Annotated in this window: 206 protein-coding genes and 3 tRNA genes (2 of these 209 running past the window's edge); 116 read left to right on the top strand and 93 right to left on the bottom strand. The window is 36.1% G+C overall.

Features of this window, described 5'->3' with window-relative positions:
• The 4 genes from EIB73_RS03870 to EIB73_RS15120 form a co-directional block, all read right to left on the bottom strand.
• A protein-coding gene (locus tag EIB73_RS03870; protein ID WP_125022808.1) for an AcvB/VirJ family lysyl-phosphatidylglycerol hydrolase crosses the window boundary here: on the bottom strand, positions 1-199 show its 5' portion. The gene continues 473 nt to the left of window position 1, outside the view; the window shows 199 of its 672 coding nt (coding positions 1-199); the start codon lies at positions 197-199; its stop codon lies off the left edge, out of view.
• Complete coding sequence (locus EIB73_RS15130) at positions 196-519, bottom strand: phosphatidylglycerol lysyltransferase domain-containing protein (RefSeq protein ID WP_262706714.1); 324 nt, start codon at positions 517-519, stop codon at positions 196-198. Before EIB73_RS15130 ends, EIB73_RS03870 begins: the two co-directional genes overlap by 4 nt.
• An 82-nt stretch (positions 520-601) precedes the next feature.
• Entirely contained in the window at positions 602-1087 is a 486-nt protein-coding gene (locus tag EIB73_RS15125) for a lysylphosphatidylglycerol synthase transmembrane domain-containing protein (protein ID WP_262706741.1), read from the bottom strand.
• The gene (locus EIB73_RS15120; protein ID WP_228411332.1) at positions 1009-1536 is read right to left on the bottom strand and encodes a hypothetical protein; all 528 of its coding nucleotides are present in this window, start codon (positions 1534-1536) and stop codon (positions 1009-1011) included. Before EIB73_RS15120 ends, EIB73_RS15125 begins: the two co-directional genes overlap by 79 nt.
• Positions 1537-1836: 300 nt before the next feature.
• Here EIB73_RS15120 and EIB73_RS03860 point away from each other — a divergent pair, with 300 nt between their 5' ends.
• A complete protein-coding gene (locus tag EIB73_RS03860) occupies positions 1837-2148 on the top strand; it encodes a hypothetical protein (RefSeq protein WP_125022806.1) in 312 nt (103 codons plus the stop codon).
• A 171-nt stretch (positions 2149-2319) separates the two neighbouring features.
• Here the strand turns inward: EIB73_RS03860 and EIB73_RS03855 are convergent, their stop codons facing one another.
• Positions 2320-3855: a SulP family inorganic anion transporter gene (locus tag EIB73_RS03855; RefSeq protein ID WP_125022804.1), complete on the bottom strand. Its 1536-nt coding sequence runs from the start codon at positions 3853-3855 to the stop codon at positions 2320-2322.
• 578 nt (positions 3856-4433) lie between these two features.
• Here EIB73_RS03855 and EIB73_RS03850 point away from each other — a divergent pair.
• The 3 genes from EIB73_RS03850 to EIB73_RS03840 all read left to right on the top strand — a co-directional run bounded on the left by EIB73_RS03850 (position 4434) and on the right by EIB73_RS03840 (position 7717).
• A complete protein-coding gene (locus EIB73_RS03850; RefSeq protein WP_125022802.1) occupies positions 4434-5570 on the top strand; it encodes an amidohydrolase in 1137 nt (378 codons plus the stop codon).
• Positions 5560-6714 (top strand): alanine racemase, encoded by a 1155-nt coding sequence (gene alr, locus EIB73_RS03845; protein WP_125022800.1) that lies wholly within the window; start codon positions 5560-5562, stop codon positions 6712-6714. Before EIB73_RS03850 ends, alr begins: the two co-directional genes overlap by 11 nt.
• Positions 6715-6811: 97 nt before the next feature.
• On the top strand, positions 6812-7717 hold the full coding sequence (locus EIB73_RS03840) for an IS1595 family transposase (protein WP_125021496.1): 906 nt from the start codon (positions 6812-6814) through the stop codon (positions 7715-7717).
• A gap of 226 nt (positions 7718-7943) precedes the next feature.
• Here EIB73_RS03840 and EIB73_RS03835 read toward each other — a convergent pair whose 3' ends face one another.
• From EIB73_RS03835 to EIB73_RS03815, 5 genes are all read right to left on the bottom strand, one after another.
• Positions 7944-9347 carry an NAD-dependent succinate-semialdehyde dehydrogenase gene (locus EIB73_RS03835; protein WP_125022798.1) on the bottom strand — a complete coding sequence of 468 codons (1404 nt, stop codon included), beginning with the start codon at positions 9345-9347 and terminating at the stop codon, positions 7944-7946.
• Positions 9348-9543: 196 nt separating this feature from the next.
• Complete coding sequence (locus EIB73_RS03830) at positions 9544-9870, bottom strand: T9SS type A sorting domain-containing protein (protein ID WP_164467851.1); 327 nt, start codon at positions 9868-9870, stop codon at positions 9544-9546.
• Positions 9871-9924: 54 nt separating this feature from the next.
• Positions 9925-10158, bottom strand: coding sequence for a 4a-hydroxytetrahydrobiopterin dehydratase (locus tag EIB73_RS03825; RefSeq protein ID WP_125022794.1), 234 nt, complete (start codon positions 10156-10158; stop codon positions 9925-9927).
• A gap of 66 nt (positions 10159-10224) precedes the next feature.
• Positions 10225-10518, bottom strand: coding sequence for a hypothetical protein (locus EIB73_RS03820; RefSeq protein WP_125022792.1), 294 nt, complete (start codon positions 10516-10518; stop codon positions 10225-10227).
• Between the two features lie 131 nt (positions 10519-10649).
• Positions 10650-13316 carry a cation-translocating P-type ATPase gene (locus tag EIB73_RS03815; RefSeq protein ID WP_125022791.1) on the bottom strand — a complete coding sequence of 889 codons (2667 nt, stop codon included), beginning with the start codon at positions 13314-13316 and terminating at the stop codon, positions 10650-10652.
• Between the two features lie 446 nt (positions 13317-13762).
• Between EIB73_RS03815 and EIB73_RS03810 the strand changes: the two genes are divergently transcribed.
• Entirely contained in the window at positions 13763-15781 is a 2019-nt protein-coding gene (locus tag EIB73_RS03810) for a DUF2207 domain-containing protein (protein ID WP_125022789.1), read from the top strand.
• Positions 15782-15971: 190 nt separating this feature from the next.
• Here the strand turns inward: EIB73_RS03810 and EIB73_RS03805 are convergent, their stop codons facing one another.
• The 9 genes from EIB73_RS03805 to EIB73_RS03765 all read right to left on the bottom strand — a co-directional run bounded on the left by EIB73_RS03805 (position 15972) and on the right by EIB73_RS03765 (position 25766).
• Entirely contained in the window at positions 15972-17762 is a 1791-nt protein-coding gene (locus EIB73_RS03805) for an acyl-CoA dehydrogenase family protein (protein WP_125022787.1), read from the bottom strand.
• 110 nt (positions 17763-17872) lie between these two features.
• Complete coding sequence (locus EIB73_RS03800) at positions 17873-18238, bottom strand: four helix bundle protein (protein WP_125022785.1); 366 nt, start codon at positions 18236-18238, stop codon at positions 17873-17875.
• A 77-nt stretch (positions 18239-18315) separates the two neighbouring features.
• Positions 18316-19500, bottom strand: coding sequence for an acetyl-CoA C-acyltransferase (locus tag EIB73_RS03795; protein ID WP_125022783.1), 1185 nt, complete (start codon positions 19498-19500; stop codon positions 18316-18318).
• Between the two features lie 97 nt (positions 19501-19597).
• Complete coding sequence (locus tag EIB73_RS03790) at positions 19598-21991, bottom strand: 3-hydroxyacyl-CoA dehydrogenase/enoyl-CoA hydratase family protein (protein WP_125022781.1); 2394 nt, start codon at positions 21989-21991, stop codon at positions 19598-19600.
• Positions 21992-21997: 6 nt separating this feature from the next.
• Positions 21998-22450 carry a MarR family winged helix-turn-helix transcriptional regulator gene (locus EIB73_RS03785; protein ID WP_125022779.1) on the bottom strand — a complete coding sequence of 151 codons (453 nt, stop codon included), beginning with the start codon at positions 22448-22450 and terminating at the stop codon, positions 21998-22000.
• A gap of 165 nt (positions 22451-22615) precedes the next feature.
• On the bottom strand, positions 22616-23539 hold the full coding sequence (locus EIB73_RS03780) for an ABC transporter ATP-binding protein (protein ID WP_125022777.1): 924 nt from the start codon (positions 23537-23539) through the stop codon (positions 22616-22618).
• A 110-nt stretch (positions 23540-23649) separates the two neighbouring features.
• The gene (locus EIB73_RS03775; protein WP_125022775.1) at positions 23650-24039 is read right to left on the bottom strand and encodes a GxxExxY protein; all 390 of its coding nucleotides are present in this window, start codon (positions 24037-24039) and stop codon (positions 23650-23652) included.
• Between the two features lie 100 nt (positions 24040-24139).
• Complete coding sequence (locus EIB73_RS03770; protein WP_125022773.1) at positions 24140-25114, bottom strand: iron ABC transporter permease; 975 nt, start codon at positions 25112-25114, stop codon at positions 24140-24142.
• Between the two features lie 82 nt (positions 25115-25196).
• Entirely contained in the window at positions 25197-25766 is a 570-nt protein-coding gene (locus EIB73_RS03765; RefSeq protein WP_125022771.1) for a TlpA family protein disulfide reductase, read from the bottom strand.
• Between the two features lie 32 nt (positions 25767-25798).
• Here EIB73_RS03765 and EIB73_RS03760 point away from each other — a divergent pair, with 32 nt between their 5' ends.
• The 26 genes from EIB73_RS03760 (at position 25799) to EIB73_RS03635 (ending at position 49859) form a co-directional block, all read left to right on the top strand.
• Complete coding sequence (locus EIB73_RS03760; RefSeq protein ID WP_125022769.1) at positions 25799-26923, top strand: ferredoxin--NADP reductase; 1125 nt, start codon at positions 25799-25801, stop codon at positions 26921-26923.
• 6 nt (positions 26924-26929) lie between these two features.
• Complete coding sequence (locus tag EIB73_RS03755) at positions 26930-27550, top strand: SanA/YdcF family protein (protein ID WP_125022767.1); 621 nt, start codon at positions 26930-26932, stop codon at positions 27548-27550.
• A 77-nt stretch (positions 27551-27627) separates the two neighbouring features.
• Complete coding sequence (udk, locus tag EIB73_RS03750; protein ID WP_125022765.1) at positions 27628-28245, top strand: uridine kinase; 618 nt, start codon at positions 27628-27630, stop codon at positions 28243-28245.
• Between the two features lies 1 nt (position 28246).
• A complete protein-coding gene (locus EIB73_RS03745) occupies positions 28247-28597 on the top strand; it encodes an FtsB family cell division protein (protein WP_125022763.1) in 351 nt (116 codons plus the stop codon).
• A 61-nt stretch (positions 28598-28658) separates the two neighbouring features.
• The gene (locus EIB73_RS03740; protein ID WP_125022761.1) at positions 28659-29825 is read left to right on the top strand and encodes a methylmalonyl-CoA mutase family protein; all 1167 of its coding nucleotides are present in this window, start codon (positions 28659-28661) and stop codon (positions 29823-29825) included.
• 105 nt (positions 29826-29930) lie between these two features.
• Positions 29931-31079 carry a class I SAM-dependent methyltransferase gene (locus EIB73_RS03735; RefSeq protein ID WP_125022759.1) on the top strand — a complete coding sequence of 383 codons (1149 nt, stop codon included), beginning with the start codon at positions 29931-29933 and terminating at the stop codon, positions 31077-31079.
• Between the two features lie 16 nt (positions 31080-31095).
• On the top strand, positions 31096-31461 hold the full coding sequence (locus EIB73_RS03730) for a hypothetical protein (RefSeq protein WP_125022757.1): 366 nt from the start codon (positions 31096-31098) through the stop codon (positions 31459-31461).
• 95 nt (positions 31462-31556) lie between these two features.
• Complete coding sequence (locus tag EIB73_RS03725) at positions 31557-32936, top strand: dipeptidase (protein ID WP_125022755.1); 1380 nt, start codon at positions 31557-31559, stop codon at positions 32934-32936.
• A gap of 106 nt (positions 32937-33042) precedes the next feature.
• On the top strand, positions 33043-33831 hold the full coding sequence (locus EIB73_RS03720) for a T9SS-dependent choice-of-anchor J family protein (protein ID WP_125022753.1): 789 nt from the start codon (positions 33043-33045) through the stop codon (positions 33829-33831).
• A gap of 167 nt (positions 33832-33998) precedes the next feature.
• Positions 33999-34703 carry an SDR family oxidoreductase gene (locus EIB73_RS03715; protein ID WP_125022751.1) on the top strand — a complete coding sequence of 235 codons (705 nt, stop codon included), beginning with the start codon at positions 33999-34001 and terminating at the stop codon, positions 34701-34703.
• A 92-nt stretch (positions 34704-34795) separates the two neighbouring features.
• Positions 34796-35539, top strand: coding sequence for an electron transfer flavoprotein subunit beta/FixA family protein (locus EIB73_RS03710; RefSeq protein WP_125022749.1), 744 nt, complete (start codon positions 34796-34798; stop codon positions 35537-35539).
• A gap of 24 nt (positions 35540-35563) precedes the next feature.
• Positions 35564-36511: an electron transfer flavoprotein subunit alpha/FixB family protein gene (locus EIB73_RS03705; RefSeq protein WP_125022747.1), complete on the top strand. Its 948-nt coding sequence runs from the start codon at positions 35564-35566 to the stop codon at positions 36509-36511.
• A 211-nt stretch (positions 36512-36722) separates the two neighbouring features.
• The gene (locus tag EIB73_RS03700) at positions 36723-37574 is read left to right on the top strand and encodes a 7TM diverse intracellular signaling domain-containing protein (RefSeq protein WP_125026058.1); all 852 of its coding nucleotides are present in this window, start codon (positions 36723-36725) and stop codon (positions 37572-37574) included.
• A 171-nt stretch (positions 37575-37745) separates the two neighbouring features.
• The gene (locus EIB73_RS03695; protein ID WP_164467850.1) at positions 37746-38096 is read left to right on the top strand and encodes a sensor histidine kinase; all 351 of its coding nucleotides are present in this window, start codon (positions 37746-37748) and stop codon (positions 38094-38096) included.
• Between the two features lie 80 nt (positions 38097-38176).
• Positions 38177-38773: a bifunctional nuclease family protein gene (locus tag EIB73_RS03690; RefSeq protein ID WP_125026057.1), complete on the top strand. Its 597-nt coding sequence runs from the start codon at positions 38177-38179 to the stop codon at positions 38771-38773.
• 17 nt (positions 38774-38790) lie between these two features.
• Positions 38791-40050: a nucleoside permease gene (locus EIB73_RS03685; protein WP_125022743.1), complete on the top strand. Its 1260-nt coding sequence runs from the start codon at positions 38791-38793 to the stop codon at positions 40048-40050.
• A gap of 91 nt (positions 40051-40141) precedes the next feature.
• A complete protein-coding gene (locus tag EIB73_RS03680) occupies positions 40142-40699 on the top strand; it encodes an RNA polymerase sigma factor (protein ID WP_125022741.1) in 558 nt (185 codons plus the stop codon).
• Positions 40677-41354 carry a hypothetical protein gene (locus EIB73_RS03675; protein ID WP_125022739.1) on the top strand — a complete coding sequence of 226 codons (678 nt, stop codon included), beginning with the start codon at positions 40677-40679 and terminating at the stop codon, positions 41352-41354. Before EIB73_RS03680 ends, EIB73_RS03675 begins: the two co-directional genes overlap by 23 nt.
• Before the next feature lie 51 nt (positions 41355-41405).
• The gene (locus tag EIB73_RS03670; protein WP_125022737.1) at positions 41406-42500 is read left to right on the top strand and encodes a hypothetical protein; all 1095 of its coding nucleotides are present in this window, start codon (positions 41406-41408) and stop codon (positions 42498-42500) included.
• Positions 42501-42591: 91 nt separating this feature from the next.
• Positions 42592-43770, top strand: coding sequence for an acetyl-CoA C-acyltransferase (locus tag EIB73_RS03665; protein WP_125022735.1), 1179 nt, complete (start codon positions 42592-42594; stop codon positions 43768-43770).
• Between the two features lie 102 nt (positions 43771-43872).
• Positions 43873-45363, top strand: a complete 1491-nt coding sequence (locus tag EIB73_RS03660; RefSeq protein ID WP_125022733.1) for an MFS transporter — start codon at positions 43873-43875, stop codon at positions 45361-45363.
• A 108-nt stretch (positions 45364-45471) separates the two neighbouring features.
• Complete coding sequence (locus EIB73_RS03655; RefSeq protein ID WP_125022731.1) at positions 45472-46398, top strand: mevalonate kinase family protein; 927 nt, start codon at positions 45472-45474, stop codon at positions 46396-46398.
• Between the two features lie 72 nt (positions 46399-46470).
• Positions 46471-47367: a UbiA family prenyltransferase gene (locus EIB73_RS03650; protein WP_125022729.1), complete on the top strand. Its 897-nt coding sequence runs from the start codon at positions 46471-46473 to the stop codon at positions 47365-47367.
• Between the two features lie 149 nt (positions 47368-47516).
• Positions 47517-48629 carry a pseudouridine synthase gene (locus EIB73_RS03645; RefSeq protein WP_228411272.1) on the top strand — a complete coding sequence of 371 codons (1113 nt, stop codon included), beginning with the start codon at positions 47517-47519 and terminating at the stop codon, positions 48627-48629.
• A gap of 140 nt (positions 48630-48769) precedes the next feature.
• Positions 48770-49255 carry an RNA polymerase sigma factor gene (locus EIB73_RS03640; protein WP_125022728.1) on the top strand — a complete coding sequence of 162 codons (486 nt, stop codon included), beginning with the start codon at positions 48770-48772 and terminating at the stop codon, positions 49253-49255.
• A 10-nt stretch (positions 49256-49265) separates the two neighbouring features.
• On the top strand, positions 49266-49859 hold the full coding sequence (locus tag EIB73_RS03635) for a hypothetical protein (RefSeq protein ID WP_125022726.1): 594 nt from the start codon (positions 49266-49268) through the stop codon (positions 49857-49859).
• A 96-nt stretch (positions 49860-49955) separates the two neighbouring features.
• Here the strand turns inward: EIB73_RS03635 and EIB73_RS03630 are convergent, their stop codons facing one another.
• Positions 49956-50573 (bottom strand): hypothetical protein, encoded by a 618-nt coding sequence (locus tag EIB73_RS03630; protein WP_125022724.1) that lies wholly within the window; start codon positions 50571-50573, stop codon positions 49956-49958.
• 127 nt (positions 50574-50700) lie between these two features.
• Positions 50701-52920, bottom strand: coding sequence for an NADP-dependent isocitrate dehydrogenase (locus EIB73_RS03625; RefSeq protein ID WP_125022722.1), 2220 nt, complete (start codon positions 52918-52920; stop codon positions 50701-50703).
• 252 nt (positions 52921-53172) lie between these two features.
• On the opposite strand from EIB73_RS03625, the gene EIB73_RS03620 reads away from it, so the two are divergent.
• The 5 genes from EIB73_RS03620 to EIB73_RS03605 all read left to right on the top strand — a co-directional run bounded on the left by EIB73_RS03620 (position 53173) and on the right by EIB73_RS03605 (position 56707).
• The gene (locus EIB73_RS03620) at positions 53173-53628 is read left to right on the top strand and encodes a heme-binding protein (protein WP_228411309.1); all 456 of its coding nucleotides are present in this window, start codon (positions 53173-53175) and stop codon (positions 53626-53628) included.
• Between the two features lie 91 nt (positions 53629-53719).
• Positions 53720-54340 carry a class I SAM-dependent methyltransferase gene (locus tag EIB73_RS03615; protein ID WP_125022718.1) on the top strand — a complete coding sequence of 207 codons (621 nt, stop codon included), beginning with the start codon at positions 53720-53722 and terminating at the stop codon, positions 54338-54340.
• A 163-nt stretch (positions 54341-54503) separates the two neighbouring features.
• Complete coding sequence (locus tag EIB73_RS15115; protein WP_317132714.1) at positions 54504-54734, top strand: SDR family NAD(P)-dependent oxidoreductase; 231 nt, start codon at positions 54504-54506, stop codon at positions 54732-54734.
• Positions 54731-55336 carry an SDR family oxidoreductase gene (locus EIB73_RS03610; protein WP_228411307.1) on the top strand — a complete coding sequence of 202 codons (606 nt, stop codon included), beginning with the start codon at positions 54731-54733 and terminating at the stop codon, positions 55334-55336. The genes EIB73_RS15115 and EIB73_RS03610 overlap by 4 nt, the downstream gene beginning before the upstream one ends.
• 168 nt (positions 55337-55504) lie before the next feature.
• A complete protein-coding gene (locus tag EIB73_RS03605) occupies positions 55505-56707 on the top strand; it encodes an IS256 family transposase (protein ID WP_125021533.1) in 1203 nt (400 codons plus the stop codon).
• A gap of 64 nt (positions 56708-56771) precedes the next feature.
• Here EIB73_RS03605 and dnaJ read toward each other — a convergent pair whose 3' ends face one another.
• From dnaJ to proS, 5 genes are all read right to left on the bottom strand, one after another.
• Positions 56772-57884, bottom strand: a complete 1113-nt coding sequence (gene dnaJ, locus EIB73_RS03600; protein ID WP_125022716.1) for a molecular chaperone DnaJ — start codon at positions 57882-57884, stop codon at positions 56772-56774.
• Positions 57885-58053: 169 nt separating this feature from the next.
• On the bottom strand, positions 58054-58593 hold the full coding sequence (locus tag EIB73_RS03595; RefSeq protein WP_125022714.1) for a nucleotide exchange factor GrpE: 540 nt from the start codon (positions 58591-58593) through the stop codon (positions 58054-58056).
• An 89-nt stretch (positions 58594-58682) separates the two neighbouring features.
• The gene (locus EIB73_RS03590) at positions 58683-60014 is read right to left on the bottom strand and encodes an Nramp family divalent metal transporter (RefSeq protein ID WP_125022712.1); all 1332 of its coding nucleotides are present in this window, start codon (positions 60012-60014) and stop codon (positions 58683-58685) included.
• A gap of 110 nt (positions 60015-60124) precedes the next feature.
• Positions 60125-61405 carry an OmpA family protein gene (locus EIB73_RS03585; protein ID WP_125022710.1) on the bottom strand — a complete coding sequence of 427 codons (1281 nt, stop codon included), beginning with the start codon at positions 61403-61405 and terminating at the stop codon, positions 60125-60127.
• A 119-nt stretch (positions 61406-61524) separates the two neighbouring features.
• Entirely contained in the window at positions 61525-63000 is a 1476-nt protein-coding gene (gene proS / locus EIB73_RS03580; protein ID WP_125022708.1) for a proline--tRNA ligase, read from the bottom strand.
• A gap of 145 nt (positions 63001-63145) precedes the next feature.
• Between proS and EIB73_RS03575 the strand changes: the two genes are divergently transcribed.
• Together EIB73_RS03575 and EIB73_RS03570 are read left to right on the top strand one after the other, a co-directional pair.
• On the top strand, positions 63146-64084 hold the full coding sequence (locus tag EIB73_RS03575) for a prolyl-tRNA synthetase (protein WP_125022706.1): 939 nt from the start codon (positions 63146-63148) through the stop codon (positions 64082-64084).
• Between the two features lie 25 nt (positions 64085-64109).
• Positions 64110-65513, top strand: a complete 1404-nt coding sequence (locus EIB73_RS03570; protein WP_125022704.1) for an OmpP1/FadL family transporter — start codon at positions 64110-64112, stop codon at positions 65511-65513.
• 141 nt (positions 65514-65654) lie between these two features.
• Here the strand turns inward: EIB73_RS03570 and EIB73_RS03565 are convergent, their stop codons facing one another.
• The 3 genes from EIB73_RS03565 to EIB73_RS03555 all read right to left on the bottom strand — a co-directional run bounded on the left by EIB73_RS03565 (position 65655) and on the right by EIB73_RS03555 (position 68471).
• Positions 65655-66857, bottom strand: coding sequence for an IS256 family transposase (locus EIB73_RS03565; protein ID WP_125021533.1), 1203 nt, complete (start codon positions 66855-66857; stop codon positions 65655-65657).
• A gap of 158 nt (positions 66858-67015) precedes the next feature.
• Positions 67016-67708, bottom strand: a complete 693-nt coding sequence (locus EIB73_RS03560; protein WP_125022702.1) for a ZIP family metal transporter — start codon at positions 67706-67708, stop codon at positions 67016-67018.
• Between the two features lie 22 nt (positions 67709-67730).
• Positions 67731-68471, bottom strand: a complete 741-nt coding sequence (locus EIB73_RS03555; RefSeq protein ID WP_125022700.1) for a class I SAM-dependent methyltransferase — start codon at positions 68469-68471, stop codon at positions 67731-67733.
• 158 nt (positions 68472-68629) lie between these two features.
• On the opposite strand from EIB73_RS03555, the gene EIB73_RS03550 reads away from it, so the two are divergent.
• From EIB73_RS03550 to prmA, 4 genes are all read left to right on the top strand, one after another.
• A complete protein-coding gene (locus tag EIB73_RS03550; protein ID WP_125022698.1) occupies positions 68630-69805 on the top strand; it encodes a THUMP domain-containing class I SAM-dependent RNA methyltransferase in 1176 nt (391 codons plus the stop codon).
• Positions 69806-69881: 76 nt separating this feature from the next.
• Positions 69882-70883, top strand: a complete 1002-nt coding sequence (locus tag EIB73_RS03545) for a glycosyltransferase (RefSeq protein WP_125022697.1) — start codon at positions 69882-69884, stop codon at positions 70881-70883.
• A 177-nt stretch (positions 70884-71060) separates the two neighbouring features.
• Positions 71061-72188, top strand: coding sequence for a lactonase family protein (locus tag EIB73_RS03540; RefSeq protein WP_125022695.1), 1128 nt, complete (start codon positions 71061-71063; stop codon positions 72186-72188).
• Positions 72189-72378: 190 nt separating this feature from the next.
• Positions 72379-73206 (top strand): 50S ribosomal protein L11 methyltransferase, encoded by an 828-nt coding sequence (gene prmA / locus EIB73_RS03535; protein ID WP_125022693.1) that lies wholly within the window; start codon positions 72379-72381, stop codon positions 73204-73206.
• A 29-nt stretch (positions 73207-73235) separates the two neighbouring features.
• Here the strand turns inward: prmA and EIB73_RS03530 are convergent.
• Positions 73236-73309, bottom strand: a tRNA-Arg gene (locus EIB73_RS03530).
• Positions 73310-73355: 46 nt separating this feature from the next.
• Here EIB73_RS03530 and EIB73_RS03525 point away from each other — a divergent pair.
• The 3 genes from EIB73_RS03525 to EIB73_RS03515 are packed head-to-tail and all read left to right on the top strand — an operon-like array spanning position 73356 to position 77153.
• Positions 73356-74402, top strand: a complete 1047-nt coding sequence (locus EIB73_RS03525) for an ABC transporter substrate-binding protein (RefSeq protein WP_125022692.1) — start codon at positions 73356-73358, stop codon at positions 74400-74402.
• Positions 74403-74455: 53 nt separating this feature from the next.
• Entirely contained in the window at positions 74456-75100 is a 645-nt protein-coding gene (gene mtgA / locus EIB73_RS03520) for a monofunctional biosynthetic peptidoglycan transglycosylase (RefSeq protein WP_125022690.1), read from the top strand.
• A gap of 19 nt (positions 75101-75119) precedes the next feature.
• Positions 75120-77153, top strand: a complete 2034-nt coding sequence (locus EIB73_RS03515) for a recombinase (RefSeq protein ID WP_125022688.1) — start codon at positions 75120-75122, stop codon at positions 77151-77153.
• Here EIB73_RS03515 and EIB73_RS03510 read toward each other — a convergent pair.
• From EIB73_RS03510 to EIB73_RS03495, 4 genes are all read right to left on the bottom strand, one after another.
• Positions 77131-77421 (bottom strand): hypothetical protein, encoded by a 291-nt coding sequence (locus tag EIB73_RS03510; protein WP_125022686.1) that lies wholly within the window; start codon positions 77419-77421, stop codon positions 77131-77133. The genes EIB73_RS03515 and EIB73_RS03510 overlap by 23 nt on opposite strands.
• Positions 77418-78500 carry a DNA replication/repair protein RecF gene (gene recF / locus EIB73_RS03505; protein WP_125022684.1) on the bottom strand — a complete coding sequence of 361 codons (1083 nt, stop codon included), beginning with the start codon at positions 78498-78500 and terminating at the stop codon, positions 77418-77420. Before recF ends, EIB73_RS03510 begins: the two co-directional genes overlap by 4 nt.
• Before the next feature lie 157 nt (positions 78501-78657).
• Positions 78658-80460, bottom strand: a complete 1803-nt coding sequence (locus EIB73_RS03500; RefSeq protein WP_125022682.1) for a BamA/TamA family outer membrane protein — start codon at positions 80458-80460, stop codon at positions 78658-78660.
• A gap of 27 nt (positions 80461-80487) precedes the next feature.
• Positions 80488-81249 carry a UbiA prenyltransferase family protein gene (locus tag EIB73_RS03495; RefSeq protein ID WP_125022680.1) on the bottom strand — a complete coding sequence of 254 codons (762 nt, stop codon included), beginning with the start codon at positions 81247-81249 and terminating at the stop codon, positions 80488-80490.
• 180 nt (positions 81250-81429) lie between these two features.
• Between EIB73_RS03495 and EIB73_RS03490 the strand changes: the two genes are divergently transcribed.
• From EIB73_RS03490 to EIB73_RS03445, 10 genes are all read left to right on the top strand, one after another.
• On the top strand, positions 81430-87273 hold the full coding sequence (locus EIB73_RS03490; RefSeq protein WP_125022678.1) for an alpha-2-macroglobulin family protein: 5844 nt from the start codon (positions 81430-81432) through the stop codon (positions 87271-87273).
• 349 nt (positions 87274-87622) lie between these two features.
• Positions 87623-88540, top strand: a complete 918-nt coding sequence (locus EIB73_RS03485) for a T9SS-dependent choice-of-anchor J family protein (RefSeq protein ID WP_125022676.1) — start codon at positions 87623-87625, stop codon at positions 88538-88540.
• 246 nt (positions 88541-88786) lie between these two features.
• Positions 88787-90193, top strand: a complete 1407-nt coding sequence (locus EIB73_RS03480; RefSeq protein ID WP_125022674.1) for a TolC family protein — start codon at positions 88787-88789, stop codon at positions 90191-90193.
• Between the two features lie 241 nt (positions 90194-90434).
• Entirely contained in the window at positions 90435-91394 is a 960-nt protein-coding gene (locus tag EIB73_RS03475; protein ID WP_125022672.1) for an HlyD family secretion protein, read from the top strand.
• 22 nt (positions 91395-91416) lie between these two features.
• On the top strand, positions 91417-92658 hold the full coding sequence (locus EIB73_RS03470) for an ABC transporter permease (protein ID WP_125022670.1): 1242 nt from the start codon (positions 91417-91419) through the stop codon (positions 92656-92658).
• A gap of 229 nt (positions 92659-92887) precedes the next feature.
• Positions 92888-93625, top strand: a complete 738-nt coding sequence (locus EIB73_RS03465) for a Crp/Fnr family transcriptional regulator (RefSeq protein WP_125022668.1) — start codon at positions 92888-92890, stop codon at positions 93623-93625.
• 52 nt (positions 93626-93677) lie between these two features.
• Positions 93678-94133 carry a DUF1569 domain-containing protein gene (locus EIB73_RS03460; protein ID WP_125022666.1) on the top strand — a complete coding sequence of 152 codons (456 nt, stop codon included), beginning with the start codon at positions 93678-93680 and terminating at the stop codon, positions 94131-94133.
• Between the two features lie 234 nt (positions 94134-94367).
• Positions 94368-94835: a hypothetical protein gene (locus tag EIB73_RS03455; RefSeq protein WP_125022664.1), complete on the top strand. Its 468-nt coding sequence runs from the start codon at positions 94368-94370 to the stop codon at positions 94833-94835.
• Between the two features lie 18 nt (positions 94836-94853).
• Positions 94854-95300, top strand: a complete 447-nt coding sequence (locus EIB73_RS03450; protein WP_125022662.1) for a VOC family protein — start codon at positions 94854-94856, stop codon at positions 95298-95300.
• 149 nt (positions 95301-95449) lie between these two features.
• Entirely contained in the window at positions 95450-95839 is a 390-nt protein-coding gene (locus tag EIB73_RS03445) for a DUF1398 domain-containing protein (protein WP_125022660.1), read from the top strand.
• A gap of 60 nt (positions 95840-95899) precedes the next feature.
• Here EIB73_RS03445 and EIB73_RS03440 read toward each other — a convergent pair whose 3' ends face one another.
• Both EIB73_RS03440 and EIB73_RS03435 read right to left on the bottom strand, forming a co-directional pair.
• Positions 95900-97114 (bottom strand): 3-oxoadipyl-CoA thiolase, encoded by a 1215-nt coding sequence (locus tag EIB73_RS03440; RefSeq protein WP_125022658.1) that lies wholly within the window; start codon positions 97112-97114, stop codon positions 95900-95902.
• A 69-nt stretch (positions 97115-97183) separates the two neighbouring features.
• Positions 97184-98188, bottom strand: a complete 1005-nt coding sequence (locus EIB73_RS03435) for an alpha/beta fold hydrolase (protein WP_125022656.1) — start codon at positions 98186-98188, stop codon at positions 97184-97186.
• Between the two features lie 207 nt (positions 98189-98395).
• On the opposite strand from EIB73_RS03435, the gene EIB73_RS03430 reads away from it, so the two are divergent.
• From EIB73_RS03430 to EIB73_RS03420, 3 genes are all read left to right on the top strand, one after another.
• Positions 98396-100099, top strand: a complete 1704-nt coding sequence (locus EIB73_RS03430) for a sensor histidine kinase (protein WP_125022654.1) — start codon at positions 98396-98398, stop codon at positions 100097-100099.
• Positions 100096-100734, top strand: coding sequence for a response regulator transcription factor (locus EIB73_RS03425; RefSeq protein ID WP_125022653.1), 639 nt, complete (start codon positions 100096-100098; stop codon positions 100732-100734). Before EIB73_RS03430 ends, EIB73_RS03425 begins: the two co-directional genes overlap by 4 nt.
• A gap of 126 nt (positions 100735-100860) precedes the next feature.
• Positions 100861-102246, top strand: coding sequence for a glycosyltransferase family 2 protein (locus tag EIB73_RS03420; protein WP_125022651.1), 1386 nt, complete (start codon positions 100861-100863; stop codon positions 102244-102246).
• A 48-nt stretch (positions 102247-102294) separates the two neighbouring features.
• Here the strand turns inward: EIB73_RS03420 and EIB73_RS03415 are convergent, their stop codons facing one another.
• The 4 genes from EIB73_RS03415 to EIB73_RS03400 form a co-directional block, all read right to left on the bottom strand.
• The gene (locus EIB73_RS03415) at positions 102295-103056 is read right to left on the bottom strand and encodes a tryptophan-rich sensory protein (protein ID WP_125022649.1); all 762 of its coding nucleotides are present in this window, start codon (positions 103054-103056) and stop codon (positions 102295-102297) included.
• Between the two features lie 131 nt (positions 103057-103187).
• Positions 103188-104285: an MBL fold metallo-hydrolase gene (locus tag EIB73_RS03410; protein ID WP_228411271.1), complete on the bottom strand. Its 1098-nt coding sequence runs from the start codon at positions 104283-104285 to the stop codon at positions 103188-103190.
• A 273-nt stretch (positions 104286-104558) separates the two neighbouring features.
• Positions 104559-105389, bottom strand: a complete 831-nt coding sequence (gene tatC / locus EIB73_RS03405) for a twin-arginine translocase subunit TatC (protein ID WP_185144629.1) — start codon at positions 105387-105389, stop codon at positions 104559-104561.
• Between the two features lie 160 nt (positions 105390-105549).
• A complete protein-coding gene (locus EIB73_RS03400) occupies positions 105550-106509 on the bottom strand; it encodes a KpsF/GutQ family sugar-phosphate isomerase (protein ID WP_125022645.1) in 960 nt (319 codons plus the stop codon).
• Between the two features lie 295 nt (positions 106510-106804).
• On the opposite strand from EIB73_RS03400, the gene recQ reads away from it, so the two are divergent.
• The 7 genes from recQ (at position 106805) to EIB73_RS03365 (ending at position 115529) form a co-directional block, all read left to right on the top strand.
• Positions 106805-109009: a DNA helicase RecQ gene (gene recQ / locus EIB73_RS03395; protein WP_125022643.1), complete on the top strand. Its 2205-nt coding sequence runs from the start codon at positions 106805-106807 to the stop codon at positions 109007-109009.
• Positions 109010-109018: 9 nt separating this feature from the next.
• Positions 109019-109408: a hypothetical protein gene (locus EIB73_RS03390; RefSeq protein WP_125022641.1), complete on the top strand. Its 390-nt coding sequence runs from the start codon at positions 109019-109021 to the stop codon at positions 109406-109408.
• Positions 109393-109716, top strand: coding sequence for a hypothetical protein (locus tag EIB73_RS03385; protein ID WP_125022639.1), 324 nt, complete (start codon positions 109393-109395; stop codon positions 109714-109716). Before EIB73_RS03390 ends, EIB73_RS03385 begins: the two co-directional genes overlap by 16 nt.
• A gap of 53 nt (positions 109717-109769) precedes the next feature.
• The gene (locus EIB73_RS03380) at positions 109770-110849 is read left to right on the top strand and encodes a glycosyltransferase (RefSeq protein WP_125022637.1); all 1080 of its coding nucleotides are present in this window, start codon (positions 109770-109772) and stop codon (positions 110847-110849) included.
• A gap of 146 nt (positions 110850-110995) precedes the next feature.
• Positions 110996-113548, top strand: a complete 2553-nt coding sequence (locus tag EIB73_RS03375; RefSeq protein ID WP_125022635.1) for an adenosylcobalamin-dependent ribonucleoside-diphosphate reductase — start codon at positions 110996-110998, stop codon at positions 113546-113548.
• A gap of 242 nt (positions 113549-113790) precedes the next feature.
• Positions 113791-114117, top strand: a complete 327-nt coding sequence (locus EIB73_RS03370; RefSeq protein ID WP_185144628.1) for a hypothetical protein — start codon at positions 113791-113793, stop codon at positions 114115-114117.
• A 209-nt stretch (positions 114118-114326) separates the two neighbouring features.
• Positions 114327-115529, top strand: a complete 1203-nt coding sequence (locus tag EIB73_RS03365) for an IS256 family transposase (RefSeq protein WP_125022633.1) — start codon at positions 114327-114329, stop codon at positions 115527-115529.
• Positions 115530-115609: 80 nt separating this feature from the next.
• On the opposite strand, the gene EIB73_RS03360 is transcribed toward EIB73_RS03365, so the two are convergent.
• Positions 115610-117289, bottom strand: a complete 1680-nt coding sequence (locus EIB73_RS03360; RefSeq protein ID WP_125022631.1) for a DUF262 domain-containing protein — start codon at positions 117287-117289, stop codon at positions 115610-115612.
• 360 nt (positions 117290-117649) lie between these two features.
• Here EIB73_RS03360 and lpdA point away from each other — a divergent pair, with 360 nt between their 5' ends.
• From lpdA to EIB73_RS03345, 3 genes are all read left to right on the top strand, one after another.
• Positions 117650-119053 (top strand): dihydrolipoyl dehydrogenase, encoded by a 1404-nt coding sequence (lpdA, locus tag EIB73_RS03355; RefSeq protein WP_125022629.1) that lies wholly within the window; start codon positions 117650-117652, stop codon positions 119051-119053.
• Positions 119054-119428: 375 nt separating this feature from the next.
• Complete coding sequence (locus EIB73_RS03350; RefSeq protein WP_125021496.1) at positions 119429-120334, top strand: IS1595 family transposase; 906 nt, start codon at positions 119429-119431, stop codon at positions 120332-120334.
• A 306-nt stretch (positions 120335-120640) separates the two neighbouring features.
• The gene (locus EIB73_RS03345; RefSeq protein ID WP_125022628.1) at positions 120641-121525 is read left to right on the top strand and encodes a DUF4476 domain-containing protein; all 885 of its coding nucleotides are present in this window, start codon (positions 120641-120643) and stop codon (positions 121523-121525) included.
• Positions 121526-121581: 56 nt separating this feature from the next.
• On the opposite strand, the gene EIB73_RS03340 is transcribed toward EIB73_RS03345, so the two are convergent.
• On the bottom strand, positions 121582-122589 hold the full coding sequence (locus tag EIB73_RS03340) for a catalase family protein (protein ID WP_125022626.1): 1008 nt from the start codon (positions 122587-122589) through the stop codon (positions 121582-121584).
• A 100-nt stretch (positions 122590-122689) separates the two neighbouring features.
• Here EIB73_RS03340 and EIB73_RS03335 point away from each other — a divergent pair, with 100 nt between their 5' ends.
• Positions 122690-123532, top strand: coding sequence for a CvfB family protein (locus EIB73_RS03335; RefSeq protein ID WP_125022624.1), 843 nt, complete (start codon positions 122690-122692; stop codon positions 123530-123532).
• Positions 123533-123644: 112 nt separating this feature from the next.
• Here EIB73_RS03335 and EIB73_RS03330 read toward each other — a convergent pair whose 3' ends face one another.
• From EIB73_RS03330 to EIB73_RS03305, 6 genes are all read right to left on the bottom strand, one after another.
• Positions 123645-123992 carry a hypothetical protein gene (locus tag EIB73_RS03330; protein WP_125022622.1) on the bottom strand — a complete coding sequence of 116 codons (348 nt, stop codon included), beginning with the start codon at positions 123990-123992 and terminating at the stop codon, positions 123645-123647.
• Between the two features lie 183 nt (positions 123993-124175).
• Positions 124176-125552: a flavin-containing monooxygenase gene (locus tag EIB73_RS03325; RefSeq protein WP_125026054.1), complete on the bottom strand. Its 1377-nt coding sequence runs from the start codon at positions 125550-125552 to the stop codon at positions 124176-124178.
• A gap of 354 nt (positions 125553-125906) precedes the next feature.
• Positions 125907-126881, bottom strand: a complete 975-nt coding sequence (gene rlmF, locus EIB73_RS03320; RefSeq protein WP_125022620.1) for a 23S rRNA (adenine(1618)-N(6))-methyltransferase RlmF — start codon at positions 126879-126881, stop codon at positions 125907-125909.
• 268 nt (positions 126882-127149) lie between these two features.
• Positions 127150-128604 carry a sigma 54-interacting transcriptional regulator gene (locus EIB73_RS03315; protein ID WP_125022618.1) on the bottom strand — a complete coding sequence of 485 codons (1455 nt, stop codon included), beginning with the start codon at positions 128602-128604 and terminating at the stop codon, positions 127150-127152.
• 72 nt (positions 128605-128676) lie between these two features.
• Positions 128677-129819 (bottom strand): vWA domain-containing protein, encoded by a 1143-nt coding sequence (locus tag EIB73_RS03310; RefSeq protein ID WP_125026053.1) that lies wholly within the window; start codon positions 129817-129819, stop codon positions 128677-128679.
• A 314-nt stretch (positions 129820-130133) separates the two neighbouring features.
• Complete coding sequence (locus tag EIB73_RS03305) at positions 130134-131912, bottom strand: AMP-dependent synthetase/ligase (protein WP_125022616.1); 1779 nt, start codon at positions 131910-131912, stop codon at positions 130134-130136.
• A gap of 169 nt (positions 131913-132081) precedes the next feature.
• Here EIB73_RS03305 and EIB73_RS03300 point away from each other — a divergent pair, with 169 nt between their 5' ends.
• From EIB73_RS03300 to EIB73_RS03290, 3 genes are read left to right on the top strand one after another with little or no spacing between them, the layout of a single operon-like run.
• On the top strand, positions 132082-133227 hold the full coding sequence (locus tag EIB73_RS03300) for an acyl-CoA dehydrogenase (RefSeq protein WP_125022614.1): 1146 nt from the start codon (positions 132082-132084) through the stop codon (positions 133225-133227).
• An 18-nt stretch (positions 133228-133245) separates the two neighbouring features.
• Positions 133246-133608 carry a hypothetical protein gene (locus tag EIB73_RS03295; RefSeq protein WP_125022612.1) on the top strand — a complete coding sequence of 121 codons (363 nt, stop codon included), beginning with the start codon at positions 133246-133248 and terminating at the stop codon, positions 133606-133608.
• A 47-nt stretch (positions 133609-133655) separates the two neighbouring features.
• On the top strand, positions 133656-133898 hold the full coding sequence (locus tag EIB73_RS03290) for a hypothetical protein (RefSeq protein ID WP_125022610.1): 243 nt from the start codon (positions 133656-133658) through the stop codon (positions 133896-133898).
• Positions 133899-134150: 252 nt separating this feature from the next.
• Here EIB73_RS03290 and EIB73_RS03285 read toward each other — a convergent pair whose 3' ends face one another.
• Positions 134151-135296 (bottom strand): DUF4349 domain-containing protein, encoded by a 1146-nt coding sequence (locus EIB73_RS03285; RefSeq protein ID WP_164467849.1) that lies wholly within the window; start codon positions 135294-135296, stop codon positions 134151-134153.
• A gap of 128 nt (positions 135297-135424) precedes the next feature.
• Positions 135425-137020: a peptide chain release factor 3 gene (locus EIB73_RS03280; protein ID WP_125022606.1), complete on the bottom strand. Its 1596-nt coding sequence runs from the start codon at positions 137018-137020 to the stop codon at positions 135425-135427.
• 150 nt (positions 137021-137170) lie between these two features.
• Between EIB73_RS03280 and EIB73_RS03275 the strand changes: the two genes are divergently transcribed.
• From EIB73_RS03275 to pheS, 3 genes are all read left to right on the top strand, one after another.
• A complete protein-coding gene (locus EIB73_RS03275; protein ID WP_125022604.1) occupies positions 137171-138004 on the top strand; it encodes a CPBP family intramembrane glutamic endopeptidase in 834 nt (277 codons plus the stop codon).
• Positions 138005-138061: 57 nt separating this feature from the next.
• Positions 138062-138637 (top strand): RdgB/HAM1 family non-canonical purine NTP pyrophosphatase, encoded by a 576-nt coding sequence (rdgB, locus tag EIB73_RS03270; RefSeq protein ID WP_125022602.1) that lies wholly within the window; start codon positions 138062-138064, stop codon positions 138635-138637.
• 309 nt (positions 138638-138946) lie between these two features.
• Entirely contained in the window at positions 138947-139957 is a 1011-nt protein-coding gene (gene pheS, locus EIB73_RS03265; protein WP_125022600.1) for a phenylalanine--tRNA ligase subunit alpha, read from the top strand.
• A 104-nt stretch (positions 139958-140061) separates the two neighbouring features.
• On the opposite strand, the gene EIB73_RS03260 is transcribed toward pheS, so the two are convergent.
• Positions 140062-142491: a DUF5916 domain-containing protein gene (locus tag EIB73_RS03260; RefSeq protein ID WP_125022598.1), complete on the bottom strand. Its 2430-nt coding sequence runs from the start codon at positions 142489-142491 to the stop codon at positions 140062-140064.
• 110 nt (positions 142492-142601) lie between these two features.
• Positions 142602-143369 carry a DUF3108 domain-containing protein gene (locus EIB73_RS03255; RefSeq protein WP_125022596.1) on the bottom strand — a complete coding sequence of 256 codons (768 nt, stop codon included), beginning with the start codon at positions 143367-143369 and terminating at the stop codon, positions 142602-142604.
• Between the two features lie 140 nt (positions 143370-143509).
• Here EIB73_RS03255 and EIB73_RS03250 point away from each other — a divergent pair, with 140 nt between their 5' ends.
• From EIB73_RS03250 to xth, 4 genes are all read left to right on the top strand, one after another.
• A complete protein-coding gene (locus tag EIB73_RS03250) occupies positions 143510-144562 on the top strand; it encodes an NAD(P)/FAD-dependent oxidoreductase (RefSeq protein ID WP_125022595.1) in 1053 nt (350 codons plus the stop codon).
• A gap of 42 nt (positions 144563-144604) precedes the next feature.
• Positions 144605-144937, top strand: a complete 333-nt coding sequence (locus EIB73_RS03245) for a 2Fe-2S iron-sulfur cluster-binding family protein (RefSeq protein WP_125022593.1) — start codon at positions 144605-144607, stop codon at positions 144935-144937.
• Between the two features lie 126 nt (positions 144938-145063).
• The gene (locus tag EIB73_RS03240) at positions 145064-147583 is read left to right on the top strand and encodes a cation-translocating P-type ATPase (protein ID WP_125022591.1); all 2520 of its coding nucleotides are present in this window, start codon (positions 145064-145066) and stop codon (positions 147581-147583) included.
• A 77-nt stretch (positions 147584-147660) separates the two neighbouring features.
• Positions 147661-148437 carry an exodeoxyribonuclease III gene (gene xth, locus EIB73_RS03235; protein WP_125022589.1) on the top strand — a complete coding sequence of 259 codons (777 nt, stop codon included), beginning with the start codon at positions 147661-147663 and terminating at the stop codon, positions 148435-148437.
• 95 nt (positions 148438-148532) lie between these two features.
• On the opposite strand, the gene EIB73_RS03230 is transcribed toward xth, so the two are convergent.
• The 4 genes from EIB73_RS03230 to EIB73_RS03215 form a co-directional block, all read right to left on the bottom strand.
• On the bottom strand, positions 148533-149642 hold the full coding sequence (locus tag EIB73_RS03230; RefSeq protein ID WP_125022587.1) for a DNA topoisomerase IB: 1110 nt from the start codon (positions 149640-149642) through the stop codon (positions 148533-148535).
• A gap of 11 nt (positions 149643-149653) precedes the next feature.
• Complete coding sequence (locus EIB73_RS03225) at positions 149654-149818, bottom strand: phosphatidate cytidylyltransferase (protein ID WP_125022585.1); 165 nt, start codon at positions 149816-149818, stop codon at positions 149654-149656.
• 31 nt (positions 149819-149849) lie between these two features.
• A complete protein-coding gene (locus EIB73_RS03220) occupies positions 149850-150287 on the bottom strand; it encodes a DUF6526 family protein (RefSeq protein WP_125022583.1) in 438 nt (145 codons plus the stop codon).
• A gap of 249 nt (positions 150288-150536) precedes the next feature.
• Positions 150537-152087, bottom strand: coding sequence for a M20/M25/M40 family metallo-hydrolase (locus tag EIB73_RS03215; protein ID WP_125022581.1), 1551 nt, complete (start codon positions 152085-152087; stop codon positions 150537-150539).
• A 130-nt stretch (positions 152088-152217) separates the two neighbouring features.
• On the opposite strand from EIB73_RS03215, the gene EIB73_RS03210 reads away from it, so the two are divergent.
• The 6 genes from EIB73_RS03210 to EIB73_RS03185 all read left to right on the top strand — a co-directional run bounded on the left by EIB73_RS03210 (position 152218) and on the right by EIB73_RS03185 (position 158238).
• On the top strand, positions 152218-152562 hold the full coding sequence (locus EIB73_RS03210) for a phage holin family protein (RefSeq protein ID WP_125022579.1): 345 nt from the start codon (positions 152218-152220) through the stop codon (positions 152560-152562).
• Between the two features lie 79 nt (positions 152563-152641).
• Complete coding sequence (locus EIB73_RS03205) at positions 152642-154504, top strand: M1 family metallopeptidase (RefSeq protein ID WP_125022577.1); 1863 nt, start codon at positions 152642-152644, stop codon at positions 154502-154504.
• Between the two features lie 9 nt (positions 154505-154513).
• Positions 154514-155008 (top strand): PH domain-containing protein, encoded by a 495-nt coding sequence (locus EIB73_RS03200; protein ID WP_164467848.1) that lies wholly within the window; start codon positions 154514-154516, stop codon positions 155006-155008.
• A 40-nt stretch (positions 155009-155048) separates the two neighbouring features.
• Positions 155049-157046, top strand: coding sequence for a S9 family peptidase (locus EIB73_RS03195; protein ID WP_125022573.1), 1998 nt, complete (start codon positions 155049-155051; stop codon positions 157044-157046).
• Between the two features lie 56 nt (positions 157047-157102).
• Positions 157103-157588 carry a DNA-deoxyinosine glycosylase gene (locus EIB73_RS03190; RefSeq protein WP_125022570.1) on the top strand — a complete coding sequence of 162 codons (486 nt, stop codon included), beginning with the start codon at positions 157103-157105 and terminating at the stop codon, positions 157586-157588.
• Positions 157585-158238: a hypothetical protein gene (locus tag EIB73_RS03185; RefSeq protein ID WP_125022568.1), complete on the top strand. Its 654-nt coding sequence runs from the start codon at positions 157585-157587 to the stop codon at positions 158236-158238. The genes EIB73_RS03190 and EIB73_RS03185 overlap by 4 nt, the downstream gene beginning before the upstream one ends.
• Before the next feature lie 84 nt (positions 158239-158322).
• Here EIB73_RS03185 and EIB73_RS03180 read toward each other — a convergent pair whose 3' ends face one another.
• A complete protein-coding gene (locus tag EIB73_RS03180; RefSeq protein WP_125022567.1) occupies positions 158323-158871 on the bottom strand; it encodes a hypothetical protein in 549 nt (182 codons plus the stop codon).
• 164 nt (positions 158872-159035) lie between these two features.
• Here EIB73_RS03180 and queA point away from each other — a divergent pair, with 164 nt between their 5' ends.
• The 6 genes from queA to EIB73_RS03150 all read left to right on the top strand — a co-directional run bounded on the left by queA (position 159036) and on the right by EIB73_RS03150 (position 164481).
• The gene (queA, locus tag EIB73_RS03175) at positions 159036-160085 is read left to right on the top strand and encodes a tRNA preQ1(34) S-adenosylmethionine ribosyltransferase-isomerase QueA (RefSeq protein ID WP_125022565.1); all 1050 of its coding nucleotides are present in this window, start codon (positions 159036-159038) and stop codon (positions 160083-160085) included.
• Positions 160086-160193: 108 nt separating this feature from the next.
• Complete coding sequence (locus tag EIB73_RS03170) at positions 160194-160541, top strand: four helix bundle protein (RefSeq protein WP_125022563.1); 348 nt, start codon at positions 160194-160196, stop codon at positions 160539-160541.
• 36 nt (positions 160542-160577) lie between these two features.
• Positions 160578-161612 (top strand): 23S rRNA (adenine(2503)-C(2))-methyltransferase RlmN, encoded by a 1035-nt coding sequence (rlmN, locus tag EIB73_RS03165; RefSeq protein WP_125022561.1) that lies wholly within the window; start codon positions 160578-160580, stop codon positions 161610-161612.
• The gene (locus EIB73_RS03160; protein WP_228411269.1) at positions 161612-162313 is read left to right on the top strand and encodes a YoaK family protein; all 702 of its coding nucleotides are present in this window, start codon (positions 161612-161614) and stop codon (positions 162311-162313) included. Before rlmN ends, EIB73_RS03160 begins: the two co-directional genes overlap by 1 nt.
• Before the next feature lie 213 nt (positions 162314-162526).
• Entirely contained in the window at positions 162527-163411 is an 885-nt protein-coding gene (locus tag EIB73_RS03155) for a 6-phosphogluconolactonase (protein ID WP_125022559.1), read from the top strand.
• 92 nt (positions 163412-163503) lie between these two features.
• Entirely contained in the window at positions 163504-164481 is a 978-nt protein-coding gene (locus EIB73_RS03150) for a polyprenyl synthetase family protein (protein ID WP_125022557.1), read from the top strand.
• 120 nt (positions 164482-164601) lie between these two features.
• Here EIB73_RS03150 and EIB73_RS03145 read toward each other — a convergent pair whose 3' ends face one another.
• From EIB73_RS03145 to EIB73_RS03130, 4 genes are all read right to left on the bottom strand, one after another.
• Positions 164602-167115, bottom strand: a complete 2514-nt coding sequence (locus EIB73_RS03145) for a copper-transporting P-type ATPase (RefSeq protein ID WP_125022555.1) — start codon at positions 167113-167115, stop codon at positions 164602-164604.
• 78 nt (positions 167116-167193) lie between these two features.
• Positions 167194-167592, bottom strand: a complete 399-nt coding sequence (locus tag EIB73_RS03140) for an acyl-CoA thioesterase (RefSeq protein ID WP_125022552.1) — start codon at positions 167590-167592, stop codon at positions 167194-167196.
• Positions 167593-167735: 143 nt separating this feature from the next.
• Positions 167736-168494, bottom strand: coding sequence for a peroxide stress protein YaaA (yaaA, locus tag EIB73_RS03135; RefSeq protein WP_125022550.1), 759 nt, complete (start codon positions 168492-168494; stop codon positions 167736-167738).
• Positions 168495-168617: 123 nt separating this feature from the next.
• Complete coding sequence (locus EIB73_RS03130; RefSeq protein ID WP_125022548.1) at positions 168618-169229, bottom strand: L-threonylcarbamoyladenylate synthase; 612 nt, start codon at positions 169227-169229, stop codon at positions 168618-168620.
• An 88-nt stretch (positions 169230-169317) separates the two neighbouring features.
• Here EIB73_RS03130 and EIB73_RS03125 point away from each other — a divergent pair.
• Together EIB73_RS03125 and EIB73_RS03120 are read left to right on the top strand one after the other, a co-directional pair.
• A tRNA-Met gene (locus EIB73_RS03125) sits at positions 169318-169390 on the top strand.
• Between the two features lie 295 nt (positions 169391-169685).
• Positions 169686-169758: transfer RNA gene (locus tag EIB73_RS03120), tRNA-Met, on the top strand.
• A 168-nt stretch (positions 169759-169926) separates the two neighbouring features.
• Here EIB73_RS03120 and EIB73_RS03115 read toward each other — a convergent pair.
• The 5 genes from EIB73_RS03115 to EIB73_RS03100 form a co-directional block, all read right to left on the bottom strand.
• Positions 169927-170616, bottom strand: coding sequence for an SDR family NAD(P)-dependent oxidoreductase (locus EIB73_RS03115; protein WP_125022546.1), 690 nt, complete (start codon positions 170614-170616; stop codon positions 169927-169929).
• A gap of 36 nt (positions 170617-170652) precedes the next feature.
• Entirely contained in the window at positions 170653-171432 is a 780-nt protein-coding gene (locus EIB73_RS03110) for an amidohydrolase family protein (RefSeq protein WP_125022544.1), read from the bottom strand.
• 48 nt (positions 171433-171480) lie between these two features.
• Positions 171481-171630, bottom strand: coding sequence for a hypothetical protein (locus EIB73_RS15005; RefSeq protein WP_164467847.1), 150 nt, complete (start codon positions 171628-171630; stop codon positions 171481-171483).
• A 65-nt stretch (positions 171631-171695) separates the two neighbouring features.
• Positions 171696-172043 (bottom strand): hypothetical protein, encoded by a 348-nt coding sequence (locus EIB73_RS03105; protein ID WP_125022542.1) that lies wholly within the window; start codon positions 172041-172043, stop codon positions 171696-171698.
• Between the two features lie 86 nt (positions 172044-172129).
• On the bottom strand, positions 172130-172399 hold the full coding sequence (locus tag EIB73_RS03100; RefSeq protein WP_164467846.1) for an amidohydrolase family protein: 270 nt from the start codon (positions 172397-172399) through the stop codon (positions 172130-172132).
• A gap of 510 nt (positions 172400-172909) precedes the next feature.
• Between EIB73_RS03100 and tkt the strand changes: the two genes are divergently transcribed.
• The 6 genes from tkt to pgl all read left to right on the top strand — a co-directional run bounded on the left by tkt (position 172910) and on the right by pgl (position 180479).
• On the top strand, positions 172910-174919 hold the full coding sequence (tkt, locus tag EIB73_RS03095; protein ID WP_125022538.1) for a transketolase: 2010 nt from the start codon (positions 172910-172912) through the stop codon (positions 174917-174919).
• A 77-nt stretch (positions 174920-174996) separates the two neighbouring features.
• Positions 174997-175461, top strand: coding sequence for an RpiB/LacA/LacB family sugar-phosphate isomerase (locus tag EIB73_RS03090; RefSeq protein ID WP_125022536.1), 465 nt, complete (start codon positions 174997-174999; stop codon positions 175459-175461).
• A 58-nt stretch (positions 175462-175519) separates the two neighbouring features.
• On the top strand, positions 175520-176608 hold the full coding sequence (tal, locus tag EIB73_RS03085) for a transaldolase (protein WP_125022534.1): 1089 nt from the start codon (positions 175520-175522) through the stop codon (positions 176606-176608).
• Positions 176609-176704: 96 nt separating this feature from the next.
• Positions 176705-178132, top strand: a complete 1428-nt coding sequence (gndA, locus tag EIB73_RS03080) for an NADP-dependent phosphogluconate dehydrogenase (protein WP_125022532.1) — start codon at positions 176705-176707, stop codon at positions 178130-178132.
• Between the two features lie 41 nt (positions 178133-178173).
• On the top strand, positions 178174-179697 hold the full coding sequence (gene zwf / locus EIB73_RS03075) for a glucose-6-phosphate dehydrogenase (protein ID WP_125022531.1): 1524 nt from the start codon (positions 178174-178176) through the stop codon (positions 179695-179697).
• Positions 179697-180479, top strand: coding sequence for a 6-phosphogluconolactonase (gene pgl, locus EIB73_RS03070; RefSeq protein ID WP_125022529.1), 783 nt, complete (start codon positions 179697-179699; stop codon positions 180477-180479). Before zwf ends, pgl begins: the two co-directional genes overlap by 1 nt.
• Positions 180480-180702: 223 nt before the next feature.
• On the opposite strand, the gene EIB73_RS03065 is transcribed toward pgl, so the two are convergent.
• The 12 genes from EIB73_RS03065 to EIB73_RS03010 form a co-directional block, all read right to left on the bottom strand.
• Entirely contained in the window at positions 180703-181035 is a 333-nt protein-coding gene (locus EIB73_RS03065) for a T9SS type A sorting domain-containing protein (protein WP_125022527.1), read from the bottom strand.
• The gene (locus EIB73_RS03060; protein ID WP_125022525.1) at positions 181001-181255 is read right to left on the bottom strand and encodes a hypothetical protein; all 255 of its coding nucleotides are present in this window, start codon (positions 181253-181255) and stop codon (positions 181001-181003) included. Before EIB73_RS03060 ends, EIB73_RS03065 begins: the two co-directional genes overlap by 35 nt.
• Positions 181256-181335: 80 nt before the next feature.
• Positions 181336-182235 (bottom strand): hypothetical protein, encoded by a 900-nt coding sequence (locus EIB73_RS03055; protein WP_125022523.1) that lies wholly within the window; start codon positions 182233-182235, stop codon positions 181336-181338.
• A 255-nt stretch (positions 182236-182490) separates the two neighbouring features.
• Complete coding sequence (locus EIB73_RS03050; RefSeq protein WP_125022521.1) at positions 182491-183660, bottom strand: zinc dependent phospholipase C family protein; 1170 nt, start codon at positions 183658-183660, stop codon at positions 182491-182493.
• A gap of 497 nt (positions 183661-184157) precedes the next feature.
• Positions 184158-184838 carry a DUF6597 domain-containing transcriptional factor gene (locus EIB73_RS03045; RefSeq protein WP_125022519.1) on the bottom strand — a complete coding sequence of 227 codons (681 nt, stop codon included), beginning with the start codon at positions 184836-184838 and terminating at the stop codon, positions 184158-184160.
• Positions 184839-185257: 419 nt separating this feature from the next.
• Positions 185258-186826 (bottom strand): glycoside hydrolase family 10 protein, encoded by a 1569-nt coding sequence (locus EIB73_RS03040; RefSeq protein WP_125022516.1) that lies wholly within the window; start codon positions 186824-186826, stop codon positions 185258-185260.
• A gap of 219 nt (positions 186827-187045) precedes the next feature.
• Positions 187046-187414 (bottom strand): helix-turn-helix domain-containing protein, encoded by a 369-nt coding sequence (locus EIB73_RS03035; protein WP_125022515.1) that lies wholly within the window; start codon positions 187412-187414, stop codon positions 187046-187048.
• Between the two features lie 9 nt (positions 187415-187423).
• Positions 187424-187720, bottom strand: a complete 297-nt coding sequence (locus tag EIB73_RS03030) for a type II toxin-antitoxin system HigB family toxin (RefSeq protein ID WP_125022513.1) — start codon at positions 187718-187720, stop codon at positions 187424-187426.
• Positions 187721-187997: 277 nt separating this feature from the next.
• Positions 187998-189806: a translational GTPase TypA gene (gene typA / locus EIB73_RS03025; RefSeq protein ID WP_125022511.1), complete on the bottom strand. Its 1809-nt coding sequence runs from the start codon at positions 189804-189806 to the stop codon at positions 187998-188000.
• Positions 189807-190388: 582 nt separating this feature from the next.
• A complete protein-coding gene (locus tag EIB73_RS03020) occupies positions 190389-191255 on the bottom strand; it encodes a GLPGLI family protein (RefSeq protein ID WP_125022510.1) in 867 nt (288 codons plus the stop codon).
• A 3-nt stretch (positions 191256-191258) separates the two neighbouring features.
• Positions 191259-192668, bottom strand: a complete 1410-nt coding sequence (locus EIB73_RS03015) for a M56 family metallopeptidase (RefSeq protein WP_125022508.1) — start codon at positions 192666-192668, stop codon at positions 191259-191261.
• Positions 192668-193033 (bottom strand): BlaI/MecI/CopY family transcriptional regulator, encoded by a 366-nt coding sequence (locus EIB73_RS03010; protein ID WP_125022506.1) that lies wholly within the window; start codon positions 193031-193033, stop codon positions 192668-192670. Before EIB73_RS03010 ends, EIB73_RS03015 begins: the two co-directional genes overlap by 1 nt.
• A gap of 252 nt (positions 193034-193285) precedes the next feature.
• On the opposite strand from EIB73_RS03010, the gene EIB73_RS03005 reads away from it, so the two are divergent.
• The 7 genes from EIB73_RS03005 (at position 193286) to EIB73_RS02975 (ending at position 201794) form a co-directional block, all read left to right on the top strand.
• The gene (locus EIB73_RS03005) at positions 193286-193837 is read left to right on the top strand and encodes a ferritin (protein WP_125022504.1); all 552 of its coding nucleotides are present in this window, start codon (positions 193286-193288) and stop codon (positions 193835-193837) included.
• 150 nt (positions 193838-193987) lie between these two features.
• Positions 193988-195079, top strand: a complete 1092-nt coding sequence (gene ychF, locus EIB73_RS03000) for a redox-regulated ATPase YchF (protein ID WP_125022502.1) — start codon at positions 193988-193990, stop codon at positions 195077-195079.
• 242 nt (positions 195080-195321) lie between these two features.
• On the top strand, positions 195322-196005 hold the full coding sequence (locus EIB73_RS02995) for a T9SS-dependent choice-of-anchor J family protein (protein ID WP_228411306.1): 684 nt from the start codon (positions 195322-195324) through the stop codon (positions 196003-196005).
• 115 nt (positions 196006-196120) lie between these two features.
• On the top strand, positions 196121-196675 hold the full coding sequence (locus tag EIB73_RS02990) for an NADPH-dependent FMN reductase (RefSeq protein ID WP_125022498.1): 555 nt from the start codon (positions 196121-196123) through the stop codon (positions 196673-196675).
• A 119-nt stretch (positions 196676-196794) separates the two neighbouring features.
• The gene (locus EIB73_RS02985) at positions 196795-198675 is read left to right on the top strand and encodes a DNA topoisomerase IV subunit B (RefSeq protein WP_125022496.1); all 1881 of its coding nucleotides are present in this window, start codon (positions 196795-196797) and stop codon (positions 198673-198675) included.
• A 21-nt stretch (positions 198676-198696) separates the two neighbouring features.
• Positions 198697-199185, top strand: coding sequence for a hypothetical protein (locus tag EIB73_RS02980; protein WP_125022494.1), 489 nt, complete (start codon positions 198697-198699; stop codon positions 199183-199185).
• Complete coding sequence (locus tag EIB73_RS02975) at positions 199185-201794, top strand: DNA gyrase/topoisomerase IV subunit A (protein WP_125022492.1); 2610 nt, start codon at positions 199185-199187, stop codon at positions 201792-201794. Before EIB73_RS02980 ends, EIB73_RS02975 begins: the two co-directional genes overlap by 1 nt.
• 141 nt (positions 201795-201935) lie before the next feature.
• Here EIB73_RS02975 and EIB73_RS02970 read toward each other — a convergent pair whose 3' ends face one another.
• Both EIB73_RS02970 and tamL read right to left on the bottom strand, forming a co-directional pair.
• Positions 201936-204158: a M20/M25/M40 family metallo-hydrolase gene (locus EIB73_RS02970; RefSeq protein ID WP_125022490.1), complete on the bottom strand. Its 2223-nt coding sequence runs from the start codon at positions 204156-204158 to the stop codon at positions 201936-201938.
• A gap of 117 nt (positions 204159-204275) precedes the next feature.
• Entirely contained in the window at positions 204276-206843 is a 2568-nt protein-coding gene (gene tamL, locus EIB73_RS02965; protein WP_125022488.1) for a translocation and assembly module lipoprotein TamL, read from the bottom strand.
• On the opposite strand from tamL, the gene EIB73_RS02960 reads away from it, so the two are divergent.
• Positions 206829-207557 (top strand): RNA methyltransferase, encoded by a 729-nt coding sequence (locus EIB73_RS02960; protein WP_125022486.1) that lies wholly within the window; start codon positions 206829-206831, stop codon positions 207555-207557. The genes tamL and EIB73_RS02960 overlap by 15 nt on opposite strands.
• Positions 207558-207574: 17 nt before the next feature.
• Here EIB73_RS02960 and EIB73_RS02955 read toward each other — a convergent pair whose 3' ends face one another.
• From EIB73_RS02955 to porQ, 5 genes are all read right to left on the bottom strand, one after another.
• Positions 207575-208072 carry a phosphoribosyl-ATP pyrophosphatase gene (locus EIB73_RS02955; protein ID WP_125022484.1) on the bottom strand — a complete coding sequence of 166 codons (498 nt, stop codon included), beginning with the start codon at positions 208070-208072 and terminating at the stop codon, positions 207575-207577.
• Between the two features lie 4 nt (positions 208073-208076).
• Positions 208077-208385 carry a phage holin family protein gene (locus EIB73_RS02950; RefSeq protein WP_125022482.1) on the bottom strand — a complete coding sequence of 103 codons (309 nt, stop codon included), beginning with the start codon at positions 208383-208385 and terminating at the stop codon, positions 208077-208079.
• A gap of 81 nt (positions 208386-208466) precedes the next feature.
• The gene (locus EIB73_RS02945) at positions 208467-208850 is read right to left on the bottom strand and encodes a YtxH domain-containing protein (protein ID WP_125022480.1); all 384 of its coding nucleotides are present in this window, start codon (positions 208848-208850) and stop codon (positions 208467-208469) included.
• Positions 208851-208956: 106 nt separating this feature from the next.
• Positions 208957-209631 (bottom strand): (d)CMP kinase, encoded by a 675-nt coding sequence (cmk, locus tag EIB73_RS02940; protein ID WP_125022478.1) that lies wholly within the window; start codon positions 209629-209631, stop codon positions 208957-208959.
• Positions 209632-209820: 189 nt separating this feature from the next.
• Positions 209821-210819, bottom strand: a complete 999-nt coding sequence (gene porQ, locus EIB73_RS02935; RefSeq protein ID WP_125022476.1) for a type IX secretion system protein PorQ — start codon at positions 210817-210819, stop codon at positions 209821-209823.
• A gap of 136 nt (positions 210820-210955) precedes the next feature.
• Here porQ and pyrH point away from each other — a divergent pair, with 136 nt between their 5' ends.
• Both pyrH and frr read left to right on the top strand, forming a co-directional pair.
• The gene (gene pyrH, locus EIB73_RS02930) at positions 210956-211663 is read left to right on the top strand and encodes a UMP kinase (RefSeq protein ID WP_125022474.1); all 708 of its coding nucleotides are present in this window, start codon (positions 210956-210958) and stop codon (positions 211661-211663) included.
• Positions 211664-211722: 59 nt separating this feature from the next.
• Positions 211723-212277, top strand: coding sequence for a ribosome recycling factor (gene frr / locus EIB73_RS02925; protein WP_125022472.1), 555 nt, complete (start codon positions 211723-211725; stop codon positions 212275-212277).
• Positions 212278-212335: 58 nt separating this feature from the next.
• On the opposite strand, the gene EIB73_RS02920 is transcribed toward frr, so the two are convergent.
• Positions 212336-212989: an NAD(P)H-binding protein gene (locus tag EIB73_RS02920; RefSeq protein ID WP_125022470.1), complete on the bottom strand. Its 654-nt coding sequence runs from the start codon at positions 212987-212989 to the stop codon at positions 212336-212338.
• Between the two features lie 105 nt (positions 212990-213094).
• Here EIB73_RS02920 and EIB73_RS02915 point away from each other — a divergent pair, with 105 nt between their 5' ends.
• Positions 213095-213454: an MmcQ/YjbR family DNA-binding protein gene (locus tag EIB73_RS02915; RefSeq protein ID WP_125022468.1), complete on the top strand. Its 360-nt coding sequence runs from the start codon at positions 213095-213097 to the stop codon at positions 213452-213454.
• Here EIB73_RS02915 and EIB73_RS02910 read toward each other — a convergent pair.
• A complete protein-coding gene (locus EIB73_RS02910) occupies positions 213444-214364 on the bottom strand; it encodes a bifunctional riboflavin kinase/FAD synthetase (protein ID WP_125022466.1) in 921 nt (306 codons plus the stop codon). The genes EIB73_RS02915 and EIB73_RS02910 overlap by 11 nt on opposite strands.
• 143 nt (positions 214365-214507) lie before the next feature.
• On the opposite strand from EIB73_RS02910, the gene atpD reads away from it, so the two are divergent.
• Both atpD and EIB73_RS02900 read left to right on the top strand, forming a co-directional pair.
• Complete coding sequence (gene atpD / locus EIB73_RS02905) at positions 214508-216016, top strand: F0F1 ATP synthase subunit beta (protein ID WP_125022465.1); 1509 nt, start codon at positions 214508-214510, stop codon at positions 216014-216016.
• 81 nt (positions 216017-216097) lie between these two features.
• A complete protein-coding gene (locus EIB73_RS02900; protein ID WP_125022463.1) occupies positions 216098-216379 on the top strand; it encodes a FoF1 ATP synthase subunit delta/epsilon in 282 nt (93 codons plus the stop codon).
• A gap of 162 nt (positions 216380-216541) precedes the next feature.
• On the opposite strand, the gene EIB73_RS02895 is transcribed toward EIB73_RS02900, so the two are convergent.
• The 5 genes from EIB73_RS02895 to EIB73_RS02875 form a co-directional block, all read right to left on the bottom strand.
• On the bottom strand, positions 216542-217234 hold the full coding sequence (locus tag EIB73_RS02895) for a COG4705 family protein (RefSeq protein ID WP_125022461.1): 693 nt from the start codon (positions 217232-217234) through the stop codon (positions 216542-216544).
• Between the two features lie 167 nt (positions 217235-217401).
• Positions 217402-219594, bottom strand: a complete 2193-nt coding sequence (locus tag EIB73_RS02890) for a B12-binding domain-containing radical SAM protein (RefSeq protein ID WP_125022459.1) — start codon at positions 219592-219594, stop codon at positions 217402-217404.
• A 115-nt stretch (positions 219595-219709) separates the two neighbouring features.
• On the bottom strand, positions 219710-220120 hold the full coding sequence (gene rnk / locus EIB73_RS02885) for a nucleoside diphosphate kinase regulator (RefSeq protein ID WP_125022457.1): 411 nt from the start codon (positions 220118-220120) through the stop codon (positions 219710-219712).
• A gap of 77 nt (positions 220121-220197) precedes the next feature.
• The gene (locus EIB73_RS02880) at positions 220198-221472 is read right to left on the bottom strand and encodes an aminotransferase class I/II-fold pyridoxal phosphate-dependent enzyme (RefSeq protein WP_125022455.1); all 1275 of its coding nucleotides are present in this window, start codon (positions 221470-221472) and stop codon (positions 220198-220200) included.
• Positions 221473-221569: 97 nt separating this feature from the next.
• Positions 221570-222607, bottom strand: coding sequence for a PLP-dependent cysteine synthase family protein (locus EIB73_RS02875; RefSeq protein ID WP_125022453.1), 1038 nt, complete (start codon positions 222605-222607; stop codon positions 221570-221572).
• A gap of 225 nt (positions 222608-222832) precedes the next feature.
• On the opposite strand from EIB73_RS02875, the gene EIB73_RS02870 reads away from it, so the two are divergent.
• From EIB73_RS02870 to EIB73_RS02855, 4 genes are all read left to right on the top strand, one after another.
• The gene (locus EIB73_RS02870) at positions 222833-226318 is read left to right on the top strand and encodes a glycosyltransferase family 117 protein (RefSeq protein ID WP_125022451.1); all 3486 of its coding nucleotides are present in this window, start codon (positions 222833-222835) and stop codon (positions 226316-226318) included.
• A gap of 77 nt (positions 226319-226395) precedes the next feature.
• On the top strand, positions 226396-226938 hold the full coding sequence (locus EIB73_RS02865; RefSeq protein WP_125022449.1) for a DUF1697 domain-containing protein: 543 nt from the start codon (positions 226396-226398) through the stop codon (positions 226936-226938).
• 127 nt (positions 226939-227065) lie between these two features.
• Positions 227066-227875 (top strand): 3-deoxy-8-phosphooctulonate synthase, encoded by an 810-nt coding sequence (gene kdsA / locus EIB73_RS02860; RefSeq protein ID WP_125022447.1) that lies wholly within the window; start codon positions 227066-227068, stop codon positions 227873-227875.
• 34 nt (positions 227876-227909) lie between these two features.
• The gene (locus EIB73_RS02855; RefSeq protein WP_125022445.1) at positions 227910-230339 is read left to right on the top strand and encodes a TonB-dependent receptor plug domain-containing protein; all 2430 of its coding nucleotides are present in this window, start codon (positions 227910-227912) and stop codon (positions 230337-230339) included.
• A 139-nt stretch (positions 230340-230478) separates the two neighbouring features.
• Here the strand turns inward: EIB73_RS02855 and EIB73_RS02850 are convergent, their stop codons facing one another.
• Positions 230479-230686, bottom strand: the 3' portion of a protein-coding gene (locus tag EIB73_RS02850) for an MliC family protein (protein ID WP_125022443.1). 203 nt of this gene lie beyond the right edge of the window; the window shows 208 of its 411 coding nt (coding positions 204-411); its start codon lies beyond the right edge, outside the window; the stop codon is at positions 230479-230481.

Below are 230686 nucleotides of genomic sequence, written 5' to 3'. Positions count from 1 at the left end.
ATACGTCGTAACCATAGTGATGGAGTTCCTGCGCAAATGTTTTCGAAAAAGTATTGAAACCCGCGTCGCCACTGATGTAAAATATGATGGGTTTGTTACTGTCGCTGTTCCATTCCGACACCGGGAAATCTGACGTCGTTTTACATGAAAATAAAAGAAGCAGGGAAAATAAGCTCAGGAGTTGACTCTTTTTTTTCATTTTGGTTTTGTGATTTTACGTAAAGCTGCCGGAATTTGTAGAAGATCGAAATCGCTGCCATAAATCAAATATTTATTTTCCCACCGATCCGCATATTTTTCTTTGAAATCCCGCAAACTTTGATAATGTTTAAAACTCCCGATCCTATTGTACACAAATTTCAGAACTTCTTCCGCTGTATTATCGGGTTCTTTCATTTCTCCCAAAGGGGTCAGTCCCAAATTGATGTACCACAGTTCGTTAGATTTTGCATATTCTACGAGTTTTACAATCATAGCATCCATACTGCCGTTGGGCGCTTTTACTGTTTTTCGAATCAAGTCATACGTGCATTCTTGAGGTGCAAAATCGGGGATAATATTTAAAATGCTTCAATTTTTCCAGTTTCATCTTTAATAACGATTAAATCCTGACCTTGTATTTCGGATCTGTCAAACATAATGTAATTCCTAAACCTTGACTATGAGAAAAGCCGAAGTTCGCCAGAATGTAAATCAAAGTGAATTCTACTGCACCCAAACCTCTTAAGAAAGGAGAAACCAACATGAGCAACACCGAAATGGTATAACCTACTGCGGCTGCTGAGAAGGAGCCGTTTACCCCAAAAGCTAACATTGCAATCAAGAGATGGAATATCCCACAAAACTCGATGAGAATTGAAATAAATATCGTTAGGTAGAAATACTTTTTGTGAATTTCTCCGCCGACAAATTCATTGATATTAGTGATTTGTTTGGGGAAATGTTGTTTTATAAAATCATAGAATAAACCCTTTTTTCGCAGAGAATTGACCATCCATAAGACGAGGCCTATAAAAAGTCCAAGGCCAACGAGCCAGATCCAGGAATTTCCAAAGTTTTTATTGACAAAAGCAGCATAAGGAACCACAGGAATTCCAACCAAAAAAACAGTGACAATTCCCACAAAACCATAGATGGCACTGGCTTTATGAACGGTTTTTCATCATAGTTTTTACGCTGAATTTTACGCGGGGTGAATGCCAGGGAACTGATTCCGCCGGCAGGTAAAAAAACACTTAAGAAATTTCTTTTTAGAAATAACTCCAGGGCGTCTGCAAATTTCAAAGGTACACCCACGGCGCGAAAACTTGACATATACATGAATGCCTGCAGCAGAACGTAAACACCGGTCAGTAAAATTCCGGCGGTAATCCATATTGTTTTTGCAGCATGCAACTGTGGAAGAATGGAGGACATTTCTTTTCTTTCACTTCGAAAAAAGACGAAAGCTAAAAATAAGATCAAAATGGCAAGAAGTTCCTGCCACCGCATTTTGGTAATTGTTTTTTTGAAAAAAAAGTCGATTTTTTTCAGCATCGTTTTTTTCGTTTATTGATAGAAGATGATTTCTATTTACTTTTCAAAAAAGTGTATTTCTATTTAAAATGAATAGAAGAATTCTTGAGCTAATCAAAGGTAGAGGAGTTTCGGGCTGTATTTCATTAATAATGAGGAGATGATGATGAATGTTTTAAATAAAATTTTTAAGTTTAAATGTTTTTATCTATCAGAAATGAAGTAAATTATCACTATGTTAATCGATAAATTAGGATTAACTATTTTTAAGTAGGAATTTTCGCAGACTTTTTCCTAATTTTACGTTGTAATTTTACACTTATGAATTTATCTCCGGAAGGGCAAAAACTTTTTAACAAACTGATTTCTGAAATGTTAGAAGACGGTTTTGTGAAGGTAAGTGATTATACTTTCTATAAAAAAATAGGAAATATGACCGTGTCTTTGGGAGATCGGGCACTTAAAATTATGCATCAGGAGAAATGCTACAGTATTATTCCTGAACATGAATTTCTAAAATTATCCAACAGTATTGAACCTCTGCTTTTTCACTTAAAATATCTTTTGGCCTTTTCTATGAGGCAGGATATGAACCGATTGGTTAGCTTTCTTTCTACTTATTTTTGGAATTAATTCCTTAATCCATAACTTTTATTAAAAAAATGCTTGGAGAGATAAAGGATTTTGAATCTCCTTTAAATTTATTCTTCAACTAATTTACCAACTTCTGTTGTGCTGTTTTCTGTTTTACCGACAAAAAATTAATATAAGTAAATAGTAAATTAACGGTGACTAGATTCTTTTTTACTTTTCAATCGCGACGAGATATTCGGGATCTTTAATAATGTTCACATCAATGACTGCTTCCGCATTATTTAAAAGTCGAATACAATCTGCACTTAAGTTTTGAAGATGAACCGTTTTACCGGCTGCACTGTATTTTTTGGTAATGTTGTTCAATGTTTCAATCGCAGACATATCGGAAACCCGTGATTCTTTGAAGTTGATAATGATTTGATCCGGATCCTCTTTAATTTTAAATTTCTCGGAGAATGTCATTACGGAGCCAAAAAATAAGGGACCAAAAATATCATAATGTTTTACGCCATTTTCATCCACATAAGTTCTTGCACGAATTCGTTTTGCGCTTTCCCAGGCAAATACGAGTGCCGAAATAATCACACCGATTAAAACTGCTAATGCCAGATTATGTAGGAGCACCGTAATAACTGCCACCAGGATTCCAACAAATATATCGTGCTTTGGCATTTTCTTGATGATCTTGAAACTCGCCCACTCAAATGTTCCTAAAGCCACCATGATCATGACGCCCACTAAAGCAGCCATAGGTAATTTTCCGATGATAGGCGCGCCAAATAGAATGATGAGCAAAATGGTTATAGCAGCAATAATTCCAGAGAGCCTTGCTCTTGATCCGGCAGAAAGATTTACCAGTGTTTGTGCAATCATAGGGCAGCCACCCATTCCAAAAAAGAATCCGTTCGCAATATTTGATGTTCCCTGTGCGATACATTCCCGGTTTCCATTTCCTTTCGTGCCTGTGATCTCATCTACCAAATTTAGAGTTAAAAGTCCTTCAGTTAAACCTACGGCTGCAAATATTAAGGAGTAGGGCAGTATAATTTTAAAAGCTTCTAAAGTGAAAGGGATATTGGGAATATGAAAAGGCGGAAAACCACCTTTAACCGAAGCAATATCCTGAACTGTTTTGGTGTTAATTCCAAAACCTACTACGATGGCGAAAACCACGACGATTGCCACGAGGGAAGCGGGAACTTTTTTGGTAATCTTTGGAAATAAAACGACAATCGCGATGGTAAGCGCTACTAACGCCAGCATGATATAAAGTGCATCGCCTGTTAACCAAGATAATTTTCCATTCTCCAATACTTTAAACTGTTGAAGTTGCGACATGAAGATGATCACGGCTAATCCGTTTACAAAACCGTACATGACTGGTTGTGGCACAAGTCTTATAAACTTGCTGAACTTGAAAAGTCCAATTAAAATCTGAATGACACCCGCAAGCGCCACTGCGGCGAAAACATATTCAATCCCGTTCGATCGCATCAGTGCAATTAAGACTACAACTGTTGCGCCTGCACCTCCAGAAACCATTCCGGGTCTTCCGCCCAATATCGCGGTGATTAAACCGGCAATAAAAGCAGCATATAAACCGACTAGAGGAGGAAAGCCGGCCAAGATTGCAAACGATAAGGGTTCCGGGATCATCGTCATTGCAACGGTTAAACCTGCTAGAATTTCGTTTCTGTAATTTACTTTCTGAGAGAAGTCGAAGAGGTTAAGGGTTAATTTCATATTTTTTTTCAGGACGTTGTAAGCAAATCCATAGATGTTTTTTTAAAATAAACTTCAAAAGGATAAGTTTAAGATTTTGATTTTCAGGTAGAAAAAATGGATTTGCAGCATTTTTTTTAAGCGTGCAAAAATATGAAAAATAAAATAAAAATAATGAAGCAGGCTTGCTTCGAATAACAGTTTGTCTAGCAAAGTAAGGTTTTGGTTTTGAATTTATGATTGTTTTTTCTTTATATCATTTCATTAAAAATTCCTTTCTCGAAAGCGAAAGAACGGGGTAAATATAATCACGGTTCCTTGGCACAGTTATTTCTCTTAAATGTAAAATTGATTGATTCTAAGTAGCTTTCTTTCCTTGATATTGGAAAATTGAAAAAGCTATTTGATTTAAAGTTTGAAAGCTTTCTCTTTATCTCTTGAAATTTACTGCTTAAAATAGAACGTTGATTTAAAACGTAGCTTGGTATTCATGCTATGCTAACCGTATATCATAGTCCTTTTCATCAATTAAAATATTAATACTTTAATAAGATTGCACCAAAAAATGAATGCATCTTTTTAAAATCTAAAATAATCCAATGAACGAAATTCTCACGCTAAGAAAACACCTCCATCAAAATCCCGAACTTTCCGGGTTTGAATTTCAAACTGCGAAAACCATTGCAGCTTTTTTAAAACAATATAGTCCGGATGAATTGCTCGAAAATTTAGGAAACGGAACAGGAATTATTGCCGTGTATCACCCCGATAAAGAAGTAAAGCAAACCATTATGTTTCGTTGTGAGCTGGATGCTTTACCCATTCAGGAAATCAACGAATTCGATCACAGATCAGATGTAGATGAAGTTTCTCACAAGTGTGGTCACGATGGTCATATGAGCATAATGTGTTCGTTGGCAAAGAAACTTTCTGAAAAAAGAATGAAGCACACCAAAGTCGTTTTGCTTTTTCAACCCGCCGAAGAAAATGGGGAAGGAGCTGTAGCCATTTACAATGATTCACGTTTCAAAGAATTAAATCCGGATCAGGTTTTCGCGCTTCATAATCTTCCCGGGTATGACCATCACGACATTGTAGTCAAAAATCACACTTTTACGTGTGCCGTCAATTCCATCATTGTAAAACTACAGGGCAGGACTGCACATGCAGGAGAGCCTGAAAATGGAGAGAATCCCGCCTTAGCTATTGCCGAAATCATCAATCAATTCAACCCGAAAATTCAACCCGATCCGACGAAGGAAAAGTTCACAGTCTTAACGCCCATTTACATTACCATGGGAACGGAAGATTATGGAATTTCCGCAGGCTATGGGGAAATACATTATACTTTCAGACGAGCTGCAAATGCAGAAATGAAAGAGTTGGAAATAGAACTGGAAGAAATTGCAGTAAAAGCCGCAGCAAAATATAAACTGCAGCCCGAAATTTCCTGGACACAACGCTTCAGTGCTAATGAAAATGATCCATCAGCTGTTGATTTTGTTAGAAAGGCCGCAAACGATTTAAAATTTAATTTAATAGAGCGCGAAGTGCCTTTTCAGTGGGGTGAGGATTTTGGAATTTTCACTGAACATTTTAAAGGCGCAATGTTTGGTTTGGGAAGTGGAAAAGAGACTCCCAATTTACATAATCCCGATTACGACTGGCCCGACGAAATTACAGAAACCGGGGCCCAAATATTCTATAAAATAAGCGAAATCATCGATGCACAATAATTCATACCTCGAAATCGACCGCAAAGCCCACAAAGTCAATATCGATTTTCTTCGTAAACACTTTCATAAAGATGTTCTCTTTTCATCCGTAGTGAAAGGAAATGCGTACGGGCATTCCATAGAAAGGTTCGTTGAAATTGCAATGGGAGAAAAAGTACGCCATTTTTCTGTTTTCGACAGTAACGAAGCGCGTCGTGTAAAAAATGTAGGGGGAGATAACGTAACCGTCATGATCATGGGCTGGCTCAGCAATGAGAGTGACATGAATTGGATCATAGAAAATGAAGTTGAGTTTTTTGTTTTCGAAAAAAATCGCTTGACCTCTGCGTTAGCGTCAGCCAAGAAATTACGTAAAAAAGCAATAGTCCACATTGAAGTTGAAACGGGAATGAACCGTACAGGTTTCAATGCCAGCGACATGAAATGGGTTCAGGATTTTTTGAAAAAAAACGCAGAGTTTATAGAATTTAAAGGACTTTGTACTCATTTTGCGGGCGCGGAAAGTATCGCTAATTATTACCGTATCAAGAAACAGATTATCCGTTATGATGAAATTTACAATCAATTCTGCGATAAAGATTTAAAACCCAAGCTAAGGCATGCTGCGTGTTCCGCGGCTGCTATGATGTACCCCGAAACGCAGATGGATATGGTAAGAATCGGGATTATGCAATATGGGTTTTGGCCGAGTCCGGAAGTGTTGGTCAATTTTTACAACAGCAAAAGAAAAAATGACAATCCTTTAAAAAGAGTCATCAGCTGGAAAAGCCAGGTGATGAGCGTGAAAAAAGTTAAAAGGGGTGAGTTTGTGGGATACGGAACGAGTTTTATGGCAGATGAAAATATGAAAATTGCCTGTGTTCCCGTAGGTTATGCCCATGGTTACGGAAGAAGTTTAAGCAACATCGGGCGTGTTTTAATTAATGGAGAAAGATGCGTGGTCATTGGAAGTATTAATATGAATATGATGGTCATCGATGTTACACTTTTAGAGCACATCAAACGGGGCGATGAGGTCGTTCTTATCGGAGATCAGGGTGATAAACAATTGTCTGTTTCCTCTTTCAGTGATTATTCTAACCTTTTAAATTATGAACTACTGACGAGGCTTTCCGCGGATATTCCCCGAATAATTAAAAGTTAGACTTTTTGGAAAGATTCTTTGTTAATCAATATTTTCTTTATGTATGTCCGTAACTCCACATAATTTCGTATATTTGTTTGATAATTAAATCATTGAGATGAATATTTTTAGTTTTGGCGTAGAGTTTAGCAGTGAAGAGGATTGTATATCTCATTTTAAAGCAGAACGTGACAAAATTGGCGTTTCCTGCAAGTGCGGAAAAACTGATTTTTTTTGGATTAAAAGCAGATTAAGTTACGAGTGTAAATCTTGTAGAAAGCGAACTACATTACGAAGTGGAACCATCATGGAAAATTCCAATTTGTCCTTTCTAGTTTGGTATAAAGCGATGTTTTTGATGAGTGCAACAAAAAAGGGATTTTCTGCTAAAGAAATGCAAAGGCAATTAGGTTTGAAGCGCTATGAGCCAGTTTGGGCTATGATGCACAAATTGAGAAAAGCGATGGGAAAACGAGATGAAAGATACACTTTAGAGGGCATGATTGAAATGGATGAAGGGTATTTTACAGTTGAATCTAGAGAACTGGAACAAGAGAAAGGGATTCGTGGAAGAGGAGCAGTTGGAAAGCAAAATGTTGCAGTGATGGCGGAATCTACGCCATTAGAAAATATAGAAACAGGAGAGACATCGAAATCTTGTAGATATTTTAAAGCAATAGTATTAGAAGATCATACAGCAGAGGGAATTAATGAGACTATTAAAGAATCTTTGGCAGAATCCAGCATAGTTTTTACAGATCAAAGCACGTCATATGTTGATATATCACAACTTGTAGAAATTCATATTTCAGAAAAATCTTCGAAAGAAACTACAAAAGATACTTTGCGTTGGGTTCACATATTTATCAGTAATGCGAAAAGGAATTTATTAGGAAATTACCACAAAATAAAACGCAAAAACCTTCAACTTTATCTAAATGAGTTTGTTTATAAGTTAAATCGGAGATATTTTGAAGATAAACTGTTCGATAGACTTGTGATAGCAAGCATCACAGGAGTATGATTAAAAACGGATATACATAAAAAAACTATTTTATGAAACATTAGCTCCACTTGTATGTGAACACATTATTGTTTTTAAGTCCGATATTTTCATTGCGGAAAATAAATAGGCTCTTAAATTAAGCACGATCAATATCTTCAACAAAAAAAGAGTGTCAAAGCTCTAAACTTTGACACTGTTAATAAGTTTCACCAAGATGAAATCGTGATAAAATATATTTCGAAAATTAAAAAGGTTTATCTGGCGAGGTTGTTCGGATGAGTTTAATATTCACAAACTCCAGCAAACCTTCAATCGCCTGTTCTCTGCCGTAACCGGACTGTTTCGTTCCACCAAAGGGAAGTTGTGGCGCAACACTCGTCGCATGATTGATGTAAATCATTCCGGAATCTATTTTACGTGCAACTTCCACGGCTTTTTTCGTATCGGTTCCGAAGACAGTTCCACCTAATCCAAACTCTGTAGCATTTGCAATTTCTAAAGCTTCCTCTATTGTTTCGTATTTATAAACCATCATCACGGGTCCGAATACTTCTTCAAAATACATATCCATTTTCGGAGTAATATCGGTGATCAAAGTGGGTTCTAAAAATGCGCCGGTGCGGTCGATTCTTTTTCCACCCAGAACAATATTAGCACCTTGTTCGGCCGCTTTCTGAATCTGTTCCAAAACATCTTCTGCGGCTTTTTCTGTACTTAATGGGCCTAATGTCGTATCTCGATCCATCGGGTCCCCAACTTTAATCTGGGCAAAAGCTTCTTTTGTTTTGTCTAGAAATTCATCGTAAATACTTGCTGCGACGATAATTCTTTTTGGGGAGGTACAAACTTGCCCACCATTTGCCATCCTGCCCTGAACTGCGGTTGTAACCGCTAATTGAATATCGGCATCTTCTAAAACGATAAAGGGATCACTTCCGCCCAATTCTAAGGTTGATTTTTTAACTAATTTGGCTGCGGCTGTTGCGATACTTGCGCCCGCCGGTTCACTTCCTGTTAAAGTAACTGCTTTAATTTTTGGATTTGCAACAATAGGTTCTATGTCTTTCCCTGCGACAAATAGATTGGTATAAACGCCGTCCGGTAAACCGGCTTCTTTAAAAAGATCTTCCATAATTTGAGCACATTGCGGTACATTGGAAGAATGTTTTAAAACCATCGCGTTACCTGCCGTAATATGTGCAGCCGCCGAGCGGGTCATTTGGTAAAAAGGAAAATTCCAAGGTTGAACGCTTAAAATAACTCCGATCGGCTCATAAGTTAGAAAGGCGTCACCGTGTGGAACTTTTAAGGGTTTATCTGCCAAAAATTCGGCAGCATTGTCGGCATAATAATCAAAGATAGCCGCACAAATTTTAACTTCACCAATTGCTTGGGCTAAAACTTTACCCATTTCTAAAGTCACTAATTTTCCAAGTTCCTCCTTTTTCTCCCGCGTAAGGGAAGCCATTTTGCGCATTATGGTTGAGCGTTCTTCTATAGAAGTTGTTTTCCAGGATTTAAATGACTGATCTGCTTTATCAATAATTGAATCTACCTTTTCAGGAGACATGATCTCAAATTCTTTTAGTACTTCATTATTAAAAGGATTGACGCTTTTTATCGAAGTTTTTTCTGAAGTATAGTTCATAAAATATTTTTTCTTTTTCAGTAGTTCCAAATTTTATTCCAAGAGCTGATATATAGGGCATTGATATCAGATTGCAGTCATTCATAAAATAAATGAGAAACAAAATAAGCAGCCCATTAAAGAGTGAAAAGGATATAAAGTATGTAAAAAAAAAACCGATGAGCTTATCATCGGTTTTGTTAATTTATATGTAATACTATTTCTTAATAAAACGAAGGGTTGTTGTAGTTCCGTCGTGGATCAAATTCACAAAGTAACTGCCCGTAGCCAGCGAAGAAATATTTAGTGTCGATTTGTTAGTGACTTTTGCGGTCATCACTTTGTGTCCGGCCATATTATATATTTCTGCGTCGTACTCTTTTCCAGCCTTTGCAAGTTCCAGGTTAATATAATCGGTTGCGGGATTAGGATAAAGTTGTGCAGCATTGTTGTCTACGTTTTGAACCGCTAAAGCTTTATCATTATATCTTGTAACAAAATACTGAATTGGCGATCCCGGTAATTCGGTATCTCCTGAAACCACAATCTTGCCATCTTGCTGATATTTTCTTTTAAAGAAGACGGGTTATTTATTGCGTTACTTCACCAATTCATCAATGGCTTTTGCAAGTTTGTGATCCTTTTCCGTAATCGCATTTCCTTGGTCATGCGTACACAAACTGATATTCACTTTGTTATACTCGTTGGACCAATCCGGATGATGTTGCTGGCATTCTGCAACCAATGCAACTCGGGTCATAAAGGCAAACGCTTCGGAAAAATCTTTGAACTTAAAAGTCTGTTGAAGTTTTCCATCTATTTCTTTCCACATGATTTTATATTTTAAAGATTAGAATATGTTGTTGATAGTCAAACATTATTTATTTGGTTTTATCTTTTAATTTTCCGGAATCGCATTCAAAATTTTGTGCGGTTTATCATTTCTGGCTTTTCCCTTTAATGTTGCATAAATAGAACTGTCTTTAGGTTTTGCATTCGGCATATGAATAGTTTGGACTCTTTGCTTAATTTTTGAATTTGCTGACGAAAGTTTGAGTTGCTCGGAACTTTTTAAATTCAACATATCCAAACTGTCCACTTTTTTTTCTGGATTAATTTTAGGCAAAACCTGTTGACCAAAAAGGAAAGAGGTGAACATTAGCGAAAATAAAATGGTGATATTTAGTTTCATCTTTTTTAAATTTTATTAAAGATAGAATTTATATTTAGTGCAAAACTGTATTTCACCTAGAATTTTGTTTAAAATTTATATTTGTGATATTTATTATCTAGAGAATTCAACTCTAAGTGTTAAACTATAAATTATTTTCTTTTTACAAAAATCATCTTATAAATTTCCAGCGTAACCAAAGGAACGAGACCAAGCAATAAAGCCATCAGCCAACCTTTGGAGTCGGGCATATGAAGTTTGAAAGCGCTTCTTAAAACCGGAACAAAAAGCAACATTAACTGCAGGATAAGTCCCAGCAAAATAGCTCCGTTTAAATAGTGGTTTCCAAAAATTTTGATCTGATAAAAAGGTTTTTTGCTATTTCTTAATCCTAAAGAATAGAAAAGCTGTGCACATACCAAGACCAAAAAAGCCAGCGTTCTCGCATTTTTCACAACTTCCTCCGGAATGCTTTTCATAAATGGAGTATAGCCGAGTTCGTAAAAGCCGTACCAAAAAGCAAAAATGGTAATCAGACCGATAAGAATCCCACCGATGACTACATGAGTTCCGGCACCGTGCGAAAAGAAATTTTCATGGGCATCTCTTGGTTTTTCCTGCATCACGTCAGGATCATCACCATCCATTCCGAGGGCGATTGCAGGCAGCGAATCCGTGAGAAGGTTGATCCACAAAAGTTGCGTCGCAATGAGTGGAGCCGGCCATCCAAAAGCGAGTGGCAGAAACATGGCCAGAACTTCACCCAGATTACAAGTCAGTAAAAAGATGACCGATTTTTTAATGTTCTGAAAAATATTTCTTCCCTGCTCTATGGCAACAACAATGGTAGAGAAATTATCATCGGTCAGGATCATATCGGCGGCGTTTTTGGCCACATCAGTGCCGGTAATTCCCATTGCCACTCCAATGTCTGCGATGTGAAGCGAAGGTCCGTCATTCACTCCGTCACCGGTCATCGAAACAATGTTTCCGTTGGCCTGCAATGCCTGTACTATTTGCACTTTATGTTGCGGGGAAACGCGGGCAAAAACCCTGTAGTTATTTACTTTTTCAATGAATTCATCTTCGCTGATTTCCTCAAGTTCCGGCCCGGTCAGAACCTGGTCGATACTTTCCGCTACCTCCAAATCTTTTGCGATAGCGAAAGCGGTGTTCTTGTGATCTCCAGTAATGATAATGGTTTTAATACCCGCTTTTGCGGCTAGTCTTATCGAAGGTTTCACTTCTTCGCGCGCAGGATCGATCATTCCCACCAAACCGACGAGTATCAAATCTTTTTCCATTTCCTCCGGCGCTAGATTTTCGGCTGCAGGTTTGTACGCTAAAACGAGGGTTCGTAAAGCATTATCAGACATTTTTATCGCTGCCTCACTGAAATTATGAAGGTCTTCTTCAGTAATGGCTCTGATCTCTCCTTTATCAAAAATCTGTGTTGCCATTGTTCGCAGACTTCCCAGAGCACCTTTCGTAAAAACGCTGCAGCCATTTTCAGATTTCACCAGAACCGACATCATTTTACGGTTACTGTCGAAAGGATTTTCATCGATACGTGTATATTTCTGACCTAAGTTTTTGCGGTCGAGTCCAATTTTATCGCCCAGAACAAGCAGGGCAATTTCTGTAGGATCTCCTGTTGCTTCTTCGTTTTCAAGCGTCGCGTCGGAGCAGAGAATCATTCCTTCAGACAGTAATTTCGCCGATTCAGAAATGGTCATATTTTCTGCTTCTTCCAATACCATTAGACCATCTGAGGTAAAGATTTGAGTCACGGTCATTTTATTCATCGTCAGAGTTCCGGTTTTATCGGAGCAGATAATGTTGACCGAACCTAAGGTTTCTACAGCAGGAAGTTTTCGGATAATGGCATTTTTTCGGGACATGGCGGTAACTCCTATGGAAAGGACAACGGCGACAATCGCAGCCAGACCTTCCGGAATGGAGGCAACGGCCAGTGAGACTGAAATCAGGAACATTTCCGCCAGATCGCGCCCCTGAAGCCAGGAAACTCCGAAGATGACAATACAGATTCCGACCGCGATTTTTCCGAGCGATTTCCCGAGTTCGCTAAGTTTTTTTTCTAAAGGTGTTTTAATGTTGGAGTCGGTATCCAGTAAATCTGCGATCTTTCCGACTTCGGTGGTCATTCCGGTACCGACTACAATTCCTAAACCTCTTCCGGCAGTGACGATCGTCGACATAAAGGCCATGTTTTCAATTTCAGCCAGCGGCATTTTGGTGTTCTCAAAAACACTTTCCGCTTTTTTATGAACGGGCAGAGATTCTCCGGTTAAAGAAGATTCTTCAATCTGAAGGTTCACGGTTTCCAAAAGACGCAAATCTGCGGGAATGATTCGGCCTGCGTCTAAAATAACAAGGTCGCCCGGTACCAATTCGGCACTGTCGATTTCTTTGGTCTGCCCGTCACGTTTTACGACCGCTTTCGGCGAAGACATTTTCAAAAGCGCATCGATCGCCTTTCCGGCTTTTACTTCCTGATAAGTTCCAATGGCGGCATTAAGAAAAATAACGAGCGTAATAATTACCGAATCTATATATTCTCCCATGAAAGCGGTAATGATTACGGCAGCAAAAAGGACATAGATAAGCCAGTCATTCAGTTGTGAAAAGACAATTTTTAGAAGAGATTTTTTCTTTTTCCCTTCCAAAACATTTGCGCCAAAATGTTCTTTTCTTTTCCGCGCTTCCTCTTCAGAAAGTCCTGTGTCTGCTTCCACGGAAAGTAGGGTTAAAGTTTCGGGAACAGACTTGGTAAACCAGTGTTTTATTTCTTTATCCATGAGGAGAATTATCTTTAGAAAATTGGTAAATGCAATTTACTGATTTAAAGGGGGATTTCATAAAAATATCGCAGTGAAATTTAGAAAAAAGAAGTAATGGAAAAAGAGAGGAGAAAAGGAATTAGATTTTAGATTATTTTACAAAATCCTTTGAATAATTTTTATGGGGTGATTCAAGTTGTTAGCTTGTTGAAGTATGGTCAAGGAATGGGAAGACATCCATTTCTTTTGTATCGGCAATGGTTTACGAGCAATGAAGCGTAGGCAAAGAAAAGATACAGTGTACAGCCCGGCTGTTGTTTTTGTATTTGAAAAACATGAGATGCCCAGAAAACAAGTTTATTTTACGGCACCATTTTCAGTTTTTAGGTATTTTATAATAATTCTGTGCCATCAAAAAACAAATCTTATATTAGTCAATATAATACCGTACAAAACAATAGTGAATGAAACAATTCTACACCTTAGTTTGCCTTGTCTTATTCTTTATAAATTCTGCCCAGGAGATTACTATTACAGAGCCACCAATAGAGTATGCGGGTGAAGAATATGTTCCAACTACTGATCAAACTGAGAAGGAGCGCATTATTTTCTTCAGGTCCAATATTACGGTTGAAGAAAACTCGGATGTTCTTGTTACAGAAACGATAAAAGTTTACGCAAGAGGACAGGCCATTAAAAGAGGACTTTTTCGTGCTCTTCCGATGGTTCGTAATACCAGAACGGGGGAAGAAAAAATAACCTACGACATCATCTCCATAAAAAAAGATGGATATAAAGAATCATATCACAAGGAGATCGTTAATGGTGTTTTCAATATTTATATTGGCGATAAAGACATTATTCTAAATCCAGGTTATTATACCTACGAAATTGTTTACAAAACGCAGGATCAGATTGGACATTTTAATGGATTTGACGAATTTTACTGGAATGTAAACGGAACCGACTGGGAGTTTCCCATAGCAGCTATTGAGGCGACCATTACGCTCCCGAATGGTGCGACTATTTTACAAAATTCCTGCTACACCGGAACGTCGGGGAGTACCGACAAAAACTGTACAGGTGAAAAACTTTCCGAGACTTCCATGAGGTTTAAGGCAGATAATTTGGCTGAAAAAGAGAATCTTACGGTGGCTGTTGGTTTTAAAGCCGGCGTCCTAAAAGAACCGTCGTGGTTTTCTAAGTGGATCGAAAGAAACTGGCCTTCCCTGTTTCTAATTTTTGCCGCATTTTATTTACTTTATTTTTATTATAACAACTGGCAGAAATATGGCAAAGATCCGGAAAAGCCTATTGTAATTCCGTATTTTAAAGCACCGAAAAATTTGTCTCCGGGTTCACTTGGATATATTGATAAAGGTAAATTTGAAGTAAATCAGGTCACCGCAAATTTAGTAGATCTGGCAATTAAAGGTTTTATAGATATTGATGAGGTGCAACCTACCTTAAAAAAAATGACCTATTCAAAAATCTTTTATATAAAGAAACAGGAAAAAAAGAAAGAAGATCTGCAAGGTGATCAATTGACATTAATAAAGGGACTTTTTACGAAAAATGAAGAAGTGACCATAGATGGAACGTGTAGTACTAGAATTAAAAATACCGTAGTTGATTTTGAAAAAGTGCTCACCAAAACTAATAAACTTTTTATAGAAAATACGTCCAATCAGCATTTGGTTAAGAAAGCTTTTAAAATGATATTAATTGTTTTTATGTCCGCTTTAATTATAAATGCTATCATCACCATGAATCCGATTGCCGTTGTGATCGCAATCTTTATGATTATTTTTGACGGTGCATTCATTGCGTTTCTCCTGTTTCTATGGAAAGAGAAAAGTAAGGGACTTTTTATTGGAACCCTTATTTTCGCAGCGCCATTTATCGTTCCAATATTTTTTATTGCATTTTCACTCGGTTCAATTGATGTAAGTTCTTTCGATGCAGACTGTTATAAATTTTTGATTTTTGGCATGGGTTCTTTACTGCTTTTTAGATATTTAATCAACCGGCCGGGCGAGGAAAAAGTAAAAATGGAAGCGGAGATTGAAGGGTTTAAAATGTACCTCAGCACCGCGGAAGAAAACCTATTAAAGTTTCATAATCCGCCAGAAATGACAACTGATCTATATGAGAAATTTCTTCCGTACGCCATTGTTTTTGGAGTAGAAGGGATTTGGGGAAAAAGATTTAGAGATCAAATGAAAGACACTTTAGATGCGCAACCAGATCTTTCCCTGCAAAACAAGTTTTCGCACAGCTTTTCGAGTGCATTCTCAAAAACGTTTCAGGCTTCGGCGGTGTCGCCTGTGCGTTCCTATTCTTCATCCTCGGGATCGTCATCTTCTTCCTCTTCGCGCTCGTCCAGTTCCTCCTCTTATTCCGGCGGATCCAGTTCCAGCGGGTCGTCGGGCGGTGGATCTTCCGGCGGCGGAGGTGGCGGCGGTGGCGGTGGTGGTTGGTAAGTGGTTGTCGGAGGTTTACAGGTTGGTGAGTGTTGAAGAATTGTTATTTTTTAAGGAGCATCACGGTTATTACTTCTGCCATCACAAAACCCGTTTTCCGTCAATAGCGCGGATTTACACTCCTTCCCTGATTTCTTAAAAAAGAACGCTCCAATTTCTCGGAGCGTTCAAACCACATATCAAACTATTTCTAGTAAGATCCTTTTTCCACGAAATGGGCTGCAACTTTTTCAGTTAAGGCAACTACATTTGGCATATTGGTGTATTTTGTAAATCTGCGTAAGCCAGAAAGCATCATGCGCTGTTCGTCGCCTTCTGCAAAAGATACGATTCCTTCTTTCGCTGCGGTGGTAATTGCTTCCACGGCTTTGTAAAGATTTAATCTCGCCATTGCTGCTTCTACAGAATCGGTATCGAAATGTTTTTCTGCTCTTAAAACTGCAGATTCTGCCATATAGATTTGGTTCAAAATTTCAGAGGCATTTAATAAAAGATGCTGCTGTTTTTCGATTTCCATCATGTATTTCTGAAGCGCTGCTCCGGCAACCATTAAGAATACTTTTTTCAAGTTGTGAAGAAGTGCTTTTTCTTCAGACATATATTCTGAATAATCTGGAACTTCAAAAGATGGAATTCCCATCAATTCTTTTCCGATCGCCATAGCTGGTTTCAAGAGATCAAGTTCGCCTTTCATGGTCTTCTTAATCAACATTCCTACGGCAAGTAGTCGGTTGATTTCGTTGGTTCCTTCGTAAATTCTACCGATTCTGGAATCTCTCCATGCTGCTTCCATTGGAGCATCTTCAGAGAATCCCATTCCACCGTAGATCTGAATTCCTTCATCCGCGATATGTTGCGTCAGATCCGAAACGTACACTTTTAGAATAGAACATTCCACCGCATATTCTGCCAAAGCGCTTAATTCTGCTTCTGCGTGAGACATTCCACCTGCAATGAATTCTTCGATTTTATCTTCTACATTTTTCGCAGCGCGGTAAGATCCTGCTTCAGAAACGAAAATTCCAGTTGACATTTCAGCAATTTTCTTACGGATCGCCCCGAAAGTAGAAATGGAAACGCCGAACTGTTTTCTTTCGTTCGCATAATTAATAGCAAGACTTGTAATTCTTCTTTGTCCGTCAATATTTGCCGCCGCTAATTTAATTCGACCTGCATTTAACGCATTGATGGCGATTTTGAAACCGTTGTTTCTTTCTCCCAATAAATTTCCTACGGGAATTTTCATATCGTTAAAGAAAACCTGACGCGTAGAAGAGGAGCGAATTCCTAATTTGTGTTCTTCTTCGCCCATCGTCATGCTGTTTGGATCTTCCAATTCAGAACGGTTGATTACGAAACCAGTAATATTTTTATCATCTTCAATTCTTGCGAACAAAGTGAATGTATCTGCAAAACCTGCATTCGAGATCCACATTTTCTGTCCGTTGATGATGTAATGTTTTCCATCTTCAGAAAGAACGGCTTTTGTTTTTCCGGAGTTCGCATCGGAACCTGCATCTGGTTCTGTCAAACAGTACGCTCCGAATTTTTCACCGGTTGCTAAAGCGGGAAGGTATTTTTGTTTCAATTCTTCCGTTCCGTAAAGTAGGATAGGAAGGGTACCGATTCCGGTGTGTGCTCCGTAAGCAGTTGCCAAGGAACCATTTGCTCCAGAAACCATGTCGCAAGCAAGCATGGTACTCACGAATCCCATTCCGAGACCTCCGTATTCCTCTGGAACTGCAATTCCCAAAGTTCCCATTTCGCCCAATTTGCGCATGGTTTCTTCGGTCAAAGCATAATCTTTATTTTCGAAACGCTCTCTGTGTGGAATTACGTCTCTTTCCATAAATTCAGTTACCGACTCCCGAAGCATTTTTTGCTCATCGGTTAATTCTTCAAGACTGAATAGTTCTGCAGCAGGAATATCTTTGATGATGAATTCACCGCCTTTTAGTGTTGTTTTTGTTGTATCGCTCATTGCTATTAATTTTAAAATTTGTTTTGTTAAATTGACGAATAGATGATAGACGGATAGATAATAGATTCTAACTGCTTCATTTTGCTTTTCATTCTGTAGTCTATTATCTTTTAGTCTTTTAAAGTGTTTTGGAAAACCATCGTAGCACGTTGAAATTCTTCAATTTTACTTTCTAATGAAACAGTAAATTCATCAGAAATATATTTTTTATAGTTTGCTAAAATAAGTTGGGTTTGCAATTCAAAAGATGAACCTAAAGACATATCTAGGAAATGACTGAAAGATTTGTTAGTTCTACTTGAACCTTCGGCTACATTTGATACAATTGAAACCGAACATCTATCCATCTGACTTCGCATTCCAAAATTTTCAAATGGAGGAAAGGCGATAGTGATATCTGAAATATTTTTCGCAATTTCCATAGCCATATGCCAAATTTTCAATTTCTTGAAATTATGTCTTTTAAAATCGCTCATAATCAAATTTTTATTTAATTAAAATTTCTTTATCGTTTCTCAGTCTATCATCTATCCGTCTATTATCTATCCGTCTTTTAGAGAAGCTCGAAAATACTCGCTGCTCCCTGTCCCGTTCCTACGCACATCGTTACCATCCCGTATTTCATATTGCCACGCTTGCGCATTTCGTCTAGAAGTTGAACGGTTAATTTTGTTCCGGTACAACCAAGTGGATGTCCTAGTGCGATGGCACCGCCGTTTACATTTAAGATATCTGGATTTAGATTCAATTCTTTTTTCAAAGCCACCGATTGAGAAGCAAACGCTTCATTCAATTCAATTAAATCGATGTCTTTTAATTCTAAACCGGCTTGTTTTAATGCTTTTGGAACAGCGTATAATGGACCCATTCCCATGATTCTCGGTTCTAAACCTGCTGCTGCATAGGCAACTAATCTCGCTTCCGGTTCCAAACCTAATTCTTTCACCATTTCCTCCGACATTACAATTACGAATGCCGCACCGTCACTCATTTGAGAAGAGTTTCCTGCCGTTACGGATCCGCCGTTTGCAAAAACCGGACGTAATTTTGCCAAACCTTCTAAACTCGTATCTTTTCTCGGACCTTCATCCACCGAAAAGTCATATTTCTTGGTCTGCATTTTTTGGTTCTCGTCCAGGTAATTGTATTCTACCGGAATCGGAACGATCTGATCTTTGAATCGGCCAGTTTCATTTGCTTTCAAGGCTTTTTGGTGAGATTCAAAAGAAAACTGATCCTGCTCTTCGCGGGAAATTTTAAATTGATTTGCAACCTCTTCCGCCGTATAACCCATTCCCCAATAATAATCAGGATTGGATTTTGCCATATCACTTTCCGGAACCGGTTTGTAACCACCCATCGGAATGTAAGACATCGATTCTGTTCCACCTGCGATGATGCAATCAGCCATTCCCGCCTGGATTTTCGCAGACGCGATAGCAATCGCTTCAGATCCGGAAGCGCAATATCTGTTCACCGTAACACCCGGAACTTGATCGGTATTTAATCCCATTAAGGAAATTAAACGCGCCACGTTCAAACCTTGTTCTGCTTCCGGCATTGCATTACCAACGATCAAATCGTCGATTCTGTTTTTATCTAACTGCGGTACTGCAGCCATTAACGTTTCGATAACGGTTGCTGCCATGACGTCGGGTCTTGTAAATCTCAAACTACCTTTTGGTGCTTTACCAACGGCCGTTCTGAACCCTTTAATTATATATGCTTGTTTTGACATTTTTTAAATTTTTATTTAAACATCCTTTTGTCACGCTGGAAGCGTCTATGAATACTTAGATTCCTACGGAATGACAAAGGAATGATCATTATTAATTTTAGTTTCTAAGTGGTTTCCCTTTCGTTAACATAAACTGGATTCTTTCCAAAGTTTTTCTCTCACCACAAAGTTGTAGGAAGGTTTCTCTTTCCAGATTCAATAGATACTGTTCAGTTACAATTGTTGGTTCAGAAAGATTTCCACCGACTAGAACATTCGCTAATTTGTCAGCAATAAGTTTATCGTGCTCAGAAATATATTTCCCGGTTAACATTTGATCGGTTCCAACTAAGAACATTCCTAATGCATCACGTCCTAACACTTTTACTTTTTGTTCAATCGGTTGTGTGTAACCGTGTTCCGCTAAACTTAAAGCGAGCATTTTCGCAGTTTTAATCTGACGGTTTTTATTCACAACTACGATATCTTTATGGTTTTCAAGAATTCCCATATCGTAGGCTTCGTAAGCAGAAGTTGCCACTTGACCCATCGCAATATTCATGAACATATCACGAAGTCGGTTATTTTTAACATCATCAGAATGGAATTCTCGGGAAACTCTCAACGCCATTTCTTTCGTTCCACCACCGCCAGGAATTACACCGACACCAGTTTCCACTAATCCAATATAGGTTTCTGCTGCTGCAACAACGCGATCAGCATGCATTGTCATTTCGCAACCACCACCTAAAGTCATTCCGTGTGGAGCAACAACAACAGGAATTGAGGAATAACGAACGCGCATCATCGATTTTTGGAAATAGGCAATTGCCATATTTAAATCATCCCAATCCTGATCGATTGCCATCATTAAGATCATGGCTAAATTCGCTCCAACAGAGAAGTTTGCTCCTTGATTTCCGATCACTAATCCATCATATTCCTTTTCGGCTAAGTCGATGGCTCTGTTTAAACCATCTAAAACTTCACCTCCTAAAGAGTTCATTTTAGAGTGGATTTCAAAGTTGATAATTCCATCGCCCAAATCCTGAATTGAGGAACCTGAATTACTCCAAAGGGTTTTGTTTTTTCTGATGTTATCAAGAATGATAAAAGATTCCTGACCCGGAATATTATTATAGTTTCCAGAGTTTTTGTCGAAGTAAATACTTTGACCTTCTTCGTTTACTTTATAGAAAGTTGCTACGTTTTTCACCCAATCAGAAACTTCATAACCGGCTTCTTTAGCCAGTTCAATTCCTTTTTGAACACCTACTGCATCCCAAATTTCGAAGGGTCCATTTTCCCAACCGAAACCTGCACGCATTGCGTCGTCAATCTTGTACAATTCATCAGAGATTTCCGGAACTTTATGAGAAACGTAAGCGAACAAAGCTCCTAAGGTTTTTCTATATAATTCTCCGGCTTTATCTTTTCCACCGATAAGAACTTTGAAACGGTCGATTGGTTTATCGATAGATTTCGTTAATTCCAGAGTAGGGAAGTCCGATTTACCTTGAAGTTCGTACTCCATCGTATCCAAATTCAAACCTTGAATTTCAGATTTACCTTCGGCATTTTTCACTTTTTTGTAAAAACCTTGTTCCGTTTTTGAACCCAACCATTTGTTATCAACCATGGTTTGGATGTATTTCGGAAGTTTGAAAACATCATTGAAATCGTTGGCCTCAGCACCACTTTGACTTACTCCGTTCGCAACCATGACCAAAGTATCCAATCCAACAACATCAGCAGTTCTGAAGGTTGCAGATTTCGGACGACCGATTACCGGACCGGTTAATTTATCAATATCAGAAACGTTTAATCCTAGGTTTTGAACTTCATGAAGTAAATTCATAATAGAGAAAACTCCAATTCTGTTCGCAATAAATGCTGGAGTATCTTTTGCTTCTACGGTGGCTTTTCCTAAGAATTTCGCGCCATATTCCATATAGAATTTAACGATTTCAGGATCAGTTTCCGGCGTCGGAATAATTTCTAAAAGTGGTAAATATCTTACTGGGTTAAAGAAATGCGTTCCTGCGAAATATTTTTTGAAATCATCACTTCTGCCTTCAATCAAGAAATGAATTGGAATTCCGGACGTATTCGAAGAAACTAAAGTTCCAGGTTTTCTAAACTGTTCGATTTTTTCGTAAACCGATTTTTTAATGTCAAGTCTTTCAACCACAACCTCAATAATCCAGTCGGTTTTTTTGATTTTTTCTAAATCATCATCAAAGTTTCCAACCGTGATTCTTTCCGCAAATTTCGGAGAGTACAAAAGTGCCGGACTTGATTTCTGTAATTTCACAAAGTTTTCGGCAGCGATTCTGTTTCGAACCATTTTATCTTCTTTGGTCAGACCTTTTTTCTGTTCAGCTTCTGTAAGTTCAAAAGGCACGATATCTAATAAAAGCACTTGTACGCCGATGTTGGCGAAATGTGCTGCGATACCGGAACCCATAATTCCTGAACCAAGAACCGTTACGTGTTTAATTCGTCGTTTCATTGATATTTATTTTTTGTTATTTAATTCGTTTGCAATTTTGAGAATGTCGGTCATCACTTCCTTAAAAATTTCCATCTTTTCAGCAGGGATTTTCTCAATTACTTTCTTATTGAAATTCACGACAACTTCTTTAGATAAGTTTCGGCTATTTAAGCCTTTATCGGTTAATTTAATGATAACTTCTCTTTTGTCGTTCGTGGTTTTTTCTTTGTAGATATAGCCATTGTCTTCCAGAAGTTTAATAATTCTGGTTAAAGACGTTGGTTCAATGGCCATTTTGGGACCCAGATTCGTACTTCGTGTTCCTTCCTTCGGATCAATCTTTAAAAGAGTCAAAGCCTGTACAGCAGTTGCATCATGGTCCTGCGCCAGTTCCGAATACATTTTCGAAACAGCAAGCCAGGTCGATTTCAGAATGAGATCGACGTTCTCTACTTTTTCATTGTTCGTTTTGTTCATAATATTGAGATAATGTGGTTATTCAAATATAAATAATATTATGCATGCATAGTATATTTAAATTGTTAAATTTTTGTTAATAACTAGAAATCAAACAGTTAAAAGGTATGAAAAGCATAATACTATGCATGCATAGTACTTTTGAAACGTTGAAGGAATGAGGATTTAATGAAGGTTTCGAAGGAATTCAGCAATTTCTTCAAAAGAATCACATTTATATTGAATATGATTGTTTGAAATCTCCCAAAATGGTTCGGTAAACGTAAATTTAACTGCGGACAGATCAGTTTTGAAGTTTTTTTGCAGAAAAGAGTAGAGCATTTCTGTATGTAATTCCGGTGCGAAAATTTGTGGCGCAACAAATCCTTCGTTAAAATGAAAAATGTTTGGATTGAGTAATTCGTTATGGTTTAAAAGAATCTCTTCTGTAATTCCAGCGTGAAGTTTTTCATTGCTGATAAGCCATATTTTGTCGGCAAATTCTTTTGCTAATCTCCAGTCGTGCGAAGAAAAGAGGATGAGTTTATTTTGCGTTTTCGCTAAATTCCGAAGTAATTTAAGAATAATGATTTTGTTTTCTTCATCTAAATGCGTTGTTGGTTCATCTAAAATAATCATCGGTGAGTTCTGTGCTAAAGCGCGACCAATGAATGCTTTCTGAAGATTGCCATCTGAAAGTTGACTCAACTGAAAATCTCGATATTGACTTAAATTCAGGCTTTCAATAATTTCTTCAACTTCCTGTTGATCAGATTCTTTCAGTTCAAAATAATAAGGATAATGAATGTATTTCCCGAAAGAAATTAAATCGCGTAAGGTATAATTGGCTGGAATTTGCGACTTTGAAAAAACAACCGCAACTTGTTCTGCCATTTCTTTGGATGAAAGCATTTCCGTCTTTATTCCATTGAGTAAAACTTCACCTTTTAATAAATCAGTTTGATTAAGAATAGTTTTAATTAAAGTTGTTTTCCCAACGCCGTTGTTTCCAATTAAAAGACAGATCTCACCTAAAGCCAAGCTAGTATTAACTTCTTTAAGTAAAGGAGTTTTATAACCAATTGTTGTGTTTTTTAATTGTAGAAACATTTTTTCACTAAGTGTTATTTAACGCAAAGGCGCAAAGGTTTTAAAAGTAAACTTTATGAAGGCGCAAGGTCAGCTTCGCCGATGGGGACAGATTTATCACCTAATATCTTTTACTCCGGTAAACCGTTGACGACTCGTTTAACTCCGTTCTTAAAGACATCGGTTCTAAAATTTATTAATAGACCTAATCTGCATCCTGTCATTTTTAAATAAGTTAAAAGTTGAGCTTTGTGTGTATCATTCAGAAATTCTACAGCTTTAATTTCCAGAATTAATTTATTCTCCACAATGATATCAATTCTGAATGCGTTTTCGATTTTCAATTCATCATAAATCATTGGGTAAACTTTTTGCTTTTCTGCTTTTAGACCAGATTTCTGTAACTCGTAAAAGAGACATTCTTCATAAACATTTTCAAAAAGACCGGCACCTAATCGTCGATGAATTTTTAAACCCAATTCAAATACAATTTTTGAAAGTTCATTTTCGCTTAATTCCATTGTGTTTTAAATTAATTTCATTCCAATCGGCGAAGCCGAGTTTGCGTCTTAATTTTATTAAAGGTAGAAATATTTTGCGCCTTTGCGTTTAAAAGAAACATTAAGCTTTAGATTTTTTCAACATCATCGTCAAAATCACAGGAATTCCAAATAACGACGTAATCACATTCAAAGGAAACTGCGTGGATTCAGAAATAATTGAAAAGAATTCCATAATTAATATTCCTAATAACATGTTTAAAATCCATTGTTGCCAGAGTTTTGCCGGATTAAAAAGCATTCTGCAAAAATGCGGAACCACAATTCCGATAAATAAAATAGGACCCAAAAATGCGGTTACCGACGCCGATAAAAGCGACGATGAAATAATGACTAGATACTTTAAGTTTTTCAAATTAACTCCTAAACTCTGGGCATAAGCCGTTCCTAAGGAATTTCCAATCAAAGGTTTGATGGTTTTGAAACTCAATACTAATCCGATCAAAATGATCATTGAAAGGACAATAATCTGATTTTTCGAAACCTGATTATTCGCACCAAAACTCCAGAGAATATAATTTTTTAAACTTTGATTTTCAGCATAAAACTGCAAAATAGAAACAACAGCGCCGGCTAAAGCAGAGATCAAAAATCCGAAAATAATCAGAAAGGATTTGTCCTGAAAGCGCCCGGCGAACGCCAATAGAATGACCATTAAAAATAAACTTCCGCCAATCGCTGAAAAACTTAAAAAGCTATTTTGTAAAAATTCTGAGAGTATGAAATCTTTAGAAAAGAAAATATAAAAGGCGACAGTCAAACTCGCTACAGACGTAATTCCTAAAACGGAAGGACCAGCCAAAGGATTCTGAAAATATTCCTGCAATAAAAATCCCGAAGTCGGAATTGAAATTCCCGCCAACATCATCACCAAAATACGATTGATACGAAGTTGAGCAATTTGAGAATTTTCAGAACTGGAGGAAAAAAAATCCGAAAAATTCAAATCCATAAAACCGACATTCAAATTCACCACGATCGAAATCAAAATTCCGAGGACGATAAAAATGGTGATCAATTTGAAATTTTTAGTCATTTTGCAAACCTTAATTTTAAACAAAAAAAACGCAAAGAAAATACCTCGATAGGATTTTCTTTGCGTTAATTCGTGCTTTTGCTTATTGAAAAGAATTCAGTTTTTCCGTCAACATTTCTTCGCTCATTGAACCTAAAGTCTCATCGGTTTTATCACCTTTTCTCATAAAAGTAAAGGGAATTGCGCCGCCGTCCCATTGTTTAAAGTTGGCGGGAAAAAATTCGGTACCAAGTGCTGAACCATCCAGAAGAACCACATGATTTTCCAGTCCATGTTCTGCCACAAATTTTGGTACGGCACCGTCCCAATCTTTTTTATCGTCTAAACTTACAAAAGTAAATTTAACGGGCTGCGATTTCATTTCGGCCATTTTTGCCTTAAAATGTGGAATTTCTTTTACACAAGGTCCACACCAAGTTGCGAAAAAGTTGGTCACATATAGTGTATCATTATTTTGTTTTCCCAACATTTTCGACGTTTCCTCCGGAGTCCATTCTACTTTTTTGAAAGCAGCAGTTGAAACTTCTTCATTTGCAGAATCAACAATCATAGTAGAATCGGTAGTAGAATTACTTGATTCGCTTACTTTCGTTTCCTTATTACAAGCCGATAATGCTGAAATAAACAATACGCTTAAAATTAACTTTTTCATTTTATTTTTATTATTTTTGAATCATCTTAAATATGGAAAATCTAGTACCAAAAGCCAGACAAATAGAATTTCACCGCCTAAAATTAGCGAAAAAGCAAGAACTGACCAAAAATACCTTTTCGCTTGAATTTGAAATTCCTTCTGAACTCGCGTCTCAATATGATTTTGAAGCCGGGCAATATATAACTCTAAAATTTGAATCTGAAGGCAAAATTATTCAAAAGGATTTTTCAATGACCTCGGCACCATTTGAAAAAGTAATTACCTTAGGAATTAAAATCAACAGCGAGGAAAGTTTCGCAAATACCCTTTTTCAAAATCTGAAAGTAGGGGATGAAGTAGAAGTTTCGGAACCCCGGGGACGCTTTACTTTGATTGCGAAACCGCATGAATTTAGGACGATCGTGGCCTTCGCCGGTGGAATTGGAATTACCCCAATTTTGAGTCATCTTAAAAATATTTTACGCACCGAACATCGAACACGTCTTTTTCTTTTCTATGGAAATCGGACTAAAAAAGAAGTGGCTTTTAAACAAGAACTTGAAGAATTGGTTCAGAAATACCCGGATCGATTAGAAATTCATTACTTTTATTCTCAGGAAAAAGTTGGCAACGGACTTTTTGAAGGACGATTAGATGCTAAAAAGGTCGCACTCATCATCAATCAAATTTTGCAGTTAGATGATACTGATGAAGAAAGTACAATTTGGGATGCCGTAGATGCCGTTTTGATCTGTGGAAAAGGAGAAATGATAAAATCAATAGCCAACGCCTGTTATCACCACGGTATTTTAAAGAAAAATATTCATTTTGAATTGTTTGAAGAATTTAATGAAGATATTTATCCCATTGAAAAAGAGTTTCCTTTAATTAATGATATCTCGGTTGATTTTAAACTTTTTAACAATGAATATTCCACAACTTTAAAGGACAATAAAATAAAGTTGTTGCAACAACTTTTAATTCAGAAATTTCCTGTTCCTTATTCCTGTAAATCCGGAATTTGTGGGAGTTGCGAATGTATCTTAGAAGAAGGAGAAGTAGAATTATTGGAAAATGAATATCTGACCACGAAAGAAGAGGCTTCCGGAAGAATATTGGCCTGTATGTCCGTCGTTTTAAGTAAAAAAATTAAAGTTAATTTTGATTTAAATTAAAGCATTTTGAAAAAAATATTAGACCTTTTCAAATCATTATTTAATCTCATCGAAATTGGGATTTTATTGATGGTTTTAGCTAATATTTGGGTTTTTGCAGTAACGAACGGACGAACTTATACGAAGATCTCTAAAATTCCTCCCCGGGAAACGGCGCTTATTTTAGGAACTTCTCCTAAAATGAAATCCGGTCTTTCTAATCCCTATTTCACTGCCAGGATGGACGCTACTGCACTTTTGTATCATCATGGCAAAATAAAAAAAATAATCGTCAGCGGGGAAAAAAGCCGCGGCTATGACGAACCTGCAGCGATGAAAAATTATCTGGTTTACCAGGAAGGTGTTCCCGAAAATATCATCAGCGAAGATCCAAAAGGTTTTAAAACACAAGCCAGCATTAAGAATTGTATTGAGGTTTTTCACGAAAAAGACGTTATTATCGTATCTCAGGGCTTTCATAATTTACGCGCATTATTTTATGCCCGAAATAATGGAATGAATGCGTTGGGCTTTGATGCGCAGGACGTTTCAGCAAATAACAGCTATTACAGAAATCAGTCTCGCGAGTTTTTGGCGCGCGTAGTTGCGGTAATTTATTATATTTTCAATATTGAACAAAGAGGATAAATTCTTCTGTTTTGAATTATAATTGAGTTTTACTTAAAAATTTAAGACAAAATCTTATCTTTGTAAAAACTATTTTTATGCTCGTTATCGGAATTGCAGGAGGAACCGGATCAGGGAAAACTACTGTTGTAAACAAAATTCTTCAGCAACTCAATACAGAAGGTGTTAATGTACTCTCTCAGGATAATTACTATCACGATAATCCCAATTTAACCTTAGCTGAAAGAGAGGTTTTAAATTATGATCATCCTAAATCTATTGATTTTGATTTGCTCATTCAACATGTAAAAGCCCTAAAAAATGGGGAGACCATTGAGCAGCCTTTGTATTCTTTTGTTACGCATTCCAGAACTGGTGATCATGTTTCTGTAGACCCAAGAAATGTATTGATCGTAGAAGGAATTTTGGTTCTTACCAATTCTGAATTGTTGAAAGAATATGATTTAAAGGTTTTTGTTCATGCAGATTCAGATGAAAGGTTGATTCGTAGAATTAGACGTGATACGCAAGAACGCGGCCGTGATTTGCAGGAAGTTTTACACCGTTACCAAACGACTTTGAAACCAATGCATCAGGAATTTATAGAGCCTTCGAAAAACGAAGCCGATTTGATTGTACCCAATATGAAGCAAAATACGGTTGCTATTGATTTTCTTTCGACTGTTATCAATAATACATTGAAAAAAACGCACTAAAATGGAAGACTTAATTAAAGAAATAAAACCCAAATCACCGAAAGTGAAATTTTTTCAAAAATATATTTTGAATAAATATTTCGTGACGATTGTTCTTTTTTTAGGTTGGATGGTTTTTTTTGACAGCACCTCGTTTTTGGTAATTAATGAGTTGAATGGTGAAGTAAATAAGTATGAAGATCAATTGGCTTATTATAAATCGGAGTATGAGAAAAACGCCGAATTTTATAAGAAGTTGATGAATAATAAAGCGGAGAAAGAAAAATACGCCCGGGAAAATTATTTTATGAAAAAACCAAATGAAGAAATCTTTATTTTGGTCGTTGACAGTACAAAAGCGGTGAATAAGTAAAATAGATTGCTATTTGCAGAATTTAATAATTAGATAAAAGCCAATTTGGCGTCATTTAAATATGTTTAAAAAAACTCCACTTCAAGACTGGGAAGAGGTCGTTCAAAAGCAATTGAAAACCGAAAATATCTATGAGATCTTATCCAAAGAAAATCTGGAGGATATCACGGTAAAACCTTATTATGATTCGGTACCAAAACCCTTAACGAATTTACCAAAGGTAGAAGAATCTACGCATTTGGTTTCTTTATATCACGAAAGTTCAGAAGAAAATGTTTTTGCATTTCTTTTAAATGAAAATGTGGAAGATCTTGAAGAGAAAGTGCTGTTCGTCAACAATAAGGATTTAGCAGAACATATTTCTATTGACGAAAATAACCGTTATTTTTCTTTAGTTGATGTTTTTTCTGCAGATGAAAAGGGTGCAGTGAACGAACAGTTGGTCAAGGAACTTTTAGAGAAAAATTTCGAAAGAAATATTGGAATTGATATTTCCCTTCATCAGAATGCCGGCGCATCAATTACACAACAATTGGCAATCGCCTTGGCAAAAACAAAAGAACTGACAGAAATATTTGGTGCAGATATTTTAAATAAAATTGTTTTTAAAACAGCAGTTGGAGCAAATTATTTCTTTGAGATTTCGAAGATTAGGACTTTAAAATTAATTTTCAACCAATTTTCTAAGGAATTTGGTTTAAATGAAATTCCTTTTATTTTTTCCGAGACTACTTTACGCAATAAATCCAAAAAGGATCCTGAAAATAATCTGATTCGATCTACGCTGGAGCTTTCTGCTGCAATGATTGGTGGAGCAGATGCTGTTTTTAGCAACGATTATAAAATTGAAAACGCTGATTCTGTTTCCGAAGAAATTTCTTTCAAACAACAAATCGTTTTAGCCTACGAAAGTATTATTAATGTTTTTGAAGATGCCGGAAATGGCAGCTATTATATAGATGATGTGACCCAGCAGTTTGCAGAAAGAGCCTGGAAACGATTTTTAGAAATTGAAGAAAAGGGCGGTTACTGTGAACTTTTAAAATGTGGTTGGATTCAGCAACAAATTTACAATCAGTCGGTTAAAGAACAAAGTTGGGTAGAAGAAGGAAGAATTAAAATCATTGGGGTTAATCTGTACCCGAAATTAGAGAAAACGAAATCTGTAGAAGAAATGTATTCTGAAAACGAAATTAAAGCAGTTCGGTTAGCAGAAATGTTTGAATAATGTATGCCAAGAATGCTTGAGATTTTGATCTTTTTTTTAATTTAAAGACGACTGATTTCATGTCTGCAAAAGAAAATTTTTGACTTTTGTGGTTAAAAAAATAAAGTGAAAGATATCCTTAGTAGAGAAATTCAAGAATATATCAATGCAAATCTAAATACGGATTTGCATTCTTTGTTATTGAAAAAATCGCCTTTTCCAGAGGTGATGATGCAACAACTGGTGCAACAGATCAAAGGAAAAAAAGTTGCGCTGAAAAAATTTCCTTTTCTTTTAAAGGATAATATTGTTTTCCCACCGAATTTGAATTTAGAACAAGCTTCTTCGCAGGCAACTGCTGAATTTAAAGCTGGAAATTTTGAAGGTAAAAAGTTTCTCGATCTAACTTCAGGTTTTGGAATTGATGCGTATTTTTTATCTCAAAAATTTGAAGAGGTCACGTTAGTCGAGCAAAACACCGAGTTATTAGAAATTGTAAAGCACAACTGGACGGTTTTAAATAGAAACGCAAATTTTATTAATGAAAATTTAGAAAATTTTCTTGCAAAAAATCAGGATAAATTTGATTTAATTTATTTGGATCCTGCGCGAAGAGACGAACATAAAAATAAGAAATTTCTTTTGGAAGATCTATCTCCCAATCTATTAGAAATTCAGGATCAGCTATTCAATTTTTCGAATGAAGTGCTCATCAAACTTTCACCGCTCATCGATATTTCTTACCTCATATCGGTGTTGAATCATATTGTGGAAATTCAAATTATTGCCGTTAAAAATGAAGTGAAAGAATTATTGGTTTTTCTTAAAAAGAATCAAAATGGAGAAAATAAATTGATTACCTGCACAAATCTTGAGAGTGATGAGCCATCTTTTTCATTTCAGTATCATTGGGAGAAGGAAGCTGTTTCGGAATACTCAGAACCTTTGCAGTATTTGTATATTCCAAACAATGCAGTTTTAAAATCAGGCGGTTTCAATAGTATTTCGGAACATTTTAATTTGAAAAAACTGCACCCAAATACACATTTTTATACTTCAGATGATTTAAGGACGGATTTTCCGGGAAGAATTTTAAGAATTGAGATTATAGAATCAAAAGCAGTTAAGAAGGGAGAAAAGTATAATATTATTTCAAAAAATTATCCCTTAACACCCGATGAAATAAAGAAAAAATATAAAATTAAAGATGGGGGAGAACATTATTTAATATTCACACAATCTCTAAAAAGTAAAATTATTTTACGATCTGTTTAGAATTTCTAAAAAACTCTTGGGAAAAATCGTAATATTTCTTACTTTTGGAGCGTTCAAAATTATAAAGATTTGTAATCATCATAAACTAGATATGAAAAAAATTATTGTAGGTGTAGCATTAACAGGCGTAGTTCTTAGCTGTCAAAAGATTCAGGAAGGTGGAAATAAGGGAAATTTGAAATTAGAACATGGTGTTGAAAGATGGAGCGATGATCAAATGAGTGACGAGGCAACGGCAAAAGTTAATGAAATGCAAGCCGCAAAGGCAATGTCTATGGTTGATACCACTAAAGTTGCGGTTCAGCCACAAACACAAATGAAAAACGACAGCACGATGGTTGTTAAAGAAACTCCGGCTGCGGGAACAACTGAAAATAAATAAAATGTTTTCAACATAAAGTATAAATGTCTTGCTTCTGCAGGACATTTTTTTTATTTTTACAAGATTCCATTTTTAAATAATTTAATTAAAATATAATGCAAGAAACATTAAATTACATTCAAGAAAATAAACAACGCTACGTTGACGAACTTTTTGAATTATTGAGAATAGCCTCCATTAGTGCCGATCCTGCCTATAAAGATGAAGTTTTAAAATGTGCAGATGAAGTGTCAAAATTTTTAAAAGATGCCGGTGCTGATGCCGTAGAAGTCTGTTCCACAGAAGGATATCCTATCGTATACGGAGAAAAAATATTGAGTAAGGATCTGCCAACCGTTTTGGTGTACGGTCATTATGATGTGCAACCGCCAGATCCACTGGAATTATGGACAAAACCACCTTTCGAACCTTATATTGAAAAAACGGAAATTCATCCCGAAGGCGCGATTTTCGCGCGAGGATCTGCCGATGACAAAGGACAGTTTTTTATGCACATCAAAGCTTTTGAGGCGATGATGAAAACAGATACTTTGCCATGTAATGTAAAATTCATTTTTGAAGGCGAAGAAGAAGTTGGTTCAAAAAGTTTAGAATCTTTTGTAAAAGAAAATAAAGAGAAATTGTCATGTGACGTGATTTTAATTTCTGATACGCACATTTATTCAAATGAGCAACCTACGGTAACAACGGGTTTACGAGGTTTGAGTTATGTAGAAGTGGAAGTTGAAGGTCCAAACAGAGATTTACATTCCGGTTTGTATGGTGGCGCAGTGCCAAATCCTATTCATGTGCTTTCCAGAATGATTGCCAATCTTATTGATGATAACGGACATATTACCATTGATGGTTTTTATGATAATGTAGAAACCGTGTCTGATGAGGAAAGAGCTGCAATGAATAAGTTGAAAGATGATCAGGAACATTTCAAAAAATCGATTGGTTTAAATGGAGTAGAAGGTGAAAAGGGATACACCACGTTAGAAAGAACATCTATTCGTCCTACTCTGGATTGTAACGGGATTTGGGGCGGTTATATTGGTGAAGGTGCGAAAACAGTAATTCCGTCCAAAGCTTTTGCGAAAATTTCAATGAGACTTGTTCCTTACCAAACACCGGAAGAGATTACGGAGAAATTTACCAAATATTTTAAAAAGATTGCGCCTGCGAATGTTAAAATTAAAGTAACGCCTCATCACGGTGGGATGCCTTATGTTTTACCAAGCAATACGAAGGAATTCTTAGCCGCAAAAACTGCAATGGAAACTGCGTTTGGTAAGGAAGTTCTCCCGTACAGAAGTGGTGGTAGTATTCCAATCACGGCGATGTTCGAGCAGGTCTTAGAAGCCAAATCAGTATTGATGGGCTTTGGATTAGATTCCGATGCGATTCACTCTCCGAATGAACATTATGGTCTTTTCAACTTTTATAAAGGAATTGAAAGTATTCCTCTATTCTTTGAGAATTATACAAAGTAACTGTATTTATAAAGCCACCTTTTAAGAAGAGTGGCTTTTTTATTGAACATAATTTCGTTTTAATAAATTATATTTTTATATTGCGAACTAATTATAAATAAATATTATGAGAAAATTTTTACTTATTGGGGCAGTAGCTCTTGCATCTTTTATTAATGCGCAAACAACTGTATTTTCTGCAGATTTCGAATCAGCAGCTGGTTGGGGAGTTATTGACAGAGATGGTGATGGACAACAATTTGGTATTTTTAATCTTACGACTCCGTTAAATGGTTTTCCAATAGGGAAATCTGCAGGATCGCGTTCTTGGTCTAGTGCTTTAGGTGCATTAACACCAGATAACTTATTATTGAGTCCAGATATTGTACTTCCTAATACAGGAACATTAAAGTTAAGCTTACTAGTTGGAGCGACCGATGTGAACTTCTATGAAGAACATTACGCAGTGTATGCACTCCCGACTGGAACAGTATTTACTGGCACAGAAACGGCTCTTATTGAGGAAACTTTAACTTCTGCAACTGCAAAAACGGTAACTGTAGATTTGACTGGTTATGCCGGACAAACTGTGAAATTATTTTTCAGACACTTCAATTGCACTGATCAAAATACATTCTTATTTGATGATGTGTTGGTTACGCAAACTATTGGTATGGGTACTGCTAATAATTCAACTAAAGCTTCAGTTAGTCTTTATCCAAACCCAACATCAGATTTCTTAAACTTTAGTGGGAAAGTAACATCTGTACAGATTTTTGATGCGTCTGGTAGAACGGTATCTTCATCTAAAGTTTCTAACAACCAAGTAAACGTAACTAACCTTGAAAAAGGAGTGTATATCGTTAAATTTGAAACTGAAAATGGAACTCAGACTGAAAAGTTCATCAAAAAATAATTTTTAATTATTTTGAAATTTATAACGCCTCACTTTCGAGGCGTTTTTTTTGTGCGTATTGTAAATATCAATCTAATAGATTTTCAGAATAGGATTCTTCAGCAATTAAAATCAGAGAAATTCTCCTACGTCACCGAGTTTTTTTATCTTTAAGCAAATTAAATTTAATGAAAAATAAAGTAGCTTACATCACTGGCGGAACCAAAGGAATTGGCTTTGGTATTGCTAAAGCGTTGCATGATCAAGGAATTATCGTCGCCATATCGGGGAGAAACAAAAAAGATGCGCTCGAGGCCGCGCAAAAATTATCGACAGAAGAAACTCCGGTATTCGGTTTAGGTTCCGATGTAAAGAATTTTGAGGATGAACAGAACGCAGTCGCTGAAATCATGAATAAATTCGGACAAATAGATTACGTGATTGCAAACGCCGGAGTCGGTATTTTCAAACCCGTAGATGAACTTTCATTAGATGACTGGTCCGCTATGATTGATACCAATCTTACCGGAATTTTCCATACTTTAAAAGCTTCCGTAGAAGAACTCAAAAAATCAGAAGGTTATTTTATTACAATTTCAAGCTTAGCCGGGACCAACTTCTTTGAAAAAGGATCGGGCTATAATGCTTCCAAGTTTGGCGCAGTCGGTTTTACACAAGCTGCTATGATTGATCTGCGTAAATATAATATTAAAGTTTCTACGATTATGCCGGGATCGGTATCAAGTAATTTTAACGGTCACGAACCTTCGGAAAAAGATGCCTGGAAAATTCAACCTGAAGATATTGGGCAACTCATCGTCGATATTTTAAAAATGAATCCACGCACTTTACCAAGTAAAATAGAGGTTAGACCTTTAAAACCAAACAGTTAATTATGTATTAAATATTAAATATGAAATGTACTATGCATGCATAACATATTTTTCTTTATCTTAGCACACAGTAAAACAATAAATATTAGCACATGAAAATATTAGTTTGTATCAGTAGTGTTCCCGATACTACGTCCAAAATTAATTTTACAGCAGACAAATCTGCATTTGACAAAAACGGAATTCAGTGGGTTATTAATCCACTTGATGAATTTGCTTTAAGTAAAGCAGTTAAACTCCAGGAGCAAGGTGCATCGGTTACGGTGATTAATGTGGGAGATGCTACCACGGAACCCGTCATCAGAAAAGCTTTGGCAATTGGTGCAAACGATGCCATCAGAATCAATATCGAACCAAAAGATAGTTATTCAGTTGCTAAAGAAATCGCAAACATCGCGCAGAGCGGTAGTTACGATTTAATTCTTTGTGGCAAAGAATCTATTGATTATAATGGTGGCGCTGTACCTGGAATGGTTGCTCAGTTATTAAATCTACCTTTCGTAAATGCTTGCGTTGGTTTGGAAGTGAATGATGGAGAAGCGAAAGCTGTTCGTGAGATCGAAGGAGGAAAAGAAACGATATCGGTGAAATTGCCGGCAGTTATTGCCGGTCAAAAAGGTATGGTTGATGAAAAAGACTTAATCATCCCAAATATGCGTGGAATTATGTCTGCCAGAACAAAATCTTTACAGGTGAATGAGCCGGTAAATACTGAAGTAAGAGTAGAAGCAGTTTCTTATGACGCTGTTCCTGCAAGAGCGGCGGTAAAAATGGTGACTCCGGATAACTTAGATGAATTGGTAAGATTACTTCACGAGGAAGCGAAAGTAATTTAATTCTAACCTTAAACACTATCAAAAATGGCAATATTCGTATATGCAGAAAATATAAACGGAATCTATAAAAAAGCAGCGTTCGAGGCAGTTTCTTATGCAAAATCAATTGCAGCGACCAACGGCGAAACGGTAACCGCTGTTTCTATAAATCCAACTGATTCTTCAGACTTACTTTATAAATATGGTGCTGATAAAGTGATCATTGTTAAAGATGAAGGCTTAAAAAACTTCAGTGCTAAAGCGTATGCTCAGGCAATGAGTGAAGTTTCCGACGGTAACATTATCGTCTTTCCACACACAACAGATGCTTCTTCAGTAGCACCAATGTTGGCTGTAATGAAGGATTATTCTTTAATTACCAATGCATTGGAAACTCCAGAAAGTATATCACCTTTTCAGGTAAAAAGACGTGCATTTTCCGGAAAAGGAATGATGCATGCAAAAGCTGATGCTTCCGGAGTAATTGTTACAGTTTCTCAAAATGCATTCGGTGTAAAAGAAAATGCCGTTTCTGGTTCTGAGGAACTGAAAAATTTAACGGTTGCTAATGAAGACACGAAAGTAATCTCGCATGAGCAAAGCTCAGGTCAGTTAGATCTGAAAGAAGCAGAAGTAGTAGTTTCTGCCGGTCGCGGGATGAAAGGTCCTGAAAACTGGGGAATGATTGAAGATCTGGCAAATACTTTAGGTGCTGCAACCGCTTGTTCGAAACCGGTTTCAGATATCGGCTGGAGACCTCACTCCGAACACGTGGGTCAAACAGGAAAAGCAATTTCTCCGAATTTATATATTGCGGTGGGAATTTCCGGAGCGATTCAGCATTTGGCAGGAGTAAACTCTTCTAAAACAATTGTTGTAATCAATAATGATCCAGAAGCTCCATTCTTTAAATCGGCAGATTATGGAGTAGTAGGTGATGCTTTCCAGATTATTCCGGAATTAACACAAAAAATCAAAGCTTTGAAAGGATAGTAATATCTTAATAAATAATCAAAAAAACGTCAGATCTATCTGGCGTTTTTTTTTGTTGAAGGAACAGAGAACTCAAATGAAATATTCTCTAATCTTTTAAATCTTAAATTCTAAACTTTTAAGCTAATTATTGCAGAATTAAATAGATGAGATACTAAATAAAAAGACTAATTTTACGTAAGAAGCAAATTCTAATTTACACATTTTAACAATGGAGGTGTTTGTATGGAACATGGCAATTTCCTTCCAACTCCTTTTTATTATTATTAGTGGAGTTATTTTCATATACCTTCGAGAAAAAAGTTTTAAATTCTACTCCCTTTACAATTTTTTTCTGCTTCTATATCTGATGAGTCGTAATGATGATTACTATAACCTTTTTGAAGGAGCTGTTGCCTATTTATTTGGTGCCCAGCAAGCAGATGTTTTTGTGAGGATTTTAAACTTTTTTATTCAGATTGTTTTTTATAATTTCTATTCAATTTTTGCTTTATATTTTCTTGATCTTGATAAGCACATTAAAAAATATTTTAATAGGGTTGTTTTAATACTGAAAATTCTGGGACTTTTATTCTTGGGGTTTGGCATAATTTGTTATTTGATGCAAATTCCTGATTTCTATATCTCTCTATACACTTTTCTTTATCTGCCGGTAATGCTCATCATATTTATTTTATCGGTTTTAAAAGCGATTCGGTACTCCGGTAAACACAAAAACTTTTTTCTGGTGGGAGTTTGTTTTTATGTAATGTGCGCATTAATATCATTTGCAGGAACTTTTATTCCTTCCTTAAATATGAACAATCCCATTTCTTTTTTTTATGTTGGGATCATTATCGAAACTATATTTTTCAGCTTAGGTTTGGCATATAAGATCAAATTAATTAATGATGAAAAAAACAGAGTACATAATCTGGTCATTCAGCACAGGCATCAGCAACAGATTGGCAAAATGCAGGGCTTGCTGGAAGGGGAAGAAAAAGAGAGAAAAAGAATTGCAGAAGAACTGCACGACGGTATTGCCGGAGATCTTTCAGCCATTAAATTTAGTTTCACCCTTTAAAATAAAGAACATGAAAGTGAGGAAAATAACAACGTTCTGAATGAAGTTTCAATTATTATAGATAAATCCTGTCAGCAGCTCAGAGAGATTTCTCACAATCTTTCCCCTTCTACCATTACCAATTTGGGTCTTTTGGGCGCTGTGGATTTGTTCTGTAAAAAAGTTGAACATTTGTACGGAATTGAGATCATCTTTTTATCAAAAGGAGATGATTTTTTCATCACAAAAACCGTAGAGACGCACATTTACAGAATAATTCAGGAACTGGTAAATAATGTGGTGAAACATTCAGAAGCGAAATGTGCTCATGTTGAAATTGATTTTGCCTTTCCTTATATTCATATTTTAGTGAAGGATAATGGAAAAGGATTTTCATCGGAAACCGTTTCAAAAGGCATTGGATTAAGTAATATTGATTCCAGATTAAGGTTTATGAATGCTCAAGTTAAGAAGGACAGCAGTCAAAAAGGAACTTCTTTTCAAATCACCATTAACTTAGATAAAATTCCGGAAACTCCATAAATGAGGAAAACCATCTAAATATTAGCATAAAATTTTTGAAAATAAATCCCGAATCTAAAAAATCAATTATATTTGTAGCTATGGATTATAAAAGATTAACCATTCGCGGAATTTCCTATAGTCAAACCCAATCGGGTGCCTACGCTCTGCTTTTGGAACATGAAGAAACGAATATTAAATTGCCTGTTGTTATTGGGAATTTTGAAGCTCAATCCATTTCTTTGGGTTTAGAAAAAGATATTCATCCGCCAAGACCGTTAACACATGATTTGTTTTCCAAATTTGTCTTGGCAACTCACTTTGAAATAATCTCTGTGATTATTTATCAAATCATTGACGGTGTATTTTTTTCAAATATTAATTTCAAAAACCAAACAACGGAAGAAGAATTAATTTTGGATGCAAGAACGTCTGATGCTGTGGCAATGGCCGTTCGTTTTGATGCGCCTATATTTACGACCCAACAGGTTTTAAATGAAGCCGGTTTTTTGCTGGAGCTCGATGATTCGTCGAAACAAGCTGAAACAGTGGAAGAAATTGTTGCAGAAGGTAACTTATCAAGTTTGACAAACGAGGATCTTCAAAAATTACTTGATGATGCGGTGAAAGATGAAGATTTCGATGCCGCTTTGGAAATTCAGGAAGAGATCAAACGTCGTAAAAAGAAAATTGACTAAAACTTTATCAATACATTATGAATTTAAAATTAAGACTTACGCTGTTATCTTTCCTGCAGTTTTTTGTTTGGGGAGCGTGGCTTATTACGATAGGAGTTTATTGGTTCGGAACCAAACAGTGGGGCGGTGAAGAATTCGGTAAAGTTTTTGCGACCTTAGGAATTGCTTCTCTCATCATGCCTGCATTAACCGGTATCATTGCTGACCGATGGATTAACGCAGAAAAGCTTTTTGGTATATTACATATTCTCTATGCTATTACGCTGGTATTTTTACCGTCGGTTACCACGCCTGAAAACTTTTTTTGGGTCATGCTGATCGCAATGATGTTTTATATGCCGACCATTTCTCTTTCAAACTCTATTGCGTATTATATTCTTAAAAATAATGATTACGATGTCGTAAAAGTCTTTCCTCCGATTCGTGTTTGGGGAACCGTTGGTTTTATTGCAGCCATGTGGATTACCAATCTTACAGGGAATAAGGATTCTGGAAACCAGTTTTATATCGCAGCAGTAGTCGCTTTCATTTTGGGAATTTATGCTTTTACCTTACCAAAATGTCCGCCACAGAATTTAATTCCGGCCAATGCAACACTATCAGAAAAATTAGGTTTAAATGCCTTTTCACTCTTCAAAGATTATAAAATGGCATTGTTCTTTTTATTCTCTATGTTTTTGGGTGCAGCTCTGCAACTGACCAATATGTACGGAGATACCTATTTATCCGACTTTGGAAAAATCCCTGAATATGCTAATAGTTTGGTGGTAGAACGTTCTACTTTGATCATGTCGATTTCCCAAATTTCGGAAACGCTTTTTATTCTGGCAATTCCTTTCTTTTTAAAGAAATATGGGATTAAAAATGTAATGCTTATTTCCATGTTTGCCTGGGTTCTTCGTTTTGGCCTCTTCGCCTTCGGAGCTCCCGTTGGTCTCGGCTTAGGACTGATTATTTTGTCTTGTGTTGTTTACGGAATGGCATTTGACTTTTTTAATATTTCAGGATCTCTTTTTGTGGAAACTACAACAGACTATAAAATCCGTTCTTCTGCGCAAGGTTTATTTATGATGATGACCAATGGTTTTGGAGCCATTATGGGAAGTTTAGTAAGTGGCTGGCTAATTCAGAAATATTTTACTCTTGAAAACGGAGATAAAATGTGGCAGGAAATATGGTTGATTTTCGCAGGATATGCTTTGGTCATCGCGCTGCTCTTCAGCATTATGTTTAAACACAAACATGATCCCGATGTTGTCGCCAAAGTAACTCATTAACAACATTAAAAACACACTTTTTAAAAAGTGTGTTTTTTTTATTTCCGATCCCAGGCAACCATTTCCATTTTTTAGCGTCTTTATAGTAGATATGCAAAACGATTTCAAAACAACTTTTAATCTTGCGATAAAACAGGACAGACTTGCTCAAAAGAAAATTTTTGAACAGTTCTCCGGCAAAATGTTATCCATTGCAAAATCGTACGTTCAGAACCAAACCGATGCGGAAGATGTTCTCATTAAAGCATTTCATAAATGTTTTATGAAAATTGGGGATTGCAAAGATTTTAAAAGTTTTGAGTTTTGGTTAAGAAAGATAGTGGTAAACGATTCCATTTCTTTTATTAGAAAAAATAAAAGTATTCTCTACTTAGAAACAGATTTTCAGGAAAATGGGAATGAAGCGGAAGAAGATGATTTTTGGGAAGATGATCGAATGTATATTGACTTAAAAGATATTTTTTCCAAAATGCCGGAAGGTTACCGATTGGTCTTTAATCTCTCAGTTTTTGAAGATAAGAAGCATCAGGAAATCGCAGAAATACTCAATATTTCTGAAGGAACGAGTAAAAGCCAACTCAGCAAAGCTAAAAAATGGTTGAAAGAATTTTTAAACACACAGGAAAATGAAAAACACAATAAAAGATAAATTAAAGAGAGAGTATGAGGAACTTTCTGAAAATGTTCCACCGAATTTATGGGAGCGCTTAGAGGCCGACTTAGATTCAACTTCAATGGAAAAACCAATTGCAAAAAGAAGTCTTCCTTTTTATAAATATGCTGCAGTTCTTTTGGTTTTTTTATCACTTGGTTTATACTTATTTATCAGTCAGAAAGAATCTGTTAAATCATCAGATACCATAGTTGTACGTCAAGAAAAAATGAATCGGGAAAATCCTGAGGCGAAATCAGTGGAAGCAGTAGCTTTAAAAAGTGAAGAAAAATCGAAAGAAGATGCAAATATGGGATCTGTGGTAATTCCTTCTTCATATAATCAAATTGAAAAAAAGGCTTTAAATCCTATAATATCTGTAGCTAACAAGTCCGTAGAAAAAACGGATTCTCCAAAAATTGAGACTAAAACGCAGGGCGAAACACCATTTAATTTGGCACAAAATAATGAAGTAAAGGAAAAGGTAAAATATACTTCCGCAGAAGATTTGCTCTTCGGTTATGAACTGGAAAAAACGAATGCAGAATTAGATAAAAGAGGCAACAAACTCGGAACCTTAGAACTTAAAAAACCAAAGGAAATTTCCATCCTTGGCGTGAAAATATATTCTGAAGAAACACCAAATGAGTAGGTTACAGAAAATTTTAAAATAATTTTTCAATAATAAAAAAAAATTAAAACTATGAAAAAACTTGTACTATTTCTCGCCATGAGTGTGAGCGCAACCTTCTTTTCTCAAGAATCATCGGTGCTTGAAAGCAGAATTCAAAATTATTCTAAAAAGGTAGACAGCATCGTAACCCGCGAGAAATCATTAATGAACAGCGAATTGTCTGCGGTGGATGAATCCTTTCGAAAAAGTCAAATTTCAGAGGTTGACCAAAGGAATCAAAAACAGCTGATAGCCGTAAAGTATGAAAACATAATTAATGAAAAAATTGCTCAGGAAAAAGAAGCGCTTAATGAATTAACAAAAATCAGTGTTAATAATTCGATCATGAAAAAAAATGACACCCTGAAAAATGATCGGGTAGGCGCGGTGAACAGCAGTCAAAATTCAGTCGTTAATATTTCCTACAAAAAGAAAAAAAGTCCCAAAGATCTTCTGCGTACGGATGGCTTGGCTTTGACTTATGGATTTCTTAATTTAACAAAAGATGCCGGGAGTTTTGACGTTTTTAATAATGATTCTGAAATGCGTATTGGAAACTCACACAGTTTCGAACTTCAGGCCAGACGAGAGCGACAGTTAGGGAGTTTTACAAGTCCACTATTTATCCGTTACGGATTGGCTTACAGAGCAGATACGTATATACCGAAAAGACCACAGATTTTTGTACAGGACAATGAGTTGCTTTTCTTAGAGGATTTTACGCAAGGAAATTTAAAAAGATCAAAACTTCGGAACGTGTATATCACGCTGCCAGTTGATTTTCAATTGGTCCTTAATCCAAAATATATAGAGTCTGAAGGTGTAAATTACTTAGATGCTTCCAAAAAGCAATGGAGAATAGGTGCAGGAATTTATGCGGGAGTACGTACAAGAAGCATCGTAAAGGTGAAATATCATGATGAAAATGATAAATTTAAAAAAGATCAATTTACTTTAGATTATGGTGTTAACTCCTTTCTGTTCGGTGGAAAAGTAAGTGTAAGTTATGGCGGACTGAATATTTTTATAAAGAAAGATTTCAGCCCTATCTTCAATAATTCTGCAATCCTGCCCAATAAGAATGCAATACAGCTCGGAATTGATTTAACAAATTTAAATTTTTAATATTCATAGATTTTTCATTGAAACACACTTTTTTTCTAAGTGTGTTTTTTTTTGTAATTTGGCGTACTTTTAAAATAATAAAATAGACATAATGAAAGAAGTATTCATAGTATCTGCAGTTAGAACTCCGATGGGGAGTTTCTTGGGAAGTTTAGCTTCAGTTCCCGCAACTAAATTGGGTGCCACCGCCATTAAAGGTGCTTTAGACAAAATTAATCTTGATCCAATACAGGTTCAGGAAGTTTATATGGGAAATGTTTTACAGGCAGGTGAGGGGCAAGCACCCGCACGTCAGGCTGCAATGGGAGCTGGCTTGTCCAATGAAACTCCCGCAACCACCATTAATAAAGTTTGCGCTTCCGGTATGAAAGCAGTGATGATGGCCGCACAATCCATTAAATCTGGTGATCAGGACGTGATCGTAGCAGGTGGAATGGAAAATATGTCCTCAGTTCCTCATTATTACAACGCAAGAAACGCGACTAAATTGGGCGATGTTAAAATGCAGGACGGAATGGTACTGGACGGTTTAACAGATGTTTACGGTAAAGTTCATATGGGGGTTTGCGCTGAAAAATGTGCCGCTGAATACGGAATTACACGAGAAGATCAGGATAATTTTGCGATTGAATCTTACAAAAGATCAGCAAAAGCCTGGAGCGAAGGAAAATTTAACGACGAAGTAGTTTCCGTAGAAATTCCACAACGAAAAGGAGACCCAATCATTTTTAAAGAAGATGAAGAATATAAATCGGTAAACTTTGACCGTATTGGAACTTTACCTACTGTTTTCCAGAAAGAAAACGGAACAGTAACAGCTGCTAATGCCTCTACATTGAATGATGGAGCTTCTGCTTTGATCTTAATGTCGAAGGAGAAAATGGAAGAGTTAGGTTTGAAACCTTTAGCAAAAATAATCTCTTACGCCGATGCAGCACAGGAACCGGAATGGTTTACAACTTCGCCGGCAAAAGCACTTCCTATTGCTTTGAAAAAAGCAAATTTAGAATTAACTGATATTGATTTTTTTGAATTCAATGAAGCGTTTTCTGTAGTAGGTTTAGCCAATAATAAAATTTTAGGTTTAGATGCTGCTAAAGTTAATGTGAATGGAGGTGCAGTTTCTTTAGGACACCCACTTGGAAGTTCAGGCTCAAGAATCATTGTTTCTTTAATAAATATTCTTAAACAAAACAACGGAAAGTACGGTGCTGCTGCTATTTGTAACGGTGGAGGCGGTGCTTCAGCAATTGTAATTGAGAATTTATAATTTAATATAAAAGCCTTTAAACCAAACCATTAAGAATAACTGATGATTTTTTCAACAGAATCTTAATGGTTTTGTTATTTTTGTTCCATTAATTACATCAACATGCCAGAAAACGAACCTCTACAAAACCAAAATATTAAGAATAATCCCAAGATCATGAAAGCTTGGGCTTTGTATGATTGGGCAAATTCGGTGTACTCACTGGTTATTACTTCCACTATTTTTCCGATCTATTATTCCATTCTAACTACCGCGTCTGAGAAAACCGAATACGTAAAAGAGACGGGACAGTGGATTACAGTTCCGGTTCGTCATCTGATTACAATTTTTGGAAAAGAATATCAACCTGATGCAATCTATGGATATTCCTTGACCATCTCCTTTTTAATTGTCGTTTTACTTTCCCCTTTTCTTTCTTCTTTGGCGGATACGATTGGGAATAAAAAGTCATTTCTGCAATTTTTTTGTTATTTGGGCGCGACTTCATGTATGGGTTTAGCCATGTTTACAGGAATGCAAAATGTCTTTCTCGGCTTGCTATTTAGCATCACCGCAAGTGTTGGTTTCTGGGGCAGTTTGGTTTTTTATAATTCATTTTTACCCGATATTGCAACGCCGGATAAACAGGATGCTTTGTCGGCGAAGGGATATGTTTACGGTTATTTGGGTTCTGTAGTTTTGGTGATTATCTGTTTAGTTTTAATTCAGGTTTTTGCAAAAGATGCTGAGCAAGCAAAAATGTACACCCGTATTTCTTTTCTTCTGACTGGTGCTTGGTGGTTTGGTTTTTCTCAATATACCTTCAAACATTTACCACAGTTTGGTAATATTAAGGAGCAGTTGCCAAAAGATCTTGTTCTGCTCAATTATAAAAATATCTTCGAAAAACATGAAGAAAGTGGTGGGATTTTCGAGGTTTTGAAAGATAATATTAAATTCTATATCGATGTTGCGAAACAGAGTTTTAAAGAATTGTTCAAAGTGGGCAATACTTTATTTAAAGATCATAATTTAAAATTCTTCTTATCGAGTTTCTTCTTTTATAGTGTTGGAATGCAGACGATCTTTCTAATGGCAACCCTGTTTGGAAAAAGTGAAATAAATTTAGAGCAAGATCGCTTAATTTTAACATTGCTCGTTATTCAAATTGAAGCAATCATTGGAGCGGTACTTTTCTCTAAGTTATCTCGTAGAATTGGTAACAAAAATGTCATTTCAATCGCAATTATTCTTTGGATCGTGGCATGTTTATCAGCCTATTTCCTTAACAAAGAAAATCCAAATGTTGAATATCAGTTTTATGCAGTTGCCGCAATAATCGGTCTGGTAATGGGTGGTTTACAGGCGATGTCCCGTTCTACTTACTCTAAGCTTTTGCCTGAAAACAGTATGGATAATACGACTTATTTCAGTTTTTATGATGTACTGGAGAAAATTGCCATCATTATCGGTACCTTCATTTTTGCCACAATGATCGACAAGTATCATAACATGCGTTTTTCAGCTTTGTCCATGTCTGTGTTTTTCTTAGTAGGATTAATTCTGATCAGATTCTTAAAGTTGAAAACCGATAAACAAAAGAATAGTATTTAAGTACACTATTATCAATATATTGGCTTAAAAATTGTTTAAGCAACAAAGCGATTTAACCGCCAGAAAATTGTAAATTTGCACTTGATAACGAACATCCTAAAATATTAAATGGCCAATCCTTTATTTTACGCTAAAATTCTTTTATTCGGTGAATACGGTATTATCGAAGATTCGCAGGGATTAACTTTGCCGTATAGTTTCTACAAAGGAACATTGAAATTTTCTGATTTGGAAAGTGATTTTGAAAAGACATCAAATATTTCCCTTCAGAAATATGCAGATTATTTAGGAAGTCTTAATTTGCCTGATTCATTCAAACTCAATATTTCTAAACTGCAAAAGGATCTTAAAAAAGGACTGTTCTTTGATTCTAATATCCCGCAAGGTTATGGTGTTGGGAGTTCGGGTGCTTTGGTAGCCGCAATTTTCGAAAAATATTCAGTAAAAACCTATCTTCCCGAACATATTTCTAAAGATCAGCTCAAGGAACTTAAAAAAGTTTTTGGCGAAATGGAAAGTTATTTTCATGGCAAAAGCTCTGGTATTGATCCCCTGATTTGTTACATGAATCTTCCCATTCTTATAGAGAATAAAGAAAATGTAGATAAAGTTTCTATTCCTGAAAGTCATGAAGGAAAAGGAGCAATTTTCCTCATTGATTCCGGAATGACAGGTGAAACCGGTCCCATGGTTCAGATTTTCTTTGAAAAAATGAAAACGGAGGGCTTTCGCAAAACCATGAAAGAAGAATTCATTCGTTACAATAATGCGTGCATCGATGCATTTTTGAAAAAAGAAATGAATCCGCTTTTTAGAAATTTAAAAAGTCTCTCGGTTTGGGCGTACGAACATTTCAAACCGATGATCCCGGAAAGTATTTATAATGCGTGGAAAAAAGGTTTAGATACAAATGCTTATTATCTGAAACTTTGTGGCAGTGGAGGCGGAGGTTATATCTTAGGCTTCACCAAAGATTACAAAAAAGCAGAAAAGATGCTGGAAGGTTTCCACAAAGAAGTCATCTACAGGTTTTAACTGTTGAATGAGAATCGAAAACCACCAATCTAAAAATCATTTTTAATTTCGAAGTTTGTGACTTTACGATTCATGAAAAATCCCTTGCTTTATCGGTTATCCCAGTTTATTGCCTTCTTGATGGGCGCACGGGTTTTCGTGACTTTGCTCCTTACTTTCGCTTTATATGTGTCAACGTTTTTCCTTTTTAATCAGGAAGAAAGTCTCATTAAGTTCGTTTTCGATTTTAAAGCACACGGTATCATTTTCTGCTCCATTCTCAGCATTCTTGCCGGCGGAATTATCAATCAATTTTATGACAGAGAAAAGGATCAGGTTACAAAGCCTTTCCGTACCAGAATTCAGAATTTTTTAAAACAGAAATATTTTCTTTACGCCTACCTGATCCTTAATTTAGTATCTTTGAGCATTGCCGCTATGATTTCGATGCGGGTTTTCTTTTTCTTTCTGGTTTATCAGTTTTTGATGTGGCTCTACAGTCATAAATTGAGTAAGATCATGATTGTGAACAATCTAACTTTTGTAGGTCTTTCACTTTATCCCTTCTTTGGGATGCTTGTTTATTATCGCACCTTTTCTTTTTATATTTTGTTGATGTCTCTTTTCATCTTTTTAATGCTTTTAATTATTGATGTTCTGAAAGATACCTTAACCAAAAATGCGGATAAAATATTCGGCTATCAGACAATTGCAAATACATTCAGTTCCCGGATTACTGATACCGTTATCGTGTTGCTTCTTCTGGCTGCGCAAGTTTCTACCGGAATGATCATAATTAAAGTTGGACTAAAAAGTATCATGAGTTATTATTTTGGGTTCAGTATTTTTGTTCAGATTATTTCTGTTTTTTTCGTGCTGAATAAGACCAAAAATTCTAAATTCATCAACTTAAACATGTTGAGGATCTGGATTTTTGTTGGTATCATTTCGATGCTCGCCAATGGAATCAATCAACATTATTTTTCTTAAAATTTCCCGAAAATAATTCCACAAATTTCTATTTATTTAAAATTTCTTTTATCAGGCAACGAAAATCTTTTACTTAAATAAGACTACGGAAATTGCTATATTGGAACACGTGAAAAATATCTTATCTTTGCAGATAAATTTTTCAGAACATGAGCAGAGACAACAATAAAAAAAATAAGCCACAACGTATAAGCAAAATTTCTAATGCAGGAAGTTCAGCCAAGCCACGTGCAACAAAATCTGCTCGTCCACGTGCTGAAAAACAGGAGGAGAAAAAAGAACCGAAAGAGCCAAAAGCACCAAGAGAACCGAGGTTAATGTCTCAGTCAGAAGCGAAATCGTACGAGAAAACTTTTGATAAACCGGCTTCTCGTAAAATGGGAAAAAGAATTGGTAAATCTTTTGACAGCAGCAGTAAGTTTGAAAAAGATCCTTCAAAATCTGGAGTAAAAAAGGCCTATAAAAAACCTTTTGTTCCAGTTGATGACGCGGAAAGAACCCGCTCATATGTGCAGAAAAGACGATTGGAGAAATTATCCAAAGAAGTTCCAAAAGAAACCATTCGTTTAAATAAATATATAGCAAATTCAGGAATTTGTTCCCGAAGAGAGGCAGATGAATTAATTACGCAAGGACTTGTTCAGGTGAACGGTCAGGTAGTGACCGAAATGGGTTATCAGGTACAAAAAGTCGATAAAGTAATCTTCGACGGACAGGGAATTACTCCTGAAAAACCAGTGTATGTTTTATTGAACAAACCGAAAGGATATATTTCTACAACAAAAGACGATAAAGCTCGTAAAACTGTAATGGATCTGGTTGCGAACGCGTCGCCTTACCGATTATTTCCGGTGGGAAGATTAGACCGTTCTACAACGGGCGTAATTTTGTTAACGAATGATGGTCATATGACGAAGAAGTTAACGCATCCCTCTTTTGAAATGAAAAAGATTTATCATGTAAGTTTAGATCGTAAGCTGGATAGAGCCGACTTAAATGCAATCGCGGAAGGTGTTCGTTTAGAAGAAGGAATTGCCGTTGTTGATAGTATTTCCTACATTGAAGGTAAACCTAAAAATGAGGTGGGAATTGAAATTCATATTGGCTGGAATAGAGTAGTACGTCGTATTTTCCAGAAATTGGGATATGAAGTGGAACTGCTCGATCGCGTAATGTTTGCAGGTTTAACCAAGAAAAATATCAAACGTGGTCACTGGAGAATCTTGAATGATCTTGAAGTTAACAATTTAAAGATGTTGTAAGAACACGAAATAAATCGATAATTATATAGAAAACCCTTTTTGCTTTTTGTGCAGAAAGGGTTTTTACTTTCTTAGATTTTATTTGAAGTTTTGTGTAACAAAAATATCAATTCGCTACTAACTTTTTAGATTACTCAAATATGTCTTCACTGGAAAAAGAATTTTTAGAAAAAATAGAAAAACACAAAGGCGTGATTTTCAAAATTTCTAAAATGTATATGGATAATTTTGACGACCAAAAGGATCTGTTCCAGGAAATTACTTTTCAGGTTTGGAAAGCCTATCCAACTTTTGAAGGCAAAAGTCAGTTTTCCACATGGCTGTATCGGGTTGCTTTGAATACAGCGATTATATTTTTAAAGTCCGAAAAGAAGCGAAGTTTCATTCAAAATTATGAAGTTGACAAATTTAAAATTGTTGCTGATGATTACAATGATGATCAGGAAAAGAAACTGGCGAAAATGTACAAAGCAATTCAGCAATTGAATGAAATCGATAAAGCACTTATCTTTTATTATCTGCAGGATTATTCCGGAAAGGAAATCGCAGAAAATATGGGAATTACAGAAGTCAATGCAAGAGTGAAACTGAATCGTGCAAAGGAAAAACTAAAACAACTTATTTAAATTCAACATCATGGAATTAGATCAATTAAAAAATATTTGGGATAAAGAAGAAATTGCTGAAACACCGGAGATTTCTACTGAAAAACAAAAGCAAATTAATCTTCCGCTGGAAAGAATTCGTAATAATATGCGCATGGAATTTTGGTATACTGTGGTGATGTTTCTTTTAATCATTGCTTTCTTTATATTAAAAGATATGTACATTTTCAAATTCAAAGTCTATGTAATTACTTTAGTTTCTGCGCAAATGTTGGTGACGAGTTTTTACTTTTTCAAGTTTTTTAATTTGTATAAAAATCTAACCTCAGTGAATTTAAATACGGCAGATAGTTTAAAAGATTTGTGTTATCAATTCAAATTGAACGAACAGTATTATCTATCATTTTATCTTTCATTTGTGCCGTTTGTAGTTTGTGAGATGTTGTTGATTTTTGAGTTTACTCCAAGCCTTAAAATTATTCAGGGACTTGAATTTATACTGACTTTTTTAGGATTATGTGTATTCACTCTGCTGTTGCTGTATTTTGTAGGAATCTGGTGGTTTAAAAGATATTATGGGAAATATATTTCTCAAATATCACAGATAGCGAAGAATCTAAAGTAGTTTTAAGAATTGAAAAATTAAAACACTGAAGATTTTTAAAAACAAAAACTTCCCGAGCAATTCAGGAAGTTTTATTCTTTACTAGAAGTCTTTAATTTATTTCAATTGCGAAAGCTTCAGTTGGTTCAGCGCTTTTTCCAGGTCATCATAGGAAATTCCATCCCCTGTTAAGGTTATTAAGTACCGGTTTTTAGCCACCATCTGAATACTTGAATTCACATAGTTTTCGCCACTATTTTCTTTAATGATCGCTTTGTTGCCATTTATTTCAGCGGTTTTTTCATAACCGGTTTCCGTAATTTTCTCTTTATTCATGTTGAAACTCATCATCAGAATCGAGACCATGACACTTCCAGTTTCCCCTGCGCCATCCATAATTTCCAGTTTAATTTTCTTTTGATCTCCATCACTGTATTTGGCTTCTGCACTGGCGAGTTGCATCATTGCGTTGTCGCCTACAGAAAGTTCTTTTCTTTTCAAACCGAGTATTTCTTCCGGCAACAGTGCTTTAAGCTCCTCATTCGTAAGCGGAGTCATTTTCTTTAATGTTTCAATATTTTTAGAAACATCTTGAACAGAACTGTTAATTTTGCTGTAGTTTTTTACGTTTGAAACAACATCGGAAAGTCCGCCCGATTTTGCTTCTTGCTTCGATTCCTCTTTGGAACAGCAGAACAGCACTAAAGCTGCTGCGCTCAACATTAATTTTTTCATGATAGGTGTTTTTAGTTTAAAACAAAATTAGTCAATTAAATTTTAAGCGCAGAAAATCAGCTAATTAAGCAAAAAAATCGCTCCAATTTGGAGCGATTTTTTTTTGTATATCTAAAATTGTAAGATATTAGATTCCGTTGATAATAGCATTTAAGGTTGTAGAAGGACGCATTGCCTCATCAGTTTTCGCAAAATTAGGTTGGTAATATCCACCAATATCCTGCGGTTTTCCTTGAGCACCAATTAACTCTTCATTAATTTTTGTTTCCTGATCTTGCATTGCTTTTGCCACTGGAGCGAAGATTGCTGCCATTTCAGCGTTCTTCGTTTGTGTTGCTAATGCTTCTGCCCAATACATCGCTAAATAGAAGTGAGAACCTCTGTTATCGATTGACCCGATTCTTCTGGAAGGTGATTTATCATTCGCTAGGAATTTTTCATTCGCTACATCTAAAGCATCTGCTAAAATCTGCGCCTTTTCATTATTTTGAGTTTGAGCCAAATGTTCTAAACTCGCTTGTAACGCCATGAATTCTCCTAAAGAATCCCAACGCAAATATCCTTCTTCAATAAATTGCTGGATATGTTTCGGAGCAGAACCTCCGGCGCCTGTTTCAAATAATCCACCACCATTCATTAACGGAACAATCGAAAGCATTTTTGCTGAAGTTCCTAATTCTAAAATAGGGAAGAGGTCAGTCAAATAATCTCTCAAAACATTTCCAGAAACTGAAATCGTATCTAAACCTTTTCTAATTCTTTCTAAAGTAAAAGTCATCGCATCTTCGATATTCATAATGCGAATATCAAGACCGGTTGTGTCGTAATCTTTCAGATATTTCTCAACTTTCTTTATCATTTCGCGGTCGTGCGCTCTTTTATCATCTAACCAGAAAACTGCCGGTGTATCAGATAATCTCGCTCTGTTCACGGCCAATTTTACCCAATCCTGAATCGGGGCATCTTTCGCCTGACACATTCTGAAAACATCGCCAGCCTGAACAGGCTGTTCCATAAATACATTTCCATCAGCATCAGAAACTTTTACCGTTCCGTCTGCACTCAATTGGAAAGTTTTATCGTGAGATCCGTACTCTTCAGCTTTCTGAGCCATCAATCCAACATTTGGAACAGAACCCATTGTTCTTGGATCAAGTGGGCCATTTTTCTTCATATCTTCAATTGCCGCCTGATAGAAACCTGCATAACATCTGTCCGGAATCATGGCAACTGTATCTTCTTCTTTTCCTTCTGCGTTCCACATTTTACCGCCGCCTCTAATTAAAGCCGCCATAGAAGCATCAACAATAACATCAGAAGAAACATGGAAATTGGTAATTCCTTTATCGGAGTTTACCATCGCGATTCTTGGTCCGTTCTCAATCGTTTTAGCGATATCCGCTTTAATTTCTGCTTCTTTTGGATGACCGGAAATTTTTTCGAAAAGTGTAGCTAATCCGAAGTTTGGATTAATATCTAATTCGTTGAAAGTATCTTTATATTTTGCGAAAACATCTTTGAAATAAGTCTCTACAATTGCTCCAAAAATAATTGGATCAGAAACCTTCATCATCGTTGCTTTTAAATGTCCGGAAAGAAGAACGTTCGCTGCTTTTGCTTCTGCCATTGCATCAGCAACAAAACCTTTCAATGAAGAAAGACTCATTACAGATGAATCAATAATTTCTCCGGCTTTCAAAGGTGAAAGTCCTTTCAGTTCTTTTACAGAACCATCATTTCCAAAGAACTCAATTTTAAATTGCGAATCATTTTCAACAGTTACTGATTTTTCAGTCCCATAAAAATCTCCGCTGGTCATATTGGCAACAGTTGTTTTAGAATCTGCAGACCAATCGCCCATTCGGTGCGGATTTGCTTTTGCGTAATTCTTAACTGCTTTTGGTGCTCTACGGTCAGAATTTCCTTCTCGTAGAACTGGATTTACGGCACTACCAAGAACTTTCGCGTAGGTATTTTTAATTTTTTCTTCTTCTTCATTTTTCGGTTCAGCCGGATAATTAGGTAGAGCAAAACCGTGTTTTTGTAATTCAGCAATGGCTTCATCTAACTGGGGAACAGAGGCTGAAATATTCGGAAGTTTAATAATGTTTGCATCTGGAGTAGTTGCCAGTTGACCCAGTTCGGCCAGGGCATCTTCTACTTTCTGATCGTCTTTCAGATATTCTGAGAAATTTGCCAAGATTCTTCCAGCAAGTGAAATGTCTTTTGGTACAATTTCGATGTCTGCAGTTTTGGTAAACGCTTGTACAACAGGTAAAAAGGAATGAGTTGCCAGCATCGGCGCCTCGTCTGTCAAAGTATAGACGATTTTAGATTTTTCTGCCATTATATTTGATTTTTAATTTTAAAATTAAGGTAGCACAAAAGTAGTGAATTTTAGACAATTTTGGGAGTGCTGTGCTTGAATTGTTGTCCTAAAAAGTAGGGAGTACAGTTTGAAGATTGATATTCTATTTATCTATCACTGGAATTTTTAATTTGTAAAAGTCTTTCTGTGTTATTGATGTAGTTTTGTTCTTTAAAATCTAAAATTTAAATAATGAATAGTAAGAAAAGTATTTTCAGTGCGTTTTTATTAATGTTAAGTTTGATGTTTTCTGCTCAATATGTTGAAAAATCAAGTTCCCTAAATCAGGAAGGAGCATTAAGGTTAGCGAAAGAAGCCAATGCTGAAGCCCAAAAAATAGACAAGAAAGTTTCAATCGCAGTTTTGAATAATTCCGGAGTTGTTTTATTGTTATTAAAAGGAGATAATGTTGGACCTCATAATACAGAAGCGTCTCGCAGAAAAGCCTACACTTCATTTTCTACCAAAAACGCCTCTTGGGATTTAATGAATAATGCGGCTAAAAGTACGGATGCCCGCAACCTTAATACTTTACCGGAACTTTTACTGCTTGGTGGCGGAATGCCTATTTTTAAAGATGGCGATCTGATTGGAAGTATAGGAATTTCTGGAGGTGGAAGTGGGGAGAATGATCACAATATTGCAAAGAAAACCGTTGAGAATTTAGGATTTAAAATTTCGAAATAAAGATTTACATTTGGTTGTTGCTTTAAAGGTAAATAATTTTTTAACGAGCAATTTTCTAAGAGTAAATAAATTAAATTTTAATACTAAATAAATGAATGTACAGAGAAAGAAACACTGGGAAACCGTGTACGAAACCAAAAACCCGGATGAAGTAAGTTGGACGCAGGAAATTCCGAAAACTTCTTTGGCTTTTATTCATTCATTTGGTTTAGATAAATCTGCGAAAATCATAGACATCGGTGGAGGAGACAGCAAGTTGGTTGATCATTTATTAAACCAAGGTTTTGAAAATATTACTGTTCTCGATATTTCTGAAAATGCCCTGGAGAAAGCAAAAATACGTTTAGTTGAAAAAGCAAAAAAAGTAACCTGGATTGTCAGCGATATTCTGGATTTTGAGCCAACAGAAACTTATGACGTTTGGCATGATCGCGCTGCTTTTCATTTTTTAACAACTGACGAAGAAATCGAAAAATATAAATCCATTGTCAACAAGTCTGTTGATGGCTTTTTAATCATCGGAACCTTTTCTGAGAATGGTCCTTTAAAATGCAGCGGTTTAGAAATCAGTCAATACAGCCAAGAAAAATTGACTTCAACTTTTGAGGAAAAATTTGATAAGATAGATTCTGTTTTAGAAGACCACCAAACGCCATTTGGTACCACGCAGAACTTTCTGTTTTGCGGTTTTAAAAATCGCTTAAATTCCTAATTAGTTTATTAATTGTTTAGATTGTAATTTTTAAAGTACAAGATAATTCTTAGCATCTAATTCTATTTTTCAAATAAAAAAATTCAAGTAGAGAATTAAATCATGTCGCTTCCAGGAAAGTTGTCAGGAACTTTAAATAATTTAGTAAACATAATAATACCTCATTAACTTAAAAATTCTCAAAATAGATTCTCAAAAACAAGTTATCGTAGTTACTCGTGGAGCGGGTGGAATTGGTTCAACTTGTGCAAAAACCTTTAAAAATGAAAAATTAATTATCACCGATTACTCTCAGGATTTGGTTAATCGATCAGTTGAACATTTGAAAGGAGAAGGATATGATGCAGTGGGTGTCTCCTGCGATATCACAAAAATGATGTTAACAAATTGGTGAAATTCACCGCGGAAAATGGTTCTTTTAAAGCACTGGTTCATACTGCCGGCGTGAGTGGAACTGTAAAAGATTTAAAGAAAATATACGATATTGACTTGGTTGCCTCAGAAATATTGGTTGACGCATTTTATGATTTAGCTACTGAAAATTCTGTTGCTGTGCTACTTTCTTCGATGATGGGACATGATGTTGCACCCAACGCAGAATATTATAAGGCATTAATGAATCCACAAGAGTCCGGTTCTTTCGAAACAGTGAGTCGGTTTGTTGGCGGAAGTTCAGATGTGATGTACAATTTTGCAAAACGTGGTGTTCAGTTACTCATTCAGAAAAATGCAAATAAATGGGGACAGAAAAGAGCCAGAATTGTAAGTGTTTCTCCCGGAGTTATCGAGACTCCCATGGCTTTGAAAGCAGCAGAAGAACATCCTGAAAGAATGGAGATGATTAAAAAAGCAACCCCTTTACAAAGAAATGGAAAACCTGAAGATATCGCAGATGTCGTTCATTTTTTAGTCAGTGACAAGGCAAGGTTTATTACGGGAACAGATATTCTGGTAGTTGGCGGCGTGATGCTAAATATAAAGACTAATAAATCTTAGGCCTTTAACAAAATAGTATAATGAAAAAGAGATTCCTTTCGAAATCTCTTTTTGGTAGTGTTTCACTAACTGTGTAAGTTGAAAAGTTATTCTGAAAAATTTTGAGCCTTCAAAAGCTCAAAACTTTTTCGGAAATAACTTTTTACTATTTTTAAACTTTATACAGTTATGATCGACAAAGAAGAATTATTAAACAACAAGGATTTCTACAAATCCTTCAAGAGTGGAGAAGATTTAACCTCTTTCTTCAAAACAATGCACAAACGAGCCGTAGAACATATGCTCGAAGCCGAATTAGATGACCATCTGGATACCGAGAAACATCAAAAAACAAAAGACGGAAATTATCGCAATGGCCATCAAACCAAGAAGATAAAAACCTCTTTTGGCGAAGATGAAATTAAAGTTCCGCGGGATAGGGAAAGTACTTTTGAGCCAGCCTTAGTTCCCAAAAGGCATAATATTATTGAAGGTTTGGAAAATGTTATCATCTCATTTTATGCCAAAGGAATGAGTGTAAGTGATATTGAAGATCAGATCAAGGAAATGTATGATTTTGATGTTTCAACATCCACAATATCCAGGATTACCAATGCGGTTTCCAGTGAGATTGTCGCTTGGCAAAATCGGCCACTAGAGGATTTATACCTCATTGTTTGGATGGATGGAATTGTTTTTAAAGTCCGTGAGAACTCAAAAGTTATCAACAAAACCATTTATCTTGCCGTTGGTTTAAGACGGGATGGAAGAAAAGAAGTTCTGGGAATGTGGCTTGGAAAAAACGAAAGTTCCAGTTTTTGGATGAGCGTTTTAACTGACATAAAAGCACGTGGCGTAGAAGATATACTGATCACTGCAACGGATAATCTCAATGGATTTACCCAAACTATTCGCAGTGTTTTCCCACAATCTCAAACTCAGATCTGCGTGGTGCATCAGATTAGAAATGCTTGTAAATACGTAGTTTGGAAGGACAGAAAAGCCTTTACTTCCGACATGAAACACATTTACAACGCTCCCACCAAGCAAGCCGCAGAAGCCGCCTTAAATGATTTTGCAGAAAAATGGGAATCTAAATATTCGTATGCCATCAAATCCTGGAGAGATAATTGGGATGAATTAACGGTATTTTTCGAATTTCCGGTGGAAATCCGTAAAATCATTTACACCACCAATTTAATAGAAAATCTCAACGGAAAAATAAGAAAATATACTAAAAATAAAATGTCTTTTCCTACTGATGATGCGGTTTTAAAGTCAGTTTTCCTTGCCTTAAGAGAAGCAACAAAAAAATGGACAATGCCGATTCGAGATTGGGGAATCGTATTAAATCAATTTATGCTTATATTTGAAGAAAGGCTCAAGTTATAAAAAACTCAAGTCTTAAACTTTTCAACTTACACACTTTGCGGGACAGTGTCCTCTTTTTTTATTTTCAATCGAATAAGTCTCTAACTTTTTCGAAGAATGTTTTTTCTTTTCCGGATGGTTCCGCTTGCATTTCCCCATTTGCCAATTGTTTTTCAAAAAATTCTTTTTGTTCTTTCGAAAGATTTTGTGGCGTCCACACATTGATGTGAACAAACATATCACCGGTTCCGTAACTGTCGATGCTGGGTAAACCTTTTTTAGAAAGTCTTAAAATCTTTCCAGACTGCGTTCCCGCATCTACTTTTATTTTAACTTTTCCGCCAACGGTCGGGATTTCTTTATGCGTTCCCAAAGCCGCTTCAGCGAAAGAAATATATAATTCCTGATGAAGATTATCACCTTCTCTTTTAATTGTGGCATCAACTTCTTCCTCTACAACTACAAGTAAATCTCCCGGAGTTCCGCCGAATGGTGCATCGTTTCCTTTACCACGAACATTCAACTGAATTCCTTCTCTTGCTCCTGCCGGAATATTGATGGTTACTTCTTCATCCTCTTTAATTAAACCTTGCGAGTTCGCACCCGCCGGAATTTTATCGGCAACTTTACCGATTCCCTGACAAGTTCCACAATGAGTCTGTGTTTGCATTTGGCCGAACATGGTATTCATTACTTTCACCTGAACTCCCGTTCCATTACAAGTGGTACAAGTTTTAGAAGTAGCTCCTTTTGCCAGTTTCATCTTCTTGACTTTAATGGTTTTCTGAGTTCCATTAACCATTTCCTCAAGATTCAGTTTTATTCTTACTCTCAAATTACTTCCACGCATTTGTTGTCTTTGCTGACCACCGCCACCGCCGAAATGTCCGCCGAAAATATCACCGAATTGAGAGAAAATGTCGTCCATATTCATTCCACCACCGAAACCGCCGCCGCCAAAGCCGCCGCCACCGTTCATTCCGGCGTGACCATATTGATCGTAACGTGCTTTTTTGTTTGCGTCGCTCAAAACTTCGTAAGCTTCTGCAGCTTCTTTAAACTTTTCTTCAGCAGTTTTATCACCAGGATTTTTATCCGGGTGATATTTAATGGCCATTTTTCGGTAGGCTTTTTTTATTTCCTCGGGAGAAGCACTTTTAGATACTTCCAGGATTTCGTAGTAATCTATTTTAGACATAATAATTATAAATGAATTATCTTCAGCTAAGAACTGAGAATATTTTTAGTTATTTATTTGGGCAGCTTGATCCGTCTTCCATTCCCGCTATTTTTTTGCCAGAGCTTTTGCCGATAGAAAAAAAATGAGCTTCACTCAAGCCGGGCTGCACAATTCGAATTTTTAAATTTTAGTTTCCAGTAACTACCTTTGCGAATCTGATTACTTTGTCAGCTAACTGATAGCCAGTTTCAATAACGTCTACAATCTTTCCTTTCAAATCAGGAGTTGGCGCTGGTATTTGTGTAATAGCTTCATGGAAATCAACATTGAAATCGTCCCCAGGATTTACTGTGATTACTTTCAAACCTTTATCAGCTAATTTGTTTTTTAATTTCTGATAAATAAGCTCTACTCCTAATAAGTCAGCTTCATTGCCGTTTTTAGCAATTTCCTTTAAGGCACGCTCGAAATCATCTAAAATATCCAACATCGAAATCATCATATCCTGATTCGCATATTGAAAGAATTCCATTTTCTCTTTGGTCGTCCTTTTCTTATAATTTTCGAATTCAGCAAAAAGCCGAATGTAGCGGTCTTTTTCTTCTGCCAAAAGGTCTTCTGCTGTTGGTTCTACTGTCATGTTTTCAGTAGTTTCTTCTGGAGCATTCTGCGTAAGATCGTCTTGCGGATTTAAGTTTTCTTCCTGAATATCTTTGTTGTCTGACATAATATTAAATTTTATAACGAACCTTTCACAAAGATTTTGCCAAAAGGAACTTTAGGACATTTCGGCAGATTTATCAACAAAGAATTAAATTATATTCCCAGAAATGTCTGATAGAGTAGGACGAGATTAAGCAGGAGAATAATTCCTGAGATAATCCAAACCAAAATTTTCAGCCAGGGTTTATTAACGAATTCGCCCATTTTCAATTTAGAATTGGTAAACATCACCAACGGAATAACGGCGAAACTTAATTGCATCGATAAGATGACCTGACTTAAAACCAGTAAATCCGTCGTTCCTTTTTCACCATATAAAATAGTAACAATCAAAGCGGGAACTACGGCGATAGAGCGCGTTATTAATCTTCTCAGCCAAGGTTTCAGCCGGATATTTAGAAATCCTTCCATTACAATTTGCCCTGCCAAAGTTCCTGTTAAAGTAGAATTCTGTCCGGAAGCCAATAGAGCAACTGCAAAGAAAACACTTGCAAAAGTAGTCCCCAGAATGGGTGCGAGCATTTTATGAGCGTCGTGAATATCGGCGATATCATGATTTCCGGTGGTGTGAAAAGTAGCTGCGGCGACAATTAAAATGGCTCCGTTAATAAAAAATGCGATAAGCAAAGAAACCGTGCTGTCAATAGTCGCGAATTTTATGGCTTCTTTTTTTCCTTCATAATTTCTTTCATAATTTCTGGTCTGTACGATACTGCTGTGAAGATATAAGTTGTGAGGCATTACCGTTGCGCCCAAAATACCGATGGCGATATACAGCATCGAGGGATTGGTTATGACCTCTTTCTGAGGGACCAGTCCACTGAGGAGAGGAAAAATATCTGGTTTACTTAATATAATTTCATAAACAAAACTTCCTAAGATTACAAAGGTTAAACCGGCTACAATACTTTCGATAACCCGAAACCCTTTTGCCTGAAGAAACAGAATAATGAAGACATCAACAATGGTAATGGCCACTCCCCAAGTGAGTGGAATTCCGAAAAGTAAATTCAGCGCAATCGCGGAACCGATAACTTCTGCCAGATCGCATGCAGCAATCGCAATTTCGCAAAGAATCCATAGGATGAAATTTGTTTTTGGACCGAAGTGATCTCGACAGGCTTGTGCTAAATCTCTTTCGGCAACGATTCCCAGTTTTAACGATAAATGCTGAAGGATCATCGCAAACAAATTCGAGATTAATATGACGGATAGCAGCGTGTAGCCGAATTGTGCACCACCGGCAATATCGGTCGCCCAGTTTCCGGGATCCATATAACCGACTGCAATCATTAACCCCGGTCCGGCAAAGGCAAAAAGTTTTTTAAAGAAACCAGCGCCTTTAGGAATATGGATAGATGAAAATACTTCAGGTAAAGAGTTCGAATGTTTCTCTCTTCGCCACGGTCTATTTGACTGGTTCACGAATGTTAGCTTGGTCTAACAAAATTAAAAAAAATAACGTAATCCGTAACTATGAAACAAAAAAAATCCCGAAAATAAATTCGGGATTATTGCTATATTTTAGTTAAGATCTATTTTGTAAATCTAACTGCCATTTTTCTATCTACTGCTCTTTCAGCATCAGAAGCTGTTGCAGGAACTGTGGCAAACTCGCTACCGTATCCTTTTGCGTCAACAACTTGTGCACCTACACCCATTTTACCGAGTTCAGCTTTAATATAGTCTGCTCTTTTCTGAGACAAAGCTTTATTTACTGCAGCATCACCAGTATTGTCAGTATATCCTCCGATGTTAATTTTTGCTTCCGGATATGCTTTTAAGATTTCAGCAAGATTTTGAACCTGTCCTTCAGATCCAGCTTCCAACTCAGAAGAAGAACCCATCTTGAAATTAACATTATCAAAATTATACCAAGTATCTCTTAAAGCAGCATCGTCAGCGGCATTTTTATAACCGTCAGATTTTAAGAAGTTGATCATAGATGCTTCCAATCCATTTGCGTAACCTTTAAGTGGTTTACCGTTCAAATCGATATCAGTCATTTCTTTACTTCCTGTTACCATTGCTGAATCATTATTCATCATGGTATTCGCTGTATCGCTCACAACTGCTGTTGAATCGCTTGTTACAACGGTTTGATCTGCAGGCTTGTTGCATTGTTTCCATAAGAACCAAGCTGCTAAAGCCAGTAGAAGCAATGGCAACAACCATTTCCAAATTGATCCGCCCTCGTTATTATTGTTTGGTGTGCTGGTAACATGAGTTTCACCACCTCTATTTACTTCAACTTTCGGTTCGTCGTATGAAGTAACTTTTACTTTTTGAGGATCGTGATCACCGAAAGCATTTCCTAAACCTAAAGAAGCTAAAGAAAGTCCAGCAGGTAATAAAGAAGAGACGACTCCTTTTTGATCATGTAGCAAACTTGTAATTCCGGAAGCTCCTATATTATTATCAGCTGCATATTTTCCAATGGAACCTAAAGCTGCTCCAGTTACCATGCTTAATAATGAACTTGAAGAAGAATTACTTACGCCTGAAAAGGTAGAAATTGAATTAACCAATGCTCCAATTTTATCACCAAAAATAGATGATAACACTGAGCTAATCAATGAATTTCCTGTAGCTCCACCAAGAAGGTTTCCTAACATCCCACTCGAAGCTGCTCCTGTAATTGCATCAAGTACTTCAGGCTTGTCAGCATTGTTAGCCATACCACCAACAACAGCCGGCAGCAATCCGCTAATTGCTTTTGAAATTCCAGATTCACTTTCTCCCAATTGAGATGCTGCTTGAGAAACTAACGCGGGACCTAACTGCCCTTTGATTAGATCAATAATGTTTAATGCCATAATAGTTTGTTTTTAAAGTTAATAAGTAAATATATACAATATTTAGTCCAAAATATTGAATTTTCACTAATTTTATGGAAATATTAACATTAATAAATGATTATTTTACCGTTTATTTCTTAGTAAGCTTTTGCAAAAATTACTCTTTGTTTACTAGGTTTTCCGGTTATTAAAGAAATTCCTTCCTCAAGTTCATTATTTAATGGAATACAACGAATTGTGGCTTTAGTTTCGTTTTTGATCTGCTCTTCTTCCTCGGCAGTACCGTCCCAATGTGCTGCGATAAATCCACCTTTTTCCTCTAAAACAGTTTTAAATTCTTCGTAAGCATCTACCTTTGTAATATGCGTATCTCTAAACTGTAAAGCTTTGTCAAAAATATCTTTCTGAATGGTGCTCAAAAGCTCTTCAATATAATTTTCGATATTTTCTAAAGGCTGCGTCTCTTTCGTTAAGTTATCGCGTCTTGCAATTTCTACGGTTTTATTTTCTAAATCACGCGCTCCCATTGCAATCCTGATTGGAACTCCTTTTAATTCATATTCTGCAAATTTCCACCCTGGCTTATTATCTGTTCTGTTATCATACTTTACAGAAATACCTTTAGCTTTCAATTTGTCCTGTACTTCAAAAGCGACTTCATCAATTTGAGCTAACTGCTCTTCTCCTTTAAAAATAGGCACAATTACAACTTGAATAGGTGCTAATGAAGGTGGAAGGACCAATCCTAAATCATCAGAATGAGTCATGATTAATGCGCCCATCAATCGTGTGGATGTTCCCCAAGAGGTTCCCCAGGCATGTTCAATTTTTCCTTCTTTAGTCGTAAATTTTACATCAAAAGCTTTCCCGAAATTCTGCCCTAAAAAGTGAGAAGTTCCAGCTTGTAGTGCCTTTCCATCTTGCATTAAGGCTTCAATACAGTAGGTTTCATCAGCACCCGCGAATCTTTCAGATGGAGTTTTTATTCCTCTAATTACAGGAATAGCCATGAAGTTTTCTGTAAATTCTGCGTAGACATGTAGCATTTTTTCAGTTTCTTCAATCGCTTCATCTTTGGTCGCATGAGCGGTATGACCTTCTTGCCAAAGGAACTCTGCAGTTCTTAGGAAAAAACGCGTTCTCATTTCCCAACGGACAACATTGGCCCATTGATTAATTAAAATTGGAAGATCGCGGTACGATTGGATCCATTTTTTATAGGTACTCCAGATAATCGCTTCCGAGGTTGGACGAACGATTAACTCTTCTTCTAATTTTGCCTCAGGATCTACGATTAATTTTTTCGGATTATCAGGATCTGTCTTAAGTCGGTAATGGGTAACTACGGCACATTCTTTAGCAAAACCTTCTGCATTTTGTTCTTCTGCTTCGAAATAGCTTTTCGGAATAAAGAGAGGAAAATAGGCATTTTGATGACCAGTTTCTTTGAATTGTTTATCCAATTCATCTCTCATTTTTTCCCAAATTGCATAACCATACGGTTTAATCACCATACAGCCACGAACTCCGGAATTTTCAGCCAAGTCTGCGTTAACTACTAATTCATTATACCATTTACTGTAATCCTCGGCTCTCGAAGTAAGTTTTGCCATTATTTTTTATGTTTTGATTTAACTATTTATCCCTTTTAATATCTAATCTAAAAAGCGTATTTTTACTCAAAATTTGTTCCCTATAATTGGTACAATTTTGGTATAAAATGCAAATATAAATCAATTAAAACTTTTTCACCTTATCATGAAAAATATTACTTATAAAAATGTGCTCAACCTTCTGAAATCAAAATCGGTTTTAGCGGTGATGGGTGGTTTGCTACTATCTTCCTGTATGACAACCATGGGTGGATATAGTGAAACAGATGGAGTTTACTACGATCCTAACCGAGACACCCTTCCGGAAGGAATGGTCATGAGTAACGGTAATAAAATTGGTGACTATTATGATTATCAGGCGGTTGATGATCAGAATAAATATCTGAATGCAGAGAACAGAAATCAAAATTGGCAGGATGCGCAGGATTCAGATTGGGGTATCTATACAGGAACTGATACCTACTACAATGATTATTGGGGTTACCCTTACGGATCCGGCTTGTATTCCGGTTTTGGATTCGGAATGAGTTATGGCTTTGGATATAGTGGGTACTACAATCCTTGGGGTTATGGATATGGGCCGTTCAGTAATTACTACAGTCCTTTCTATGGTTATTACAATCCTTATTATGGATATTATGGTTCCCCTTACTATTATGGATACAATGCTCCGTATTACAATTATTATGGTAATGGATTCAATTCTTATAATGCACCCAGATTTCAATATAAAAGAAGTGGTGCAGATAATGGATTCCGTAATTCAAACTCCGGCGTTAGACAAAACACAAATCAGAATTCAGGATTTAGAAATGATAATATAAGAAGCAATGATGTGCGAAATACAAATCCTCGTTCAGTTCAACCTAATATCAACCAACCAAGATACCGAACTTCTCCTCAAATCAATAACCCGAGACAGAACTCTACTCCTAGACAATCAATGCCAAGTAGTGAGCCTAGATACAGAAGTAATTCCAGCGACAATGGCTTCAGATCTGGAAATACCGGCGGTGGTTTTAATAGCGGATCATCAAGCTCAAGCTCAGGTTCTACAAGATCATCCGGAGGTTTTAGAAGATAATTTATAATCAAGCATAATTTTTAAAATGATAAAAAAGTCTTTTTTAGTATTGGGAATTTCTGTAGCTTATTTTGTTAACGCACAGGATATTTCTACTCTGCGAAATACCGTAGATGTTTATTCCAATTCTGCCCTGATGGGTTCGTCAAAATATAATGCGATGGCTGGTTCTATGGGCGCCTTGGGTGGTGATGTTTCTGTATTAAATTCAAATCCTGCAGGTATTGCCGTAAGTATTGCGAGTGAATTCTCCGGAACCTTAGCAATTCAAAGCAACAAAAACGAAACTTCATTAGCTGGGAACGTACAAAATTATAAAGTCAACAATACAGACTTAGGAAATGTAGGCGGTGTTGCTGTTTTTAGAGTTGATTCAACTTCACCTTGGAAGTTTGTAAATGTGGGAGTGAACTTTTCAAACGAGTCCATCGAAGATTATTCAGAAACTCCGGCAAATAATAATGTGAATTTTAATATTTATGATGCAGATAATTTGCTCATTGATAATTTAAGTTTTGCAGGTCATGCTTACAATCGTTATGGCAATGTATCTAAAATGAGTATTGCAGCCGGTGGGAATTATGACAATAGAATTTATGTAGGAGCAGGACTTAACTTTCACTCCGCAGAGATTGATCAGTATGATTCTGCTGCTTTCACATCAACTATAAATAATTCAACCGATGTTTACAATAAACAGTATACTCCTTTCTCAGAATCCTCAAACGGTTTCTCAGCGGTAGTGGGAGTTATTGGAAAAGTAAATCCTCAGTTCAGAGTCGGAGCTGCATTAGAAACACCTACCTGGTGGTCAATTGCGAGAGTTTATAATGAATATGAAAACCCGATCGATGGAACTTACACGGAGGACCGTAAGCTTTCTACTCCTTTAAAAGCAACTTTGAGTGCTTCATACGTGCCGAATAAAAACTTCTCATTAAATGTAGACTACACTTTGGGATTAACAAAACCAAAATATAAGGTCTACGGAAACGCGGAAACAGAATTGAATAGTTTCTTTACTGACCATTCTAAAAGCATGTCTGAAATTAAAGCAGGTGCAGAATATAGAATAGAAGGTTTTAGAATTCGTGGAGGATATGCTTTTGCTGCAAGTCCTTTTGACTCAATGAGCATTTCTGCATTATCTGATAATGGAACAGCTGCAAATACCTCTTTTGACAATTTAATTTCTGGGAAACGTTCGGTAATTGGAGCAGGATTGGGTTATGATTTCAAATCATTTTATATAGATGCAGCTTATCAGAATGTAAGCTCAGAATATAAAAGTCCTCTTTTAGCAGGTTCCGCAACCAGCAATACAGGATATTTCTCCAATAGTTACATCGTAGAATCAGCGGATGCTGTAGTATCGGATGTAAAGAATACGAAAGATAATTTCTTTATTACACTCGGTTGGAGATTTTAATATAATCTTCCATAGAGATACAATAAAAAAGCCGTTTCAATCTTGAAGCGGCTTTTTATATTTTTCCAATTATATATACTTGGAATCTTAAGACACTGTCCCGCAAAGTGTGTAAGTTGAAAAGTTTAAGACTTGAGTTTTTTATAACTTGAGCCTTTCTTCAAATATAAGCATAAATTGATTTAATACGATTCCCCAATCTCGAATCGGCATTGTCCATTTTTTTGTTGCTTCTCTTAAGGCAAGGAAAACTGACTTTAAAACCGCATCATCAGTAGGAAAAGACATTTTATTTTTAGTATATTTTCTTATTTTTCCGTTGAGATTTTCTATTAAATTGGTGGTGTAAATGATTTTACGGATTTCCACCGGAAATTCGAAAAATACCGTTAATTCATCCCAATTATCTCTCCAGGATTTGATGGCATACGAATATTTAGATTCCCATTTTTCTGCAAAATCATTTAAGGCGGCTTCTGCGGCTTGCTTGGTGGGAGCGTTGTAAATGTGTTTCATGTCGGAAGTAAAGGCTTTTCTGTCCTTCCAAACTACGTATTTACAAGCATTTCTAATCTGATGCACCACGCAGATCTGAGTTTGAGATTGTGGGAAAACACTGCGAATAGTTTGGGTAAATCCATTGAGATTATCCGTTGCAGTGATCAGTATATCTTCTACGCCACGTGCTTTTATGTCAGTTAAAACGCTCATCCAAAAACTGGAACTTTCGTTTTTTCCAAGCCACATTCCCAGAACTTCTTTTCTTCCATCCCGTCTTAAACCAACGGCAAGATAAATGGTTTTGTTGATAACTTTTGAGTTCTCACGGACTTTAAAAACAATTCCATCCATCCAAACAATGAGGTATAAATCCTCTAGTGGCCGATTTTGCCAAGCGACAATCTCACTGGAAACCGCATTGGTAATCCTGGATATTGTGGATGTTGAAACATCAAAATCATACATTTCCTTGATCTGATCTTCAATATCACTTACACTCATTCCTTTGGCATAAAATGAGATGATAACATTTTCCAAACCTTCAATAATATTATGCCTTTTGGGAACTAAGGCTGGCTCAAAAGTACTTTCCCTATCCCGCGGAACTTTAATTTCATCTTCGCCAAAAGAGGTTTTTATCTTCTTGGTTTGATGGCCATTGCGATAATTTCCGTCTTTTGTTTTTTGATGTTTCTCGGTATCCAGATGGTCATCTAATTCGGCTTCGAGCATATGTTCTACGGCTCGTTTGTGCATTGTTTTGAAGAAAGAGGTTAAATCTTCTCCACTCTTGAAGGATTTGTAGAAATCCTTGTTGTTTAATAATTCTTCTTTGTCGATCATAACTGTATAAAGTTTAAAAATAGTAAAAAGTTATTTCCGAAAAAGTTTTGAGCTTTTGAAGGCTCAAAATTTTTCAGAATAACTTTTCAACTTACACAGTTAGTGAAACACTACCAATCTTAAGAAGTTAATTTACTTTTATACAAGTCCTTTTAATGTTAATGGCTGTGAAATAAATGTCCCGTCATTGCCAAAAGAATTCCCAAAGCAACCAGACCAATTTTTTTCCAGTCAACATTATGGTTCTTATTACTTTCGAAAATGATGACGGAGGAGATATGAAGGAAAATTCCCCCAACCAAAGCCAGGAAATACACTTCTAAATTCGGATTAAAATATTGTCCTAAAAACAATCCAAAAGGGGAAGCCAGAGCAAAAATTGCAATAATTAAAAAAGCCGAAGCTGAAAACTTTTTGTTTTTAACTAAAAAAGCTCCTAAAATAAATGAAATAGGAATATTATGTACGAGAATACCGGTCAGATAAGGGCTTAAGACTTCTTTTTCGTTGGCTAGGGGAATTCCTTCCAAAAAAGCATGAATAAACAGACCGATCATCAGCGCTAAGGGAAGAATATTTTTTCCTTCAGTATGATGATGAAAGTGACCATGCTCAAATCCTTTGGTTAAATTTTCCAGTAACATTTGAAGTAAAACTCCGCCAATTACCCATAATCCAATATGATGATTATCGCCCGAATAAACTTCCGGGAAAACCTCATTCAAGCAAATTGTAATCAAGAAACCCGCACTTACAACTAATAGATTCTTTGCGAATTTTTCCCGATCACCGAAAAATTTTCCCAAAAAAACGCCCAATAAAACACTTAGAATTAAAAGAATAACAATCATAAGCCCGTCAGTTTTTTTATATTTATTCTACTTTTTTAAACAGGTTGATGCATCGTGGTGATCTTTCCAAATCGAAGTCCCCCAAATGATAATCCCCGAAAATTAATTGTCGTTCAAATCCAAATTCCTTTGCATAATCATTGATTTCCTCCAAAGTGTGAAGTTTTACTTTTTCAAAGAAATGATAATCTTTTCCCTGATCTTTAAAAGTAATGTCTTTAATGATATGTTGATCTTCAATCTTCTTTTTAATAAGGAATTCGATTCCACCTTTCGATATTTTCCCCTCTTTAATTAAAGTGTTTTCCACCCATTTTGCATTCAGAAAATCCAAAACAAAATAGCCATCGTCCTTTAAAATATTTGAAATTGACTGAAAAACTTTTTGATCGTCTTTTTCATCTTCAAAATATCCAAAACTGGTAAAAAGATTGAAAACACCGTCTACTTTTTGCGAAGACAATTGACCATAAATCTCTTCACGCATATCATGAACTTCAAATTTCAAGTCCGGATTTTCAAACTTTTTGTTATGATCAATGCTCTGCTGGGACAAATCTAAACCAAAGACCTCGTAACCCATTTGGTTCAAAAACACAGAATGTCTTCCTTTCCCGCAAGCGAGGTCAATAATTTTTGATCCTTTCTGAATTTTTAAGTGATTGATTAATAAGGTGATAAAATTTTCTGCTTCTGCAAAATCTCTGTCTTTATAAAGAATATGATAATAAGGAGTATCAAACCAAGTTTCAAACCATGCCATTCTGCAAAAATAACTAAATTTGCAATTGTAAAACGACAAGTTTTAAAAGTTTTCTTTTATTAGAAGCAACTTTCTAATTTCAGCTTTGTCATTTTAAACAATATTTGCTAAACTCAATTTACCAATTTAAAATTTACCACACTGCTGGTCACTACAATATGGATATAGAAAACTTAAAAATACAGATAAAAACTTTTTTCGGCCTCGAAGAAATTTTAGCAGAAGAAATTAGAAAGCTGGGCGGCGCAAATGTAGAAGTTAAAAACCGTGCGGTAAATGTTGAAGGTGATTTAGGCTTTCTTTATAAAATTAATTACTCAGCCAGAACGGCACTGAAGATTTTGGTTCCGGTTTTAACATTCAAAGCTTGGGATGAAAACCGTTTCTACGACAAACTTTTTGATTTTCCGTGGGATGAATATATGACCGTTGATCAAAGTTTTGCCATTGACACGACCATTTATTCTGAAAGATTTTCGCATTCTCAGTTCATGTCTTTAAAGATGAAAGATGCGATCGTGGATTTCTTTAAATTCAAATATAATAAAAGACCGAGTGTTGATACGCAACAACCGGATATTAAACTGCACCTTCACATCGATAGAGAATTGGTTACAATTTCTCTGGATTCTTCCGGTGATGCTTTATTCAAAAGAGGTTACAGAAAAGAACAGGGCGAAGCGCCATTGAATGAAGTGCTTGCGTCCGGAATGTTGCAGTTAGCAGGTTGGGACGGAAAAGGAAATTTCCTGGATCCAATGTGTGGTTCCGGAACCTTACTAATCGAAGCGGCCATGATCGCTTTGGATTTACCGGCGCAGACCTTCCGCAAAAGATTCGGTTTTCAAAACTGGTTAAATTACGACGTAGAATTATTTCAGACTATTAAAGAAGTTCGCCTTAATCGCGTGAAAGAATTCACCGGCAAAATTGTAGGATACGATATCGATCCCGATATGTTGCATGCAGCTCGCGTGAATATAGAAGCTGCAGAAATGGACGATATCATCGAAGTGAGAGAACAGGATTTCTTTGAATCTAAAAAGGAATTATTCCCACTCATGATGGTTTTCAATCCACCTTACGATGAAAGAATTGTTATTAACGATGATGAGTTTTACGCTAAAATCGGAGACACCTTTAAGAAGAACTATCCAAATACTTTGGCCTGGTTGATTTCCTCAGATTTAGATTCTTTGAAAAGAGTCGGATTAAGACCTTCACGTAAAATCAAACTTTTCAACGGGAAACTGGAATGTCGATTTATGCAGTACGAAATGTATGAAGGAACGAAGAAAATTCATAAGTTAGAAAGTAAAGAAGGAGACAGTTAATTCAATCTTACTTTCCTCTTTGAACTTTTAAAAATTCTGAAATAAAGCTTTTATGCCTTTTGTTATTCGATAAACTATGCAGTCAATCTCAATAATCATCGCCATTTACAACCGAAGAGACGAACTTTTCGAGCTGCTAAATTCCTTGTCGCATCAAACCGATAAAGATTTTGAGGTGATCATTGTCGACGATGGTTCTTTAATTGATTTACGTCCGACTGCCGAGTTATTTCACGAAACTTTACCTATAGAATTCTTTCGTAAAGAAAATTCCGGTCCCGGATTATCTCGAAATTATGGCGCCAAAAGAGCCAAAAACGACTGGCTCGTTTTCGTCGATTCCGATGTCATCGTTGAAACCGATTATATTCAAAATATAAAGAAGAACCTTTCAGAAATTCCATGCGACGCATTCGGTGGCGCAGACAAAGCCCACAAAGGCTTTAATCTCATGCAGAAAGCAATTTCCTATTCCATGACTTCCGTTTTCACTACGGGTGGAATTCGGGGGAATAAGAAAGCAGTAACTAAATTTCAACCCCGTAGTTTCAACATGGGGGTTCGAAAAACAGCCTTCGAGAAAGTCGGTGGTTTTTCAGAAATGCGCATCGGCGAAGATCCCGATCTTTCCATGCGGCTTTGGGAGAATGGCTTTACGACAGCCTTTTTCTATGATATTGGCGTTTATCATAAGCGTAGAGTTGACTTCGGAAAATTCTCAAAACAAGTTTATCAGTTTGGTTGTGCGCGTCCCATTCTGAATCAACGCCATCCGAAATATGTGAAGATTTCCTTCGCATTTCCTTCTCTATTTCTATTAGGCTATTTTCTCGGCTTCATCGAGTACTTTTTCTTTCAGAAAGGTTTAATTTTAGGCCTTTACGGTTTTTATACCTTCGTCGTGTTTTTTCATGCGTTGTACCAAACCAAAAATATCAGCATAGCCGCAATGGCTATTATTTCCACGTATATTCAGATGTTTTCCTACGGTTATGGTTTTCTTAAATCCTGGATTTTACTCAATGTTTTCCGTCAAAAACCCGAAGATGCGTTTCCTTCTCATTTTCATAAAGAATAATTTCAAACTAAGATCGTTAAAGTTTTGGGCGCACATCTCCGGCTTTCACTACTCGCTTTTTTTGCCTTTGCTTTTTCCATCGCAAAAAAAGAGCTCAAACATGCCGTTCAATCCGGGGCGCAGTTATATTTTAAATCCACAATTATTTATTTTCACCGAAAATTTTAAATCAAAAAATTGAAAAAAATAATCTCTATCCTAATTATTATTTTCTCCTTTAGTAATTTGTATTCTCAAAATACGTTTGTCTTTTTGGGGTCATTTAACAGAGACAAAACCACGGACGGAATATATGTTTATCAATTAAATACCGACAACGGAAAACTCACCAAAGTGACAACCGTAAAAAACATTCTCAATCCATCTTTTCTAACCATATCTCCAAACGGAAAATATGTTTTTGCCTGCACAGAAAGCAAAACTAAAAATGCAGGAAGTGTAAGCAGTTTTGAATTTAATCCACACAATAAAACTCTCAACGTCATCAACAGTCAGAAAAGTGGTGGGGAAAATCCTGTTTATCTTACCGTTCATAAAAATGGAAAATGGCTCATCAACGCGAATTATACGGAAGGCAGTATTTCTGTTTACCCAATTTCCGAAAATGGAATGATTGATCCTTTGGTACAAAACTTTCAATTTGAAGAAGGAAGCCTCAATAAAGATAGGCAAGATCGCTCACATATTCATTCGGCGGTTTTTTCACCCAACTTTGACTATTTATTTTTCCCGGATCTTGGCGCAGATAAGATTCGAACCTATAAATTTGAGAATGAACAAAGCAGACCTCTCCAAATTGCAGCGATACCATATACGAAAACAATTTTAGGAAGCGGACCAAGACATTTTACGTTTCATCCCAACGCAAAATTTGCCTATTGCATTGATGAATTGACAGGAACCGTAGATGCGTACAAATATGAAAATGGAAAATTGGAAGGCATTCAACGAATAAATACGCATTCCGATAAACAAAAAGACAATTTCGAAAGTTCAGATATTCATATTTCTCCTGATGGAAAATTTTTATACGCATCAAATCGTGGCTCCAAAAATAACATCGCAATTTTTGAAATTCATGAAAATGGAACTTTAAAAAATGTTGGTTATCAATCAACTTTAGGGAAACATCCACGAATATTTGCAATTGACGAATCCGGAAAATTTCTTATCGCAACAAATTCTGTAAGTGGCGATGTCGTTGTCTTTAAGAGAAATTTTGAAACTGGTTTATTAAAAAAAGTAGGCAAAAAAATAAAAATATTTGGGGTCTCTTCTGTGCAAATTAAAAAATATGATCAGTAAATATTTCTCCTCGAAATTTCTGTAAAATTTGTTGTAAACTAATTTGCACTTTTTTCTTAATCTAATTTCCCTAAAACTTATGTTATTAATGTGTTAAAAAATTATAAGTATAAAAATTCATCGAAAACTTTTGGACCTTGTGGTTAAAGTTAGTTCCACCCAAAATCCTTATTTTTGCAAAAAGATAAGCATGCAAAATTACCTAGAATTCAATTTTAAAATAGAACCTTTACAACCCTGGAACGAAATCCTGATGGCAGAACTCATCGAAATCGGTTTCGATAGTTTTACAGAAGAACACGACGGGATTTTGGCCTACATTCAAACAGAATTGTTCAAGGAAGAAGACCTGAAAGAAGTTCATCTACTTCAAAATCCTGATATCAAGATTTCCTATACTTACAAAGAAATGCCAAATATCAACTGGAATGAAGAGTGGGAAAAAAACTTTTCTCCCATCAATGTTGAAGATCAGGTTTCCATTCGTGCAGAATTTCATCCCAATCAAAACTTACCGCACGAAATTATCATTCAGCCCAAGATGTCTTTCGGAACCGGCCATCACGCCACAACCTATTTGATGATTCAGCAAATGCTTGACATGAACTTCGAAAACAAAACTGTTTTAGATATGGGTTGCGGAACTTCTGTTTTAGCCATTTTTGCCAAACAGCAAGGTGCCGGAAAAACCGTAGCTATTGATATCGATGAATGGTCCGTAGAAAACTCGATTGAAAATGCAGCGAGAAATAATGTACAATTGGAAATCTCTCAAGGAACTGCGGATAATTTAGGCAGTGAAAATTTCGATATTATCTTAGCCAACATCAATCGAAATATTTTAATTTCGGATATTCCAACGTATGTTTCTGTTTTAAATAATGGCGGTCAATTATTATTGTCCGGTTTATGTTTCTTCGATGTAGATGATATTCTGGAAGTTTGTACCGCACAAAAACTAACTTTGAAAAAGAAACTGCAAAGAGAAGAATGGGTTTCTTTACTCTTGGAAAAATAAAAAAAACCTAGCGAATTGCTAGGTTTTTGTGACCTCGACAGGATTCAAACCTGTAACCTCCTGAGCCGTAATCAGGTGCGCTATTCAGTTGCGCCACGAGGCCTTTTTTTAGGTCTGCAAATATAACACTTTTTATCCCTTTCAAAAAAATGAAATCGACTTTTTTTACATTTTTTATGCTTTTTTTTCTTATTGCTTGTAAAAAGGAAGCTCCAACGAAGTTAAATGATTGGCAAATTATTTCAGAAAATGTCCAGTTTAAAGAAGATGAAGGTAATTTTCACATCAAATCAGGTAATTTTAAATTTGATATTCCAAAAGAAAAACTTCCTTTTAAAAAAGTGATTTTGCTTAACGCAAGTTTGGTGGGCTATTTTGCAGAACTCAATTTGGAACATAATATTATTGGAATATCAAGTCCCGAATATGTTTATTCTAAAAAAATTCAACAGCTCGTACAGAACGGGAAAATTCAAAATGTAGGAAATGAACAGAAATATGATCTGGAAAAAATTATAGCGCTAAAACCCGATGCTATTTTTACCAATTATATTGCGAGTTTTGAAAACACCTATGATTTAATAAAGAAAAATGGCATCGAAATTATTTTCCTGGATGAATATCTGGAGCAAGATCCTTTAGAAAAATCAAAATACCTTTTATTGTTCGGTCAACTTTTCAATCAGGAACAAGCAGCCGCAAGCCGATTTGATCTGATTGCGAAAAGATATGATTCTCTTACAGCCTTAGCAAAATCTGCAGCAAACAGACCGATCGTTCTAGCCAACGAAATGTATGGTAATCAGTGGTTTCTGCCGGGTGGGAAATCAAATTTAGCACAGTTTATTCATGATGCTAATGCAATCTACATTAATGCTGATAATGCTGAAAGCAAGGCAATTCCCTTAAGTTTTGAGGAAGTTTTTGTGAAAGGTCAAAAAGCTGAATACTGGGTAAACATCGGCAACCATCAACATAAAAGAGAATTGCTGCAGATCAATCCTAATTACACCAAACTTCCTGTGTACAATCAGGGTAAATTGTACACCATCAATGGCAGAGAAGTAGGTAAATCAAATGATTATTTTGAAAGTGGAGTGGTCAGAGCAGACCTTGTTCTTCAGGATTACATCAAGATTTTTCATTCTGAATTGTTGCCTGACTACAAATTGACCTATTTAAGGGAGTTGAAGTAAATTTTATTTCTATTTTTGCACCTTTGAAACTGTTTACCTTTGACTCATTATTTATGTGGAAGAAAATTAAAAGAATTATTTATATTATCATTCTCGCAAACATCCTTTTTATTGTTTGGGGAAAATTTTTTAATCCGCCCATAACGATTACGCAGATTGGAGGGTTAATGGAATACGGGAAGCTCAAAAGAGATTACATATCGTATGATGAAATGGGAAGTAATGTAAAAAAAGCCGTGATCGCGGCGGAAGATCAAAGTTTTTTTGTGCACAATGGATTTGATTATAAAGCCATCGAAAAAGCAATGAAATACAACCAAAAAGGTAAAAAACTTCGTGGCGGCAGTACGATTTCTCAGCAGACTGCAAAAAATATATTTTTATGGCAGGGAAGAAGCTGGATTAGAAAAGGTTTTGAAGCTGTTTACACCTTCATTATCGAGTTGGTTTGGGGAAAGGATGTTATTCTGGAACGATATCTTAATTCAATTGAAATGGGCCGTGGCGTTTTCGGTGTGGAGTCCGCTTCAAAATATTACTTTAACAAAAGTTCTAAAGATTTAACAAAAAGTGAAGCCGCCTGGATTGCAACCATACTTCCAAATCCACGAAAATATGATCCAAAAAATCCGTCGGCTTACCTGAACAAAAAGCACACTTGGATTATGCGACAGATGAATAATATCACGCTTAAATAATTTATCTTTACCCGATATTATGGTATTCACTTTTCGCGATAAAGATAGTTTCAGTACAATACTGATCAAGTATTTTAGTTTTAGAAATGAAACCAAATCTCTCGATCCCTTAATCGAAATTTTACATAGAATTCGTAAAGTTCATTTTACGGAGGTTTTAAATTTCCTGCGGGAAAATGAAGAAGTTACAGAAAATTTTGGCTATTATATCCGGAATCTATTTGAAGGCAAACCCTTTAATCTATCACTTACCGAAGCCAATATTTTATCGGAAAATGCATTTTATCCGGAGTTAAAAAAACGGTTACTGGACACGTTTTTGCCCAGCGTAGAAAATGAAGAAACGATCTGGTATTTGGTCGATACAGTATCTGTTCGCCCGAAAGCTGACCTGGAGTTTTTCAGAAATTTGAAAAAAGAGGATTTAGATGAAGTCTTCAGATTGCTGAAAATTGATCGGATGATTCTAAAGCCCAGCGTTAAAAATGAACTTTTGTTTTCTTTAAATATTCTTGCCTGGCGAATTATCGGAAATGCGATGGATGTGCAGGTGGTGAATATGGCACCTGAATACAGAAAATTCGACAATCCTTTTTTGGCTATGCAAAACGAAATCGATTTGCTGAACCAAAGTTATAAAGAGAATCCTGAGTTTCTCCTGACCAGTAAAGATGTCAATTATAAGCAGATCAAAGTCTATTTAAAACAATGTCTGGAGTTTGTAGCTCTGGCTTTTAAGAACTCTTCGAAATACGGGATTTCCGGGAAAATTAATCAGTCTTTATTAAAAATAAGACAACAACTTGAAAGAATGACCGATATTCTTTCGGTGATGATTTTCGATAAAGAAGAGGATGTTTTAACGAATTCGAAAAGACTCTTTTTTAAAATTTTGGAATATAAATCCCATAAAAACAATTTACGGGAATTATTTTCTGACAGCACTACTTTAAAATCGCATCTGATTACGAATCACACTGCAGAAACAGGATCTCATTATATCGCATCTACGACGAAAGATTATTTGATGATGTTTTGGCGTGCAAGTGGTGGTGGGATTATTGTAGGAGCGCTTTGTGTACTTAAATTATTGTACGGTTACATTCCGGGTAGTGATTTTTCGCATGCGTTTCTCTACGCTTTTAATTATGCTATGGGGTTCATTATGATTTTTCTAATGAATTATACCTTGGCTACAAAACAGCCTGCAATGACGGCCGCAACGATGGCGAAAGTACTTTCTGAAGGAGAAAATACTCAGAAAAATTATACCGATTTTGCACATTTGGTTTCTAAATTATTCCGAACGCAGTTTATTGCATTTATGGGCAATGTTCTGTTGGCATTTCCTATTGCGCTCGCCATTATTTATGGAATAGATGTCCTGTTTGCGCAAAATTTTGCCGCCGAAAAGTCGACAAAACTGTTAACAGACTTAGATCCATTTGAGTCAAAAGCAATTTTTCATGCGTGTATTGCTGGTTTCTTTCTTTTTATCTCCGGAATTATTTCAGGAAACGTAGGCAATAGTTCTGTATTTTATCATATTCCAAAAAGGATTGAGAAGAATCCTTTTTTAAATTATTTTTTTGGAAAATCGGCCTCGAAAGGTTTGTCCGATTACTATGCGAAAAACTGGGCGGGCATTATTTCGAATTTCTGGTTTGGAATCTTCCTGGGAATTACAGGTCCTGTAGGACTTTTCTTTGGTTTAGATCTAGATATCAGACACATTACTTTTGCTTCCGGAAACTTTGCTTTGGGATTATACGGCACTGATTTTTCTGTAACGGCGAAGACCTTTTGGATTTCTTTTGTGACCGTTTTCCTTATCGGTTTCTTCAATTTCGCGGTGAGTTTTGGCTTGTCGATGATATTGGCGTTCCGTTCCAGAAAAGTGAATTTCGGAGAAGTAAAAGAGATTTATAGAGAAATTGTTAGATATTTCCTTAAAAATCCACTGCGTTTTTTCTTACCGATTCGTTCAAATTTGGATAACAGTGCAAAGGAAATGGTAGACAATACGGTAGTTACAAAACCAGAAGATCAATAAAATTTTCTTCCCCAAATTTCTCCTGAAATTTCTTCAGATAAAAGGTTTTCCTCATTCGAAAATCATTTTTAAGCAGGGGAGATTTAATTCTCAATTCTAAAATTTTCCTTTTCAGATTCACCGATTCTATTTCATTGTAAAGTGCATCATTCAGATATTCATGTAGGAAATCCTTCACTTCAAAAGCCAGTAATTTATCTTCAAAACCATAAATTTTAGCAAAAGATTTTACGAGTTCGGAAGACTGATATTCTCTTTTCTTTTTCATTGTAGCTCAAAAATTTTGCTTTCTTCATTAATTCGTTTGACCACATTTTCGGTGCGCTCTTTATTGGTGTCGGTAATAAATATTTGCCCAAAATGTTCCTGATTAACCAATTCGATCAATTGTGAAACTCTGGAATCATCAAGTTTATCAAATATATCATCCAATAAAAGAATGGGAGTTTTTCCCGTTAATTCTTTAATTCTGTTCATTTGAGATAACTTTAACGCAATTAAAAAAGATTTTTGCTGTCCCTGACTTGCAGTTTTTTTCATTGCGATTCCGTTCATTTCAAAAAGTAAATCATCTTTATGAATTCCTTTTGCCGTATAAGTCAGGATTCTGTCTTTTTCTAAATTTTGTTGAAGTAAATCTCCGAAGGAATTATCGCTCAAATCGGATTCATAAAGCACGGTAATATTCTCTTTTCCTTTAGAAATAGTTTCATAATAACTTTGAATTAAAGGTACAATAGAATTGGTAAATTCTTTTCTTTTTTCAAAGATTCTGGTTCCAAATTTAATTAAAGGTTCATTATAAATTTCCAAACTGTCCGCATCAAAATATCTGTTTCGGGCGAAATCCTTTAATAAAGCATTTCTCTGCTGAACCGTTTTCTGATATTGCATTAAGTTAAAAAGATATTCCGAATCTGTTTGTGAAATCATCGCATCTAAAAATTTTCTGCGGCTTTCTCCGGAGTCAGAAATCAAGTTAGAATCGTATGGTGATATAATTACGCTTGGCAAAAAACCGATATGATCCGCCATTCTATCGTAAGATTTATCGTTTTTCTTAATAATTTTTTTGGCGTCTTTCGGCTGCTGAATTTTGATGATGTTTTCTTTTTCTCCATCATCAATTGTTCCTTCAATGGTGAAAAAGTCTTCGTCGGTTTTAATATTATTGAGGTCTTTATTTCCCAGAAAACTTTTTGCCATCGATAAATAATGAAGTGCATCGAGAATATTGGTTTTTCCGACGCCATTATTTCCTACAAAGCAATTGATTTGTTTAGAGAGATCGAAGTCTCTTTCCTGATGGTTTTTGAAATTCTGTATTTTTAAATTAGTAATGATCATAGTCCTAAAATGGTTTGTAATTTCAGGATTTTTATGATTTTCCCAAAATGAAATAATATAAACTGCAACTTTCTCTTTCGAAATTTTCCATCCATCTAAATTTCTGTAAAGATAAAAATTTCATTTCAGACCGCTCTTGAAAAAAGACCGTTGAATTCTAGTTTTCAAAATTTACGAAGTGTGGTTTATCAGTTCCAAAAGTGTTCAGCGGGATCATATCATTACGGTAATCATTAAACTCGAAAACCGATTTATTATCAAAAGGTACGGCCGGATAATAAACAAAAGATACCTGAATTCGGTTGAAAACTAAATAAGGGTTATCTATTAAAACACCGACTCCAAATTTTGTATTTGTTTTGGCACTAAACAGTTTTTGATTTTGTTGAGAAAGCCAACCCATCGCGATAATACTGTAAGGACTGAAATGAAAATTCTTCCAGGTTTTATCTATGAAAAATTGGGTTTGATACCGAAGGACCAATTTTTTTGTACCGATGAAATCTTCGCTGTACGGGGAGAATTCATCTTGATGCGACATCTTGATGCGGTCTTTGTACGAAGAATTGTAAAGCTGACTTCCCCAAACAAAAGTAGGAGAGAAGAAATGGCGGACTTTGGCAAATTTCCAGTCCTGTAAATTGGTGAAATAAGTTCCATCAAAACGGAAGGAGTCGCTGCTTTCTTTATCTTCATTAAAAAACCTTCCATATTCTGCTTTTATGGTAAAATATCCGGATTTAATAAAATGGCCCAACTGCCCGGAAACGCCTGCGTAAGGAACTGCACGATTGCTGCGGCTAATCGCACCTGCCGTAATTCCTAATGATTTTCCGTAGGGAATATCTTCCGGTAGATTATACTTAAATATATTTCTTTTTACAGCATATTTTCTTTCTATAAAAGTGGCTGAAGCTAAAAAGCTGTTGTAGGAGGAGAAGAATCCCCGCTCATCGATTGTCGGATTATCTTTGTATTGATAGTTTTGGAAACGTCCTAAAACTGCGATATTACGGGAAATTTCAGTTCTGTCGCCACCAAAGATAGGAAACTGATAACCTCCCCATAAATCTTGATTATAAACTTTTATTTGAACTTCAGGAAAAACATCATCGTCATTAAGAGGCAAAATGACCCTTCTCATAAAATATTCGAAGGTGAATCCTCCGGCCCACTTTGTAAGCGGCGAAAAGAAATCGCGCGTTGCAGAAAAGGTAATTCTTTCATTATCTTCAAAATCCTTTTCTCCCGTAATTCCTGCGTTGATGAACGAGCCAAAAAGATTGTAGGCCGTATAACTTCCAAAAAGATTGTTTTCTTTTTCTTTGAAATCATTGCTGTAGAGAAAGTTTACTTCGTGCCCCAGACCCAAAAAGTTTTCCTCCTTTGCTCCTGCTCCAAATCGACTTCCTGAATATCTGAATCTTGGTTTTATGCTCCAGGAATCCAAAATCTTTACGGAGATATCAATAGAATCTGTCATCAATGTATTTTCGTCAACACTTATATTAACTCGGTTCACGAAATTCATATCACGCAAAACCCTTTCAGATTCGTATAATTTTTGAGCATTGTATTTCTCTCCTTTTTTAAAAAGTAAATAATTATTAATGGTCGATTGCTTTGAATCGATGTGAATTCGGTCAGCAAGCCGGTCGTACCACTTCGCATCTTTATTGTTCCCTGAATTCTGATATCCAAAAGGATCCACGGTCTCAATCTTGATATTTCTGATAATTTTTCCGTCGTATGAAGCTTGCTTATGATCTTCCGTTCTGGATTTTACTGAGAGAGAGTCTGCTTCTCTGCGAAAAATAAACCGGTGAATAAATTTGGTGGTTTTTCTCTGGTCCGAAAATTCTTCAATTTTGTAATACAGGGAGTCTTTCTTTTCCTGTGCTTTTACAAAAGAAGTACATGATAATATGATAAGACAGGATGAAATAAGTCTATTTCGCATAGAATATATAGTTAAATAAAAGGGAGATTACGTAATTAGATTGTTTAAGACAAGGAGTATAAATGGCAGTCCGCTGCAACTTTCTACCCAAAATGAAAAGTAAGAATCTTTATTTGAATCTTCGGAAAAATAAATCAGAATAAAGGTAATGACCGCGGTCATCAAAAATGCAAAAGCAAACTCAGGTTTCAAATAAAATATTGCAATTAGTAAACTTGTGAAAACCAAAACATAGGCAAAATATTTCGTGTTTTGAATACCTATTAATTTGGGAAAAGTAATTACCGTGTCCGACTTCATATCACGAATATCGAAAGGCAGAACCAAAGCCGTAATGAATATCCAGCTGATCCAGAAAATCTCAGCATTGAACTCGGGTAAAATTAACCACGAATTGATTAAAGCCCAAGTTAAACCGACATAAAATATCTTAAAAAGTGGAATTTTACGCACAAAAAATTTAAGGAAAGTGCTGTCATACAGAAGTCCTAAAACCACAATCACCGCCCATTTTAAAAGGCGGACTTCATTATGATGATAAATAATAAGGGCTACCGATATTAAGCCCGAAATAATATTGAAAACCAGTATTTTATAAAATAATTTCCCGGAATTCTGATATTTTGTATATAAATATCCGCTGAAATAAGTGATGAAGATCAGCAGAATGGTTGGCGTTCTGATAATGTTCTGCTCGTACATAAAAAAGACCGCAAACAGCGTTCCCATGATAGAAACAAAAATTTGACTGTTTATAAAGTATTTTTTTAGTAAATTTAAGCTGTTCATATTCGACAACCTCCAAGGATTTTAGAAGAACGCTAATCTATGAAAAATAAGTAATTAATGCGCCGTTCCGCCTGTTTAAACTGACTTAAAATTCAAAAAATTTATCATTAAAAACTAACTTTCTGCCCATACTTTCATCAAAGGAAGGAAATAAATTTCTTCTACAAAAAATTATAGTTTATGAAATATAAAATCTTCTCATTCCTTCTCTTCTTATTTACCTTTTCAGTTATTTCTGCCCAGAAATATTATGATGATCAATGGAAAAAAGTCGCTGAAAGTTATAAAACTGGAAAGTTCAAATCTAATCTTCCACTCATTTTAGAAATTCAAAATCAAGCTATGAAAGATGACAATGCTGTGCAACTTATTCGTTCTTTGAAAGCGGAATTCAGTATCGTAAATCAAACGTATGATGATACGAAAAATGATGCTGCTACCCAATTTTTTGTTAAACTAAAAGGTTTTGATGCCAAATTAAAGGGAGACGATCAATTGCTGTATCAGGTTTTATTGGGTGAGTTTTTTAGTGATTATTATAACCAGAGTGAATGGCGTATTAATCAGCGAGCCAACATCAATAATCAAGATCTGGCTGAGATTGAGACGTGGTCTAAATTAGATTTTAAAAACTATTTAACGAGACATTTTACTTCTTTAGAAACAAAAAAAACGGAATTGAAGGGGATTCCAATGTCTAAATACAAATCGATTTTTGAAGGAACTGAAGACTTAGACTATTTCCCGACTTTGTTTGACTGGAATGCAATGAAACAAATTAATTTCTATAACAATGATGAATTATTTACGCCAAATGAAATTAAAGTCAATCAATCTAAAATTGCAGATTTATATTCAGAATTAATTCAGAAGAATACAGGAAATGCGAAACTCTATTTTCAACATCAAAAATTAAATGATGACTGCGTATTTACCAATTGTAAAAATAAAACTCAACAACTTCAAAATTTAGTTCAGTCTTCAACCCAAGGTGATTATAAAGTTTTGATTATTACTGAAATCATTGATCAATTGGTTGATAATCAAAAATATAACGAAGCACTTTTATTGATTAAAAACACCAAGGAAGAATATTCAAAATCTAAATTTATAAACAATATTCTTAATCTAGAGAACAATATTCTTCAACCAAATTTAACCATTCATTACGAAACTCATACGCAGGCAAATTTGCCAATTCATTTGGTTGCCGACGCAAAAAACGTCTCCAAATTTTCTTTGAATATTTATGAAGTTAAAGATGATCAGCAGAATTTTCTGAAATATGTGGCAAACTCGTACGATAAAACTCGTTTTCCGGCAGTTAAGAAAACTTTGGTGAGAAAAGAAAGTTTTGATTTGCAGGATTTAAAAGATTATAAAAACCATAAAACTTCCTTAGAAATCAAAGCACTAAAATCCGGAATTTATCTCGCAGAATATGTAGTGGAAAATGCGATTCAGGAAAATTTTTATTTCATCGTTACAAATTCCAGAATCATCTACAACAAAAAAGATGGACGTAAACCAATCGCTGACCAATTACAACTTGTGAATCGTGAAAATGGAAAATCGGTTTCGAATGAAAATCTAAAAATCTTTGAATTTACAAACGATAATAAAGCCGATTCTTTTGCGACAAAAACAGATCAATCTGCGGTTTTCAAATTTCCTGTTTCTCAAAATAATCAGTATTACCGATATTATTTGGTTCAGCAACCTTCGACCAATGATTATAATTTAATGAAGGTTTATGGCAATCAATATTATAATGAACCAAGAAAAGTAGAAGAGCAAAATCTCGCTCAAATTTTTATCGATCGTGGGATTTACCGTCCCGGGCAAATAGTATATTTTAAAGTGATTAATACCAAATTACTTTTGGATAAAGAATCTGTTGCAGCAGGAATTTCGCAGGAAATCACTTTAAAGGATGCGAATGGTGAAAAAATTTCTACTCAAAAATTCACCACCAATGAGTTCGGTTCTTATCACGGAAGTTTCACTTTACCTAATGGAAAATTGAATGGTCAATTTTCCCTTCAAGTTGGTGGAATGAATGTGAGTGCTTACAAAGGATTTAAAGTGGAAGAATACAAACGACCGAAATTTGAAGTGACTTTTGAACCCATCAAAGAAGAGTATAAATACGGGCAAACCATTGAACTGAAAGGAAAAGCCATGATGTTTTCCGGTGTTGCGTTAAGCAATGCGACCGTGAATTATGAAATCAAAAAACAAAATATTCGCTGGCGATATTTCTGGTGGTATCCACGTGGAAATGATAATGAAAACTCCATTTTAGGTGAAGTTAAAACCAATGATAAAGGAGAATTTGTTATTCAACTCGATCTGAAAAAGGATGAAAATTTAGAAGGAATTCAGGTTGATAATTATGAAATTAATGCTTCTGTGACGGATATTAATGGTGAAACACAATCTTCTACAGAAAATGTAAAAGTTGCCTCTGTTTCACATTATATTAAAACCGATGATATCAAAGATACTTTTACCGATGAACCTTTAAAAATTAAAGTTGAAACCAAAAATTACAACGATCAAAATTTAAAGAAATCGTATCAGGTTAAATTGTCTAAACTTCAACCGACAGAAAGGATTTACCGAACAAATTTCGAAACTCAAATTCAGGATTTACCGAAGTTTTCGAAAGCAGAATTTATTCAAAAATTTCCCCACGATTACTTCTCGAAAGAAGAGCAAGAATGGAAAACACAATTTGTCATTCTGAACGGAGAGAAACGAAATGAAGAATCTCTCGATTTAGGAAAACTTTTGGCTGGTAATTATAAACTCGAACTCTTCAATATTGAAGGAAAAGATACCATTAAAACAGAAAAAACTTTCGAGGTTTTCGACAAGCGATTTTTAACGGATTCTCAAAAACCTTATTTAAAAGTACTTCAACCAAAAACCGAATTTAAGCGAACTGAAAAAGCGAAAATCTTCGTTTATTCCGCAGTTCCAGATGCTTTGGTAAATATTTATCTTCAAAATGGAAATGGCGAAACTTCGATGGAGCAGAAGAAGTTTAAAAATGGACTTTTAGAATATGAAGTCGCTTTTCCAAAAGATGAAATTATTGATCAAATCAATGTTCAGTTTCAGTTAGTCGCTTTCAATGATGTGAAAACGGAATCCGTTAATTTAAATATCGCTTCCGACAAAAAACCTTTGCGAATTGAAACCGTAACCTTCCGTGATAAACTGCAACCTGGACAAAAAGAGAAGTGGACGGTTAAAGTTTTAGGTGAGGATAAAGAGAAGATCAACGCTGAAGTTTTGGCGAATATGTACGATAAATCTTTGGATCAATTCGCCAGCAATTCTTTTTCTTTCCGTCAAATTTATCAGAAAAATTTCATCCTAAATTCTTATGGAATTAATGAAAATCTGGCTCAGGAAAATTTTAACAAAAGAGTTCCATATTTAAAACAGAAAGGTGTAAATATTCCCGAGTTTAATTGGTTTGATGGTGGTGTTTATGGAATTCCGATAATTTTCGTCCAAGCGGAATCGGTTTCCGGGATCAGAAATCAAGGAGGTATTAGAAAAGAATCGTATTCAGCAATGAGAACAGGTGCCAAAGCGGAAGTTGCGATGGATGCGGATGGAATTGCACCGCCAGCAAATGAACAGAAATATCCTGATCAAGATGGACCATTAGGAAATGAAAATTTAGACAAAATCCCGGTTCGTCAAAATCTCAACGAAACAGCATTCTTTTATCCAACTTTAATGACGGATAAAGATGGAAATGTAACTTTTGAATTTACGTCTCCGGAAGCATTGACACAATGGAAACTGATGTTTTTGGCACATACTAAAGATGCGCGTTCTGCAACTTTAGAAAAATCAGTTGTTACTCAAAAAGAGTTTTCGGTAACGCCAAATTATCCGAGATTTTTGCGTGAAGGTGATGAGTTGAACCTTCAGTCAAAACTCTCCAGTTTGGTTGATAAAAAATTGAGTGGAACTGCGCAACTGCAAATTTTAGATGCTTTTACAAATGAAGATATTTCATCTAAGTTCAATTTAAATGAAACTCAAAAATCCTTCGAATTAAAAGAAAACGGAAATGAAGTGGTTCAGTGGAAACTGAAAGTTCCAAATGATGTTTCTTCCATGATTATTAAAGTTGTCGCAAAAGCCGGAAACTATTCAGATGGCGAACAAAAAGCAATCGCCGTTTTACCAAATAGAATGTTGGTTACAGATGCCGTTCCAATCTTCGTGAAAGAAGGTCAATCCAAAACTTTCACTTTAGAAAATTTAGCCACAAACACTTCTACAACCGCAACTAATTTTTCCAATACTTTGGAATTAACAACCAATCCGATCTGGGAAATCATGTTCGCTTTGCCAAGTTTGAAAAATGATACTAATAATTCTGCGGATGTCGTTTTCAATAAATGGTTTGCCGATGTTTTGGCTTCCGAAATTTTTAAAGCGAATCCGAAACTGAAAGCCGTTTTTGAAGAATATCAAAGCAAAGGTTTATTGGTTTCTAACTTGGAGAAAAATCAGGAGTTGAAACAATTGTTGCTGGAAGAAACTCCATGGGTTTTAGAAAGTAAAAATGAAACTGAGCAAATGGAAAAACTCGCCAGATTATTTGATGCGAATAATATGCGAAATTCCATTAATGAAGATTGGAGTGAATTGCAGAAATTGCAAAATCCAGATGGCGGCTTTTCCTGGTATCAAGGTTATCCGAGTTCCTATTACAACTCGCTTTCCATCTTGAAAAATTTAGGGAAAATTAATGAATGGCTGAAAGGAAATACGGCGGATTATCAATCTTCAGCGCAAAAAGAAATGGTTGCGAAACTCATTAATTATGTAGATTCCGAAGTTTATAAATATTGGGATGTGAAGAAAGAATATGTTTGGAATAATTATGTTTTAGACTATCTCGACACCCGAAATTACTGGGAAAAAAACTTTCCATTAACAGGAAAAGGAGCACAACTGAAAACTTTGGTCATCAAAAAAGCACCAACCGCGAAAATCACTGATTTTACGTTCTTCGGTTTGCACAGAGCGGCCTTACTTTTCAATAATTATAAACTTCCAGCAGTTTCTAAAAAATTAATGACTTATTTAAAGGAAACTTCCACAGAATCTGAAACTCAGGGAATTTACTGGAAACAAAACCTGAACGATTGGGGATGGTATTCTTCCAAAACCGTGAATCACGCCGGAGCGTTGGAAGCCTTCAATAAGTTAACTCCAACAGATGAAAAAATGATCGAGGAAATGAAAATCTGGCTCATCACGCAGAAAGAAGTGAATTCTTGGGGAAGTTCGCGTGGAACTTCGGAAGTGATCTTTACTATTCTTAATTCAGGAAAATCCTGGACAACCGCAGAAAGCGATAAAGCGACGATTATTTGGGGTGGAAAAGAATTGGTTAATCCTGATACGAAAGCGACAGGTTACGTGAAATCAACTTTAAAAGGAGAAAAAATTGATAAAAATTTAGGAACTGTTACCGTTACCAAACCAGGTCCCGGAATTGTTCAAGGTGGTTTATTTTGGCAATATTATGAGGATTTAGACAAAATTAAATCTTCTGAATCTTACCTTTCCATCACCAAAGAATTGTATAAAAAAGTGAAAACGGTGAATGGTGAAGAATTGGTAAAAATTGCAGAAAATTCTCCTTTGAAAGTGGGTGATAAAGTCACCGTAAGAATGATATTAAACACCGACCGAAATATGGAATTCATTCACTTGAAAGATATGCGTGCGGCAGGATTTGAACCTTTAAATGTCATTTCAGGATATGAATGGAAAAACGGTTTAGGTTATTATCAATCGACCAAAGATGCTTCCACTAATTTCTATATTGAAAATATGCCGAAAGGAAAATACATTTTTGAGTACGATTATATTTGTAATGCATCCGGAACGTTTAGCAATGGAATTACCACTTTGCAAAATTATTACGCACCACAAATGAATGCGCATACGAAAGGAACAAAAATTACGATTTCTGAATAATATACTTTGACAAAGTTTTAACAAAATCCGTTTCAGTTTTGAAGCGGATTTTTACATAATAAAAAACACTATTTTTTTATTATCGAAATTGACACATGTAGAGTATGCGAGTCTAATCAGAAATAATTAAAGATTTTAAGCAATATATTTTTAAGTGGCAAATTATAATTGGTAATGTATCTACGCCAAATGTAACAAGAAAAAATTTGTAGATTGTTGTGTTTTGCCTAATCATTGATATTTAGGTAATAGGGTGTAAATAGCGCTTATTTCATGTTTTTTTTGTTTTAATTTTATGGATATATCAAATTTTTTATTAAATTTGTTGTTATTGTAAAAATTAAAAAAAATGAAAAAATTACTACTTCTTTCAGCTTTCGCGGCTACAGTTTCAACTGCTTACGGGCAAACCACCCTCTTCGAGGACAACTTTGAGAGTTATCAAGATTTTATTATCAGCAATATCGGTCAATATAAGTTGTTTGATAATGATGGTTTAGGAACATATATCGGCGGAGCTTCTCCCGCACCAGGTGTTTTACCATGGAATAATGCTTATGCTCCTATGGTTTGTCAGGTTTTTAATCCTTCGGCAGCAGGGGTTGTAAACGGACATGATAATGAAAACTCAAACTTTGATCCACACGGTGGTAATAAGTATTTGGCGTTTTGGGCAAGTTCACCGGAAGGTGGAGTCAATAGGAATGACGACTGGCTTGTACTTCCAAAATTGACTTTGGGTACAGGAAATAAATTTACATTCTGGGTTAAATCTCTTGCAGATGATTATGGATTAGAGAAATACAAAGTAGCCATTTACGATGGAACTGCCGCGCCAGCAACTTCTGCAGCTTTTCAGGTTATCGGTGCTACCAGCAGAACTGCTCCATTGGAGTGGACCGAAGTTTCAGTTGATATCCCAGCTACTTTTGATAACAAGCCTGTTTATTTGGCTATTAATTATATGTCGGCTGATGTTTATATGATGATGGTCGATGATATAAAAGTAACCACTGCAACTCTAGGGGTCACTGAAACTGCCAAACAAAGCACCACTGTTTTCCCTAATCCTTCTAAAGGAGTATTTAATTTGAAATCCAACAAGAAAGCAACTTCCGTTGAAGTTTATTCTGCAGAGGGAAGATTGGTTAAACAGGAAAAAGCGGTTCAGCTTGTAGATATTACAAATCAACCAAAAGGTGTTTATATTTTGAAAATTAAATATGAAGATGGTAGTACGGACAGTAGACAGATTTTAAAACAATAATTTGTTTTCTATTCTAAATTATAAAACCGACTGTATTGGTCGGTTTTTTTGATTTAAAAGGTTTATATCTTCTTACGAAAATACTCGCTTTTTTAGTTAAACCCATCAGATTTTTAAAAAAGTGACTCGACTAATTATAATCAATCCCTATAATAGTATGGATGTTTATAATTTATTTGACAAATGTCAAAGGATTTGGTGCCCATTCTCCGCAACTTTGTACCCACAAACAAACAGACAACGAATATGAAAACGCTTAAAAATAATTTGGCCAAATTGCTGGTCTTTTTTCCGCTGGTTTTTTCTGCCCAACAAGCGCCGACTTTACAGGAATTGATAGACAGTGCGCTAGTCAACGATGGAACGTTAACCCAACAAACCCTCGAAAATAAATATACCCAACTCGATGATCAAAAACTGAAAGATGTTTTTCTTCCGAAAGTTGAAGTGACCGGGAAAGCGGGTTATCTCTATACTTCCGCGCGTCTTAATTCACCGGAAATTAGTCTTCCTGCACTTCCACCAATTTTTCCGGGCGCTGTAATTCCAGAAGGTCAACTTTCAAATAATCTTAATATTTCCGGGATTTCAACCATGGCAAAAGCCGAAGCGAGTGTTTTGCTTTATTCTGGCGGAAAAGTGAAATATCTGAAAGAAGCCAACAGAGAAAAAAATATTTCTGAAAATTTATTGATGCAGAAAAGCCGTGATGAAATCATTACCGAAATTTCTAAAGCGTATGATCAAATGGCCTTGGTTCAGGAATCTAAAAAAGTTTTAGATGAAGCAAAAAAACGTTTGGATATCAATAAAAAAACGGCCGATAAAGCATTAGGTTACGGACTAATCACTCCTTACGATCACAAAAAAATAGAATTGGCGCAAGCAACTTTGGATTCGAAATTAGTAGAATACGAAGGCAAAAAAGAATTGCTGATTACCCAAATCGAAATTTTAACCGGAATCGAAAGAGAAAGAATTGCTTTAATTCAACCGCAATTGCAAGCTATTTCTTATGAAGTTCTTGATCGAAATATTGAGAATAGAGTAGAGATTCAAGCCCTGGATCACGGCATCAAAGCAACCGATTATAAGATTAAAGCCGAGGAAAGATGGTGGGTTCCGAAAGTTCAGGCACAAACTTCCGTAAGTTATATTGGATTGTTTAATGGGAATATTGCAACGTCAAAAGAATTGTTGCCAAATTCCGGAAAGAAACTGGATTTTAATCCCTCAAATTTAAATGTGTTGCCTTTGGTTCAAGCCGGAGTTGGTTTTAAATGGGATGTGTTTGATGGTAATGAAGGAAAGCATTTGGTTGAAAAAGCCAAAATTGAAAAAGAGATTTTAGAAAATAAAAAACGCGATGCTTCTAAAAAACTGAATCTGAATTTAGCCAACAATCAGACAAACTACACAATTGCAAATGCGCAAATTAAGTTGAAAGAGAAAGCCCGCGAAATTGCAAAACAAGGTTTAGAACAAGTGGAAAAAGAATTCCGGTATGGAACCAAAACTTCTGCTGCTTTAATTGAAGCAGAAAATGATTTACAAAATGCAGAACTGGAATATCAGAACGCTATTTTTAATCAAAGAAGAAGCGCCATCGAACTGATGAAATCCACGCAGAATTTGCAGATCGAAAAACTGTAATAAAATAGGTTTCCTAAAACATAAATCTTTAGTCTTTAACCGCAAAAGAGACAAAAGACAAATGATGAAATAAAGATTTTCAAAAGCCTGCGAAAAGTAAAACATTAAAAATATTAAACTTTTGCAAACTATTGATTTACTTCTATTAAAATAAAACTTTTGCCTCTTTTGCGGTAGAAATAAATTTAGTAATTTTTTCTAAATCCATCATAACAAACAAACAAACAAACAAACATTCAAAATGAAAAATACTGTATTAACTTCTTTGGCTTTAGCAAGTGTACTCGCACTTTCGGGCTGTAAAGAATCAAAACCTGAAAGAGAAATTGTGGGCAAAACGAAAAAGGAAATTGTTTCCTTCGCTCCAAAATTAACCGGAAGAATTCTCACCATTAAAGTAGAAGAAGGACAAACCGTGAAAGTGGGAGATACGCTTGCAATTTTAGATGTTCCGGAAGTTTCCGCGAAAATTGCGCAGGCACAAGGCGCAACTTCTGCAGCCAGAGCACAAGTTCAAATGGCGAAAAATGGCGCAACCAACGATCAACTTCGTCAGTTAAAAGCAAAACAAAAAGGTTTACAAGAGCAGTTTCAATATGCGCAAAAATCTTTCAACCGCGCGAAAAACATGTATGCTGACAGTTTGCTTTCGCCCCAAAATTACGATGAATATTTTGCGAAATATCAAGGTGCGAAAGCGCAGTTAGATGCGGTGAATGCTGAACTTCATGATGTACAGTCCGGAACACGCTACGAAAAAATAGAAATGGCGCAAGGACAAGCCAATCAAGCAGCCGGTGCTTTGCAGGAAGCAAACATTGCGAATTCTGAAAAATACATCATCGCTACCAATGACATGGAAATTGAAACCATCGCGTTGAATAAAGGAGAATTGGCAACTGCAGGTTATCCACTTTTCACAGGTTACATTCCGGAAACTTCTTATTTCAGATTTACGATTCCCGAAAGTAAAATTTCGAAATATCAAAAAGGAATGACCGTCAAAATGTTGGTAAACTATAACAAAAAAGAATTTACCGGAAAAATTGTCGCCATCAAACAATTGGCAAAATATGCAGATATCACGACCGCTTTCCCTGATTACGAACCGGAAGAAGCGATTTACGAAATTAAAGTAGTGCCGGAAAATCAGAAGGCAGCAAAAGATATTTTGATGAATTCTAACGTGACTTTAAAGTAATTGTATAATTAAAAGTCACAAAATGAAACAGATCAAATATTTATTAAAAAGGGAATTCCGCCTGTTCTTAACGAACAAAACCTTGATTTCGGTTTTCTTTTTAGCGCCGGTTTTCTATGCGTTATTGATTGGATTTACTTACCAATCCGGGAAAGTAGAAAACATTCCCGTGATCGTGGTGAATCATGACAACACGCCTTTATCCGATCAACTTTTGGAAATGCTTCAGGACAGCAAATCGATAAAAGTGCTGAGTTACATCAACGAACCGGCTAACCTGAAAGACGAGACCATAAAAACGGAAGCAGCCGCTGTGATCATCATTCCGGAACGATTCGAAGCCATGATGCTGCAGAAAAAATATCCGGAAGTGAATGTTTATGTAAACACTTCAAACGTTTTGACAGCGAATTTCGCCACGAAAGCCATTCAACAAACTCTAGGAACTTTTTCCGCCGGAGCAGAAATAAAAGCCCTGCAAAAAAAAGGAATGAATGCCGATTTGGCGAAAACCCAGTTCGAACCTTTCAAAGCGAATTATATTACGCTCTTCAACACGACCAGCAATTACTTGATTTTTATGTGGCCTGCAATGATGGCGGTCGTTTTACAACAGGTAATTTTACTAGCGATGGCCGTTTCATTTTCCGAAGAATTTAAAAGAGAATCCTTCATCAAAGATTTCGCCGGTAAGGAAAAATATGCGGTTGCCGTGATGGCGATAAAATGTCTGCCAATCTGGGTTTTTGCGAATTTCAACATTCTTTTCTTCTATCTGTGCAGTCTATATTTCAAAATTCCCGTCCCGGATAATGTCTGGAATTTCTTCCTAATTACTGCAGTTTTTGTCGTCGCGGCAACGAATCTCGGAGTTTTGGTAAGTATCGTAATTCCGGATGCATTGAAAGCAACTCAGTATTTAATGGTGATCGCGTCACCTGCATTTATCATTAGTGGATTTACTTGGCCGACTTACGCCATGCCGGAATTTATCAAAAATTTTACGGCAATTATTCCTTTAACGCCTTATTTAGAAGCGCTGAAGATCATGGTTGTTCAAAACGGATCTGCAATTTTAACTAAAAAATATCTGGTTCACTTGCTGATTTTAGGTTGGGTTTATTTCATTATCGGCTGGATCGCTTTGAAAATTAAAATCCATTTTCTATTTAAAAAATACAATATTTCAGAAAATTACGAGGAGGAAATTCCTAGCAAAGAAAATCCGAACTTAATCATCGACGATGAAAATTTTCTGAATTAAAAAATAACAGTTTTCATACTGTTTGTTTGTTGAGAACGTCTGGACTTCGGTTCGGACGTTCTTTTTTGGCAGACATTTCCGCCTTCCACTCCCAATCTTTTTTACTCCTCGTTCCTCGTCGCAAAAAAGGATTTCCGTTCAAGTCGGGCTGCAGATTTCGCTTCTTTCAATATTATTTACTATTTGAGATTCTTCAACTCATTTCCGATTCTGAAAAAGCTCTTAGACTTTGCTGAGTGAAATCGAAGATTCGACGAAGTCAAACGCCTTTGCGTCCGCAATTTTGGTGCATATAGAAAAATTCACTTTGCGCAATTTGCGTTTAAATGTATTTTATTCTGGCAGCAATTCTCTAAACACCATCAGTTTCATATTCTTTTCATTATTTTTGTGGAAACTACAACGCGTGAAACTTTTAGACCAAATTTCGAAATACATCCAATTAGATCCAATTACGGAAGAGTTTTTCCACACAGAAACCCAAACCAAAACTTTCGCAAAAGGCGAATTATTAAGCCATCAAAACACCTATAACCGAAATGTATATTACATGGAAGAAGGTTTAGCGCGAACCTATTATTTCGAAAAAGGAAAAGACATTACGACCAATTTTTATTCAGAAGGAAAATCCTTCGGCAGTATTGATACCATTTTCGCAAATGTTCCCACCATTTATAATATCGAAACTTTAGAAGAAAGCACCATCACTTTTTGTGATTATAAAAAACTTGAAGAATTGTTTTCTGTTTCATTGACCTCCGCAAATTTCAGTCGGTTTCTTTTAGGGAATTTAATGACGCAAATGTCAAAACGGGTTAATTCTTTACAACATATGACCGCGAAAGAAAAATACGCCCAACTTTTAGAAGAAAATCCAAATATTATTCTGCGTGCTCCTCTTGGAATGATCGCATCTTATCTTGGGATTTCACAGGAAACATTAAGCAGAATCAGAAGTGAAATTTAATTTGAAAATAGTCTCGTAATAATTTCTATTTTTGTTAAAGTAAATACAAACTATGCAAGACATCTTCAACGCGAAAGAAGCGCAGAACTATATCGACAGAATCAACAAACTTTCACCCGAAACAAAAGGGAAGTGGGGAACAATGAGCGTGGACCAAATGCTGGCTCACTGCAACGTCACTTATGAAATGGTTTATGAACCGCAAAAACATAAAGCACCAGGCGGAATTGCGAAGTTTATTTTAAAGAATTTCGTAAAATCAAAAGTAGTGGGAGAAAAATCCTATTCGCAAAATTCGCCAACGGCGCCACAGTTTAAAATAAATGGAGATCAGGATTTTGATTTAGAAAAAAAACGATTAATCGGCTTCATTCAAAAAACACAACAGTTAGGCAGAGACGCATTTGACGGAAAAGAATCGTTCTCTTTCGGAAAACTAAAAGCCCAGGAATGGAACAATATGTTCGCGAAACATTTGAATCATCATCTGGAACAATTTGGAGTTTAGGATTAACTAAATATCACAAATTCAAAACCACAAAGTCACAAAAGTTAAGTTGAAAACAAGATTAAAATTACTTTTCCTAAAAGAACACAAAACCTTTGAAAATATATAGATTTTCATTTTGTGAACTTCTATTAATAATTTTTTAAAGTATGCTTTGTGACTTTGTGGTTGAAAAAATAAGTGCGTACTTTTATTGTTATTTACCGACTTAAATTTTTTAGAAAAACACAAATCATGAAACAATTAACCCTTTTATTTTTGCTGATCAGCACTTTTGCGTTCTCGCAGATGCCCAATATTTCCAGTGTTTGGATGAACAATTCTCAACCTTATGTTGGAACGATCAGCGCTGAGAAAATGCCGATGAAGTTGAGAATTTTAACTTCTGAACAAGACAAAAAGAATGATCAGGAATATTTTGTTTCCGGATTTTCTTTAGTAGAAAAAACAAATACCAAATTCGAAGGCAAACTGAAAATCACAAAATACAAACCTGGCAAAAAAAGAAATACCGTTTTCGGCGAATATGAATTGGCCGAAGAAGGAACCGGAAAACATTCCGGAATCTTAAAAGGGAAATTTATTTACACTTTCCTGTGGAATAAAAAAACCGAGAAAATCGACCAGCAATTTATTGAATTCATCGGCACCTGGAAGAGTTATGATGGCACTTTAAATTACCCAACCAACTGGAAAAACTAATAATGTAAAAATAAAATTATGGCAACTGTTAATCCTTATTTGATGTTCGATGGAAACTGCAAAGAAGCATTTGATTTTTATAAAAATGCTTTTGGGAAAGAGTTTGCAGATATAAATTTTTTCGGCGATATGCCGGCACAAGAGGGAACACCACCTATGTCTGACGCTCAGAAAGCAATGGTGATGCATGTTAGATTAGAAATCTCCGCAGAAACCACATTGTATGGCAGCGATATTTTTCCTGGAACTCCAGGTTTTAAATCCGGTGACAATTACTCGGTTTCTATCAATGCAGATTCCCGCGAGGAAGCCACCGATTTGTTTAACAAATTATCCGAGGGTGGAACCGTCACAATGCCTTTAGCAGATACCTTTTGGGGCGCTTATTTCGGAATGTGGAAAGATAAATTCGGGATCGACTGGCTGATAAATTATGATGATCCTGCGAAAGTTCATCCTCATTAATTTAAGGAGCATAACCACTCTCGCTTCTTTCAAAACCAGTCCCGCTGTCCACTATATCCCAAGCAACACCAAGGCTTTCGCTTTTGGGGATGCCGTTTCCATCGGGGCTAGGAGAAAGTGTGATTTTTCTTTTCAAAAAAATTAAAGCTATGAAGTTTACTTTAGAACAAATCACCGAAGCCCAAAGAAAGAGTACAAATTTTCCGCTCTTCATTCAAAATTTGAGGATTTTGGGAGTTGCCGATTTTGTTACTTCTGTGAGCGGTGGCTACACCGATTATTTCGATATGGATAAGGAAAGCATAAATTCAGAACCGACACACGATTTCCTCGTTGCTGAAAAAGCGGATAGAGCAAAATTTTTGAAATGTTTAAAATTGCATCAATCGGGAGCAACTGATTTTACGGAATTTTGTAAAGATTGTGCAGAAAACGGAATTGACTGCTGGATTGTAGATCTCCAAAAAATGACCTGCACCTATTATGATAAAACCGGTCAGGAAATATTGGTTGAGAAAATTCCTTCCGCATCATATTAAACAAAAAAACCTTTCAGCCTTTTAAAGGTTGAAAGGTTTTTCATTTAAATCTATAAAGGTTTAAATATTTGTATTTTCCAAAATCACGGCGTAACCTTGTCCAACGCCAATACACATTGTCGCCAGCGCATATTTTTTTCCGGTTTTCTGAAGTTCCAAAGCCGCCGAATAAGTGATTCGGGTTCCACTCATTCCCAGTGGGTGACCGAGTGCAATTGCACCACCATTAACGTTTACACGCGGATCATCATTGGCAATTCCTAGTTCCTTTAATACTGCAATACTTTGCGCGGCAAATGCTTCATTCAGTTCTATAATATCAATTTGATCTAATGTTAAGTTGGCTCTTTTCAAAGCCAATTTCGTGGCTTCTACAGGTCCGATTCCCATAATTTTGGGCTCAACACCAACCACGGCAGAACACACAATTTTTGCGAGAGGTTTCAATCCATAATTTTTTACTGCTTCATCTGAAGCGATGAGTACGGCAGCAGCGCCGTCATTTAAACCTGAAGAATTCCCGGCGGTTACGGAGCCGTTTTCTTTCACAAAAGCCGGTCTCAGTTTACCCAAAACATCTAAAGTTGAATTAGGTTTGATAAATTCATCTTTATTAATAACGACTGGTTCTCCTTTTCTTTGTGGAATAATAATATCCGATATTTCCTCTGCCAATCGTCCGCTTTCTTGAGCTTTTGTCGCTTTCATTTGAGAGTTCAAGGCAAATTCATCCTGTTCTTCCCGCGATATTTTATAAAGTTCTGCAAGATTTTCGGCAGTTTTTCCCATGGCATCGATTCCATACATTTTCTCCATTGTGGGATTCACAAAACGCCATCCAAAACTGGAATCAAACATTTTAGAATCTGTTCCGAAAGCTGATTCGGATTTAGAAAGAATATACGGGGCTCTCGACATTCCTTCTACACCGCCTGCGATAAACAGATCGCCCTCATCAGATTTGATAGCTCTCATTGCCTGCACGATAGAACTCATTCCCGAAGCACATAACCTATTCACCGTTTCTCCCGGCACATTAATTGGGATCCCGGCTAAAAGTAATGCCATTCTCGCAACATTACGATTATCTTCTCCAGCTTGATTGGCACAACCAATAATCACATCATCAATTTTATCTAAAGGTAAATCTGGATTTTTTTCAATAAGACTTTTTAAAACAGAAGCCATTAAATCATCCGTTCTTACCGGAGCTAAACTTCCTTTAAAATTTCCGATGGCTGAACGGGTTCCGTCAATGATATATGCGTTTTTCATGCTTTATTTTTAATGAGCGTAAATTTAAGAAAATAAAAAAGACTTCCATGAGCGGAAATCTTTCAATAATTAATTCTTTATAAATTCCAGTAAAGGTTTTATAAAACGGTCAAAGACTTCGATATGTGGCGAATGTCCTACGTTATCGAGTTCAACCAGTTTTGAATTTGGTATTTTCCTCTGTGTTTCTTTGCCTAGGTTTTGGTAAAGTCCCATCAAAGGTTGCATTTCTTTTGGGGCATTTGCTTTTCCAATGGCAGTTCGGTCGCGGGTTCCAATAATTAAAAGGGTAGGAACAGCTATTTTTTCAAAATCATCTACAACGGGTTGCGTATAAATCATATCCGAAGTTAAAGCGGCATTCCAGGCTGTGATGGGGAAATCTTTCGAAATCGTCCAACCGGCAACAAGGTTCAGCCAAGGTTCATATTCGGGTTTCCATTTTCCGTCATAATAAAATTTCAACTGATAATCTTTGTACGATTGATAGGTGTTTTTCAGTTCTGAAGCATAAAGCTTATCAATATTTTGATAGGGAGAAAAATTACGGTAATCTTCTAACCCAATTGGGTTCTCCAAAATGAGTTTTTCAATATTATTGGGATACATCACGGCCATTTTGGTAGCTAACATTCCGCCCATGGAATGACCCAATACAATGAATTTTTCAATTTTTAAATCATCTAAAATGGATTTGGTATTTTCTGCCAATTGCTGAAAACTGAATTGATATTGTTTCGGTTTGGAAGATTTTCCGAAGCCAATCTGATCCGGCATAATCACTCGAAAACCTTCTTCAAGTAGTGCTTTTGCAGTTTGTTCAAAGTAAAATCCATTGAAATTTTTACCGTGAAGAAGTACAATTGTTTTTCCGTTCGTCTTTGAAGGTTTTTCATCCATGAAAGCCATTTTTAATTCTTGTCCCTGATTCTTTAGCGTTTTAAAACTCACCGGAAAAGGATATTTTACAGTCGTTAATTCTGCATCGTAAGGCTGCAATTTTGATAAATCCTGAGATTTCATATTTCCGAAAAAAAGTAGGACCAGAACGTAAACGATTTTATTTATTTTCATGTATTAAGATTTTCTCAAAAATACAAAAACTATTTTGTGAATATTTCTTAATCTCTCAAAGCCAAATGACCTCTGGAAATTTGGATTTTCGATAAAATAAAATTCAGATTTTTCCTTTTCGGCGGGTTTTTTGCTGTCATCATCGTTTTTTCATGGAAGGGCAAGAATATCAAAAATTTGAAAACATTCTTCTTATTAATTAACTGAATGATTTACAAAACCAAATACAGACAACTTATTCATTATTCCTTGATCACGTGCGCTTTGTGTATTCAGTTGATCATCTGCATTTTTATTTATAACGAATATTTTAACGGAAAGAAGGTAGAAGTCATTGAACATAAAATTCAGGAAACTTATGTTCTGAAGAATTTAATGGAAGAATCCCGGAAAAATCTGTTGAGTGCGCAGGATAATTTACAGAAATATGTTTTTAATAATGATAAAAAATATTTAGAGTCTTATTTTAAATCATTACGAAATTTAAATAAAAATCTGGACAGCATCAGTGCGTATAAAAATATCAATCCTACCTTAAAAATTTTCATTGATGCCAGGAAATCTGAACTTTCAAAGCTTCCGGATTTAGAAAAATCGATCAATTCTGTTTATAAAGAATTTAAGAAACCTGCGCCTGCAAAAGTTCCTTTTAAAATTAAAGATTTTGAGGTAAAAAGTATTCCCAGAAAGACCGATACCAAAATTGAATATCACTTGGACAGTGTGGCGAAAAAGAATTTTCTTGGAAGACTGAAATCTGCCGTAAAAAATGATGTCGACGTACAGAGAGAACTAACCATTATTTCTACCAAATATGGAGATTCTGTGAATTCCGACCAGATAAAAACGGATATTGACAGTACGATAAATGCGGTAAATAAGCATTATGATAATGAAATTCGGAAATATGAATCCAGCATTCAAAATTCTGAAAAAAGGAACGATAACCTATATAAAATTTATGATCAACTGATATTGTACAGTAATAATTGGATGGGGATTTACAATATCGCGGTCAACGATTTTAGTAAAAATTTGGAAAAAGAGCTTTACGAACAAAACTCGATCAATAACAAAATACGAAGATACTCGGTTTTAGGATTAATGATTTTAATGTTCTTTGTTCTGATCGTTGTGGTTTACTATAATCGACAATCGTATCTCTACGAGAATAAACTGAAGCTGGCTTATGAAGAAATTAATAAGAACCTGAATTTTAAAAATAAAATTTTAGGAATGTTGAGTCATGAAATTCGTTCTCCTTTAAAGATCATCAATATTTTTATAGATCGGATCAGTAAGAAAACCAGTGATGAAAACATTGAAGATTATTTGAAAACTATAAAATTTACGAATAATTCTTTACTTATTCAGGCCAATCAAATTTTGGAATATACCAAGAATCAGGAAAAGAAAGTAGAATTGAAGCCCATTGCGTTCAATCTTCGAAATGAAATTAAATCCATATTACGGGCATTTGAACCCTATATTGAATCAAAGAATAATGTTTTTGAAGTAAAGAATGAAATTGCTGCTGAAGCTGTAGTTCTTGCAGATAATATTAAAATTCATCAGGTTTTTACGAATATTTTGGGGAATGCAAATAAGTTTACAGAGAACGGTACCATTCGGCTTACCATGCTGACTCATCATGTAAATGACAAAACTTTAAAATTAAATGTTTCCGTTTCCGATACGGGATCTGGAATTTCGAAATCTGATATTAAGAATATTTTTGAACCATATTTTCAGGGCGTTGTTTCTAATGAAATTGATAATCTTGGTGCAGGTTTGGGCTTGAATTTATGTAAAGAAATCATCGATCTCTTCCGCGGAACTATTTCTGCACAAAGTACTTTGGGACAGGGAACAACCGTATCTTTCGCCATTAATTTAGATATTGTACAATGAATAAATCGATAAAATTTTTACTGGGTGATGATCATAATATTGTGCGTCAAGGCCTGCAGCTGATTATTGGAGATGTTGTAGAAAATTCGGAAATTATTCATGCTTCAAGTTTGGAGAAAATTTTAAGTCAAATAAAGTCGACTTCTTTTGATATTGCAATTTTGGATGCACAGTTTCCCGATGGAAATTCGCTTTCAATTATCGCGGAAATAAAGCGTCTGCAACCCAATATCAAGATTTTAATTTTCACAAGTTTTGAAGAAGAAAATTACGCTATAAAATTCATCAATGAAGGTGCTGATGGATTTTTGAATAAGTTGAGTGAAGAAAATGAAATTCAAAATGCCCTTCAGGAAATGATTGAAAAGGGAAGTTCGTTTCCGCCCTTTACCAAAAAAATGTTACAGTTGTCCGATGAACATATCGCACTCTTAAATCCCTTAAATCAACTGACAGAAAGAGAGTTGGAAATTGCATTATTATACGCGAAAGGCTTCGGAAATCTTGAAATAGCTAACTATTTATCGCTTCGGCAAAATACCGTAAGTACCTTTAAAAAAAGAATTTTCGACAAACTTAAAGTCGAGAGTTTCGTTGATTTAATTGACCTAGTAAGGACACATCATGATCTGTAAATACCTTTCTTGTAGATAAATATCTACAAACCGCTAGACAAACATCTACTCTATTTTCCTTCGAAAAAAATCCCTTTGCCTTTACTTTGTAAGTGAATCTAATTCATCAAAATAAAGTGTAAGAAAATGGATAAAATAGGAATACAGAAAAAGCAATCTTTACGTGACCGACTGTCGCGTGGCGTTTCAAAAATCAAATCATTAAGTAAAAGAGAGTTCGGCGTTTTAATTATTGTACAGATTTTAATGTTCAGTGCAATTTATGCCGTCAATAATTTTTCTCCGTATTTTGAACAACTGCATTTTGTAAGAATGCAAACTCTTTCCGGACGGATTTTAATTTTTTCTATGTTTTCTATCCTGGTATTTCAGGTTTCGTTTCTACTGTATATTGCTTACCTGTTTTTTAAATATAAAGCGGTAGAGTCGGTGAGCGATGAGGAGTTGCCGAGCTGCACCATTATTGTTCCGGCTTATAATGAAGGGAAGTTGGTCTATCAAACTTTGATAAGTATTGCGGCAAGTGATTTCCCTGCCCATAAAATGGAAGTGATGGCGGTAGATGATGGTAGCAGCGATGATACGTGGTATTGGATCAATAAAGCCAATGCAGATTTGGGAAATACCATTGCGGTTCATAAACAACCGGTAAACAAAGGGAAGAGACATGCCTTGCATCTTGGATTTACCACCGGTAAAGGGGAGGTATTTATTTCGATCGACAGCGATTCTGTGGTAGAAAAAAATACCATCAGAAATTTAGTGAGCCCTTTTGCAGTGAATAAAAACTGTGGTGCGGTCGCAGGAAATGTAAAAGTTTTGAATAAAAATCAGGGAATGATCCCAAGAATGCTGAATGTGAGTTTTGTTTTTAGTTTTGAATTTATGCGGGCAGCACAGAGTTCTTTAGGGTTTGTGTTGTGTACGCCGGGTGCTTTATCGGCTTACAGAAGAGAGGCTGTTTTACATTCACTAACAGATTGGATCGATCAAAAATTTCTAGGCCGCGCTGCAACAATTGGTGAAGACCGCGCAATGACGAATCTAATTTTGAAACAAGGCTATGATGTACAGTTTCAAAAAAATGCAAACGTGTTGACCAATACGCCGACTTCATTTAAAACGCTTCATAAAATGTTTACAAGATGGGGTAGAAGCAATGTTCGTGAAACCTTAATGATGAACAAATTTGTATTTGGTGATTTTAGAACCAAAAATAAGGCAGGCGCCCGATTTATCTTCATCAATCAGTGGGTTAATTTGCTTGCTGCGTTTCCACTGATGTTTTTGATGTTCTACTTTTTATTGACGCATCCGCTTTTATATTTGAGTTCAGCCTTGACGGGAACGTTCATTTTCGCAAGTATACAGATGTTGTTCTTTAGTAAAAAATATAATTTTATTGATGCACTTTGGGCATATCCGTACAGCGTATTTTATTTATTTGGACTTTTCTGGATATTCCCCTTTTCAATTGCGACCGTTAAAAACGGAGGTTGGCTAACGAGATAACTTTCAATTTAAATAAGAGAGAAAATTGCTTCCTTTGATATTCAATTATCAAAGGGAGTTTTTTTTGAATATTTTGATGCAACTGCTGATAAAGATAATTCCTGCTGCGATCAAGGCTGACATATAAACTTGTTGACTTCCTTCTTTATTCGCAATGGCAATCGCAACCAGTGCCCAAACCGCAACCAAAGCAAATAACGGTGCGTTCTTTTTCCAGGTCATGAATAGATGAATGATTGCAGCGATAACGATTAAAATTATGGTCCATGTAACTTCTGAAAGTCCTAATCCGCTCCATTTAATTTTTGTGAGCCAGGCAGCAACAGCAGCAATTAGAGCCACACTTACCCAACCGGCGTAAATCTGAACGGGAAAGTTGATAAACCATTTTTGTGCGTTTCCTGAATTGTATTTTAATGCTTCCATCAATATCATTAAAAGAGATATAAAAGCTACGGCTAAAACGATCACGGAAACGCCAATAAAACCATAGAGCCAAGTCAAAATCCAGACGCAGTTGGAAAGACATGAAACGACAAACCACCAGCCGATTTCTTCTACAAATCCATCTGCTTCACTTTTAGAGGGACTGAATAAACTTCTGCCGGTATAAAAAACGAACCCAATTAAGAGTAAATAAATAAGACCCCAGATAGAAAATGCGTATCCTGCCGGCGTAAATAAATTATGGTACTGGTTAGAAACATTCGCAATTGTTTTCCCGTTAAAAATTCCTGTGTTGCTTAAATAATTAAAAATGATGGTAAACAATAAAAAGAAACCATTTGCAATTTGTAATGTTTTTTTCATATTTCTAAATTTTTAAATCAGTATATTAATTATTTAGTTCCTCAAAATTACTGATTTATATCTTAAAGAAGTGAAATTTAAATATTTCGGAAGTTCTTCCTTTAAAAGCATTTTTGAGATTTATGGAAAGACTATTCGTACGATTCCCACCATTTTTCGTAAACTTTTCCGTCATCATTCCAATTTACTTTTTCCCCAATTTTTGGAGTAATTAAACGCAAATTTTCTTTTTCATTGAGAATCGAAATTTTTTCAAGCGGTTCCTTCCAGCCATGCAAAGCGAGTTCAAATTTAGAATTATGAACAGGTATAATATGGTCAGCTTTCAGGTTTTTTGCTGCAACCAAAAATTCTTCGGGCATCATATGAATATAGCGCCAATCCTTATTATATTGTCCAAGTTCTAAAATTGCCAGATCAAAACCGCCATGTTTTTTACCGATCTTTTCAAAATGATCATCAAAACCGGAATCACCACCAAGATAAATTTTTCGTTGTGGAGTTTCGAAAACAAAACTTGCCCAAATCGCCTGATTTCTCTTCATCGTACGACCCGAAAAATGTCTGGCTGTTTCTGCGTAAACCTTAAAACCGTTTCCTAAATTAAAAGATTCACCCCAATCCAGTTCGATGATTTTTTTTGGATCGTATTTCCAATATTCCAAATGTTCGCCCGTTCCTAATCCCGTAATAACCGTTTTCACTTTTGGATTTAGTTTTTTTACGGTTTTATAATCCAGATGATCCCAATGATCATGTGTGATGATTAGATAATCAAGGTCGGGAATGTCATCGGTAGAATAGAGATCTGATCCTTCAAAGGCTTTTGTTGTAAAAGAAACAGGGGAAGCGTTGCCACTGAAAACAGGATCAACCAGAATTTTTTTACCCTCAATTTGTATGAAATAAGAAGAATGTCCCATCCATACATAAATGTCCTCATTGGGATCTAAATTCCTTAAATTGGTTTTATTAAGATTGAATTTCTGCGCTGGTTTAGCAAATTTATTTTTACCAAAAAGAAAACGAAACATGACTTTCGGCATTGAGGCATCTTCAGCCAGTTGAGGCGTATAATTGATATTATCAAACATATCCTTTTTGTAGTGCGGAGATTTTTTTATTCGTTCCAAACGCTTCCCGACCGGAGCTTTTCCAAAAGTGGGATGTTGAAGAAAAAGGAATACCGCACCCGCAAAAACTGCAGTAATGAGAAGGAATGAGATCATGATTTTTTTAAATATAGACATCGGTTATTAATAAGAAGCTTCATTTTATAAAACTATTGACGAAAGCTTTTCCTGTTAGGTGTAATAAATATTATCAAAATTAAAGAAGTGGAAATGTAATCAACGCTCTATTTTTAAATCATTATTAACTAATGAAACTCCTTATTATTAATAAAAATAAAAAATGATGTGTTGAAAATTTTTAAAAATAGAGCGTTGATTTGCTTCAGCTTCTGTATAAGAAAAAAGCACGCTTTTACACGTGCTTTCAATTTATTGAGGAGTAATACGTTGTTCTTCCAGTGTTCTTTTCTCTACTTTTTTAAAGGTATAGGCACACATTAAAATACTGAATTCATACAATAAAAGCAGCGGAAGTGCCGCCATCATCATACTTAAAACATCGGCCGGAGTAATGATTGCAGCCACGACCATAATTAATACAATAGCGTGGCGGCGATACGTGCGCATAAATTTTGGCGTAAGAATTCCGAGCGAGGTGGTAAAATAAACGAGTACCGGAAATAGAAATACGACACCCATTCCTAAGACAATTTGCATGAATAAGGTCGTGTAGTCGGTAAGATCAAATAACTGTACAATAGTATCTGAAACTTTAAATAATAGACTGAAATTAATTGCAAAAGGAAGGATTAAAAAGTACCCACATAAAATACCGAGAAGAAAAAGAATCCAGATAAAATTAATAACAAAAACTGAATTTTTTCTTTCTTTTGGATGAAGAGCGGGGGAAATAAAACGCCATAATTCCCAAATTAAATAGGGAAATGCAGCGACAATTCCACCGAAAATAGAAACAGCCATCATCACATTAAACTGTTCAAAAAGCTTTTTTTGCTGAACTGCAAAATTTCCCGGCAGCGTAATGCTGTCATGCCCGATCAATTCCCGGGAGAAATGGTTTACGACCCGAAATGTGTAAAAATCGTTACGGGTAGGCCCAAAAAATATATTATCCATGATCCAGTTAACATTGAATCCAACTACGATCGCACAAACCACAATTGCGATCAAAGAACGAATCATATGTCCTCTCAATTCAGTAATGTGTCCCCAGAAAGACATTTCCTTTTGTTCGCTCACAAAAATTTTAGTTTAAGTTTTTGATAATGTTGGTGTTTTTTAAACAACCAAATTCTATTAAAGATGCGAAATTAATTAAATATATACGAAAAACGTTTAATTGTTTTTTTAATTTAAACAATTATCTTCTTCCTTAAATAAATGATCTAACAGGAAAATTTTAATTAATTCCCTCGTCAAGCAAGCGGTGTATATCGATAATCCCGTAATATTTACCCTGATCCGTTACGATTAACTGCCCAATATTTTTGTCTTTTAAAATTTGCATCGCCTCTTTGGCCAGAGCGTTTTTATCAATACTTTTGGGGTTTTTACTCATAATATCTTTGGCAATGAAAGAAGAAAGATCCAGCTCACTCATCAACATACGTCGTAAATCTCCGTCTGTAATTACGCCCGTAATTTCATCACCATTTGTTACAACCGTAATTCCATGGGTAGAACTGCTTATGGAAATGATAATGTCCCGCAAAGTAGAATCTTCCGAAACCTGAGGCTTTTGTGATGAAAGGAACTGATCAACTTTTGCGGTCAGGTTTTTACCTAAACTTCCACCAGGATGAAATTTCGCAAAATCTTTCTGTTGAAAACTGTTCAATTCCATTAGACACACAGCCAACGCATCACCCAGTGCCATTTGAACGGTAGTAGAACTGGTTGGTGCTAATTTAATAGGACAGGCTTCTTTTTCTACAAAAGTATCCAGGACCACATCTGAAAATTCTGCAAGTTTACTTTTCATATTTCCAGTCATGCCAATGAGGGCCGAAGAATAATCTTTTAGAAAAGGAAGCAGCGTTACGATCTCCGGTGAATTCCCGGAATTAGAGATACATAAGATCACATCAGTCTTCTGAATCACGCCCAGGTCACCATGAATTGCTTCTGAAGCGTGCAAAAATTGTGATGGAGTTCCCGTCGAATTTAAAGTTGCCACCATTTTATTTCCTACATGTGCGGACTTTCCAATACCTACAATGATTAATTTTCCTTTGGTAGAATTAATAATTTCTACCGCTTTTACAAACCGATCGTCGAGGCGATCTCGTAAATGACTAAGTTCTGTAATTTCGATGGAAAGTGCTTCTTTCGCGTGCTGAAGGATTTGCTGATTGTTCATAGAGTTCTGATAACCATTATATTACGTTTTTCCACGCAAACATTTGTGAATTTTGGGCAACTTTAAACTCATTACTTTTAAATTAGGTAAATTAGCGAATCACCTTTTTAATTGAAATAAATTTAAAGACTTACAGTTTAAAATTAAATTTCAAAAATTTCAAATTTGATTTTAATTTTTTAACTTTGATTATTATGCAAATTTAGGAAACAAATTTATATCAAAAATTAAAATCTGAATTTTCGGCAGCGAATACTGATCTCCAGAGGCTGCATCATAAAATTATAACTTAAAAATGAATACAATACCCACCGATTTATCAAAGGAACTCAAAAAATATTTCGGTTTTTCAACATTTAAAGGTCATCAGGAAACAATTATTAAAACCTTACTCAAAGGTGAAGATGTATTTGTTTTAATGCCGACCGGCGGTGGCAAATCTCTTTGTTATCAGCTTCCCGCCCTAATTTCTAAAGGAACTGCCATTGTGGTTTCTCCCTTAATAGCTTTGATGAAAAATCAGGTTGATGCGATTAACGGGCTTTCTTCAGTTGAAGGAATTGCGCACGTTCTGAATTCTTCGCTGAACAAAACCCAAACAAAACAAGTTTTTGACGATATAAAATCCGGAGTGACAAAATTATTATACGTCGCTCCGGAATCTTTAATTAAAGAGGAATATTTAGAATTTCTGAAAGAAGTTCCTATTTCTTTTGTAGCAATTGATGAGGCACACTGTATTTCAGAATGGGGTCATGATTTCCGCCCGGAATATAGAAACCTGAAAACCATTATTGATAAAATTGCAGATGTTCCCGTGATTGCTTTAACGGCAACTGCTACTCCGAAGGTTCAAGATGATATTCAGAAAACTTTGGGAATGAGCAATGCTGTTGTTTTTAAAGAAAGTTTTAACAGACCCAATTTATTTTATGAAGTGCGACCGAAGGTGAATATTGATCGGGAAATTGTAAAATTCATCAATGCAAGGAAAGGTAAATCTGGGATTGTTTATTGCCTGAGTCGTAGAAAAGTAGAGGAATTTGCTCAAGTTCTGCAAGTTAATGGGATTAATGCTTTGCCCTATCACGCAGGTTTAGACCAAAAAACACGCGTAATGAATCAGGATAAATTCCTGATGGAAGACGCCGATGTAATTGTTGCAACTATTGCGTTTGGAATGGGAATCGATAAACCCGATGTGCGTTTTGTTATCCATTACGATATTCCAAAATCTTTGGAAAGCTATTATCAGGAAACAGGTCGTGCCGGACGAGACGGAGGAGAAGGTTATTGTCTGGCTTTTTACGATCCAAAAGATATTGAAAAACTTGAAAAATTCCTGGCTCAAAAACCCGTTTCTGAAAGAGAAATTGGATTGCAGCTCTTGAATGAGGTCGTAGGTTATGTGGAAACTTCTATGAGTCGGCGACAGTACATTCTATATTATTTCGGCGAGCAGTTTGATCCGGAAAATGGTTTGGGCGCAAAAATGTGTGACAATGCCACCAATCCGCCGACCTTGAAGGATGCCTCAAAAGAACTGGCAATTGTATTGAAACTTGTCAAAGATCTGGAAGAGAAATTTAAGACCAAAGATTTAATTGCAGTCATTGTCGGGAAAGAAAATCCTGTAACTAAGTCGTATAAATTAGAAACTACCAAACATTTCGGAATCGGGAAAAAAGAATCGGAGAACTTTTGGAAATCAATTATTCGCCAGGCCACCGTTCAGAATTTCCTTCAAAAAGATATTGAGACTTATGGTGTTCTTAAATTAACTGAAAAAGGCCAAAAAGCATTAAAGGAGAAAAAGGATCATGTCTTTTTTATAGCTGAAGATCGGGAATATAATCTTGAACAAACTAAAGCAGCATCGGAGAAGGAACAGGGGCAAGCAGGCGGAGGATTGGATGAAGCATTGTTTGCTCAGTTAAAAGAATTACGCAAAACGATTGCGAAAAAGCAGGGAAAACCGCCTTATACCATTTTCATGGATCCGAGTTTGGAGGATATGACCGTACAATATCCCATTACGGTGCAGGAAATTGGCAATATCTATGGAGTAGGAGATGGTAAAGCGAAGAAATATGGGAAAGAATTTGCAGAATTTATCAAAAAGTATGTAGAAGAAAACAATATAGAGCGAACGCAGGATATGGTGATGAAAACGGTCGCCAATAAATCTTCGCATAAAGTTTTTATCATTCAAAGTACCGATAAAAAAATCGATCTGGAAGATATAGCCAAGGCTAAAAATCTTTCGATGGATGATTTGTTGAAGGAAATGGAACGGATTGTTTATCAGGGAACTAAGTTGAATGTTGATTACTATATTGATGAAAACTTTGATGAAGATATTGTAGAGGAATTTATGACATTCATGGGCGAGAGTGAAAGTGACAGTATGAAGATCCTTTTAGCAGAATTCGGTGACGATTTGAGTGATGAGGAAGTAAGAATGTTGAGAATTAAATTTATTTCAGATGTAGCCAATTAAATAAAGGTCATGGATAAGTCAATGATAGAAACAAAAAATGATTTGATTGAATGGATTGAAAACACCTACGATCTGGAGATTCTTCAAATGATAGAGGATTTGAAAAATAGGGTTGAGTCTTCATCATTACTTTCTGATACTGATAATGATTCTGAAAAGATAATTGAAAATAACTTTGATGAACAGTTTGCTGCGGGAATGACTTCGGAAGAATTATTGGAAAACATAGCGACTCATCTTAAGTCAATAGATTCGGAAGAACGAGCTTCAGTAGTTTCTGATATTGAAGCGGGATATAAGGTAAAAGATGATTTTGATGAACGATTTACAAAGGGTTTGACTTCGGATAAAGCACGAGAAAAATCAAAGGAAAAAGTGAGAGAATGGTGGGGGAAATAATTTATTCAACGCTGTTTGTTTCTGAATTAGATGATCTCGCAAAGGTTCTTTATCAACGAAAATATTTTAGTTTTGTAGAAGATGTCGATGTTTACATTGATAAAATTTATGACTTCGTAGAAAATAATGTCGAATATCCAATTTCGAAAATTTCTCCCGAAAATTTTCAAAAATACGGCAAGAAATATCTTCGCTACGATGCCAACAGCCAAACATCATGCTATATTTTCTTCGACCAAAAAGATCACCGGTTTCTCGTTAATCATATTTTAAATAACCATTCTCAAGACTTTCCGGAATTGTTGTAATTTAGCAATCAACCTTGTCAAGGCTTAAAACCTTGACAAGTTTTTTTAAACGCATGAAAAAAATCTCTATTCTCTTTATACTTCCCGATTTAGAAACTGGCGGCGCCGAAAGAATTGTCACAACAATTGCGAACAATTTGCCCCGCGAAAGGTTTGAGCCGAAAATTCTTCTTTTAAGAAAAGAAGGCGGTTATCTGGAATTTTTAAAAGATGATGTGGAAATTATTGATATTAAAACTCCCCGAATTCGTCATTCTTTAAAACCAATTTTAAAGGAGATTCGCAAACGAAAACCCGATATCGTTTTTAGTGGATTCGGTGAGGTCAATGCATATCTGTCTTTATTTATCAGGTTTTTCACAAAAACAAAATTCATTGCCAGAGAAACAAATGTAGTTTCTAAACACGTTACCCGAAAAGAAATCCGATTTTTTTATAAATTCTACAATAACTACGATAAGATTATTTGTCAAAGCGACGATATGCAAAATGATCTGATTGAGAATTTTAAAATCAAAAAAGAGAAACTGATTAAGATTAATAATCCGGTTGATTTTGAATTTATTAATGAAAAATTAGCAACTTCAGAAAAGCCGGGATCTTTTAAAGATGATTTTAAAAATATCGTTGCTATCGGGAATCTATCTGCCAGGAAAGGCTTTGATAATTTGCTTAAAGTTTTCTCTCATTTAAAAGATGAAAAATTATTGCTTCATATTTTAGGAGATGGACGAGATAAAGAATTGCTTCGTCAAATGAAAAAAGATTTGGGATTAGAGAATGTTATCTTTCATGGACAGCAAAGAAATCCTTATCAGTTTTTAAAGTTCGCAGATTTGTTTATTCTTTCTTCCCGTTACGAAGGTTTTCCAAATGTTTTGTTGGAAGCCGGCGCGTGCGGAACTTATTCTTTGGCGAATAATTGTCCGGGTGGAATTACAGAAATTATTCAACCTGGAATGAATGGGGAGATTTCTAATATTGAAAATCATGAGGAATTCGCTGGTAACATATTGCGGAGTCTCCAACATAATCACAATTCTGCAGCCATCAAAAACTCTATTTCCTCTCGCTTTTCGAAAGAAATTATTCTGGATAAATATGAAAATATTTTTAAAGAAATTGTGATTTAAATCATATTAAAATTTTATTATTTGTAAACTTTTCATATTTCTAAAATATTTATTAAGCTGATAATCATTGTTTTAAATTAAATTATTTGTAAACAATTTTTTATTAGAAGATACTTCTGTATATTTATTTCGTCAAAAAAATAATTATGGAAGCAACTGCCTTAGCAAAAAAAATAAAAACTTATACGTACGATGAAGCAATTCAATCTTCTTTACAATATTTCGAAGGTGACGATTTAGCAGCCAAAGTTTGGGTGAGTAAATATGCCTTAAAAGATTCAGAAGGTAATATTTACGAACAAAATCCGCACGATATGCATCACCGGATTGCGTCCGAAATTGCCAGAGTTGAAGCGAAATATCCAAATGCACTTTCAGAAGAAAAGGTTTTCGATCTTATTAAAAAATTCAAATATATCATTCCACAAGGAAGTCCGATGACGGGAATTGGGAATGATTTTCAGATTGCTTCACTTTCTAATTGTTTTGTAATCGGCAGCGGAACGCAAAGTGATTCTTACGGAAGCATTATGAAGATTGACGAAGAGCAAGTTCAATTGATGAAACGCCGTGGTGGAGTTGGACACGACTTGTCGCATATTCGTCCGAAAGGTTCTGCGGTAAAGAATTCTGCTTTGACTTCTACTGGTTTGGTTCCGTTTATGGAAAGATATTCTAACTCGACGCGCGAAGTTGCGCAAGATGGAAGACGAGGTGCTTTGATGCTTTCTGTGTCTGTAAATCATCCGGATTCTGAAGATTTTGTTGATGCAAAATTGGAGCAGGGAAAAATTACAGGAGCCAATATTTCCGTGAGAATTGATGACGAGTTTATGAAAGCCGTTGTCAATAAAGAAAATTATATTCAGAAATATCCTATTCACAGTGCAAATCCGAAGTTTCAAAAGGAAATAAGAGCAACAGATCTTTGGAATAAAATTATTCACAACGCCTGGAAATCTGCGGAACCTGGAATTCTTTTCTGGGATACCATTATTAATGAATCTTTGCCGGATTGTTATGCCGATCTTGGCTATGAAACGGTTTCCACCAATCCGTGTGGCGAAATTCCTTTGTGTCCGTATGATTCTTGCCGATTGTTGGCGGTGAATCTTTTCTCGTACGTTGAAAATCCGTTCACGAAAAAAGCGAAATTTAATTTTGAATTATTCAAAGAGCACGTTGGTTATGCCCAAAGAATGATGGATGATATCATCGATTTGGAAATTGAAAAAATCGATGCGATTCTTGCGAAGATTGAATCCGATCCGGAAGGTGAAGAAATAAAAGCAACAGAGAAAAATCTTTGGACAAAAATCCGTCACAAAACAATTGAAGGGCGAAGAACCGGCGTTGGAATTACGGCGGAAGGCGATATGTTGGCTGCTTTAGGAATTCAATATGGAAGTAAGGAAGGAAATGAATTCTCAACATTGGTTCATAAAACTTTGGCTTTGGCGGCTTATCGTTCATCCGTAGAAATGGCGAAAGAAAGAGGAGCGTTCGCAATTTATGATGCGAAAAGAGAAGCGAATAACCCGTTCATTTTAAGAATGAAAGAAGCCGATCCAGCATTGTATGAAGATCTGAAAAAATATGGCCGACGTAATATTGCTTTGTTGACGATTGCTCCAACTGGAAGTACGTCGTTGATGTCACAAACCTCCTCTGGAATTGAACCTGTATTTATGCCTGTTTATAAAAGACGTAGAAAAGTCAATCCAAATGATCAGGATATTCGCGTAGATTTTGTAGATGAAGTTGGCGATTCCTGGGAAGAATATTTGGTTTTACACCACCGTTTTAAAGAATGGATGGAAGTCAATGGAATCGACACCGACAAAAATTATTCGCAAGAAGAATTAAATAAGATTATTGAGCAATCGCCGTATTACAAAGCGACTTCCAATGATGTGGATTGGTTGAGCAAGGTCGAAATGCAGGGTTCGATTCAGAAATGGGTAGATCATTCAATTTCGGTCACGATTAATGTTCCGAATGATGCGACGGAAGAATTGGTGAATCAACTCTACATCAAAGCGTGGGAAGTTGGTTGCAAAGGCGTGACGGTTTATCGCGACGGTTCACGTTCCGGAGTTTTGATTTCTGCAGACGATAAAAAAGAGGAAAAAGCAGAAATGATTACGTCGGTTTTTCCAACGAAAAGACCGCATGTTTTAGAAGCAGATGTCGTTCGTTTTCAAAATAATAAAGAAAAATGGATTGCTTTCGTTGGTTTGATTGAAGGTAAGCCTTACGAGATTTTCACTGGTTTGGCAGATGATGAAGAAGGGATTTCAATTCCACGTTGGGTTAATGATGGTGTGATTATTAAAAACCAAGATGAGAATGGAAAATCGCGTTATGATTTCCAGTTTAAAAATCAGCGTGGTTATAAAACGACAATTGAAGGACTTTCTCACAAGTTCAAACCCGAGTTCTGGAATTATGCAAAACTGATTTCCGGAACTTTAAGACACGGAATGCCGATTGAAAATGCGGTGGAATTAATCAACCGTTTAGAACTCGATTCTGAATCCATCAACAACTGGAAAGCCGGAGTTGCACGTGCTTTAAAACGCTACATCGCCGATGGAACTGAAGCCACTGGAAAATGTTCAAGTTGTGGTTCTGACCAAGTGGTTTATCAGGAAGGTTGTTTGACTTGCAAGAATTGTGGGAATAGTAAGTGTGGGTAAAACCTCATTTTAACATAAATAATAATGGGCTGTTTTATTTTTTTTGAGACAGCCTTTTTAATGGTTTTTTCTGAAGAATTAGGATATGAAGGTCGCTCCGTAGAAGCGGTATCTTTGTAGAATATGAATTATAAGAACGGCGCGCTCCAGAGGAGCGCTATCTTTTTACAGAATTTTTATCAATAAAATCAATCTCATCCTTATTCATTCTTCTTAAAAAGCCAGAATTACTAATTGGCGATTTGAAAAGATTTACCAGTAAAGCAATCGTAAAAGCAATACAGGAGAATCCAAGAGAAAGTAGAAAAGAATTTATGTTGGAGATTTTCAAAAAAGAAGCTTTAAAAAGTTCTAATGTTTCTAATTACCAATTTTGGAGACATGATAATAATCCGATAGAATTGTGGAGTACTCCTGTCATTAAACAAAAAATAGATTATGTTCACCAAAATCCGGTGGAAGCAGGTTTGGTTTATAAAGCAGAAAATTATGTATATAGTAGTGCGAGAGATTATGCTGATGAGGCTGGACTTTTAAGTGATATTATTGTGTTTAGATCTTTTGGTTAGAAACGGAGTGGTTTAATATTGGCCACACGAAAGGATTCGTGCGGCAGCGAGGATTCGTACGGGAGCGTGGGAATGTTTTTTATTACTTCAAAATGGTAGTGTTTCACTAACTGTGTAAGTTGAAAAGTTATTCTGAAAAATTTTGAGCCTTCAAAAGCTCAAAACTTTTTCGGAAATAACTTTTTACTATTTTTAAACTTTATACAGTTATGATCGACAAAGAAGAATTATTAAACAACAAGGATTTCTACAAATCCTTCAAGAGTGGAGAAGATTTAACCTCTTTCTTCAAAACAATGCACAAACGAGCCGTAGAACATATGCTCGAAGCCGAATTAGATGACCATCTGGATACCGAGAAACATCAAAAAACAAAAGACGGAAATTATCGCAATGGCCATCAAACCAAGAAGATAAAAACCTCTTTTGGCGAAGATGAAATTAAAGTTCCGCGGGATAGGGAAAGTACTTTTGAGCCAGCCTTAGTTCCCAAAAGGCATAATATTATTGAAGGTTTGGAAAATGTTATCATCTCATTTTATGCCAAAGGAATGAGTGTAAGTGATATTGAAGATCAGATCAAGGAAATGTATGATTTTGATGTTTCAACATCCACAATATCCAGGATTACCAATGCGGTTTCCAGTGAGATTGTCGCTTGGCAAAATCGGCCACTAGAGGATTTATACCTCATTGTTTGGTTGGATGGAATTGTTTTTAAAGTCCGTGAGAACTCAAAAGTTATCAACAAAACCATTTATCTTGCCGTTGGTTTAAGACGGGATGGAAGAAAAGAAGTTCTGGGAATGTGGCTTGGAAAAAACGAAAGTTCCAGTTTTTGGATGAGCGTTTTAACTGACATAAAAGCACGTGGCGTAGAAGATATACTAATCACTGCAACGGATAATCTCAATGGATTTACCCAAACTATTCGCAGTGTTTTCCCACAATCTCAAACTCAGATCTGCGTGGTGCATCAGATTAGAAATGCTTGTAAATACGTAGTTTGGAAGGACAGAAAAGCCTTTACTTACGACATGAAACACATTTACAACGCTCCCACCAAGCAAGCCGCAGAAGCCGCCTTAAATGATTTTGCAGAAAAATGGGAATCTAAATATTCGTATGCCATCAAATCCTGGAGAGATAATTGGGATGAATTAACGGTATTTTTCGAATTTCCGGTGGAAATCCGTAAAATCATTTACACCACCAACTTAATAGAAAATCTCAACGGAAAAATAAGAAAATATACTAAAAATAAAATGTCTTTTCCTACTGATGATGCGGTTTTAAAGTCAGTTTTCCTTGCCTTAAGAGAAGCAACAAAAAAATGGACAATGCCGATTCGAGATTGGGGAATCGTATTAAATCAATTTATGCTTATATTTGAAGAAAGGCTCAAGTTATAAAAAACTCAAGTCTTAAACTTTTCAACTTACACACTTTGCGGGACAGTGTCTTCAAAATCTTATTTTAATATGTATTTAAATTAATTCCATAGATCTTTTGATTCCTCATATAAATATTCTTGTCTCTCAAGTATTTCGCTATAACCCCATTTTTCGTAGTCAATTAAAGTTTTTGTTATCGTTAAACGAGATTCTTTATAATATTCTTTTTTATTATTAAAATCTTTATTTCTTGCTTTAATATTTTTCTTGTCTTGCAATATCGTGAGATTGCCCAATCTATTCAAATAATCTTTATATTCAAACTCATCTGAATCGAATAGGATTTTCCATTCTCCTGCTGGTTTTTGCGGCATAATATGTTCTATATGAACATCTTTATTGGTCCAATCAACACTTTCAGAATGCTTACGAGTAATTCTATCTAAGACCATTTTTGAAACTGACCCTTTCATGCTAGATAAAACAAATTCGCTTTTAAATTTTTCTTCTTCTTTAAAATTTAGATGTTCTTTAATTGTATTAATCGCATTTTCTACATCTAAATCATCGACTAATGATTCGCTAACTTGGTAATAGAATCTTTCAAGCTCTTTTGGGTCTTTTCTAAGAATGCTATGTCTGAATGTTAGAGAATCTATTGCTTTACAAACTTTATCAAAATTCTCATTATTTAATTTTCTGACAGATGCTAAAAGAAGTGGAAAACATTTATTTACGCCCATTGCTTTTAAACTATTTAAATATACTTTGTCGTTACTTGGATTAATAAATGCAGTATAATAATTTGAAGCTAAAAGTAAATCTTCGATGAATTTAGATGGGCCGACTTTTGAAATTAATGCGCCATACAATTCAAAAACATATTTTTCGGGTGCCGGAGGATAATTTTTCTTCTCCCACTTTTCTAATCCACGTTTTTTATCAAGTTGTTGTCTTAAATTTTGGCACTCATCAATTGAGTTCAAATAATGAAATAGAAAAACATCAAGATTACCATTGTTTTTTTCAATTCTACTGCGTATTTCGTCCCAATTATCAATTGCTTCATCAAGTTCGAACGGTTCGATATTATGACAAAGTTCATTTTTTATTAAATCACCTTGCGTTAACTCAAGACCACGAGCATTAATAGTTTTGAAAAGTAATAACTTGTCTGACTGTTTTTCTGCGGTCATTACAATGAACTCACTTTTAATAACTTTTTCTGTAAATTTTGTTAATCCATTTAATCCTTGATCTTTAATAATTTCAACAATCCTTTGGTCGAAAAATTCCAGACTGTTAGTAAGATTTTTATGGGATCTTCTTCTTCCATCCTTATGAGCGGAAAAGTCATCGTTGCGTATAATAGCTTTAAATAAATATTTATCTCTTTTTCCTGTTTCTAATCGAGGTTCTGAAGATGAAATATCATTTGATAAATCGTTTGGGTCAATAACAAAGAGTAATGAATTAATTCGTTCAATTGCTTTGTTTTTATCAGAACCATTTAGAGCTTTAAGAATGCTGTATAATAGAAGAAACAATGTTGTCATTCTCTGCTGTCCGTCAACAATTTCCATTTTTTTAGAATTATCAGATTGATACAACAATAGCGAGCCTAGAAAATGTCCATCATCATCAGAGTCAGAAATATCATAAAATAAATCTGCGACCTGTTCTAAATTCCAAGAATATTCCCTTTGATAAAGTGGAACCGTAAAGGTTTTGTCTTTTAATATATCAGTAATTTTTAATGGTTCTTGAGATACTTTCATATTTATCTAATTGTTTTTATCGTATGTTTTATTTTTTGTTGATCCAAATATACAAAGATTTTAAACCATAAAACATATCAAATTTTACAGTTTATTATAGAATAATCAACAATAATAAAAAGAGAGTTATAATTGAATAATTTTAACTATAACAAATCCAAGAGCTTTCTCAAACCCAAATCTCCATAGACCTAATTGCAGCGACATCCTTTTGCAGAACGAAGTGCTGCAAAAGATACAGCGGAAAGCAGGTTCTCGGCTCCTAAAAATCTGAAGAAAATCTCTGCAGATCCACACCATCCAAAGCGAAAATATTTTGTAAATTTGCCCTACTTTTAATTAAATCATAAAAAGATAAATATGAGTCAATTCGATGTTACCGTAATCGGTTCCGGTCCTGGTGGTTATGTTGCTGCAATTCGTTGCGCACAGTTGGGTTTCAAAACTGCAATTATTGAGAAATATTCCGTTCTGGGTGGAACTTGCCTGAACGTGGGTTGTATTCCGAGTAAAGCGCTTTTGGACAGTTCTGAACATTTTCATAACGCCGCGCACAATTTTGCAGATCACGGAATTATCATCAATGAGCCAAAAGCAGATTTGGCCAGAATGATCGCGCGTAAAAGTGAAGTGGTAGACCAAACGACCAAAGGAATCCAGTTCTTGATGGATAAAAACAAGATCACTGTTTTCGAAGGTGTTGGAAGTTTTGAATCGGCGACTCAAATCAAAGTGACGAAAAACGATGGTTCTACAGAAACCATTGATTCTAAATATACGATTATTGCGACGGGTTCTAAACCAACTGCGCTTCCTTTTATTACTTTGGATAAGGAAAGAATTATTACTTCTACGGAGGCTTTGGAACTGAAAGAAATTCCGAAACACCTGATCGTTATCGGTGGTGGAGTTATCGGTTTGGAATTGGGTTCTGTCTACAAAAGATTAGGTTCTGAAGTAACGGTGGTAGAATTTATGGATAAGATTATTCCTACCATGGACGGTGCTCTGTCGAAAGAATTGAACAAAGTTTTGCGTAAACAAGGAATGAAATTCAACCTTTCTACGGGCGTTCAGTCTGTTGAAAGAAACGGTGATACGGTAAAAGTTACCGCGAAAGATAAAAAAGGCGAAGAAGTAGTTTTCGAAGGAGATTACGTTTTGGTTGCTGTGGGCAGAAGTCCATACACGAAAGGACTTGGACTGGAAAAAGCCGGAGTTGATCTTGACGAAAGAGGAAGAGTGAAAACGAACGAGCATTTACAAACTAATGTTTCGAATATTTACGCCATCGGTGATGTTGTAGCAGGAGCAATGTTGGCTCACAAAGCGTCTGAGGAAGGAACTATGGTTGCGGAATTGATCGCAGGACAAAAACCTCATATCAATTATAATTTGATTCCGGGCGTTGTTTATACGTGGCCGGAAGTTGCTGCTGTTGGTAAAACCGAAGAGCAATTGAAAGCAGAAGGTGTTGCCATTAAAATTGGTAATTTCCCGATGCGTGCTTTGGGAAGAAGCCGTGCTTCCGGTGATGTTGATGGTTTCATCAAAGTAATCGCTGACGAAAAAACAGATGAAATTTTAGGCGTTCACATGATCGGAGCAAGAGCGGCAGATTTAATCGCAGAAGCGGTTGTAGCAATGGAATACAGAGCAAGTGCTGAAGATATTTCGAGAATGTCTCACGCGCACCCGACGTATGCTGAAGCAATGAAAGAAGCGGCTTTGGATGCGACTGGAAAGAGAGCGTTACATTTTTAAGAACCAAGTAAAAAGTGGAAAGAGCCAAGGTTTGATTTTGAAGAGCCAAGGTAAAAGTAAAAAGAGCCAAGGAGAGATTTACGGATTGATCGGCGGTTCGGTTTATTATCATATTAAAAGAGAAGTTTCTGCTTCTCTTTTTTTGTTTGAAAGTCTGAAGCAATAATGAAATTTTGGCCTAGTCAGAATCCGAAGGATTCAACAAAAATAGCCGTTGGTGAAACCGACGGATTAAAAATATTTATGTAATTAAAACATTGTAACCCGAAGGATTCAACAAAATAACCGTTGGTGGAACCGACGCATTAAAAAAAAATATGTATGTCCGTAACTCCACATAATTTCGTATATTTGTTTGATAATTAAATCATTGAGATGAATATTTTTAGTTTTGGCGTAGAGTTTAGCAGTGAAGAGGATTGTATATCTCATTTTAAAGCAGAACGTGACAAAATTGGCGTTTCCTGCAAGTGCGGAAAAACTGATTTTTTTTGGATTAAAAGCAGATTAAGTTACGAGTGTAAATCTTGTAGAAAGCGAACTACATTACGAAGTGGAACCATCATGGAAAATTCCAATTTGTCCTTTCTAGTTTGGTATAAAGCGATGTTTTTGATGAGTGCAACAAAAAAGGGATTTTCTGCTAAAGAAATGCAAAGGCAATTAGGTTTGAAGCGCTATGAGCCAGTTTGGGCTATGATGCACAAATTGAGAAAAGCGATGGGAAAACGAGATGAAAGATACACTTTAGAGGGCATGATTGAAATGGATGAAGGGTATTTTACAGTTGAATCTAGAGAACTGGAACAAGAGAAAGGGATTCGTGGAAGAGGAGCAGTTGGAAAGCAAAATGTTGCAGTGATGGCGGAATCTACGCCATTAGAAAATATAGAAACAGGAGAGACATCGAAATCTTGTAGATATTTTAAAGCAATAGTATTAGAAGATCATACAGCAGAGGGAATTAATGAGACTATTAAAGAATCTTTGGCAGAATCCAGCATAGTTTTTACAGATCAAAGCACGTCATATGTTGATATATCACAACTTGTAGAAATTCATATTTCAGAAAAATCTTCGAAAGAAACTACAAAAGATACTTTGCGTTGGGTTCACATATTTATCAGTAATGCGAAAAGGAATTTATTAGGAAATTACCACAAAATAAAACGCAAAAACCTTCAACTTTATCTAAATGAGTTTGTTTATAAGTTAAATCGGAGATATTTTGAAGATAAACTGTTCGATAGACTTGTGATAGCAAGCATCACAGGAGTATGATTAAAAACGGATATACATAAAAAAAAATTATAAAAGTAAAATATCATAATCCGAAGCATTCAATTATAATCGATTGAAAATCGCGGAACATCAATCATCAGAAAAAAGATTCGAACATTCTCGGCAAAAGAATTTTTAATATGAAAATCCGCTTTGATAAAGATTTTTAGCGAAGGTTAAAACGTTTTTTCAGTAATTCTCGATTATTGTACTCATTTGCAGTTATTCGTTAAAATGACGTGATAGTCGATGTTTTTGGCATCATAATAGCCTGGTTTTTTGTAACAATCTTTAAAATGTAAAAAAATGAAAACAATCTCTACTATCGGCGTATTATTTTTAAGCCTGAGCACTTTTGCGCAAGAAGCTGGAAAGGCAGGCGAGCTTTTAAGAAATGATGCGAAATCAACAGAAATGCAAACTCCAAGAAATAATACTTCTGCAAAAACCAATGACAAAGTCTTGGATAATTCAAAGTACAGAAACCCAATGAAAACTACTAGTTCGCAACCAATCTCAAATAATGATTACCGGTGGAATTATAACTACGGAAATTCGGAAGTCTTTTTAAGAATTCCTCAAAATGGAAATTATACGGTAGAAGTTGGCGATCAGATGATGAGTAACTCTACGGGAAAATTCCGATTTTTCGATGTTCAGTTTGGCACTGTTCCGATCGCAATTTATGAAAACAATTTTTTGATTTACAGAACGAATCTCCGGTTGCAAACCTACACACGATTGGTGCTGGATTTCTTTCCAAACAAAGGATTGTATCTGCTCGGAAATTATCCGGTGGAGAATTATCTATACGGAATTACGGAATGGGACGACATTTGGAACAATCCTTATGGCAACCAAAATGGGTATTGGAACGGAAATTCGGGGTATTCTGGAAATGTTATGAATAATCAGGGTTTTAGCAGTTTTATATCTTCGGTAAAAAGAAGTGGAAGTTTTGATAAAGATAAAATGTCGGTGATAAAGATGACTGCACGAAATGCAAATTTTACTTCGCAGCAAAGTTACAGTTTATTAAAAACGATGGATTTTGATGATAATAAACTGGAGGTTGCAAAATTACTTTATACAAAATGTGTAGACCGCCAGAATTTCTATTTGGTTTTCGAGGCTTTTGATTTTAGCGCGTCAAAAATGAAACTGACTGATTTTATTTCAAAATACAGATAGACCTTTTCGTTATAAAACAAAAAAAAGAGAAGTTTCGGCTTCTCTTTTTTACTTTATTATTGACCATTCAATTTATTTCTGGTCGCAATAGAAACTTCATAAATTCTCTTTCTGATTTGCTGAATTTTTCCGACCGGCTGCAAGTTCTCGGCATTCTCAAACGGATTAAAATTTAAATTCTCGATGGCTGGATCTTCAGAATTAACAAAGGAAGCTTTTGGAATCGTAATTTTCCCTAAACAATATTTAGGTGCGTTTTTCCAGTCTCTCATCAGATCATTTACGGGTTGGTCTTTCAGATCTTCACAAAGTTCAACTAATAATTCGTAGGTAGATTCCTGCGAAGAGAGAAACCAATGAATGGAATTTTTCTGAGGTTCCCCTTTACCAATATTTGGATTAATGTTTATGGGCTTCAAACTGAGTTTCATTATGTAATCCCCAATCCGGAAACATCCGATTCCGGCGTATGGAAAAGAAAAGAAAAAATCATTTCTATGAGATAAAAAATTCAGAATCTTTTTCGTGACGTCTACTGAAAACATGGAACTTACGAGAGAAAACCCGTTTTTCACTAAATGGGGTAAATCTAAAGCAGAAACTACAAAGTTGTCATTTTTGGTGACTAAAAAAGTGTTCACTGAAGTAAAAAACTTTAAAAATACGGAGGGTGAATTCGTAGGAAATAAAGGAAAGTTCACTAATGGAAAATTTGCGTCCTGACCCTTAACATTCTTAATTTTTAAAGAAAAACCATACAGCGGATTTTCTCTTCCTTTTTTATTGATAACTAAATTCCCATTTGAAAATCTTGCGAGAATATCATACTGTTTCCGGTCAAAAATTTCGGTTAAAAAATCCGGTAAATTTTCTGTTATTTCTAGAAATCCTTTTACCGTTGCATAAGTTTTGGCGTGTGCATCGCGCGTGGCGTGATTTACCTCACTGATTTCTGCAGAACTTCTAATGAACTTTTCAACAGAAATAAGAGATTTTGCTAAGTCTCGATTTTCCTGGTCTGAAAGCTCATCGAATTTAGAGGAATATTTTATAAGTGAATTCATATTTTTTCTTTAAGCTCAGCAACAACCATTCCTTAAAATTCGCAAGAAAATACCTTATCTTTGCACCTTACAAATATTCACTATTATTTTATCTTTCATTATGGAACTCGGAAAAACCCAAACTTTAAAAATTGCAGAAAAAAATTATTCAGGATTATTTCTGGAAGATGAAGAAGGTACAAGATGTTTTCTACCGAAAATTTTCGCGTCTGAAGATTCAGAAGTTGGGGATGAAATGGAAGTTTTTGTTTATCAGGATGACGACAAATTAAAAGCAACGACCGAAAAAGCCAACGCTGAAGTGGGAGAGTTTGCCGTGATGACTTGTGTACAAAGTTTGCCCGCAGGTGCTTTTATGGACTGGGGAATTATCAAAGATTTATTCGTTCCGTACAAACAGCAGCGCGCAAAAATTGAAGAAGGTCGACGTTATTTAGTTCACGTTTATATCGATGATGTTTTAGGATTAATTACCGGAACTACGAGATATAAGAAAAATCCACATTATGAAAATCTACCTTTTCAAACAGGGGAAAAAGTAAACTTGATCATCGCCGGCCAAAGTGAACTGGGTTGGAATGTCATCATTAATAAAAAATATGTCGGATTGATTTATACTTCAGATGTGTACAAGAGATTGTTCCCTTTATCCGAGGAAATCGGGTATATCAAAAGCATTCGTGAAGACGGTAAAATCGATGTTTCTCTACAGCCAGAAGGGTATGAAAACATTGATGAATTTCAGAAAGTAATCTTAGATAAATTAGAATTGAATTACGGTTTAATCTATCTTTCTGATAAATCGACACCTGAAGAAATTAAGGACGAATTGCAAATGAGCAAGAAAAATTTCAAAAAAGCCATTGGTGGTTTATACCGAGATAAGAAAATCGAAATTTTAGAAGATAAAATTCGGTTGATTACGGAAGGTGAAAAAGTTTAATATTAGATCATTATTAAAATATAAAAGAGCAGAAATTTCTGCTCTTTTTTTGGTTATTATCATAATCTTTTTTTATTATTCAATACCTAACATCCATTATCATAAATCTAAATCATTCTTTTCTCACCAGCAAAATCCAGTCGTCTTCGAGTAACTTATACCCGATATCATAAACAAAACGATATTCCGCGCCATTTTTATAAACTTTTAAACTCGTAAAATATTCAAAATCGAAACCTTCGGAAATTAATTTATTTCGAGTGGTTTTGGCTTTTCCCTCGATAAATTTTTGTTCAGAAAGAACACGGTGATTTTTGCGCATCTTATTATTAATGTTGCGCATCAGATTCGAGGAGTCTTTGTTGTGCTTATTGTTATAGGCATTTCTGCAGCCATCATTACAGAATTTTTTATCGCTTCTGCCGATAATTTTTTCGCCACATTCGAGACAGTTTTCCATAATAAATATTTGATAATCAAATATATAAAAAATATCCATTTGTAAACGGATATTTTTAAAACTTAAAAGTGACGTTTCATTATTAAATAGCTGATGAAACTTTAATCATAACTTTTACACTTTTCATAATAAAAAGAAAAACCCTTCAGAAAATCTGAAAGGTCAATCTACAAAGGTAAAAGTTTACATTTTTTCGGGAATCATTTCTTCTTCCTCCGCTTCGAAAAGATAGCGTTCTTTTGTGTCATCCAGCTCGTCCATCCAATCGGTGTGGTGTGGTTTTGCCATGGTTCCGGTGACCACGCTTCGGAAGGTTTTATCACGGTAGGTTAGAATATCGTCTTCCTTATCCTGAAGCCATTCTTTAAACATTCGTGCCACTTCATCCAGATTAAAATGTGGATAATCAGACATTGAAAGTAAATCTTTAATATAATCCGTCTGGAAATCTACATTTTCGTGGCTTGTCTGTAACTGGTCGTTTCTTTCCAGCCATTTGTCCATATCAATTCTTCGTTCTGCCGGCGAGGGTAATTGTAAACGGTCCATCATAAAATCACGGGCCACCCAAGCTTGCGTATCAAACATATTAAACGTGTAATATTGATCTTGCATACCTAAATAGATAAGCTGTGGCAGGTCATTAAAAAATATTCCTTTGTAAAGATTATCGGGATAGAGATTGTTTTTTGTTTTTAAGCGCAACTCATCAGGCAGAAAAGGGAACTTGTGTTTGTAACCGGTACACATGATCACTGCATCATATTGTTCCGTTGTTCCATCTTTAAAGTAGGCTTTATCACCTTCAAAATGGGTAACCAAGGGAAGTTCCTTAATTCCGTCTGGCCATTCAATGCCAATAGGATTGCTTCGGTAACTCAAGGTTACAGATTTAGCGCCGTGTTTATAACATTGAACGCCGATATCTTCTGCGGAATAACTGCTTCCGATTAATAAGATATTGAGATCTTTGAACTGATCGGCTCCTCTAAAATCATGTGCATGAATCACTGTTCCAGGGAAATTTTCGATTCCTTTAAAGTAGGGCATGTTTGGTGTGGAGAAATGTCCGGAAGCCACGACAAGAAAATCGAATTCCTCGGAATACGTTTTGTCTATTTTAAGATCATCCAGAATGACCGTGAATTTTTGAGTGTCCTCATCAAAACTTACCCAACGTGCAGTCGTATTAAAACGGATATATTCCCGTGCATTACTTTTCTTAATTCTTCCCTGAATATAATCGAATAAAACCGGTCGCGGCGGATAAGAAGAGATGGGTTTTTTAAAATGCTCGTCAAAAGAATAGTCCGAAAATTCCAGACATTCTTTTGGACCGTTGGACCAAAGATATTTGTACATACTGCCATGAAGTGGTTCACCATATTTTCCAACTCCTGTTCTCCAGGTATAGTTCCACATTCCGCCCCAATTGTCTTGTTTTTCAAAGCAGATAATTTCCGGCATCGCATAGCCTTGATTTTGAAGTGCTTCAAATGCACGTATTTGTGCAAGACCGCTGGGACCAGCACCTATAATACCAATACGTTTGTTTTTCATAACATTTTTATTACTCATATAAAAAAATTTTAAAAATTAAGAAAGGATTTATTTTCCTCTAAAATAAACTCCTTAAGATGGTTGCTAATAAAAAAAAGTCTGCGAATGGCAGAAAAGTGTTTAATACTTTGATTTGAATAAAGCTGATTATTTCAGTTTATAAAACATCAAATAGTATTTTGATTATTAGTGTATGTGGATAATATACGAAATATTTTTCTTAATTCCAAATCTGAGTAAAGTAACAGGATAAGATAGAGTTTATATGAATGTAAAAATGATGGTCGTTACATGAGAAATAATTTAAATAAAAAAGAGATAATGAACATGTCCTTATCTCTCTATTTATTTTGATTAATTTTCGGATTTACTTTTCCAGCGGGTTTCCCGCCACTCTTGCTGCTCTTCTTTTGAGAGAAAAGTCCAGGCGATAATACGCGTAGATTTATTGCCGGTTCCCATGGCAATGGTTTTTACATTCTTCACTTCTAAGTTTCCGAGGGTTTTATAAATACCTTTCAGATTGGATTTCTTTGAAACTAAAGTGGAGAACCAATAACAGTTTTTACTGAATTTCTCGCTTTCTAAAATCATTTGGTGAATGAAATCCGATTCTCCGCCCTCACAAATTAATTCACTGCTGATCCCTGCAAAGTTCAGTTCAGGCGTTTCAACTTTTTTACCAGACAAATTTCTCACTTTACGCTTTGTTCCTTTCTCCGCTTCTTCTGTTGACGAGTGAAAAGGAGGATTGCAAACCGTTAGATCTATTTTTTGATCTTCACTGATAATTCCGGAAAAGTAGGAAGTCGGATCTTCCTGTAGTTTGCAAACCACTTTGTTTTGAAGTTGTTCATTATCATTCACAATTTTTTCTGCAGATTCAATCGATTTTGGATCAATATCTGAGGCAATAAAATCCCAGCCATATTCGGAAACACCAATGATAGGGTAGATGCAGTTTGCGCCCACACCAATATCAAGACACGTAATTTTGTCCCCATCTGGGATAATACCAAAATTACTTTGGGATAATAAATCCCCCATATAATGTAAATAATCAGCTCTTCCGGGAATTGGTGGAACTAAATTATCTTCCGGGAAATCCCAGTTTTTGATTCCGTAATAATGATGAAGAAGCGCTTTGTTAAGTAATTTTACAGCGACTGGATTTGAAAAATCAACGGAATCATCTCCATATTTATTAGGTTTAATATGATCTGCTAAGAGTGGTTCAGCGATTACCAATGCTTTTAAATCATACCGTTCCCGGTTCTTATTCCGAATATGAAGTCTTACTTTTTCCTGCGTATTTTTTTCTGTTGACATTATTTTTAATTTCTAATTTGCAAAATTAAGCTTTTAGAATGACGAATTCCTTATGACCGGCTCCTAAATCGTGATTTTGCTGTTATACTGATATTTTATTAATGAGATAATATAATAAAGTAAGTGTGTTCAGTATTATGGATCTTTTTTAATTTCAAAAAAAACCTTTTCTAAAATTAATTAGAAAAGGTCACTGTTATCTCTGGATTTATCTTTAAATAGTTTCTTTCAAATCAATTGAATTTTTATATAAATTCTAAAAACTTTATTAGTTTCTGAAATATTGACCGATTCCGGCCGCATCAAAGGTGAAAGCAGTTTCATTCTCAGATTTATCCAGTTTCTTATTAATGGTTAAGGCCCACAGAATTAATTCTTTACAGAAGTTTTGATCCTCAACACTTAAATGGGCAGTATATTCTTCAATTAAGTCATTTAAAGGAGTAATGGTATTGAGCTTTGAATAAAACTGCTCGTCGGTATCACTATAGTTTAACTCCACCGATTTTTTACTGAACCATTTTATAATATCCGTATAAGCAGTTTTAATTCCTTCTTTTTCCAACTTAGAGATGCGTGGAAAAATCATTTCAAACTGCACCATTACGGCTTTGTCAATCAATAACTTGGAGACATGATCAGCACCTTCCTGTTCCCCTTCATAAACCAATTCTATTTTCCCGGTGATGGATGGAATAATTGACATAAAATCAACCAAACGAACACTTGTACTTTTAGAATTTGTTTCGATCAACCTTAGTTTCGCTGCAGCCACAAGGTTTTCCATTGCGCTAATTGTTAATCTGGCACTCACTCCACTTTTTGCGTCTACGTATTCGCTGTCACGCGCTGCGAATGCAACTTCTTCCAATAAATCTTTTGCTAAACTTGGAATCTTAATCCGTTTTTTATCGTCACTGGAGATCTTCGCTTCCTGTTCCGTAATTTGTTTTGCAAGTGCAATTGTTCTTGGATAATGCGTAAAAATCTGAGAACCAATTCTATCCTTCAAAGGCGTTACGATGCTTCCTCTGTTCGTATAGTCTTCTGGGTTTGCGGTAAATACAAACTGAATATCCAAAGGCATTCTCAGCTGAAAACCCCGAATTTGAATGTCACCTTCCTGTAAAATATTAAATAAGGAAACCTGAATTCTTGCCTGTAAATCCGGAAGTTCATTCAATACAAAAATGCATCGGTTCGCTCGCGGGATCATTCCATAATGTAAAACGCGTTCATCGGAATAGGGGAGTTTTAGAGTTGCGGCTTTAATAGGATCAATGTCCCCAATTAAATCGGCCACATTTACATCCGGTGTTGCTAGTTTTTCGTAAAAACGATTCGATCGGTGCACCCAGGAGATCATCGTTTCATCGCCTTTTTCCTCGATCAGATCACGAGCATATTTTGAAATAGGGTGAAATGGACTATCGTTAATTTCAGAACCTTTTACAATCGGCATATATTCATCAAGCAAGTTCACCATACTTCTGGCAATTTTCGTCTTGGCTTGTCCACGCAAACCTAAAAGATTGATGTGGTGTCCAGCCAAAATGGCTTTCTTAAGTTGCGGAACTACCGTGTCTTCGTATCCCCAAAGTCCCTCAAAAACGGGCTCTTTAGCTTTAATTTTTGCAATTAAATTTTGTTGTATTTCTTCGTTAATGGTTTTATCCTGGTAACCGGAATCTTTTAATTCCTTAAATGTGATGTCTTTTTTCATAATGTCTTGTTGTACTGTGTCAAAGCTATAATCAACCATGTCAAGTTGAATGATATACTACCTTTTTAATGATTATATTCTTTTAATTCTGTTTTTTTCGTAATCTTCAAAAATCATTTGTCCTAAACCTGAAAGTCCTGTTAAAAAGGCTTTTCCTTGGTTTTGGGCCGTAAAGGCTTCTACAAATTTGCGCAGATAAGGATCTTGTGCAATCATAAAAGTGGTGATTGGAATTTTTAATTTCCGAGCCTGAGCTGCTTTATTGAGGCATTGGGAAACGATCATTTCATCAAGACCATTACTGTTCATATAGAATTCTCCCGTTGGAAGTTGAATACAACTTGGTTTCCCATCGGTGATCATAAAAATCTGTTTGTTCGTATTTCTTTTTCTTCGCAAAATATCCATTGCAAGCTCCAGTCCTGCCACGGTATTGGTGTGATAAGGACCAACTTTCAGGTACGGGAGATCCTTCACTTTTATTGGCCAGGCTTCATTTCCAAAAACAATGATATCAATAGAATCTTTTGGATATTTTCTTCTGATTAATTCCACCAAAGCCATGGCTACTTTTTTTGCCGGTGTAATTCGGTCCTCACCATAAAGGATCATAGAGTGACTGATGTCAATCATCAAGACCGTACTCATCTGCGCTTTATGCTTTGTTTCCTCCACGATCAGGTCATCTTCAGTCAAGCGCAAATCTGAAATTCCATTATTAATCTGAGCATTCTTTAAACTCTCCGTCATATTCACGGTAGACAAATCATCTCCATACTGAAACGAGCGATTTTCACCTTCGCGCTCATCACCTACACCGACTTTCTTTGTGTTGTGATTTCCAATACCGCTCTTTTTAAGCTTTCCGAATATTTGATCCAATGCATATTCGCGCAATGCCGACTCCAGTTTCGCGGTTAAAATATTTTTGCCTTTTCCGGTTCCTTGATTTCCATCTTCCGGGTCGATCTCCTCTTTAATGTAGCCGCGTTTTTTTAGATCTTCTTCAAAATCCTCCAGCGTATATTCTTCATTGAAAATATCATATTCTTTGTCGAGCATATCCAACCATTCAAAAGCTTCTTCGATATCGCCCGAAGTATGGGTGAGCAAATCTTTGAAAATGTCAAAAACCCGTTCAAAATGCGAAACCTCCTCCGGAACGTGCTTCTTAAATGTGAAACCCTTTCCGAAGTTAAAATTTATATCCCTCATGTCATTTGCCATTTCTCCTTTTTAATTATGTTATAAAATACGAAGCATCTTTTTTACAGTTTATACACCATATTTTCTATTGACGTGCTTCCGTATTTGCTTTGCTTACTCATCAAATATAAGTCCAAGTAAGTTTGTTCCCGATAGCAATTATAAATCACTCTTATTCCTGAAATGGTTTTCATTTAGTCCAGAATTTTCCTTATTAAAAGTTGAAAATTTTGGAATTTTGATAAACACTTAAAAAGAAGCTCTACTTTAATGAATTAAAAAAGCACGGCTTAAAAACCGTGCTTTGTCATTATCTAGATCTGTTAGTCTTTATGTCCGTACAACTCATTATACAGATTGATATATCTTTCTTTCACCGCTTTTCTTTTCAGTTTCAGAGTAGGAGTAAGCAGGCCTAATTCGATGGACCACACTTCCGGAGTCAATTCAAATTTCTTGATTTGCTCCCAATGTCCTAATTTGGTATTTAAATAATCGATTTCTTTTTTAATGCGTTCTTTCAATTCCGGACTTTTCGCCAATTCTTCCGGTGTGCTGCCTATTTGCAGATTTTTACGTTCTGCCCAGTTTCTTATAAAATTAAAATCCGGTTGTATTAAAGCACATGGCATTTTTTCACCATCGCCCACCACCATAATTTGCTCGATGAATTTCGAAGCTTTTGCTAAGTTTTCAATAACCTGTGGCGCGATATATTTTCCACCTGAGGTTTTGAACATTTCTTTTTTGCGATCGGTAATATGCAGATAACCTTCTTCATCAATATGACCAATATCTCCAGTTTTAAAGAAACCGTCTGCCGTAAAGGCTTCTTTGGTCATTTCTTCATTTTTGAAATACCCTTTGAATACCGAAGGACCTTTTACCGTAATTTCTCCATCTTCCTGAATTCTCACTTCCAGATTGTCTAAGACATGACCTACGGTACCCACTTTTATTTTGCCAAAACTGTTAACCGAAATTACTGGTGAAGTTTCCGTTAAACCATAACCTTCCAGAATGGGAATTCCCGCATTTTGGAACATTTTGTTCAGTCTTGCCGATAAAGCGGCAGAACCCGATACAAGGGTAATGATGTTTCCACCTAAACCTTCGCGCCATTTTGAAAAAACCAATTTGTCCGCAATGATCTCTTTTAATCCGGAAGGTTTACCCAATTTTTCTTTAGCTTTATTAACTCCCAAAGCCCAAAGGAAAATCTTAGATTTCAATCCTCCCGCACTGGTTCCTTTATCGTAGATCTTATCGTACACTTTTTCAATCAATCTTGGAACAACAGACATGATATGTGGCTGAACCTCCTTGATATTATCGCCCATTTTTTCAATGCTTTCTGCAAAGTAAACTGCATATCCGTTATATTGATAAAGATAAAAAAGCATTCTTTCGAAAATATGACAGATTGGTAAGAAGCTTAAAATTTTAATATCGGTATATTCCAAACCCTTAACTCTGGGAATTCGTGGATTTGAACCTAAAACATTGGAGACGATATTTTGATGCGTCAACATTACACCTTTTGGTCTTCCTGTAGTTCCGGAAGTATAAATTAGCGTCGCTAAATCCTCAGAATTAATAGTTTTAGACAAATCTTCCACTTCATTTTGAGTTGCTTCATCATTTCCCAAATCAATAATTTCCCGCCAGTTTGGCGCTCCTGAGACCTGATCGAAAGAAAATACGCCTTGTAGGGAAGAAACATTTTCTCTAATTTTCATTACTTTATCATAGAGCTCTTTATCAGAAACAAAACAATATTTTACATCTGCATTATTAAAGATAAAATCATAATCTTCTGGAGAAATACTTGGATACATTGGTACCGAAACCGCACCGATCTGAGAAATTCCAAAATCCATCACCGCCCATTCTGTTCTCGTTGCAGTCGTGATAAGGGAAATTTTATCGCCGGGTTTAATTCCCAACTTCAATAACCCTCTTGAAATCTTGTTTCCAAGAGCAATAAAGTCACTTGTTGATGTCTTTTCCCATTTTCCGTCATATTTGGTGACGAACATATCATCTCTCGAATATTGTTCTAACGCATTAAGCGCAAAATCAAAAGTTCTTTTTATTGTCATATCGAAATTCTATTTACTTATATATTATAAATAACCAATATAGTATTGATTAAATGTAAAAATATCATTTTTATTTTAACCTACAAGAAGAATTTTATAGTAATATTTGTTTTAATTTTTTACTTTTTAGAAATATTGTAAATTTACACTCTAACAATTTTTAAACTTTATGAATTTTAATTTATCTGAAGAACAGTTAATGATTCAGCAAGCAGCAAGAGATTTTGCTCAAACTGAACTTTTACCAGGAGTTATAGAGAGGGATAACGCACAGAAGTTTCCACATGAACAGGTAAAGAAAATGGGAGAATTAGGTTTGCTCGGAATGATGGTTGATCCAAAGTATGGTGGTGCCGGAATGGACAGTGTTTCTTACGTTCTTGCCCTAGAAGAAATTGCAAAGGTAGATGCTTCTGCTGCAGTCGTAATGTCAGTCAACAACTCTTTAGTTTGTGCAGGATTGGAGAAATTTTGTAACGAAGAGCAAAAAATGAAATACCTGAGACCCCTGGCAAGTGGCGAGGTGATTGGTGCTTTTGCACTGTCTGAACCTGAAGCAGGATCAGATGCAACTTCCCAGCAAACAACCGCGGTTGATAAAGGAGATCATTATATTTTAAATGGTACAAAAAACTGGATTACCAACGGGGGAAACGCAACCTACTATATCGTAATTGCACAAACTGATCCGGAAAAGAAACATAAAGGAATCAATGCTTTTATTCTTGAAAAAGGATGGCCAGGTTTTGAGATCGGTCCAAAAGAAGACAAATTGGGAATCCGCGGAAGTGATACGCATTCGCTGTTGTTTACCGATGTGAAAGTGCCGAAGGAAAACAGAATTGGCGAAGATGGTTTTGGATTCAACTTCGCGATGGCAGTTTTAAATGGTGGTCGTATCGGAATCGCTTCTCAAGCTTTGGGGATCGCTTCTGGAGCCTATGAATTAGCACTGAAATATGCGAAAACCCGAAAAGCCTTCAAAACTGAAATCATTAATCACCAGGCAATTGCTTTTAAATTAGCAGATATGGCCACTTCAATTATGGCAGCCAGAATGTTGTGTTACAAAGCTGCAGTTGAAAAAGATGAAGGAAAAGATATTTCTGAAATCGGTGCGATGGCAAAATTATACGCCTCACAAGTGGCAATGGATACGACCATTGAGGCCGTTCAGATCCACGGTGGTTACGGTTATGTAAAAGAATATCATGTCGAAAGAATGATGCGTGATGCGAAGATCACTCAAATTTATGAGGGAACTTCGGAGATCCAGAAAATCGTTATTTCAAGAAGTATCGCGAAGAACAGTTAATATTAATAAAAAAACACCATGAAAAAAGTTTGGATCATTGTTATTGCCGTGGCTCTCGTACTGGGAGGTTTCCTGTGGTACAAGTATTTTTTCGTATTTGCAGAAGGAGTTAAATCGGGCTACCTTAATTATGCGAATAAGAAAGGATATATCTTTAAAACCTACGAAGGAAAATTAATTCAGGAAGGTTTTGGCCGCGGGAAAACCGGTGCTTTAACCAGCTACGAATTTGAGTTTTCAGTAGAAAATGAAGCCGTTTTCAAACAGCTGGAAGAAAACAGCGGAAAGCAATTCGATTTGCATTACAAGGAATACAATGGTGCCATCCCATGGCGCGGAAATACCAAATATATTGTTGACAAAGTCGTGAACATGAAATAAAGAGAAAATCCTTTCAGCAATCTGAAAGGATTTCTTATTTTTAAAAAATGAAAGAATATATATTAAAGAAAGAGCGAATTTTTCACTTTTTATCACTCGCCTTAATCGCAGGTTCTCTTTTTCTGGACGATGCCATTCAAAAAATGGTGATTCTGGTGAGCGGAATTTTAGGTCTTTTAATTTTATCAGCCCTTAAAAAACAAAAGATTTTGGTGATCATTTATCTGGTACTATTTTTTGCTGCCGGTATTTTCTACTATTTAATATCAGAAGGCAAGCTACATTTTTAATGCTCGTTTTTTGGGCAGACAATTCCGCCTTCCACTCCCGCTTTTTTTATGGTGATCTTCGCTTCGCTCAGACTACAATAAAAAAGAGCTCCGTTCAAGTCGGGCTGCAGATGGCGTGATCATTAAGTAAAGTTTTTAATTTTAGAAAACAGTTGTCTTTCGCTAATTATTTAAAACAAAACCTTGTCAGGATTCTAAACCCTGACAAGGTTTTCTACTTTTGGGAAATTTTTTATTTAAAAAGCTTTTACCTTAGTTTTTCGGTAAATATTTAGAGTAATCCGGTTCCTCAGGATCGTTCGTATTTTTCTCTTCTACAGTTTGCGCTGGAGCAGCGGTTTCTGTTTTTTGAACAGGATGATTGGTCGGAATTTCTAAAGACTTTGCTTCTTTATTCTTTTTATTTCGTCGTACAAAATAGAAGATTAAACCGATAATAATAAAGACCGGCCAAAAGGGGAGAAGCGCGAGTGAAATGGTTTCTAAAACTTTAAATCCACTTTTAAAAGCATTGGAGGATTTGGCGCCAAAAGATTCGGGATCTTTCCCTGTTTCCGTGCTTTCAAAAGTACTACCCGCTATTTTCTCATTTTGCACCAATGTTACTTCAATTGTGCATAACTGATTAAAATTATAATCCGTGCCTTCGCTTTCCGTGCTTTTTATTTTTACATCGCCAAGTTCAGATGACAGATCACGAACCAGTTGATTAAAATTTTGAAGTGGAACTTTCATCCTAATCTTTTCCCGCTGAATTCCTTCATTTTGGCTAAAATTTTCACTGACCAAATCTGCATTATTTTCTCTGATCTTTTGGTTAAGTAAAGCTTTTGCATCCGACAATTCTGCAACCTGAATTTCCAAAAAAGCAGATTTTATTAAAGGGTTTTCCACTATTTGGGGTGGAATCACCACGGTGTTGTTTGGATTGTTTTTTATTTCAGAATTTTCGGAAGGTGCGGGAAGAGTTGCTTTTTGAGATTGTGTTCTTTTTAAGATTTTATCTGCCGTTTTGCTCAATACCGAAATGGCGTTTTCTCCATTTTGCAATAACTGGCTGGCAGAATCCAGCGTTTTTGCAACGTCGGTTCCTGTTTTTACATGTTTGGTAATTTCGGCAATATCTTTATTTAGGGAATCAATTTTCCAACTGCCGGATTTTAAAGTACTGTCTGTTTTTTTCGTTTGTTTCTCAATTTGAGGAATGAGTACTTTTCTTGCAATGCCGTCCGAATCATTCACCCTTTTTGAAATGGAATCTAACGTTTTTAAACCATCATTGGCTTTTGTGAAAAGGCTGTCTGCTCTTTTAATGGTGTCTTTCGTATCATTAAACTCCTGTTTGCTGCAAGAAGTTAAAGCCAGAAGAAAGAAAACACCTGCAAATATATTTTTCATTATTTTTTCTAAAATTAATTCACACACCATAATCAAATAGTATTCCTTTAGAAACAAAAAAGACCCTTAATGTACATAAGAGTCTTTATATCTGTGTTTTGCAAATCAATTTACAAAGAGTTTACAAATTAATCCTGCCTAAATTCACTAATGAAATGCAGTTTTATATTCGGGAATTTTTCCTGAGTCATTTGAATGGTAAAAGGAGAGTCGGCCAAAAATACCATTTGTCCGTATTTATCTCTTGCCATAAAACGCTGTTTTAAACGTACAAATTCGTTATATTCATCCGATTTCTCATCGGCTTCGATCCAACAAGCTTTGTGAATAGAAAGTGGTTCGTAGGTACATTTCGCACCATATTCATGCTCCAAACGGTATTGAATAACTTCATACTGAAGTGCACCCACCGTCCCGATAATTTTTCGGTTATTCATTTCCAGAGTAAATAACTGCGCCACACCTTCGTCCATCAACTGGTCGATTCCTTTCGCCAGCTGTTTTGCTTTCAGTGGATCATCATTATTAATATATCTGAAATGTTCCGGGGAAAAGTTTGGAATTCCTCTGAAACTCATTTTTTCCCCCGCCGTCAAAGTATCCCCGATTCGGAAATTTCCAGTATCGTGAAGTCCCACGATATCCCCTGGGAAACTTTCGTCAACGACTTCTTTTTTATCGGCGAAGAACGCATTCGGAGAAGAGAACTTCATTTTCTTATTTTCTCTTACCAGAAGGTAATTTTCATTTCTTTTAAAAGTTCCGGAAACAATTTTCACGAAAGCCAAACGGTCACGGTGTTTCGGATCCATATTGGCGTGAATTTTAAAGATAAATCCTGTGAAATCTTTTTCTTCCGGTCTTACCAGTCTCGTATCGCTTTCTTTCGGTTGCGGATTTGGTGCGATTTCAATAAAAGCATCGAGTAATTCGCGAACTCCAAAATTATTTAAGGCCGACCCGAAAAAAACAGGCTGTAAATTTCCCGCCATATAATCATCGCGGTTAAATTCCGGATAAACCTCCTGAATCAATTCCAGTTCTTCACGTAAAGTTGCTGCTGCTTTTGCGCCGATGGCTTCATCAATTTTAGTATCGCTGATATCCTCAAATTTTACAGCACTTCCAACTCGTTGTTTTTTCTCTTCTACAAATAACTGAATATTGTGCTCCCAGATATTGTAGATCCCCTGAAATTCATTTCCCATTCCAATAGGTAAAGAAAGCGGAACTACGGTTAAGCCTAATTTCTGCTCAACTTCATCCAGCAAATCGAAAGCATCTTTTCCTTCACGATCCAGTTTATTGATGAAAACAATCATCGGAATATTTCGCATTCTACAAACCTGAACCAGTTTTTCAGTCTGTTCCTCAACTCCTTTTGCCACGTCTACAACCACGATCACGGAATCAACAGCAGTTAAAGTTCGGTAGGTATCTTCTGCGAAATCTTTGTGACCTGGTGTGTCTAAAATATTGATTTTGTGACCTTTGTATTCAAATGCCAAGACGGAAGTGGCGACGGAAATTCCTCTCTGTCTTTCAATCTCCATGAAATCGGAAGTGGCTCCTTTCTTAATCTTGTTCGATTTTACCGCACCGGCTTCCTGAATTGCCCCTCCAAAAAGCAAGAGCTTTTCTGTAAGCGTAGTTTTTCCGGCATCGGGATGCGCAATAATTCCGAAGGTTTTTCTTTTTCCTATTTCTTTGAGTAGATCTGACATAATTAAATTTGAGACTGCAAAAATCGGTTTTTTTTATCGAAAATGAAAATGTGCGACAATCGGATTTTTGGAATGATTTCGATCCTAAAAAAGTGCCGGCGATGGCGCAAGTTTAATTTATAGATTTATATTTGCGGAAATTTAATTTTTATGGAAGAAACTCCGTACAGAAAAAAATATGTTTTTGATGGCAAAGGCGTCCTCGCTTTATTAGGTGGAATGCTTGCCGGAAGTACAGTAGTTGCGATTTTTAATGTGATCGTGATGTACGTTTTTAAAGTTAATCTGCAATACAATGATATCTTTTTAATCCTTTCAAATGCAGGTTTGTTTTTAGGAGCAATTTTCGCTTTTGATTATTTTATCTGCCGCCCTTCTACAGGAAAAAAATTAAATTTTAATTTCTCCCGTACGAACATGATGACTTATTTCCTGGTATTTCCTTTGATGTTTGGAATGATGCTCATCGCAGAATTTATTACGTCTCAAATTCCGGTTACAGGACCTTTTTTCGGAGAATATTACAATTACTTTAATAAACTGATGGAGCAGATGACGAATGATCCTGCAACCTTGATTCTGCTTGCTGTCGTGATGGCGCCCTTATTTGAGGAAATCGTATTTCGTGGCATCATTATGAAAGGGCTTGTCAATAAAGGAATGAAGCCGGCTGTTGCGATCATTATTTCAGCGGTTGTATTTGGCTTAGTTCATGGGAATCCGTGGCAATTTGTAGGTGCTGTTCTACTTGGATGCGTTCTCGGTTTGGTTTATCATAAAACAAAATCTTTGCTCTTGCCTATACTTCTTCACGCCTTTAATAACCTTTGTTCTTCAATTTTAATTTTTTATAATAAAACGGAAAGTTTTGCGGATACTTTTAAAGTTTCCGAATGGCTCATTTTAGGAATTGGAATCGTTATTTTTACGACGTTCTATATTCTTTTTATGAAGAAGTATCGTGTCCATTATAACGACATTTAATACACCTTGTCCTTTTAAAAAACACTTTTTAAAAATTACTCATTATACCCAATCTCCATGAAAAAAGAAATCCTTATCGCCACTCATAATACTCATAAAAAAGAAGAGTTTCAACAGATTCTGGGAGAAAAATTCCAGGTTACTTCTTTGACGGATTATGATATTCATGATGAAATTGTAGAAGATGGTGAATCTTTTCACGCTAATGCTTTGATCAAAGCCCAATATTGTTTTAATAAAACCGGAAAAGCCAGCTTGGGAGATGATTCAGGCTTAGTCGTGGATGCGTTGGATGGACGTCCCGGAATTTATTCTGCACGTTATGCCGGAGATCACGACTTTGCTAAAAACATGGCGAAAGTTTTAGAGGAATTAAAAGGGGAAGAAAACCGCAAAGCCTATTTCGTCACCGTGATGTGTCTGGTTGACGAAAAGGGAATCAATTATTTCGAAGGAAGGGTTTACGGAAATCTGACCCGGGAAGTGCGTGGTGAAAAAGGATTTGGTTACGACCCGATTTTTATTCCGGACCATCATGAAATTACTTTTGCAGAAATGAAACCTGAAGATAAAAATAAAATTAGCCACCGTAAAAAAGCGATTGAGCAGTTTTTAGAATTTATGGAGAAGTAGGCTTTTAAATAACAAAGGCACAAAGTTTTTATCCTAGTTTAAGTAAAAAATGATCCATTAAGTTCTGATTAAGAAGTTAAGATTTTGAAGATTTCCTTCGGAAACTGTCGGAAGTAAAATTAATGTGATCTTGAATTAGCTTTAAAAATACTGGGAATTAGGTATTAAAAAAGTTGATCAATTAAAAACTTTTATAGTTAAAATCAAAACACTTCGTAGTTCTTATTCTGCTAAATAAATTTAGTTATAATCCACTACGGCCTTTTAAACGAAAAATCGTATTTTTGCACTCAATTATATCAAAAAGAAATGTTAGAAAAGATTGATGAATTATTGGTTGAAGTAGGAAATTTCAGTTCAGCGAATAAAGATGAAATTGAACAGTTCCGTATTAAATACAGCGGAAAGAAAGGAATTTTAAATGATATTTTTTCTAAATTCAAGGAAGTTCCGAACGAACAGAAAAAAGAATACGGACAAAAGATAAACACCTTAAAACAGGCGGTAGAAGCGAAACTTGAAGATTTAAAAAATGCGACAAGTTCTACCATCATTGTCGAAAAAGATGATCTTACCACACCTGGTTTTCCTTCAGAATTGGGCACGAGACATCCCATCAATTTGGTGAAAAATAGAATTATTGAGATCTTTCGTTCCATTGGTTTTGCTGTAGCAGACGGACCGGAAATTGAAGATGACTGGCATAATTTCACGGCCTTAAATCTTCCGGAATACCATCCGGCGAGAGATATGCAGGATACTTTTTTCATTGAAACCAATCCGGATCTTTTACTGAGAACGCATACCTCTTCGGTTCAAATCCGTTATATGGAAGAGAATGAACCGCCGATGAGAATTTTATCTCCGGGTAGAGTTTTTAGAAATGAAGCGATTTCTTCGCGTTCACACTGTATTTTCCATCAGATAGAAGGTTTGTATATTGATAAGAATGTGAGTTTTGCCGATTTAAAACAAACCATTCAGTATTTTACAACGGAACTTTTTGGGAAATCAAAAATCAGATTAAGACCTTCCTACTTTCCCTTCACTGAACCAAGTGCGGAAGTTGATGTGTATTGGGGATTAAACTCTGAAACCGATTACCGAATTACAAAAGGAACCGGTTGGTTAGAAATTATGGGATGTGGAATGGTTGATCCCGCTGTTTTAACCAATGTTAATATCGATGCTGATAAATATTCAGGCTATGCTTTCGGAATGGGAATCGAAAGAATTGTGATGTTGTTGTATCAAATGAGCGACATCCGTATGTTCTTTGAAAATGATAAAAGAATGCTGGAGCAGTTTAAGAGCCTTTAAATAATTAATAATTAAGGGAAATATTCCCTAACCAATTTAAATAAAACAGAAAACTTTCGGATCTTCTCCGAAAGTTTTTTTGTTTACTATCTTTTCAAAGAATTCTACAATTCTTTCTTTTTAAAAACATGTTTGGCCTGATTGTAATCCAGATAATAGGTGAGTTTCAAAGAAATATTGTTCACCATTTTCTCATTAAACAGGGTGGTGAAATTATCTTTAAACTTCATTCTAGAAATTCCCAGATAATCTTCAACTGCGTTTCGATAAAGCAGAGTGAGTTGACTGCCCGGCGCAAACCACCAGGAGTATCTTAAATCCACATTCCATGAATTATAAGTACCATTTAGATTTTCAGTAAAATTATTAGTTGGTGCTAAAGTTCCGTCCTGATTTAAGGTGTAGAAACTTTTATACGTTACATCTGAAAAATAGTGACGGAAAGCCAGCGACAAAGACATCTTATCATTAAAAGTATATTGCGATGTTAAGCTGTTTTCGTAGGTATTTCTCTGTCTTCTCCCAATAAAAATATCATCGCTGTTTTTCCCTGCGAAACCCGTTTCATTATTACTGAACGTCGGATTGATTTGCCAGATGGCTTTAAATTTATCTGAAAAACGATACCTCAGATAGAGGGAAGGATTTATGAGGTTTCGTCCTTTTTCGTCATAAGCATAATAATCTAAGTTGAGATTGTATTGAAATTTTTTCCGATTGTCGCTTTCGGTCCAGATCCAGGTGTTTAAGTAACCCGGCACTTTTAAATATCTAAGATCGGTGCGGGGTTCATAAATATCATTTTCTCCCAAAGGTGTAAATTCAAAACCTCCGCCATAACTTCTAAAGTTTTTTGTCGTAAACTGATTGTTGTGATTAATAATCAGGTTGGTGAATAAATAGGGTTCTAAACGGTGAAGATAATTCACATTAAAGTTCAGGTAAATATTATTAAATTTTTTCGTGGGTTCCAATATTCGGTAGCCATAATATGCATTGTAATTAGCGAAATTGGTCGTCGTAGAAAATCCTAAATCGTTAATATCCCATTCTTTAGTCACGAAAGTTCCGTTTAAACTGTACCTGTTTTTTCCTGAATTTTTCGCGAATCCTGCTTCTCCTTTGGTTCCGAATTTTGTGCCGTTATCCATCACCCAACTTCCTTTAAGACTCCCGGAGTAATTGAAAATATTTTTCTTGTCATTAATATCCCATAGAATTCCGCTCGTATTCGCATCCCGAAAATTACCTTCCCGAATAACATTGGTGTTCACCAAACTAACCGACGAATTCCCGTTGAAACGCTGATCAAGCACCAATACATTATAATTGGACCACGGTTCTACCACTTCATTTCGTATCGCTCCCGTTTGATCATTCACAATCTGAGCCTCCATTTTTTCCGTAATACCATTAAAAAAACCAATGCCCAACCCTTTATTTGTTCTTCCTGATATTTTAAAAGCGTTGAACAATTTAACTTTCGCGGGATAATTCAGAACGCGTTCATCTTCAGAAGTTTCGGGATAACGAGAAGGATTTCCGCCAACTCTTCGGGAATAGAAAAGATTTCCTTTGTTAAAGAGTTCCGTTCCTTCCGTGAAGAAGGATCTTTGCTCTTCATATTGTTGCTCGAATGGTGTAAGATTTAAAACGGAATTATCGAAACTGGTCTGTCCGAAATCGGGAATTAATGTTAAGTCTAAAGTAAACGCATCATTAATCCCATATTTTACATCCATACCACCATTGAAATTTGCGGTCGTTTTGCCATCATAATGATTGAGGTAAGAAGAAACATAAGGTGTAAATGAAAGTCGTAAAGGAGGTTTAATATTTTGAATACCTTCGACAATTCCGTCATACATTAAATAGGTGGCTTTCTTATTATCGACGAAATTCCACGTTAGATTCTGATTTGTTTTTTGAATGATACGCATCAAATTAATTCCCCAAGTCTGCACGTCCTTTTTTGGAAATCTCAATTCGGAGTAGGGGATTTTCACTTCTGCAGTCCAGCCGTTTTCTGTGATTTTTACAGCAGAATACCAAACAGCATTCCAGGAGAAATCATCATCAGCCGTAGACATAATTTTCGCATCTGCCTGAACTCCCGAAGCCTGAATGACAAAGAATAAAGCCTGTTGATGATCATTATAACCATTGATGGTAATTCCAAACAGATCATCGTTTCCCATGTCATCTCTTTCGGTTAACTCTTTTTGAATATTCGCAGGATTAGGATCGAACATGGTAGCGCCGAAGTAGATTCCGGTATCATCATAAACAATTTTTACAGTGGTTTTAAAATCTTCGGATTCTTTCTGCCCGTTCTTAGGATTTCGCTCGATAAAATTCTGGGCGACTGGCGCATTTTGCCAAATTTCTTCATCCAGGATCCCATCAATTTTTGGCGATTGCATGATTTTTTGAATGGTCAGCTTTTTGCGTGAGATGCTGTCTTTTTCCATACTCTGCGAAAAAAAACTGCTAAACGTGGAGAAAAGCAGAAGGGTCGTTAATAAAAGTCTCATTGGTTATTTTAGGATAAGACATCTGGTCTTATACTTTTGTTACATCTTATTCAAATTTTCACAAAAAAAAAACGAACCGAAGTTCGTTTTGATATGATAAGTAATGATCTCTATTTTATAAATTTCATTGGATATTTCACGTTTGAATAGGATTCGATATCCGCTTTTAATGAGCCAACAGCCAGCTCTGCTTTAATTGAGATCGGAATATGATTCGCATCGTTGCTGACCCAAAGCGTAACACCTTCTTTATCTTTAAAAACCCGACCGCTGATCACTTGCGGTACAATTTTCAAACAATTGATCACTCCGAATCGCGTCTTTACATTTTCAGTTCCGACAACTTTTAATTGGAAAGGGAACATTTCGTCGTCAATCCAAACATTTAATTTTTTCACACTTCCCACTTTTAAATCACTGTCATCTAAACTTCTTAAATAGTAAAAAGCTGACAACATATCCTGAATTCCTTTAACTGATTTTAAAGTTGCTGTGGTATTTTTTTCTTTATCGGTTAAAAGTAGGGTTTGATTCTGATGATTAAAAACTGTTTGAAAATGCTGCGTGTACCCACCTTCCTGTACATTTCTTACATAGTAACTCGGCAAACCCGTCTGGTAATTGATGAAACTTTCATAATGATCTTCCACTTTAAAAAACGCACGTACAGCTCCGGTTGTTTTACCATAACCTTTAACATAAAAATGAGGTTGGCCTTTATAGGTTGTTTTTAAGGTCGTTAAACTTGCTGTTCCCGCATTTAAAAGTCCGTAATGAATCCTGTAACGCAAAACTTCCCCAGACTGAATATTCTGAAGTTTCTGTGCGCTGCCAAATGTCATTATTAAAAGTCCAAATAGTGCTAAAATCTTTTTCATGGGTTTTCTTTTGCAAATAATTTGCCACAAAGATAAAACATTGATTTTATTGGATTTCATTATGACAAAAATCATAAAGAGGCTCCGCATAGTACTTTTAAATTTTGTAAATTTGTGGGATTATTGCTAAAGTTTGATTAATGATTACTACTGATATATTGATTATTGGAGCCGGCCCGACCGGACTTTTTACTGTTTTTGAAGCAGGTTTACTTAAGTTGAAATGCCATCTTATCGATGCTCTTCCACAGCCAGGCGGTCAGTTAACCGAGTTGTATCCTAAAAAACCTATTTTCGATATTCCGGGATTTCCGTCCATTAACGCTGGAGATTTAGTAGATAATTTGATGGAGCAAACGAAACAGTTTCAACCAGGATTTACCTTGGGAGAAACTGCCCAGACTTTAACCAAATTAGAAGACGGAACTTTTGAAGTAATTACTAATAAAGGTACTGTTCACCGTGCCAAAGCAGTTGCGATTGCTGGTGGTTTGGGAACTTTTGAACCGAGAAAACCCACTTTGGAAAATTTGGCAGATTACGAAGAAAAAGGCGTAGAATATTTCATTAAAGAACCTGAACATTTCAGAAATAAAAAAGTGGTCATCGCCGGCGGTGGTGATTCTGCTTTAGACTGGAGTATTTTCCTTACAGATATTGCAAGTGAAGTTACTTTAATTCACCGTAGAAACGAATTCCGTGGAGCGTTGGATTCTGTTGAAAAAGTTCAGGCTTTAAAAGATCAGGGTAAAATTCACATGATGACTCCGGCTGAAGTAGTTGGTTTAAAAGGTGATGGTAAATTAACTGCAATTACCGTAGAAAAAGAAGGCGAAACTTTTGATATTGAAACGGATTACTTTATTCCTCTTTTTGGTCTAACACCGAAATTAGGAGATTTAGCAAATTGGGGATTGGAAATTGAGAAAAATGCAATCAAGGTAAATAATGCTTTGGATTATCAAACCAATATTCCGGGAGTGTATGCAATCGGTGATATCAATACCTATCCGGGAAAATTGAAATTGATTTTATGTGGTTTCCATGAAGCAACTTTGATGTGTCAAAGTATTTATAACATGCTGAATCCAGGTAAAAAATTCGTTCTGAAATATACGACTGTAAGTGGAATTGATGGTTTCGATGGAAGCCGTAAGGAAGCAGAGAAAGCGGTAGTGATGAAAATCGATTAACGAAGAGCCAAGTAGAAAGTATAAAGAATCAAGTAAAATACAATGCAGGATATTACCTTAAAGATTACTGACCGAAACGGAGACTTACATGAAGTGGTTGCACCAACCGACATGTCCATGAATTTGATGGAAGTGATTCGTTCTTACGAATTGGCAGAAGAAGGAACCATCGGAGTTTGCGGCGGTATGGCGATGTGCGCGTCCTGTCAAGTTTACATCGTTGACGGTTCTGATAAACTGACCGAAATGGGCGCTGAGGAAGATGCGATGTTGAGTGAAGCGTTCCATGTTCAGGACAACAGCCGTTTGGGTTGCCAGATTCATATCACCGCAGACGTTGACGGTTTAGAAGTTGCTATTGCACCTTATCCATAAAGGAAATCGTTTTTAATAAATAGTAAAAGGAGAGAAAATTCAGTTTTTCTTTCCTTTTTTATTTTCAGCAGATCAATGGGGAATTTGCGATACTTTTGTTATCTTTAGTTAACAAATATTTAGAGTATGTCTTTTCACATTCCCGAGCATTTAATAGGTTTAACTGACGAAGAAGTTCAACGTTCTCATCAGAAATTTGGTTATAATCAAATGAAACAAATTGAGAAAAGCAGTTGGATCAAATTGCTCTTCGACATCTTGCGCGAACCGATGTTGATTTTGTTAATTATCATTGCCATCATTTATTTAGCCGTTGGGAATTACGGTGAAGCACTCTTCATGTTGGCGGCGATTATTCTGGTTTCCGGGATTTCTTTTTATCAGGACAATCGCAGTCAGAAAGCGCTGGAAGAATTAGAAAAACTCAACGAACCCTTAAGCCGAGTCATTAGAAATTCAAAGATTGTGGAAATTCCAACGCATGAAATTGCAGTTGGAGATCTGTGTATTACCGAAGAAGGAAAAATGATCAACGCCGATGGAAAAATCGTTCACAGCAATGATTTCTCTGTGAATGAATCCTCGCTTACGGGTGAAAGTTTTTCTGTTTTTAAAGATAATACTTCGGAAGACCGGCAGGTTTACAATGGAACTTCCACCGTTTCTGGTTTGGCTGTTTTTGAAGTGGAACATATTGGCAAAGAAACGAAACTTGGTAAAATTGGAGAATCTATTTCAGCCATAAAAGATGAAAAATCTCCGCTACAAAAGCAGATTGAGCAGTTTCTGAAATACATGGCGATTATAGGAGTCACCGTTTTCCTTTTAGTTTGTGCCGTTAATTATTACCATACTCGAAATATTGTTGATTCCTTATTAAATGGATTGACTTTGGCAATGTCGATTTTGCCTGAAGAAATTCCCGTTGCTTTTACAACCTTCATGGCTCTCGGCGCCTGGAAATTAATGCGGGACGGCATCATCATTAAGAAAAGTAATATTGTTGAAACTTTAGGAAGTGCCACCGTTATTTGTACTGATAAAACGGGAACGATTACGGAGAATTCAATGCATCTGAAAGCCGTTTATGATTTTAGAAGTGACAAAGTTTTTAATGATCAACAATTTAATGACGAATCGGTGTCAGAACTTACTCAATATGCGATGTGGAGTAGTGAGCCGGTTCCTTTTGATCCGATGGAAAAATCGCTTCATCAGGTTTATGGCGAAACTCAAAAAGTAGATCTACGTCCAGAATTCGAGATGTTTCATGAATATCCATTAGATGGAAAACCACCGATGATGACGCATCTTTTTAAGAATGAAAAAGGCGAACGAATCATTGCGGCAAAAGGTGCTCCTGAAGCGATCATCAATGTTTGTCAACTTTCTAAAGAAGATCAAAGTAAAATCAGAAAAGAAATTGATGAGTTTGGAAAACAGGGATATCGACTTTTAGGTGTTGCTAAATCAAACTTTGAAGGAGATGATTTTCCAAAAAAACAACAGGATATTCAGTTTGAATTTTTGGGAATGGTGGTTTTCTACGATCCGCCAAAAAAAGGAATCGACGAAGTTTTTAGAAAATTTAAAGAAGCCGGAATTAAGATAAAAGTAATAACCGGTGATAATGCTCAAACAGCAAAAAGCATCGCTTTACAATCCGGAATTAGAGGAGTTTCGGATCCAGTTAATGGTGATGAAATCAGTCATCTGAGCGAAGAAGAATTAATGAAAGTAGTCGATCAAAAAGTGTTGTTTACCCGAATGTTTCCGGAAGCAAAACTTCGCGTGATTAATGCTTTAAAAAAGAATAATGAAGTGGTCGTTATGCTTGGTGATGGCGTTAATGATGGACCTGCCTTAAAAGCCGCACACATCGGAGTTGCGATGGGCGAGAAAGGAACTGAAATCGCAAAAGCCGCTGCTGCAGTTATTTTAACGAATGATGATTTAGGAAAGTTGGTAACTGCGATTGCGGCCGGACGTAGGATTTATACCAATATTAAAAAAGCAGTTCAGTATATTATTTCGATTCACATTCCGATTATTCTTACTGTTTCCCTACCGTTGTTTTTAGGATGGGCTTTTCCCCAAATCTTTACGCCGGTTCACGTGATTTTTCTAGAATTGGTAATGGGTCCAACCTGTTCCATCGTTTATGAAAATGAACCGATGGAAAAAAATACGATGACTCAAAAACCACGGCCAATGTCAGAAACCTTCCTAACGATGCGGGAATTGATCATCAGTATTATTCAGGGATTAGTGATCACCGCTGGAGTACTGTTCATATACCAATTAACCTATAGAAACGGAGGTGATGAAGATATGACGCGATCGATGGTTTTCACCACTTTAATTTTCGCGAATATCTTACTGAGTTTTGCGAACAGATCGTTCTATTATACGATGTTTGAAAGTTTCAGAAATAAGAATAATCTCTTAATTTATATTACTTTAGGAACCTTAGGTATGTTAATGATTATGCTTTATGTTGGTCCTGTTACGCAATTCTTTAAGTTAAATTCATTGAATCTAAACCAACTTTTAACAGCAGGTTCTGCAGCAGTTATTTCGGTCATGTGGTTTGAAATCTATAAACTGATAAAGAGGACTTTTAATAGTAATAAAGATAAAATTTAATTATCGCTTTTGACTTCCTCTTTTGAGTATAATTTTAAATCAAGATATCTTTAATAAATTTATATAAAATACAGATTATGAAAATCGCAACCTATAATGTAAATGGAGTTAACGGTCGGCTTCCGGTTCTTCTAAAATGGCTCAGTGAAGAAAAACCTGATGTCGTTTGCTTACAAGAATTAAAAGCACCGCAAGAAAAATTCCCTGAAGCAGAAATGTTAGAAGCCGGTTATCATGCTGTTTGGGTCGGCCAAAAAAGTTGGAATGGAGTTGCAATCTTAACAAAAAATGGGAAAGCAACCGTTGTTAGAACTGCCTTGCCAGGTGATGAAACAGACGAACAAAGCCGTTATTTAGAAGTGAAGGTGAATGATTTAACAATCGTTTGTGTTTATGTACCTAATGGAAATCCAACTCCCGGTGAAAAATATGATTATAAATTGAAATGGTTGGAAAGATTGGATGCTCAAGCCGAGTTATTGATTAGTGCGGGGAAACCGGTCATCATTACAGGAGATTTTAATATTATTCCAACGGAGAGTGATGTCTATAAACCGGAAAAATATAAAAACGATGCTCTTTTCCTGCCTGAAGTTCGGACTGCTTTCAAAAATTTAATTGCTCAGGGTTGGACCGATGGATTGCGACATCTTTATCCCGAAAAAACAATTTATACTTTTTACGATTATTTCAGAAAAGCCTACGAAAGGAATGCCGGAATGCGCATTGATCATTTTCTGATTTCTCCTGATATTCTACCTCATTTAAAAAATGGTGGAGTAGATAACGAGGTTCGTGGCTGGGAAAAATCGAGCGATCATGTTCCGACGTGGATTGAGCTGGAGAATATTTAATTGCTGACTTTTCGTTTAAAACCAAAAAAATTCTCTTAGTTAAAAGAGATTTTATATTTTCAAAAATTGAAGTTTGGTGTATTTTCTAAAATCTTCTAAATGGTTGGTTTTTCTGTTTTCAAAATTTTCATGACGATGAGTTCCTCTTTTGTAAGTCCCGATTTACCGTCATCAACTTCAATGTCGTCCAATTCATCAAGATACTTTTTGATCGAATCACTTTCATAAAGATTAATGACTAAAGGATGAATATAATATTTTCGGCAAACCGTACTCGTATTTCCCAATTCACAGGCGACCATATCGATGGCCTGCTTAATTTTCGATTTTTGATTTCCCTCAATTTCCTGTTTTTCAATTTCATTAAAGGCAATAAGAGCATTCACAGTCCCGGACCAGGTTCGAAAATCTTTCGCGGTAAAATCTTCACCACTAATTTCTTTGATGTAATCATTCACCATTCCACTTTCGATCGCATGACGCTTGCCTTCCTCATCATAAAACTGAAACAGCTCTTTTCCCGGAATATCCCGACAGTTTTTCACCGCTTTTGCCAACTTCGAGTTTTTTAAATCGATATCGTGATAAACACCTTTCTTTCCTTTAAAAGAAAATTTCATTTTATCACCTTTGATCTCTACATGTTTATCTTTTAAAGTGGTCAATCCAAATGAGCCATAAAGTTTTTCATAAATGTTATTTCCGATACGGATGTTGGTTCTTTCCATCAAACTAACAACCGCGGCCAAAACTTTTCTTTGGTCAAGTTTGCGATGACGTAAATCTTTTTCAAGCTGAAGTCTGATCGTAGGTAAAGCTTCCCCAAACTGCAGCATCCTATAAAATTTGGTATGATTTCTCAAAGCATTCCAAACCGGATGATAGCGGTATTGTTTCCGCTGTTTGGCGTCTACTCCTGTGGCTTGTAAATGGCCGTTCTGTAAAGCGCAGATCCAAACATCTTCCCAAGCTGGAGGAATTGCGAGCTTTTTAATTCGCTCCAATTCCTCCTGATCCTTCAGTTTTTCTTCTCCTAAAAAATAAGAGAATTTTTTACCGCGCTTTTTTCTTGCAATTCCCTCATTTGCACTGTCATTTGTGTAAACAAGTTGCACTGCTTTTGCAGATTTTACGGGGTCCTTCATTATTTTAATAATTTTTGAAGGACTTATTTTCGCGATCAGATCCAGGCTTGGATTATCCATTTTGAATTTAATTAGTTTTTACCTCTGGTAAATAACCAGATAATTACTGCAATTACAGCTCCTATTAAAAAGAAAGCCCACCACATTCCAGCTTTAAAAATGGTGCCAATGGCGTCACAACCAGTCAATGATAATAATGCAAATACTGCTAATGTAAGAAATGTAAACTTTTTCATAATAAATTATTTTTTAATGTTTGTTTATGTTTTAAATACGATGATGATCCGGTCGCCACTTTGTAATGGATTTCTTGATTTCATCGCCCGATATTTTTTCGTTTAACGCCTTTTCTATTAAAATTTTAAACTCCTCATCATAGGCAAAGCGGAGTGCGGAGATCTGACCGAAATTCAGCTGGTTTTCAACCTCATCTGATCTTTTACCAAAAATTTCGAAATATCTCTGCTTAAATTCTAACCTAACAATACGATCCTGATTACCTAAAGCATAATGTTGTCTCACCATTAATGCCAGATAAATAATTAGGAAGATCACTGTAGAAAATAAAATCCAGCTTAATTGGTTCACCTCATCAGAAAAAATTTTCCATATCCCGATAATTTGCAAAATCGCAAGTAAGGGCAGGTAGATGAAATGATGGGGTGCGTAGAACTTCTTGTGGTTGTCGTAATTTTGAATCTTCATTCCTCAGCCACATCAAATAATTAACCATTCTCCTAATTTTGTGTCAAAAAAATAAATTTAAGGATTATGGTTTTACTTTCATTAAAATTTAGGGAGTAAAAAAGATTTACAATAGTTTGAAACTGAGTTTTTTGATTCAATATTTTATAGAAAAAAAGTCGGTAATTTCAGCAATGCAATTCTTAATAAAAAAAATCACGCTGAAACTACCGACTCCATTTAAGGTTTAGGTTACTTTAAAACCAGGAATTAATCAAAGCCACCCTTTCTGATAGGTTCTTTTAATTCCGGCCATTTAGCGGGTTCACCTGTTCTTGGATTAACCGGCATTTTAATTCTTTCGGCAGACGCTTTTTCAGGATCCTCACTCGCCATATAAGTTAAGATCGCGATTGTGGCAACATTACTCTTAACATCATCGAAAACGATTTTGTCGTAAGTGTCACGATTGGTGTGCCAAGTATAATTGCCGTAGGACCAGTTCAGGGAACTTAGCATAAAAGCAGGTGCTCCTGCCGCAATAAAGGAAGCATGATCCGATCCACCGCCACCAGGATATCCCGGAAATGATGTTTCAACATCTTTTTTCAGTTCTTTTGGAACTGCGCTCATCCATCTTCCAATATAATCATAGGAATTTAAGAAACCCTGACCGCTGATATTGGCAATTCTACCTGTTCCGTTATCCTGATTAAACACCGCCTGTACATTTGGCATTTGATCTTTGTGGGCAGACACGTACCCTCGTGATCCATTGAGTCCCTGTTCCTCACTTCCCCAAAGTCCGATCACGATGGTTCTTTTTGGGTTTGGATAATATTTTTTAAGAACTCTTGCCACTTCCATCATAGTAATTGTTCCGGTTCCATTATCTGTAGCTCCAGTTCCACCATCCCATGAATCAAGATGCGCGGAAAGAATCACATACTCGTTTGGCTTTTCAGAACCTTTAATTGTTGCTACGGTATTAAAGGTCGGCGCAGTTCCTTTGTCTTTTGACTGAGCGACAAGTTTCAATTTCGGCGTTGTTCCGTGTTGAATCATGCGGTATAATTGACCGTAATCTTCTAACGCCATATCAAATACCGGGATTTTTTTAGTTCCGGCAGAAAAAATCTTGTTTACACCAAAACCTTTCGACCAGTAAGAGGAAATAATTCCTGCAGCTCCAGCTTTTTCTACTTTCTCGTTCAGTGTTTTAGAAGTTTCTCCGGTTGCTTTAAGTGAATTTCTCCAAGCTTCAGAAGCTTCTTCACTTTCTTTTTTCATTTTATCATAGGATTCCGGCGTGGCAAATTCTTTCCAGTTATAATCCGGTCTGCCGCTTGGCTGATATTGGGAAACCATTACAATTTTTCCTTTTACAGTCGGTAACCATGCGTTGAATTCTTCTTTACTTTTAAATAAGGGCAACATAACGACATCCGCTGTAACTCCTTTCGCGGAAGTTGACGGGCTCCATGCCAACTGCATTCCTTCCATTGATTTTACGTAAGGTGAAATCATTTCGATGGTGGAAGTACCACGTTCCCATGATTTCCATTCGCCCCATTGTTCGTTTTGCGCCTCGATTCCCCAGTTCTGAAAACGTTTTACCGCCCAGTCATGTGCCTGCTGCATTTTGGGACTTCCTACGAGTCTTGGTCCGATCCCGTCCATCAGTTCATAAGCCAATGTTTCCAGTTGTGAATTCTGGTACGTTTCATCCATGATGGATTTTACCATTTGGTCTGTGGTTTGGGCATTTAAGCTTACCGCAAAGACCGTAGATACCATCATCAATTTTGCATAATTCTTCATTTAATATCAATTTTGCGATGAAGATAATAATTTTTTTCTTAAAGAACTGTGTGTTCATAGGTAATTCAAATAAATCTTAACTTTTTTGTCCAGTCACTTTAATTTTTATAATTTTATAAAAAAATAGATTATGAATATGATTATCCGACTTTTGGTCACCGCTATCGTAGCGTTTCTTTTAACTAAAGTTTTAACCGGCGTCCATATTGACGACTTTACAACGGCTCTGGTTTTTGCTTTAATTTTAGGAATTTTGAACTTAATAGTAACTCCCATTTTAAAAATTTTGGGTTTGCCGTTAACGATTTTAACTTTGGGTCTTTTCTCCTTAGTTATTAATGCGATTGTGGTTTTATTTGCCGCAAATTTTGTAGACGGAATGAGTATCGACGGATTTTGGTGGGCATTTATTTTCAGTATTGCCTTGTCCTTAATTACTTCTTTGCTCAACGGCATTATTTCTCCCACAAAATAGATTGATCACACTTTTACTAAAGGCGGTTTCATTTTTTTGAACCGCCTTTTAATTTTAACTGTTCTTTAAATTAAAATGAATGCGAACCACACTTACTTCAATTGTTCTGCTATTTCTCTCTTTTCAGGCATTTGCTCAGGAACTCTATATTCCGCGAAATATTGTCAAAGCCTATGAAAATAATACCCGGTCTCTGGACGGAAAACCGGGTAAAAATTATTGGCAAAATTCCGGGGATTATAAAATTGAATTCAATGTTAATCCAACAACCAAAGTAGTTTCGGGAAATGAAACGATTATTTATAAGAACAATTCCCCGGAGACTTTAAAATCGATTGTCGTGCGATTTGTGAATAATGTTCATAAGCCTACATCGCCCCGCGCCGCAAAATCATCCAAGGATTTTCTGAGTGACGGACTTACCATAAAATCACTTTCAGTGAACGGCAAAAATTACAAGGTTGATTCTGAAGACTGGGAAACTTTTTATGAACTGAAATTAACAGAAACACTTTCTGCCAATTCTACGAATACGATTAAAATAGAGTGGGAATTTCCTCTGTCAAAAGAAAGTGGACGAGAAGGGCAGATTGACGAAACTACCTTTTTCTGTGCCTATGCTTATCCGCGCATTTCGGTTTTCGATGATTATAATGGCTGGGACAAGTTGCCACATATGGGTCGTGGGGAATTCTATAATGATTTTAATAATTATGATGTCTCCATTAAAGTTCCAAAAAACTACATCGTATATGCCACCGGAGTTTTTCAAAACCCGGAAGAAGTTTTGCAGCCTGAAATTGTAAAGAAATTTAAAACCTCTTTAACTTCTGATGAAATAATTCATGTTGCAACCCAAGAGGAAATAAAGAAAAAAAAGGTGACCAAACAGAACGCCTCAAATACCTGGAAATTTAAAGCGGAGGACATCAGTGATTTTACTTTTGGAGTAAGCTCAACTTATGTCTGGGATGCCTCCAGTATTCAGTTAAAATCGAAGAGAGTTAGCACTCAGGCGACGTATAAGGCGGGAACCCCGGATTTTGAGAAATATGTGGAATGGACAAGTTACAGCGTCAAGTGGTTTTCCGAAAACTGGCCCGGTGTAGAATATCCTTTTCCGACCATAACAGGATTTCAGGGGTTTGCCGATATGGAATATCCAATGATGGTTAATGATACTGCAATTCCAGACAATTTCGCAGATTCCCGACAAACCGTGGATCATGAAATTGCGCATACCTATTTTCCTTTTATGATGGGAACCAACGAATCGCGATATGCTTTCATGGATGAAGGCTGGGTAACCGCTTTCGAATATTTGATAGGAGAAGCTGAGAATGGAAAAGAATTTAATGATAAAATGTATACGGATTTTCGGGTTAAAAGATATATAAATGATCCCTCAACAGAGCAGGATCAACCCATAATCTCAATGAGCAGTCAGTTAAGCGGTATGGGATATGGCAGTAATGCATATATTAAACCTGCATTTGCGTATCTGGCTTTAAAAGACATGTTGGGAGATGATGTATTTAAAAAAACGCTCCACCATTATATGACTACCTGGACCGGAAAGCATCCGACACCTTGGGATTTCTTTTACAGTTTCAATACAGGAAGTGGACAGGATCTGAACTGGTATTGGAACAATTGGTTCTTCAGCAATAATTACATTGATTTGAAAGTAAACAGTGCGATTCAGTCGAATAAAAATCTTGAAATGATCATCCATAATGTGGGTGGATTTGCGATTCCCTTTGAAGCTGAAATTACTTTTGAGGATGGAACTATTCTTAAAAAACATTTTACACCGGACGTCTGGAAGAACGGAAACTTTTACAAAGCGCAGATCGAAGTGAGTCAAAAAGTGAAATCGGTGAAGATCGATGGTGGAATTTTTATGGATTACACGCCAAATGATAATCTATACAATTTATAAAACATGGATATGAAAGAATTTAAAACTGCACGAATGGATAAACAAACGATGATCATTACGATTATTGTTCTGTTCTTCTTAATTTTATTTCCTATTTCCTCCTTTTTCTTTTATCCTCCCAAACCTGTGATTTCGATCACCAGCATTATTTTAATGTACGGAGCGATTATTATAGCTTATTGTTTTATTCCGAGAAGAATTGCGGTTTCAGATTCGCAGATCTTAATAAAAAATGTTTTCGGATCTGCAATCATCAACATTAATGAAATTGAGTCTCTCCAGCGCTGGAATAAAGTAGGATTTAATCTTCGAACTTTTGGGATAGGCGGCCTTTTTGGATATTTCGGATATTTTAATGGGAAAGATTCTTGGTATGTTACCAATATTGAAAAGAAAGTTCAGATTGCCTTAAAGTCTGGAAAAAAATATATTTTAAGTCCGGAAAATCCTGAAGAGTTTATTCATACGATTCAACAACGGAGTATAGAGAACGCTCCATCATAGTTTTCGATTTTCTATATTTGTAATTCAAAATTTAATTTTAATGAAACTAAAAAATACGCTTATTGCGCTCGCAGCACCTTTGCTCATGAATGCACAAAATGTAATGACTCCGGAAACACTTTGGACACTCAACAAGATTGGGGTTTCTGCAGTCTCACCAGATCAGAATTCTCTCATTTACAGTATTGGAAAAACTGATTTGAAAACGGAGAAAAATAATAAAAAGAGCTTTTTCTTCAATCTCAAAAACTACGAGGCAACTGCTTTGGATTTAGGAAAAAAATCTTTGATACAGTGGGATCATAATGGAATTTATGCTCAGGAAGGGGAAAAGATTTTTCTTTCTAAAGATGCCGGAAAAACCTGGACGGAATTTTACACCATCGGTAAAGCAGACAATATTGTCATTTCACCCGACGGTAAAAAAATAGCCTTCAGCAAAGAGGTTCTAATTGAAAAAGTGATGGGAAAAGACAAGTATTCGGATGCTCCGAAGACGACTGCCCAAATTTATACCGATTTGAATCACCGCCACTGGGATTATTTTAATGAAGGAAAATACAATCACGTTTTCGTAGTTCCCGTTTCTGAATCTGCTGACAAAGCCAAAGATTTATTAGAAGGTAAACCTTGGGATTCTCCGCAGCGACCTTTCGGTGGAGCCGAAGATTTTATTTGGAGTCCTGATTCTTCACAGCTGTTATACGTGACGAAAGCTTTGAGTGGTGCGGAATATGCGCAGTCCACCAATACCGATATTTTCGCCTACGATTTATCAACTGGATCTGTGAAAAATTTAACCGAAAGTAACAAGGGTTATGATGTAGCACCCACTTTTTCACCGGATGGAAAGTTTTTAACTTGGCAGTCGATGGAAAGAGAGGGCTATGAAGCTGATAAAAATGATTTAAAAATCATGGACTGGAAATCCGGCACTGTAACCAACCTTACGAAAAACTGGGATGAAAGCCTTGCCGGTTCTGTTTTCTGGGCACCCGATTCTAAAATGATTTATTTTTCAACCGCTTTTAGAGGAACCAAACAATTGTTTTCTTTGAATCCGAAGACTTCTAAAATTCAGCAGATCACAAAAGGAGATTTTGATATTAATGATATTTACGCTCAAAATAAGAATTCCCTTTTGGTTTCCCGAACCGATATGAACCATAATGCAGGTTTATTTGCCGTGGATTTGAAAAAAGGAACCATGACTCAGGTTACAGAAATTAACAAGAAGAATTACGAAAACATTACGCCTTCAAAAACGGAGCTGAAAATGGTCAAAACCAGCGACGGTAAGGAAATGGGTGTGTGGTTTATTTATCCGCCAAATTTTGATGCGAATAAAAAATATCCAACTTTATTGTATTGTCAGGGTGGGCCGCAATCAGCGTTGACGCAATTTTTCAGCACGCGATGGAATTTTGCTTTAATGGCGGCAAACGACTATATCATCGTCGCACCAAACCGTAGAGGAATGCCGGGTTGGGGAACAGAATGGAATGAAGCAATTTCTAAAGATTGGGGCGGACAACCAATGAAAGATTATCTGGCAGCAGCAGATTACGCCAAAACTCTGCCGTATGTTGATGGAGACAGAATGGGCGCCGTAGGAGCAAGTTATGGTGGTTACAGTGTATTCATGCTAGCCGGAATTCACGAAAACCGTTTTAAAACATTCATCGCACACGATGGCCTTTTCGATATGAAATCCTGGTATTTAACTACGGAAGAACTTTGGTTTGCCAACTGGGATTTGGGTGGATCGCCTTATGATAATCCAGTACCGAAATCGTACACAGAGTTTAATCCTTCAAATTATGTGAATAAATGGAACAAACCCATGATGATTATTCAGGGAGGAATTGATTATCGCGTTCCTTATGAACAAGGTCAGGAAGCTTTTCAGGCTGCAAAACTTAAAGGGTTAAAAACAAAATTCCTTTATTTCCCGAACGAAAATCACTGGGTGCTTCAACCACAAAATGGGTTGGTATGGCAACGTGAATTTTTTGAATGGTTAAAAGAAACCTTATAATATAATGGAAGTTCAGATTTATTCTGAACTTCTTTTTTTTAATGTAATTTTATCAAATGAATCGAATTTCATCTTTTCCGCCTCTTGTTTTTGAAAATTCTAAAATTTTGATCTTAGGTTCTGTTCCCGGAATTAAGTCTTTGGAAATGCAACAGTATTATGCGCATCCGCAAAATAAGTTTTGGAAAATATTATTTGAACTCTTTCAGGAAGATTTTACAGGCGATTATACGGAAAGAATTAATCTGCTCCAAAAAAACCATATTGCACTTTGGGATGTGATTGATTCATGTGAACGAAAGGGAAGTTTAGATGTCAAAATTAAAAACGAAGAACACAATGATATTGAGAAATTTTTAAGTGAGAACCCAAATATAAAAGCGATCTTTTGCAACGGCCAGAAAGCTTTTAAAAATGTACAAAAGAACAAGGATTTAGTTGCGCTAATTCCTATATTTGTTTTACCTTCGACCAGTCCGGCTCACGCAGTTCCTTATGATAAAAAACTGGAGGCTTGGACGAAAATAAAATTCCATCTATGAAAAAACTTTCTACTTTATTATTGATCATTTCTTGCAGCTTATGTTTTTCGCAAAAATATCATTTCGATTATGCGGTTCAATATGATCATGAAACTACAAATGGTAAAATGTACCTACAAAACGTAATCAATTCAGCCGACGATTCCTACGATCTACGTTTGACGAGCACAAAAAAGAACGATACGGGTGTTTTAATCGATTACAAAAATAGTGTACAACATTTCTTTACGCTTAGTTCACTTAAATTTCCTTTAACAACTGAACATTTCAAATACAACTATTCCAAAAAAATGACCTCTTTGGTCAAGCAATTTGCAGAGGAGGATGCCAGAAGATTTTTCGATGTGGAGCTGATTGAAAGTAAGAACGAGATCAGTATTTATTCAGTCAAGGAATATGGCAGTTCATTAAAGAAAAAGCCGACGACAACCGGAATAATCAAAATGAAGAATTTCGAAAATCAACTTTCATCTTTTGGACTAAGTAATTTATTGGACTATGTAAATGCAGGAAAAAAGATAAATTTCAGCACAAATCAAATTCTTACAGAAGGGGAAATCAAGTTTAAAGATGGAGAACACAAGATGAAATTAGTGTATGTAGAACCTCAGGATTTTGATTTAAATATTGCGGAAATTGTTTATAAGTAAAGCAGAATTTGATTTTTAGATCAAAATAACTGATCAAATTACTCAACAATAAAAAAAACCGAAATTTATTTCGGTCTTTCAATTTTATAATTGGACTTTAACTTTGAATCCCGTATTTAATTTCATTGTTATTTTATCCGCTGTAATTCTACTTCCTTGGATTTCAATGACCAAATCATTCTGGTTCGTTCTGAAATATTCCAAAACATCGGCATCCGTAGGAGTGAAAACTTTGGTATCTGGATTGGTATTATTGTAAGAAGTCGCAATTAGAATTTCCTCTTTATTCGGAGCTTTCAAATAAATCCTCGCATTTTTTATGACATCAAGTTTATTTCCTAAAGAAGAACTGACATAATCAATACTCAGAGAACTTAATTGAACTGACTTTAAATTATTAATAGAAAATCGTGGATCATTCTCTTTAATTTTAGCATCTAAGTCTATGTTCATCGGAATATCCGGCGTTTTTGTATAAGAAGTCGTACTGACGCTTGCAAAAGGAATCTCCAGCTGCGTGGTAAAAGGAACTTCAAAAGAAGGAAGAACATCTAAAACGGAGTTTACAATATCTCTACAACTGGTAAGAAAGAGCATTAAAACTAATCCGGCGAGTAACGATAATTTTTTCATATTTAATTTTTTATAAAGGTGTCATTTATCGTTCCAAAAAATGTGTTTGGTGTTATATTTTTTCTTAAATGCCTAATCACTTGACAAACGCTTTTCAATGTCGTATATTTGCACTCCGAAATTTTTTGGTTTCGGACTTAATTTTTAAACCGTAATTTAAAAAAATGAAAACATCTGATTTTAACTTTCACCTGCCCGAAGAACTTTTAGCGGAACATCCGGCGGAACACAGAGATGATGCGAAGATGATGGTTCTGAACCGTAAGACGCAGACCATTGAACATAAACATTTCAAAGATGTTGTAGATTATTTTGATGAGAAAGATCTTTTCATCTTCAACAATACTAAAGTTTTTCCTGCCAGACTCTACGGAAATAAAGAAAAAACCGGTGCTAAAATCGAGGTTTTCCTTTTAAGAGAATTAGACAAAGAAACCCGCGTATGGGACGTACTTGTCGACCCGGCACGTAAAATCAGAATTGGAAATAAATTATTTTTCACCGAAGATGAAGGTTTGGTTGCTGAAGTAATCGATAATACGACCTCAAGAGGGAGAACATTGAGGTTCTTATATGACGGTTCTTACGAAGAGTTCCGTACCAAATTGAAAGAATTGGGAGAAACACCACTTCCGAAATATATCAAAAGAGACGTAGAACCAGAAGATGCAGAACGTTACCAAACGATTTATGCAAAACATGAAGGTGCTGTTGCAGCTCCAACGGCTGGTTTACACTTTTCCAGACATTTGATGAAAAGACTTGAAATCAAAGGAATTGACTTTGCTGAAGTTACGCTTCACGTAGGTTTGGGAACTTTCAATCCAATTGAAGTAGAGGATTTATCCAAACACAAAATGGAATCTGAAGAAGCGATCATCGATCAGAAAAATGCAGATATCATTAACAAAGCAGTTGAAGAAGGCAGACGAGTTTGCGCGGTCGGAACCACGACCATGAGAACTTTGGAAACTTCCGTTTCTTCCAATAAAAAAATTGGACCTTACCACGGCTGGACGAACAAATTTATTTTCCCGCCTCATGATTTCGGTGTTGCAAACTGTATGATCACCAATTTCCATACGCCAAAATCAACATTAATGATGATGATTGCAGCATTTGCCGGCAAAGACTTCTTAATGCATGCCTACGAGGAAGCAATTAAGCACGAATACAAATTCTATTCTTACGGTGATGCTATGTTGATCATCTAAAGAATAGTTTAAGAAGAGCCAAGTAAAAAGTTAAAAGTACCAAGTGAAATGCTTGGTACTTTATATATAAACAGAAAAGCTACCTTTAGTAAATCGAAATTTTTTATTATGAAAAAGAATGATTTACTGGAAAGAACTTTTTGGTTCGGAATTCATTGTCTGAAGTTTTTAAGAAAGCTGCCCAATGACCCCGAATCTAGATTGATCAGATATCAATTGGGGAAATCTTCTACTTCACTTGGTGCTAACTACGAAGAATCTCAAGCAGGATCATCAAAAGCAGATTTTAAAAATAAAGTTAAAATTTCTTTACGGGAAACCAGGGAATCCAATTATTGGTTGAGAGTAATTAAAGCACTTGATGAAAAAGAAAATCAAGAATTGGATCAATTACTTGCTGAAAGTATAGAATTAAAAAACATTTTCGGAGCGATAGTAAATAACACAAAGCTGTAAACACTTTGCTCTTTTTACTTTGCTCTTATTCAAATTATGAAGGATATCCGAACTTTATCACTCGATCAATTACAGGAATATTTTGTCTCTTTGGGCGAGAAACCTTTTCGTGCAAAACAAGTCTATGATTGGCTTTGGAGTAAAAATTTGCACTCGATTGAGGAGATGACGAATCTTTCAAAAGATCTGCGCGACCGTATTTCACAGGAATACATGATCAATCCTATTTCCGTAGATCAACTGCAAAAATCCACAGACGGAACCATTAAAAACGGCGTAAAATTACATGACGGACTTTTAGTTGAATCCGTTTTAATTCCTACCGAAACCAGAACTACAGCGTGTGTTTCTTCCCAAGTTGGTTGCTCCCTGAACTGTGAGTTTTGTGCTACAGCAAGACTAAAAAGAATGCGAAATCTTGAAGTCGCAGAAATAGTAGATCAAGTGGCACTGATTGACAGACAAAGCAGATTATATTTCGACCGGCCACTTTCAAACATTGTGTTTATGGGAATGGGCGAGCCCATGATGAATTACAAAAATGTTGTAGAATCCATCAAAAAAATAACCGAGCCTTCAGGTTTAGGAATGTCGCCAAGACGAATCACCGTTTCAACTTCCGGAATTCCGAAAATGATCAAGATGTTGGCCGATGAAGAGATCCGCGTGAATTTAGCTCTTTCTTTACATTCGGCGATCGAGAAAAAGAGGAATGAAATTATGCCTTTTTCTGATAAATTTCCTTTAACCGATATTATGGATTCCCTAAAATATTGGTATGAAAAAACAGGAAACATCATAACCTTTGAATATTGCGTTTGGAAAGGAATAAATGATGAGGATGAAGATATCAAGGCGCTGATCAGATATTGCAAGCAAATCCCAAGTAAAGTTAATTTAATTCAGTACAATCCAATAGGAGACGGAAAGTACGACCAATGTAACAAAGCGGCAGAAGACAATTACGTTCGCCAGTTAGAAAAAGCCGGAATTACCGTGCTTATTCGCCGCAGCCGTGGAGGAGACATTGATGCCGCATGTGGACAACTTGCCAATAAAAGCAGTGAGTAATGTTTTCACATATCGGGAAGACCAGAACACCGCGACATAACCTTGGAATTGCATCCCTGCTTTCCTTTGTTGCAGGTTTGGTAAATGTAGTCGGCTTCTTTTCGGTTCAGAAATTAACAACCAATGTCACGGGACATTTTGCTTTTTTCGTAGATGAAGTTTTTAAACTCAATTTCGAAGATGCAGTTCACGTGGCACTATTTGTATTTTACTTTTTTTTCGGGGCTTTCTTCGCCAATTTTATCGTGGAAATATACTCCAGAATTCGGGAAAATCAGATCTATGTTTTTCCTATCATTTTAGAAGCCTCAATCTTAGCAGTTATCGCATTTACAGGGAATTATTTAATGCTAGAAGATCCCGATATTATTGCATACAGTCTGCTTTTTGCCATGGGAATGCAAAACTCCCTCGTCACAAGTATTTCAAAATCGATTGTCCGTACGACCCATTTGACCGGACTTTTTACCGATATGGGAATCGAGTTTTCCCAGCTGTTTTTCTACAGAGAAAAAAAACGCAGAAGAAGGCTGCTTAATTCGATCAGATTACGTCTCACCATCATCATTATGTTTTTCTGTGGTGGCGTTTCGGGTGGTGTTTTATATGAGCATTTCGGCATCAAAACCTTAATTTTAGGAAGTATTATTTTGCTCGGAGGTTGTTATACGATTTTCTTAAAATTAAATATTTACTCTTAAAACACAACCGAATGTCATGAGAAATATGATGGCTTGGGGCAGTAATTTCGCAATGCAAAATATTTTTGAGGTTTATTTTGTTTTTTATGGCAGACATTTCCGCCTTCCGTTCCCGCTTTTTTGTTCCGCTGCGCTGCACAAAAAGAGCTCCACTCAAGTCGGGCTGCGATTTTGATATAGTATAAAAGATTCATTAAAAAATTAAAATAGGTAATGAGAAACCTTTATCTCTTATTTTCAATCTTTATTTCCCTCAGTTTTTCTGCGCAACAGGATTATGACTGGCTCAAACTGAACCGATATAAAATTGCAGTCTTAAGTGATTCAATTAACGAAAATTCAGGATTAGATTTTTTCCAAGATCGTCTTTTTACTATTAATGACAGTGGAAATACAGCCGATATTTTTGCCATCAACAAGGAAACGGGAAAGATAAAAAATGTCTTTAGAACCAATTTAAATAATAAAGACTGGGAAGCCATCACCTCAGATTCTACAGCTTTGTACATTGGAGATTTCGGAAATAATGTCGGCTCCAGAAAAGATCTTTTGATTTATAAAATTCCTTTTGATTCTCTAAGAAGAAACTCCGCTTTTACAGGATCTCAGAGTATTCCTTTTTATTATCCGGAGCAGAAAGATTTTACCTCAAAAAATCTAAACAACAATTTCGATGCAGAAGCCATGATTTATCTTGAGGGAAAAATTCACGTCTTTACGAAAGAATGGATTTCAAAAGGAACAACACATTACACCATAGATCCAAACGTATACGAAAATCAGGCGGCACAAAAAATCGAAACGTACCAAACGGGCTATGTGGTGACCGACGCCGCTTATTTTGATAAAAAACTATACCTCGTAGGCTACACCAAAAAAGCAGAAGTTTATCTCACGATCTTCAATGAAACAAAACCGGGAATTTTCTTTACTGAAAAACCGAAAAAATATTATCTCGGAAGTTCTTTAAATATCGGTCAGATCGAAGGAATTGCAGTAGATAAAACGGGAATTTACATTTCAGGGGAAAGCTTTCGCGTTGGGATTATTAATGCTAAACCTTCTTTATATTTTATCCCGTTTGATCAGCTAAAATAAATCACGTCGAAAGGGGCATAAATTCGGACATATTGTATTATTATAATTATATTTGTGCTTACATACCAATTCTAATCTCTTATCACTCTTTCGTGGCAAATATCGTAGAAGAAATTAAAAAACCCATCAATGCAGAGATGAAACTTTTTGAACAGAAGTTTTACGAATCTATGCAGAGCAATGTTGCACTTTTAGATAAGGTAACCCGATTCATTGTGACGACAAAAGGAAAACAAATGCGTCCGATGTTTGTATTTCTTTGTGCAAAACTGGTTGGTGATGTTAATGAAAAAACCTTTCGCGGTGCTTCGATGATTGAGTTGATCCATACGGCCACTTTGGTTCATGATGATGTAGTTGATGAAAGTTTTAAACGACGAAACTTCTTCTCAATCAATGCGTTATGGAAAAATAAAATTGCGGTTCTTGTTGGGGATTATCTTCTTTCAAAAGCAGTTTTGCTGTCCACCGATCATCAAGATTATGATTTATTGTCCGTAATTTCCAGAACCATTCGCGAGATGGCAGAAGGTGAATTGCTACAATTAGAGAAGGCGCGAAAACTGGATATCACCGAAGACGTATATTACGAGATTATCCGCCAAAAGACGGCGACTTTAATCGCTGCATGCAGTGAAATTGGCGTCCTTTCAACGAGTGGCGATATTTCATTAGCTAAAAAAATGATGGAATTTGGAACGTACACGGGAATGGCTTTCCAGATTAAAGATGATTTATTCGATTATCTAACGACCACCATCATTGGTAAACCGGTCGGAATTGATATTAAGGAACAAAAGATGACGTTGCCTTTAATTCACGCTTTGAAAATTGCAAATGAGAAAGACCGTAAATATTATTTCACCACCATAAAACGCTACAACAACGATCAGAAGAGAGTCAAAGAGCTGATCGCATTTGTAAAAACTTCCGGAGGACTTGATTACGCAGTTGATAAAATGACAGAATATCAGCAAAAAGCAAAAAATATCCTTGCCGAATTCCCGGATTCCGAAGCTAAAAATTCTCTGGAATTAATGCTCGATTATGTGATTGAAAGGAAGTTCTAATCTCTCCGCAAGCAAATATATTCTTTTTTAAACCACAAATTTGATTGCTAAAAACGCAGTTGATCTTTGTGTTAAATGCATTTGGTACCAAACGAATTGGTGTCTTTTTGGTTAATTAAATTATTTGATTTTCAAATCAACTCCATTTAGTCGCAATGAATTTAGAATCACAGAAACAGAACTGAAACTCATCGCTGCTGCCGCAATCATCGGACTCATCAGAATACCGAAAATCGGGTAGAGTAGGCCTGCTGCAACCGGGATTCCCAAAGTATTATATAAAAAGGCGAAGAAGAGATTTTCTTTAATATTCTTTAATAATTTTTCACTTAAGATTTTCGCTTTTGCAACGCCTAAAATATCACCTTTTAACAAAGTAATTTCTGCACTTTCGATCGCGACATCAGTTCCTGTTCCCATTGCAATTCCAACGTTTGATTGGGCGAGAGCCGGCGCATCATTAATTCCATCACCAGTCATTGCAACTATTTTTCCTTCGGCTTGAAGTCTTTTTATTTCCGCCAATTTATCCTGTGGAAGACAATTCGCAAAGTATTTTGTAATTCCTAATTCCTGAGCAACCGCTTTTGCAGTATGTTCATTGTCCCCCGTCATCATAATCACTTCTACCTTATTTTCCTGCAAATACTGAATGGCTTTTTTAGAACTTGCTTTTATATTATCTGAAAAACTTAAAAATCCTAAAACTTCATTTCCTTTTGCTACAAAAGAAATCGTTTTTGCCCGATCTTCATGTTCGGTTATTTTCTGTTTTAAAGAAAGTGGAATTTCAATATTGAATTGCTTTAAAAGAGAAGCATTCCCCAATAAAATAACTTCACCATTAATCAATCCTTTCACGCCTTTTCCGGAAATATTTCCGAAGTTTTGTACCTTTTCAAAATTTCCATTTTCTTTTTTAAATTCAGTTAAAACTGCATTTGAAAGTGGATGTTCGGAATTTTGATTTAAAGAAGCAGCTAATTTTAGCACTAAAGAATTTTCAACTTTTTCGGAAGAAATTACTTCATCGAGCTTTGGTTTTCCTTCTGTTAAAGTTCCTGTTTTATCGGTGATTAGAACATTTACTTTATGCATTTGTTCAAGAGCTTCTGCATTCTTAATGAGGATTCCATTTTTGGCGCCTTTTGCAATTCCAACGGTTAAAGACATCGGTGTTGCCAACCCGAGCGCACACGGACAAGCTACAATTAAAACGGCAACCGCATTTACAAAAGCATAAATCAAAGCATTTTCGCCACCGAAAATTCTCCATAGAATAAAAGTCAAAACTGAAATTCCGATTACTGTTGGAACAAAAATTTTGGAAATTTTATCAGCTAATTTCTGAATAGGCGCTTTGCTTCTGGTCGCATCATTGACCATTTTAATAATTTGAGAAAGCAGGGTTTCATCGCCTACTTTTTCGGCTTTCATTAAAAAGGTTCCGTTTCCATTAATTGTTCCGGAAGTCACCATCATTCCAATGCTTTTCTCCACCGGAATGGGTTCACCTGTAATCATGCTTTCATCTACGTTTGAATTTCCTTCTGTTATTTTGCCGTCAACAGGAATTTTTTCGCCCGGCTTTACTCTTAATATATTCCCGATTTTAACTTCAGAAAGCGGAACTTTCTTTTCAACATCATTAATGATCAGATTGGCTTCATCGGGTGAAAGATTCATTAATTCTTCAATGGCTTTTCCCGTTTTTTGATGGGCTCTTGCTTCGAGCATCTGACCCATGATCACCAACGTAAGAATTACACAAACCGACTCAAAATAAAAGGGCGTTTTTCCACCGTGTGAAATTTCGTGAGGCAATATTTCAGGAAAGAATAAGGCCACTAAACTAAAAAGAAAAGCGGCAGCAGAACCTAATGCGATCAACGAAAACATATTGAGGTTCCAGGTTTTAAAGGAAATAAATCCTCTTTTTAGTAAGAACCAACCCGCATAAAACAGGACAGGAATCGATAATGCCAATTCAAGAAAGCCCTGAACTTTATTTGAAAAAGGGAATTCAAACCACATTCCGCCCATCGATAAAATGAAAACAGGAACGGTGAAAACTAAAGCAATAAGAAATTTATTCCTTAACAATTTATAAGTGTCATCATCGGATGATTGTTCCCCTTTCTCCGGAATTTTAACGAGGTCCATTCCACAAACCGGACAACCAACATTGGAATCATAAACCTTGTCGCCTTCGCAGAACATCGGGCAGTAGTATTTACCGGCATTACTTTCCTGATCGAGGACCGGAGCTTTTTTGTCTTCTTTGTGATGATGGTGACTTGAAGCATCGACCAATTCCTGTGTAATTTCTTCGAGATGCATATGGCAAACCGGACAACCGACATCTGAAGAATAGGTTTTATCACTTTCACAAAACATCGGACAAAAATAGTCACCAATTTTATCTTCGAAACTTTCGGGTAAATTGGTCTTTGAAAAAGTTTGTGGTTTGTTTTTATAGTCGGCTCTTTCTTCGATCGGAACCAGAAACATATTACAAACTGGGCAACGCTTACCTTGCGTAAAATATACTTTTTCACCTTCACATTCCATCGGGCAGTAATAGACTGAACTCGGAGAAATTCGCTCGGATGGAGGGATATTGTTTTGGGACATTTTATTGTTTTTTAATAGGTCTCGCTGCCTATTTTTGTTACACCGAAATAAATTTTATGCTGATCTTTGGGGAAGAGTTTATTCTTCCTGACCTTTTAAACGGTCTGCAATGAATTCTATTTTTGTTTTGCCGTGCTTTGTCGGTTTTCCTTCCATATTTACACCGACAAATATAATTTTATCAATGGTAATGATGGTTTGGCGTGTCATCATATTCCGAACTTCGCATCTTAAAGTAATGGAAGTATTTCCGAAATCTGTAGCTTCAATCCCAATCTCGATAATATCTCCTTGCTTAGCAGAACTGACAAAATTGATCTCCGAAATATATTTGGTTACACAACGGGGTGTTTCAAGTTGCACGATGGCATAAAGTGCCGCTTCTTCGTCGATCCATTGCAGTAATCTTCCACCGAATAAAGTATGATTGGGATTCAGATCTTCCGGTTTGATCCACTTTCTGGTATGATAATTCATTTTTTTATTTTTAATTTAATGGGTCTTAATCTGATATTTACAATTTTTAACGCAAAGACGCAAAGTTTTATACAACATTCTTTTTAATTACGGTCGCAAAGGCGCTCTGCTCAGCAAAAAGAATTAGGTTATTTCAAATTGAATTACCGGGTAAAAACTAGTTTTGTTTCAGTTGAAAGTTTTTCGTCGATGCGATAGTTTTCCAAATTGAAACCTTTTACTTCATCTAACGTTTTTACTTCATTTTGTGCGCAATAACGGGCGACTAATCCACGAGCATGTTTCGTATAAACCACGATCGTTTTTAGTTTATCGTCTTTGTAATCGTAGAACTCGAAATCAATAACCGGAGCTTTCAGCCGGTCTTTATCAATCACTTTAAAATATTCTTTACTGGCTAAATTCAAGACGATGTCTTTCGATTTAAGTTCGCTGTTGAGTTGTTCGGTGACTTTTTCACTCCAAAACTCATAAAGGTTTTTATGGCCTTCGAATTTAAATTTACGTCCCATTTCAAGGCGGTAGAGCATAACTTTATCTGAAGGTTTCAGCAATCCATACAATCCGGAAAGCATTCGAAAGTTTTTCTGCAGATATTTTACGGCTTTCTCGTCCAGAGATTTTGCATCAAGTCCGCGATAAACTTCACCACTGAAGGCCATTAAGGCAGGTGCAGATTCTTTTGCGGAAGGATTCGCTTTCCAGTGTTGATTGCGCTGCCAGTTTTCGTCGGCGAGTTTGGTCGAAATCTCCATTAAATCGGATAGATATTTGGGTGATTTCTTTTTTAAGGTGGTTTGTATCAATTCGGCTTCCTGGATGAAATGAGGATCTGTGGTTTTTAAAAACTGACTGGAGTTTTCGATATTCATCAATTTTGCCGGAGAAGTAAGGATTTTCATTATTAAAATAGGGTTTTGAAAGAAGCTCACTCTGCGTCCCGACCTGAGTGGAGCTCTTATTTGCGAAACATAGTGCAGAAAATAAAGCGGGAACGGAGGGCGGATTAAGACGCCCCCAAAAAATTAAATCTCCCCTTTTCCCTGACGAATAATTTCGGGCTCACCGCTCGTTAAATCTACGATGGTGGAAGCTATATTGTCGCCATATCCACTATCGATAACGAGATCAACCAAGGTGTCGTATTTCTCCGCAATCAATTCGGGATCTGTAGAATATTCAATCACCTCATCATCATCTTTTATGGAAGTTGAGGCGATGGGGTGGCCCAGTTTCTGAACGATCAACTGCGGGATCGGATGATCGGGAACGCGAATACCCACGGTTTTTTTTCCTTTGTAGGCGAGGGGAAGGTTTTTGTTGGCTTCTAAAATAAAGGTGAAAGGCCCCGGAATATTATTCTTTAAATACCTGAACGTACTGGTGTCAATGGGTCGGGAAAATTCCGAAAGGTGACTTAGGTCGTTGCAGATAATGGAGAAATGGGCTTTTTCTAATTTTATTTTTTTTATTTGTGCCAGTTTTTCCATCGCACGAATATCAAAAATATTGCAGCCCAATGCGTAAACCGTATCGGAAGGATAGATAATTAACCCACCGCTTTTGAGTGTCTTGACTACTTCTGCGATGAGATTTTCCTGTGGATTGTCGGGATATATTTTTAGAATTTTTGCCATATACAAATTTAATAAAAATAGCTGAATAAACATTTTCAAATAAAATTTTGGTAGTTTACATAATATTTGTATATTTGCACCACAATAACGCGGGGTAGAGCAGTAGGTAGCTCGTCGGGCTCATAACCCGGAGGTCGCACGTTCGAGTCGTGTCTCCGCTACTAAGTAAAGAGAATCATTTTAATGGTTCTCTTTTTTTTGTGGGGCTGAGTGAGGGTTTTGGGGATTTCCAATCAGTGACAAACTTGGCGAAGAATGATGAATCTAATATTTTACTTAATGATGAGTCGCTTTGAATTACTTAAATTTCGAAAGAAGACAAATCACGAGGTTCAGGTAAGTAGTTTAGATTCAGACTACAAAGAATTACCAGTACTCGCGTCTTTAAATTATACGATTACAATTCTATTTTATCAAGAGATTTAAAATAATATTTGTATATTTGCACCATAATAACGCGGGGTAGAGCAGTAGGTAGCTCGTCGGGCTCATAACCCGGAGGTCGCACGTTCGAGTCGTGTCTCCGCTACTAAGCAAAGAGAATCATTTTAATGATTCTCTTTTTTTGTGGGGTTTAGTGAAGGTTTTGAGGGATTTTGTTTTTTATTGCTATGAAGTTCCTAATTCTTGAAATATTGGAGAAAAAAGGCATACAATTAGGCATACCTTAAATGAGTCTGCATATTTCTAATTCACTCTACCATAAAATCTTCCCTTCCTTTTCAGCATTCCAAAACATACCGCTTTCAAAATCACTTTTGATAAAACTGAAAATCCTTGCTGCAGATTCTTCCGGAGTCAAAGTACCATTAACCAAATTGCTTTCCCGAATGGTTGTTTTTACCCAACCCGGATGAACGGAGGCTACTTTTATTTTCCCTTTCAATCGGTTGGTTAATATTTTAGTGTACATATTAAGCGCACTTTTCGACATTCGATACGCAATCGAGTCAGAAGTTTCGCACTCATCCATCGAACCCATTCTTGAGGAGATATTGATAATTTTTCCATTTTGAGGAATGAGTTTAATTATAGGTTCAGTAAAGAAAACCGTACCGGAAACATTGACTTCAAAAGTTTGGGCAAACGACTTTCTGTCCGGCTTTTGGCTTCCTAAATCAGGTCCAACTCCCGCATTATTAATAAGAATATCCATTTGCGGAAATTTCTCTAGGATTGTTTTCTGAGCCGTTTCAATACTTTCCAGATTGGTAAGATCTAAAGCTACAGGATAAAAATTTTCACTTTCAAATACTTTAAGATTTCCCTGTCTGCTTGTTCCAATGACAAAGTAGTTGTCTGCCAACATCTTCTTCGTTAAAGATTTTCCAATTCCTTTGCTTACTCCTGTAATCAATACTGTTTTTCTATTATTTCCTGTTTTCATAAAACTTTCATTATCATTAAAATTTTAAAAATATTCTTAGCCAACCCTCTCTAAAAATCGGCCGTATTTCTCAGATTGTGCGTAACCTTCTACAAATTGTTCATTTTCAAAAATCGTTTTTCCACCGACCATTACCATTGAAAGGACACCTTCATTTCTATTCACTAATCTTTCATAATTGCCAAATTCTTCAATCGCATCAAGTTCAACGTTTTCGGTAATATTATTAAATTTTTCAGGATTGATGATGACTAAATCAGCGACTTTTCCTTTGGCTAAATATCCACAATCCAGATTAAACCAGTCTCCCTGTTCTTTCGTCAGGCGCCAAATACATTTCTCCATCGTCATCATTGGATTTCCTTTATCAATTGATTCCTGCACGATTTTAATCATTTTTAAAGGGAAATTATAAAACGCCATATTATTAAGATGCGCACCAGCATCAGAAAAACTAATTAAATTATAGGGGAAGTTGTAAAGCGATTTAAACTTTTCTTTTCGGTCATTGGCAATCGTGGTCGTCCATCTGATTTTTTTATCATACTTAATAATGGTGTCCAAAAATACATCGACAGGATGTTGATTTTTGTCCTCCGCGATTTGATAAAAGTTTTTTCCAATCAATGTTTTGTCAGGACAATCTATTATCACTGCTTTGCTCAAATCTTTATGCCAGACTTTCGGTGCAAACTTTTTCTTGATTTCTTTTTTAAAATTCTCTCTGAATTTTGGATCGTTAATGAGCGCATCTCTTTTATCCAGTTCTTTTGCAAGATCCCGAAGTGCTTCTCCACTCGGAAATTCTTCAAACATCACCGAATCAACCCCGTCATAATAAACCGTAAAAGGACAAGGCGGCGACTACATACGGAAATTGGCTTTTCCCAAAACATTGATACTTCTGGACGCTAATGCAATAAACGGATAAATATACCGGTCACCTATCAGATCCATCATCGCAATCATGGTTGTTTTAAGAGGTTTCCGAAAAATCCCCGTACTCGCAAACATATAATTAAAAGCATTCACTCTAGTCACCAGATTGGGCGCACCTTGCAAAACTGCATCCCTTTTTCTTAACAGTTCGATGAGATTTTTTCGCTCTTTCCAGGAAGAGTAAAAAGACGGTGTCTTATTGACCAGTATTTGTCACCATCCATTTTATCCCAGGGATTATCCATAGTAGACAAACCGATAAAACCTTCATCTAAAGCATCATTTAACATTTTAAACATCTGCTGTTCTTCCTCTTTTGTGGCGGACTCGTTGTCCTTTAAAGAACGTGCAATTCCCATGGCTTTCATTCTAATATCAGAATGACCGATAAACGAGGCGATGTTAATTCCTAAAGGTAATTTGTTAATATAAGTTTTCCATTCTTTTGGCGAAGTCCAGGTTTTTTCTTTTTCTAATAAGGGCAACATCACTTCGCGTGGAATGGCTTCAACTCTCGTAAATGAATCTGCGGTGTCTTCCGGATTATTAAATACCGCAGAAACGGAACAACTTCCTAAAATAATGGTAGTACACCATGTCTTGCAGATTCTTTTAAACCTGGAGAGGCGAGAACTTCTGCGTCGTAATGTGTATGTGAATCTACAAAGCCCGGGACGATCCATTTTCCGTTGGCGTCAATAATTTTCAAACCTTCTTCATCAAATGAGTTACAGAGAGCAATCTCCTTTATTCGACCAGACTCATCAATCAATACATCTTTTTTTAATGCTTTTTCTTCTACTCTTCCAGAAAAAAAGAGTCCATTTTTTATAAGTGTTTTCATCATTTTTAATGTTTGAACGTTAAAAAATTTTTGATTTGATGTCCTATGAAAGATAATAATTATTTCATCATCTAAAATAGTCATTTAAGCCTGAAAATAAATAGAATTGATATTATATACTATTATATTTTAAAAATTTACCAAAAAAACTTTTTAATGAAATAGCGTCTGAAAATTTTTGAAATGGATGAAATTCACTTATAAACTCAAGATTCGATAGTGTTATTTATAGTTAAAATAAATTGTTTTTTTTGTTTTTCATTGTAACTTACCTTTTGAAATTCAATCTAATAGCAATTTCAGGAAAATAATAATTGCAATAAAATTTATTGGATTTCAATAAACGGGCGAATTCATTGCATTATAGTATCGCTCAACAAACGGAGTCAGTCCCAATTTAATTCAAGAATATAGTTTAGAAAAATCTTCTTTTTTATGAACTCAGTTCTGCTTCTTTTAAACTCCGTGTAATTTTAAAATATAGAGGTTAAGGAAAAAATCATAAAAAAAATGGAAGCGAAAAATTTAATTCAGAAAAGTATTGATACCGTAAGAGTTTTAGCCGCCGATGCTGTACAAAAAGCAGATTCCGGACATCCCGGAACGCCGATGGCTTTGGCGCCGTTAGGTCATGTATTATGGTCGGAGGTGATGCATTACAATCCCAAAAATCCAGACTGGGTGAATCGCGACAGATTCGTGCTTTCTTGTGGTCACGCCTGCATGTTGCAATACAGTTATTTATACTTGACCGGATATGAAATTTCGTTGGATGATATTAAAAAATTCAGACAACTTCACAGTATTACGGCGGGTCATCCTGAATATGGACTAACACCCGGAATTGAAGTAACCACCGGTCCTTTGGGGCAAGGTTTTGCAAATGGAGTAGGAATGGCCATTGCCCAACAATATATGGCGGCGCGGTACAACCAACCTGATTTCAATATTTTCGATTATCATATTTATGCCATTTGCAGCGATGGTGATTTAATGGAAGGTGTTTCTGCTGAAGCAGCATCTTTGGCCGGTCATCTTGGTCTCGGTAATTTAATTTATTTCTACGACAGCAACCACATCACCATCGAAGGTGATACTGATTTGGCTTTTGATGAGGATGTTTCAAAACGTTTTGAAGCTTATGGCTGGCATGTTCAAAACTTACCGGATATCAATGATTTGGAAGCCATTTCAAAAGCCATTAAAAATGCCAAGAAAGAAACCGATCGTCCATCTTTAATAAAGGTTCGAAGTATTATTGGTTACGGAAGTCCGAACAAACATAATTCCGCTGCCGCGCACGGTTCACCTTTGGGTAAAGATGAAGTTCGTTTGGTGAAAGAAAATTTCGGATTTGATCCTGATAAAGATTTCATTGTTCCGGAAGACGTTTTAGATTTCTATCGAAAAGCCGGAAAAAAATCTGCTAAAAAAGAAGACGATTGGAATGAGCTCTATAAAAATTATAAAAAACGCCATCCAGATCTTGCAAAAGAATATGAGGATATCACGGCCGGAAAACTTCCCGAAGGTTGGGAGAAAAAGCTTCCAGTATTTGAAGCGGGAACTGAGTTAGCGACCAGAAAAGCTTCCGGTAAGACATTGAATGCAATCGCTGAATATCTACCACAATTGATTGGTGGGTCAGCTGATCTTTCCCCCTCAACAGACACGCATCTTGAGGCATATCAATCATTTTCTGCAAAGCACCGAGACGGTCGGAACTTTCATTTTGGAATCCGAGAACATGCCATGGGTGCAGTTTTGAACGGAATGGCACTTAGCAATTATCTGATTCCGTATGGAGCTACCTTTTTAATATTTTCTGATTACATGCGTCCGCCACTTCGACTGGCTGCAATTATGAAGATTCGTCAGATTATGGTTTTTACGCACGACAGTATTGCGTTGGGAGAAGATGGAACAACACATCAACCTGTCGAACAGTTGATTGGATTACGTTCTGTTCCAAATATGACTGTAATTCGTCCGGCTGATGCGAACGAAACTGCACAAGCTTGGCGCGTCGCCATTGAACATACCGATGGTCCCGTCGCCATCGTTTTAACAAGGCAAGGGATTCCAATTATCGATCAGAAGAAATATGCGAAAGCAAAAAAACTGGAGAAAGGTGCTTACATTCTGTCGGATTCGGAAGGCGAACCGGATTTAATTCTCATCGCAAGTGGTTCAGAAGTTCAGTTGATTTTGGCAGTGCAGGAAGAATTAAAGAAAAGTAATATTCAAGCACGAGTAGTAAGCATGCCATGTTGGAATTTATTTGATCAACAAAGTGACGCTTATAGAGAAAAAGTTTTTCCGAAACATATAAGAAAAAGATTGGCTGTTGAAGCGGGCTCTTCTCTTGGTTGGATAAAATATACCACCGACGATGGTGACGTCATAGGCATCGATAAATTTGGCGAATCAGCACCGGGCGAAGAAGTAATGAAAGAATCCGGTTTTACCGTAGAAAATGTAGTGAAAAGATCTGAGGCATTACTTTCGAAAAAATCATAGCAAATTATGTTTTCATAATGCTTTTCAAACTTTTGAATAACTTAATTGAAAATAACTTTTGCTTTTAAAAAATAGAAATGTCAAAGTCCAACCATAAAAAAATAGGAATCTGCGCAGATCACGGCGGGTTTGAGCTGAAAGAAAAAATCATTTCTTTTTTGTTAAAAAATGAATTTCAACCTGTTGATTTTGGAGCGAAGGAATTAAATGATGCCGATGATTTTCCCGATTATGTGATTCCTTTAGCCAAAGCGGTCGCTGCCGGAGAAGTTTTTCGTGGGATTGCAATTTGCGGAAGTGGAGTTGGAGCTTGTATTGTTGCTAATAAAGTTTACGGTGTGAGAGCAGCTTTGATTACGGAATATTTTTCGGCGCATCAAGGGGTTGAAGATGATGACATGAATTTAATCTGCCTCGGAGGTCGAGTTACCGGATACGCCAGTGCAGAAGAGTTGGTTTTGGCTTTTTTAAATGCCGAGTTTATCGGAGCAGAAAGACATCTCCGGCGACTGAAAAAAATTCAGAACTTAGAAAATCAGTGAAGGAAAGCTCTTCATTTTTCATAAGCTTTTCTACGAATTAACTTTTAAAACAAACGTAATGAATCCTTTAAATCAAATACGAAAAATGGGTCAGAGCATCTGGCTCGATTTACTCGAACGCGAAATCATGGACTCCGGTAAATTACAAGATCTTATTGATCATGATGATTTGCGTGGCATGACTTCAAATCCATCCATTTTTGAAAAAGCCATTAGTGGCAGTTCGGACTACGACCAGGATATCTTGAAACTCTCTCAAAAAGAAGATAGTAATCCGGCGATTTTTTTTGATTTAGCCATTGCTGATATTCAAAGGGCAGCTGATTTATTTAAACCCGTTTACGACCAAACCAATGGAACTGATGGTTTTGTAAGTTTAGAAGTTTCGCCTTATCTGGCAAGAGATACCGATGGCACAATTGATCAGGCAAGAGATCTGTGGAAAAGAGTAGACCGCAAAAATGTAATGATAAAAATTCCGGGAACCAAAGAAGGGTTAATCGCCATACGCGAATGTTTGCGGGAAGGAATTAATATAAATGTTACGCTGTTGTTCGGACTTCCACGCTACCGCGAAATTACAGAAGCTTTCATGGGTGGACTGGAAGATCGACTTGCGGAAGGTCATTCAATTAATGAGGTTTCTTCCGTTGCGAGTTTCTTTCTCAGCAGAATTGATGTAATGGTCGACCCAATGTTAAAAGAAAAAGGTGCAGAACATCTAGTCGGGAAAATAGCGATTGCTTCTGCGAAAAAAGCGTATCAGATTTATCTTGAAATGATTGCAAGTGACCGTTTTAAAAAGCTGGAAGAAAATGGTGCTCAAAAACAAAGAGTGCTTTGGGCAAGTACGGGAACAAAAGATCCTGCCTTCAGTGATGTTTTGTACGTAGAAAATTTGATCGGAAAAGACACGATCAATACTTTGCCTATGGAAACCAGCGATGCATTTCGGGATCATGGAAAAGTGGCCGAAACTTTGACTGAAAATTTAGTTGATGCTGACAAAGCAATGGAAGAGTTGGAAAAAACAGGAATCGATATTGATAAGATCACCCAGAAGCTGGAAGAGGAGGGAATTGAAAAGTTTAATCAAGCCTATGAGAAACTTCTAAAAAGTATCGACAGTCAAAGACGCAAACTTTAAAATACAGAAAGAGGCTTTGGCTTAATTGGTGTATGGCTTCATCATTGAAATTTATTGATAATTTAATATTCTAAAAATTTAGAGAGAAATAAAATTATGGAACAGGAGAATAAAAATAAAAGCGCATTCGGAATGATAGGTCTGGGAACAATGGGTTCTAACCTATTACAAAATATTGCAGACAATGGCTACAGTTGTTCGGGTTATGATATCAACACCAAACAGGTAGAAAATCTTAATGCTTTAAATCAAGATAATATACACGGTTTTTCAGATCTGAAGGCTTTTGCAGAAAGTTTAAACAGTCCCAGAATTGTCATGATGCTAGTGCCCGCCGGTAAAATCGTAGATTCTGTTATTGAAGAATTGCTTCAGGTTTTAGATAAAGGAGACATTATTATTGATGGTGGTAATTCACATTTTACAGATACAGAACGGCGCTTTGTTTATTTAGAAGAGAAAGGCTATCACTTTGTAGGAATGGGGGTTTCCGGCGGTGAAGAAGGCGCGAGAAAAGGACCGAGTATGATGCCGGGCGGAGATAAAGAAGCCTACAAATACTTAAAACCAGTCCTGGAGAAAATTGCAGCGCATGTAAATGGCGATCCTACCGTAGCGTATATGGGCGAACGTTCTGCGGGGCATTTTGTTAAAATGGTTCATAACGGGATTGAATACGCGTTGATGCAACTGATTTCTGAAACCTATGAAATCATGAAAAAAGGCCTTCAAATGGAAGACTCAGAAATTTATTCGGTGTTTAAGAAATGGAATGAAGGTCGACTAAAATCCTATTTACTTGAAATTACGCGCGATATTTTCGCCTACAAAAAGAAAGGAGAAGATCACCTTTTCTTCAATGACATCAAAGACGAAGCAAAAGCGAAAGGCACCGGAAAATGGACGTCTCAAGCAGCCATGGATCTGAGTGTTCCCGTACCGATGATTGATATTGCCGTATCGATGCGGGATCTTTCCAAGTATAAAAACCTGCGAACGGAAGCCTCAGAACTATATCCCGATAAAAAGGAAGCAGCTTTTAGTAATAATGAAAAGGACCTAGAGAATTTAGAAGAAGCATTTTACCTTTCTATGGTTTCTGCATATGCACAAGGGATGCATTTGCTTTCCCAGGCGAATGTTGAATTTAAGTATGAACTGAACCTTGCTGTTATTGCAAAAATTTGGCGTGGCGGCTGTATCATCCGTTCGGAGTTTTTGGAAGATATTTATGCAGCTTATCAAAAAGACTCCAGTTTAGAGCACTTATTTTTGAACGATTCCATTCATAAAAGTCTTATTAAAAGTATTCCAGGTATCCGAACTGTAGTTTCTAATGCCGCGCTGCATGGGATTTCGGTTCCAACATTTGCAGTCGCATTAAGTTATTTTGATAATGTGCGGAATAAAGAAATGCCGGCGAACCTTATTCAGGCACAAAGAGACTTTTTTGGTGCGCACACTTATGAATTGAAGGGAAAAGAAGGCGTTTTCCATACCGACTGGGAAAATCCTGAGCACTAAATTTCATCTTTTCATCTAAAAATGCCTCAAAATTATTACCTATGATTAAGACTTCAGATAAAAAATACGATCCTACTATATTCATCATCTTTGGTGGAACAGGTGATCTGACAAAGAGAAAAATAATGCCTGCGCTCTATAATCTTTTTCTCGATAACTGGTTGCCGGAAGAGTTTGCGATCATCGGAACCTCATCCAGTAAAATGAGTAACGAAAAGTACATCGCTGAATTATTTTCTGCCGTCAATGAATTTTCCAGAACGGGAAAAGCCACGAAAGCAGATTGGGAAAAATTCTCCTCTCATATCACTTTTCAGGATGCTGATATTACGAATGCTTCTGCTTTTAAACCGTTTGGTAAATTGATTGACAAGTATAAAAAAGAATGGAAGACGCCACCATCCATCATTTACTATTGTGCGGTTGCACCACATTTTTTCTGTTCAATTGCCGAAAACATCAATAAAGCCAAACTGGATAATGATCCGAAAACAACGCGAATCATTATAGAAAAGCCTTTTGGCAGTGACCTCGAATCCGCGAAAGATTTGAATAAAAAATTGCTGAGTATTTTTGAAGAGAATCAGATTTACCGAATTGATCATTATTTAGGTAAAGAAGTCGTTCAGAACATCATGGCCTTCCGTTTTGCCAATTCTATTATGGAACCGCTTTGGAACAGAAACCATGTGGAACACGTACAGATTTCGGTGACGGAGCAAATTGGTATTGGAAGTCGGGGGAATTATTTTGACAATGCGGGAATTTTACGGGATATGATTCAAAACCATTTATTGCAGTTGCTTTGTATCATTGCCATGGAACCACCTACAAACTTTAATGCTGATGAGGTTCGGAATAGAAAAGTTGATGTTCTAAAAGCCCTGAGGAGAATTGAAAGCGGCAAAATTGAAACTATGTCCGCGCGCGGTCAATACAGTTCCGGGTGGATTGAGGGCGAAGAAGTAGTGGGTTATCGGGAAGAGGAAAAGGTGAAACCACACTCTAATACAGAAACTTATGCGGCATTAAAACTACATGTCGATAATTGGCGATGGCAAGGCGTACCGTTCTATTTAAGAACAGGAAAACGTCTTTTTAAATCCGCGTCTATTATTACAATTCAGTTTAAGGAGATTCCTCATAATATTTTTGTTTCGGAAAACACCGGTCCTCCGAAGCAGAACCGATTGGTAATTAGTATTCAGCCTGACATGGCCATTCGGTTGCAACTTCAAAGCAAAGTGCCGGGACTTGAAATGAATTTAAACACGGTAGATATGGTTTTCGATTATGCGGGAAGCAAAAAAACAGATTCTCCTGAAGCCTACGAAACCCTTTTATTAGATGCCATTACCGGTGATCAAACTTTATTTATGCGCGCTGATCAGGTAGAAGCCGCGTGGGAATTTATTATGCCAATTCTCAACTACTGGGAAAAAAATACGGATCAAAACTTCCCGAATTACGCTGCTGATTCCTGGGGTCCGGAAAATGCGGAAGCCCTGATTGCTAAAGATGGTTTCCATTGGTTTAATCTACCGGAAAAAAATAAAAAAGACTAATGCAACACTTGAAAATTTATAAGGACGTAGATGAGGTCATCGAATCCTTGGCTAAAGTCATTTGCGATTCTGCAGAAGAATCTATTAAAAATCGGGGCGTGTTCAATTTTGTACTTGCTGGCGGTGGTTCTCCGAAGAAGCTCTATGAACTGTTGGCATCCGATGCATATAAAAATAAAATAGATTGGCGCAAGACTTATTTTTTCTTTGGTGATGAACGTTTTGTCCCGGAGAACGATGAGGAACGTAATTCCCTGATGGTGAAAAAGGCTTTATTTGACCCATTAAAGATTCAAGAGTCTCACATTTTTAACGTCGATACGACCACAACTCCGAGTGAGGCAGCAATGAAATACTGGGAGGTAATTAAATCACATTTTAAAGATGGGCCGATCCAGTTCGATTTTATTCTTTTAGGTCTTGGAGACAATTCTCACACTGCTTCTCTTTTCCCGCAAACTTCCGTATTGGAGGAGACCGAAGCAACCATAAAATCGGTGTGGGTGGAAGAAGTAGATATGTACAGAATAACCATGACCGCACCGCTCATAAATCAGGCGCGCCAAATTGCATTTTTAGTTTTCGGCGCGGGAAAAGCGGAGGCGGTATATCATATTCTAGAAGATCAGTCGGGCTCATCTGCAGAATATCCAGCTCGATTGATTACGAAAGATCCGCAGAAAGTAACCTGGTTTCTGAATGAGGCTGCTGCTTCACAATTAAAATATAACAACTTACTGGGAGAAAATATTTTGAAAATTATTTTTAAAGAAAGAAGGTAATTGCTTCTTAAGTGTGGACAATTAATATGAAAATATGTGAACGACTATAGAATAAATTTACTTTAGTAATGAAACTAAATCTCACTTTTACATCAAATAAAAAAGGAATTCCGACAGAAATTCCTTTTTTCTAAGTATAAAATATTTTTACAAAATCCTAAAGTGGTTTAGAAACTCCAAAATTTTGTTTATTTCTTGGTTAATTTATGTGAGACCACACCGTTTAATTTTTTATGAATTTGTGGTTTTCAATTGTACCGTTTATATCAACTTGCAAAAAATAGGTTCCTCTCGCTAGTCCGGAAAGATTTAAGACAGAGGTGGTAGTAGTAGGATTAAATCTTCTCACTTCCTGACCAACCATATTGGTAATGATAATGGAGTTAATTTTCCCCTTGGAAGTTAAGGTCAACATCGATTCAACCGGATTGGGATAGAATGAAACTTTACTTTTAATATTTTCATTTACAGCCAAGGTTGATCGGTTGGAATCGAAATACAATCCGAAATCACTCGTTCCGCTAACATAGGCTCCAATCTGGATAATTATTGACATCGCTGGCAATGGCACTCTTAGCGGGACCAACTAAAACTTGCTGATCCGAAATCTGAACCTCAAAAGCGAAATTTAAGTTGTTATAATCCGTAACATAAAAAACCCTGTCTTCCTCAGTGACAAAAGAGGCGGTAATGGCGGTATTCCCATCTACTTTGCGACTCACAATAGTCTTCGCACACCTCGCAAAATTTACAACGTTCTGTTTTCGGATGTTCATGTTCGCATCCACAGGTACAGATCTTAACTTTATTCTCAGTGCAACCTCTTCTTTTATCGATATCTGGTTTCATGTCTTTACTAATTTATTTGATCTCGATTATTATTATTATTATTATTATTATTATTTGTTCTGGATGTTTTTTTACTCGAAATGATTTTTACATCGCCAGTGGAGTAATATTGATTTTTTCGCCGGTTGTAACAATCTTCTTCAATATATTTCCCTAATTCGTTGTGCATGGTCTTATCAAGATAAACCAACTTCAGCGGATCTCTGTTCGCAAAGTATTCAGGATTGGGTGATCCGGCATCATCGCCTGCCAGTTGTGGCAAAACGGATATGGGACCCGCGTACTGATGATCATCAATATCCCTTTTTAAATCATGTGGGTTTCTTGCCCAGTCCCAGCTTTTAAAAGCATAACCACGATCGCTGTCCATATTCCACTCGGTATGTCCATTTTCCGGTAAGCCATCAACACGTGCCAATTGCCACATCAGAAATGTGGAGAAATTCACGGGGTCACCAAGATTGTTTTCCGGTGAAACGTTCTCCATACAATAGGTTACTGTTTCAAGAGGCGACTTTGCGTCGGATAAAGCTTTGATGGTTTCTAAATTAGATCTAATGGCATTGCTTACAATCCACGCCGGGTTATCTCCCATTTTAAATGGTCCTGGATAAGTGGGACATGGTTCAACGGGAGTATTCGGGTAGGACCATGGATGATTATATTGTGTAAATTCTTTATTGACTGCATCATAAGGATGAGTGTGTGGGAACTCAGTATCAGGTACGCTATAGGCTGGAGTATTTTTTTGCACTACAAATCCAAAAATATCGTCCATTGCCGCCAAGTTATCCAGAAATGTTCCGTGATTTTCCATTCCAATGGTGATGAGTCCATCATCAATCTCATCGTCCATGGGATGAAGGTAACCTGTCATCACCAAGATGGAACGTTCTGCTTTCAACATTTGATATAAGGGAAGTTCGATGGTGTAGTAGGCGAGTAGCCTTGCGCCATAGGTCCGAAGATCCAGAAGAATCGCAGGTAAAATCGTCGCTAAATAAATGGCGATTTGTGCAATTAAAGCAATGAGCGCAAGAATGGAAAGAAAAAGATCCAGAAGATTCCAGCCACTGTCGTCGTCGCTACCGCTGGGAGCAAGATCATCTAATGGATCTGTAAGCTGTGGAAAATCAAGATTGGGAAATAAATCTGGTGGAGACTATTTTTCATGCGCAAAGCCATCACGAGAACTGAATTTAAAATAACGGAACAAAACATGAAAGGTTGCTTTAATATCTTCAGTTTCAGGTCTGCCGTCGTCACTAATGATAATATCTGGACTTGTGCGGAATATGCCGTGTTTGCTTTTTTGACCCTGAGTATCATAAGTTCGGTCCATCGCCTCACGAAGCAGTTCTGCCAAAAGATCCGGCATATCGGAATCAACATCCAGCTGTCGCCTTCTCACATACCGACCACGCAATGTATTATCACCAGGATCATAATTCGGTCTTACATGTTCAGCGGCGCCTCCATCTTCCCCAAAAGCAAACCTGTAATGAACTGCTGACTGGGTATATTGATTAAAAATAGCATCCGAACCGTGTTTAATATTGTAGGCTTTTGTATCAACATGAGTTTCTACTAGATGGTGGCGCTGCCAGTGGAGACGATAAGGACCACCAGCTTTGGTATTGATGAAAGCGTGTGCGGTGACATCGGTTGCCACGTGACTGATATATCCCAGCGCATAAGCTTTCAAACGGTCACTCCACAATTTTGCGTTTTCCGGTTCGGTTTTACCTTTTTCATCTGCAATTATCCAAAGATTGTTCGCGAATGTGCTTGTTCGTCGATAATGCAGCATATCTGCCCAAAAGAAATCTTTGTTATCGATACCAAAATTATGTCCAAGGGAAAATAAACCACACCAATCTTTTCTTTCAGCGGCAACGTCGATAATAGCCTGCATTAGTATGGAAGAAAGACTGCCCATAATATCGGCGACTACGGAAGATAAATCGCCGGTTAGTCGGCTAATTTCCTCTTCGATGTTTTGATTAACCGCTCCGAAATAATGTTCCCACTTTGACAAAATCCACTCATCGAGTTTGCCATAAATATTATCTAAGAAATCCACAATTTTAATAAGTTCTGCCATAGGCAGACCATATTTCGCCCTAAAATCTGCCAGAAAATAAAACAGATCAGGGCCCACTGCGCCGAGTGCGTAATAGTTGTTGTATGTGGACGCAAGTTTCGCCAGATCGGGCGGGGAATTAATATTTTCTTTGTACCCTTCAAATTTAAAAGGCCAGTCTGTTGAAAGTTTCTGTAAGTTGGCTACGATTTCATCGGCAACCAAGATATGGGTAGATGGTCCAGGCATTATGTGATATTTTTAAAGTTTAGGAATAAATGACTAACAGGATTTAATTAAAAAGCACAGCTTTCTTTAACTTGAAAAAACATTTAGATGTAAAGTATATCTGTTCTAAAACTAACTTTTTTGGTAGTTTTTAGTTAATACCTATTTTAAGAACAGTGTTAGAATTTCTAGATTAGGATACAATTTGCTTTATTTGTTTAAGAGAATTAAAGCACAGGCTCTTAATTGAAAATTATTTATCCAAATATAGATTCATTGCCATACTTTAACATAGTACAAAAGCGACATCATTTAACTGCAGGCAGAATCAACCACAAGATTTTGCAGTTTCCTAATATCATCTAAAAAAGAATTTATGGAACTTTAGAATTAAACCGTACCGAATGTACGATCGCTTCTTCTTTTAGGTCGCTTGGATTGATACCCGTGAAATGATGAAAATCCCGAATCAGGTGCATCTGATCATAATAACCGAACGGGTGTGCAATCTCTGTCCATCAGGCTTTTGGATTACTTTCCTTAAATTTATATGCCACAGAAAAGCGCACCATTCTGGCGAAGTATTTGGGTGGCAAACCAATTCGCTGAAGTGACTGACGCTCCAATTGACGAACACTAAGACAGGATTTAGCAGCCAGCAAATCCATAGACATTTTCCCACAAGAACTCACCATTTGTGACATTGCGAGATCAATTGGCAGTGGCGGCTGGTATTCGTTCAATTTGCTCAACAGATACAATTGAATGATCCCGTTCTTTGCATCACAGGATTTTGCCTCCATTAATCGCTCGGTGATCTCGGTTATTTCTTTACCAATGATCAATTGTGCATCAAAATCGCAGTCAAGCATTTGACATAAAGGAATGCCGAGCAATAGATAAAGACCGCAAGGTTTAAACAAAACCAATAAATTAGAATGCTTTTTTCCAAGATCCAAAGTAACTGGCTTTAGTTGTGGTCCGATAATTACGGCGCGTCCATGATTTTCAAATTCACCGTCTCCTTTCTTAACTTTCACAGAATCTTCCAGATAAAAGCAAAGCAGTCTCGTATGCGTAGGCATATAGGTGTAGAAGGGAGACAGATTATCACTGCATGAAAAATCATGTCCCATGATACAGATGCATTCTACAAATTCTGCAAGAGCAGGATGTGGCTGAAAATATATTGAAAACATGATCTTTCAATATTTTAGATTGTACTACTATAAAAATGCGTCTAGAGTTACCCATTGAAATAACGCAAAGCAGAGTAGTTATGTCGTATTTCCGGACTAACATGGAAACACCTTTGATTCAAGCACGTCAAAAAAATGATCTCTTTACATCAGTTTTAGATATTTATTTTCTTTTAAAGTAAACAATATTCATCGATGTAATTATTTGTTAATCAAAGATATAATTAATAATTAAGTTTTAATGAGAAATAAAGAGATCGCTTTTAATTATTTTTGAATTGATTTTCAGATTTCGATTGGAACAAAAAAGGCGCTGAATCATTTGGATTCAAGTCGCCAATTTACAAGAGTCAAAATGATATTATATCACCTAATTCTTCAAGAAAACTGATTGGTCTGATCGGGCAATTATAGAGTATTTAAAATTTCTTCGCTTCGTACTCACTTTCATTGCCTAAACGATCCACAGATTTAACCGCTACCGTACTCAATTTCTTCCCATCTTTTGTTAATGGTAAAGTTTTGGAATTTTGATTTTTATCTAAAATTTCTGTTTCCCAGTTTTCCCCATACTTGATATAAAGAATCCACTGGAATGCTTTCTGTGGTTCAGGCGAATTCCATTTCAAGTTCACCAAATTTCCGACATTTTCCGCAAAAAGAATAGGTTTTCCTAAGGCTGGAACTTTGATCCAAGGAGTGGTTGGAATTAAAGCTTTTGTTTTGTAGGCACTTTTTACCGCGTTATACATGGCTGGACTTTTCGATAATCCATCAACACTGTAATGAATTGTTCCCGCGCTGTTTTTAAGAATAGAGCGGGTTGCATTTATTTGACTAACAATTTCGCCCGGTCGGTCGGAAACATCACGCAGGCCAACTGTATTTAAACCAGGCCAAAGATGACGCTTCTGTGTGTTTTCGCTTTCCCACCATTTTAGCAAAGCAGGGAAACTTTGGGGCCCGTCATTTTTCCAGTAGAGTTGCGGTGAAAAATAATCCAGCCAACCTTGGTTTAACCATAATTTTGCATCAGCATATAATTCATCGTATTGGGATGAACCTTTAATTCCTTCCGGGAAACCAGGTTTCCAAATGCCAAACGGACTTATTCCAAACTGCACGTAACTTTTTTCAGCCTTAATTTCGTCGTGAATTCTTTTAATAAATTTGTTCACGTTGGCACGGCGCCAATCTGCTCTGGAGAGATTGCCTCCTGTTTTTTGATAGGCAGCCCAAGTTCTGTTGTCCGGAAAATCTTTTCCGCCATTGTATTCTTTGTAAGGATAAAAATAATCGTCGATGTGAATGGCATCAACATCATAGCGTTTTACCAAATCCCGGATTACTTTCGCGGTGTGGTCCTGCGTTTTTTCATCAGATGGATCCATCCAATACATTCCATTGCGCAGTTTAATGATTTGTTCGGGCATCTTTTTCACCATTGATTCACTGGTAATTGGTCCCCCAGTAGTATGATGTGCACGATAGGGATTTAACCAGACATGAAGTTCCATTCCACGTTCATGCGCTTCTTTAATCCAAAATTCTAATGGGTCATAAAATGGAGTAGGAGCTTTGCCAATTTCACCCGTTAGAAAATAAGACCAAGGCTCTAAATCACTTGTATACAAAGCATCTGCAGAAGGACGGGCTTGAAAAATAACCGCGTTAAAATTCGCTTCTTTTAATAGATCCAAAATTTTAATGGCTTCGTCTTTTTGCTGCTGCGTCGTCAGATTATTCTTAGATGGCCAGTTAATATTTGCCACGGTTGCAATCCAGGCGGCACGAAATTCGCGATCGACTTGAGGCAAGTTGAGCTTGGCTTCAGGTTTTTGAACAATGGTTTTTGGTGGAGTTGGTTTTGTAGTTACAGGCGGTTTCTTGGTCGTTTTTGCGGCTGGCTTTTTCGTCGCACAAGAAGTAATGAAAAGGGAAAGAATTAAAAATAATATCGTGGTTGCTCTTGCAAAAGAATAGTTCATAAATAAATTTTAAAAGGGAAAATAAATAACGGTTTACTATTATTAAAATTGTTTATTTCAAATGCTGAAATTCAATTCAATATATTTAAAAATGACAGTCGCAAATATATAAAAAGCAATGTGAATAATGGTTTAGATTTAAAAACAAAAAAACTTTAAAGAAGATTATACTTTAAAGTTTTTGATAATTTTAGTGAAGACTAGAAATTCTTTTTTCTCCTAATTTTTAATAGGATAATTTGTAATTAAAAGCGAAGCAGATAGATTTAGTTTTTCTTGTAAGTTTCTAATCATATCCAGTGTCAATCTTTTCTTACGATTCAAAACTTCTGACGTTTTACTTTTAGATCCGATTATTTCTATCATATCTTTCTGTTTCAAATCCATTTCCTCCATACGTATTCTGATGGCTTCAATAGGATCCGGCAATTCGATTGCATAATGTTCGTTCTCAAAATTATCAATGAGTAAAGACAAAATTTCTGCTTCATCACCATCTGGTGTATTTTCCTTAGCATCAAAAATTTGTTCTAATCTTTCTAACGCTTCAAAATATTGTTGTTCTGTTTTTATCGGTTTTATTTTCATTGTGTTAAATTAAATTGTATTCGCATCTATTTTATCATATTCTGAATGTGAACCTATAAATCTAATAAATGCCCATTCTCTTTCATAATTAAATTGCACAACTAATCGATAGGAATTTCCTTTAATATTGAAAACGACTCGGCTATTTTTAAGAATGCTCGCATTAGCGAAGTTTAGTTTAATATCATTGGGGGATTTCCACGAATTGGTTTTTGCAATGTCAAACCATGTTTTCAAATATTGTTCTGCGTCAGGATGTACTTCCCAAAACTCTTTCAAAGTTCGCTTAGCAATTATTCTTTTCATTTGTGATACAAATATACATAAAAGTTCCCGAATCAGGAACTTTTATTATTTTTAGTTAACTTGTTGAAGTACTTAAATTATAAAATTAATCAAACCAAATTTATTATCTAAATTATATATTCATTTCATATTTAGACTATTCTTTAAAAATGATTTTCGATATCATTAAATTATTCAATACTCCTAAATTAGATAATAAAAACAAAGAGTCCCAAACAAATTTGGAACTCTTTTATCAATTCGGCAAATGCCGGTAGTTTTAAATCGGGTCTAAGTATTAACTTTTTGCACCTCTTTCAATACGTTTTCTTTCATTTTCTGAAAGTACTTTTTTACGCATTCTGATGAAGTTTGGTGTAACCTCAATTGCTTCATCACCTTGGATGTATTCCATACATTCTTCCAGAGAGAATAATTGTTTTGGAGCAATGTTACCGTCTTTATCTTTTCCAGATGCACGCATGTTGTTCAACTGTTTTGCTTCAACGATGTTTACCACTAGGTCTCCTGGTTTGTTTTGCTCACCAATGATCATTCCTTCGTAAATTTCTTCACCCGGATCAACAAAGAATTTACCTCTGTCTTGTAATTTTGCGATAGAATATTCAGTTGCCGGTCCTTGACCTTTGCTGATTAATACCCCAACTGATCTTCCTGGAATTGAACCTTTGAAAGGTTTGTAGTCAGTGAAACGGTGAGCCATAATCGCTTCACCTGCAGTTGCAGTCAACATTTGAGAACGCAATCCGATTAATCCTCTGGAAGGAATTTCGAATTCCATATGCTGCATTTCACCTTTGGTTTCCATGATGTGCAAATCACCTTTACGCTGCGTTGCTAAGTCGATTACTTTAGATGCATATTCATCCGGTACATCAACAACCATTGATTCATAAGGCTCACATTTAACACCATCGATTTCTCTGATGATTACCTGAGGCTGACCAATCGTCATTTCATAACCTTCTCTTCTCATCGTTTCGATCAAAACAGAAAGGTGAAGAATACCACGACCGAATACCAAGAATGTGTTGGCATCGTCAGTAGGTTCAACTTTTAATGCTAAGTTTTTCTCCAACTCCTTGTACAACCTTTCTTTCAGGTGGTTTGAAGTTACATATTTACCATCTTTTCCAAAGAAAGGAGAGTTGTTAATAGAGAAAGTCATGTTCAAAGTCGGTTCATCGATTGCTGTTCTTGGCAATGGTTCCGGGTTTTCAAGATCCACGAATGAATCTCCAATCTGGAATTTATCAAAACCTACGATTGCACAGATATCTCCGGCTTTTACTTCCTGAACTTTCTTTTTTCCAAGACCTTCAAAAACGTATAATTCTTTTACTTTACCTCTGATTACTTTACCATCTTCCTGAGCAAGACCAATTGTCTGACCTTCTTTAATAGAGTTTCTTCTGATTTTTCCGATCGCAATACGACCTAAGAAAGAAGAGAAATCTAATGAGGTAATCTGCATTTGCAAACTTCCTTCAAAAGTTTCCGGTTCCGGAACATATTGAATAATACCATCTAATAAAGGAGTGATATCATCTGCAGGCTCTAAACTGGTGTTGAACCAACCTTGTTTTGATGAACCATAGAATGTTGGGAAATCCAATTGCTCTTCAGTTGCTTCTAAGTTAAAGAATAAATCAAATACCTTGTCGTGAACTTCTTCCGGACGACAGTTTGGTTTGTCTACTTTATTAATAACCACGATTGGTTTAAGACCTAATTCTAATGCTTTGTGCAATACGAAACGAGTCTGTGGCATTGGTCCTTCAAAAGCATCTACTAAAAGTAAAACTCCGTCAGCCATTTTCAAAACTCTTTCTACCTCACCACCGAAATCGGCGTGACCAGGAGTGTCGATTACATTAATCTTGTAATCTTTGTACTGTACCGAAATATTTTTGGACAAAATGGTAATTCCTCTTTCACGCTCCAGATCATTGTTGTCCATGATAAGGTCGCCTGATTCTGCCTGGTTTTCGCGGGCAATAGTGGTTGCGTGGATGATTTTGTCAACCAAAGTCGTTTTACCGTGGTCAACGTGCGCAATAATTGCGATATTTCTAATGTTTTGCATAATCGTTTTTTGACCGTGCAAAAGTAAGCTTTTTTCGTGAAATTCTTTTATAAGTTGCTTAATTTAATAAAAATTAATGTTAAAATTTAGAGAAAGTTTAATATTACTTGCGTGAATATTTAAAATAGAGGCCAAATTAGAATCTTTAAATTCAAAAAGAGACTTTCTTGACGCTCTAACAGTCAATTTTAATTACATAATTTGTATCGTTTCAAAAAGGAGTAAAGATTATCTTTTGATGAGCTCTTCTTTTACGTAAATCTGTTAAATACATATGCCGTGTGATTTTCCTCGCCGTCTTTATAATGATGAATAAGTGCGTTGACTCAAAATTTATTTTTGCAAATCCAGTTCGAATGGATTATTGTTTTTCTTACGATCTTCTTTTGGCTTTAATTCACGCTGTCTTAGGAGGTCTGCAGGTTTTGTGTTTTGGTACTGTCTTCAATTTTCACAATTAATTCAGGTAAACCACTAAATTTATAAGGTCCATCTTGAATTGGAATCCAATACAAGCATTTCTATTTGCAAATCTGCAGTATTTGTAGAGTCTACAATGAAAGAGTATTCATATATAAAGAGTTATTTCAACAAATCCAGTTCAATAAAATTGTTGTCTTTTGCTAGTTTTTCTTTTTGCTGTTTTTCTCTGTCACGAAGAAATTGCGAGGTTTCTATAGGTTTTCCGTCTTTGTCAAACATTTTTGTTTCCGATTGATTCATAGAAATTCTTATTGATTTATTGGGGTCGTTTCGGTTATCGAGAAAGAATTTTTTAAATTTCAGTTGGTCCATTTCCAAATGTTCCCTGAAATTAAAAATGAAATTTTTATTAGGATCCATATTTTTAATTTCAGTTGCGGTAAGGTTTTTTACTCCTTTTAATTCAAAAACGTGGCTTTTGGTTTGGTCTTCTAATTTCACAATTAATCCTGGAAGTCCGTGGAATTTATAAGGTCCATCTTGAATTGGAATTTCTGTAGTAAACCAGGCGGTCCATTTCCTGCCTGCAAACTCTGTGGTTGCTTTTTGGGTGTTAAATTCTCCAAATATTTGTTTTTCAGATTGAATGTTCCAAATCATTTTTCTGCCATCAGAAACTTTCAATTCAGTTTGTCCGATTCTGGTAAAAAGAAAGGTGTTATAATTCGGTGTTTCTTTTATCACAACGTGACGAAACGTTCCTTTTCGCATATCCGATTTAATGTTGATAGAACCGGTTGTTCTTAATTCTTTTTCCATATATGCATTCATTATAGAATCGCTTTTGAAAACATCTTCACTATAAAATTTTGAAAATTTGGGCAATACTTCCAGAATCATCATTTCAGATTTTATGTCGGCTTGGTTGGTAGAATCGGGAACGAATTGATAAACGTAACTGAATCGTTGGTTTTGTGCGTTCCCAAAAGCGAAAGCAAAAGAAAAGAGAATGAGGTATTTTTTCATTGTTTATTTTTTAGTGAAAATTCGGATTTCGTTATAGTTATTTTCGTTGTCGTTTTTTTTGTTGATATACACGGATTCGATTAAATCTGGGGAAATTTTGCCCATTTCTTCTTTTGTAATCGATCGTCCATCGATAAATATTTGAGGATCAACAACTGATATTTGCGGATTAACAACTGACGATTTATTCTTATTAGAATAATCTGTATGAACGATTTTATCAGCTTTAATAATAATCAACGACTGTTTTTCTTTCGCCTCTTTTATCTTTTGCTGAAATTCTGAAGAATCGGTTACGTTTTCTATTTTGATCGTATCATTGCTGAGAAATAATTTTGGATTTTCTTGGTAAAGCTTTGTTCCGTTGGTTCCAAAAGCAATTTCTTCTGACGGAATAGAATTTTTATCAGCAAGATTGGTTTCATTTTTAGGTTTGCTAATTGATTTTTTATCTTTTTGAATGGATTTTTCTACCGAAATATTCGATGTAATAGTGTCTTTTTTAATCTCAGAAATTTGTTGGGCAATTTCTAAATTGGTTTCGATAATTTCTTTATTTTTTGCATTCACCAAATACATAAAAGTTAAAGTGAATAATAATGGCAACGCTAGAATTCGTCGCGCGTAACTGAACTTTGTTTTTGATTTTTTTAGCATTGTTAATCTTTTTTTGAGGTTAGAATTAAAGAACGGACTCGTTGCAGGTAACAATTTTCCGGAAAAGTGACTTGCTAAAAGCATCTGCGCAAATGCTTTCGTGTCCGAGTTTTTGAGGGCTTTTTTATCAGCCAGATATTCATGTATTAAAATAATTTCTTTTTTGATCAGATAGAAGAAAGGATTAAACCAAAATAGAGCAGTGGTGATCTCCAGAAAAATTTTATCCCAGGAATGTTTTTGCTCGATATGAACCATTTCATGTTTTAAAATTTGACGACCCAGATCGGACTGAAGATCAATAGAATTTTTCCAGAACAAATTTTTGAAAAAAGAAAAGGGGGCTTCTGACAGATTGGTTTGATAAAAATTGATTCCCTCCAAATTCTCCTTTTTATACTTTCGTTTGAATAATTCGATTTTAACCAGTCCCGTCATTAATTTCGTCAGAAAAAAGACAGCAACCACACCAAAAATAAAAGCGAAAATTTTAAAATAAAAGAATTCATGGTTTAAATTTTTAGTAGAATTAAAGTGCTGTAACTTATTAATCAAAACATAATTGTCTGTATTTACTTCAAGTGTAAAATAACTGATTTTCAAGACCGGAAGCAAAAGACTAATCATGATTACCGCCAGTAGATAAAACCGGTTGTATTGATGAAAAGTTTTGTCTTTAAGAAAAAGTAAATAGTAGAAAAAGAGAATACCCGAACTTAAAATTACTTTTCCGAAATATAAAAAAAGTGTTTCCATCAGTCTTTGTTTTTAAGTTCATTTAAAAGCATTTCAAGATCTTCTACACTTAATTCATTTTTTTCTACAAGAAAAGAAACCGCGTTTCGATATGATCCTTCGAAGTAATTTGTTACCAGACTTTTCATGGATTTTCCACTGTATTTTTCTTTTGATATCAAAGGAAAATATTGATGCTGTCTTCCGAAAACCTTATAATCAACCACCTCTTTTTCTTTCAATACTTTCAAAATTGTCGACACTGTATTGGTGTGTGGCTTCGGTTCTGGAAACTGCTCCAAAATATCTTTTAAGAAGGCTTTTTCGAGATCCCACAAGTACTGCATTACTTGTTCTTCAGCTTTTGTTAAGGGAGAGATTTGCATATCACTATATGTTTAGTGATACAAATGTAGAATTTAAATTGCATTATACAACTATTTTTATAGTGATAATAGTGAATTTTATTTAACTTATTGATTTACAGTATTAAAAATATAGTTTGGGTTCACATTATGACGTGATACATTTAAACAATCAATTCTTGATCAAAAGTTAAATACTGTTATCTTTTTCAAGACTTCTGATAAAGGAATTATTCTTGCTACGATTATTTTAACAATTAAAAAATATAGGTTATGAATACTAAAAGACTTTCCGACGCGATGGAAAAAGCGCTAAGTGATCAAATGAATGTTGAGCTTTTTCAATCTCACATTTATTTATCGTACGGAATATGGGCAGACGATCAATCCTATGGTGGAATCGCCAACTTCCTTTTCCGTCATTCAAAAGAAGAACGTGATCATGCTATAAAATTTATGCAGTTTATTCTAAACAGGGGCGGTAAACCAAATATCACGGCATTACAAGCTGCTGATCGCGATCCAAGTAGTTTAACAGAGTGTTTTGATCTGGTTTTTAAACATGAGGTAGAGAACACTGAAAAAATTTACAACTTGGTCAATATGGCTTTTGAAGAAAAAGATTGGGCAACCTGGAATTTCCTACAATGGTTTGTAAAAGAACAGATTGAAGAAGAAACATTGGCAATAAAGTTGATTGATAAACTTAAAATTGCAGGTGGCGATCAGGCAACAGACGAATCTCTCTATAATTTAGATAAAGATTTAGGCTCATCGCCGGACGACGCTGAATTAGCCAGAAATGCGACTTCAGAAAATCCATAAATTTTTGTTTCCAAAAGATTAAAATCTGCTTTCTACGAGAGCAGATTTTTTTATTCATAACTCATTCAAAATCTTTATCTTTGCAATCGCTCAATTTAGTGGGGTTAATTGCAAATTTAAACCCCGAATTTTAAACTTTGAACTCAAGATATGAAATGTGGAATCGTAGGTTTACCCAATGTAGGTAAATCAACCCTTTTTAACTGTTTAAGCAACGCCAAAGCGCAGTCTGCTAACTATCCTTTCTGTACCATAGAACCGAATATTGGAACTGTTTCTGTGCCGGATGAACGTTTGTTTGAATTGGAAAAATTAGTAAAACCTGAAAGAGTATTACCTGCCGTAGTAGAAATCGTAGATATCGCCGGTTTGGTAAAAGGAGCCAGTAAGGGAGAAGGTTTAGGAAATAAATTCCTCGCTAACATTAGAGAATGTGAAGCTATTATTCACGTTTTAAGATGTTTTGAAGACGGCAATATTGTTCACGTTGAGGGAACCGTTGATCCAATTAGAGATAAGGTAATTATTGATATCGAACTTCAGTTGAAAGATATTGAAACCTTGGGAAAAGCGGTGGAAAAAGCGAAAAAATTCATCAAATCCGGGAAGAAGGATGACGTGATGACGTACGAAACACTTCTCAACTTACAGAAATTCGTAGAGGAAGGCAAAAACGCACGTGAATTTCCGACGGACGATTTCTCTGAAAGCATTATTGCAGATGTTCACTTATTAACCAATAAACCGGTGCTTTACGTTTGTAATGTTGATGAAAATTCTATAAAAAACGGAAACAAATGGGTTTCGAAAATTGAAGAAATGGCTGCGAAAGAAAACGCAGAAGTTGTTGTTCTTGCTGCTCAGATCGAAGCCGATATTAATGAACTGGAAACTTTCGAAGAACGCGAAATGTTTTTAGATGAATTGGGTTTAAAAGAACCTGGTGTGAACCGATTGATCAGAAAGGCTTACGATTTACTGCATTTGCAAACCTATTTTACCGCTGGTGTAAAAGAAGTTCGTGCCTGGACCATCGGAAAAGGGTGGACCGCGCCACAAGCTGCTGGCGTTATTCATACCGATTTCGAAAAAGGATTCATCCGTGCAGAAGTCATCAAATATGAAGATTTCTTAAAATACGGTTCAGAAGCTAAAGTAAAAGAAGCGGGAAAACTTTCTGTGGAAGGAAAAGAATACATCGTGCAAGATGGTGATATGATGAATTTTAGATTTAATGTTTAATTAAACTAAAATCACGATCAATAGTAAAAAAGCGGATTTAAGATCCGCTTTTTTTACTTTAAATTTCGAGAGATCAAATAATGATAGCTACCGATTTTTAATTTTTATCTTTGTGCCAAATTTATATTATGATTAAAAAATTACTTTTGGCTTCTACATTAGGATTATAATCATTTTATTACGCACAAACTACTGTTTTTCAGGAAGATTTTGAATCACCTGCCACAAGAGCGCTTTGGACTATTGGTGACAGAGATGGTGATGCCGACACGTGGGAATATTTAGATGCAACTTCCAACGAGGTAGATTCTTTTCAGGGATATTTTGCAGCGTCATTTTCCTGGTATTTCGGCGCCTTTACTCCAGATAATACTTTGACAAGTCCATCCATTACCTTACCGGAAACAGGGAATTTAGAACTGACTTTTAAAGTTGCCGCCGGTGATGAAGAACTTTATGACGAGCATTATGCGGTGTACGTAATTCCGGCAGCTGCTACTTTTACAGGTTCCGAAACACCGGTCTTTGAAGAAACTTTGGATGCCGGGTATCTTTCAGCTGCGAAAGTGATTAATGTTGATGTATCTGAATACAAAGGTCAAGAAGTGAAATTAGTGTTCAGACATTATGACTGTACCGATATTTTCTATATCGGAATTGATGATGTGCAAATCACACAAAGTGTTCTGGCTGTTTCAGATTCTCAAAAGAGTCAGGTTTCGGTCTATCCAAACCCAACTTCAGATTTTATTAGAATTCAAAATGTAAAAGAGTTACAGAACGTTCGTATCTTCGATATGAGTGGGAAAATTGTTAAAGAAACTTCTTCCTCAGATATTGATGTTAGAAACCTTTCTGCAGGACAATACATTTTAAACATTTACAGTGGAAATGAGGTAATCTCCAGAAAATTTATTAAAAAATAACTTTTCTAATTTTAAAAAAAAAGCGGACTTTGGTTCGCTTTTTTTTGGTTCATATAGAAATTTCAACATTAATTTATTTCCAAAATTTTGCGTAAATTGGGATCAAAATATTTTTATGGATACAAAGAAAGTTGCAGTTATAGTAGGAAGTTTACGCAAAGAATCATTTAACAGAAAAGTAGCAAATGAATTTATTCGTTTAGCGCCAAAAAGTCTGGAATTAGAAATTGTTGAGATTAAAGATCTTCCTTTTTTTAGTGAAGATATAGAAAATGATCCGCCTCAGGTATGGATTGATTTTAAAACAAAAATTGCCGCAGCTGACGCCATACTTTTTGTGTCTCCCGAATATAACAGAACTATTCCCGGCGTTCTTAAAAATGCAATGGAAATTGGCGCAAGACCTCCAAAACAAAATTCCTGGAAAGGTAAACCCGGCGCTGTTGCTACGGTTTCTCCAGGTTTAATCGGTGGTTTAGGTGCTAATCAAACAATTCGCGAGGCCGCAGTTTCTTTAAATATTCCGATGATGCAACAACCCGAAGCTTATATTGGACAGATAAAAGATAAATTGCTGGAAGACGGCGTTACCGTGAATGAAAAAACAGAGAAATTTTTAAAAGACTTTTTAGAAGTTTTTGAAAAGTGGGTGATGCAGATCACGAAATAATCATGATATAAAAGTCAAAATTCCCGCTCACTACTAAAATTTTTCACCAAAATTTTATATATCGATTTCCTTTCGCTATTTTTGTGAGTTGCTGAATGTAGACAGATTTCAATAAAAATATGAGCGAAAATATACCCGTAAATTATTCCGAAGATAACATTAGAACTCTCGACTGGCAAGAACATATCCGGCTTCGACCGGGAATGTATATTGGTAAATTAGGAGATGGTTCTTCAGCTGATGACGGAATTTATATTTTGCTTAAAGAGATCATCGATAATTCCGTGGATGAATTTGTGATGAAATCCGGAAAACGCATCGAGATCAAAATTGATGAAGGCAAAGCCACGATTCGTGATTATGGTCGTGGAATTCCTTTAGGAAAAGTAGTAGATGCCGTTTCTAAAATGAATACGGGAGGAAAATATGATTCCAAAGCCTTTAAAAAATCTGTGGGTTTAAATGGAGTAGGGACGAAAGCTGTAAATGCACTTTCAGAGTTTTTTAAAGTAAAATCGATTCGGGACGGGAAATCTAAGATCGCGGAGTTTTCGAAAGGATTAATTACAGAGGATTTTAAAGAAACAGAATCTACAGAACGCAACGGTACTGAAATTACCTTTATTCCCGACACTTCTATTTTTACGCATTTCAAGTTTAGAAAAGAGTACATCGAAAAGATGCTCAAAAACTATTGCTACCTGAATCCCGGGTTGAAGATTGTTTTTAATGGCGAAACCTTTTTCTCGGAAAACGGCCTAAAAGATTTGCTTCAGGAAGAAATTGAGGGCGAAATTATCTATCCAATTATTCATTTGAAAGATGATGATATTGAAGTAGCGATTACTCATTCTGATAAATCTCAATCTGAGACCTATTTTTCTTTCGTTAACGGTCAAAATACAACGCAGGGTGGAACGCATTTGAATGCTTTTCGAGAAGCGTATGTAAAAACCATCCGCGAATATTTTAATAAAAATTTTGAGGCTGCCGATATTAGAAAATCAATTATTGCCGCCGTTGCGATAAAAGTTATTGAACCCGTTTTTGAATCCCAGACCAAGACGAAACTGGGCTCCAACGAAATAGAACCCGGAAAGGAAACGGTCAGAACTTTTATCACCAACTTCTTAAAAAATAAACTGGATAACTTTCTTCATCAGAATTCGGAAATTGCAGAAGCCATTCACCGTAAAATTATTATTTCGGAGAGGGAAAGAAAGGAACTTTCCGGAATTCAAAAACTAGCCCGTGAACGCGCAAAGAAAGTTTCGCTTCATAATAAAAAACTTCGTGATTGCCGGCAGCATTACAATGATCAAAAAGCCCTAAGGAAATCGGAGACCATGATTTTCATTACGGAGGGAGATTCTGCATCAGGCTCCATCACTAAGTCACGGGATGTTGAAACACAATCTGTTTTTTCTTTGAAAGGAAAACCTCTAAACTGTTATGGTCTAACAAAAAGGGTGGTGTACGAAAATGAGGAATTTAATTTACTTCAGGCTGCTTTAAATATCGAAGATTCTTTGGAAGATCTTCGGTATAATCATGTCATCATCGCGACCGATGCTGATGTTGATGGAATGCACATTCGTCTGCTGATGATTACTTTTTTTCTGCAGTTTTTCCCTGATCTCATCAAGAACGGACATCTTTATATTTTACAAACGCCTTTGTTCCGTGTTCGAAATAAAAAAGAAACGCGCTATTGTTATTCTGAAGCCGAGCGCTTAAAAGCTTTAGACGAACTGGGCAAAAATCCTGAAATCACGCGATTTAAAGGATTGGGAGAAATATCACCGGATGAGTTCAAACATTTTATTGGAAAAGATATTCGACTGGAACCGGTAGTTTTAGGAAAAGATCAAACAATTGACCAATTACTGGAGTTTTACATGGGCAAAAACACGCCGGATCGTCAAATGTTTATTCTTGAAAATCTGGTCATAGAAGATCCGCTTATTGATAAAAAGGAAGAACTTGCCGAGACCGAGTAAAACTAAACGCAGAAACAGATCATGAGGTTAAATAACAGAAACAAAGCAGTGTACTATAATTTTATAGTTAGTGTTGTTGCAATGCTGCTGTTTTGTGGAATTGTTGCCTTTTTAATGGAGAAATATATCTATAATCTTTTGGGTTGGGAATCAGGATTGTTTTTGATTATTCCCATTCTTTTTGCGGCAGTATTCTATTTCAGAGGCCGTCAGATTTTTGAATATGACAGTGATGGTGAGGCGCTCAACTTTAAGAACAGAAATGTGGTTTCCTTTTTAGATAAAGCGCTCAATGATGAGTTTCCGAAGTATAAATTAATAAGTTACGAAATCGTAGATGCAATTATTTTGAAAAGATTGTACATTACAATTTCAAGTAAAAGAAATAATTCAGTGATTTTAAAGTACGATATTTCTTATCTAAACAAAAAAGAATTAAATGACTTGAAAATTTCGCTCAGTAAAGTCGTTAAGAATAACAGAGAACAAAAGAGAGAGAATATTAGTTGATGGAAGAGCAAGAAAATCATCAGGAAGAATCCCTGAGAAAAGTTTCCGGTCTGTACAAGGACTGGTTTTTAGATTATGCGTCTTATGTAATTTTAGACCGGGCCATTCCTTCTATTTTTGATGGATTTAAACCCGTACAACGACGAATCATGCACTCTATGCGGGAGTTGGAAGATGGTCGGTACAACAAGGTGGCAAACGTTGTGGGGAATACCATGAAGTATCATCCACACGGTGATGCCTCGATTACCGACGCCATGGTTCAGATCGGTCAGAAAGATTTATTAATTGATACACAGGGAAACTGGGGAAATATCTTTACCGGTGATTCTGCCGCGGCGGCCCGATACATAGAAGCGCGTTTAACTCCTTTTGCCTTGGAAGTTGTCTTTAATCCAAAAACAACAGTTTGGGCAAAATCCTATGATGGCAGAAATAATGAACCGGTTGATTTACCAGTGAAATTCCCATTGCTTTTAGCCTCCGGGGTTGAAGGAATTGGAGTTGGGCTTTCGACGAAAATTATGCCGCATAATTTTAATGAACTTATTGATGCTTCCATTGCGCATTTGAAAGGGAAGAAATTTCAGATATTTCCGGATTTTATTACCGGAGGAATGCTTGATGTTTCTAATTATAATGACGGGGAACGTGGTGGAAGAATCCGCGCAAGAGCCAGAATTATTCAGAAAGATAAAAATACCCTTTGTATTACAGAACTTCCTTTTGGAAAAAACACGAGTGATTTAATTGATTCTATTATCAAAGCCAACGAAAAAGGCAAGATTAAAATCAAGAAAATTGAAGATAATACTTCTGATAAAGTTGAGATCAACATCCATCTTAATAATGATGTGTCGCCCGATAAAACGATTGATGCATTATATGCCTTTACAGATTGCGAAATTCCGATCTCGCCCAATGCATGCGTTATTGTTGGAAACAAGCCAATGTTCCTGACTGTTTCGGAAATTCTGAGACAAAACACCGACCACACAGTTTCCTTATTAAAGAAGGAACTTCAGATTGAATTGCACGAATTGCAGGAGAACTGGCATTTTTCTTCTTTGGAAAGAATATTTATTGAAAATAGAATTTATCACGACATAGAGGAAGTAAAATCTTGGGATGAAGTGATCGCGACGATTGATGCAGGTTTAAAACCACATACAACACATCTTTTAAGACCGGTCACAGAAGAAGATATTCTGAGATTAACAGAAATTCGGATTAAAAGAATTTCGCGTTTTGACCTTGATAAATTTAAAGAAAACATTCTGGCACTCGAAGGGAAAATCGAGCAGGTTAAATATAATCTGGAACATTTGATTCCTTATGCAATAACTTATTTCACGAATATTCAGAAAAAATACGGTAAAGACAAAGAGCGAAAAACAGAGCTCCGAATATTTGATACCATCGATGCTTCGAAAGTAGCGGTAGCCAACGAAAAATTCTATGTAAACCGTGAAGAAGGCTTTATAGGAACCGCTTTGAAGAAGGACGAGTATGTATTTGACTGCTCCGATATTGATGATATCATTACCTTCCAAAAAGATGGAACCATGAAAGTGGTAAAAGTGGAAGCTAAAACTTTTATTGGAAAAAACATTGCACACGTCGCCGTTTGGAAGAAAAATGATAAACGTACGGTTTATAATATGATTTATCGTGAAGGTAAAGATGGACCTTACTATATGAAACGGTTTTCCGTAACAGGCGTTACCAGAAATACCGATTACAAATTAGCATCAGATAAAAAAGGTTCTGAAATGCTTTATTTCTCCGCAAATCCAAACGGGGAAGCTGAGAAAGTCACCGTTTTACTGAAACCAAATGCGCGTGTTCGAAAAAATAAAATAGATATAGATTTCTCTGACTTGGGAATTAAAGGTCGCGATTCTAAAGGGAATTTGGTCACCAAATACACGGTTAAAAAAGTAGACTTAAAAGAAGAAGGTCATTCTACTTTAGCGCCAAGAAAAATTTGGTTTGATGATACCATTAGACGATTAAATGCTGATGCCAGAGGAACGTTACTCGGAACTTTTAAAGGTGATGATAAAATCCTGACCATTAATGCACAAGGCGAAGCGAAGTTGATTAGTTTTGACCTAAGCAACCGTTTTGATGACGAATATTTAATTCTTGAAAAATGGAATCCAGATCAGCCGGTCACCTGTATTTATTTCGATGGGGAAAAGCAGATTTACTTTATTAAAAGATTCCTGCTGGAAAATACCACGAATGTTCAACATTTCATGCCGTCTGATCATCCCAAATCGTTTGTAGAAAATGTCTTGGTAGCGAACAATACAACGGCAGAAATTATTTTTGCAAAAGAAAAAGGCAAGGAGAAAGAGCCTGAAACCGTTAATATTGATGAATTCATTTCTATTAAAGGAATAAAAGCAATCGGTAATCAATTTATAAAGGACAAAGTAAAATCAATTAACATTACGATTCCTGAGCCTGAAGAAGAAATCCATGACGGTTTCGATGTGGTTGAAACAACGGAAGGACATATCAGTTTTATTGATGAAGATGTGAAAGACGAAGATTTCCCGGAAGAAGGAATGATTGGTGATTTGTTCGATCTTGACGAATAAAAAATCGATTTTATTTTTAATTTTAAATACAAAAAAGACGCTTTTCGGAGCGTCTTTTTTTGAAGAATTTTTGGTTGATATAAAAAACGTGTGAAAGTTCTAAATCTTAAAACAGTTTCCTAATTTTTTTACCATCCATTTTTAAAACTTCACTTTTAAAATCATTTCCTTACCGTCACGAACAACCGTAACCGGAAGTTCTTCGCCCGAATTAACCTTAGCAAGACATTCCATATAAGAATAGACTTCTTTAATTTCGCATTTGCCTATTTTTGTTAAAACGTCACCAGCAACCATTCCGGCATTTGCTCCGGGACGATTGTCGGTAACACCGTCGATATGAAGACCATCTTTGGTATCTGCATAACTCGGCATAATTCCCAAAGTGACTTTGTATTTTGGAACCGATTTACTTTCAGACATTTTTGTTTTGGTAAAAGGAATCTTTTCAGCTTCCGATAAAGCATTTGCCAAACCGAAAACGTAATTGGTAATCATTCTAACACCCTCGAAATTTATTTTTTCCGTATCATCGCTCGGTTTATGATAATCACTGTGCGTTCCTGTAAACAGAAATAAAACCGGAATATCTTTCAAATAAAAACTCGTGTGATCGGAAGGTCCTACACCCGAACTGTCGATCGCGATATTGACGCCTGCAGGTTTATATTTTTCAATATAATTTGAAAATAATGGCGATGTTCCCACGCCACCCACGGATAGATCTTTGTCTTTATTCAAGCGTCCCACCATATCCAGATTAATCATTAGATCGATTTTTTTACCTGTTGGTAAATGATCTGCCATATATTTCGAACCCATTAAACCGTCTTCTTCTCCGGAAAAAAGAGCGAAAATATAATTGGCTTTTTCCTTCGTTTTATTTTGTGAAAACATTCTCGCCAATTCTAAAACCGTGGAAACCCCAGAAGCATTATCATCTGCGCCGTTGTGAATTTGACCTTCAGAATTCATCAAAGTAGAATTGTGATGCTCATTTAATCCCAAATGATCGTAGTGCGCACCAATCAGAATTGTTTTAGAGCCCTTATTATCTAAGTAACCGATGACATTTCTGGCATTTATTTTTACGGAAGTGCTTTCTTCATGTGGATTTAATTTCACCGCATATTCGAAAGACTGAATATAATCTTTACCGGGAAATGGTTGAAGTTTCAGTTTTTTAAATTCCTTAACAAGGTAGTCAGATGCTTTTTTCTCGCCAAGACTTCCCGCCAATCTTCCCTGTAAATCATCAGAAGCCAAATAAGTAATGTGATTTCTAAGATTTTTTTCTGCTACATTTTCAGACTCATCGGTATCAACCCAGTCTGCAATAAATACATTGGTTTCATTTGGTTTATCGCCCTGCCGATTGCTGGAGAAGACAAACTTTTTACCGTCTGGGGAAAACATCGGAAACGCGTTAAACATACTTTCATACGTAATTTGCTTTAAATTATTTCCGTCCAGATCTACGGAATAAATCTGGAAATCATAGCCTCTTGTAGAATGATGATTGGAGGAAAAAACGATCTTTTTATCTGAAGGATGAAAGTAAGGTGACCAGTTCGCTTTACCTAGATGAGTGACTTGTTTTAAATCGCTTCCGTCAATATTCATGGTGTAAATTTCCATATTGGTGGGGGCCACAAGATTTTGTGCGAGTAGTTCCTTGTAATCTTTGATTTCTTCCGGAGAAGTTGGTCTTGAAGAACGAAAAACAAGCTTTTTTGAATCACGTGAAAAAAATGCACCACCGTCATAACCTAAACCTGAAGTCAACTGTTTTAAATTTTTACCATCAATATCCATCCTCCAAAGTTCCAGATCACCGCTTCTCATGGAAGTAAAAACAATATATTTTCCATCCGGCGAAACGACAGCCTCTGCATCATATCCAGGTGAATCGGTTAGTTTTTTAGTTATTTTTCCTTTTAAATCTGCGACATAAATATCAAATTCGGCATATACCTGCCAAAGATATTTTCCATCAGAGCGTGGCGCGGGTTTTTCAGGACATGCTTTATTGGATTCATGGGTTGATGCATATAAAATATGTTTACCATCGGGCATGAAAAAGGAGCAGGTTGTTCGGCCATCTCCCGTAGAAACCAATTGCAAATCTTTAGTTCCTATATTTTTTTTAGTTAAATCTAAAAGATAAATCTGATCACAATGTGCTCCAATTGCAGGATTGGTAACCTGCATGGTCAGTTTTTTTCCGTCTGGAGAAAAATAGGCTTCTGCATTGTCACCTCCAAAAGTAAGTTTCTGAATATTTTGTAGATTCTTTTCCTGAGCCGAAATAAAAAAAGAAAGACTGAAAAATGCAACACAAATTAACGGGGTAGATTGCTTCATATTTTGATTTTTGTTCTCTCAAAGATAATGAAAAATGCCGGTGATATTCCGGCAATTCCATTATAAATAATTCGATAAGACTAAGTAAACTTAGAATAAATTCAAAAAAGCGCAGATTTAGAAAGGATATCCAAAAGCAAAATTCAAGACCGGTTTTAAAGGTTGCCATTTGCTGATCACCCAGCGGTCGCCCACAGGTTTATTTGGATCGTACACTTTATAAGCGGCATCTAATCGTAAGGTGATGTAGGCAACATTAATTCTTAAACCAACTCCAGTTCCAACCCCCATTTGAGAAATAAATTTATTGAACTTAAACTGATCACCAAAGCCGCTGTCTTTTAAGCTCCAGATATTTCCGGCATCTACAAAAGCAGCACCTTCGAACATGTCTGTGAATGGCATTCTGTATTCAATATTGGTTGTTAGTTTTACATTGTCCATGACATAAGAACGAACCTTTTCATCAAGTTGAGAATCTGCCGGACCTAAGCCTCCAAAGACTCGCCAAGCACGAATGTCATTTGATCCTCCGTTAAAATAGGACCGAACAAAAGGCATACTGGAGGAGTTTCCATAAGGGATTCCAATTCCTATAAACTGTCTTAATGCAAGCGTTTGCTTTTCATTATTAAAGGTGAAATATTTTCTAACATCAAAATCAAATTTTACAAACTGGGAATACGGAATATTGAAAATCGTTCTGGAAGGTCCCGTAACAATTCCATCTTCTTTTCTGCTGCTGTTAAATATGCTGAAGACATTTCCTGCCATTTCAAATTTTCCATTAAAGTAGAAAGGATTTGGACGATCTTTTTTACCGATTTCATTATAAACAAAGTTATAGATTATGGAGGAAATTAAGATGTTTTGTGTTTGCCGGTCTTTATTAATCAAGGATTGCAGAAAAGTATTGAGATCCGAACGTTGGTCTCCGGATAATGATTCCTGAAAACCTGTATCTGCTACAATTGTAGATGACAAATCATCGGAAGTAATTAAACCGTTCTGAAAATCCTGCCATAAGGCCGGGGAATAAATTTGGAATATTTTATCGCGTACATCCTGATCACGTGGAAAGAAATCGTAATATCGATCTTTGTTTTGTGTAAAGCTTAATTGCGTATTAAAAACCGAAAGCCGGTGTGATACAATATCATTGGCATTCGCAAAATAATTTAAACTGGCATTAAAACCAATTCTGCCCAACCCGATATTATCCTGAACCGAAGTTCCTAAATTGATGGAAGAATTAGGGGAGTACCTTTTGGGAACCACCTTCCAAGTTTTAAAGGGAAGGAGTAAGCGAGGGAAATTCAGGGCAACCTGCGCTGAAATTTCATAAGCCAAACTCCGTTTGTCTGTGTTTTTTGAGCTCTTTACGGAGCCGAAAATCCCGGAGAGACTGGTCGTTAAGTTCTCTGCGCCACCAAAAATATTACGGCTCGTAAGATCAACAGAAGGCGAAACACCGAAGTTGAGGATTTGAGAATAATTAAGATCCGTTGCTATTTTTAAATCATATTTAGGAAGCGGCGCTAAATAATAACTAACATCTAAAATACTGTCATCGGTCTTGCGCAAAATCTCGTCGTATTTAATAATGCTGAAATTATTCATCGCAGAAATATTTCGCTTTGTTAAATCCAGATTTTTTTGATCATATACTTCTCCCGGGCGCAAAATAATAGGTCTCCACAGTGCGAGTGTTTTATACTGATCATCGAGTTTATAAAAATTAATTCGTAAAAGAGAATCTTTCACAGTATCTACAGAATCCGAAAGTTTACTCAAAAGATGAACTTTAACATTCCCAATAGTTGTCAACTTGTACGGTGTATTTGCAGAATCTTTCCGTACATCCATTGTTAATGGCACATTTTTTCTGCTTTGCAAAGTGTCTGCAGTAAAATAAATTTCTTCATTTGAACTATTGAACCTATAATAACCCGATTCTTTCATCAGCTCATTGATTCTTTTTACCTCCTTTTCCAGAACGGCCTGATCCAAAATATCTTTACCACGAATCAACGACTTTCTTAAATTTTTTTCATAAATATTTTTAATATTTGCATCTGGAATATTATAATAGTAATCGCTAATGTAGGTAGGATCTTTGTGAGTGATAAGGTAATTTGCTTGTGCTTTTTTGTTTGCAGAATCTAGATCGTGACTGAATTTAACATCGGAGTCCCAATATCCTCTGTAGACCAAATATTTTCGAATAGAATTTGCACTGGTTTCCGTTTTTCCCTGATCCAAAATAACAGGCGGCTGACCTAAATTCTGCATAAATCTCTCATAGAAGAGACTTTTTCCTACATATTCAGGATGCTCATATTTTACGAAGAGGGAGTCCCGAAGTTTTTGATCTCTGACTTCGGACGGATAGGTCATATATTCTGCAAGGATGGAATCGTATTTTGGATTCGTAGCGTTGTACAACCATAATCCCAAAGGAAAAAGAAAAAGCTGTTTTTTATTGGGTTTTTGACTTACGTGATCGGGAATATTATCAGAATAGAGTTTACCATCTTCGTAGCGGTAATTATTTTTGGTCAAAAGATAATCACCATCTGGAACTTTTTTCGTGGTACTGCAGGCGTACAAAAACATAACCGTGATTGCAGATGAAAAAAATAAGTAATACTTTTGAAAATATTTTGATAAATGATTACGGCTCATAAAATAAAAATTTTACAATCTCTTGATAAAAAGAAGTTCAGACAAAAATACAATTTGTTTTTGGTTGAGGGCAATAAAACAATCAAAGAAATACCTAATTCTCGATATAAAATCAAGGAGATCTATTCTGTTTCACCGGAAGATTTACCCGTTGCAAAGTCTCTTATCACCCAAATTGAGCCAACTATTTTAAAAAAAATCAGTTTTCTTCAACATCCGAAAGATTCGGTTGCGGTATGTGAGTTAAAAGAAAATTTTTTGGTGGAAAATGTAGAAGTACAGCTTATATTGGATGGAATTCAAGATCCCGGAAATTTGGGAACCATCATCCGGTTAGCGGACTGGTTTGGTATTCGACAAATCGTTTGCAGTGAAGATACAGCGGATTATTACAATCCAAAAGTGATACAAGCCAGTATGGGTTCTTTTCTACGAGTGAACATTGTCTATGAAAATTTAGAAAAGGTGCTTGCCAATTCCCATTCAGCAATTATAGGGACCGACATGGTTGGTCAAAATCTGTACGATTTTAAATTCCCTGAAAAATTCAGTTTGGTCTTAGGAAATGAAGGAAATGGAATGCGTTCGGAAATTAAGAAATTACTGACCGATAAAGTAACAATTCCACGTTTCGGCAGTTCGAAAGCCACAGAAAGTCTAAATGTCGCGATGTCGACCGGAATTATTTTAGGACAAATCTTTTCTGAAAAATAGTTTTAAGAGTTTTTAAATTAAATTAACTGTTCAAAACTGGAAGTTGTTTGGCTTCTCTGATATTCATCGATTTTTCTACGAATGAATCGAAGTGCAATCGGCGCAAGATAAATCAAAGCTAATCCGATGAGCTTCTTTTTCCAGCTGCTGTTCCGAATACTTTTTCTTGCATAATTTCCGACAAAAGTTACGGCGCCAACCTTCAAGGTATTTTGTAATAAGTTGAATCCAGCATCACTTTTTGCAAAACCTAAAACAGCATTTTTATTTAAAAGTGAATCCTTCACATTGTTAGAAATCTCCTTTACAATTTCACCTTTGTTAATTATAGTTTTGATTTCTCCATCTGGTGTAGATTCTTCCTGTAAAAATCGATCTGTGAAACCATGGGTAAGCGCACTAAGGCTTTCTTTGGTATTATCAAAAGTCAAAAGATCTCCTAATTCATCAACTTCTTTTTTTAACAAAGCTTTTTTCCTTCTTAATTCTTCTAAACTGTTATATTTCGTGCTCATGGTATTAAGAGTTAATTAATTTTATAATTTTATCGGCCACTGTATTCTGAATAGATTTTCGGCTTAAAAAAAGAATCGCTATAATAAGTAGATACAAAGCTGCCATAATTAAAATTCCGTAGGCATAATTACCGAGCCAATATCCGATAAGTAAACCAAGTCCTATGTTAAATAGAATGATGAAAAATAGTGCGGCAATTGCAAAAAGACTGATAAAAGTAATTAAACCAGCGGTAACCGAAGATTTTTCTGTGACTTCCATTTTAAGCAAGTCTAATTTTTTTGAGGCAAATTCTTTTACTATTTCTACCATAATATTTTTTTTAAATTTACAAAAAAAGGAACTTAGAAATAAAGTTCCTTTTAATTTTAGGACTAAATAAGAAGAAAAGTTTTACGATTTCATTCCGTCTAATTCATTCTCTACATCAGATACTACGTCTTTTGTTGCAGCAACTGCTTGGTCCTTATATTTGTCATATCCATCTTTTACAGAAGTTACTACTTTATCAGCAGTTTCTTTAACCTGAGATGAAATGTTACCATACTGATCTTTTACTTTTCCAGATAAGTCTTGATACTGCTCTTTTGCTTTCTCAGAAACTTTACCATATTGATCAACTGCCTGATCTTTTAAATCATTGGCTTTAGTTTTGATTTTTTTTCTTGTTTCTGCACCTTCTTCCGGAGCATAAAGCATTCCTAAAACTACACCTGCTGCTGCTCCTGCTAATAGACCTGCTAGAACACTCGCCGCGTTATTACCTTTTTTCGACATTTTAATAATTTTAATAGTTAATAAATTTCATGTTAGAGCTTTTCACCCTTGTAGTCTAAAGTTACAATTAATATACCAAAGAAAAAAGTTAGTGTCTTAAAATATGTTAAAAGTCTTTCAGGTATGATAATATCATATCAATTGTCTCATATTTTGTAAAATCTGAATTGTCGATAACGATAGCGTCCTCCGCTTGTTTCAAAGGTGCAACTTCTCTTTCACTATCAGTTTTATCTCTGGATAAAAGGTTTTCTCTTACTGTATTTTCATCGGTGTCAAGACCCAAATTCTTGAGTTCCAAAAAGCGCCTTTTTGTCCGTTCTTCTACACTTGCTGTCAAAAAGAATTTAAAATCTGCATTAGGTAAAATAACAGTGCCGATGTCACGACCATCCATAATAACGCCGCCTTTCTCTGCAATCTTTCTTTGGGCATCAAGTAAAAAATCACGAACTTCTTTCTGAAGTGCAATTAAACTAACATTTTCAGAAACTTCGTTGCTTCTGATTTGCTTAGAAATATCTTCTCCATTAAGAAACATAACCAGCTCTTCATTAACAGGTTTAAATTTCAGCTCTATTTCATTAAATCTGCTAAAAAGTTCGGGCAAGTTGATTTCTCCATCTTTGCCGATGCAATTGTTTAAAGCGAAATAGGTAATTCCACGATACAATGCTCCGGTATCCAGATGAACCAATCCCAATTTTTGAGCAATAATTTTAGAGATCGAACTTTTTCCTGTAGAAGAGTAGCCATCAATGGCAATTACTGGTTTTCTCATAAAGCAAATTTCCTGTTTTTTTTTGAATATAAAAAATAAAGATTAGGCATTTAATCGCTGAGTAAAAACTAAGGTTTAAACAATTCGTGATGATTGTTAACAATGATAAAAATATTAGACAACAAAAATTCCATCTGAATGATATAATGGAATGATACTATTTTGATGAAGTTTGAAGACAAAAAGGATTTATCTTCTATTCCCGGAGACTTCGATAAGGTCCATCGTTAAGCCAAACATGTTCACATTGGAGGAATTATGATACCTCACATGCGCATAATCAAATCGGAAACTCGAAATTTTAATTCCAAAACCCGCAGATAATCCGGCGAAACTTCTTTGATCCAAAACGGCAAGCTCGTTACCTCGTCGGATATTGTAACCAAAACGAATATTGAAGGCTTGCTCAGGAAACAATTCTGCGCCCAAAGAAATATGGTCTGCCACTTTACGGGTCCAACGCGTTTCCTGACCATTATTATTAAGGTCCTGAGAAATATTAAATTTTTGTAGATCGTGTGCGGTAACTGTAATTGCTAAAGGGAATTCATCTAAAATCTTGGTATAACCTAAATCAACACGGAAAGCGACATTTTCCCGAACGCCATTAAAAGACTTGAACTGATATCCGAAATTACGGAAAACCAAGGCCACCGTTTCATTACTTTGCTTGTTATGATACGTCACACCCGCATTCCCAACTACGGCCATCGACGTGTAAGAATCAATTTTAGAAGTTACAAAATTTGCACCACCGGCGATTGTAAAATCTTCATCAAACTGATAAGCGTAGGCAAGACCAATTGACGCATCCATGGCACCAAATTCTCCACTAATTTCTGCACTTTCATCAGTTCTGGGTATTTTTCCATAATCCATGTAGCGTGCATTGAAGCCCAGCAAATGACCTTCTTCCAAATCTTTTACAAAACTTACGGTTCCATATTTTGAATCGGCAAGGTAAGATGCGTAGTTCACGGAAAGCATTTGATCCTGCTCCAAATTCATCAATCCAGGATTCACTCCTGCAAAACTCACATCAAAATCGCGAACAGAAACAGCATCTCCACCCAAAGCAGCCTGTCGTGCAGACACCGGAATGTTCAGAAAAGGGTACACATTGGTCCCTTCCTGAGCAGTCAGAATGCCGGCAACTGATAACGCAAAAAGTAGAGTGATTTTTTTCAATGGATGTTTTAAAGGTGCAAAAATAATTTATTTAAGTACTTTTCAAAAATAATTTCGGTGTAAATATAATTCTATTAACGAAATTATTCACGTTTCCTTATATTTGCACCGTAAAAAAAGTAATAAAATTGTAAAAATGAAATACGGACGAATTCTTCTTAAACTCAGCGGCGAAGCATTAATGGGAAACCGACAGTACGGTATTGATAATGACAGACTAAAAGAATATGCTTTAGAAATAAAGAAAGTTACTGATACAGGATGCCAGGTTGCAATCGTGATCGGAGGCGGAAACATATTTCGTGGTTTGGCAGGTGCAGCAAAAGGAATGGATCGTGTTCAGGGCGATTACATGGGAATGCTCGCAACTGTAATTAATGGAATGGCGCTTCAGGGTGCTTTGGAAGATGTCGGAATTTTCACCAGATTGCAAAGTGCAATTGAGATGGATAAAGTCGCGGAACCTTTCATTAAAAGAAAAGCAGTTCGTCACCTTGAAAAGGGAAGAGTTGTAATTTTCGGGGCAGGAACCGGAAATCCGTACTTCACTACTGATACTGCAGCAACTCTGCGAGCTATAGAAATTGGTGCAGACGTTATTTTAAAAGGAACAAGAGTGGACGGGATTTATGATTCTGATCCGGAAATCAATGCAGACGCGGTTAAGTTCAATTCCTTAACATACGACCAGGTTTTTGAAAAAGATCTAAAAGTTATGGATATGACCGCATTTACTTTGAGCAGAGAAAATAATTTGCCTATTATTGTCTTTGATATGAATAAAGAAGGAAATCTATTAAAAATAGTACAAGGCGAAACAGTAGGAACTTTAGTAAATTTGTAAAATCATCAGATTCCTGGGGATTTTACTTTAAAGATGTACAAAACAGAAATTTAAATATAATGGAAGAATTAGAAGTAATTGTCAGCATGACGAAGCAGGAAATGGATGCGGCCATTAAGCATCTAGAGCATGCTTTCCAAAAAATTAGAGCGGGAAGAGCCTCTACAGCAATGGTTCAGGATGTAATAGTTGAATACTATGGTGCGCCAACTCCTTTAAGTCAGGTTGCCAACGTGATGGTTCCTGATGCGATGACCATTTCAATTCAGCCGTGGGACAAATCAGCCATTGGACCCATTGAAAAAGCCATCATCAATTCAAACCTTGGTTTTGCTCCTACTAATAATGGTGAAAATATTATTCTTAATGTTCCACCTTTAACAGAGGAAAGAAGACGCGAACTTGCAAAACAAGCCAAAGCAGAAGCAGAGGCTTCCAAAGTAACGGTTCGAAATGCAAGACAAGAAGGAATGAAAGATCTGAGAAAAATCGATGGTGTTTCTGAAGACTTAATTAAAGATCACGAATCAAAAATCCAGGTTCTTACTGACCATTATGTAAAGACATGCGACGATCATTTCAAAACGAAAGAAGCAGAAATTATGAAAGTATAATTGAAAGTCTTTCTAATATAAAACGCCGTTTCAATCCTTTTGAAACGGCGTTTTAATTTTAATGTTTCTTTTCTGCAAAGCTGAAAATATTGGCGAGTTTAATTTTCGAATAACCGTTCGACTTGATCTTTGAAGCATTTACCATAGCTTGTGCAAGCACTTTTGTCGGCAAAGGTTTCTGATTTTTGAGAATTCCCAGCTTATTTATAAATTTAATAACGTTTGCTCCCACGGCTTCTGCAAATCGTTCGGAATCTTTACGGTCGAGCATTCCTGGCTGGAAAATCGTGAGTTTAGGAAATTGCAGGGCTTTTATTTTGTCTTCCAGTTCTCCTTTTATTTTAGAATAAAACATTTTTGATTTTGAAGTGGCGCCATACGCAGAAACCAACACGAAATCATCCACGTTATTTTGCCTGGCAGATTTTGCAAAATTATACTGATAATCAACATCAACTTTTCGTTGTGCTTCTTTACTTCCGGCAGCTTTTAAAGTTGTTCCCATGCAGGAAAAAGCAACATCACCTTTAACTAAATTTTTCCATTCTTCGGGTTGATTAAAATCAACAAGGTGAACTTTTGCCTTTGGGTTGTTGAAGTTTAAAGTCTTTCGCACAAATAAATGAACCTCTGTGAAATCCGGATCACCTAAGAGTTCATTCACCAAATCTTTTCCTGTAGCGCCCGTTGCGCCAATAACTAATGCAATCATTTATGTTTGTAATGTATAATTTATATTTTGTATTCTTTCTCAGTATTTAGATTTATAAAAATACTAAATTTGTTACAGACTCAATTACACGTTTAATTCTATAATATGGATGTCACGGAAATTTTAGAATATTGTCAAATGAAAAAGGGAGTGGAAGAAACGTTTCCTTTCAATCCGGAAACGTTGGTTTTAAAGGTAGGAGAGAAGATGTTCGCTCTAATTCCTCTCGAAAAACAACCTTTAACAATTTCCCTGAAAGCTGATCCTGAGTGGAGTGCAGCACTTCGGGAACAATATTCCCAAATTACCGGCGCTTATCATATGAATAAAACGCACTGGAATTCTGTAGTTTGTGAAGGTTTAAAAATGGAACTGATTTTTGAAATGATTGATCATTCTTATGATTTAATCGTCAACTCTTTGACAAAGAAGAAAAGAGAATTGTTAGAAAATCTTAAAAATTAAAATTAGAAGTCAGCTCTTTGTCTTCATCCAGTCGAATAATCAACTGTTCGAGAGATTCAAATTTAATTTCATCATGCAGGAAATCCCGGAAATTCACAGAAATTTCTTTTCCATAAAGATCGTCCTTGAAATCTAAAATATATACTTCTACGGTTTTCAACTTTCCCTCCACGGTTGGATTCGTGCCAATACTAAGCATTCCTTTAAAATGCTGCTCTTTTACAAAAACATCAACTATATACGCTCCGTTTTTTGGTAAAAGTTTCATAGGATGTACCTGAATATTCGCCGTTGGATAACCAATAGTTCTGCCGATTTTTTGCCCATGAATCACTTCACCGGAAACAGAATAATGATAACCCAACATTTTGTTGGCGGAAAGAATGTCGCCTTTTACTAAAGCGTTTCGAATTTGCGTGGAGCTTATATTAAGATCTTTATAATTCACAGCTTCCACCTGTTCAACTTCAAAACCAAGTTCGGGACCCATTTTCTTTAATAGAGAAAAATCCCCGCTTCTGTTTTTACCGAAGGTGTGATCATAGCCGACAATTAAATGTTTGACCTTAAGTTGTTCCACCAAAATCTGTCGCACAAATTCTTCTCCTGTTAAATTCCGAAAATCTTCATCAAATTCTTTTAGAAATAGATGTTGTAATCCATTTTTCTGCAGCAGATATTTTTTTTCATCAATGGTATTGAGGAGTTTTAAATCATCATTGGGATTAAAAACTTTTCGCGGATGCGGCCAGAAAGTTAATATTGCAGACTCTAAATTCTTAATCTGCGCAATGGTGTTTAATCGATGGATAATGCTTTGATGTCCCAAATGAACACCATCAAACATACCAATCGAAAGAGCCAAAGGAGTTGCAGAGTCGGAACGCAGGAAATTTTCTTTAATTTTCAACTGAAATTCTTAATAATAATGAAAAGAAGAGCCAATAAAATGGCGTGAAACTAACTTTGTGCAAATATGACAAAAATCTTCTTTTAAACCAATTGCAAATTTGACAATATTCATTATATTTGCACACACGAAAAAAATTAGCAATGGCAAACCAAATTAAAGGAAAAATTTCTCAAATTATTGGACCGGTAATCGACGTATTATTTACGGATGCGTCAGAACTTCCAAGCATTTATGATGCATTGGAAATTACAAAAACGGACGGTAGTAAAGTAATACTTGAAGTAGAACAACATATCGGCGAAGATTCTGTAAGATGTATCGCGATGGATGCTACCGACGGATTACAGAGAGGTCAGGAAGTAATTTCTCAAGGAAGACAAATCACAATGCCTGTAGGCGATGCTGTTTACGGTAGATTGTTTAATGTAGTTGGTGACGCGATCGACGGTATTCAACAAGTTTCTAAAGAAGATGGTTTGCCGATTCACAGAGCAGCACCAAAATTTGACCAGTTAACAACTTCAGCAGAAGTACTATTTACCGGGATTAAAGTAATTGACCTGGTAGAGCCTTATTCTAAAGGAGGTAAAATTGGTTTGTTCGGTGGAGCAGGGGTTGGTAAAACAGTACTGATCCAGGAATTAATTAATAATATTGCAAAAGGTCACGGTGGACTTTCTGTTTTTGCCGGTGTAGGTGAAAGAACCAGAGAAGGAAACGACCTTTTGAGAGAGATGCTTGAATCAGGCATTATTAAATATGGTGATGCATTCATGGAATCCATGGAAAAAGGAGGATGGGATTTATCTAAAATTGATTTGGAAGAGATGAAGGATTCTAAATGTACCTTCGTTTTCGGACAAATGAATGAGCCACCTGGAGCAAGAGCAAGAGTTGCTTTGTCCGGTTTAACGATCGCTGAATACTTTAGAGATGGTGACGGACAGGGACAAGGAAGAGACGTATTATTCTTCGTTGATAATATCTTCCGTTTTACTCAAGCAGGTTCTGAGGTATCTGCACTACTGGGAAGAATGCCATCTGCAGTAGGTTACCAACCAACTTTAGCTTCGGAAATGGGTGCGATGCAAGAGCGTATTACTTCAACTAAAAATGGTTCAATTACTTCAGTACAGGCAATTTACGTTCCTGCAGATGATTTAACTGACCCGGCGCCGGCAACTACCTTCGCTCACTTAGATGCAACTACGGTATTGGACAGAAAAATTGCTTCATTAGGTATTTATCCCGCAGTAGATCCATTGGCTTCTACTTCCAGAATCCTAACTCCTGAAATTTTAGGTGATGAGCACTATGACTGTGCACAAAGAGTAAAAGAAATTCTTCAAAAATACAAAGCATTACAGGATATCATCGCGATTCTTGGGATGGAAGAACTTTCAGAAGATGATAAATTGGCAGTTTACCGTGCGAGAAAAGTTCAGAGATTCTTATCTCAACCTTTCCACGTTGCAGAACAGTTTACCGGTTTGAAAGGAGTATTGGTAGACATCAAAGATACCATCAAAGGATTTAACATGATCATTGACGGTGAGTTAGATCATTTACCTGAAGCTGCTTTCAACTTGAAAGGTACGATTGAAGAAGCTATCGAAGCAGGTGAAAAAATGTTAGCGGAAAACGCATAAGCAATTTTAAATGATTAATTTTAGATTTTAAATTATGAAAATCATTTAAAATTTAAAATCTATAATCTATAATTTTAAAGAATGAATATTAAAATTTTAACTCCGGAGTTTGTCGTTTTTGAAGGTGAAGTAAAATCAGTTTTGCTTCCCGGTAAAAATGGAGAGTTCCATATCATGAAAGATCACGCTGCAATCGTTACTTCCCTGAATGGTGGTAAAATTAAAGTCTATACTGATAAGATCAAGGAGGAATATAGCCAGCATTTCACTAAAGAAAATGAAAAAGAAAGTGTGTTTTCTTTTGTAATGAAAAGTGGAGTTGTTGAATTCAGCAATAACAAAGGAATTATTCTCGCTGAATAAGCTTCTTTAATTATCAATATCAATCCCATCTTAGAAATAAGATGGGATTTTTTATATCCTTTACAGTTATGCTAAAGAAGGTTTTCTGTTTAATGATAATACTTTTCCAGCAGTTCACTTTTAGATTTTAATCATCTAAATCATGAAATTAAACTTCTAAAATTAGTGCTGAAGTTTTTCTCTTTTATGAGCGATTATAATTAAAGCGATCATAATTACGATAGAAACAATTGAAGCATTTAATGTTCCTAAATCCAGACCACCTTTCGCAAGTGGTTTCGTCAAGAAATCACCGAAAGTCGCACCAAATGGACGTGTGAAAACAAAGGCGATCCAAAATAAAAGAATGTGATTAATTTTGGTATAAGAATGAAGTAAGACCACGACAACGATTACCGACAAAGTGATCAAAGCGCCAATCAGATAACTGAAACCTAAGCCATCATTCAGATAATCACCAAAGGCAGTTCCTAAACTATTTGAAAATAAGACAGCAACCCAGAAATAAATTTCTTTCTGTTTTTCAAAGATAGGAGAGACTTCCAGATTTCCATATTTTTTATGCCAGAGATAAAGCGTTAATAACAGAAAAAAAACAAGAACAAAACTTCCTGAAGCATATCCTAAATGCAAACTTCGATCAATAAAGTCAGATATTTCAGTCCCTAAAGTTGTCGTTCCAATGATGACCAACCAGAAAAAATCTGGAATATATCTTTTGGCTGAAAGTTGAAAATAAAGCGTGATTAAAAAGAAAACCAAAGTAATTCCGATTCCGGCGAGGTAACCCAGATCTAATGTTTGAGCAAAAAAATCGCCTAATGTTTCACCAAGTGTGGTGGCGACAATTTTCATTAACCAAAAGAGAATCGTAATGCTTGCAACTTTATTCAGAGATAAATGTTCGGATGAATTTATGTTCAGTTATTTGAATTTCACTAATCAATTTTGAATCCAATATTTCTCTCGTGAAAATAAAATATCAGCAATATGTGAAGAACTAACGTGAAAGTATAAAGAAATTACAAACTCAAAATAACACCGTTTTCTTTCAATTGCTGAATCGGTTTTGAAAACCAGAATAATTCAAAATCTTCAAACTGTTCTTCAAAGTGAGTTTTGAGTTGTTGAAGGGTAATTTTTTTAGGATTGTCTGTAGAGTTTTCAGCAAAGATTTTCATCAGCCAATCTGCTTGATCTCTTTCCAATTCTATTTTTACGATATTGGTTTTAAGATGAAACGTCAATCGGCTATATTCAAAAGCGCCAGCTCTGGTTTTTTTAAAGAAGTTTTCTACATTCGCATTTTTATCCAGAAAAACTAGCTTTGAGTTTCCTTTAAAAACAAAATTTTCTTCTTCTAAAAGACAGTCGTGAATATAATCCGGATGAATGGTTGTTTTCGGAATTTTAAAATCGAACCAGTCTTTTAGGGGTAGATCGAAATTAATTCCGTGCATGAAATTGAATAAGGATTTTTTTAAACCAAAACTAAATTTACTGTGATCAATTCCGGTTTCGTCGGTAAAGTCGATATCGTTATGTGCAAAAAGGATTTCTTTTTTAAGCGGTTTTACACCGAACTCTTCAGGATTATTTCCGATAGGCGAGTGTGCGGTCATGGCAAACTGATGCCAGAAACCACTTTGTACAATTCCCATTTCAAATAATTGTCGCACCATTTCTAAAGAATCCACTGTTTCTTGAACCGTTTGTGTCGGGAATCCATACATTAAATAGGAGTGAACCATCACGCTAGCTTCGGTGAAATTTCGGGTAACTTTTGCAACCTGATCTACAGAAACTCCTTTGTCAATTAATTTCAATAAACGATCACTAGCAACTTCTAATCCGCCTGAAACTGCTACCAAACCTGAAGTTTTTAATAAAAAACATAAATCTCTGCTGAAGCTTTTTTCAAATCGAATATTCGTCCACCAAGTAACGACAAGATTTCGACGCAAAATTTCCAAGGCGACTTCTCTCATCAAAGCTGGAGGCGCTGCTTCATCCACAAAATGAAAACCTGATTCTCCGGTTTGTGCGATCAATTCTTCCATTCGATCCACTAAAATTTTAGCAGAAATAGGTTCGTAAAGTTTAACGTAATCTAAAGAAATATCACAGAACGTGCATTTCCCCCAATAACAACCGTGCGCCATGGTAAGCTTATTCCAACGTCCATCGCTCCATAAACTGTGCATCGGATTGGCAATTTCTATAACGGAAATATATTGGTCTAAAAGTAAATCGGTATAATCCGGCGTTCCTATAAAAGCCTGTTTATAATCTAATTTCGTAGTATTGTTTTTATAATTGACTTCCTCATTTTCTAATATAAAAGTTCTTTTAAATTCTCCTTCTGAAATCTCTTTTCCTGAAATGACATTTTCATAAACCAATTCGATCGGCAATTCGCCGTCATCTAAAGTGATGTAATCAAAAAATTCGAAGACGCGCGCATCTTTTAATTCTCTTAATTCCGTGTTTGGAAAACCGCCGCCCATCACGATTTTAAGTCCGGGATAATTAGCTTTAATAAATTGCGCACATCGAAAAGCAGAATATAAATTGCCAGGAAAAGGCACAGAAAAGCAAACCAATTTGGGCTGCACTGCATCTAATTCTTCCTTTAACAATTTTAAAGTAAACTCGTCCGTAAAAGTTTGAGGAGCATTTAATTTTGAATACAATTCATCAAAGGAATTGGCACTTTGACCAATGCGTTCTGCATATCTGCTAAACCCAAAATCAGCATCGATATTTTCAACGATATAATCTGAAATGTCTTCTAAATATAAGGTTGCGAGATGTTTCGCTTTGTCCTGTAAACCCATATTTCCGAAAGCGAATTCCATATCATCAAGCTGATTGAAACGGGAAGCTTCCGGCAAAAAATTCATGCTGCAGATTTGCCTGGCCAAGGTCGGATTATGATTTTGTAGAAAAAGAATAACCTGATCGATGGTCTTGATATATTCTTCTCTTAAAGCAAAAATTCGCTTTGAGTTTTCAGAAGTAATTTCAGTAGTATTTGTTGCAAAGACTTTTTCGATCCCACTTTTTGAGAATAATTCCAAGATCACTTCAATGCCCAAATCAATCTGATAACTTGAAATATTTTTAGTATTCAAAAAACCTTTAATGTAAGCCGTAGCCGGATAAGGGGTGTTGAGTTGGGTAAAAGGCGGAGTGATGAGAAGCAGATCTTTCAAGGAATTTTCTTTTTGCAAATTTATTTTAAATCTTTGGAATTACGACCATTGATTTTATTTTGAAAAAACCGCCAGATTATTCTGACGGTTTTATAGCTCTTTATTTTAATATAATTTACAGATCAAAATCTCCGGCAGCTTCTGGCTGATAAATTATTTCATCAATTACAATTTTTGTCATTCCGGAAGGAATCAACCAATCAATTTCATCACCAACTTTATAACCAATCAATGCCGACGCAACGGAGGAAAATATAGAGATTTTTTTCTCCTTAATATTCGCATCAGCTGGATAAACCAATTGGAATTCCATGGTCGTTTTGTTATTTTGAAAGTGAATTTTCACAATTGAATTCATCGTTACAACATCACCATCAATTTGATCCTGTTCTACAATTTTTGCAGATTTAAGTTCAGCAAGTAACTTTTCAGCTTCTTCCTTCTTGATGCTGTTCCTAGCTTTAGCATCGGTAATTGAACGGTGAATTTTATTAAAATCCTGTTTGGTAATGATAACTTGGCTCATATGATTTGATCGGTGTAAAATAAAAAACCGTCTGAATTTTTCAAACGGTCTATATTAAAAATATATTTTGAAAAATTTTATGACTCTTTAAATTGAAGTTGTTTTTCCTCTAACAATTTTTTCTCCTGCTCTTTGTAAAAGCCTGAAACTAATTTTTCGTGAATTGCTTCAAAAGCAGCAAGCGTTTCATTAATTTCTGAATCGGTGTGTGAAGCAGTAGGAATTAATCTCAATAAAATCATTCCTTTTGGAATTACAGGGTAAATTACTACTGAAGTAAAAATCCCAAAGTTCTCTCTTAAATCTCTGGAAAGTAGGGTAGCTTCTACCGTTGAACCTTCCATCATCACAGGAGTTACACAAGTGTTTGATCCTCCTAAGTTGAAACCTCTTTCTTTAAGACCATTTTGTAATTTACGAACGTTTTCCCAAAGTTTTTCTTTGATCTCCGGACGTGAACGCAACAAATCTAATCTTTTCAACCCTCCAATCACCATTGGCATTGTTAAAGATTTTGCAAAAACCTGTGAACGTAAATTATATTTCAAGATTCTAATGATATCTTTATCAGCAGCGATAAACGCTCCGAAACCTGCCATTGATTTTGCGAAGGTAGAAAAGTAAACATCGATCTGATCCTGACAACCTTGCTCTTCTCCTGCACCGGCACCGGTTTTCCCTAAAGTACCAAATCCGTGAGCATCATCAACGAGTAATCTGAAGTCAAATTTTGATTTTAAATCACAAATCTCTTTAATTTTACCCTGCATTCCACGCATACCGAAAACTCCTTCGGTAATAACCAAAATACCGCCACCTTGTTCTTCTGCCACTTTCGTCGCTCTTACAAGATTTTTCTCTAAGCTGGCAATATCATTATGTCTATACGTAAAGCTTTTACCCATATGAAGACGCACACCATCAACGATACAAGCATGGGAGTCTGAATCATAAACAATGACATCATGTCTGCCAACCAATGCATCAATAGTTGAAACCATTCCCTGATAACCGAAGTTTAAAAGGTAGGCGGCTTCTTTATTTACGAATTCTGCTAATTCTCTTTCTAATTGCTGATGCTGTTCTGTTTCACCAGACATTGCACGGGCACCCATGGGGTAGAACATTCCATATTCCGCTGCAGCTTTTGCATCGGCCTCTAGAACTTCTGGGTGATTACATAGTCCTAAGTAATCATTTGCACTCCAAAAAATAACTTCTCTTCCTTGAAATTTCATTCTTGGTCCAATGGGACCTTCTAATTTCGGGAAAACGAAATACCCCTCTGCATAATCTGCAAACTGGCCTAAAGGGCCTGGATTTTCTCTAAGACGTTGGAAAATATCTGTCATTATTTTTTTATATTTATAATACTCAAAGTTAGTTAAATTTCGCTAAAAAAAACTTTTTGCAAGTAACAAAAAGCTTTTATATATTTTTGAAATTGGTTTATTTTATGACTTCTGTTTTGAAAACTTCATCGTAGTTGTGAACCCCATTATTCACGAATCCCTGGGCTGCCATCCATTCATCACTATACACTTTAGTAATGTATCTTGAACCGTGATCCGGATAAATCACAACCACCAAATCATCTTCAGAAAAAGGATTTGCATTTGCGTACTGTAAAAGTCCTTGTGTCACCGCTCCGGAAGTATAACCACCCATAATGGCTTCTTTTAAAGCAATTTCTCTTGTGCGGTAAGCAGACATTTCATCATTAACCCTTACAAATTCGTCAATTTTGTCGAAAAGTAAAGCACCCGGAATAAGGTTTTTACCCATTCCTTCTATTTGATAAGGATGAATATCTTCTTTATGAATTTCACCGGTTTCATGAAAGCTTTTCAGAATAGATCCTGACGCATCAACGCCGATAATTTTAATATTGGGATTTTTCTCTTTCAAAAATTTTGCTGATCCTGATAAAGTACCACCAGTTCCTGTACATGCAAAAAGATGCGTGATCTTGCCTTCCGTTTGTTCCCAGATCTCCGGGCCGGTGGTTTGATAATGTGCATCAATATTCAATTCATTAAAATACTGATTGATGTAGATGGAATTTGGCGTCTCTGCAGCGACTCTCTTCGCAACTTCGTAGTAGGATCTTGGATCATCTGCCGGGACATTGGCGGGACAAATGTAAACCGTAGCTCCCAAAGCCTTAAGATAAGCAATCTTTTCCTTCTTCGTTTTATCGCTAACGGCAAGAATACAACGGTAGCCTTTGATGATGCAAACCATCGCTATAGAAAATCCCGTGTTACCGGAAGTTGTTTCTACTACAGTAGAACCGGGTTTCAAAAGCCCCTTTCTTTCTGCTGCTTCTATGATGTGCATTGCAATTCTGTCCTTTGTAGAATGGCCGGGATTATAAGATTCTAACTTGGCATAAACTGTGGCCGGAATATCATTAGTCACCTTATTCAGTTTAACTAAAGGAGTATTACCTATCAAACCCAGAATATTATTGTAAACATTAGTCATTATTTCGTCGTTTTTTCTCTATAAAACCGTGTGCAAAAATACTAAAAAATAAATAATTCAACAATTAATAAAGAACTTTGTGATTCAGTACTTACGATACACACTTAAGATCAGTCGATTTGTAAGATTTCGCACCGGGCAAATAGTGTTCCAATTATTTAAATTTTGTTAAAAAGAAGGTATAATAAGTTAAAAACCTTATTTTCGCAACATTGAAATTTTAATATGAAAAATTGGTCTTTTAAACAGTGGAACACCATTTTAGGTTGGGGTGTTTTCGTTATTGCATTTTTTACTTATTTATCAACCATAGAACCGAACTTTAGCTTCTGGGATTGTGGGGAATATATTTCTTCGGCAGTAAAACTGGAAGTAACGCACGCTCCGGGTGCAGCACTATTTCAATTGGTGGGCGCTGTAGCTGCAGTTTTCGCTTTTGGGAACGGAGAAAACTATTCTGTGGTAATCAATGCCATGTCGGCGCTTTTCAGTGCGTTTACGATTCTGTTTCTTTTTTGGACCATCACGCATCTTGTCCGAAGATTGCTTCATAAAGATTTCAGTGAAGTAACTAAACATCAAGAGATTTCCATTCTTTTTGCAGGAGTCATCGGTGCGCTCTGTTTTACTTTCTCCGATACGTTCTGGTTTTCTGCTGTGGAAGGGGAAGTATATTCAATGGCTTCCATGTTCATTGCTCTTTTGCTGTGGTTGATCACCAAGTGGGAAAATGAATTCCATGCACCGGACAACGAAAGATGGATTATCCTTATATTCTTTGTAGCAGGTTTATCAGTGGGAGTACACATGATGTGTATGTTAGTAATCCCAGCTATTTGCTTTATTTATTATACAAGAAATTACGAATTTTCCTGGAAAAGCTTCCTTTGGGCAAACGTAATTACCTTAGTTATTTTGGCTATTGTATTTAAAGGAATATTCCCTTTAATAATGACCCTCTTCGGAAGACTTGAAATTTTTGCAGTAAATGGCTTAGGTCTGCCATTCCATTCGGGAACCATCGTGGCATTTATTATTTTAATTGCACTTTGTTATTACGCTTTGAAGTACGCCCGAAAAAGTGCGAAGAACATTTACCAGACGGCTGTTTTGTCTGTTGTTTATATGATGATCGGATTTTCTTGCTGGATGGTTATTCCGATCCGTGCAAATGCAAATCCTCCTATGAACTTAAATAATCCCGATAATGCGATTGGCATGCTGGATTATTATAATCGTGAACAGTACGGAGACTGGCCAACCTCTTACGGACAAAACTACACCGCATATTTGGATGCGAACGGTATTCAAAAAAATGAAGATGGAAGTTTTAAAACTAAGAAAACCGGCGATGTTTATGAGAAAGATGAGAACGCCGGAACCTACAGAAAAGTAGGAGAGCGTTTTAATTATGTTTTCAATAAAGATCATGTAAGTATTCTGCCGAGAATGTTTAATGAAGATAAAGGGGTGATGGAAAATTACATTTCTATGTATGGAGCTCCGGATTTTACCTTTAATTATGCCAATGCAGATGTTGCAGACAATCCCGAAGCCATCAAAATATTTGATGATTTACGAAAGAAATACGAAGAGGGCACCATCAAGGCCGCCGATTATTTGCAGGTTAAAGGCTACAATTTAATCAATGTTCAAAGACCGTCACTGGCACAGAATTTAGATTATTTTTTCACCTTCCAAAACGGATATTACTTTGTAAGATATTTAATGTGGAACTTCGTCGGAAGACAAAACGATCTGGAAGGAAACATGGAAAACAACCGTGGAAACTGGATCTCCGGAATATCGTTTATTGATAATGCTTTATATGGCGATCAATCGAAGATGCCGGCAAAATTTAAGAATGAAAGTACCGTTGCCTTTTTCTTTTTGCCATTATTATTAGGACTGATCGGATTCTTCTTTCAACTGAACAGAGATTTTGGACGATTCTACGCCATCTTATCCTTATTTATAATTACTAGTGTGGGTATCGTTTTCTACACGGGAGTAAAGCCGTTTGAAGTTCGGGAGCGGGATTACGCAATGGTCGGTTCATTCTATGCCTTCGCTATTTGGATCGGATTGGGTGCCGGAGCATTGCTTTGGTATCTGCAGGAAAAAGTAAAATCGAACTCTTTAAATATTGTAGCCGGAGTTATTCTTTTAGGAATATCTTTAATGATGGGCTTTCAGAATTACAATACCCACGACAGAAGTGGAAGATACGCTGCTTACGATTACGCGTATTCCACCCTGAAATCTTTACCGAAAGATGATATTCTTTTTGTATACGGCGATAATGACACCTATCCAATTTGGGGAATGCAGGAAACCTCGGGTCTGCGCGACGATGTGAAAGTGGTGAATTTCACCCTGCTTTCAACTCCTTGGAACATAGACCAAGTTAAAAGACGTACTTATAATTCACAACCGGTACCTTCCGTTTTTAAACATGAAGATTATCGGGATGGGACGAATGATCAAATCTTTTTGATGAGCACAAAAGACTGGGAAAATATCTTCGCGAACCTGAAAGATCAGGGAGCACCGGATACTTCTTTTGCAGAATTCAGAAAATATCTGACGCAGGATTCTATGACCATGAAAGAAGCGGTCAACTTTATCAAAATGAAATCTGATAATAAAGATGAAATTTTGAAAATGATTTTTGGGGAAGCAAAATATGAGAAATTTAATTTCTTACCTGTTTCAAAATTCGTCTTACCGGTTAATAAAGAGAATGCGTTAAAAGCAGGAACCATAGAAGCAAAAGATTTGGCAAATACCGTAGACCAGATCACCATTGATTATAAAAGCACAAGCATGTTCAAAAACAACTTGCTGCTGTTAGATATCTTAGCAAATTTCGACTGGAAACGACCGATCAATTTCTCTTCCGGAGGCGTTTATGATCCCGAAAATTTATTCTATTTAAGCGATTATTTACAATTCGACGGTTTTAGCTATCGTTTGGTTCCTATTGAAACCAAAGAGCGCGAAGACGGTGAAATGGGTAGAGTAGATGCGAACTCGCTTTATAATATTGTTAAAAATTATAAATGGGGGAATTTCAAAGATCTAAAGGTTCATTTTGATGAAACGTGTACTCAAAATATTGTAAGTTATAGAAGTTCAGCGAGTCGTGCAGCAGAAGCATTATCATTATCAGGGCAGAAACAGAAGGCCGTTGAAATTTTAGATTTAGCTTCCCGCGAAATTCCGGTACAGAAGTATAATGATCCCCGTTCATTAAGCTCCATGGTTTATGGATATATCGTGGCCGGACAGGAACAGAAAGGCTTGAAACTGGCAGAAGAACTGAAGAAAGGCATCTTTACTGAATATGAATATTATTTAAGTCTTACCCCAAAAGAGCAACGTTTTGCAGGAAGACAGATGCGTGCAAAACCTATGGAATATTCCTTGGTCGTAGGTGCAGTAAGTGATGCTTACTCCAAAATTGGACAAAAAGATAAAGGATATGATTATCTGGTAAAATCTGTGGAACCTATTGATAAAAAATTTAATGCTTTTATTAAAGATTTGAAGACCATGGGAAAAGAGAAAGCCTATAATGAAGCGGAAAATGTACAGCAAATTACGCCTTTCTATACCTATTTGTTCGACATCATGAATCCTTATGATTCCACTTATGCAAAAGAAAAAGAAAATCAAATTACGACAGCGATCATCAAAGCGACGCAGTAATTAACTTATTTAAATAAATAATAAAGAAAAGAGCAATTGTAAAGTTGCTCTTTTTTTATATTTAACAATTAATAAAAATGATGAAATACTGTGCATTTCTTCGGGGCGTAAATGTGAAAGGAACTGCGATGAAAATGGCTGAAGTTTGTAATGTGTTTTCAAAAGCCGGAGTTGAAAATGTTTCCTCAGTTTTAGCCACGGGTAATATTTTATTCACTTCGGAAAAAGAGCCTTCTGAATTAAAAATTATTTTAGAAAAATACCTTTCCGACTATTTTAATTATGAAGCTGTTCTTTTCATCAAATCTGAAAAAGAACTAGGTGATATTATTTCCCGAAATCCTTTCAGAAAATTAGACGATTTTCATGTTTATACTTTTATTGGACAAAAAGATGTAGCTGAAATACTTTTAGAAGAATTCGAATCAACTTTAAAAATAGAAAATGAAAAAGGCGAAATTGTGGACGATGTTTTCTATTGGCAAATCACCAAAGGAAATACGTTGGATTCAGATTTTGGAAAAATATTAGGAAGGAAGGCATTGAAAGATAAAATGACTTCAAGAAATATAAATACGATCGAAAAAATAGCAACCAAATTTAATAACTGGAGTGAATAATAGAAGCGGTAATAATATCGTTTTCTAAGCAGCATAACCGGTGTATTTAAGCTAAAATTAATCAGATATTTCGCCGAAAAAATCCGTATTTTTGTAAACATCGTTAATTACTATTAAAAATAAATCAATGATTCAATACTTAGAAAATATTCATCACAAAGATTCAAAAAACTTTTTCCTGATTGCCGGACCTTGCATTATCGAAGGCGAAGAAATGGCTTTAAATATTGCAGAAAAAATTGTTGAAATCACGAACAAATATAATATTCCCTATATTTTTAAAGGGAGTTTCAAAAAAGCCAACCGAAGCAGAGTCGATTCTTTTACCACCATTGGCGAAGAAAAATCTTTGGAAATTCTGAGAAAAGTAGGAGAGACTTTTAATATTCCGACCACTACTGATATTCATGAAAATGAACACGCCGCTTTGGCAGCTCAATATGTTGATGTTCTTCAAATCCCGGCATTTTTAGTTCGACAAACCGATCTATTGATTGCCGCTGCAAAGACAGGAAAATGTGTGAGTCTGAAAAAAGGACAGTTCCTTTCTCCGGAATCCATGCAGTTTGCAGTTCAGAAAGTGAACGATTCAGGCAATCCAAAAACCGCAATTATAGAAAGGGGAAATTCTTTTGGATACACCGATTTGGTGGTTGATTTCCGTGGTATTCCAACCATGAGAAATTATGCGCCGGTGATCTTAGATGTTACACATTCCCTGCAACAACCGAATCAAAGTTCGGGCGTAACCGGTGGAAGACCGGAACTCATCGAAACGATTGCCAAAGCCGGAATCGCTGTAGGAGCCGATGGGCTTTTTATAGAAACACACCCCGATCCAAGCTGTGCACTTTCAGATGGTGCCAACATGCTGCGTCTGGATAAACTCGAAGATCTACTGCAGAAATTAACGCGGGTGCGGGAAGCGATTCTGTAATTTTTTGTTATCTTTAAAATCTAAATTTTTTACCTTGAAAAAAATTCTTTTACTCCTTTCAGTAATGCCTGCGTTTGCGTTTTCGCAAATTAATCTTAAAGTTTTAGACGAAGACGGAAAACCTGTTTCTCAGGCCAATGTTTTTTACAACAATCAAAATTTCACTACGGATGATAATGGTTTCGTCAAAATTATTTTGGCCGATTCTGAGCAGCAATTATCTGTACAGAAAGAAAATTTCAGAGGCTTTAGTAAAAATATCAGACCCACACCAAAAACTCAGAATGTAAATGTTCTGTTTGTGAATACACAGCGCGAAACACAGATACAGGAAGTTGTTTTTCAGAAAAAAGGAAAGCCTAAAGTAACGGATCTTACTTCAATGGAGATTTCTACGAAAGAAGCGCAGCAGGTCGCCTCACTTTCAGGCGGTGTTGAAGGACTATTGAAAACTTTACCATCTGTAAATTCCAACGCCGAGCTTTCTTCCCAGTATATGGTTCGTGGTGGAAATTATGACGAAAACCTCATTTACATTAACGATATTGAAATCTACCGTCCTTTTTTAATTAGAAACTCTTTGCAGGAAGGACTCAGTATTATCAATCCGGATATGGTGCAGTCGATTAACTTTTCTGCCGGCGGTTTTGAAGCAAAATATGGTGATAAAATGTCGTCTTCTTTAAATATTTATTACCGACAACCGACGAAATTTGAACTTTCCGGAGAAGCAAGTTTAATTGGTGGCAGACTTACGACAGGTTTTGCCTCAAAGGATAAGAAACTGTCTGCTATGATTTCCGGTCGTTACCGGAATACCAATCTGGTTTTAAACACTTTGAATGAAGACACGGATTTTAATCCGCAATACATGGATCTTCAAACCTACATTAATTATAAATTAAATGAAAAGTGGGACGTTTCTTTTATCGGTTACTGGAGCAAGAACGATTATGAAATGGTGCCAAAAGTAAAGGAAGTGGAGTTCGGAACTTTGCAAAGTCCTTTAAAACTGAGTGTTTTTTATAATGGAACCGAAGATGATCAGTATAAAAATATGATGGGCACCGCTTCCGTCAATTTTAAACCCAATAAAAAATGGAGCTTTTCTCTCGATAATTTTGCCTATCAAAACCGGGAGCGTGAGTATTATTCCATCGCTTCGGCCTATGCGTTACAAACCTTTGATCCAATTACCGGTGCGCCAATTACTTCTTATGATGTAGGCGGACAAATCGATCATGCAAGAAATGATTTGATGGTAAAAACTTATGGAACTCAGTTTAAAACCAAATATTCACCTGATGTAAATACCGATTTTGAAGTTGGTCTAAAATTCGAAAAAGAAAATTTAAAAGATTTTACGAACGAATGGCAATTGGTCGATTCCCTTGGATACAGCACGCCAAGAAATTATGTTGATCCAGGAACTTTGGATCCTTCGCAACTGCGTTTGCGCTATCATATTTCGGGAGCTAATCACATTCAGCCGACGCGATTGTCTGCCTATGCGCAGTATTCCAAGAAATTTTACTGGGGGGAGAACAGAGTTTTTGTAAATGCCGGGATTCGTGCAGCTCATTGGGATTTTAACGATGAAACAATTATTTCGCCCCGTGCGCAAATCGCCATTAAACCTAATTGGGACATGGATATGTTATTCAAAGTTTCGGGCGGTGTGTATTACCAGGCACCTTTCTACAAAGAAATTAAGGACGTGGACGGAAATTTTAATCCCAACATAAAGTCGCAGCGTTCCATGCAGATTATTTTGGCAAACGACTATGAATTCAGAATGGTGGACCGTCCTTTTAAATTAACCACGGAAGCGTACTTTAAGAAAATGGATGATCTGATCCCTTATTATTTGGATAATGTACGAATCAGATATGCGGGTGAAAATAATGCGGAAGGATATGCGTACGGGGTTGATACTCGCTTATTCGGTGAATTTGTACCGGGAGTTGATTCCTGGATTTCCGCAAGTTATGCCCGGGTTTATGAAAATATTGAAGGAAGAGGTGATATTCCAAGACCAACAGATCCACGTTTCAGATTCTCTATGTTTTACCAGGATTATATGCCCAAGTTTCCATCAATGCGTGTGAATTTAACATTGGTGTACGCAAACGGATTACCTTCGGGAACACCGATTTCTTTGGATATGAATGGTAAACCGGATTTCGAAGCACCTTATAAATTTCAGCGGACTTTGCCTTCCTACAAAAGAGTTGATATTGGATTGTCTAAAGTATTCATCGATCAAAAAGACAATAAAGTGAACGGTGGTTTCTGGGGCAATTTTAATGAACTTACATTAGGTGTTCAGATTTTCAATGCCTTTAATATCAATAATACCGTTGCTAATCAGTGGGTAAATGATGTGAATACAGGTTATAATTATCCGGTTCCTGTTCGGTTGACGGGTCGATTTTTTAATGTAAAACTTGAGTTTAAGCTGTAACGACTTGCTTCGTTTCCTCTATAAAAAATGCCGATTATTTTAATAGTCGGCATTTGTTTTATAATTTAACTCTAACTAATTTGAGTACAAAAAAAGGCAATCTTTTCAGATCGCCTTTTAAAAATTTATGTAGGATAAATTATTTCATTTTACCTGTTACCAAATCTTTACCGTCTTTTCCAAAGTAAAACTCACCTTGGTGACCGATGAAATAGTATCCGTTCTCATCAACATATTTTTCTCCACTTCCTGAAACTTCTTGTTTCATATTGTAGGTTTTACCGTCGGTTTCATTTTTTACAACTACCGTTCCGTTGCCTGTATCAGGAGTAAGGGTGAAGGTTGTT

Origin of the sequence: Kaistella carnis, from assembly GCF_003860585.1 — a bacterium.
Taxonomy (GTDB): Bacteria; Bacteroidota; Bacteroidia; order Flavobacteriales; family Weeksellaceae; genus Kaistella; species Kaistella carnis.
The sequence above is the reverse complement of the archived record's forward strand: the minus strand, read 5'-3'. Positions and strand labels throughout refer to the sequence as shown.

Excerpts from the sequence above, each read along its gene's own strand:
- EIB73_RS03335 (WP_125022624.1), top strand. The coding sequence starts at position 122,690 with ATGGAACTCGGAAAAACCCAAACTTTAAAAATTGCAGAAAAAAATTAT.
- EIB73_RS02980 (WP_125022494.1), top strand. The coding sequence starts at position 198,697 with ATGAGGTTAAATAACAGAAACAAAGCAGTGTACTATAATTTTATAGTT.
- recQ (WP_125022643.1), top strand. The coding sequence starts at position 106,805 with ATGAATACAATACCCACCGATTTATCAAAGGAACTCAAAAAATATTTC.
- EIB73_RS03770 (WP_125022773.1), bottom strand. The coding sequence starts at position 25,114 with ATGACTAAAAATTTCAAATTGATCACCATTTTTATCGTCCTCGGAATT.
- EIB73_RS02880 (WP_125022455.1), bottom strand. The coding sequence starts at position 221,472 with ATGACAGATATTTTCCAACGTCTTAGAGAAAATCCAGGCCCTTTAGGC.
- EIB73_RS03430 (WP_125022654.1), top strand. The coding sequence starts at position 98,396 with ATGATTTACAAAACCAAATACAGACAACTTATTCATTATTCCTTGATC.
- EIB73_RS03285 (WP_164467849.1), bottom strand. The coding sequence starts at position 135,296 with ATGAAAAATATATTTGCAGGTGTTTTCTTTCTTCTGGCTTTAACTTCT.
- EIB73_RS03560 (WP_125022702.1), bottom strand. The coding sequence starts at position 67,708 with ATGATTGTTATTCTTTTAATTCTAAGTGTTTTATTGGGCGTTTTTTTG.
- EIB73_RS03295 (WP_125022612.1), top strand. The coding sequence starts at position 133,246 with ATGAAAAAAGTTTGGATCATTGTTATTGCCGTGGCTCTCGTACTGGGA.
- EIB73_RS03380 (WP_125022637.1), top strand. The coding sequence starts at position 109,770 with ATGAAAAAAATCTCTATTCTCTTTATACTTCCCGATTTAGAAACTGGC.
- EIB73_RS03200 (WP_164467848.1), top strand. The coding sequence starts at position 154,514 with ATGAAAGAATTTAAAACTGCACGAATGGATAAACAAACGATGATCATT.
- EIB73_RS03860 (WP_125022806.1), top strand. The coding sequence starts at position 1,837 with ATGAATTTATCTCCGGAAGGGCAAAAACTTTTTAACAAACTGATTTCT.
- EIB73_RS03615 (WP_125022718.1), top strand. The coding sequence starts at position 53,720 with ATGAATGTACAGAGAAAGAAACACTGGGAAACCGTGTACGAAACCAAA.
- EIB73_RS03305 (WP_125022616.1), bottom strand. The coding sequence starts at position 131,912 with ATGACAATAAAAAGAACTTTTGATTTTGCGCTTAATGCGTTAGAACAA.
- EIB73_RS03435 (WP_125022656.1), bottom strand. The coding sequence starts at position 98,188 with ATGAAAATAAATAAAATCGTTTACGTTCTGGTCCTACTTTTTTTCGGA.
- EIB73_RS02975 (WP_125022492.1), top strand. The coding sequence starts at position 199,185 with ATGGAAGAGCAAGAAAATCATCAGGAAGAATCCCTGAGAAAAGTTTCC.
- EIB73_RS03635 (WP_125022726.1), top strand. The coding sequence starts at position 49,266 with ATGGAATTAGATCAATTAAAAAATATTTGGGATAAAGAAGAAATTGCT.
- EIB73_RS03650 (WP_125022729.1), top strand. The coding sequence starts at position 46,471 with ATGAAAAATCCCTTGCTTTATCGGTTATCCCAGTTTATTGCCTTCTTG.
- EIB73_RS03345 (WP_125022628.1), top strand. The coding sequence starts at position 120,641 with ATGAAAACAATCTCTACTATCGGCGTATTATTTTTAAGCCTGAGCACT.
- EIB73_RS03410 (WP_228411271.1), bottom strand. The coding sequence starts at position 104,285 with ATGATCTCATTCCTTCTCATTACTGCAGTTTTTGCGGGTGCGGTATTC.
- EIB73_RS02970 (WP_125022490.1), bottom strand. The coding sequence starts at position 204,158 with ATGAAGCAATCTACCCCGTTAATTTGTGTTGCATTTTTCAGTCTTTCT.
- EIB73_RS03190 (WP_125022570.1), top strand. The coding sequence starts at position 157,103 with ATGAATCGAATTTCATCTTTTCCGCCTCTTGTTTTTGAAAATTCTAAA.
- EIB73_RS03640 (WP_125022728.1), top strand. The coding sequence starts at position 48,770 with ATGTCTTCACTGGAAAAAGAATTTTTAGAAAAAATAGAAAAACACAAA.
- xth (WP_125022589.1), top strand. The coding sequence starts at position 147,661 with ATGAAAATCGCAACCTATAATGTAAATGGAGTTAACGGTCGGCTTCCG.
- EIB73_RS03455 (WP_125022664.1), top strand. The coding sequence starts at position 94,368 with ATGAAACAATTAACCCTTTTATTTTTGCTGATCAGCACTTTTGCGTTC.
- EIB73_RS03170 (WP_125022563.1), top strand. The coding sequence starts at position 160,194 with ATGAAAAAGAATGATTTACTGGAAAGAACTTTTTGGTTCGGAATTCAT.
- EIB73_RS03690 (WP_125026057.1), top strand. The coding sequence starts at position 38,177 with ATGGATTATAAAAGATTAACCATTCGCGGAATTTCCTATAGTCAAACC.
- EIB73_RS03820 (WP_125022792.1), bottom strand. The coding sequence starts at position 10,518 with ATGAAACTAAATATCACCATTTTATTTTCGCTAATGTTCACCTCTTTC.
- EIB73_RS03030 (WP_125022513.1), bottom strand. The coding sequence starts at position 187,720 with ATGAAAAGAATAATTGCTAAGCGAACTTTGAAAGAGTTTTGGGAAGTA.
- EIB73_RS03275 (WP_125022604.1), top strand. The coding sequence starts at position 137,171 with ATGGAAGAAACTCCGTACAGAAAAAAATATGTTTTTGATGGCAAAGGC.
- EIB73_RS03215 (WP_125022581.1), bottom strand. The coding sequence starts at position 152,087 with ATGAAGAATTATGCAAAATTGATGATGGTATCTACGGTCTTTGCGGTA.
- EIB73_RS03220 (WP_125022583.1), bottom strand. The coding sequence starts at position 150,287 with ATGAAGATTCAAAATTACGACAACCACAAGAAGTTCTACGCACCCCAT.
- pheS (WP_125022600.1), top strand. The coding sequence starts at position 138,947 with ATGTTAGAAAAGATTGATGAATTATTGGTTGAAGTAGGAAATTTCAGT.
- EIB73_RS02875 (WP_125022453.1), bottom strand. The coding sequence starts at position 222,607 with ATGACTAATGTTTACAATAATATTCTGGGTTTGATAGGTAATACTCCT.
- EIB73_RS03740 (WP_125022761.1), top strand. The coding sequence starts at position 28,659 with ATGTTTAAAAAAACTCCACTTCAAGACTGGGAAGAGGTCGTTCAAAAG.
- EIB73_RS03855 (WP_125022804.1), bottom strand. The coding sequence starts at position 3,855 with ATGAAATTAACCCTTAACCTCTTCGACTTCTCTCAGAAAGTAAATTAC.
- EIB73_RS03155 (WP_125022559.1), top strand. The coding sequence starts at position 162,527 with ATGAGAAACCTTTATCTCTTATTTTCAATCTTTATTTCCCTCAGTTTT.
- EIB73_RS03130 (WP_125022548.1), bottom strand. The coding sequence starts at position 169,229 with ATGGCAAAAATTCTAAAAATATATCCCGACAATCCACAGGAAAATCTC.
- EIB73_RS03660 (WP_125022733.1), top strand. The coding sequence starts at position 43,873 with ATGCCAGAAAACGAACCTCTACAAAACCAAAATATTAAGAATAATCCC.
- EIB73_RS03765 (WP_125022771.1), bottom strand. The coding sequence starts at position 25,766 with ATGAAAAAGTTAATTTTAAGCGTATTGTTTATTTCAGCATTATCGGCT.
- EIB73_RS03350 (WP_125021496.1), top strand. The coding sequence starts at position 119,429 with ATGAATATTTTTAGTTTTGGCGTAGAGTTTAGCAGTGAAGAGGATTGT.
- EIB73_RS02985 (WP_125022496.1), top strand. The coding sequence starts at position 196,795 with ATGAGCGAAAATATACCCGTAAATTATTCCGAAGATAACATTAGAACT.
- EIB73_RS02955 (WP_125022484.1), bottom strand. The coding sequence starts at position 208,072 with ATGAGCACGAAATATAACAGTTTAGAAGAATTAAGAAGGAAAAAAGCT.
- EIB73_RS03240 (WP_125022591.1), top strand. The coding sequence starts at position 145,064 with ATGTCTTTTCACATTCCCGAGCATTTAATAGGTTTAACTGACGAAGAA.
- EIB73_RS03785 (WP_125022779.1), bottom strand. The coding sequence starts at position 22,450 with ATGAACAAAACGAACAATGAAAAAGTAGAGAACGTCGATCTCATTCTG.
- EIB73_RS03255 (WP_125022596.1), bottom strand. The coding sequence starts at position 143,369 with ATGAAAAAGATTTTAGCACTATTTGGACTTTTAATAATGACATTTGGC.
- EIB73_RS03015 (WP_125022508.1), bottom strand. The coding sequence starts at position 192,668 with ATGGAAACACTTTTTTTATATTTCGGAAAAGTAATTTTAAGTTCGGGT.
- EIB73_RS03145 (WP_125022555.1), bottom strand. The coding sequence starts at position 167,115 with ATGTCCCAAAACAATATCCCTCCATCCGAGCGAATTTCTCCGAGTTCA.
- EIB73_RS03180 (WP_125022567.1), bottom strand. The coding sequence starts at position 158,871 with ATGAAAAAATTATCGTTACTCGCCGGATTAGTTTTAATGCTCTTTCTT.
- EIB73_RS03035 (WP_125022515.1), bottom strand. The coding sequence starts at position 187,414 with ATGAAAATAAAACCGATAAAAACAGAACAACAATATTTTGAAGCGTTA.
- EIB73_RS03045 (WP_125022519.1), bottom strand. The coding sequence starts at position 184,838 with ATGTTTTCAATATATTTTCAGCCACATCCTGCTCTTGCAGAATTTGTA.
- ychF (WP_125022502.1), top strand. The coding sequence starts at position 193,988 with ATGAAATGTGGAATCGTAGGTTTACCCAATGTAGGTAAATCAACCCTT.
- EIB73_RS03625 (WP_125022722.1), bottom strand. The coding sequence starts at position 52,920 with ATGGCAGAAAAATCTAAAATCGTCTATACTTTGACAGACGAGGCGCCG.
- EIB73_RS15005 (WP_164467847.1), bottom strand. The coding sequence starts at position 171,630 with ATGTTTGCGAGTACGGGGATTTTTCGGAAACCTCTTAAAACAACCATG.
- EIB73_RS03210 (WP_125022579.1), top strand. The coding sequence starts at position 152,218 with ATGAATATGATTATCCGACTTTTGGTCACCGCTATCGTAGCGTTTCTT.
- EIB73_RS03545 (WP_125022697.1), top strand. The coding sequence starts at position 69,882 with ATGCAGTCAATCTCAATAATCATCGCCATTTACAACCGAAGAGACGAA.
- EIB73_RS03850 (WP_125022802.1), top strand. The coding sequence starts at position 4,434 with ATGAACGAAATTCTCACGCTAAGAAAACACCTCCATCAAAATCCCGAA.
- EIB73_RS03040 (WP_125022516.1), bottom strand. The coding sequence starts at position 186,826 with ATGAACTATTCTTTTGCAAGAGCAACCACGATATTATTTTTAATTCTT.
- EIB73_RS03805 (WP_125022787.1), bottom strand. The coding sequence starts at position 17,762 with ATGAGCGATACAACAAAAACAACACTAAAAGGCGGTGAATTCATCATC.
- EIB73_RS03575 (WP_125022706.1), top strand. The coding sequence starts at position 63,146 with ATGAAAAATATTACTTATAAAAATGTGCTCAACCTTCTGAAATCAAAA.
- EIB73_RS02895 (WP_125022461.1), bottom strand. The coding sequence starts at position 217,234 with ATGAAAATTGTCGCCACCACACTTGGTGAAACATTAGGCGATTTTTTT.
- EIB73_RS03365 (WP_125022633.1), top strand. The coding sequence starts at position 114,327 with ATGATCGACAAAGAAGAATTATTAAACAACAAGGATTTCTACAAATCC.
- yaaA (WP_125022550.1), bottom strand. The coding sequence starts at position 168,494 with ATGAAAATCCTTACTTCTCCGGCAAAATTGATGAATATCGAAAACTCC.
- EIB73_RS03160 (WP_228411269.1), top strand. The coding sequence starts at position 161,612 with ATGTTTTCACATATCGGGAAGACCAGAACACCGCGACATAACCTTGGA.
- EIB73_RS03800 (WP_125022785.1), bottom strand. The coding sequence starts at position 18,238 with ATGAGCGATTTTAAAAGACATAATTTCAAGAAATTGAAAATTTGGCAT.
- EIB73_RS03710 (WP_125022749.1), top strand. The coding sequence starts at position 34,796 with ATGAAAATATTAGTTTGTATCAGTAGTGTTCCCGATACTACGTCCAAA.
- EIB73_RS03675 (WP_125022739.1), top strand. The coding sequence starts at position 40,677 with ATGAAAAACACAATAAAAGATAAATTAAAGAGAGAGTATGAGGAACTT.
- EIB73_RS03400 (WP_125022645.1), bottom strand. The coding sequence starts at position 106,509 with ATGAACAATCAGCAAATCCTTCAGCACGCGAAAGAAGCACTTTCCATC.
- EIB73_RS03775 (WP_125022775.1), bottom strand. The coding sequence starts at position 24,039 with ATGGAATTAAGCGAAAATGAACTTTCAAAAATTGTATTTGAATTGGGT.
- tamL (WP_125022488.1), bottom strand. The coding sequence starts at position 206,843 with ATGAGCCGTAATCATTTATCAAAATATTTTCAAAAGTATTACTTATTT.
- EIB73_RS03460 (WP_125022666.1), top strand. The coding sequence starts at position 93,678 with ATGCAAGACATCTTCAACGCGAAAGAAGCGCAGAACTATATCGACAGA.
- EIB73_RS03055 (WP_125022523.1), bottom strand. The coding sequence starts at position 182,235 with ATGTTGAAAGCAGAACGTTCCATCTTGGTGATGACAGGTTACCTTCAT.
- EIB73_RS03185 (WP_125022568.1), top strand. The coding sequence starts at position 157,585 with ATGAAAAAACTTTCTACTTTATTATTGATCATTTCTTGCAGCTTATGT.
- EIB73_RS03745 (WP_125022763.1), top strand. The coding sequence starts at position 28,247 with ATGGAAGACTTAATTAAAGAAATAAAACCCAAATCACCGAAAGTGAAA.
- EIB73_RS03310 (WP_125026053.1), bottom strand. The coding sequence starts at position 129,819 with ATGAGGGATATAAATTTTAACTTCGGAAAGGGTTTCACATTTAAGAAG.
- EIB73_RS02915 (WP_125022468.1), top strand. The coding sequence starts at position 213,095 with ATGGATGTCACGGAAATTTTAGAATATTGTCAAATGAAAAAGGGAGTG.
- EIB73_RS03440 (WP_125022658.1), bottom strand. The coding sequence starts at position 97,114 with ATGAAAAACGCATATATCATTGACGGAACCCGTTCAGCCATCGGAAAT.
- mtgA (WP_125022690.1), top strand. The coding sequence starts at position 74,456 with ATGTGGAAGAAAATTAAAAGAATTATTTATATTATCATTCTCGCAAAC.
- EIB73_RS03375 (WP_125022635.1), top strand. The coding sequence starts at position 110,996 with ATGGAAGCAACTGCCTTAGCAAAAAAAATAAAAACTTATACGTACGAT.
- EIB73_RS03725 (WP_125022755.1), top strand. The coding sequence starts at position 31,557 with ATGCAAGAAACATTAAATTACATTCAAGAAAATAAACAACGCTACGTT.
- EIB73_RS03290 (WP_125022610.1), top strand. The coding sequence starts at position 133,656 with ATGAAAGAATATATATTAAAGAAAGAGCGAATTTTTCACTTTTTATCA.
- pgl (WP_125022529.1), top strand. The coding sequence starts at position 179,697 with ATGCAACACTTGAAAATTTATAAGGACGTAGATGAGGTCATCGAATCC.
- recF (WP_125022684.1), bottom strand. The coding sequence starts at position 78,500 with ATGATCATTACTAATTTAAAAATACAGAATTTCAAAAACCATCAGGAA.
- rdgB (WP_125022602.1), top strand. The coding sequence starts at position 138,062 with ATGAAAAAAGAAATCCTTATCGCCACTCATAATACTCATAAAAAAGAA.
- EIB73_RS02870 (WP_125022451.1), top strand. The coding sequence starts at position 222,833 with ATGAAAAATTGGTCTTTTAAACAGTGGAACACCATTTTAGGTTGGGGT.
- dnaJ (WP_125022716.1), bottom strand. The coding sequence starts at position 57,884 with ATGTCTAAAATAGATTACTACGAAATCCTGGAAGTATCTAAAAGTGCT.
- EIB73_RS03450 (WP_125022662.1), top strand. The coding sequence starts at position 94,854 with ATGGCAACTGTTAATCCTTATTTGATGTTCGATGGAAACTGCAAAGAA.
- EIB73_RS03495 (WP_125022680.1), bottom strand. The coding sequence starts at position 81,249 with ATGAACAGCTTAAATTTACTAAAAAAATACTTTATAAACAGTCAAATT.
- EIB73_RS03490 (WP_125022678.1), top strand. The coding sequence starts at position 81,430 with ATGAAATATAAAATCTTCTCATTCCTTCTCTTCTTATTTACCTTTTCA.
- EIB73_RS03720 (WP_125022753.1), top strand. The coding sequence starts at position 33,043 with ATGAGAAAATTTTTACTTATTGGGGCAGTAGCTCTTGCATCTTTTATT.
- rnk (WP_125022457.1), bottom strand. The coding sequence starts at position 220,120 with ATGAGCCAAGTTATCATTACCAAACAGGATTTTAATAAAATTCACCGT.
- EIB73_RS03795 (WP_125022783.1), bottom strand. The coding sequence starts at position 19,500 with ATGTCAAAACAAGCATATATAATTAAAGGGTTCAGAACGGCCGTTGGT.
- lpdA (WP_125022629.1), top strand. The coding sequence starts at position 117,650 with ATGAGTCAATTCGATGTTACCGTAATCGGTTCCGGTCCTGGTGGTTAT.
- EIB73_RS03360 (WP_125022631.1), bottom strand. The coding sequence starts at position 117,289 with ATGAAAGTATCTCAAGAACCATTAAAAATTACTGATATATTAAAAGAC.
- EIB73_RS03065 (WP_125022527.1), bottom strand. The coding sequence starts at position 181,035 with ATGTCAATAATTATCCAGATTGGAGCCTATGTTAGCGGAACGAGTGAT.
- EIB73_RS02865 (WP_125022449.1), top strand. The coding sequence starts at position 226,396 with ATGATGAAATACTGTGCATTTCTTCGGGGCGTAAATGTGAAAGGAACT.
- udk (WP_125022765.1), top strand. The coding sequence starts at position 27,628 with ATGCTCGTTATCGGAATTGCAGGAGGAACCGGATCAGGGAAAACTACT.
- EIB73_RS03680 (WP_125022741.1), top strand. The coding sequence starts at position 40,142 with ATGCAAAACGATTTCAAAACAACTTTTAATCTTGCGATAAAACAGGAC.
- EIB73_RS03140 (WP_125022552.1), bottom strand. The coding sequence starts at position 167,592 with ATGAATTATCATACCAGAAAGTGGATCAAACCGGAAGATCTGAATCCC.
- EIB73_RS03715 (WP_125022751.1), top strand. The coding sequence starts at position 33,999 with ATGAAAAATAAAGTAGCTTACATCACTGGCGGAACCAAAGGAATTGGC.
- EIB73_RS03230 (WP_125022587.1), bottom strand. The coding sequence starts at position 149,642 with ATGGATAATCCAAGCCTGGATCTGATCGCGAAAATAAGTCCTTCAAAA.
- EIB73_RS03645 (WP_228411272.1), top strand. The coding sequence starts at position 47,517 with ATGAGCAGAGACAACAATAAAAAAAATAAGCCACAACGTATAAGCAAA.
- EIB73_RS03100 (WP_164467846.1), bottom strand. The coding sequence starts at position 172,399 with ATGAAAACACTTATAAAAAATGGACTCTTTTTTTCTGGAAGAGTAGAA.
- EIB73_RS03425 (WP_125022653.1), top strand. The coding sequence starts at position 100,096 with ATGAATAAATCGATAAAATTTTTACTGGGTGATGATCATAATATTGTG.
- EIB73_RS03325 (WP_125026054.1), bottom strand. The coding sequence starts at position 125,552 with ATGAAAAACAAACGTATTGGTATTATAGGTGCTGGTCCCAGCGGTCTT.
- EIB73_RS03340 (WP_125022626.1), bottom strand. The coding sequence starts at position 122,589 with ATGAATTCACTTATAAAATATTCCTCTAAATTCGATGAGCTTTCAGAC.
- tkt (WP_125022538.1), top strand. The coding sequence starts at position 172,910 with ATGGAAGCGAAAAATTTAATTCAGAAAAGTATTGATACCGTAAGAGTT.
- EIB73_RS03110 (WP_125022544.1), bottom strand. The coding sequence starts at position 171,432 with ATGTTTGAAGAATTTCCGAGTGGAGAAGCACTTCGGGATCTTGCAAAA.
- EIB73_RS03500 (WP_125022682.1), bottom strand. The coding sequence starts at position 80,460 with ATGCGAAATAGACTTATTTCATCCTGTCTTATCATATTATCATGTACT.
- EIB73_RS03670 (WP_125022737.1), top strand. The coding sequence starts at position 41,406 with ATGAAAAAACTTGTACTATTTCTCGCCATGAGTGTGAGCGCAACCTTC.
- EIB73_RS03585 (WP_125022710.1), bottom strand. The coding sequence starts at position 61,405 with ATGGCATTAAACATTATTGATCTAATCAAAGGGCAGTTAGGTCCCGCG.
- EIB73_RS03090 (WP_125022536.1), top strand. The coding sequence starts at position 174,997 with ATGTCAAAGTCCAACCATAAAAAAATAGGAATCTGCGCAGATCACGGC.
- EIB73_RS03280 (WP_125022606.1), bottom strand. The coding sequence starts at position 137,020 with ATGTCAGATCTACTCAAAGAAATAGGAAAAAGAAAAACCTTCGGAATT.
- EIB73_RS03810 (WP_125022789.1), top strand. The coding sequence starts at position 13,763 with ATGAAACAATTCTACACCTTAGTTTGCCTTGTCTTATTCTTTATAAAT.
- EIB73_RS03655 (WP_125022731.1), top strand. The coding sequence starts at position 45,472 with ATGGCCAATCCTTTATTTTACGCTAAAATTCTTTTATTCGGTGAATAC.
- EIB73_RS03385 (WP_125022639.1), top strand. The coding sequence starts at position 109,393 with ATGGTGGGGGAAATAATTTATTCAACGCTGTTTGTTTCTGAATTAGAT.
- kdsA (WP_125022447.1), top strand. The coding sequence starts at position 227,066 with ATGATTCAATACTTAGAAAATATTCATCACAAAGATTCAAAAAACTTT.
- EIB73_RS03020 (WP_125022510.1), bottom strand. The coding sequence starts at position 191,255 with ATGAAAAAATACCTCATTCTCTTTTCTTTTGCTTTCGCTTTTGGGAAC.
- EIB73_RS03250 (WP_125022595.1), top strand. The coding sequence starts at position 143,510 with ATGATTACTACTGATATATTGATTATTGGAGCCGGCCCGACCGGACTT.
- EIB73_RS02950 (WP_125022482.1), bottom strand. The coding sequence starts at position 208,385 with ATGGTAGAAATAGTAAAAGAATTTGCCTCAAAAAAATTAGACTTGCTT.
- EIB73_RS02945 (WP_125022480.1), bottom strand. The coding sequence starts at position 208,850 with ATGTCGAAAAAAGGTAATAACGCGGCGAGTGTTCTAGCAGGTCTATTA.
- EIB73_RS15120 (WP_228411332.1), bottom strand. The coding sequence starts at position 1,536 with ATGCTGAAAAAAATCGACTTTTTTTTCAAAAAAACAATTACCAAAATG.
- EIB73_RS03485 (WP_125022676.1), top strand. The coding sequence starts at position 87,623 with ATGAAAAAATTACTACTTCTTTCAGCTTTCGCGGCTACAGTTTCAACT.
- EIB73_RS03630 (WP_125022724.1), bottom strand. The coding sequence starts at position 50,573 with ATGAAAAAATTAATGTTGAGCGCAGCAGCTTTAGTGCTGTTCTGCTGT.
- EIB73_RS03445 (WP_125022660.1), top strand. The coding sequence starts at position 95,450 with ATGAAGTTTACTTTAGAACAAATCACCGAAGCCCAAAGAAAGAGTACA.
- EIB73_RS02920 (WP_125022470.1), bottom strand. The coding sequence starts at position 212,989 with ATGATTGCATTAGTTATTGGCGCAACGGGCGCTACAGGAAAAGATTTG.
- EIB73_RS03705 (WP_125022747.1), top strand. The coding sequence starts at position 35,564 with ATGGCAATATTCGTATATGCAGAAAATATAAACGGAATCTATAAAAAA.
- cmk (WP_125022478.1), bottom strand. The coding sequence starts at position 209,631 with ATGAGAAAACCAGTAATTGCCATTGATGGCTACTCTTCTACAGGAAAA.
- pyrH (WP_125022474.1), top strand. The coding sequence starts at position 210,956 with ATGAAATACGGACGAATTCTTCTTAAACTCAGCGGCGAAGCATTAATG.
- EIB73_RS03605 (WP_125021533.1), top strand. The coding sequence starts at position 55,505 with ATGATCGACAAAGAAGAATTATTAAACAACAAGGATTTCTACAAATCC.
- tal (WP_125022534.1), top strand. The coding sequence starts at position 175,520 with ATGAATCCTTTAAATCAAATACGAAAAATGGGTCAGAGCATCTGGCTC.
- typA (WP_125022511.1), bottom strand. The coding sequence starts at position 189,806 with ATGCAAAACATTAGAAATATCGCAATTATTGCGCACGTTGACCACGGT.
- EIB73_RS03685 (WP_125022743.1), top strand. The coding sequence starts at position 38,791 with ATGAATTTAAAATTAAGACTTACGCTGTTATCTTTCCTGCAGTTTTTT.
- EIB73_RS03225 (WP_125022585.1), bottom strand. The coding sequence starts at position 149,818 with ATGAAAAAGTTTACATTTCTTACATTAGCAGTATTTGCATTATTATCA.
- EIB73_RS03780 (WP_125022777.1), bottom strand. The coding sequence starts at position 23,539 with ATGTTTCTACAATTAAAAAACACAACAATTGGTTATAAAACTCCTTTA.
- rlmN (WP_125022561.1), top strand. The coding sequence starts at position 160,578 with ATGAAGGATATCCGAACTTTATCACTCGATCAATTACAGGAATATTTT.
- EIB73_RS03300 (WP_125022614.1), top strand. The coding sequence starts at position 132,082 with ATGAATTTTAATTTATCTGAAGAACAGTTAATGATTCAGCAAGCAGCA.
- EIB73_RS03115 (WP_125022546.1), bottom strand. The coding sequence starts at position 170,616 with ATGAAAACAGGAAATAATAGAAAAACAGTATTGATTACAGGAGTAAGC.
- EIB73_RS03570 (WP_125022704.1), top strand. The coding sequence starts at position 64,110 with ATGATAAAAAAGTCTTTTTTAGTATTGGGAATTTCTGTAGCTTATTTT.
- EIB73_RS03415 (WP_125022649.1), bottom strand. The coding sequence starts at position 103,056 with ATGAAAAAAACATTACAAATTGCAAATGGTTTCTTTTTATTGTTTACC.
- alr (WP_125022800.1), top strand. The coding sequence starts at position 5,560 with ATGCACAATAATTCATACCTCGAAATCGACCGCAAAGCCCACAAAGTC.
- EIB73_RS03010 (WP_125022506.1), bottom strand. The coding sequence starts at position 193,033 with ATGCAAATCTCTCCCTTAACAAAAGCTGAAGAACAAGTAATGCAGTAC.
- EIB73_RS03825 (WP_125022794.1), bottom strand. The coding sequence starts at position 10,158 with ATGTGGAAAGAAATAGATGGAAAACTTCAACAGACTTTTAAGTTCAAA.
- EIB73_RS03480 (WP_125022674.1), top strand. The coding sequence starts at position 88,787 with ATGAAAACGCTTAAAAATAATTTGGCCAAATTGCTGGTCTTTTTTCCG.
- EIB73_RS03105 (WP_125022542.1), bottom strand. The coding sequence starts at position 172,043 with ATGTTGCCCTTATTAGAAAAAGAAAAAACCTGGACTTCGCCAAAAGAA.
- EIB73_RS03840 (WP_125021496.1), top strand. The coding sequence starts at position 6,812 with ATGAATATTTTTAGTTTTGGCGTAGAGTTTAGCAGTGAAGAGGATTGT.
- EIB73_RS03565 (WP_125021533.1), bottom strand. The coding sequence starts at position 66,857 with ATGATCGACAAAGAAGAATTATTAAACAACAAGGATTTCTACAAATCC.
- EIB73_RS03315 (WP_125022618.1), bottom strand. The coding sequence starts at position 128,604 with ATGAAAAAAGACATCACATTTAAGGAATTAAAAGATTCCGGTTACCAG.
- EIB73_RS03815 (WP_125022791.1), bottom strand. The coding sequence starts at position 13,316 with ATGGATAAAGAAATAAAACACTGGTTTACCAAGTCTGTTCCCGAAACT.
- EIB73_RS03390 (WP_125022641.1), top strand. The coding sequence starts at position 109,019 with ATGGATAAGTCAATGATAGAAACAAAAAATGATTTGATTGAATGGATT.
- EIB73_RS02960 (WP_125022486.1), top strand. The coding sequence starts at position 206,829 with ATGATTACGGCTCATAAAATAAAAATTTTACAATCTCTTGATAAAAAG.
- EIB73_RS03555 (WP_125022700.1), bottom strand. The coding sequence starts at position 68,471 with ATGGCATGGTTTGAAACTTGGTTTGATACTCCTTATTATCATATTCTT.
- gndA (WP_125022532.1), top strand. The coding sequence starts at position 176,705 with ATGGAACAGGAGAATAAAAATAAAAGCGCATTCGGAATGATAGGTCTG.
- queA (WP_125022565.1), top strand. The coding sequence starts at position 159,036 with ATGAAAACATCTGATTTTAACTTTCACCTGCCCGAAGAACTTTTAGCG.
- frr (WP_125022472.1), top strand. The coding sequence starts at position 211,723 with ATGGAAGAATTAGAAGTAATTGTCAGCATGACGAAGCAGGAAATGGAT.
- EIB73_RS02990 (WP_125022498.1), top strand. The coding sequence starts at position 196,121 with ATGGATACAAAGAAAGTTGCAGTTATAGTAGGAAGTTTACGCAAAGAA.
- EIB73_RS03835 (WP_125022798.1), bottom strand. The coding sequence starts at position 9,347 with ATGAACTATACTTCAGAAAAAACTTCGATAAAAAGCGTCAATCCTTTT.
- EIB73_RS03510 (WP_125022686.1), bottom strand. The coding sequence starts at position 77,421 with ATGAAAAAGAAAAGAGAATATCAGTCTTCCGAACTCGTAAAATCTTTT.
- zwf (WP_125022531.1), top strand. The coding sequence starts at position 178,174 with ATGATTAAGACTTCAGATAAAAAATACGATCCTACTATATTCATCATC.
- EIB73_RS03330 (WP_125022622.1), bottom strand. The coding sequence starts at position 123,992 with ATGGAAAACTGTCTCGAATGTGGCGAAAAAATTATCGGCAGAAGCGAT.
- proS (WP_125022708.1), bottom strand. The coding sequence starts at position 63,000 with ATGGCAAAACTTACTTCGAGAGCCGAGGATTACAGTAAATGGTATAAT.
- EIB73_RS03525 (WP_125022692.1), top strand. The coding sequence starts at position 73,356 with ATGAAATCGACTTTTTTTACATTTTTTATGCTTTTTTTTCTTATTGCT.
- EIB73_RS03470 (WP_125022670.1), top strand. The coding sequence starts at position 91,417 with ATGAAACAGATCAAATATTTATTAAAAAGGGAATTCCGCCTGTTCTTA.
- EIB73_RS03595 (WP_125022714.1), bottom strand. The coding sequence starts at position 58,593 with ATGTCAGACAACAAAGATATTCAGGAAGAAAACTTAAATCCGCAAGAC.
- EIB73_RS03760 (WP_125022769.1), top strand. The coding sequence starts at position 25,799 with ATGGAAAATCTAGTACCAAAAGCCAGACAAATAGAATTTCACCGCCTA.
- EIB73_RS03790 (WP_125022781.1), bottom strand. The coding sequence starts at position 21,991 with ATGAAACGACGAATTAAACACGTAACGGTTCTTGGTTCAGGAATTATG.
- EIB73_RS03005 (WP_125022504.1), top strand. The coding sequence starts at position 193,286 with ATGAATACTAAAAGACTTTCCGACGCGATGGAAAAAGCGCTAAGTGAT.
- prmA (WP_125022693.1), top strand. The coding sequence starts at position 72,379 with ATGCAAAATTACCTAGAATTCAATTTTAAAATAGAACCTTTACAACCC.
- EIB73_RS03195 (WP_125022573.1), top strand. The coding sequence starts at position 155,049 with ATGAAACTAAAAAATACGCTTATTGCGCTCGCAGCACCTTTGCTCATG.
- EIB73_RS03060 (WP_125022525.1), bottom strand. The coding sequence starts at position 181,255 with ATGAACATCCGAAAACAGAACGTTGTAAATTTTGCGAGGTGTGCGAAG.
- EIB73_RS03260 (WP_125022598.1), bottom strand. The coding sequence starts at position 142,491 with ATGAGACTTTTATTAACGACCCTTCTGCTTTTCTCCACGTTTAGCAGT.
- EIB73_RS03665 (WP_125022735.1), top strand. The coding sequence starts at position 42,592 with ATGAAAGAAGTATTCATAGTATCTGCAGTTAGAACTCCGATGGGGAGT.
- EIB73_RS03700 (WP_125026058.1), top strand. The coding sequence starts at position 36,723 with ATGGAGGTGTTTGTATGGAACATGGCAATTTCCTTCCAACTCCTTTTT.
- EIB73_RS03620 (WP_228411309.1), top strand. The coding sequence starts at position 53,173 with ATGTTAAGTTTGATGTTTTCTGCTCAATATGTTGAAAAATCAAGTTCC.
- EIB73_RS03205 (WP_125022577.1), top strand. The coding sequence starts at position 152,642 with ATGCGAACCACACTTACTTCAATTGTTCTGCTATTTCTCTCTTTTCAG.
- rlmF (WP_125022620.1), bottom strand. The coding sequence starts at position 126,881 with ATGTCAACAGAAAAAAATACGCAGGAAAAAGTAAGACTTCATATTCGG.
- EIB73_RS02900 (WP_125022463.1), top strand. The coding sequence starts at position 216,098 with ATGAATATTAAAATTTTAACTCCGGAGTTTGTCGTTTTTGAAGGTGAA.
- EIB73_RS03050 (WP_125022521.1), bottom strand. The coding sequence starts at position 183,660 with ATGCCTGGACCATCTACCCATATCTTGGTTGCCGATGAAATCGTAGCC.
- EIB73_RS03475 (WP_125022672.1), top strand. The coding sequence starts at position 90,435 with ATGAAAAATACTGTATTAACTTCTTTGGCTTTAGCAAGTGTACTCGCA.
- EIB73_RS03550 (WP_125022698.1), top strand. The coding sequence starts at position 68,630 with ATGGATATAGAAAACTTAAAAATACAGATAAAAACTTTTTTCGGCCTC.
- EIB73_RS03515 (WP_125022688.1), top strand. The coding sequence starts at position 75,120 with ATGGTATTCACTTTTCGCGATAAAGATAGTTTCAGTACAATACTGATC.
- EIB73_RS03245 (WP_125022593.1), top strand. The coding sequence starts at position 144,605 with ATGCAGGATATTACCTTAAAGATTACTGACCGAAACGGAGACTTACAT.
- atpD (WP_125022465.1), top strand. The coding sequence starts at position 214,508 with ATGGCAAACCAAATTAAAGGAAAAATTTCTCAAATTATTGGACCGGTA.
- EIB73_RS03420 (WP_125022651.1), top strand. The coding sequence starts at position 100,861 with ATGGATAAAATAGGAATACAGAAAAAGCAATCTTTACGTGACCGACTG.